This window comes from Clostridium sp. DSM 17811 (assembly GCF_018861905.1).
Lineage (GTDB): Bacteria > Bacillota > Clostridia > Clostridiales > Clostridiaceae > Clostridium_AD > Clostridium_AD frigoriphilum.
Genome location: NZ_JAHLDU010000003.1, coordinates 57,304 through 287,989, shown reverse-complemented (window position 1 = coordinate 287,989; position 230,686 = coordinate 57,304). Strand labels below are relative to the sequence as shown.

Here is a 230,686-nt window from a genome sequence, read left to right as displayed (position 1 = left end):
ACACATAATCTTCTCCTTTTGTATAATCAATATAGTGACTGGTCATCATTAATTAGTTACTTGTTGATGCCTTAAATTCTATGATTCAATTTTCGCATTTATCATTTTTATATAGTTTAATCAACTCATCTAAGGATATATATATACCAACCATCTTTAACAAATCTTTTCGCTCATTATATAGCTTTTCTAGCATTACTTCAAAACCTTGTCCTAAATGTATTTGCTTATGACAATTACCGCATAAAGAAACAATATTTTCTTCAACATCAAGAGAAACTTCAAAATTATTGTGGTAAGCAATTGGTACTAAATGATGAGGTTCAGTATAGTTTAAGCCTGAATTCCTTCTAGTAAATGTTAAATGAGTATTATCAAATTCACATTTATAATTTGCATGTCGTAAAGCATTTATTGATACCTTGTGACTTCGAGGATATAAATATTTATTTTGTACATAAATAGGTTCTTTCCTATTTTTAGATTTACCACTATATTCAAAGTGTTGGGTATCCGAAGAAATATCACTATCGCCGATATCTGAAACAAGGGCATCATCTGTATAACTATTATCTAAAAATATATTTAATTCCTCAATAGCTTTAATAAGCTCCTCTCTAATTGTCCACTCCCAAGTCTTTGGTTTTACATCTATCAGTTTGCTTTTCATCACCACAATAAATCTTGTTCCTACCGCTATACCGCCTACTCCCTTCACAACGAACCGTCCAAGCTCCTTTTGGACCCTTCCCGCTAAACCATTTATAATTCCATTAGCGCTCATACTGTGCTCATTATATTTTTTACCTATATAACCACAAGTAGCAGAATATCTAGGTTCTATATACCATTTTTTTATAGCTTCTTTGCTTTTATCATCAAAAACTGTAGGATTAGTTAATAATTGTTTCCATTCCTCAATAGTTATATCAATATCGCAACAATACTCATCATTAATAATTTCACATGTTTTTTCAATCATAATGACCCTCCCGATTTATAGATATAAAATATTATATATTAATTAAATATTTCGAATTAACAATTTTCTCATTGTATATGAGCAGAGTTTATTCTCGCCATTAAATATTCGTTTTCATATTTTCCATTTCTTATTACTGCAAGACGCTTAATCCCTTCCTTTTCAAATCCAAACTTCTCATACAAGTTTATAGCTCGCTTATTATCCTCAAAAACAGTCAATTCAATTCTAACAAGCATTAACCAGTTGTCAGCCACATCAATAAGTGCATTCATTAGGGCACTACCAACACCTTTATTTTGATAGGCTTTGTGAATCATTATGCCGATGCTACCGCTATGTCGTATGCGATGATTAGCATTTACAGTTAAGCCCGCAGTGCCTATAATCATTTCTTCACCATTTTGAAGCTTTGAAGCAGCAACAAACACATGTTGATTGACATCCATATTAACAATGAAATCTTCATTGCGTTTTATCCTCTCTGACGGAATACCTAAAATATTTTCAAATACACCCGGCATGCGTCTTAATTCATTGATACCTTTACCATCACCAACATTTATTGGTCTAATATAAAATTCCACTTTTATTCCTCCCCTCAAAATATATGAACCCATTATTTCGTCATATTATACAAGATGGACATATCCCCGTTAAACTTTCATTTTACACTTCCAATTATAGACATAACCTGTCCAGTTTATCTAATTTTTTCAGTAATTCTAACAGTTGATTGTGACCAACTTTATGAAAAGTCTTTCCTATGACCCTAACTATATTCGATTAAACTTTAATAAAGACAATAAAGCCTCAAGGGTTAGGATTCCCATCCATTCAATCTTAGCAATTTCCCATTCTTCTAAATATTTGTCCCACTGCCATGTAGGTAATATCTTACCATCTTCTTCAAGCCGATCTATTAAATAATCTAAATTTTGATCTATGAATTTACCCTCAATTCCAAAAAAGTTCTTAGAATCTAAGTTTATAAATTTTAATGGTGTCGGTACATAATTTATCCACTCAAATTGGTGTATGTTCACTAATTTAGAAACAGCTAAATTTAATGTATCTATAATTTGGCTAGAAACTTCTTCTTCTAGAGTATTATACATATGAATATAACTTATTATTTCATGTTCTGAGTTAAACTCTGTACGTTTATTTAAATTAGTTATAGCATAATTTATTAAAGAATAAATATCTAGGTTATTGAGGTATTTTTTGTACTTATAAACATACCCTATCAATTCTGCAGTAGGATTTCCCCATGAATAATCAATAACTGTCATATTTATATCATTTCTAAATTCCCACCAAGGTGCATGAGGATAGTTGTTAACAATACTTGGAACACTATACCAACCATTTCTATTACTATCAAAAGTCGTCTCAAGATATTCAACAGCCTTTGCAATCATATTTTGTGCCCTATCACTATTGTCTAACTTACTCAAATATCTTAAGCCAATCGATGTTGCCATTGGTGAGGACTTTATAAGTTTAAAATCGGGTTCTATACCCTTACCAAAACCTCCATCTGTGTTTTGAAATGCTTCTAATGAATCTAATATATCATAACCACTTGAATCATTAAAATAATAATTGAATATAGATTTTTCCAATGGTCTAGCGTCTGTATCCATATAGCTATTTAATTGTTCAAAAAGAGTTTTTGATAACTTTTTCATTTTTATTTCTCCTTTTTTGATTAGACTTATTTATCTTACATAAGTGATCTAATTATCTTCGATTTTCCCTATATTTATCAATTTAGCATTAAATTTTTTTGACTTCCCATTATAGACATTATGTAAAGTTAACAAATTACTTGTTTTATGATGCTTTCTTTACATAATTCAACAAACATTCATAATTTTCCTTTATATTTCGCAAAAAAACTAACCCTAGATTACTAAAATATTTTTTTCTAATTTACGTAGCTAATTATTGTTTTATACATAACCTTATAAGAGTAAATACTTATAATTACAAAAATATTAATAATTATCAATAAACGATAATTAACTGAGACATTGGAAAAGAGAGATAATAACTTCTATAAACCTACTTAATCTGTTGTAAAAGTGTATCATGCGGTTTTATATGTTTTATGATACACTTAGTCAAAAAAAGATGTCAATTATAACAACGGATCCTTTGATAACCCTTATAAAATAATAATTACATCATCTAATTTTATAATTACGCTATGAATGAAAAAATTTAGTAGCTTGTTTTATATATAAATCGGGATTACCTATACATAGTTCTCCGTGGTCAAGGCCTTTAAAAACCTTGATTTTAATATTCGGTACTATTGTTAAAATACATTTAGTATACTTTTTCGCAAGCAAAGCCTACTTGAAGCCATAACAATATGGTATATCTGTTTTAATATTAGCTATTGAATTTGAAAGTGAATATCTAAAAACAGCTATTTGAGGTTTCTACATTTTCCATGCTACAACATATCCATGTATAAGAATGATAGCTTTATTATTCTTATTTCCAAATTCTTTAAATACCATAATTCATCCCCCATCGTAATATGTTCATCAATTTTTTTAGTTTTAACAACAATAAACCATAAAATTTGTGACTTCGTTACTCGTTAAATGTTGAGAAATTAATAACACATAAGAACCACCCGATTATTGTAATATATAAACCATATTGGATATCGTTGTAAATTGTACTAATGTTATATATACTATTAACCATATGGAGAATTTAAAACACATCAATAAACGCGGTAAATAAAACTTAATTAAAATATAATTATAGAGTAGGTACTTTAGCAAATAAGCTATCTACTGCAAACTATGGAGGTGCAAAATTTGAACGAGAAAATACTTGTAGTAGATGATGAAAAAAGCATCTTAGATGTATTAGATTGTGCATTAAAAAGAGAGGGTTATTTAGTAGAAAAAGCTTATAATGGACAAGAAGCCCTTGATAAAGTAAAAAGCTTTAATCCACATATAATAATTCTGGATTTAATGCTACCTGTAATGAACGGATATGATGTTTGCAAAAAATTAGAAAAAGAAAATATAGGCATTATTATGCTTACAGCAAAAAATGATATTGTAGATAAATTAGTAGGCCTAGAACTAGGAGCAGATGATTATTTAACAAAACCTTTTGATCTAAGGGAAGTTATTGCAAGGGTAAAGTCTTTAGTAAGAAGGTTTAAAAAAGCAACAGATGAGAAACGTAATGATAATCTAATTAATATTAAAGATTTTAATATTAATAAAAAACAAAGAAGCGTAAGTGTAAAAAACCTAAAAATAGATTTTACACAAATGGAATTTGATTTATTATATTTGTTTCTTTTAAATCCAAATGTAGTCTATTCCAGGGATCGGCTTTTGGAGATAGTATGGGGCATGGAATATATTGGCGGTACACGAACAGTTGATACACATATTCAAAGAATAAGAAAAAAGTTGGGTTATACTTATGAAAAATTAATACAAACTGTTCATGGAGTAGGCTATAAAGGGGTTGATGAATTATTTGAAAATAGGGATTAAATTCAAACTTATAGCTTTTACAGCCTCACTCTTATTAGTTGTTATATCATTTTTGAGCATTTCTGTACTTAACGGAATAAAAAATTATCAACATAAGCAAGATCAAGCTACTCTGTTTAAGCAAAAGGATATGTTTGAGCAATATTTTAGTGAACGCTCTAACTTAGGTGAGAATGGAACTAGTAATAAGGCTCAACTTGCTAGAGGAAGCATATTTAACAAGCCTTGGCTTAGAACTATACCGGCTAGTGTATATGATACGAAAGGAGATCTGCTTTCAGGATTTAAGGTGGATGGTAAGTTAAATGAAAATAAAGATAAAAATCTTATGATTAAATATGCTATTCAAGGTAAAGTATCATTTATAAAAAATAATAATGTAATATATTTTTATTCACCAATTAAATATAAAAATGGTATAGTAGCAATTTTAGAACTTGAATATTCAGTTAAAGAGAGCAGTTTATTTTATGATAATACAAAAAAAATGTTTTATGGAACAGGTTTTCTAGCTTTGATATTTGGTGTAATTCTTGGCATTTTTTACTTTTCCAATCTCACCAGAGATATATATATAATGAAAGATTCAGTAGAAAATATTCGAAAAAGTGATTTTAATAAAATACAACTAGTCAATCGTAATGATGAATTAGGGGAGCTAAGCAGAGGTATAGTATTCATGAGTAATACTATAGAGAAAAATATTGAAGATCTTGAAGTTGAGAGAGATTCTTTGAGTCTGGCAATAGATAAATTACAAAAAATGGACAAGGAACAAAAGGAATTTATAGGCAACGTAACTCATGAGTTTAAGACTCCAATTACTATTATAAAAGCATATGCAGAATTAATTGGGATGTATGAAAATGACTTAAGTTTAATTAATGATGGAACCTTAAATATATCAAAAGAATGTGATCGTTTGGCAACTATGGTAGATAAGGTTTTAAATTTGTCTGCTTTAGAGAAATATGACTTTGAAACACAGAAAAAAGAAGTGAATTTAAAGGAAACATTTGATGAAATTTGCGCGCGAATCATGGGGAAAATAAATAAAAACAACTTAACTTTCAACTGTGATGTTGAAAATATTATTGTTACAATAGATGAAGAAAGCTTGAGAATTATTATTATTAATTTAATTGATAATGCTATAAAATATAATAGGCCTAATGGAAGTATAGATATAGAATGTCATAAAAATGGTAATAAAATAACTATAAAAGTTGCTGATACAGGGATAGGTATTTGTAAAAAAGATTTGTATAAAATTTTCGAACCATTTTATAGAGTTGAAAGTCATAGAAGTCGTGAAACAGGGGGTGCTGGGCTAGGCCTAGCTTTGGTGGAAAAGTTGGTTAAAAAGCAACAGGGCACTATAAATGTAGATTCTAAGCTAAATGAAGGCACTATTTTTTTTGTTGAATTTTCTATATAGAATTTACAAAATTGTGACATTTGTTTATAATTTTGTGAAAAGTTTTTGTTACTATAAGATTAGATAGATACAAGGAGGAAAATTCAATGGTTAGAAAAAAGATTTTATCCCTGATTTTAACGGTAGGAGTTGTAGGTGGCATGAGTGCATATGCTATAAACTATCATACTTCAGCTATACAGAACATAAAGGTAATGGCATACAAGCCGTCTGCTCAAACAAATGAAAATGGCTATCAAATCGACAAATATCAAAAAATTGAAAGTACGGCTTGGATTAATGACAATGAGGTTTTAACATTAACTAAAAAAGGAGAGTTTAAGAACCCGGATTCTACCATCCCTATAAGATACTGCAGCATCTATAATTTAAATACAAAAATTTCTAAAGACTTTAAAGATGTAAATATAGCTGAACTTATGGGTGTGTCTCCTGATAAAAAGTATGTTCTTTATTCAGAGGCAAGAACCATTCCTAAAATCGGAAGTGCTGAATGGAAAAAAACTCTCGATTCTGGGGACCTTCTTCATAAAAATGTAAAATTATTAAATTTATCTACAGGTGAGATTACAAATATAAATACAGAAAAACTTAATAGTGATGCACAATTTATATGGGTAAGCAACACTAAAATTTTAGCAAACTATTTTGACAAATGGGAAATCATTGATACAACTGGGAAAATATATGCAAATGGTAGCTATAATGCTGATAAATTCGATAGTGCCTGGATATCTGGGGTTGATGATATAAAAGATTTAGGAACTAGTGTAGAAGGTAAATTCTTTTATACTCAAGATAAGAATGGAAAAGAAGGGGTTAAATTATGCACTGTTGATGTTAGGACTAAAGACATAAAAACTATTTTTTCAAATAAGTACTCTCGAACGGCAGATAAAAAGGGTAAAACAATTATAATTGATCATTTTGATAATAACGGTGGACAATCATCTGATGGAGTATTTTTAAATAGAACTTTTGGAACAATTATTATGGATGAATCTGGCAAACAGCTACAAGACATAAAATTACCTAAAGGTAAATGTTATACTACCAGCGTATTATCACCAGATGGAAGTAAAGTTGCTTATGTAGAATTTGCTGATCAGATTGGCACTACCCAGGGCGTTACTCCTGACCCATCTATTAAAATCATAGATGTTAAGACAGGTGCTATAAAAGAAATAGTTAACTCTTCTACTTTAAAAGATAAAGGAGCAAAGATTGTTTATAATATATTTAAATCAATAGATAAGAATGGTAAGGAAGTAGAAAAGAAGGTGCCGGTAAGAGTGGACATTTCGAATATTTGTTGGGATAGTACAAGTTCCGCTTTCTCATTTACTTATGGAGATTCTCTTGCAGGTAATAGTCAAATAAATACTTATATTGTTAGTTTAGATAAATAGCTGTTTTTTTACTACTCATGAAGTGGGTGTATATTTTTATATTATACACCTTTAAGAAATTCCTTAATAAATTAATTGTAAAACACTACAAAAGTTTGGAGGCTTAAATGCTTAAAATATTGTTTTCAATGAATATTCTAATAATAACAATAGCATTATTTCTTTGGATTATCGGAATGAGGTCTTTTAAAAGGGATGGTTACAGTAAAAAAGGTATTAAATATATACTTCAAGGTACAAGTATTACAGGCATATGTCTCATTATAGGGTCCATACTTTTAGTGCCAATATTTTTTGCAGCATAAAATAATTGGTACGATCTTGACTTTCTTTAAGAAATTTTACCATGTTATTTTCTGTAGCTACATCATCATATAATTCTTATTGAAAAGACCTATAATCCTAAATATATAAAATACATTTAATTATACCATAATTATCATAGTTACTTTAATGTAAGTAATATTCCAATCATTGGCATATCTTTACGGGTTTGTGGCCGTATTATTAAATGCTTTTCCATATTAAATCATGTTCATATTGTTTATCTATTACAAGTTGGGAAATATCATTTCCCCAATTTGTAACTGTATTGAGTTGATATTTATTAAAATACTGGTTAAAATAACTTAACCCTTTTGATATCAGTATTTCAGACTGTTCTACAAATTTAATATTTTCATAATAGTGTAATGATGTTCCTTCTTCACTCAATACTTTTCTTGGTATTATTACATCTCCACCTTTAACTTTCTTAGAGAATCCACCACACATACATTTTAACTTAATAAATTTATCATTAATTAAAGTCATTTGATACTTACCTTGGTAAGAAGAATCCATAAAATATGCTTTTGGATACTCTTTTGTTATTTTAAAACCCAACATCCCTCTTACTTCAAGGTACAATACAATTTCAGCATATCTCTTATTCTTTTCCCCTACTTTGCCATATGTGCAAGCACCATCCCTTATATTATTTTATAAATTTTTATGTTGTTTCACCATAATAACAATTTGTGGTTAATAAATATAAAATCTTATCTCATTATGCAATGCATATAATTTTCATCTTCACCCCCAATACGTTTATCTATTCAGCATCAAAATCAATAAAGTACTTTCTCTCTGGTGTATTTATCGTGAGGGTTGCTAAATTAATATTATCCTCTAAAATATCCACTCTGTATTCGAACATGATATCATCATTTTGCCTCTTCATGAATAAATAACTTCCTTCTTCTTGATCCTCGGCCTCATCACTTATTTCAGCGTAGATTTCTTCTCCACTGACTTCTCCAGGATATCCCGACTTTCTTATCTTTTCATCTATTGCTTTAAAAAACTGTTCCATTTTTTCGCTCTCCTTCTTTTTTTAATACCTATTTCTCTTCAAATCAAGTATATACTATGCTTCTAAATAACAGCCTTAACTCAAAAAAATTATAACATAAACCAATGACACTTTTAATGCCATTGGCTTATTTCTTAAGAATATAAGCACGAATGGTAATAGGAGCAATCTTAGAGATATACCTTACTATCACTTATATATTAAAAAGTTTCTTTAAGTATGGTATTTCAAACCTCCCTATGCTCCAAAGTTTTGATTTTCACTCCTCTAGGTAGAGCTCTCATAACCACCTTTTCCCATGGGGTTCCTATTACTTGATCCATGACAGCTATTGCTCCACGGTCATCCTTTTTTCTAATTAATCTGCCACAACCTTGTTTTAACTTCAATCCCATCTCAGGGTAATCAACGGTTATAAGTGGATTCATCCCCTCTTCTTCTGCATCTTTGCGCCTCATTTCAATCAAAGGGTCTAGTGAAGGAAAGGGAAGCTGCCAAACTACAACGAGAGATAAAGACTCCCCGGGCACATCAATTCCCTCCCAAAATGTAGAACCTACTAATACAGATGTAACTTCCGCACGGAACTTTTGGACAAGATATCCTCGCTCACCTTTATCCTCCCATAAAACTTCAAAAGGTAGCTCATAACCACTAATTTCTTTTCTTATTTTCCTAACTTCCTTCAAAGAGTTAACAAGTATCAGCGCTCTTCCTCCATTTTCTTTCAGCAAACATAGTAATTGTTTGATTTTACGTGAAAACTTGGCACTGTCAGTATCCTCAAAGGATGGCGGCTGTAAATAAACCACCACCTGCTTTTCAATATTAAAGGGACTTCCAACCGTTGATATTGTCGGATTCTTTAAACCCAGAGTCCTCATAAGGTAACCAAAATCGCCCTCATCACTTAAAGTTCCTGAAGTAAACACCACAGGCAATTTTTTCAAAAATAAATGTTTATTTAGCATATTGCTCAAATTCCGAGGAACTACCCAAAAGCTGCCGTCTGCCCTATCTATCCAAATAATAACCTCTCTCCCTTTGTTCCTACCAAACCTGGCTAAGGCTGTAATTGATAGTTCTATTTGAATTTCAAAGGTATGTAACGTGCTTTCCGGTAGCTCGTTTATGTATAGCTCTTCCTCAATTTGTATCTCTAAGAGCAACCGATCTAGTGCCTTATGAAAAGTATCAGCTGCTTTCAGAAGTATATCATCGATACGAACCGCCAGACGCTCTGATTGCTCATCATCTATTACGTTTTGATTAAGTTTTTCAAAAAAGTTAGAAGTGGCCTGGCCCAAGGCAATTACACTTACAACCATTGAAGTTCTTGCTCCCTGGATTTCCTCTATCGAAAGGATAATATTATCAATATCCTCTTTGTGAATTTTTCTTCCAGCACCCATGGCTGCAGGCAGTATGACTTTATGGCCTTCATCAAAAATCACCAGCGAGTAATCTGGAAGGATAGGCATTTTACCGTCTGCAATTCTTTCATCCCTTGTCCACAGGTCCTGAAAAAAGATACTATGATCAGCGATAATTAAATCCTTGGAAGATCTGTAATGTTCCCTTACCTTAACAAGCTTACAAAAGCCTCTTCTGGTACAGGCATCACAGGGCATAGTCTCATCCCATCCAATCTGTCTCCATACACTATCGGATATGTGCGGCATTTCTGAGCGTTCACCTTTTGTAGTCCTGGCTAACCATTGATTAATCTCATCAGAGGCTGTTGCATCACCAAATACTCCCCCCATTCCACTAACTCTCTCATCACAAACATACTGACGAGGATCCTTTGCCATTGGCGCATCTATTTCTAATCCCAGTATTCGGGAAAGTGTTTGAATATCTCCCTTTGGCCCTGCCAGCTGTTCCTGAAGTGCTGTTGAGGCACATGCAATTACTACAGGCTTTCCACTAAAATCAGCGTAGGCAATTGCAGTGAGTAAATAGGCGAAGGTCTTTCCGGTACCTACCTCAGCCTCAGCCAGATGAACTTTTTTATTACAAACTGCATCGGCAAGCTGAAACGCAGTATATATTTGTTCATCACGTATCTCATATCCGTGTTCCGGAAGAATATCGTAAAAAACATCGCCAATCCAATCCATCAACTTACTTGGAAACTCTTTTTTTGTTTTATAATCAAAGGGGTGCCCTATTTTCTTATACAAAATTTTATCCTCCTGTTATAGCCTATGGAATACCATAGAAAATATTATGTGAAAATTTACTTTCAGTTATGTACATGCACATAGTTTTTCTTTATACACTAAACATAACCACCCTTACATTCTAAACTTTTTCAATAAGTATTATAACATTAACAATGTAAAAAAAAATTACATCTTTTAATAATTTAATTTATATTACACAAAATCCAGTCAATTTCCTAGGATTTCATAAACAAGAAGTAGAGTACTTACTACTAATACTCTGCGATAATAGAAATGCGCATTGAATACACAATCAGATAAAATCACATAAAAAATAACTTCCAGGTAGAAGTTAATCCATTGAATCTAAAGATGATGCAATTTCAGTAATAGTTTTAGTATACAATCTTTTTGCAACACCCCAGCAAATTGTAATAAGTCCTGAACAATCAACACCAACACAATATTTGCTAACACCATTATCTCTAGAATAATGCATTATTTATCTCTAGAATAATGCATTATTTATATCTAGAAATAATGACCTCATCACTACAAGCGCAGTTCAAAATATTGTAAAGAATTATGTTATCTCTTCTGGGCTTAACCCAAAATCCATATCAACCCACAAACTTCGCCACACGGCAGTTACTCTTATGTATAAATATGGTAGAGTAGATATCAGATCCCTGCAACAAATACTTGGACATGAAAGTATTCCTACAACTGAAATATATACCCATATCGATGAGCATCAATTACAATCTGCAGTAAACTCAAATCCATTAGCTATGATGTTTAATTAGCTTTATTTCCAACCACGAGATTATTCCAGTTATAAGAATAATGGGTAGTTAAGAACTACCTTTAATAGCTCAGTCTAATCCTCAACGCCTTAAACCCCAATAATTATAGATTACTATAAGGTAAATTTACTTCTTCAATCCTTTTTATAAATTCAATTCTCCATTCATTATAAACTCTTATTAACTCACTCATGTTATTCTCATTTAATTTTAATGGTTCTATATTTAAATTATATTGTCTGTTCAATTTTTCTTTGCACACATGGGATATATATCCTAAGAGTAAATATATATATTTATTCTCATAGTTACACCTAACAAAATATTTCACAATACTATTCAAATTAAAAAATGGCGCCTTTGTTATATACTCACCAAAACTAAATATAAATAGGTTCTTTCCGTAATCATCTAGCTCACTAGTGCATGTTTCAGCCTTCCAGATCATTTGAGCTAAGCTTAATAAAACTTTTGGAACACATACAGGCGGACATTCCGAAATTTTTTCATCTAAAAATTTATATTCATTTTCTTCTGGCAAAAGTTTTAAACCAGTTTCTAATATTAGCTTTCCTTCTCTTTTATGTGGATCATCTTGTTTTCTTCTTGCAAATATACTCGTATTAAAGTCCAATAATTTTATGTCATCATTATCTGTAATCATAATATTTTTTGTATGTAAATCTCCGTGATAAATTTTCTTATCATGTACTAATTCCATTTCTTCACAGATCAAACATGTTATTTTATACCTATCATCAATACCCTTACCCTCACTCAACCACTCTTTAAGTGTTTTCCCATCCACTAATTCAAATACAGCATAAAAATAGTTTTCATCAATGTAATTAGCATCATATAATTGTACTATTCTAGAACTGTTTAATTTTGATACTTTTTTTATTTCCTCCAAAAACCGTGTTTTGTCTGGATATTTACAATTTTTTCTGGGTAACCAAATTTTAATGGCAACTTCTCTATCGGTTAAGGTGTCTATTCCTTTTAATACAACTCCACTTGCTCCATTTCCGAGTATCTTGATGAATTTATACTTTAATAAATATATTTCTTTATTAGAAATATATAGTTTCCCTTCTTTGAACTCATATAGCCTATCTTCACCTAACATAATTTCTACGCCTACCTATCTTCAATCAATAAATTTTATAACGTGCCTGTTTCATATCATACATACTTGTCCAAAAATTAACATTAATATTTTTATTCCCGATATTATGTTTTGTAACAATTCAATTGTATCCCATTTATTTTCAACTCATTAGTGACCACAAATAAACCTCTTATAAATTACATATTTTTTATAAGAAATAGCTCATATAGCTGTCACACACATTTCTATTGAATACATTCCTTAAAAAAAACAATATTTAAATGTATTATGATTATTAATTTTTCTGATATGCATTAGGCCCTACACACAAACTATAAAAAATCAGTATAAGTTAGATATATGGAACTGAGGCAATCTTGAATAAGTTTGTTGCCTTTACTTTAATCATCCATTATAAATTGCAAATTCTTATTATGTCTTTTATTAAAGCCCTATCCTAATAATGAAACCATATCGTCCTCATAGTCACAATAATCATTCCAACCTATTAAATTAAAGATATCTTTAGCCATATTAATATTGGATAGTGAGGCAAATTGTAAATTATTAAAGCAACTAACCACTGCAGGGCTAAATTTTGACTCTTCATAATGGATTGATTGGTTACGAGCTTGCCAAATAATATTTTTTAGACTTTCATTCTTAATAATCCTTCCATCTGGACACCCGCTTAGGCCTCTATATACTACACTAATCCCTTGTTTAGCTATTTGTAATAGAGCCCCCGATAAAGCCCTTATTGATCCATCCTTTATATTTATTGACCTTTCTAATATCTTAATTTCTTCTATTATTGGCTGCAATATTTCCAAATAATATTTTGATTGCATATAAAATGATTGCATCATTTGACCCTCTGTAAAGTTTTCATCAGGGTCTAACTCCTTCCTAATAAAATCTCTATATAGTAAATCATGTTGTGATTTCTTTTCCTTATATTTTGATTTAAGGTTTCTCATTTCATTTTCTTCAAAAATTATAATTTTTATCAACTCACTTGTAGCGAATTGCGTATCTAATAAATATTGATTCATGTTTATCCCTCCAGATTCCGGATACACTCTTCTTGCACTAATATAATCTGTCCCATAATATTGGTATTCACTACATTAATGAATTGATTGTTCATTTCCAACCTTTTATTGTGGACATATTGTGGACATATTCTGTACAATTTGAGACTTACTTAGTTTATCAATTATAAGAATAATGGGAAGCTGGTTCTCTCTCCATTTGATGTCCACTAACCAATCATTTTAACCTAATATGGATTTCAAAAAGTAAATATTCCCTTTATTTCAGTCTCTATTTAATATTTATAAATCCATTCACTTTGTTCACTTTTGGTTGTATTCTTATTTGTCAATTAGGCTTGTCAGATTATTTAGCAATGTTTTAAAATATTTCCTTGCGTCTTTATCATCAATTATTAGTTTCCTAACTGCACTTTCGTATTTTTCACGTGTCAGACCTAAGCCTGTTGCAATACTTGCCAACACTGGCGTCTCTCTAACAGGGTAACGACTAATCAAACCATCAAGATCATTGCCAGAGACTAATTTATCGAATAAAGATTCTTCTTTTTCAATAATATCTTTCAAATCAAGTTTATATTCAAATTCACCACGTAGTGCAATGTCTTTGTGTTTGGGCAAAGCGGTCATAATATTATTCCTGACTTGCTTTTCGCATAATCTAGAACATAATCTTTCTTTATGCGGCTGTATGTTTTTTACAATTTCTGAAATTGCCTTATTATAAAGCTCTTTTTCGTCAACACCTGTTACCTCTGAACAACGCTTCGCAATTCTGCTAACAACTTTTAAGTTATAATAAAGCGACTCGACAGAGTAACATTCTAACGCAGCAATTCCTTTAGCAAATAGAGTTTGAATTTGTTCTTTTGTTCTATCATCTGCATCAATAAGTCCATATGCATTAATCCAATGTAAATTTTCTGTTCCTTTAATTCCTTCAACTGACTTTTCTACTTGAGTACAGCTACCTTGAGAAATAACAGTGATGTTTGGAAATATAAGCTGGTAAATTTGTCGATCAAGGCTTTCATTTTCACCTTCAACAAATAAAATGTTACGTTTTGCACCAAGTATTTCATGTTTAACAGAATTAGGTATTTTATCCGCTTCAAGAATTAAATCTGCATCCCAATCGTTTATACTTTTCCCATTCCATTGGCAACTTCTTAAAAGTAATACACTTGATTTTGAATGGTCAATTGGTAAAGAAACATCGTGTGTAGATATAACAAAAACGCAGTCTTTTCTTTTTTGAAATAGGGATGATAATAAAGGTGAAATTATTGAACGGTGAAGGTGTCTTTCCGGCTCATCTAGTATTATTAAATAATTTGGTTCAGTTGTTAAAACATCGGAACAAATTAATAATGCATTTCTCTCTCCATCAGAGAGTTCTGCTATGCTGTAGGGTTCACTTCCATTTTTTGATGCAAGAAGTTGTTCATCTTTTCCTAATGTTATTATGATTGGAATATTTGAAATTCCTAATATCTCATTTATTGCCTGAAGAGGCGCTTGAATAAGAGAAAGATTTTTAGCAAATTCTATACTATTAGCGTCTACAGCCCCTGCAATTTTTCTTGCTCTAATATTTTCCGAATTAATTAAGTCAAAAATTGATATACTTGATCTTGCTTGTGAATAATCATCTTTCCATCTTGAGTAGACTTGATCATCACTAATTCGCATATTTTGCTCTGTATTCTTCTTTTGCGAAGCAGTCATATCCATTGAGTTATTATTAAACCAAGTTTGTCTGTGAGCTAATATACGCTTTGTATGATTGATGTTTTGATGAAATAGATTGTGCATTAATGTAGATTTACCAACGCCATTTGCACCAAGTACAAATAAAGCATTTCCTTCTGCTAGAGGAATGTCCAGCAATCCATTGTTTGATGTTTGTATTTCAAATCTAAAGTTTGTCATTTATTATCCTCTCATTTCTTTTTTAAATTTCTCCTACATTCGGTTTTATTCTAAGTTCAGTAACTAGAATTTCTTCCTGATTAATTAACGCTTAATTTACTCTACTAACTCAAATAGCAAGTCTACTTGAATTCACTTATACAGGAGTTCTTTTTTATTGAATATTTCTATAAATATTATACCAGAACAAGGTTGATACATCACATTATTAGCCTAATAGGTATATGAATGATGTGAAGTATTTAGTTAGTTTATTTCAATTTCAATGCTTCAAGATAATAGTGGCAGCATTATTGTCTTGTTCCTGAAGCATATTCACCGAGGCAGATATCCATCACTTCTCTAACTGGTTGAATCAGCGATTCCTCATATTGGCATCTCCATCTAACTACTTTACTCATCTTTCCACCTTCAAGTCCATCTATAGTCTCACCACTCTTTACTGGTGCATTTGCAGTAAATATATATGATGCTACATTAAAAGCATGTCCCACTATATCATCTGGTTTTAAATTATGAAAATGATACTGAAGATCAGGCAATCCTATTGCATATAATCCTAGAGTATCTACCAACATATCTTCTGTATTCTGGATATTAAATAATCTCACATTTACACATAAATATATAAACTTGTCTTCATCCTTAATCTTATTATTATTTACTTGCTCTGAAGTTAGTAATTTCCCAGACGAGGGAACCCAAATTGCTGTACAATTAGGAAATAAGGTTAGCGCAACCTCTAGCCAACCAACCAACAGTTCACATCTTTCTTTATATTCCATAGTAGCTGCCATCATATCTGAAATAATTAGCCTATATTTGCAACTTCCCAGCAGTTCTTCATTATCTTTTACATCCCATAACTGAGTCCTCTCGAATTCACTAATAGTTTCTTCTTTGAATGGTTGAACTTCCATCATCAAAACCTGTGGAGGAATAGAACCCTCTTTAAACTTTGCTGTATATTTTTTCACTGCAAATGAAGTCAGACTTTTATCTCCAGATACAACATCTATATCGCCAAACTTTCTATTTAAAGCTTCCTTAATAATATTTGCCCCTAGTTTAGTTGGTTTATCACAAAATAAAAGATGAATTTGAAATAGCGATTGAAAATCCGCATTTTTATCTAACTCCTGTTTCAATACTTTATCTTTTTTAAACCTATCAAGTAATCCCATTTTGTTTCTCACCCTCCTAGCTAAGTTTATAAAATTTATTTTTTGTACTTCACATTATAGACATAACCTGTCCAATTTATCTGAGTAACTTTTACAATTGTTTATGACGGACTTTTAGAAAACCATGTAATAATTTACGAACCAATCTATCTTTCTGATAACAATTCTAACGCATCATTAGCCATTGTTAAAATATTATGCTGAATGTCATATGCGTTTTTCAAATCTTCTTTATTATACCATTTGAGAATTTTAGATTCCCCGTCTCCTGGTATTGTATCAAAAGATTTTGCAGTTGCATAATAAACAAAGTCTATATGATAATGTTCTGGATTTATTTCACCAAAAATTGTGTGCATAGGATTTATCAACAATTTTTCTCCTACTAATTCGCATGAATTCTTAAGCTGGTTATTTATTGGATTGTATAAATTTATTTTCAAACCTGATTCTTCTTGTGCTTCACGAATACATGCCTCTTCTGGCAATTCATTTAATTCGATATGCCCACCTAAAGGAAGAATTTTTTTAGCCTTCTTATGTAAATGTAATAATACTTTATCTTTATATACTATAAATACGGAAACTGTAAAATGCCTATCCATCCCATATCACCCTCCAAATTTTATACTGAGTATTTCGTCATAATCTACTAGTTCGCCATAACCAAGTTATTCATTTTCACTGTACCCATTTTTTCGACTGCCCATTATTAGCCTAATTAGAAGTTTAAATCTTTACTATAGCATCAGTATGCACATTTTGTTTATTAACACAGATTCCAATTTATAACAAACTCTCACAAGAATTTTCTATTACATTTGGTAAAAGTGTATATATATCGCAATCACACAATTTATCAAAGTACTTTTTCAACCCTAAAAATGCTTTCCATTTATCAATAGTGAAATCTGGTAACCCATGTCTTAATGCCACATCAATTAACATTTTCTCCATTATGCAATCACCATTGGGCAATGATATTGCATCACACAATTGTACTAAACGGTCATAATCATCATATACCGTATTCTTTATAAAACTTGTTAAGAAAATCTTTTGTCCTTCTGTGCAATCAAATTTCCAAAAAAAGTATTTACATCTTGTATTGGATAAGAATGCGTTAAGCATATTCTGCCAATCTCCTTTTGTTTTATACCCATCATATAATCATACCCGTCAATAGTATGCATAATTGATTTTATGCCTTCTCTGCGACCTATATCATGCAATACTCCCATAACATAAGCCTGATTGCTATCTAATATATCAATCTTATCTGCAATAAATTTAGCATTCAATCCAACAGACATGCTATGTTTTATCCAAGGCCCTGGATTTAGTTGTGCCCCTATTGACAGCTCTCTTTCTGCTTCTTTTGAACTTAACATAATATCTCCTTCCATAAACTAGATTTTTAATATTTTAATTTAGACTTTATTTTGTTTTCGATAATTTTTTTATGGGCTAATGCCTCTTTATCATTATTATCAATGTATAAGACCTTATTGAGCCAATAAAGGCATTTTTCATAATCTCTTAATTTAAAATAAACATCTTATTAAGTACATCTTATTATCTTAATTTCTTGTTATTATCCAATAAATAACTTTTTAGCATAGTTCATGTTTACGTTATTAAACTTATGTCCATAATTTTTACTGAGGTGTTAATTATGCAATCAAATAAAACTTGTCCATTAGTTGAACAATATCTAGGCTATCTTTCCATTATAAAAAATCGCTCTGAAAATACAATCTTAGAATATCGTACCGATTTACTAATGTTTTTCAGTTACACTCTAGACTCACGTAGCATCAATATTATAGATGGCAACTTTTCTCAAGTAGATTTGGGATTTATAAAATCTATTAATCTAAATGATATGTATTCTTTCATTACCTATTGCCAAAAGACTTTAAAATCTTCTGCTGGAACCCGTGCACGGAAAATAGTATCTATTCGTCAGTTTTGGAAATATCTCAAAACTAAAGCGCATCTTGTTGATAATAATATTGCAGAAGAATTAGAAACTCCAAAATTACCAAAGCGAATACCTAAATATCTTAATTTAGAAGAATCAGTACGCCTATTACTTGAATGCAAGAACTTTCCCAGGGATCACTGTATAATAACTATCTTTCTAAATTGTGCATTAAGATTATCTGAACTCGCAAATTTAAACATAGACCAAGTGAACAATGATATTTTATCAGTAGTTGGCAAAGGAAATAAAGAACGTAAAATTTTCCTGACACCTGCTGCCAAAAAATCTATCAATAATTGGTTGCATATCAGAAATTCACTTGATGTTACTTCTACTGCATTATTTATATCTAGAAACAATAACCGCATTACTACAAGGGCTATTCAAAATGTTGTAAAAAAATATGTTGTTTCTTCAGGGCTTAACCAAAAATCTATATCAACACACAAACTTCGTCATACCGCTGCTACTCTTATGTATAAATACGGCAAAGTAGATATCCGATTACTACAACAAATCCTTGGACATGAAAGTATTGCTACAACTGAAATATATACACACATTGATGAGCATCAATTATAATCTGCAGTAAACTCTAACCCATTAGCTATGATGTTTAATTAGCTTTGCTCTCCACTTTACAGCGTAATTCAAATTATATGGATAACTAGAAGCCGCCACTTATGCTTTATAGTTCTATTACCATACGCTGGAAGTGTCATAATTAAATAAGTTTCCGACAGAAGTAATGCCAAAATTATATTACCTCAGCTCTACAAATTGGAATTTTACACTTTTTTGATTAGATGCCTGATAACGGTTCATTGGTTTTATCAATCCAGCTATACTTCTCATCCTTGTACTGACCGATAAATTCATCTCTGTCATCATAATGATGCCCTATTAAATTAGGGCGAATATAATCTCTTGCGGCAAGAATTATATCCTTGGAGGCATCATTGTCTACCAGAGCCATCATCGCAAGGACATATCCTGCATATAATCCATCTAAATATCCCTCCTGCCGAAAATTTGAAATCAGAAGTTTATCCGACAAGCCATTATAACTCTTTGGCACGAGACCTTCCTCTGAGAGTTGTTCAGACCATAAAACAGCTATTTTCTGCTCTGTCTCTGGACTATTGCGTAGTTGTTCAATTATTTCTGGAAGATCTTTTACTTTACCTTCGAGATAATCAAAAACAGCATCTATAGCTATTTTTATTAATCCCTTTGCCCTGTTATTGACATTAGTTTTAGCTTCATCAAGCACTCCATCGCCAAAATTCATATTATTATCCATTGGTTGCCTCCTCAAATTACTATTTATCGCATACTCAAGGTATCTGTAAATGATACAGTTACCTATAACTTTTTCTTGTATTTATTATTAACTAGCTATCTAAACTTGGTATTATTAGCCTACCGTGCAGTTGGCTTCTTCCATTGTTCTAAACATATTGTGCAGTTCGAAAGTATACTATAACTAGATTGTATTATCTATATATAGCTTCTGATTAATTATGGTTTATATCAATATTGTTTAAAATCGCGTATGTAACTTTAGGATCTTTGATTTTATAAATGACTGCGCCACCTGCTCTCTTATTATCTGTTTTTTTTATCAATCCGATATTCATCATACCACTGATATAATTAGTGGTCGAACCACCTGTAGATGCTGCCTGGCGAAGTTCTTCATTAGTAAATTCGTCAGTATCATCTAGTTTTAATAAATGATTAATATAAGAATATACATTATTAGTATTTTTTTGTGCATCTTTTTTCTTTGGATAATATTCGTAAAATTCGAAATGTTCAACAAAGTGGTGTAGCCCATTTATCACTGCTTGTTTACATAAAGTTTTGCTATTGTTGTCAATACTGTATTGAGCTTTAAAAATTTCATTAAATATATTCCATAAATCTCGAGGATTTGAATTAGAAAGAATAAAAATATTTTTAATCTCATCGGTAGCAACATCAGGACAAAATAGATTATTATATTTACTAATTTTATTGTTGGAATATACAGAAAGCCGGCGATTTAAAACAATTTCGAGTTGTTGTTGATTCCAAACTATATCATAGACATAATGTTTTGAGCGTCTAAATAAGGCACTTAGATAGGAAAAAGGTATTTGCCAAACAGCAATAAATAGTTGAATATTGGAATTCAACAATAAGTTGTTATCGCATACCAATTCCTTGATTAAATTGGCAATTGCTTCAGCATCATTTTCAAGACGTATGTCTTCATCTAATTTGTCTATTAGAACTAAAGGAATTGAACCCATTACACTTTTAATTAATTGTAACGATCTATCAAAAAGTGAGTATGAAATTTCAACAGATTTAAATTCGTTAGCAATTGTAAAGTGAATATTAGGGAATATCTTCCTGACAGTACCTTCGCTAATAGATGGTAAATATGCGCCAAATTTCTGTGTAAGTAACTCGTTTCCAAAATTAGTCATTGCAGTTGTACCGTAATTAAGTAAAGTTGTTAAAGGAAGAGTAAATTTATTTACTAATCTTTTCAAGCAATTAAGTTGTACATTTCCAATTTTTAAATTTATCTGATCACCGGTTATACTATCACTATACTTCATTATAAGAAATGAAAGAAATATCTTATCATCTCTAGATGCTTTTTTAAGAGTCTTTTTATTAGAATCTAAATGGATTAGAAGATTTTTAGTTATACTTTGCAAAATTAATGAATAAAAATCATGTAAGTTATTATTGAGAGGAATGGCTTCATAATTATCAATAAAACAAACTAACTTATTGGAAGGAACTTTGGATTTTAAATCTGAAAGTATTATTGTTTTTCCCGAGCCGCGATTCCCACATATCACTGCAGTTTGATTAGATAATAAGATGTCTTCTAGTGATGAGTAATCAAGAGGTTTTATAAATAATTTCGTTATATCTTCTTTCTCAGCAGTGCGATCACGAAAGGGGTAACTATCAAATCCTATATTTTGATAAAATTTTGTAAATGTATTTTGCATAATTTCTCTGTCTCCTCCAAGGTTTTATTTGTGAAGTATTAATTATCAATTATTTTAATAAAATAATTGTCCTATTTTTACTCTTCCATTCATATGAACAAACTGCACATTATTGCTATAATTAAGTTTTACATCAGCAATGTAAACTGCCCATTATAGACATTATGTGAAGTTAACAGATTACCTGTTATAATACATTATCTTTACATAATTCAACAAACATTCATAATTTTCCTTTAAATTTTGCAAAAAAAAATATATTCACCCCTTAAATTGCCATAAAACTCCTCCGTTAATTTAAAAAAACCACTATTATTTTATATATGATCCGCATTAATATATATTTTATAATTTGCAAATATAGCATCAAATAAAAATAAGGCATTATCTCCAATTAATATTTCAACGGAAAAATGCCTTCACTTTTTTGATTTATTATATTTAATTATGTTAATATTTATCCTTACTGAATAATTTGACCTCAATCTAGTTGAATATAAAGCTACATTTGAAATTAAATCAAATAGTAATTACTTTCAAGGTACTACTATATATATCATATCCTACCTTTTTTATATCCCCATCAGTATTTCATTTATAGCTTTACTAACCCTTACTCTTTCCTCATAAACCCAATCTACATCAAATTCTAATTCAAATTTTTTAGAGAATGAATAATACATATTTATTTTTTGATAATATATTTCCAAATTGTCTAAATTATTTTTTAAACACTCTGGTTTGAATAAACTCTCTTGTTTATAAACAAATATCTCTTCTACATAATGTAAAAATGTATTCATTAACTCTTCTCTTGAGATATCAAATGGAACTTTTAACAAATCCCATTGAACCTCTTCTTTTAACTTGTAATTCTTTATTCTATCTAGAATTAATATATAATCACTAATATCCATTTTAGTATAATAGTCTAATTTCTCTTCCCTAGTACTCCATAAAACTAGTTTATCAATTAAAGGTAACCCTTTAATTTTCACTATAACATCTGATGGCCCAATAACTGCTTTCTTTATCTCTTCATCCTTAACCTCTAATCTAGATTTAATGAAATCTTGAGTATCTCCAGCACTGGCTACATACCCTACATCATAGATACCTCTTCGTCCTGCACGTCCACTAACCTGCTTTACCTCTTGTGATGTTAGTTGTCGTATTTCTTCACCGTCAAATTTTTTTATACTCATAAAAATAATTCTTCTAATAGGTAAATTGACCCCCATGCCGATTGCATCAGTAGTTACTAAAACTTTTGTCTCTTTACTTGTAAATTGTTTATATTGCATTTTTCTAACTTCTGGTGGTAAATCTCCATATATTATGCTAGTTTTAATACCTATCCTAGAATACCTTTCTGCTATTTCTAATACTCCCTTTTTAGAAAACACTACAATTGCATCGCCCTCTTGAGTATCATTATAATTAAAATTTATATTTTCAACTTCTAAAGGAATATCTCTTGTATATTCTTTTATAGAATACTTATCTCCACAGTCATTTATAATTGTTTCTAGTATGTTTTTCGTATTAGCGGCTCCACATATATGAATCTCTTTACATCTTAATCCTAATAAGGCCTTACTCCATGCCATTCCCCTATGTTGATCTTTAATCATTTGAATTTCATCAATAACAGCTATATCATAATGTTCCTTTAAATTAACCTTTTCTATTGTACATGAAACATGAGTTGAACCTATCTTTAATACTTCTTCCTCTCCAGTCAATAGATTGCAAATTATTCCTTCATTATTCAATTTTTCAAAATTCTCTAAAGCAAGAATTCTTAGTGGTGATAAATATATACCCTTTTGTGCGGTTTTCAGACGTTCTACAGCATTATATGTTTTACCTGTATTCGTATCACCTAAATGAATATAAATTATTCTATCCATACTTCTAGCTTCTACATACTCATCTTTAGGGTTATCCGGAAATTTTTCTTCAAATTCCTTAATAATTAATTTTGGTATATGTTGCTTCGTAAGTAATAGCATGAACCCATAATTAAAAAAAGTGTTATATTTTCCTTTTAAAACCTTATGAAACTCAAAATCAGTACCATTCCTCTTGTTATAATCCTCAAGCATTCTTTTTGATATATCTTCTAATAATTCCTCGTATTTCTCATACACCTTTTTAAAATCCTTTAAACCTTCATTTTCCAGCTCTTTAATCTTTTTTAGTTTTTTTCTTATTGCTACTTCATGTTCAATAAGAGCTACTGGCTTTGAATGATGAACTATCTCTTCAATTTGACTAATTTGACCCTTTAATTTTTTAAATTCTCTTTGAGATTCATTTTTTTCATCTCGTCCCCTCCAACTAAACATCATAATTAATCTTAACTTTAAAATATATGGTTTCCTAATGTTACAAAAACTATAACCTCTCTTTGAATTCACCATGTTTTCTTTATACACTTCCCCATTTCTATAAAATCCTCACTTTATAATCACTTCGAAAATTACATTACTAAAAACATTAGATACAGTAAATTCTACAATACTTTAAATAAAACACCCAATAAAACTTGTTTTGTGAACAAGTTTTATTGGGTGCTTTTTATCTGATATCTAACCTTTTAGGTACAAATTCCTTTTAGTGTTAGACTATACTACATTTCTTTTGACCTCTTCTTTATTTTTCATTCTTGATTTAAGTATATTATAAATCACACCAAGTATTATAAACCATACAGGTGTTACAAATAAGGCTACACGAGTTTCCTTAGTAAGTGCCAATACAACTATAATGAAAGCAATAAATGCTAGAATTATATAGTTAGAAATTGGGTAAAATGGCATTTTGAATTTGTTCTTAGCAGCAAGTTTAGGATTAGTTTTGCGATATATTAAATGGCAGACAACTATAATTGCCCAAATGAAGATAAAGCAGAATGTTGATATACTTGTAATGAGTACAAATACACCTTCTGGCATAATATAATTCAAAATAACTGAAATCAAGATAACAGTTGCAGAGAACATTAAAGCATTAGAAGGTACTTGATTAGAAGTTAATTTTTTCATTGACTCAGGTGCATTCTTTTCTTTAGCAAGAGAGTAAACCATACGGCTTGTACTGAATATACCACTGTTACAAGCAGATGCAGCTGATGTTAGTACAACAAAATTTATAATACTTGCTGCCGCTGGGATTCCCACTGCAGAAAACACCTGTACAAATGGGCTTTTATCGGGATTAATTGAATTCCATGGGTATATACTCATAATAACAATAAGTGCCCCAATATAGAAAATAATAATTCTAATTGGAATATTATTAATAGCACTTGGAATAACCTGTTCTGGGTTTTCAGTTTCACCAGCTAGTAAACCAACTAATTCTATTCCAGTAAAAGCAAATACAACCATTTGGAAGGAAAGAATAAAACCGCTTACCCCATTTGGAAACCAACCACCATGATTCCAAAGGTTTGTAAAGCTAGATACACCAACATTTGTAGAAAATCCTTTAATAATCATAAATGTACAAATTATAATTAGTGATAAAATTGCAATAATTTTAATTAAGGCAAACCAGAATTCCATTTCACCGAATAACTTTACTGTAGTAAGGTTCATAATCAGCAAAATTACAAGAGCTATAAGGCTTGGAACCCATTGAGCTACATTGGGTAACCAGTATTGTACATAAAGTCCAGTAGCTGTTAAGTCAGCCATAGCAAGTGAAATCCAACAGAACCAGTATGTCCATCCAGTAATAAATGCTGCTCCGTTACCTAGATAATCCTGTACAAAATCTACAAATGAATGATATTTTGAATTAGAAAGCAATAATTCCCCAAGTGCACGCATAATAAGAAAACAAATTGTGCCTGTTATCGCATATGCAAATAAAATAGATGGACCTGCCAAGTGAATTGACCTTCCTGCACCAAGGAATAACCCAGTGCCAATTGCACCTCCAATTGCAAGCAATTGAACATGACGATTTTTCAGACCTCTTGATAAATTTTCATTTTCTGACATATATATTCCTCCATCTCAGTCAAAAGGCATGTACTAAAAAATGCCTTTTCCTATATAAATATTTTGCGATTGGAGATATAACTGGGAATAGATAAGATCTAAATGAAGTAATTGGTAATATATTACTTTCGTAAGATATGTCACCTGTCCCCTGTCCTTTTACCTGAGAGTTTCGCCTTTACAGCTTTCTCCTTCGGTGCTCATTATGAGTCTCTCCAAGGGTTCATCCAATAGCGGTCATCTCTAATTAAATAGGTACCTGAAAGATTTACCCCTTCGGTGAATGGCATGCCATTACTCTCCCGCTATCTTCATCTGAACTATTAAATTTTATTGTTTCATAGTAATACATATTCGATAAATTTGCAATGATTTTTTCACTTCTAATGGAAATAAAAAGTTTATTTTGTCACAATTACTAGAATTATTTACACTCCACTAACAAACACCTCAATGTCCTTTTGAATAAGATTTAATGCGTTTCGCCAAAATTCTATTGAGTGAACATCTATATCAATTATCTTTGCACTATCAACAATATTATTTTTACTTGTAGCACTCAAAAAATTATTATATTGCGATACAAAAGCTTCTCCATTTTTTATATATTCAGCATAAAGACCCTTAGAAAATAAAACTCCAAATGAATATGGAAAATTCAAAAATTCATTGCCAGACAAATAATATCCAACCTTATTCATCCACATATATGGATGGATGGTCTCAGTGTCAATACTATCGCCATAGGCTTCTTCCATACAATTAAGCATTAATTCATTTAACTCTTCAACAGATAACTGACCCAATTTTCTTCTTTCAAATAATTTATTTTCAAATATATATCTAGCATAAAAATCAACGATATAATAACCCGCATCTGAAATGCTTTTTTCTAAAATTGAAAAACCTTCATTTGTTGGTAGAATATTAAGTAATGCGTTATTTACTATTGTTTCACAGAAAATCGAAGCTGTTTCTGCAATAGGTGTAGGATAGTCCGTATTTAGCATCTTTTCATTCCTAAGGCAATAGCTATGATAAGCATGTCCAATTTCATGAGCCAGTACACCAACATCACAATACTCCCCAGTAAAATTAGCTATAATTCTGCTTTCTTCTATTGGAAAAATATCAACAGTTAGTCCATAATTCCCTTTTCCAGTTCTTGGCTCAGCATCAATCCATCTACTGTCAAAGACTTTCTTTGCAAAATCAGCAAGTTCTTGACTGAATATTCTAAAACTTGATACAATTAAATCTCTGGCATCTGAATATGATATTTTTGTATTGGCATCACCCATTGGTGCAAAGATATCATAAAATGGAAGGCAAACTTTATGTCCTAGCCCTTCTGCCTTTTTATGATAATATTCATGGAATATAGGTAGACTTTCTTTTATAGCAGAAAGCATAACATTTAAAGTTTCATAATCCATTCTTGAGACCATGAGAACTTTTTCTAAAGGTGATTTATATCCTCTCATATCATAAATAGTAAGTGCTTCACCACTAATTCCATTCAAACATGCTGCGGACGCTTTCGATATTCTTTTACAAACTTCCTCTTCTGCATAATAGGCTGTTTTCCTTAAAAATTCATCTTTTTTATATGCCATGTTTCTGAGCTCTGAAAGTGCTACTTTCTTTGATTCACCTTCAATATCTATATCAACTAATATTGTAGAAGTAAGCTCCATATAGAGTCTTTGCCACGCTTTGGATCCTGTACTCTGCATTTTTGCAATTAATAATTCTTCATTTTCATTCAATAAATATTTTGACTGCAAAATAAGTTCTTTAAGATAAAACCGATATTCAATAAGTGTTGGCGAAGTATCTATTAATTCATCTATATTATTTAAAGAAATAAGCCATTTGTTAAACTTTACAAAAGAATCTATAACCAATGAATTCTTATATTCAATATCATCTAAAACATTCATTGCTTCCATATTTGAGTTATCTGAGCATGAAGTTAACTCAGCATAAGAATATAAACAGCAATATACGCTCTTATATTCATTATAAAGATTCAAAAACTCTTGAATTTTAGAAGTCGCATTATTCGTATCTTTCATATTTTTTGCAGACCAATCATTCAAATTTTCTATATGCTTGTTAAGAAGCTCCATGTCACCTTTAAACTTTTCAGAGTTAAATGAAGTGTAAAGTGCGTCTAAATTCCATGTTAAATCCATTAATAATCATCTTCCTCTCTATATTATAAATTACTATACAACACTGTTTTAAATCGCTGTCTTTACATAATTCAACAAACATTCATAATTTCCCTTGTGCTACTATATTTTATATTTTTATTGTACGTCTTTCTTAATGCTCTTTATACTTAATATTGTTCCAATGATAAATGTTGCACATAATACAATAATACCTAAAGTATAATTTGTATAAATTGTTCCATTTTGATGAGGACTTAATATAGTTGGAATACTCCAAGGAAATATTGTATTAAATCCAGTGTTCATTACTATAAGGTTAAGAGTAATAGCACTTACTCCAAGTATGATTGGTGGAACTATACTCTTATTATATATACTTAAGAATGCTACTATAGGAATTAATGCAAAGTGCATAAGAATCATAAAAACATATACTTTAGTGTAATATAGTAAAATGTTAAGAGTTAAAGGTTCATGTTTTATAGTCAATCCTAACAATACTAGCAAAATAAATGAAGAGACAATTGTAATGGAAATAAGAATTAGTATAACAATAAGTTTACCGATGAAGAATTGTATTCTACCTATTGGATAGGTAAACATACTATTTATTGTATTTTCTTGATATTCCCTTGAAAATATAAATCCCGCTAATAAAGAGAAAAGTCCAATGGCTATCAACATATTAATCATCATTTCAGCATCTGTAAAAAAGTTTTCCCAAACTACTATAGGAAATTTTTTATTTAATGCAAACACAGAAAATATTAATAGGTCAGGCAAAAATGCACATAGAGGCATACACCACAAAACTTTACATTTTCTTAGTTTAAGAAATTCAGTATGCATAACAGTTGATAAACTTGCAACATTATTCATTTATATCACTTCCTACCAACTTAATAAAATAATCTTCAAGACTGTCCCTAAGCAAAGATATTTCTTTAACCTCAACATTATTTTGTATTAGCATCCTATTAATATTAGAAGTCTCTGTTAACCTTTCATAAATTTTAATCACTCCCGGTTCTGATATTATATAATCTGAGATGTTAAATTTTTGTTCTAACATAAATACGGCGTCCCTATCATTATTAACTTTAAGCTCAATATAATGTCTATTTTTCTTTTTTAATGCTTCAGAGTCTATTTCTTCTAGTAGTTTCCCTTTATGTATGATACCCACTTTAGTAGCTAATTGCTGAATTTCACTTAAAATATGACTTGATATTAATACAGTTATATGCCTTTTTCGCGATAGATCAAGTATAAGTTGTCGTATTTCTTTTATTCCCACAGGGTCTAACCCATTTGTTGGTTCATCTAATACTAAGAACTCAGGATTATGAAGTAAAGCTCTTGCTATGCCAAGTCTCTGTTTCATACCCAACGAAAACTCTTTTGTTTTTCTATTAGCAGCGTCAAGTATTCCCGCTACCTCTAGTGATTGTTCTATACAATTTTTGTCTGGAACACCCATAAGTTTTCTGTGAATATCTAAATTTTCCACCGCGGTTAAATTTTCATAAAAACCTGGAAATTCTATAATTGACCCAACTCTTGCAAAATAATGTTTTTTGTCCTCACTCAGCTTTTCACCAAATAATTCGATATTCCCTGTGGTAGGCTTAATTAGCCCCATAATCATCCTCATAGTAGTTGTTTTACCTGCACCATTTAAGCCTAAGAATCCATAAATGTCTCCTTTTTCAATAGTTATATTTACGTCATCAACAGCTTTATGTTCTTTATACTGCTTTGTTAGATTATAAGTTTTTAATATGCACTCCATAATTTTCTTCCCCCAAACATTAATTTATTATCATGTACATAGAATACTATATTAGTTTTAAATAACTCTAACAAATACCTTACAAATACCTTAAATCATAAATATCTATTTATATAAAGGTAAAGAAAATGAAAAAGTAGTTTTCTCATTTAGAATGCTTTTAACTAAAACCTCTCCTTTTAATCTTTCTACAAGTTTTTTAACTATTGCAAGTCCCAACCCGCTTCCATGAAACTTTCCATTTCTTGAAGTTTCTCCGATATATAATCTATCAAATATATATGGAATGTCTTTCTCAGCAATACCTGCTCCTCCATTCCATATATCTACCCAAACCATAGAGTTTTCTCCTCTGATTTTTATACCAATTATTTTTTCATCTTTTCCATATCTAAGTGCATTAATTAAGAGGTTAGATAATATTCTATCAATTGCTTTACTATCTCCCCAGACAAAAAAATCTTTTTCTGCTATCTCAATGATAGGTTCAATGTTTTGATTAACAAATTCTTGATAAAATCCTACTAATACATCTTGAATCATATTGGTCAAATTGATTTTTTCTACTTTAATTAGTACATCTTCTGCTTCTATTTTAGAAAAACGAAAAAACTCTTCAAGTAATGAATATAATTTTTGAGACTTAGAATACACTATATCCAAAAAATACTTTTTTTCTTTATCGTTTAACTTTGAATCCTTCTGTAGAGCTTCTAGATATCCAAGTATAGATGTTAATGGAGTCCTTAAATCATGCGAAATATTGGCCACCATTTTTTTCCTCGATTCTTCTAGATATTGTTTTTTTTCAGCGATCCTCTGAAATTCATCTATTATATAATTTAAATTAACACCCAGGTTTTGTATACCCTTAGTTGAAGAATAAAATCGTACCCTAATATTAAAATTACCACCTTTTATTCCCTCTAATGTTCTATTAATTTCATTTATTTGCTTAGAAAAATAAATATTATTAAATATCAAAATACAACATATGCATATTAATATACAAACAATGTATATATTCATCATTACATCTCCCCCAACTTGTAACCTATTCCCCAAACTGTTTTTATATATTTAGGTTTAGAAGAATTATCCTCAATTTTATTTCTTAGACGACTTATATGTACCATTACAGTATTCTCATCAGTCATATATTCCTCTTTCCAAACAGCACTGAAAAGTTGAGACTTAGTGAAGACTTTGTTTGGATAAGTCATAAAAAGTTTTAATATCTCAAATTCCTTTGAAGTAAGTGGTATATTTTTTTTGCAAACTTTAAGTTCATAGGTATTTAAATCTAATTGAAGATTTCCGTGTTTTAATACTTCATCTTCCTCAAACTCGCTATTATTAAATTGTAAATACCTTCTTAATTGAGATTTAACTCTGGCGATAACTTCTGCTATATCAAAAGGCTTAGTAATATAGTCGTCAGCACCTAACTCAAGTCCAAATATTTTATCTGTTTGTTCATGTTTCGCCGATAAAATAATTACTGGGATCGTACCTTTTTCCCTAATTTTTAAAAGTACTTGTCCCCCATTGAGTTTTGGCAACATTAAATCTAATATAACCAATTGATAAGTCTTATTTTCAAATTTACATACAGCTTCTATACCATCAAAACAACAATCTACAATATATCCTTCCTTTCTTAGATATTTTGTAATAAGATAGTTAATTTCGTTATCATCTTCAACCACTAAAATACTTATATATTCCATATATACTCCCCATTCCCATAACTTACATTTATTTTTATCTCGCCGTTCTGAATAATAATTATAGTATACTACAAAATCTATCAATACCATATGGGTTACAGCAAGCATTCATGGTGCATCCCGTAGTTTGTAAATTTACGCTTTGCGAGCATTACCCAATTATAGTTTTATAATACTTTAAATACACTATAGTATTGACAAAAGGGGTTAAATAATGTATATATAGTATATATACATTATACTCTTTCAAATTAAACAAGAGTTTATTAAAAGAAACTGCTAGGAGATAAAATATGGACATTACTATTATAATTTCAAATTTATCAAACGATCCTATATATCTGCAAATTATTGATCAGATTAAAGGACTAATATTTTCTGGTGAAATAAAAGAAGGTGATGCACTTCCATCTATGCGAAATTTAGCAAAGGATCTTCAAGTAAGTGTAATCACCACAAAGAGAGCTTATGAAGAATTAGAGAAGGAAGGATTTATTGTTTCTCTTACAGGTAAAGGGTCATTTGTATCAGGGCAAAATAAGGATATACTTCGCACGAAAAAAATGAAGATTTTAGAAGAAAAATTAAAAGAAATTTTAAAGGAAAGTAAAATACTGAATTTATCTATGGAAGAAATAATAGATATAATGAAACTTCTTAAGGAGGACGTAAAATGAGCAGTGTATTAGACGTTAGAAATCTCAATAAGTCTTATGGTGATTTTTGTTTAAATGGATTAAACTTTAAGCTTGAAAAAGGATACGTAATGGGATTTATAGGACCAAATGGATCAGGAAAAAGTACCACAATAAAATCAATTATGAATCTAATAAAAAAAGATAGTGGAAGCATCAGTGTTTTTGGTATGGACAGCGTTAAAGACGAAAGAAAAATCAAAGAAAAAATAGGATTTGTTTATGATGAAAATATATTTTATGGCATGCTTACCATAAATGAAATGAAAAATATTATAGCAGGTTTTTATAGAAGGTGGGATGAAAACAAATTTAAGGAGTATATTAAACATTTTGAATTAAATCCAAATAAGGTGATAGATAAGCTTTCAAAGGGAATGAAAATAAAATTTGCCTTAGCATTAGCTCTCTCCCACGGAGCTGAACTTATTGTTATGGATGAGCCTACTTCAGGACTTGATCCTGCTTTTCGAAGTGAGCTTATGGATATTTTATATAATGTTATTCAGAATGAAGAGATGTCAATTTTCTTCTCCACACACATTACAACAGATCTTGAAAAAATTGCAGATTATATAACTTTTATTAACAAAGGAAGTATGGTGTTTTCTGAGTCGAAGGAAGAAGTGCTACAAAAATACGCAATAGTCAAAGGCGCTTCTAGACTTTTAGACTTAAATATACGAAAGGAATTTATAGGTATAAGAGAAACTGCTTCAGGGTTTGAGGCATTAACTGATGATAAAGAGAAAGCAAGGATTTTATTTAATGATAGTTGTAAGATAGAAAAAGCATCACTAGAAGATATTATGGTTTATACAATAAGAGGTGATATTCATGTTTAATCTTATAATGAAAGACATTAGAATTCAGAAAAAGGATAAAACCGTATTTATGTTTATTCTTTTAAACATTGTAAACGCATTTATATTTCAAACTAATTATGCAACCACTATATTGTTATGTTTTTTAAGTATATATCTACTGGCAGTGTATGCTAATGCTTATGATTTTAAATATAATAGTGAACTAATGATAAATAGTTTGCCTGTTAATAGAAAAGTTGTGGTGGCTGCAAAATATTTATCAGTATTTTTATTCCTTATCTGTGCTATATTAATAACACTTATTGTGAGCAGTTTATTACATTTTGTTGCTCCAACTTTAGTAAGTAAAACCATCGGTATAAACACCATTTTTCTTGAGTTTTTTATTGTATGTATTTATTTTTCTATTTTTTTCCCATTTTATTACAAGCTCGGATACCTCAAGTCGAGGTGGGTTAATTTCATAATTATGGCTGTACTGGGAAGTCTCATCTCTTTTGCAAATGAGATATTAAAGAATAATACAACCTTTGGGGTTGATTTTGGATTACTGCAAAGAATCGTACTGACAGCCATACCTATAATTTTTATAGTAGTTTCATTCTTCATTTCAATTAAAATATATATAAATAAGGAATTGTAATTGTGGTTTTATGAAATTAATTAAACATCCATATGCAATATGGGGAAGGCAACTGCTAATGTAAAAATACCGCAAAATTCAAATTTGAATTCTGCGGTATTTTAGAAATTATTTAGTTTTACTAAATGTATTATTTAATAAGGAAGTTATAAATTAATCGACTTTATTTTAACAGGAATCCATACTTCACATTTGTATTCACCAGGGTTTTTATCATCCCAAAAGTTTTTTTCAATGCATGGGCCTTTCACTTGTTCAAATCCAGAGGAGGGAAACCATTCAGAGTATATGCGTCTCCAAATATCATGTATAATCAAATTATTGGGCACAGCTCCATTACCTTCAAATACTGCCCATGTAAGTTTTGGCACCTCTAGTATAGTAAATTCATCTGGTATATATTTTTCGAACTGTTCAGCTCCCATTATATATTTTCTTGTTCCATCTTCTTCAAATCCATAATGAAATCCATTTAGCAAAGTGCCCTTGGGGTTCCCAAGAATTTCGTTTATCCTATCATGTGTTCCATCCTCAAAAATCTTACTAATAAACTTTGGTATCTCTCTATAGGCTGCATCGTCAACTCTAGTTGTTGCAAATTCTGCACCAAATACTTTAAAAGCCTCCTTTTCAACTATTGTATAAATAATTTCAAATTCTCCTTTTATTGATATTTGAAAAGAGAGTTTGGGAAAAGCTTTAATCTTTCCATTAAGCTTTTTTAAAGCTGACGGTGATATTCCATGCAGTCTTTTAAATGCCTTAGTAAATGCTTCTGGACTTTCATAACCATATTTTAATGCTATATCAATTACTCTTTTGTCTGTTGCAACCAACTCTTCTGCAGCAAGGGTAAGTCTTCGATTTTTTATGTACTGGGTCACCGTAAATCCTGTTAATGCATGAAAAACACGCTGGAAGTGATATCGGGATGAACATGCGACTTTTGATATGTCATCTATATTAAGTGCTGTGTCCAAATTTCTTTCAATGTATTCAAGCGTATTATTAAGTAATATTATTGTTCCCAACTTTCCCATCCTTTCAAAATCAGTTCATTCATTACAAAAATGTAAATCTCCATTATTTCATCTTATTATATATATAACTTGTTATAACTTCACAATACTTATCAGGCTCCTCAATTCTAGTATAATGACCAGAGAAATCAAATGTAACCACTTGTTTGTCTTGCACTCGCTTCATAAATTCTGCTGTTTGTACTTCACAAGTTATTGGATCATATTTACCTTTAATCAATAAAGAAGGTTTGTTTACATTTGATAATTCAGTAAACACATCATTATACACTCGCCAATCCTTCAATAATTTAATTCTTGTTTTGGTAGATTTATTCCATAAATTCTTAGCATCGTTAGTACTCATAGCTATTCGTTCAATAATTTGCTTATCACTTCCAAACCACATATAGTTACTTCCGTTAGCTCCAAGTTCATTTAACACCTTCATAAGTAGTTTATTGATATCCCTATAATCTGTAATTTCTCTTAAAGCTTTAAAATAATCTTCTGCCAATGCTGATTTTCCTAATTTAACTAATTCCTTAGCAGCTTCATTTAGCATAGAACGCTCTGAAAGTGCAAAGCTAAAAGACGGACATTCATATATCATATATTCAATAGAATTAGGGTATAAATTAGCATAAAGAACAGCAAGATACCCACCAAATGAGTGACTAAGCAGTGACCATTTATTTATATGTAATTTTTTTCTTAATTCTTCAAAATCTTCAATAATATCTTCTAGTGAAATATGTTCTTCATCTAAAATAGCCTCGGATCTCCATACTCCCCTTTGATCTGGAGCTATAACTTTAAAGTTTTTTGATAATCTGTCCCCCTGATATTGAATAAAATCTGCAACACCAATCCCACCTGGTCCACCATGAATAAATAATAATACTGGAGATGAGTCCTCTCCCAAAATTTCAGTGTAAAGATCTTTCCCTCTAATTTTATAATACTCCACCATCTAATACGTCCTCCCTATAATGACCTTAATTATTTCCTACCTTCGCTAAAGTATATCAAAAAATGAGATTTTATATCTGTCTTGTTGTGCTTTAATTTGTCTGAATTTATTCATTCTAAAAATATCAAAGAATACATTGTTTTATAATTCTTTCGTTAGTTCTATAAATAATTTCTTGTGGATATCCTATAAATTCAAGTACCTTTATTGCGTTTCTAGTTGAAGATACACCTTTTCTTATTTGATAATCAAATTCTAAACCATGTTCTCCTACATTTTCAGTGAAATAATGGCATTCATATAAATCTCCTACCATAGTAGCTATTTCAAGATCATGCGTAGCTACTGCCACCAATGAATTATGTCTAGACAAATAGGCAAGAATCTCAGCAGATGCGTTAACCCTCTCAATAGGGTTAGTTCCCCTAAAAATCTCATCAATAAGACATAAGCTTGTCACTTCCTCATTGCAACCATTAATTATCCTAAACAATGCCTCTGCCTCGCTTAAATAATAACTTTTCCCACTAGTCACATTATCAGTAACAGTCATTGACGATATTATGTTGAAATATCCACCCTCGTAACTTGTCGCAAGGCAAGTGAAAATAGTCTGTGAAAATAATGCATTTATGCCTAATGCTCTTAGAAAAGTAGACTTACCAGACATATTTGAACCAGTTATAATAACACCCTTTTCTAAAGTTAAAGAATTCCCGATAGCTGTGTCTATTAGTGGATGTTTTATATCTTTAACCATTATTTCCTTAAGCCCTTTTGTTAATTTAGGTTCAACATATTCTAGAAGTCCATCCCTATAAGAAGCTACAGATATTAATGCATCGATTTCCCCTAAAATCAAATAGATACTTCTTATATCTTCAATATGTGCCTTAACTTCATCTATTATTTTATTGAAACCTCTAGCCTCACTTAAAAAGAATATATTTATGTACTCGTATAACATATCTACACCTTCTACTCTTCCTATTTTAATAAAGGCGTCTTTCCTTGTTATTGCCTTGCATTTCTTTGATTGCTCTTTAAGCTTTAAAGTATATCTTTTTAACTCCTTATCCTCTACAGATCCAATAGCCTCTGCCAGTCTAATAATCTTACTTAAATACCCCATTGAGGCAAGATCTCCGCCAATATCCTTTTTGATTTTAGCACTAAGATAGCCATTAACCGCAAATATTATAAGTATAAAAATCCATGCCTTTCCTATACCCATAAACGTTATTGAAATTAAGGAACCATAAGCTAATATCCTTAAAAGATATAACAGTGGTTTCATGAAAGTTTTATAGGATATTTCATCCCATAAAAAACATGTTATAGTGTTAATATTCTGTCTTCCTAATTTAAAAAATTTTCTTTGTATTTTTTCTCTTATTTCCTTATTATCTTGAAAGAACGTTATAATCTTATTTCTATTGATTAGTTTTTCTTCTTTTAGGATTGGATTTCTTAAAATATAATATAAATATTGTTCTCCTGGCGAGGATAATGTTCTATCTACCTTTTCAAAAACATTATCCATATTTAAATCTAAATAAGTTTGATCATCAATATATAGTTCCTCCGGATCTTTATATTTTAGTACGTCAAATAATAATTTAATATCCTCAAATTTTCGCACGCGGTTGTTTCCATTACTGTAATTCTCTTTAATCTTTTGTAAATCTTTATAAAAAATTGCTTTATTTCTTGCTGCTAGTCCAAACATCAGCAAAACTAATGAAATAATATTTACACAAAAATATATTTTATTTACATTGTTACCTAGGACAATTGATACATAGGTTATAATTGCAGCTATAACTATACTTGCTATAAATAATTTGTTAAATTTTTTTTCCTTATCCATTTGAAACGCTCCTTACCGAACTTTATAATAACACTTGTAATTCACTTAATTTTTTCTGATTTCCATATCCAATTTTTCTTTTAATTTGATATATCTATTGTATTCTTGACCCCAAGCAATTATAGAAGATATTAAACTAAAAATAATAGTAGTAATACACAATAATAGGATGTGTTCATGTCCGTACATAATATTATTATCTTGCGTAAAAAAAACAAAACCCATTATTCCATACCAAGCAGTCAAGAAAATAAAATTTTTAAGGTTATGCAATAACATGCCTTTTTCTTTCCTTTTTTCCCAAAATTCAATAAAACTTTCATCATCAGAATAAAATAATTTTGTTAATTTATTTGGCTTTATATCATTTTCAGTAATAAGAAACCCCAAAGTTGCATTCATAATTATAATTATAGGTACAGAAATAATAAGAACCCCCATTAGCAACAATCTCATAACGACACCCCTTTCAAAATTTTTGACTAATATTCTTACCATTTCACCCTATTTATCTTTTCTTCCAATAAAATAATACCCATTTGATTTATTTTATTACATTATAATCCATCCAAGAATATAATGCTATGAGAAATTTCACACTATTTATAATACATTCATTTTGGATATGGTAAAAATATTGTTGAGTTTCATGATATAATATTTAAAACACATTTATAGAATGCTATAATATGGGCAGCTAACTACTAGTGCCGTATACACAATATATAGAAAGGAAGTGAATATTTAGTGGGTTTGAATAATTGTGTACACTGTCCCATTGAAGATAAATTATGTTAAATGAAATGGATAGACAATATCTTAAAATTATTGAGAAAATTATAAAAAAAGGATACTACGACCAAAACCGTACTGGTATTGCAACTTTAAAACTCCCTCACCAAATTATGCAATTTGATTTAGAAGAAGAATTTCCAATATTAACAACTAAATTTGTTGCTTTTAAGACAGCAGTAAAAGAATTGCTTTGGATTTTCAAAGACCAATCCAACGATGTTAAAAAACTTCAGGAACAAAATGTGCATATATGGGATGAATGGGCATACGACGATGGAACCATTGGTAAGGCATATGGTTTTCAAATAGCTAAGTATCATCAAATTGATACACTTATTGATGCCTTGAAAAATAATCCTCAAGATAGAAGAATGATGATGAATTTATGGAATATAGAGGACCTGCCCCAAATGGCACTTCAACCTTGTTGCTTCTTAACTCTTTGGGATGTAACTGATGGACGACTTAATTGTATGTTAGTACAACGAAGTGGTGATACAGCGTTAGGAATTCCTTTTAATACAAGTCAATATGCAGTATTAGTTCATTTAATTGCACAGGTAACAGGATTAAAAGTAGGATTGTTCACTCATGTTATAAATAATGCACATATATATGAAAACCATATTGAAGGTTTAAAGCTACAGCTTTCAAGAAAGTCAGAAGCTTTAGCTGCTCCGAAACTATGGATTAATCCAAATATTAAAAACTTCTATGACTTTACACCAGAAGATGTTAAACTTATAGATTATAAACACCTTGGGAAAATAAATATGGGGAGTGTGGCTGTATAATGCTTACATTTATTGTTGCAATTGGAGATAATTTCGCTATAGGTAAAAATAACGATTTACTTTGGCATTTTTCAAAAGATTTAAAAAGGTTCAAGCAAATTACAAGTGGAAACACTATTATAATGGGAAGAAAGACATTTGAGTCCCTTCCTGGTATTCTTCCTAGCAGACATCATATTGTTATTACAAAAAATAAAGATTTTGTTATAAATGATGAAAGAGTTACTATTTTTAATTCTAAGGAAGAGTTATTCGCATTTATGAAAGACAGTGAAGAATACTTTGTTATAGGCGGTGGAGCAATTTACAAGTTATTATTGCCTTATTGTAATAGGATACATTTAACAAAAGTACATAAAGAATATAATGCTGATATTTTTTTTCCTAAGCTAGACTATTCAGAGTGGAATTGTAGAGAAGAAGAAACTGGGTTCATCAATGATGATAAAACAACATCATATACTTTTTTAACTTTGGAACGTATTATTAATGTGAAACAAAAATAATCTATTTTTTATATAAATATAATGTACCATTTTTAGGTGTTCTTATATTTCGTCCAGTAACGCCCCTACTTTTAAGTTCCTTTTGTAATGTATTCATGAAGAAACCATGACAAACAATTAATATATTATTACTTGATTCATCCTTTATACTATCCAAAAACTCATTCACACGTTTTTGGGTATCTTTTTTATTCTCTATTTGAGATTTGCACTGAAAAAGCCAGGCAAATCTCCCACTTATACACCAGAATATATAAGGAATTTTTATATTAGTATTAAATATTGGTGCTATAGGAACTTCTCTTAATAATTGAGTTTTAATTATTTCACCTTTGAAAATAGATTGAGAAGTTTTAATGGCTCTTGATAAATCACTTGAAAAACATTTGTCCCATTTTATATCTCCTATTTTAAATTTATTTTCTACAACATCACTATTATCATATTGTTTTACCCATTGCTTAAAATCAGCAGATGTCATAAACATCTTTGTAGAACAATTAACTTTAAAATGCCTAACCAATCCTATATTCATTTATCCTCCAATATTACGCAATTTTATATAATTTGTACTATTTAAAATAGTTTACAATACCTAACGATTAGTTAGATATATTGTATGCCATTTTTCTTATAAGTTTTAATAAATTTTCTCTATCCTCATAAGTATCTAAAGAAATCATTATTTTTCCGTAAACTTCTTCCTCAAATTTTCTATGTTCCTCTTGGGCCATATTACCCTCCTTAGTAAGTTCTAACTTGTAGGATCTTCTATCCTTATTGCTAAGAGTTCTAATAATAAGATTGCGCTTTTCTAATCTATCAATCATACTAGTTAATGTACTTTTAGGTACATTTAATACTTCTAATATATCTTTTATAATAACATTTTCTTTTTCAGAAATAATTCTTAGTATTGTAAGTTCATTAGTTCTTAGTCCTTGTATTCTCAAAAACTTTGATTCTATATCCTTATAGTTAGATGATACTATCATAAAATGCCATAATTTATTTAATTCATCTACTTGCCTTTTATATTCTAAATCCATATAATCACTCCAAAATTTGTTTTATATTTATTACTTATTTTTTTATATTAGCATTAATAGCAAAACTTTTATTATTTATTTTTTTAAAGTTAGATGGCTTAAATCCACACTTTATTAAAAGTTCCTCAATTTCTTTCTTGCAATATATTTTATAATCGCCACTACTACTTCTTTTACAATATAAATTTAATATTTTTCTAATAACTACTGGTGAAGTTGGATCTCCAATAATTAATGTTCCATTAAATTTTAATATTCTTTTCATCTCTAATAGTGTCTTTTCTGGGTTTGGATAATGATGAAATGATGCATTACATACAATTACATCAAAAGTATTATTTCCCCAAGGCATACATTCTGAATCACCAACTCTTAATTCAGCTCTATTATCAAGATTTTTTTTGGCAACCTCAATCATTTTTTCTGAAAGATCTAATCCATATAATTTTATATTATTTTCAACTAATTTCATCAATACATTTCCGGTGCCACATCCAACATCTAATAACTTTTCAGGCTTAATAAGCATTATTCTGCTAATAATTTCATTATACATCGGAGCTACGAATTTCCCATCATGACTCTCATCGTAAGATTCAGCTTGTTTATTGAAATTTATTTTTGAATTTTCTTTAAAAATATTTTTATTATTTTTCATATAAGATCCTCCTCTAGATAATAGTAATACATCAATATAGTTCTTGTTTCGTACTATACTAACATGGTACTACTTTTTCAAAAAAAGTCAATATAAAAAAACTTGCAATTGTTCGTCTTGTTGATCATAATTAAAAGGATGATTTAGATTAATTAAATTTGGGCAAATAATATCATATCCAGCCATAGAAAACTTCTCACAGACCAACTTAATATGCTGATTAATACCATATATTTCATGTAACACTATGATTACAGAATTAGAATTACTTATAATCTTCACATGGGCCTCCCTAAAGTAATTATACTAATAACACCATAAAGGATATCATCTATAATAATCTCATAATATCTATACTTATCATAATATGTTGATTGAACAAGATTATCATAAATCTTATATTAATAAATCTATTGATGAACTTATTACTGCTATAACAAATTTTCTTGATCTATAATTTCATATCTTTCATTTGATAATGCTAATATGGTGTTATCTATATCTTTATTTTTAACAAGTATATAATCTGTATCATATGTGGAAACAGCAAAAATACTGATTCTTTTTAGCGCCAATATAGTACTAATTGATGAAATAATACCAATTAGCGAAAAATCTAATGGTCCCTCAACTTTTAAAATTCTCCAATCTTTTTCACACTTTATATTACTCGGTATACTATCTTGAGAGCATACAATTGATAATTCATCTGATGTTTTTGTTATAGAATAAAAACTGCTGTTTTTTACCCATTCAGGAATTTGCTCATTTTTATTTAATCTACAAACCGCAAATTTTTCATTTAATAATTTCATTGTTAATATTTTTTCTGACATATCTTACTTTCACCCTTCCCTTTTTATGGTTTCTACCCACTTATAAATTTATTATCTTTTAATATATCAAAAATTGTTAATGTTGTCAATATTAACTTCCATTTTATAATTATCTAACCTAGTATAAATATATTAATAATTAGTGGGTATAATCTATAAAGAGGTCATCAAGTAAATAACAAACTCTAAATAGTTTCATTTTTAGTTTTTCTATACTCTACACTGTATTTTCTCACACTCCTAGTCCGCTATATAATACAAGAAGTTGATAATCATATTGTTTATGGTATAGCCTAGTTTGTTGTCTTCTGTGCTTGCTAAATGGGTATCCCTTAAATTATCAAATTAAAACTATAGCTGCGTAAAAAGCAATACCTAACGTCATAATGGCAATAGCTATAATTTCAGCAATCTTTCTGCTTTTTTTAAGGCCTAATAACTCAACTGTCTCGGGTGTTGTATAATGATAAATAAGAATCGTTATTCCAATATATTCTGATAAATATAAAGTGCATACACTCCATTGAAGCTGTTACAGCGACCTAGGAGATGACTTAATTATGCCTCCCCATATTGCTGAGCGAAATATAAAATCCACGATTTTTCAACTTTATAATTACCTATTGGATTTCCTGTTGCTCCATCATATAAGTTGTAATCACCAGTTCTATAAATCATAGCATTTTCATTATCAAGAATTTTTTTATCCATTTCATATTGACCTTTATTAACATGTACACTTACTTTAAAGGCTCCAATTGGATGTCCAGTTACTAATAAATGTGTTCTAATAGATATTGAAGGAGTTATATGAGTTATAATAACTCCTCCAATAAATATTGTTATAGTTAATAATATTATAATAACTTTTCTTAAAAACCTCATTCTTTCCTCCTCAAATTTGTTGAATAATAATTTGCAATTACGCAACGATTTTAAATCGCTCATACCCTGCTAAACTATATGATATTTATTCATTTTATGTCTTAGCGTAGGTTTTGTCGGAATTATAGAAAACCTAGACTTACAACTTGAGTGCCACCTATTTTACATTCTCACAATAGTAAATCATTGACTCACTTAAGAACTTAGCTAAACCTTCTTTATACTTATCAATGTTAGCCGTGAAACGTTCGTCATTAACATATAAGTCAGCAAGTCCTCTAAATATTTCTATAGTACAATCATAAAAATTATCAGTAATGTGTTGTCTTAACTCAGCAACTGCCTTTTGAACTTCTGAATTGCCTATTCCTTTATCCATGTTAGCTATAATTTTCTCGTTGATTTTTCCATTAGTTGCATTAATCCTAGCCCAATCCTCTTTTGTGTATTTGGAGGTTTTTTTCAAGCTTTCCTTGTAGGCATCAGTGTCGCCATATTTTTGCTTCGTTTCCTCTGCATATCTTTCTTTATGAGCCTCTATTTCGCTTATATCAAACCCCTCAAACATTTCATTCTTATTCATATCTATTCCTCCTTCAATGTAATCTATAGTTTTATCTACAGATTTTATAATCTTATCGAGTCTCTTCTTTTTTTCTATCAATAGCTCCCTATGTGTCTTTAATGCATGTTTTCTATCGAAGTCCGGATTATCTAAAATTTCTTTTATTTCTAGAAGAGTAAAATCCAATTCTTTAAAGAACAAAACTTGTTGTAATCTTTCAAGGTCATCATCAGTGTAGAGTCTATATCCGGCAGGTGTTACAGACTTTGGCTTTAAGATGCCTATCTGATCATAATGATGAAGTGTACGCACACTTACACCAACCATATCAGCTACTTCTTTTATTTTATAAGACATAAAATTAACTCCTTTGTTCTTTATTAATCTTCCCTACAAATTTATAATAATCTATGACGTTACGTTAGAGTCAATACCCTTTTGGAAATAAATTATAGATATCTTTCGACATAAAATGAAAATGTATAGTATAATATCATTTCAATCGCAATCATTATTACTAGTAATGCTTAACGATTAAACCCCACATCTAATGATATGGGGTTACTTGAGAGGACATAAAAAACAATCCGTATCAATTAAACTAAATATGTTTTTTACTTTTATTTAACTGTTCTTTTGAAACCAATATCAAGATTGTCACACTCATTAAGAATTAATGCCTGTGCCACAATTACATCTTGCCCATTAAAAGTACATGATGGAGCTTCGTATAATTTATACCCCTCATCAAGTAATTCAGAAATTTTCTTGCAAAAATTCGCATCATCTTTTCCTGTAATTAAGCGATATTTAAGTTTGTTTTCCATAGGTTATCTTTAGCGAGAGCGTGTACTTTAAGTATACAAACCCACTAAATATCCACTTCCTTTCTTGTTTTGAATTTTATGTGTATTTCATATTAGTAACTCTGTTGATAGTTCTACATATTCTGAATGTTATGAATTAACATAAGTTATTATTTCATCTATATTCTTTCTTCTTGTAAAATCTACTGGCTTGTCATACATGGCTAACATGCCTCTTGCCTCAGGTGTTAATTCTTTTTTCATCTTAATCTTCCATTTTAGTAATGTCATAAGTGCTTTATCAAAAGGCTTTATTTTACTATAATCAAATCCACCTCTTAAATAAAAGAACTGTACAGACTTCTGTTCCTCTGGAGTAAAATTTTTATCTTTTACTTCATGTATTACCTCTTCACTCGATGGCGATGCCCCCGTTGCGAAAACAATGACTTTTTTACCTTTAAATTTGTCGAGATTTTTCGTTATATATTTTACTCCAATGATACCAACAGCATACAAACTGCCGCCATAAATCACGGTATCATAATTTGTAACTACATTTATATCAGCACTTGAAACATCAAAAATATCCGCTGATAACGCCTCAGAAATCCATTCTGCATATTTTTTTGTAAAGCCTGTTTTGGACTTGTATATTACTACAGTTTTCATTAATTTCACCTCTTATAATATATATTTTTTCGCATTATACTACATTCAGAATTTCAACATATTAAAACCCAACTGAAATTATATCACTATATATAATCATGTACTTCAGCTATACATGCTATTTTAAAATCTGCTACAATATTCTCATTTGAATTGTTATTATTAAAATTGAACCATATAGTTTTCATACCTAAATCTAATGCTGGCTTTATGTCACACTCTAAACTATCCCCTACCATTACTGCCTCTACAGGTGTAATCCTCATTAACTCAATAGCATTTATAAAAATTTTCTTATTGGGTTTACATATTTTTAATGAATAACTGAAAGTAAAACTATCAATTAGATCATAAATTTTCGCCTTTTTAAAGCACTCTTTCATAACTTCATCATAATAACAAGTATTTGATATAATCCCTATTTTATATCCCTTATCTTTTATCAGTTTTAAAGTGTTGTATAAATCGCTTTCAAAACATACCTGCTCTTTATACTCCGTATAAAATAAATTAATTGCTTCTATACATTGATTTAAATTGAACTTTAATTGATATTTTTCAAGGAAGTTATTCAGAAAATTTTCTATTGGATACTCTATAAGAGTTATTTTTCTATGATTTATTCCACGCATCCAACACTCATAAAATCCATCTTTTACATCCTCAAATAGAATTTTTTCATTGAATTTTTTTAGATATCTAGTTAGATATATTAAGCCCTGCATGTCTTTTTCATCATCTGATGCTCCATAATGAAAATGCAATAATGTGTTTCCCATATCAAAAAATATCACTTTAACTTCATTCATAATTTCACCTCAATCTGAATATAACTCAATCGTTGTCGTATTACATTAACTATATTCATACACATTTAAAACAAATTACTCCATATTCTCTGGTGTGAGATTACCTCCCACAAAATATCATTCTCAATTAAAATTCGTATTTTGATTCCCTTCTATCATTTCTTCCAAATCGCTAAACACCTGTTTTCTGCTTACTGGTTCACAATGGCCATGTAAATAGACTTCAAATGGAATTTTCATCAGAACATCCCTATATTGTTTCACTCGTTCAACTTCACGTTGTCCCTTGTTATCATAAAAATCTCCAGAATCTGCATCTCCACAAAACAATATTTTTTCTTCAGGAACATAGATAATCACACTGTCTTTTGAGTGAGGTGATGGACAATTTAATGCAATGCAGGTAATTCCCCCTAGGTCAATGGAAATACTTCTATCGAATGTCATATCAGCTGATTTAACACTAATTTCTGATAAATCCTTATATTCTTTGCGGATATTCTCATCGCAAAATTCAATTTCTTCACCACTCGCAAGACGCTCTTCCATAACTTGGTCAGTCCATTTCCATTGCATTACCTCTTTCAGTTTGTTATTGGTAAGTTGCCCTGCAATAGTCATTCCATTGAATGCTTCCATACCAAATGTATGATCCCAATGCCAGTGTGTAATGAAAGCAATTTGTGGAATGGGAAGATGTCTTTCTTCAAGTCCCGCATAAAATAAAGAAAGATGTTTAGGTGAATTACCGCAATCAATCATAATCGAATACTTATTCCCCAAAATATAACCAAGATTTGGTCTGTCTGTATTTTCATCGAAAGGCAAGTAATATATCCTCTCTGATATTTGATTTATAACCATCTATTCTCCTTCCGTTATATAAATAACCCTTTACTAATCATTATTTTATAATATCGGCGCAGTTAATTAAAATCACAGAGTATTTTATAATTTAATATTTATCCAATATCTCTGAGTTACTTCACCCTCTTCAATAACTTCATTCTCTAATACTCCACCATTATTTAATATAGTTTTTGCTGAAGCTATATTTATTTTGTCACACGTAACCAACGCCTTTTTAATACCTAACTGTTTCACTAATGATAATGATAGTGAAAGCATCTTAGTAGCATAGCCTTTCTTACGTTCAGAAGGCCTTATCCCATACCCTATATGTCCGCCATAATTTAGCAAAAAATTATTTAATTCATGTCTAATATGTAACGCACCATAAATCTTCATGTTTTCATCAATTAAAAAATATAGAGTAGATGGAACAAATCCATCTTCATATGCTTTATTGTTTTTTTGGGTCTTCCAACAATTAATTAAATCTTCATAATTGACCATACTCTTTCTAGATGCGTATGGAATTATTTCTTCTCCTGATTTTTCCCATTCAACTATATAATTGTTATATTCTTTTTCCATTTCAAGTTTTGGCTCAATCAACTTAAATATCATAAAACTCCTCATCCTTTCTGAATATTCAAACCAGACGCATGTTTTCTTTATACAATTCAACAGAGATTTATAATTTTCCTTTATATTTTGAAAAAAGAATATAAGCATCCTATTAATTAACAAAATATTCACTGATAATTTATATATGAATAATGTCTCCTGCACTTGCTTTTTCTAATCGATTGATTATAGAATTCCCTAAACCACTATTATTGGGAGCTTGTACATAAATATGACTTACATTCAATTTATCACATTCTCTAATCAAATCAAATATCTTTTGTGCAGCTATATTTAACATTTTAAAACTTCCTAAACTATATATATGTTGATAGTCCTCAAAATCATTTAAAAATTCTTGAAAACAAATTATAACATCGTTCTCATTTGCATTTTCTTTAATCCATTTAGACGTTTTTATATACTCTCCCTCAACCAATGTTAGCGGTGCATCTGGTGCATAGTGTCTATATTTCATTCCTGGAGCCTTTGGAATTTCCATTTCTTTCACGCTTAATAAATCCTTTTTGTATATAAGATTTGGAATTACCTTACATATGTCATCCAAGCTTATTGCTCCTGGTCTTAGAAGTATTGGGACTGGAGTAGACATATCTATTCAACTATGTGCTTGGGACTTTCACCCATTAGATTACGCCCATGCCGGGCACACTAATATAGTAAAGCCATATCATTAGATATGACTTTACTTGTGAAGAATGAGACACAAAATACTAACTTGTTCACTTTAACTTATCAATGTTTCCTGATTGAATATATTTAATATTTGCTTGGATTTTTTCATATGTCCAATTCCACCACTTAATTATAAGCAATTTAGAAATTGTTTCATCATCATACCTTTTCTTTATAACTTTTGCGGGTACTCCTCCAACAATAGTATATGGAGGAACATCCTTAGTAACTACCGCTCTAGTTCCAATAATTGCACCATCACCAATCTTCACCCCTGACATGATTATAGCGTCATAACCTATCCACACATCATTTCCAATTTCAATATCACCCTTATTATCCCAAGCATCGGTTATATGGCTGACGGGTAAATCCCATTCCTCATAAAATATTGGAAATGTATAATTAGATAGTGATTTCATTGTGTGATTTCCACTTGTCATAAGAAACTTCGCTTTACATGCAATTGAACAAAACTTTCCAATTATTAATTTATCATTGTTTACAATATACTGATATAATACATTATTTTCTTCGAAATCCCTTGGATCATTATTAAAATCATTATATATTGTATAATCTCCAACTTTTATATTATCTCTTGTAATTACATTTTTAAGATATATTGTTTGGTTGTCATTACTTCTTGGATATATTTTATCTGAATTTGAAATAGTCATATTTTAATCTCTCCTTTGTATTAAGATACTTTAATTCCTATTCCATTATTACAATGCATTTTTTCATACAATCACTCCTCAAACAGTAACCTTATATATCATATTATACCATATTATTCAATAATTAAAGTATTTGATATTTATATAATAAGATATCTAAAGTTTTAATAATTTTGCCATGTTATCCCCTAAAACAGCATTAATATATGATTTATTGCATAATTTTTCAATAGCTTCTTTTGATAACTGCAAATCTCCATATGGCATATCTGCACCAAATATACATTTTAATGGAATTTCATTTATGGCTATTTTCAAAACAAGTGTAGAAAAACAAGCAGATGTATCAAGATATAAATTTGGCATCTCTTTTGCAAGTTCTATTGCCGTTAGCCAGTTACTTCCTCCCATATGTCCTAATATAACAGGAATATCAGGAAATTTTTTGCTTAGTTCAGCGATTTCCTTAATATCTTGTAATACTAAAGGATTAAACGCGTGTATCCAAATTGGTAATTTTCCAAATATCATCGAAGACTTAAAAATGGTAGTTAATATTTTTATTTGACCACTTGGAAGTGTAAATTCACCAATACCAGCAAATTTGTTTTTTACTATGTTTTCTTCAATATATAAGTTAGTATCATTTTCATTCAATCCAACGGGTACAGAACCAAATCCAATATATCTCGATGGATACCTTTGAATTATTTGTTTGAGTTCATTTATAGACTTATATTTTTCATCTAATGAAGAATTTGTTTTCCCAGATACAATATCATTTAAAATTTTCATCTCTTTTTTTAAACCTTGTAAATTATCTGCTTTCTCTGGATGTATTGATGTTGAAAACAGAATTGTTTTTTCAACACCAGCCTTATCCATTATTTCGATATGTTGTTCAACTGGTAAATTAACATGTGAATGTCCATCAATAACCATATATATCATTCCTTCTTATTTCTAATTTGAGTTGCAACTCACCCTTATTATAGATTAGTTTCCAAAAAATAATAGTATGCACTTTTTTGTGATATACTTTCAAAAAGGAGAGTGAAGATATGTCAGAGAAATTATGTTATATCAGTAATAAAGAACCTTTTGAATACACTTTGTCAGTCGTAAGTGGAAAATGGAAGTTAAAAATAATTTATTTACTTGCTTGTATGGGTACTGTAAGATATGGGGTTTTAAAGAAAAATATTGAAGGTATTACTCATAAGATGTTAAGTTCACAATTAAAAGAATTAGAAAACAAAAATATTATATTAAGAAAAGAGTATCTTCAAATTCCTCCAAAAGTAGAATATTCTCTTACCGAAAAGGGGCAAAGTCTCATGCCAATTGTTAATGATATGTGTACGTGGGGCGAAAAACAAATTTAAATCGTAACCATTTAATATAATAGGTGGTGTATTTAGGAATGTATTCTTATAACAAAATAGTACATCCACTTTTGAAATTATTAATACGAAATTTAAAAGAAGGAAAAACATAGAGGTCACTATGAATTAATGACCTCTATGTTTTTCCTTCTTTTTCAACTCATGCATTGCAAATTGCCTTGCTTTCTGTTCCTTCTTCATAATTCGCATATTTATATTAATATAAGGTAACTAGTCTTAAACCTTGTTTTGTTACTTATTTAAACTATTTTAACATTTGCACTTCTTTGAGCGTTGGTAGAGATGCTATAGCACCGAGCTTTGTACATGTAATAGCGCCAACTTTATTACTAAAAATTATTATATCTTTAATAGTATCAGGATTATTCATGAATGATTTTGGATTCTTTAGCTGTGCAAGCTTATAAAGAAATGCACCTACAAATGCATCACCAGCTCCTGTTGAATCAATACATTTAATTTTTATGCTATTTATTATACTGCTTCCTTCATTGGTAGAAATTAATGTACCTGCTTCCCCAAGTGTAACAGCTACGACTTTTGCACCTAAGCTATGAAACAACTTAATACCTTCATCTATGTTTTCTTTACCTGAAATTATTTTTATTTCTTCATCACTTACTTTAACAAAATCTGAATATTTAAGACATTTTTTTGATATTTCTACAAAGTCACTCAATCTATTTTTCCACAAATCTATTCTATAATTAGGATCAAAAGAAATAAAAACTTCATTTTTAAAAGCAAGCTCCATAGCTTTTAAATAAGTTTCCTTTGAAGGCCCACCTAAAAGTGCGGTTGCAGAACCAAAATGCATTATTTTAAAAGATTTTAGCTTATCACGACCTAGCTCCTCAAAAGTTAATAATTCATCTGCACCTCTATTAAAAATAAAATCTCTTTCTCCATCTTCATTTAACGAAACAAACGCTAAAGTAGTCTTAGAATTTTTATCAAGTATAAGCATAGAAGTGTCTACTCCGGCTTCCTCTAATGTTTCCTTCAAGAACATACCAAAGTTATCATTACCAACTTTCCCTGCAAAATATGCTTGGCCTCCTAACTTTGATATAGCTGCTGATACGTTAGCTGGTGCACCTCCTGCTTTTTTTACGAAATTTTCTCCTTTAGTTAAACCACTATTAATATCTGAACAAATAAAATCAATTAATAATTCACCAATACATAGTATTTTATTCATAATACGCCTCCTAATTCCAATTATTATTCATTTACTTTAACACAGTTTAGACTAAATTGTATATATACCTTTTATTTTTGATGTTTATTACTTTTGGAATTGCTTATGCTCTTGACGCCGTTTACAAAATACAGTAAAATGAAAACAAGCGAAGCTAAACGAAATATAAATCGAACATAAACGAACACGAATAAACAGGTTGCAGCTTAAGCAACTATGAAATATAAAGAAAGGGATGGAAAATATGACTAAAAACCTAAATCTAATTAAAAGACTAACTATATTTTTTGTAGGAATGAGTATTATACAGATTGGAGTAGCATTATTTTTAAAAACTAATATTGGTTCCGATCCATTTACTTTATTCACTCAAGGATTAGCATCTTTATTAAATAAAACACCCGGAAATGCTAATATGGTTATTTTATTTGTATTGTTTTGCATAATACTTGCAGTTGAAAGACGTCGTATAAAGATAGGAACAATTATATGCGTTGTTGGAGTAGGACCTATTATTGACCTTGGAGTAAAGGCTGTTTCGTTTTTCCCAATTGCATCTTTAAATATTGGTGCAAAGATACTTTTAGTTGTATTAGGTTGTGTTTTAATTGCAATTGGATTTTCTATACTTAAAGCAAGTAATCTAGGTGTTGCACCAAATGATATCATTCCATTTATTGTAAAAGATAAAATTAATTTAGAATATCGTTGGATTCGTATGGTGTTAGATATTAGCTTTGTAATAATGGGCTTTGCACTCGGCGGAGTATTTGGAATAGGTACAATAATATCTGCATTATTAACAGGCCCATGTATACAATTTTGTCTTCCGTATGGAGAAAAGTTCGTAAATATTATTGTTAAAGATCAAGCTGAAGATGAGTCTGCATCTGAGTCTGAATCTGAAGAAAATATATCTTTAAGGGCTTAAATTTAAAAGCTAACGATATTGCAATAATTCTTTGAGAGAGACAGTCAAACTAATAGTAAATATTTGAATGTCTCTTCCTCAAGGAGTTAATTGATAATTAAACTTATATAAGTTCCAGTATTTGTTTGGGATTTTTCAAAATATAATTTGCATTAATTCCAATTGACGATTTAGCACCCCATAACGCTAATGCAAAATCTATACCAGCACTAGATGCACATTCCATATCATATTTAGTGTCCCCGATATATATAGTCTTTGATTTATCTATCCCTGACAATTCAATAAATTTTAAAATTGGATCTGCATTAGGCTTATGTCTTTCTGTATCATCTGCACAAACTACTAATTTAAAATAATCGGCCAACCCAAAAGGTATAAAATCACTTATGTACTCTGCTTTAGTCTTTGATGTAACTATACCTGCTAAAATCCCTATTTCGCTTAATTTAACTAAAGTATCCTTAATATCATCAAAGACTTTCACATGATTAAGATAGTCTTTCAAATATCTATTCCATTTCTCATTAGACTGAAACAGATTGGTTATTCCAAGTTTATTTAATGCTACTTCTCCTGGAATACCTAATGCAAATCTTAGTTCTTCAAAACTAAACTTTTTATTAAGTTCTTCAAGCACTAATTTTTGAAGTGATGAAAGAATTGCAAATTCAGTATCTAAAATTGTACCATCAATATCAAATATAATATAATTATACATTTATTACCTCCATTATTTAAATTAAGTATATTTACACTTCTTTCGAACTGCGTAATATCCCAATTTGACATTACTTTCACCTTAGTTCTTTATATAATAATCTGACTGCATCCTCATAACATTTAACTTTCTTAACCGTAAAATATTTTCTGAATTCTTTCGTCCTCATGTCCATCTCTTCTTCTATTTCATTTGCTTTATTCATAATAAACACAACATTTTTACAATCTGTATTTGACATAGCTGGAAGCAAGAAAGTAAATCCCCATTCTGTATCTCCTTTTTCATCTTCAAATCCGTTTCTTGCATCTACAATAAAATTAAGCAGCCTTAACCCTTTAGAATTTAGGGTTTTAGCCGCTTAAACAATTTTTATAATTTCCACATATACTTGAGATACTTTTATCATGAAATATTAAAAAACAGACTTTGCTGATTAAGTATTGACGTTTCTTCTGTAATTTTTTTTGTTAAAGCATCAATATCAGACTGAGTTACACCAACTTTATTATTTAATATTGTTGTAGCAAATTGCATATCTTCAACCAATTCAACATATTTTACACTTATCACTGGTTGTGCATATCCACAACCCAAATATGGAGCACAAGTAGCCATTTGCCTTGAAGCCGATACTAAGCTTTGCACCAAAGCTGCTTCATCCAAGTTTATAGATGCTATACTTGTTTCTAGTAGTTCATTAAGTATTGACGTTTCTTCTATAATTTTTTTTGTTAAAACATCAACATCAGACTGAGTTACAGCAATTTTATTATTTAATATTGTTGTAGCAAATTGGGTATCTCCAACTAAATTAATATATGCTGTGTTTATCACTGGCCGTACATATTTATTATTCAAATATGAAGTGCAAGCAGTAATTCCACTTGAAGCAGCTACTACGCTTCGCTTCAAAGCTATTTCATTCAAGGCTACAACCGTAGATGGTAGTACTTTTAATGAGCAAGTAACTTGTGGTTCAATTGTAGCTGCTTGAGCCATTACTGGTAAAATAAATTCATTTATTGCCATGCCTACTACCAATAAAGTAACTATTACTTGTTTTCTTGTTTTTTTCATTTATACCACTCCCTAATAGTTATTAAACATTATTTGAATAAAACCGATATCTCCATCAGTATCACATGCCTCTTATTTTTACGAGTATGGCACACCTTTTTACTTAATTATACTATTTTTGCCACGAACTGTATATGGGAACCATAATAAATTTTTATACTTATGAGTTGTTTTACTTATATTTTGAAATGAATATCAACTAAATTCCACCGAAGCGTCTATCTCTTTCTTGATAATCATGTATTGCCATATGTAAATGCTTAGCCTTAAAATCAGGCCAATATATATCTGAATACCAAAACTCTGAATAAGCACTTTGCCACAGCAGAAAATTACTTAGCCTCTGTTCTCCACTGGGCCTTATAATAATATCTGGATCAGGCATTCCAGCCGTATATAAATAGTTAGCAACTAATTTTTCATCTAAATCAACTTTATTTATTTTTCCATACTCAATATCTTCATTAATTTTTTTAAAGGCCATAATCAATTCAGCTCTACCACCATAATTAAAGGCTAAATTTAATACTAACCCCTTATTATTCTTTGACTTTTCAAATGCATTATTCAATGCATTTTGGCATATTAACGGAAGTTTAGTTATATAACCGATACTGTTTATTACAACATCATTTTTATATAACTCTTCAAACTCACTTTTAAGATATTCTACAAGTAACTTCATTAAAGCATTTACTTCATCAGCCGGTCTTACCCAGTTTTCCGTTGAAAACCCGTATAATGTTAAATATCTCACACCTATCTTACTACATTCTTTTACTACATCCCTTAAAGCTTCAACCCCTGCTTTATGACCTATATTTCTAGGTAATTTCCGTTTTTTTGCCCATCTTCCATTTCCGTCCATAATAATTCCGATATGTTTAGGGATATTATTCATATCTATAGAACAATCATCAGTTATTAATAGTTTCTTCTTTTTTAAAATATTCCACATTAATGTTATTCTCCCCTTCCTATATAATCATCCCCTAATAATACCATTAAATTTCCTGCTTCTTTCTTTAAACTAATATATGTGATAAAATCCATTCAACAATTATTCAATTCTTCTGTTTTTATAATAATATTCTTTATCCCGTTCATCTATATTCCTTAACACATGACATGGATTTCCTACAGCAATTACATTTTCAGGAATATCATGAGTAACAACACTTCCAGCACCTATAACTGAATTATCTCCTATAGTGATGCCTGGCAAAATAACTACATTAGAACCTATCCATACATCGTTACCAATTCTTACGGGAATTGAAAACTGAGTACCTGGCCTGCGGAGATTTGAATCAACTGGATGTCCTGTTGGGGTTATTGTCACATTAGGTGCTATCATTACATGTTCGCCTATATAAACATCAATATCATCTACAATTACAAGATTAAAATTAGCATAAAAATAGTCACCAATATGCACATTTGTACCATATGCCATATGTACTGGTGGTTCAATCCAAATATTCTCACCCATATCTCCTAATAATTTTCTGAGCAAGTCTTTCATTTTTTTTTCTTCACTTGGGTGTGTATGATTATAATCATATAATAATTCCTTACACTTTTTACGTTCCTCTTCAAGACCCTCTCCTGCATCTATATACAATAGCGATAGGTAAGACTTTGATGTAATCTTCACCTTTTCCCCCGCTCAACACCGTACGTGAGACTTTCACCTCATACGGCGCGCCCTCAATTCATATTTTCCTTTTAACTTATATACAATTCACAATTTCCAACCAATTTACGAAGTTTATTTATTTTAATCAGGCTTGATTCATTAATGAATTTCTGCATTTTATTTATATAGTTTAGTATCGTTTTCTTTGTTATTGCATGAATTAGTTTATGAATACCACAAATAACAAATGTTAAATTTGCATATTCATCTTTCCCACCTAATTCTCTTGGAATTTTATGGTGGGAATCCATGTTATTTATTAACAATGGCTCTCCTGTTACACTACATTTCCCATTTTGTCCTACATATAGCGATACTCTGTTATCGTTATATTCTGTGGTTTCACCTTGTATTGGGTTTTCCATGATGTATTTTAGTGCATTGTGATTGACCCCTTTGAGGTTATCATGGATTAATTCTCTACCTTCTTTGGTAAAGTTGCATATATTTCGGGAGAAATTCATTGCATTTTTTGTTTTAATTCCTGCTATTGGAAACAATGCTATACTAGCAATATATACTATTTTAAGATTATATTTACCATAATAGTTAATATATGCTTTACTCTTGTTACCTGTTTTACCTCGTATTCGTTTGGTACTATTATATAGGTTCTTGCTTACTAAGAAAGCTATTTTAGAAAAGTCTATGTTTGCATATGTTGCATATCTATAATAGTTGTGCAATCCTAATATAGATGCATTATATCTATTTACAGTTGCTACAGTTGGACTTTTCTTAATTTCCTTGATTCTTTCCAATATACCTTTTATAATTTTCTTTGTTGCTTTATCATTGATGTTGGATTTGATAACCTTTTTCTTTCCCTTTTTGATAATCTTCAGTTTGAACCCTAGGAAGTTTGAATAATTTTTCCTAATATTAATTACTTTTGACTTTTCTGGACTAATATCTAGGTCTAGTCTTTCCTTTAACCAGTTTTTAACTGCTATAAGCGCCTTTTGAGCTGTTTCATAATCTCTACACATTAACTTAAAATCATCTGCATATCTGACTATGAACATTTGTTTAAGTTTGGAGGACTTTAATGCACTAAATTTATTGTAACTTGTATATTTGTGCCTTGGTTCAAATGTCTCCCATTGATTGCTAATCCACCAATCTAACTCATTTAACACTATATTACTTAATAATGGCGATAAAATCCCACCCTGCGGGGTTCCTTTTTGAGGAATGCCTATTCCATCAATTTCTGCTTTTAGCATTTTTGATATTATTGTTAGTAGACTTTTATCTTGTATCCCTAAAGACCACATTTGCTTTAATAGCTTACCATGATTTACATTATCAAAAAATCCCTTTATATCTATATCAACTACATAATGTAGGTGAGCTCTATTTGCTAAGAATGTCATTCTCGATATTGCATGGTGTGTACTTCTATTAGGTCTGAATCCATAATTATGTGCATGAAACTTTGCTTCACATATAGGTTCTAATACTTGTTTGATACATTGCTGTATAAGTCTATCTTCAATGCAGGGTATTCCAAGTGGCCTTGTTGCCGTTCCACCATCTTTAGGTATTTCAATTCTTCTTACTGGTTCAGGTTTATAATCTTTTAGTCTTTCTTTCACATACTCTATGAGATATTTAGGTTCCGTATCTGCAATTTTTAATATATTATTAAAGTTAGTTCCGGGTGTTTTACTCCCTTTGTTCCTCTTTATATTGCGATATGCTAATAGTATGTTTCTATCATCAGTAATTAACTCCATAAGATTTTTAAACTTCATATTATCTTTACTTTGCTTATAAAGGTTATCTTGTATTTCTTGGAAATCATAATATTCGTTATTTCTTAGTAATTTCTTCTTAAACTTCTTCAATTTGACTGTCATTAGTCAGCTCATCCCTCATATCTGGTGAATTTCGCTTCTATTAGTCTTACAAGAACCTAATAATATTGTTTTTTGTATATTTAAGAAAATAATTATTGACTTGTGGCTATCCCTCCACTCCTTATTATCAGAGGTTCATAGGTATTGTGCCACTACTTTCACATCAATTAAGATAAGTTATAGTTTAAACCTTTCCTTATCAACATTTCATTGAAATTAAGTTTCTCCATGCCTGATGCTTACCACGTTCCGATGACTTTTATCACTACATATACTTTTAGGTAATTCCTTTGAGCCTGTTTGATTGATACTGCCTTTAACAGTATAAGGACTTTCATAACATGCAATTTTACTTATCCTCACAAACCATACAACTTAGGTATGAAAAACATTTCTGTTCTTTAAACGTATAGACCCTTACATTCGGAATTTTGTCAGTTCCTAAGGAACATTCTTACCATGAGTATTTTATGGACTCCCGACCTATCGTACACACAACCACCTCTGGTTCGCTGTTCCTTTACTCTGCATATGCACAGCATTAGGGTGTATTCTCAATCGACTTCACCGAGCTTTATATCTCTCATTTCTTAATAAATAAGACACATATCGGAGTATCAGAGAAAGCCCTTCAAGGCGTTACCCCTTCATTTGACTTTTCAATGCCATCAGTTCTTAAACTTATTCAGTTTAGGCAACTCTTTTCAAGTTGCAACGTGTCGCACACATACCATTTTTCATTTTATCTCTAATTTTCATAATAACCTCCATAATTTATAAAATTCATTTAAATTAATGTTTTATATTTAATCTTTGCTTAGATATCGATTACAATTTCGACCAATAATATACATTTATATCATACCATAATTATGTGACGAGGATATATTTTAATAGAAGATAAATCATCATTGGTAGCAATCATTCTAATCACATGTAACCACAATCCACTTTTAAAAATAAAAAAAGAGTTAAAAATCCATATCATAATTGATATGGATTTTTAAGTTTCAATATATAATACTTATTTAGTTGTTATTTTCACATATTGATTACTTACATATCCTGTTTTACCACTATAACTTATTTTATAAAAACTACCGACCTTACCCATAATTTTAACTTTAGTTTTGTTAGCTAATTTCCCTTGTATAGAAGAAGTAGTTGATGCTCCAGTTCTTATGTTTACAATAGATGTTGTTACGCCATCTTGTACTTTAGATACTGTCTGTGCCGTTACTACTGCAGCTGGTTTAGCTATTACTTTTACATATTGACTACTTACGTATCCTGTTTTACCGCTGTAGCTTACTTTATAAAAATCATCTTTTTTTTCAAGAATTTTAATTTCAGTTTTGTTAGCTAATTTTCCTTGTATAGAAGATGTAGTTGATGCCCCAGTTCTTATGTTTACAATAGATGTCGTTACACCATATTGTATTTTGCCTACTACTGGTTGTTGAACTACACTACCTAATACTTGTACATATTTATTTGCACTGCTTGTACTATTATTATAATTCACATTATTTATACCTATAGATACTAATGCGATCCCCATAATAGTAGTAACGACAACCACCTTTTTCTTTAATGAAGCTTTTTTTAATTGTGTTAAAAGTTTAATGTTTTTCAATTTAATTCCTCCTCAAAGTATATAGTTTATTTTTTATAATATACCATAATTTTACATTTGTATAAAGACTTTTATTAAAATTAATAAAATTGAAACATTTATATATATTATCAATTAATTTAAATTTAGAGCTAATTCCAAACTGTAATTATAATTATTCTTATTAATTTCAATTATAATTTGCCGTGCACCCTAAATAATTGCTATAATAAACAAATAAGATAATAACTTATTATAATAGCAAGATATGGTAAGCTATTTAAATACATATGACAAGTTCTAATAAAACAAGATGAAGGAGTATCTTAAATGCAAACAATAGTAGAATTATTTCACAAAGAATCGGTAATAAAAATATTATTAATAGCAGCTTTAGTATTATTCGCTTTCTTAATCAGATCTATTTTAAATTTGGTTTTATTAACTTTTATGATTTCTTATTTAGCAAATAGTCTACAAAGTTTATTAACTGAGCAAATCAACAAAGTTATAAAGATAAACCCAGCTATTATTACTATAATTATATATATGTTTATGACAATAACTGTAGTGCTGCTAGCAGTGAAATATATACCACTTGCTATTTCTCAAAGCTTACATATTTTACGTAGAATGGAATACACTAATTTCGTGATAGATACAAAAGGAAATATGAAGTATTTCGCACCTATCTTTCATCAAATTGACATAGCAAGTTATGCTAAAATGGGGATTCAAAATATTATGCTTTTTATAACTGATTTTGGTAAATGTGGCTTGAATTTTTTTATGGCACTTCTATTAAGTTTGGTATTTGTATTAGAAAAAACTAGTGTATTAAAGTTTCTATATAAGTTTAAACATAGTAGAGTATCTTCAGCATACAATTATTTAAGTTATTTTGGTAATAATTTTTTAAATTCTTTTGGTAAAGTAATACGAGCTCAAATAATGATAGCTATTGCAAATACAATATTATCAATCATAGGACTTACTATAATGGGCTTTCCTGCATTGTTCGCCCTTGCATTTATGATATTTATTTTAAGTCTTGTACCTGTAGTCGGAGTGTTTTTTTCTTTAATTCCCTTATGTCTAATTGCCTTTAAAATAGGAGGGTTAATTAAAGTAGTTTTTGTACTTATTATGATCTTAGTAATTCATACTATTGAAAGTTATGTTTTAAACCCAATGTTTATGTCTGATACAACCCATCTTCCAATATTTTTTACTTTTACAACATTAATAATCTCAGAACAGTTTATGGGAACTTGGGGGCTGTTACTTGGCATCCCAATTGTTATATTCGTATTAGATTTAATTGGAGTGGATTTGAATGAAAAAAACGACTCCAAGATAAAAAAAATTTAAAGAGAAATTTATATTATAATAAACGCTTACCCCACAATAGTAAATATCTAAATGAAAATATTAACACAAGTTATAATTGAACATGAAGGAGTCAGACACCTACATCATAAAAACTCCTTCAATTCCATTTTCAACATCTGGCTCAATTGATATAACCTCATTGTATATAGCAAAATAGTTAGCTCATATTATCGTATAATATAAACAATTTTCATTTCACCTTTTTATATTATTGCAACATAATTTTAAAGAATATTCTACCATTGGATACTTTCATCTTCCCAAAATAAATCATTTAAGGTTTTATTTAATATTTTGCATATGGCGATACATAATTTAATAGATGGATTATATTTTCCAGATTCAATAAGGCCAATTGTTTGCCTTGTGACACCCACATTATCTGCTAATTGTTCTTGAGATAAGTCACATTCAATTCTAGCTATTTTCATTTTTTTATTCTTCATATTTCCTCCCCAGTATTTTACATATCATTTTTATTTTCTTGTTCAATTTCCATTAACTCATTGTTTGAATGTCGCTCCGATTTATTTTTAATACTTTTCATGATGAAATAAAAGGGTATACCCCAACCAATTGCCATCATAATAACCAAAATCAACCCAATTGGATGAAAATTATTATTCTTAAATAGTACTTTCCATTCCATAACAACACCATAGAAAATGCTTCCGATTGCTACTCTCACTTTAAATGCTTTTACTCCAGCTACCTCTGCTTTTTTGCTACCCCAAACAAATAAGCCATTTTTCACTATCTTAAAAGTATATATAAACGCAGGTATAATCCAAACTAGAACATATGTAGACGATAAAATCCACTTATCAAATACGAACATCAAAATAAATTCACCAAAAACATAGGTAATAAAACAAATATAAAAACTATGCATGACATAACGATTTTGAATCTCATGTACGCACTTATCCGAATGTCTAAACAATGGTATCCCAGTAACATAGGTTCTAATAAGTAAATATCCAATAGAACCTAGTATTGCAATTATTTCCAAAATATATTCTGTAATATCTTGTGTTAATAACAAGTATTTAAAGATAGCTTGTATTATTGTTAAAATAATAATTAACGGATACAAGTGTGCACAAATTTCATTGGATTTTTTTACTATACGTTCGTCTTTTGCTTTAGATTTCATAATAAAAACCCCTCTTTTCATTTTTAAATTACTAACATTATATAATATATATTTCTATTTGTGAAGTATATATTGCATTTTAATTCATATATGTTCCATGTCTATACCCAGTGACGCAGAACTATTCAGTTTTTGAATGATTTTTTAAAGTATTCTTATTCATTAAACAATCAAACAATTAGAACCTTTATTATAGTGCGCAAGATTCTAATATTCTTTATACATGAAATTTATATCCAAATTTTTAAGTATTTATATGAAATTTACAGTATAATTAAATAAATACATTACACCATACTTGTAAAATGCTGTTTTGTATTTTTTCATATATACTAAAAATATAATTAGACCATTTCGCATTTTTAGTATGATACATATGCAAGTGGCCATTTGAATAATTTGGGAGGATATAATAATGACAAAAAAGAATATAATAAAGATAACCTCTTTATTATTTACATTCATAATAATAGCGACAGGTTGTGGTAAAAGTACAACCTCCACACTTAATATTCCAAAAACAAATAATAGTGCCAAAACAGATAATAGTACAAAAATAAATAATAAAACAAAAATAGATAGTAGCGTGAAAATAGATAGTAGCGTGAAAATAGATAATATTGAAATTCAATCTAAGATATCTAAATATATAGATTCTTATTCCCCAAATGATAAATTTAGTGGTACCATTCTCGTTGCGAAAGATGATAAGGTGCTATCAGATAAAGGATATGGTATGGCAGACTATAATAAAAAAATTGTTAATAAACCTAAAACAGCTTTCGAAATTGCATCCTTAACTAAACAATTTACTGCTACAGCAATTTTAATGTTACAAGAAAAGAAACTTTTAAATGTCCAAGACACAGTTGATAAATATATTCCAGATTATCCAAATGGAGATGAAATAAAAATTTATAATCTGCTCACCCACACCTCTGGAATTCCTGATTATAATCAATCTTCTATATCACCTGTAAACGGGAAACATACATATACTCTAAAGGAAAGTGTTAATCTATTTAAAAATAAGCCACGCCATTTTGAATCTGGAACAAAGTATGAGTACAGTAGTTCAAATTATATATTACTTGGATATATAATAGAAAAGGTGTCCGGCATTAACTACGAGGAGTATATAGACAAAAATATATTTAAACCCTTAAAATTAATTGATACCGGATTTTTAACTTATAAAGCTATAATAAAAGGCAAAGCAAATGGATATTATCGTCCTAAGAAAACGGACAAATATACATCCTCATTTGATAAAGAAGGATCAATATTACCCTCCGCTGGAGGTATTTATTCAACAGTTGATGATTTATATACATGGTATAATGCGCTACTTGATGGAAAATTAATTAATAAAGAATCATTAAATGGAATGATTACACCACACCTACATAGTTATGGATATGGATTAATTATAACCAAAAAGGCTAATGGAGATAAAATGATTTGGGATAATGGGAGTACACTAGGCTATTCATCATATCTAGGAAAAGATATTGATAAAAGGTATGTAATTATTATACTAAGCAATAAATATGCGTATAATGTTATGCCTATAGTTTCTGGATTATCCAATATATTGGAAATGAAAAAATAATTTATTTTATGCAAAGTTTTGGTGTTTAATGGCGGTAAAATTGTAGAAGAAATTAATAATGGAACAGAAAGCAGCTACTTAAGTAAAACAATCTTCATAATTTTAAACAGCAGCTCTGCTTCATTGTACTTATGTATATAAATTAAATTTCTCCTTACCATTCAATAATAATTCCACCATGAGTAAGTCCACCGCCAAATCCGTAAAGTAGTATCTTATCGCCTGTTGCTATTTTGCTTTCTTTTAATGCTAGCCAAATAGCTAGTGGAATAGACGCACTTGAAGTATTTCCGAATTCTGTTACGCTAACTAGAGTTTTCTCAATAGGATACTCAAGACGTTTGCATATACCTTCAATCAAACGCAAATTTGCACTGTGAGGTACAAACCACTTAATATCTGAAAGTGAGAGCTGAGAGGTTTCTAAAAGTGTTTTAATACCATCTACTACATTTTTCATAACATATCTATATACTTCACCACCATTTTGAACAATACGATGTTCCTTTATAACAGATGATTCACCAATATTTTTTGAATGATTGCTACAATAGATACTATCAGCCCCACTACCGTTTGTTTCGAAATTTGTAGCAATGAAGGCGCCTTTTCCATCAGTTTTTTCTAATAAAAATGCTGATGCCCCATCACCAAAAAGTATACATGTGTTTCTATCTGTATAATCAATAAGTTTAGATATTGCCTCAGTTGCTACAACTAGAATTTTTTTATTTTGACCAATTGTGATAAATGCATTTGCTACCGATAATGCGTAGACATATCCTGTGCAAGCTACATTTATATCCATAACGCCTGTTTTTCTGATGCCAAAATGACCCTGAATTAATGAGGCTACATTTGGGACAATGTGGTCGGGGCTAGTTGTCGAAACCACTATCATATCTACATCAGATATGTCAGACCCGTAAACTTCAATTAAATTTTCAACAGCCTTGATAGCTAAGTTGCTTGCATTTTCAGTTTCACTACTAATGTGTCTTTTTATTATACCTGTGCGTCTAATAATCCATTCATCGCTTGTATCTACCAACTTCTGCAAATCATAATTGGTAAGAATATCCTTTGGAACATACCCTCCGACTCCAGTTATTTTTGTTTCTGATTTAATTATCACATTGTTACCTCCTGTTAATTAAAATTCAATCTACTCTATTTGCCATTCTATGCACTATTCCCCATCACAAATATACCTATGAAGAAGCAGAAAAAAATCGAAAATTATAAATCATTCGATTTTTTTCTGCTTCCATCCATATTAAATAGTTTCATCAAATGTATTTCCTCAACAGCTAAAATAGCTACAGCACTTAATATTAGTAATAATAGTTGAATCTTTTCTTTATTAATCGTCATTGGCTGAATTATTGACCAAATTCCAAAAATACCATTAATAGCTCCAAATATCATTAAAATAAATCCACTATGTTTCTGTGCTACATTCCAGGTATCCTGATTCTTCATTGCTAAAAGTGATTTATACCCCATCACATTATTCCTACTTGGTGGATACTTCATTAATATAAAACCGAATACGATAAACAATGTTCCTATCACTAAACTCATATTTCTATCCCCCTATGCTAAAATTGTTATAGCATCTTTACATAATTCAACAAACATTCATAATTTTCCTTTATATTTCGAATAAAAAAATAGAATCTCCATGGATCATATATGAAATACTAGTTAAGTTTATAAAATTAGCATTTAATGGTATAATATTGATATTAAAAGAGGTGAATTTATGAAATTAACTATTGTATTGACTTCATGCAAAGTCATTAGAAATAGAGATTGCATGGAGTAATAATCTATTAGATATTGACTTTGCAACTTTAATTATTAATATAATTAAGGAGTGGAGTTAAAATGAAAATTTTAAAATATAATAATGAATTAAAAAATTTCTATATATTACAATTAGGGCAATTTATTTCTCAATTTGGTAGCAAAATGACTAGCTTTGGATTAATTATGTGGGCATATGAGCAAAGTAGTTCTGTATTGTATATATCGTCTTTAACTGTTTGTTCACTGCTTCCATCTATATTGTTTAGTTTCTTTGCAGGTAGTTTTATTGATGTTTGGAATAAGAAAAAAATATTATTAATAGCTAATTCTATTGCAATAATTTTTTCGTTAATTACATTAATACTGTTGTTTTTCAATCAACTAGATATCCGTTATTTATACTTAATCAATTTTACTTTAGGAGTTGTTGATGCATTTCAAGGACCTGCATCAGATGTTGTAATATCATTAATAGTTTCAAAGAAATATTATACACAAATAAGTGGTTTACGTTCTTTTGCAATTTCATTTACTACTACACTTGCACCAATTATTGCTACTTCGTTTTATGTATTGCTGGGAATGAAGGTAATTATAATTGTTGATTTAGGCACCTTCTTATTTTCATTTATATCTTTATTGTTTTTTGTGTATGTTCCAAATAACATTATAAAAAAACAAGATAAGAAAGAAAGCTTTCTTTCAAGCTGCAAACAAGGAATTACTTATATCGTAAACAGAAAAGACATTTTCCATCTCATCATTTTTATGGGATTTGTAAATTTCATTGCAGCTATATATAGTTGTAATTTTACACCTATGATTTTGCTTAGAAATGGAAATAATAAGTTTGAACTAGGTATTGTAAGTAGTACCATTGGTATTGCTGGTATTATAGGAAGTATTTTAGTAACAGTAATGAAACAACCTAAAAAAAGAATACCTATTATTATAAATACAATGACATTTTCATTCTTAGTCTGTAATAGTATGCTTGGAATTGGCCGTAACTATTATATTTGGATGATTGCAGTTTTTGCAGGTAATTGTTTAGTTCCATTCTTAACAGCTAATGTTGAGTATATAATGAGGACAAAAATTCCAATAGAAATGCAAGGAAGGGTTTTTTCTACAAGAAATACCTTACAATACTTATCTATCCCTATTGGATATATGTTAGGTGGACTTTTAACGGATAAAATATTTGAGCCATTTATGAATAATCCCTCTACTTTACAACGATTTTTTTCTTATATTGTTGGTAATGGAAGAGGGTCAGGTAATGGTTTAGTATATATATCGATAGGATTGATAGGTTTCTTAGGATGTTGTTTCTTTAAATTTGATAAACATTTAAAGAAATTAGATGACTAAACAATCCAATCTAATGGTTAGAATTAAATAGAATGGATTTATTTAAAAATAAATCCATTTTATTTTTTAGGTTATTGTTGAATCAATATTATTGTTATTGAAATAAGATAGGGCACATATTGGAATTAATTTCCATAATGTGCCCTATCTTTTCATATTTTATATCCAAACTGGTTTTAAATTCATCTACTAAATAATACAACATCTTCAATAATTGTTTAGTTATATTGTATTATTTTAAATTCAATGTAGCACTTGTTGAAGTCCCAGTAATTGAATCACTACCGGTTATTACTGCTGATTTAAGAGTACTAAAATTAGTACCTTTGTTGGCTGTCATTGTAATTATACCACCCTTGGATACAATTGTACCAGCTTCACTTTTGAAGGTTACACTATCACTAAGAGGTGAATCTGTAATGTCAAATCCATATTGATTAAATACCTTATATGTTGTATAACCAATTCCCATTGAAGGAGGAGCAATTTCCATTTTATCTGAAGTTATAGTAATCTTACTTACCTTGGGACTTTCAGCTGCAGCCTCAGATGTAAACAGCACTGAGTCTGACTTTACGCCAGTTAATTTATCTTTTAGTAAAATATCAATTGTTTTATTAACATCAGCAGCAGAATTATACGTTATTGTACCAGTTGATGTTTTTGGATCTAAGATTACTGTTGAGCTTACAGATGCAATCGCTTCTATTTGACTAGCTGGAATTTTTTTAGTAATATCATACCCGTATATATTTTTAACTTTATATTGGAATGTAGTTGTGTTTGGTCCAGTCTTTGTTAAGTTAGCATTATTTTGAATTTTATAAGGAATTGTCATTACGTCAGGTGCTACAATGCTAATATCTGATATACCTAAAACATCTTCCGCTTTACCATCACCTAAAGATAAGGTTGATTTTGCATATGCTCCATTAGATGCCAATAAGTCTATTGTAACAAATTGGTCAGTATCAGAGAAGTCATATGTTATTGTACCGGTTCCTGTTAGTGGATCTAAAATTATTGAACCACGCGTGGAATTTATATAGAAATTTTTCATCATCATCTCATAAGCTGGGACTGTCCCAGTAATATCCTTACCAGCTTTATCTAATATTTTATACTTAAATGTAGCTTTATTTGCTGCTGTCCTTGTTAATTTAGTTGAGATCAAATCAATTTTACCTACTGCTGAAGTTAATGTATCTCCAATTACTTGACCATTATTATATTTAATAGTTGAAATATCTACATACTCTTTATTCACTTGTGTCCCATCACTATTTTTTATCCAACCGCTATCGTCTGTTTTTATAAAAATATCACCTTTGTTTTTAGCTACTAAGTCACTAATTTGATTTGCATTCGTTGGATTATTTACAAAATCTAGTGTATACATACTATCTCCTATTACCACAGAAAAATCTAGAACATCGGTAAAGCTACCTACTCCCATTGCCATTACTGGTTCTGACAGCGTAACTATCAATAACACAAACCCCATTATCATAATTTTTTTAAAATTTTTCATTAATAAAATCCTCCTGTTTTATATATATCTTTATGCCTTCGAATAAAGACGCAATGAAAGCTATAAAAATATAAATTTAACAACAGCTTAGCGCCTCATTATTGTTAATAATTACATTATAACACATTTTATGTTAAAATAATTCATCTCTGAATATTTTCATTTAATACTTTTTCCAAATTCAAAAACTTCATGTAATTTCTCTGCATAATTCATAGAAACGTTTTTTTCCATTCCAGTGATATTGATAATTCTTTTATCTTCCCATTTCAAATAGCTATTTAAATTCAGTTATAATCTCTTTTACTGTGCTATTATAATCATCACTATCTACAAGATTAATGTCCCTATTTAGCTTTATATGTAGTTTTTTACCATTAGTAAAAGTAATGGTCCCTTCAGATGTACATATATCTATATTTGCAACCTGCACACCACCTTCAATTTGATAAACATTGTCTGAGATTGTATCTCTATTTTCAGTGGATACTGAAATATATCTATCTTCACCTATATTTCCTTCTACTAATAAATAAATTATTCCTAGTTCACATTTAACTGCAACATAATTTTCATTATTAACATATACTTCTAAGCAATTGCCTAACCCATCTATTTCCCATTCTTTTAGGTTATGCTTATGTATTGTAACAAGTTTGTCACTTGAATACATTTTTCTTGTTAAACTGTGATTAAATAGGTATTTAAATATAACTATTTCCTTTGAGGATAAATCCCTACTTATCATTTTTTCTATATTCTCACGTTCTTTTGTTAAGTCTTCATTTGATGAAATATCAGCTTTAAACTGTTCTTTAGTCTCTGTTGGATATTTCTCTTTGCATTCTTTAATATGATTGTCTACCATGTTTTCTAATAAAGCATTTAGAGCACCATTAAAATCATTCTTTAATAATATCATTTCCATTTTCAAAACTCCCTTTTTAATTTGATCATCATTAATTACATTGCCTGTTACAATACGCTATCTTTACATAATTCAACAAACATTCATAGTTTCCTTTATATTTTGTGAAAGAAATAAAACCTTTCCATAAATCAACATTTTATTTTTTGTTTCATAATATTTAAATCTCCATAATTGAAAAATGGACCTGTTCACGAATTTTATCCATGATCAGGCCCTAAATTTATGTTTTTCTAAAATTTCTTCATAATTTCTTTAATTTCTTTATTATCTGAAATCATAAGTTCGAAAATATCAGTGTTTCTCTTTATAATAGATGATACATTTTCATAAATCTGCTTTTCTATATATTCCTGTGCTGAATTATCTCCCTCTATAAGGCTATATATATATTCAAGCGTTTTATCTAAAAATGCGTATATGTCTTTTAGTAAATTAATGTCTTTGGTTTTATAACTTTCTAGGCAAAAGGATACCGATTCCCTTATTAGTGAAACAGTACTGCTACTTATTGTAGCTCCAGTTTCTAATATTAATAAATTCAATTCAATTTTTTTTAATTTCAACAATATATCATCACTAAAGGAAACCATTAAATTTAGCGATTCTTTATCTAGTTTCTTACTTATAGGTATAGCTTTAATCAGACTTCCAAATAAATTGTTTTTTAAATATAAGTAGGCTGACACCCCTGTTATTAAATATATTATATTGATCACTAAACTTAACAAGCCATTGCCAAATATTGAAGAAACTACCGTTATGCTGCATCCACTAATGAAAAATATTGAAAGTTTATTAAATTTATTTTTTATTTTATTGATTTCAAACATCAAAGTGTTAGTAGTATTTTCTACTTTATTTGGTCTTAAAATTTTTATAAGCTCCTTGAATTTTTCTATCTCAAGATTATTCGAATTTTTTACATTTCGTAGCCTTTCTTTTTCATCTAAAGAGTTTTGTATCTCCCTTTTTTTATTATTTTCAGCTTCTAATTGTTGATCTAATAACTTTTGGGCCTCTTTTTTTCTCCTACAATCAAATTGTAATACTTCTTCTTTTTTCACTTTTTTTAAATCAAAAAGTTCCTCTTTCGTCATTTTAAGATACTTATCTTCTGTTACAAATAGAGAAGCATAATATGTCATTAGTTTGTTTGAATCATTAAATATAGTATAAATAGGTTCTTCTTTTTCTTCGTTCATTTTAAAGACAGAATATACTTCCCCTTCTACTAAATCGTCTATATCTAAAACGCCTATATACACTACATCTTTTATAGATTGCATTAACCTATGCGTTGGATAAAAAATTTGATCAGGCACAACTATTTCAACTCCACCTTTTTCATTTATAACCCTATAGCAAGGTAATATATTAAAGTCATATTCATATGTATATTCCGTTGTTGTATCAAGTACAATATATTCCTTTTCTTTTATAAATTCAGCTTTTTCTGTACGACATGTTTTTAATTCTAAATATTCTCTTCTCATAAATAATACCTCCTTAAAAGGAAAACTGATTCATTCTATTATACTTGTTAAAATAACTATTAGTGAAACATTTTTTTATATTTACAATTGTTTTTTCTATTTATAGCATTTATTTACACAGTCCAACATACAACTATAATTACCTTTTATATTTCACGACATATTAAAAACTCCGAGCTATTAGTCTCGGAGTGTATTAATAATAAATATTTATTTTACCTGAATTGTAGATCCTATAGGTATATTATCATAAATATATTTTGCATTTTCAAGAGCGAGCCTTATGCATCCATGTGATTCAACTGCCCCTAAATTACCATCTATCACGTTTCCGCTCTTGTCATATAAAATACTATGAAATAAATAATTACCGCTAATTTGAGTAAAATACTTGCAATAAACAGGTGCAGCGTCCGTACCCGATTTGAAATTTAACCCCTTAATACCAACGCGGAAATACCCAGTTACAGTTGGAGTTTCTGCTTTACCAGAACCACAAGAAAAGGTATTAATTAATTTCCAATTATGCATTGAGCCATAAAAAACATAAACTCTTTGCTGAGATAGATCTACTAAAATATAATTATGCGTAGAACTTGTATTCTCACCACTATTTAATTTACTTTCATAAGTAGATTTTACAGCAACATCATTTGCGCTTAGTAGCGATTGAGTGGCTGGCTTGTACATGTTGTCCTTTGTAGGCGTTTTGTACATAACATCTATTGTTTCAGCTGTTACCTTACCACTAGGTATAAGATTATGTCTTTGTTGAAAATCCATAACCGCATAGATTACACCTTCACCATAATCACCATCCACAAGAACATTATAGCCGTATTTTTTTAGCCTAGTTTGTATCCTTATAACATCTTCACCCTTGTCTGATGCTTTTATTATAGATTTATCTGGTCTCTCACTGTCGAGCTCAGCTTTAGTTTTAGTTTTATGAACAGTCTTGCTCTTATTACTTGATACTATTAAAGAATTTTTTTTAATAATAGCATTGGACTTTATTTTATAACCAATGCTAGCTCCAATTACCATCATACCAACAATTCCCAAAACAACAGTTTTTTTACTTCTAATACTTCTCATATTATGCACTCCTAACAATCTAATCAGTTTTATAATATTTAATACCCTAAGAATGATTATAATTTCACATTTATACCATACTATAAACGCTACTCATAACCTTTTAGTTGCAACAAAAGTGCAATAATATAAATAATATTATTCTAAGTCTTGAATTTCTTTTATTATAGAAGGGAGTGCCTCTATAATATGATTTGCATTTACACAAAACATTTTCTTTGAAAGTTTATCCCCAGAGTATCCGTGAACATATGCACCAATACATGCTGCAGTCATCATGTCATAACCTTGAGATATAAAAGACGCTATAATACCAGTCAAACAATCCCCCATTCCACCTGATGCCATTGCGCTGCTCCCAGTAGGATTTATTTGAACTGTTTTACCATCTGTAATTATTGTATTAAATCCTTTAAGTAACAAAACGACATTGTGTTTCTTTGCAAAATCTTTTGCTATGTCTATTTTATTTTTATTTATTTCATCTATTGAAAAACCCGATATTCTTGCCATTTCCCCCATATGAGGTGTAAGAACTATCTGACATTTCTTATTTTTAAGTATTTCAAGATTCCCCTCAAGCACATTTAAACCATCCGAATCAATTACAACAGGACACTTAGAGTTCAATAAAACTTTTTTCAGTAAATTTAAAGTGCACTTATTATTCCCGAGTCCTGGACCAATTGCAATAGAATCACTTTTAGCTATTAAGGAATCTAATCCTATTTCATCATTAGTTGGGACAGTCATAGCTTCAACTAATTTTCCACTTAGTATATTTTGAATTGAGCTATCACATCCTAACGTAACAAGTCCAGCACCACTTCGAACAGCAGCCTGAGTTGAAATATACGCGGAACCTGTAAACCCTGGTGATCCGGCCAAAATAAGTGTTCTTCCATAATCACCTTTATGTGAATACTTATTTCTTTTCTTGATTAACCCTTTAATAAAGTCTATATCCATTACGTATTCATCCTCATGAAATTTGTCTACTACAGCTTTTGGTATCCCGATCTTCTCAATAACAATTTCTCCAGTAAACGCCTGCGCATCATATGAAATAAAACCCTTTTTATAAAGTTCAAATGTAACTGTTTTATTACTTCTAATACAATTCCCCATCACTTTCCCACTATTACACTCAAATCCTGATGGGACATCAATTGATAAAATATACTTACTATTCTCATTCATAATTGTAATTGCTAAAGAGTAAATACCTTTAACTTCTCTAGATAATCCAGTTCCAAAAATTGCATCAATAGTAACTTCGCATTGAATTATGCTTTCCCTTAAAATTTCAAGCTCCTCATCGTTATTTACCTCTATTATTTTCGCACCCATATTTCTTATGATATTAAGATTTACCAGTGCATCTGCGCTCATATTTTCATCTGATCCAAGAGAAAATACTTCGACATAATTGCCTCTATTTAAAAGATGCCTTGCTACAACAAAACCATCCCCACCATTATTCCCACTAGAGCAAACAATTACGAATTTTTTATTATTTTCTGGTATATTTTTCATTACCTTTAGTGCTGCATTTTCCATTAGTATAATACCTGGAATCCCTAAAATATCTATACAATAACTATCAATCTTTCTCATTATCTGTGCTGTTGCGATTTTCATTTTCATTTCCCTCCAAAACTGCAAAAATAATTGCGTTTCTCTCAATTTTAATAATATCAGTTTCACTTCCTAGTATCAATGGGTCATATCAAGAATTTAGAATTCATTTTATCATCATTATTAATCTATAGGTCTTTTCTATAAACTACATTTTGTTTCACATTGGATGCAATGTCGAAATTTGTAGAATGATTATCGCTAATCACGACATATTATTACAATACAACTCCATATTTAGATGTATAATAAAGAATTGGAGTTGACTAGTTTTAATAATATGTAGAAAAGGCAACCATGAAAGAAAATAAACTTATTGTCGCGTTAAAGAATAAAAGTGGGGTCCTTGAATTGAATTGTGTATTTGACCAAAACAAAAACGTGGACAAGCCTATTATATACGTAAGGCTAAACTGTAGTTTGCGTAAAGAAACTAAAGATATATTGGAGGTAACTTATGAAAAACAAAATAGCTTTTGTATTAACATTAATAATAATTTTAAGTTGTAAAATAGCACCTGCCAAGACACAAACTCAACAAATACCAGTGTTTATGTATCACATGTTAACAACTGACTCTCATAAAACAAATAATTTAACAGTTTTACAATCAGCATTCCGTTCACAAATGAACTATCTAAAAACAAATGGCTATACTACGATAACAATGGACCAATTTTACGCTAGCATGTCTAAAAAAATTATATTACCCGCGAAATCAGTTTTAATAACATTTGATGATGGATATATAAGTAATTATAAATTAGCATATCCTATATTAAAGGCGAATAAACAAAAGGCTACGCTATTTATGATATCTCATGAAATAGGCAGGACATCTGATTCAATGAATGCTAAACAACTACTAGAGATGGATATTAACGGATTTAGAGTAGAAAGTCATACAGATTGGCATGAAAATTTGGGCAGCTTACCCTATGCAAAACAACTAAATGCAATAAGAGCTGCAAAAACATCATTAGAAAAATTATTAGGAAGAAAAGTGATGTATTTGGCATATCCATGTGGTTCGTATAATACTAATACAATTAAAGCAGCCCATGCAGCAGGATGCAACTTAGGACTAACCACAAATGAGGGATTCACTTCAAGATTAGATAACCCATATAAAATAAATAGGATATACATGGGTCCGTCAGACAACTTAAAAACTCTAAAACACAAGCTTGAATATGGTAAACAATTAATGTGGCATATCAATACATACTTACTATAGTTATAAAAAATAAAAAAGTTTAGCGTAATCGCTAAACTTTTTTACTTGAAACTATTATACAGATAATATTTTTGGCCAATTACATGTGTTCGTTTTTTCATTTTTTATCTTTGTTCCTTCACATTCTATCTTTAGTAATGTCATTTCTTTTATAAATCCCATTATTCCCATTGCTATTAAAGCACTGCCTATAACTCCTACTATAATATCTGATCCCATATAATTCTTTCATCTCCTAAAACGTCTCATAATTTTAATTTTTAACCTAAGATAAAATTATACTATGACATATAATAGCTTAGCAAATATTCAAATTGACGATAATACGTTTACTTAGTTAAAATCATTTAAAATAATATTAATTGCTATTATATACAGTTATCGTGAATTTTTTATATTCTTACCCTTTTAGTTGCTTTAAAATAATCAATAAAAATCATAACATGTTAGGTAATAAATGGTACAACTCACTTATAATTTATCATTACTTTATCCCATTAATTTCTTTTACTTCAATACCAGCTAATCTCATTAAATATATCGCATTTCTTGTAGGTGAAATACCAATTTTTAATTTATAATCAAAGTAAATTTCATTTTTTTTATAATATTCAGAAAAATAATAGTTTTTAACTTTTGAATTTCTATGATTCTCCATTTCAGCTAACTCTAAATCATGAGTGGATACAAATCCTAAATTTCCAGTTTTACTTAATTGTTTTACCAAAATCATAGCTCCAGTGTGCCTATCCCTTGAATTGGTACCTTTAAAGATTTCATCTAATAGAAATAGCACTTGTTTTCCTTCTTTTGAAGCCTTAACGATATTTTTAATTTTTAATATTTCTGCATAAAAAGAAGATATACTTTGTCCTAGATTATCACTTACCCTCATACAGCTATAGAAATCCATAATAGTACAACAAAATTGATCTGCACATACAGGAGCTCCGGCATATGCTAATACAATATTTATTCCAACAGTTCTCATAAATGTACTCTTACCAGACATATTAGAACCTGTTATAAGCATAACTGAATATGGCGCTTCCACTTTTAAATTATTACATACCCTGTTTTCCCCTAAAAGAGGGTGGCCCATACTTTTAGCAATAATCTTTGATGGTCCAGTTACAATATTAGGCATACTCCAATAAGGATTATCGTGTTTTATAACTGCAATACTACATAAAGCTTCTAATTCCCCTATTGTATTAATCCAGCCTTCAAAATTGTTTCCATATTTTATCTTCCACTTTTCGATAGAAATAATCCAGTGATATTCTATCATGAAAATCGAATTTAAAATGGGATATATCATATTACGCCTATCGGCAATAACTTCACAGATTCCAGAAAAATCACCTATCTGTTTTGATGCACTTTTTCCATCTTTATCATAAAGAGTTTTACACAAATTCATAATATACTTTGACTTGAATTTATGTTTTTCTATATGCCTAAGCATATTTTTATATGTTTTTATGTCATCGTTATATTTTTCAGCCATATTTAAAGTTTCCATTCTATCTTCTCTCTTTATCCTTAGAATAATACATTGAATTATGATTAAAAAAACAGGAATGTAGTACGGAATCAAATAAAATATTTTTGGTGCACTTTTATTAATACCAAATAAAGCAGATATTATATAATAAATTATTCTAACTAGTACTGTTAAGGTGGTTATTGTGGTTATCATAGAAAGAGATCTTAAAAACCAAACTACTCCATTTTTTAATATATGATTACTTATTTTTTTTGACCATAAAAAAAGTTCTTTAGGATTTTGTTTGTTGTTGAGCATTATCTTTCCTTTTAACTCAAGTTTTTGTCTAAAATATACTTTCTGCTCAAGTTCTTTAACTGCTGATTGTCTATCATATATGTTTTGTTCATTTTGAGGCTTTTCCGTAAATATTTCTTTAAGCCTTTGTCTTCCAATATAAGTATAGGCTCCATTTATCCATTGAAATAAAGATCCTTTACCAAAAATATCAAGATCATATGAATAATTATGATTTTCATCTATAAAATCTTCACCGGTATCTTCAAAGTGTATCCAGTCACCCCTTAATCTCTTTATGGAAGTTTCATTTATTTCACATAATGCAGTGGTATACTTTTTCCTGTTCTCTGTGTTTTTTTGTAAATAGGCTAAGTAACAAAACAAAACAGTTGCAATTAAAATCACTATCTCAAATAAGTAAAACCTTTTCAGTCTATATGTTTCTATTAAAATTACAAGTACGAGTACAAAAATAACAAGTCGTAAGCTGCTTATATTATTTATACCTTTCTGTTGCTTCTTAAGTAGTAGGTTATATCGAGCATTTCTCCTTTTATATTTTTCTAGCGCTGTTATCAAAGCATATCCCCCCAATCAATACATAATAATGTGCAACATACACCAATTTCTCATAAATATTAAACACTCTATTTTTTGAATTGAGTAATCTTATATTTAGGTGGTGAAAATTTCATAAACCACGTACCGAAATCCATTTTTATCTCCGAGCCAGTTAGATTAGAATATTTTATTACCTTATAGCCCAAACCATAGTATTCAATGGATCCTCCATCTTTGTACATTACCATTGGAATTGCAAAAACAGGAGATTTGTTTGCTTTTTCTAAACAAAAATCGGTAATAAAAAAAGTTAACACAATAATTAACAATCCACCTATTATAATATTTCTCTTTTTCATCATATAATAACCCCCTTCTACTGTCTTTTTCTGAAATAACTTCGTATCGAACCCCTTAAGATAGTTATTACTTCATCAATACTGCTTTTATACAATCGTTAACGTAGTTGCTATCTTCAAGCTTATCCTGTACTTTACTTTTCCATTCCTCTTTTTTTAATAAACCCGTTAAGTCTCGCCCATACCACTTTTCAACATCCAAGCGCGAAACTTTACATGTTGATCCAGTAAATTTATAATTTATTACTTGAAGATTATCAATTAGAGCAAATGCAACAGTAGAATTGTATATCAAAGCTTTATTCACATTATTCTCATTAATATCTGCTATAGTATCCTTGTAATTCACTTCTGCTGTTAACTTATTTGGAAATAACTCAAAAGACATTTTAATATTACTTAATGGCAATTTGTGAAATAGATTAGTTATATTGCTCGAATTACCCATATATTTATTTCTATACTTTAGAACATTATTTATGTCGTGTGTTATAGGATTTTGCTGATTAACCATATACCGACTATTTTTTTGATTATTCTTTGGTATAACAATAAACTGAACCAGTCCAAATAAAACTATCCCCATTATTGCTAAACCAATTATTATATTATTCCTCGTTTTCATTGTCTTCACCCACCTCATATTTTAATATTAGTTTTGGAGCTAAATTAAAAATCAATGGAATTATGATTGAAATAAGCGGAATACCGTATCCTATTGCCAGTTTAGCAAATTGATATGGCCCTGTTATACTAATGGGTCTTGAGAACCAAATGTTACTTCCAAACTGAATTGCAGTGGTAAACAGAGTATAAACTACAATAAACAATAACCACATAATCCAAGCAATTTTTTTAGCTTTAAACGCCGATTGTATATTAATAAATGATTTACACTTACGATATTCAGATTCTTTTTTTGAGTTTAACAGGAAATACTTTATTCCAATTGCAATACTGCAAATAAATAGAAATATATTCAATATAAATCCTACTCTAATAATTAAACCAGGTATTGTTATTATCCATGCTATTATAGAATAAAGTAAAGCTATTTGTATATATTCAAGATTATATTCATTTATAAATACTTTTTTGTTCCCGTCAATAAGGTAATCTATGCTGTTAATGCTTCCTTTGGCTTTTTTAATAGCTTCGCTGTTATCCATACCATTTGCAGTTAAATCATCAACTTTTGCCTCAAGGTTGCTTAAAACCTCATATTTCAATTCGTTAATCTGCTTACTTGATTTATACTTGCTAAAAATACTATCAACATGATTTTTTAAACTATTCATACCCATTATCCCTCCCTTTTAATAAGTTTATCTATTAAATCTCTTGCTATCTTCCAAGCTGAAAGCGATTTTTCATAATTTTCTTTACCTAGTTCTGTAATCCTATAATACTTTCTTCTGCCACCCTGACTTTCACTTCCCCAATAAGACTCAATAAGTTTTTGTGATTCAAGCCTTTTTAAACTTGTATACAATGAAGGTTCTTTTAATTCGTATTAAACGTAGTTTCAATATCTAGTTATCACAAACCACTCCCAATTATATTACTTTCATATTGAGGCTATTGAACATTCTTTAAAAATGAAACAATACACAATTTATGGTAGTTATGGTATGATTAAATATATCTTTATTTGATTTCTGATATTGTATTTAAATATTTAAATGATGGAAAAGTAAAAGCCACTTCTGGTGGAGGGGGATCAACAGGTTCACTACTTGATAAGGAAGGTTATAAAAGTTTTGGCAACAGCGGTGGCAGTGGTTCGGTTTTAGTAAAGACGAGGATGTAACTTATACAATTAAATGGAATGGAAAGAAAGAAAACATTATATTGAAAAATTAGACATTAAGCCGCAAGCATCAATATCGAGGCTATTGCATATTAAAAAAAGTCGTAAATATACTTAATTTATGGTAATTATGATATGATTGAATATATATTGTTAGTCTAAATTGTAAAATAACCTGATTAAACTATTCAATATAGTAAGGAGGATTTATATGGAATTTAACCTTTTAACAATTATTTTTACATTTGTTAACATCGCTATATTCGTTGCCATTATAATAGCAATATATAAAGCAATACAAATTTTAAAAAATTATATTAATAGAAGTAAGAATATGGAGAAAAAGATAGATATTATTTTAGACAAATTAGAAAATAAAGATAATAATTAATATTCAAATTTGCATATAATAAGATGTTATCATGTTGATATTTTTTATCTTAGTAATTCTAATATTATAAATGAACTCCCTCTTTAATTAATGGGAGTTCATTTATATTCTCCTCTCATAATTGCAAATCTTCTTTTACTGTTAATCAGTTGAGTGCTTTAATCTATTCTAGGATTAGAAATTTTACTTTCAAATACTTTCTTACTATCTGAAGCACTTATCCATACCCTATGTAATGAAAATATACCATTTTTTTTAGAGGACCAACCCTTTTCGGTGGTGAAAGCCATTTTGTAACCAGCTTCTTTCAATGCCTCAATTGCACTTTTGTTGTACCCACCATAAGGATATGCAAAGAAGTTTATTGTTTTATTTAATGTTTTTTCAAGATACTTTTTAGATTGAATTAACGTTTTTAGTTGGTTATCCTTAGAAATCGATTTCAAATTATCATGATGTACAGTATGGCTTTCTATATCTATACCATATTTATTCATTTCTATAAGCTGTTTGGATGTTAGCATGTTGCTATGTACATCAGTAAGTGAAGTAATAACAAAAATTGTTGCTTTAAATTTATATTTTTTTAGAATAGGAAACATAACGGTATAATTATTATCATATCCATCATCAAAAGTAATGACTACCGATTTTCTAGGTATTGGAGTATTATTCATAAGGTACTCATACAAATTTGTAAGTGTTATAGTATAATAACCGTTATCCTTTAAATATTTCATTTGCTCATCAAATTTTTTAATTGGAATACAAATGGGATTACCTTTATCATAGCTAATTGAGTGGTACTCTAAAACCGGAATACTCTTACCATAAGGTTTAATATCAGTAGTATTGTCAAACCCAGGTATTGTAGAGACTTCAATTGGTTTAGCTACAATTACAGGTTTCGCTACAATTGCAGGTGTAGCTACAACACTTGGTTTAACAGGGTTTGTCTTTTTTATTGTAGTGGATGTAGCTCTTGAACACCCAACGATAGAGAGCACAAAAATAAATATAAATATTAAATATAATTTTTTTTTCATAGCATCCCGCTCCTTTTTACTATATTTTCATTAAATGACATAATTAAATACCTGTTACTTATTATATAATATTTTATAAATATATACAATTCAATATTTAAGACATGAAACGTCATTGTTTAGACATAAAAAGATATTAGAGTGGCTAAAAATTACAAAAAAATTTAAACAGCCTTAGCCCATAACTTTTATGGCTCTAGCTGTTTAAAAATATTCCTTATTAGTTCTCAATAAATTGTGTTAATTCTTTATTAAACTTGTCACGCTCTTCCCAGAACAATCCATGTCCACTATATTCAAATGGTACAAGTTTAGCATTTTTAATTCCTTGTTTCATAACTTCGGCTAACTTGAATAAGCAAACTTTATCATGTATACCATGAAGAATTAATGTTGGTACATTTATTTTCTCTAAATCACAAAATAACTCTTCATCTCTAAAAGTTGTGGCACAATCTGCTGTTGCCCATCCTGCTGCTTCAAGACCTAAATTAAAAAACCAATCCTGTAGAGGCTGAGTAGCGTACTGAAACAAAAATATATCACCAAAATCTCTTAGCATTTTAGGTCTGTCATTATATGTTTCTTGAATAAGTTTTGTTACCGTTTCCTTCGGCAACCCATATGGAAAATTGGGACGCTTAGTTAAACTAGGCGCCGCTGCCCCAAAGAGAGCAAGTTTGGATACCCCATAGCCTTTATGACGAGCCATGTATCTAATAGCAGTTGCTCCCCCCATAGAATGTCCGCCAAGAGTGAAGTTTTTTAAATTAAGAGCTTCGACTACCCCTCTTATATCATCTGATAATGTATTATAATCGTATCCACTTATAGGCTTATCCGAATTACCAAACCCCCTAGTGTCAATTCCAATACATCTATATCCCATTTTAGGAAGTACATTAAACTGATATTCATATGCTTTATGATTTAATGGCCAACCATGTATAAATAAAATTGTTTTCTTCCCTCTTGGATTTAAATCTTCAACAAAAATTTTAACATCTGGTTCTACCTGGATATAATATTCCAACGCCTAATCCCCTCCACAATAAAATTCCATTTAACAACAGCTTATGCTCTTGTTGTCATATCTGATACATTAAAATAATAATTTTACTATTTATCTGCTGTAAATCGGCTCTTAATTAGTTATTATATAAAAAACGAACCCAATAACACCTAATTGTTATTGAGTTCATTATATAAATTTTAAACTGATAATTTTGCTATTTTTAGAGCACTCGTGAGGCTTTTAGTTGATGCTATAAACCCTGCCTTATGACAAAAGATAGCATCATCTATTTTTATTATTGAATTTATCTCATCACTTGATTTTCCTCTAATTGACTCAACTAAATCTTTTCTTGCCTCAAAAGTCCCCGAGGTCTTCTTTACGGTTTGAATCTTATACTCCGCGTTATTATCACCAGGTGAAATAACAAACAATACCTCACTATTTATATCTATTTTAAGTAACTGTTGAAGCCAAGGACAACCATTTTTCAAAACCATTATTTCATTAACTTCTCTATTTTCAAATCCCTTATTTACTATATCTCTCGCTTTTATAACCGAAACCTGTCTACTTATTATCCGTTTTATAACAACAATTGCAAATCCTACTGCTTCCTCAAATGCATCATCTTTAGATGAGTCATCATCCCATGTAGGATTAAAATTTTGTATAATATCACTTATTGAAGTTACTTTAAATTCCGTTTTAGAATCTATGCCATTATCTATAGCATCAATCCCCTGCACTAAAGTTTTATCAATATAATCAAAAATTGATATTATATCGTCTTCATCAAACTCAGAATTAAACTTTTGTATTACTCTAGAACCAAACTCTCTCCAAACTAGTCCTGACGCGGCATATGGAATATTATTTTCTCTTATTTCTTTATCTAATTGATGGTGATCAAATTCTCCAAGTGATATGTCATAAACAAAATCTAGTTTTTTAAGTACCTCTTCATCCCTTGTTCTGATTACCTTTATATCTCCTAATAATAATCTAAGTATAGCTGTAGCCATAACATCATCTGCATGAAATTTACCACTATGTGTTCCTAAAGTTTTAATATTCTTTTCATTTATCATCATTTACCTCTTTCATATTTAGTATTTATAGTATGAATAATCATTTTAAAAAATAAAGCCTCAAGCTAGTTTACTCTAACCTTAGGCCTTAAATAACATACTATAACTTTAAATTTCTTCACTCCCTAGTAATATTGGATTAAGTGGAGTTATCGTAGAAATAGCATGTTTATATACCATCATTTGTTTCCCGTCGCAGTTTAATACTACAGTGAACGTATCAAAACCAGTTACATTGCCCTTTAATTGAAAACCATTTATCAGATATAAAGTAACTTGTATTTTATTCTTTCTTGCCTCATTTAAAAATATATCTTGCAAATTATCAGTAAATTTGCTCACAAATATTCCTCCACAATTGTATTTTAATTTTATAAAAACAGTTATTAAGACTAATTCAAAAGGGTTAAATTACTCTTTATGTAGTCTACAATCTCATCATCACTACTAAAATCATCTTTATTAATCCAGTTTACCCTTGGATCTTTTCTAAACCAAGTAAGTTGCCTTTTAGCATAATTTCTACTTCCTTGTTTAATCTTCTCTACAGCCTCATTTAAGGATATTTCATCATTTAAGTAATATAATATCTCTTTGTAACCTATACCCTTCATTGACTGCATATCTGCATTGTAGCCCATTTTCTTTAATTTTATAACTTCATCAACTAAATTATTTTTCATCATAATATCTACGCGTAAATTTATCCTATTATATAATTTTTGTCTATCCATATTTAATACAAAATAATGTACATTATAAGGAATATCCAAAATGTCTTGCTCCTTTGCAAACTCACTCATGGGTTTACCACTAACCTTGTATACTTCTAAAGCTCTAATAACTCTTTTCAAATCATTAGGATATAGTTTATTGTATGTCTTTTCATCAATGTCTTTAAGTAAGTTATGGACATATTCTTTCCCATTTTCTTCTGCAAGTTTTGTAAGATACTCTCTATATGATTCATCTTTATTTGTATCAGCAAAACTGAAATTATAAATTAATGAATTTATATAAAACCCAGTTCCACCAACGAGCATTGGGAGTTTATTTTTGTCAGTTATATCGCAAATGGCCTTCTCTGATCTTTCTTTAAAATCGGCTACACTAAAAGCAACACTTGGCTCTATCATATCCAATAAATGATGAGGAATTCCCCTCATCTCCTCAAATGAAATCTTAGCAGATCCAACATCCATATATTTATATATTTGCATTGAATCAGCTGATATAATCTCCCCATTTAGCTCTCGTGCAAGTTTTATAGATATTTCTGTTTTGCCAATACCTGTAGGCCCTGCTAAAATAAATAAATCTTTCATATTTTCACCTTTTCTATTGTATTCTTTTAAACTTTTTTTCTAATTCATTAAGTGTAATTTTTATTATTGTAGGTCTTCCATGTGGACAAGTAAAAGGCTCATCAATGTATCTTAGATCATTAATTAATTTATTCATTTCTAAATCTGATAACAGATTATTAGCCTTTACAGCTGCTTTACATGCAAGCGTTGCTATACGAGTATATTTAATTTGTATTGTTTCACCACTACCCATATTTTTTAAGTTATCTAATATCTCATTAAAAAGATTTTTGATATCTGGTTTTCCGAGTATTATAGGAACTTCCTTTATACTAATTGTATTTTCCCCAAATTCAATAATATTAAAACCAGTATTATTAAACACAACTACATTTTCACTATAATAAGCATAATCATCCACGCTTAGTTCTATTACAGTTGGTACTAATAAAATTTGAGACACCACCTGCGCGTTTTTAATTTCTTTTTTATATTTCTCAAATAATACCTTTTCATGAGCTGCATGTTGATCAATTAGGTAAAGTTCATTATATGCCTCACCAATTATATAAGTTTTATTAAATTGCCCTATAATTCGAAGTTCTGGAAACTTTGAAATTCTAGAAACTTCGTTTGATGTTGTTATTTCACCCGTTTCCTGATTAATATTACCACTTTCTTTGACATTTTCACTTGTGCTTTGCACTTCACTTGCAAATTCACTGCCTGAATTACTTGTAACTTTTGGCAGGCTTGAATGTGCATAAGAAGATTCCATAAAACTATCTGCTTCATTTTCATTGTTTTGCCTTTTATATTTAAAGTCTATTGGAATTTGAACACTCTTTTCCAGTTCTTCTTTGACTTTTTCATCTATAATTATTCTATTAAAATCATAAACATCTTTTTTTATGGTGTTTTTTTCAACTTCTTTTGCACTATTATTTTCATTCTCATTTCTTTTTTCATTATTATCATTATTTTTATTATCATCTTCTGTAACGTCAAAATTCCCTCTTAGGCTATCACCAATTGCTGTATGAACTGCATCAAAAACAAACTTAAATATTGCTTTATCTTCCTGAAATTTAATTTCAGTTTTTTGCGGATGAACATTTATATCTATATACTCCGGGAAAATATCTAAGAATATAACAAAGAACGGGAATTTATTAATAGTCAAAAAAGATTTAAAAGCATTTTCCACCGCAGCGGTAATTAAACCACTTTTAATATACCTTTTGTTAACAAAAATACTTTGCCTGTTACGGCTTCCACGACTTATCAAAGCATTACCAATATACCCATGTACAGACATTACGTCATTATACTTTTCAAAACTGGTAATATTATCTGCAACCTCTTTGCCATATATGTATCTAATGGTGTCACGAGGCTGTGTAGAACTAAAAGTAGAAAATACCTTTTTATCATTATTTGACAATTTAAAAGAAATTTCATTATTAGCCAGGGCTAGTCTTCCTAAAATATCCGATATTAAAGCAGATTCTCTTTGTGGTGATTTTAGAAATTTTTGTCTTGCTGGTACATTAAAAAACAAATCCTTAACTTCAATTGTTGTCCCAACATTACATCCAACTTCTTTAATGTATAGTACATCACTTGATGACTGAGATATTTCCATGCCAAATGGAGACTCTTTTGTTCTACTATTTAACAACGTCCTAGATACTGAAGCTATACTGGGTAATGCCTCTCCCCTAAACCCTAATGAATGTATTTTATATATGTCTTCAACATATTTTATTTTACTAGTAGCATGAGGTAAAAAAGCTTTTTCTATATCATCCACATGAATACCTGAGCCATCATCAATTACCTTTATATTTTTTTGACCACCTTCTAATATTTCTATGGTAATATTTTTAGCACCTGCATCTATGCTATTTTCAACTAATTCCTTTACTACAGATGATGGCCTTTCCACAACCTCACCTGCAGCAATTTTATTGGAAGTTTCAACTTCTAATATATTAATTCTCATAATAAATCACATCCTTTGCTACTCTTATAATAACTCAGACATCATGATAACAACTTTGCCCTATTAACTAATTCATATAACTTATTAAAACCATCCATAGGTGTTAGATTAAGAATATTTATATTTTTTATTTCTTTTAATATATTATCCTTTTCTATATCTGTAAAGCTTATTTGAGTGACCTCGTCTTTCACTATATCAGCTTCATAAGTTACAGCTGATTCCTTCTCCACAATGTTTTCCTCATTAACTTTGCCGCTTGACTTAATAGATTTATCCATTTTTTCAGGTTTCTTGTTAATAAAGTTAATTTCCGTGCTAGCATTGTTTTTTTCTAGTGAATTTAAGATCTCGTTCGCCCTATTTATTACATCTTCTGGTAACCCTGCAAGTTTAGCTACCTCAATACCATAGGACTCATCAGCTCCTCCAGGTACAATTTTCCTTAAAAATACAATTTCATTTTCAATTTTTTTCACGGCTACAGAATAATTTTTAACACCCTTAATTATTCCTTCTAGCTTTGTTAACTCGTGATAATGCGTTGCAAATAAAGTTTTACTCCTTAAATTAGTGTTTTTACAAATGTACTCAATTACTGACCAAGCTATACTTAGACCATCATAAGTACTTGTACCTCTGCCTACCTCATCAAGTAAAACTAAGCTTTTATTGGTTGCATTTTTTAATATATTTGATACTTCCCACATTTCTACCATAAAAGTACTTTTGCCTGCTGCAAGATCGTCAGATGCTCCTATTCTTGTAAAGATTTTATCACAGATTGATATGTCTGCTGACGCACAAGGAACAAAACTTCCCATTTGAGCCATAATAGTTATTAAGGCTACTTGACGCATATATGTGGATTTACCTGCCATATTAGGCCCCGTTATTAATAGTAATTGGTTATCCTTTTCATCCATATATGTATCATTTTCAATAAAAGTATTCGTAGGCATCATTTTCTCAACTACTGGGTGCCTTCCTCCTATTATGTTTAAAATACCCTTTTTATTTATCTTAGGCCTGGTATAATTGTTTTCTAGAGCGATTGTTGCAAGTGAACTTAGACAATCTATTTCTGATATTAGCTTCGCTGTGTTTTTCATTCTTTCTATATGTTTTTCAATTTCTTCTCGTATACCTGTAAATATCTCATATTCTATATTTACTAGCTTATCTTGTGCACCAAGAATCTTATCTTCCATTTCCTTAAGTTCAGGAGTAATATATCTTTCTGCATTAGATAAAGTTTGTTTTCTTATATATCTACCTTCTGGAATAGATGGAATATTTAATTTAGTTACTTCAATATAATAACCAAACACTCTGTTGTACCCAACTTTTAGTGATTTTATTCCAGTTATTCTTTTTTCATCGCTTTCTAAGGTAGCAATCCATTCCTTACCATGAGCCTTAGCACGCCTTAACTCATCTATTTCACTATTAAAACCTTCCTTAATAATATTTCCTTCTTTAATGGAAATAGCTGGACTATTTATAATAGACTTTTCTAATACGTTATGTATATCTTGCAAATCATCCAATTCTAAATATATCTTATTTATTAATTTACTATTTAACACTGATATAATTGATTTTACTTTTGGTATTTTTTCTATAGAGTTTTTTAGAGAAATCAGTTCTTTGGCATTGACGTTTTTCGAAGAAATTTTCCCAACTAACCTTTCTATATCATATATATCAACAAGTACATCTTTTAAATCTTCATGGGTCGTTGTATTATTTTTAATTTCTTCTACAGCCTCTAATCTTTCATCTATCATCTTTTTGTTTATTAAAGGTTGATCTAACCACTTACGTAGTCTTCTAGCTCCCATCGCAGTATTAGTTCTATCTAGCACCCATAATAAAGAACCTTTCTTAGTTTTATCTCTTAAAGTTTCTGTTAGCTCTAAGTTTCTCCTAGAGTTTGCATCTAAACTTACATAATCTAAAATATCATAGTATTCGATAGTATCTATATGAGAAAGCGATTTTTTTTGTGTATCTATAATATAACTAAGTAGCCCTGAAATGCTACTTAGTAAAGTTTGCGAGAAAGTTTTCTCACTATAATTATGAAATTGATTTTTTATTATGTTATCATTTTTAATACTGAAAAAGTCATTAGGGTATGCAGAATAAGACACGTTAAATCTTTCTTTTATAACCTTTAGTATTTCATCCTCTATATCTTCTGAGACAATAATTTCTTTTGGTGTAAACTTTGAAATTTCATCTAATATGGTGACAATGTTAAGTTTCGTCTCAGTACAAGTAAATTCACCTGTTGATACATCACAAAAACATAAACCACAAAAATTAGTCTCTTTATTAATGTATATGCTCATAATATAATTATTTTTAGCTTCTTCTAAAAACCCAGAATCAGTGTAAGTTCCTGGAGTGATTATTTTAATTACTTCTCTTTTAACGATTCCCTTAGCTAATGCAGGATCTTCTACTTGTTCACATATAGCAACCTTATATCCTTTTGCAATTAGCCTTCCTACATATATATTTGCTGCATGATGGGGTATTCCGCACATAGGTGCTCTTTTTTCAAGCCCACAATCACGCCCTGTAAGCACAAGCTCTAGTTCTTTTGCTACAAGCTGTGCATCATCAAAAAACATTTCATAAAAATCACCTAATCTAAAAAATAAAATGCAATCCTTACATGTTTCTTTTACTTCAAAATATTGTATCATCATTGGAGTTAATGCCATTGCCATTCCCCTTTGCTTTTCTCTGTAATTATATAAATTGCCTTAAACACATAAATTGAATCTTTATAAATAATCACAGATATTAAATTAGTTACTATAATTTATTTGTTAGTTTATATTTCTTCACCAAAAAGTGAAAAAGAATGTGAATCTGTTATTAACACTGATACGAGATCGCCGGCAACATTGCCATTTCCCTCGAAGTTCACTACTTTCCCGTTTCTAGTTCTACCAGTCAATTTACTTTCATCTTTTTTACTATAACCCTCGACCAGTACCTCTACAATTTTCCCTACGCATGCTTTGTTTTTTTCTGCACAATTTCTATTAACAACTTCTACTAATCTATTAAACCTCTCATGCTTAACGTCCTCTGGTACTTGATCTAGCATTTCATCTGCTGGTGTTCCCTTTCTTTTAGAGTAAAGGTAAGTAAACGCTAAATTAAATTTAACCTCTTCCATTAAACTTAGAGTCTGTGCAAAATCTTCCTCGGTTTCTCCTGGAAATCCAACTATTATATCTGTAGTTATTCCTACATTAGGGATTGTATTTCTAATGTTTTTTACTAACTCCAAATATTGCTCTCTATCATAATGTCTATTCATTTTTTTTAGAAGATTAGATGAACCTGATTGTACTGGTAAATGAACATGTTCACAAATCTTATCACTCTCGGCAATAACTTCTATTACTTCATTAGATAAATCCTTTGGGTGAGACGTCATAAATCTTAATCTCTCCAAATTTTCAATTTTGTTAATTTTACGAAGTAACTGAGCGAAATTTATTTCTGGAGTTAATCCCTTCCCATAAGAATTAACGTTTTGACCAAGTAAGGTTATTTCTTTATACCCTTGTCCAACCATAACTGTTATTTCATTAATGATATCTTCCGGATTTCGACTACGTTCGCGTCCTCTTACATAAGGTACTATGCAATAAGTACAAAAATTGTTGCAACCATACATAATTGTAACAAAACCTTTTAAAGTATTTTCCCTTTCTATTGGAATTCCTTCTATAATGCTTTCTTCCTTGTCCCAAATTTCAACAATAGATGATTCTCCGCTCTGTATTCTTTTTAAATACTCTGGAAATTTATATGCATTATGAGTCCCAATAATAATATCTACAAATGGGAATTTAGTAATTATATGTTTTGCCATACCATCTTGCTGCATCATACATCCAATAACCGCAATTACAAGCTTTGGATTCTCTTTTTTCATTGTTTTTAAAGCCCCAATATTTCCATCAACCTTTTGTTCTGCGTTCTCTCTAACACAACAAGTATTAAATATAATTATATCAGCAGATCCCTTATCCAATGTTTTTTTATACCCCACTGGTATTAGCATACCGGATAATTTTTCTGAATCTTCCTCGTTCATTTGACAGCCCCATGTTTCTATATAGTATTTAATTGTTTCATTCATTAGTTCATTCTCCTTTATAAAAAAATATCACTATCTATCATTATATATAATTTATAAACTTTTTTAAAGTCATTTTTACTAATTGGATATAATTAATCATAAATTTATTTTGGTTTAAATATATGAATAAATCAGAATAGAATATTAATTGATAATTATGTGTTATAATATATCAAATAATATACGTGTTATTGTGTTTTTTTAATTATGTAAATGTCTCTATTACTTGTTTTTTTCTTTTCTTAATAAATTTCAGCTTTTAGGATAACCTACCTAAAAGGAGTGATTTAATATGTATGATGCAAAAAAGAATGAAAACATTAAGGATAGACATATGCAGTTTAATTGTATAGGAGATAGAAGTTATTTTTGTATGTGTAATCACAACAACAATATGATAAATATAAAAGTATCCTCTTCTCCTGTCGAAATCATTGTAAAAGAGTTTAGTTAGTTTTTTAATTTGGGATGGGGGGAAATATTATGAATTTATCTAATAGACTGGAATCAATGCAATTTTCAACAATTCGTAAACTAGCACCTTTTGCGGAAGATGCAAAAAAAAGAGGAGTCAGTGTATATCATCTTAACATAGGTCAACCTGATATACACACTCCTTCTACATTTATGGAAGGAATCAATAACTTCACAGACAAAGTACTTAAGTATGAAAATTCCCAAGGAATGGATCCATTAATTGAAAGTTTTGTAAAGTATTATCTTGAGTGGAATATAAAACTCTCTAAAAGTGAAATACTAGTAACTAATGGAGGATCTGAAGCCATCCTTTTTGCTTTTATGGCTATTTGTGACCCTGGTGACGAAATTATAATTCCTGAACCATTTTATACAAATTACAATGGGCTTGCCGATTTAGCTTCAGTTAAAGTCATTCCATTTATCACCAAAGCTGAAGATGGTTTTCATTTACCTAGCAAAGAGGAGATTACAAGCAAGATTACAAAGAAAACTAGAGCAATAATGGTATCAAATCCTGGAAATCCTACAGGAGTAGTATATACTCAGGCCGAAATACGAATGCTTGCAGATATTGTTAAAGAAAATGATATATTTTTAATATCTGATGAAGTATATAGAGAATTTGTTTATGATGATTTAAAATATACTTCTGCTTTATACATGAAAGATATCGAAGATAAAGTAATATTGATTGATAGTATCTCTAAGCGTTACAGTGCCTGTGGTGCTAGAATTGGCTTAGTTGCATCAAAACACAAATATCTTATGGCTCAGATGCTTAAATTAGGTCAATCTAGATTATGCGTGCCGGTTATAGAGCAAGTAGCTGCTGCAAACCTAATTAACACTCCTAAATCATATTTTACAGAGGTAAAAAAAGAATATGAAGAAAGAAGAAATATTTTGTACAAATACTTATTAAAAATACCAGGTGTCGTTTGTGAAAAACCAACTGGAGCATTTTATATAGTGGCCAAGCTTCCTATAAAAAGTGCTGAAGATTTTGCTAAATGGTTATTAACAGATTTTAATTATAATAATAAGACTGTTATGGTTGCACCTGCGCAAGGTTTCTATGCAACGAAGGGACTTGGAGTAAACGAAATTAGATTATCATATTGTTTAAATACTACCGCATTAAAAGATGCTATGGAAATTCTGGGTATAGCAATCAAGAAATATGTTGAATTAAATAAATAATTAAGAATATAAAAGTGGATAGATGTACATCATCTATCCACTTTTATATTCTTAAGTTTTAGTTTTTGCCATGTATAAAATTCTTTTTTAACACTAAACCCTAGAGATCTATATAAGTTAAATGCAACAATATTATCTGCATCAACACGAAGTGATACTTTGGAAAAATTGTTATCCATAGCTATATTTAGCAAATACTCCAAAAGCACTTTTCCATATCCTACATTTCTATTTTTACCTATTATACCAAAATTTACTATTATTGCTGATTTCTCTTCAACTATAATCTGACCATAACCAATAGGTTCATTATTGTATTTAATGAATATTGCGCCTTTGTCAAAATAATATTCTTGTTCCTCATCATAATATATATCTTCTATGTCTATTGGAATTCTGTCATCATTTTTAAATATTTCATTTTGTAATAAGCAACGTAATTTTTCATCTTTATTTCTTTTTACTATAGAAAAAGTAATTTCACTGGTCACAAAGGTATTAAAATGTTCAGAGCACTGTTTTTCTAGTTCTCTAAATCCTTTAGTCCTTTTAAATCCTAGCTCACTTAAAATATCAATATTTACTTTGTTATCTTCGCATTCATAAGTTAGTAGACTATTGTTTATAACTGATCCAATTAAATTTTTATAAAAATAAATCAAATTACCCTTTTCTATTACATTCATTGAGTTTATGCAGCTATGATATTTATTTTGCTTCTCAAACCATATATATCCTATATAATTATTGTCTTCCATTAATAGATTTACATTCTTTCTCATAAATAATTTTTGAATAATATTACTGCTATCATACAGAGCAAAAAAATCTTTATTTGATAAACTAAAGTTAGTATTAAATTTATTGATTTCACGAAAATCATCAATGTTTTTTAAAGTTAGACCTATTGACTTATACATTTAGCTTTACTCCATTAATTTTTATTTTTTAATAAGTTTCTATTTTTGTCTCCCTACATTAGTACTATTAAATTATATTATTATTTTTAATTTAGTATTCTGTAATTTCTAAAAATAGATGCACAATTTCTAAGACCTTTATGAATAACTTATTTCGGGCTACAAATCGTAAAGAAACGTGTATACATAATTTTATGCTACACGTTTCTTCTAATTCATTTTTGAGATAGCTTCTTTAATAATCCAATCCGGTGTTGATGCCCCTGCTGTTACCCCTATTTTCTTAACATTTTCATCCTTTATAAATTCATCTGATATATCTAATATGTTTTCTACATGAATTGTATTTTCACAATTTTGTTTACATATTTCATAAAGCTTTGTAGTATTTGAACTATTAAATCCACCAATAACAACCATAGCATCAACATTCTTTGAAAGTTCTTCTGCAGATTTTTGGCGCACTTCTGTTGCACTACAAATAGTATTAAATGCAACTATTTCCTTACTAACCTTTATAATTTTAGTTAATACATGTTCCCAAGTAGCTTGCCTTTCGGTTGTTTGAGCTACCACGCATACTTTATTTGCGGTAGTCCCAATATCAATACCGCTTTTAAGTATTACTGCGCAGTCGTTACACCATCCATTAATTCCAATAACTTCGGGATGATTTTTATCTCCTACAATAATTATATGATATCCTAAATCATAATATTTTTTTACCTTTTTATGAATATTTTCTACATATGGACATGTCGCATCTACTATATTAAGATTAGTTTTCCTTAAAATATTTAATGTTTCTTCAGATACACCATGGGATCTTATAATAATTGTGTCATTATCTTCCAAACTTGTAATGTCTTCAAGTTCTATTGGATATATTAAATTTTCTTTTAAAAAGTTTACAACATCATTATTATGTATAAGTGGTCCAAGTGTATATATTTTTTTATTATATTTCCCCTTTATTTCTAAAGCCTTGTCCACTGCCCGTTTAACTCCAAAACAAAAACCAGCTGAATCTGCAAGTGTTATTTCTTTCATTTTTTCACCTCAATAGATAAAGTATTTTTTAAATATTTGAATTAATATAAGATACTATTACGTTTATTACTCCATCAATGTCTAAATCTGAAGAATCTATTTCTACAGCATCTGACGCTTTTGTAAGTGGATTAACCTCTCTATGGGTATCAATAAAATCTCTTTTAATAATATCATTTAAAATAGTATTGTAATCAACTTCTATACCTTTTGACATTAATTCCTCATATCTTCTTTTTGCTCTTTCTTCACTACTAGCAGTTAAATAAAATTTAAAAGGAGCCTCTTTTAATACAACGGTACCTATATCGCGTCCATCCATAATAACATTAAACTTTTTTGCTATGTCCTTTTGTAACTTAACAAGAATTTCTCTAATTTCAGGAACAGCTGCATACTTTGAGACATTGTTACTTATATTTGGCATATTTATCATATTTGTTAAATCTTCATTATTAACATATAAACGATCCTCTACAAAATGCATTTCCAAAGATCCCACTAATTTAACTAAATCGTGAACATTATTTTCTGATATATTTGCATCCATAGCTTTCAATGTAACAGCCCTATACATTGCACCTGTGTTAATATACATTAGATTGAATTTCTTACCTATCATTTTGGCTATTGTACTTTTCCCTGCACCTGCAGGTCCATCTATAGCAATAGAAATTTCCATTATAATTCACCCTCCATCAATCAAAACACTCTTTTAAGTATAATTAGTCTACCCCTACACTATTTCCAGCTAAAAATCCTGTAGATAATGCTATTTGAAGATTATAACCTCCTGTATATGCATCCACATCTATCATTTCGCCTGCAAAATAAAGATTATCTATTAGTTTTGATTTCATAGTAGAAGCATCTATTTGCAAAGTGTCTACCCCTCCACTAGTTATAATTGCTTCATCAATTGGGCGAAGCCTCTTAATAGTGAGCGGTAAATTTTGAAGTAAATTAACTAAAACTTTTCTTTCCTCTTTAGTAACAGAATTCACCTTTTTATCTTCATCAATATTAGACAATTGAATAATTGTATTAATAAGTTTACTAGGGAGTAAATCAGTTAATGAATTTTTAAAATCTTTATTTGCGTACTTTAAGAAATCGCTTTGAATTCGTTTATCAAGTTGAATTTCGCTCAATGCTGGTTTTAGATTAATAAAAGCTTTTAATTTTTCTCCTTCTTTTACATAACAACTTCCACTTAGGACAATGGGTCCTGAAATTCCATAATGAGTAAAAATCATTTCTCCGAACTCTTTATATATGCTCTTATTCTTACTATTTGTAATATTAAGTTCTACGTTTTTTAGAGAAAGTCCTTGTAAATCCTTAATCCAATCCTCCTCAAGCTCGATTGGTACAAGTGATGCTTTAGGTTTAATTATATTATGTCCTAAAACCTTGGCATAAGTTAATCCTTCACCTGATGAACCAGTTTGTGGGTATGATAACCCACCAGTACATAATATAATATAATCTCCATATACATTATTTCCAGAAGCAAGTTCAACACCAATAACTTTCTGATTATCTCGAACTATTCTTTTCACTTTTGAATTTAATAACACTTCAACCTTTTTATTCTTTAATTCAATATCAAAAGCTTTTATAATATCTGAAGATTTATCTGACTCAGGAAATACTCTATCCCCTCTTTCAACTTTAAGGTTAACTCCTTGCTCTTTGAAAAAGTTCATAGTATCTTCATTAGTAAAGGAATATAAAGAACTATATAAAAAGTTAGGATTACATGGTATATTTTCAAAAAAGTCACCAATATCCTTAGCATTTGTAATATTGCATCTACCCTTACCTGTTATATAAAGTTTTCTTCCTAATCTTTCATTTTTTTCAATGAGAACCACCTCATGTTTTGATGAAGCCGTAACAGCCGCCATCATGCCTGCTGGTCCTCCTCCAATAATAATTACTTTTGCCACACAATCACTCCCTTATAATATTTACATTTAAAATTTATTATAATACAATTAAACTCATTTTCTGTATATGTAAAACACAACCTCAAAAGAGAATCCCAATGAAAGGATTCTCTTCAAACCGTTTGATTAAGAATTTATCTTTCATTCCCTATCCTTATCTTTAAAGGAATAAACTTGATATTCTTCCCATATGTCCTCTAAAGTAGAAAATGTTCTTGAAATTTTTTCTTTTTCTCGTAAGCCCACAGCAATAATTAATGCATTTATTACACTAAGTGGTGCTACTAAAGAATCAACAAATGATGCCATATTACTTTGAGCTATTAATGTGTAATCTGCTCTAGTAGCTAATGGAGATAATAAACTATCTGTAATTGCTACAACATTTGCATTCTTACTTTTAGCAAAAGCTAATGCTTCAATTGTTCTTGTTGTATACCTAGGAAACCCTATTCCAATAACTATGTCTTGTTCATTAACATAAAGCATCTGCTCAAATATATCACTAACACCATAAGCAACTACTTTAACATTATCTAAAATAAGATTTAAGTGAAATGCTAAAAATTCTGCAAGTGCTGCCGAACTTCTAAGTCCAATTATGTATATTTTTCTAGCTTCAAATAGTGAATTAACTATATCCTCAAAAGTTTTATGATTAATTTTTTCAAGTGTAGCGCGAATATTTTCCATATCAGCTTTTAATACACCTTTTAATGCATTTTCCTGAGTAATAAAATCATTTGATAATTCAATTCTTTGCACAGTAGTTAATTTGTTTTTAATTAATTCTTGAAGAGCTTTCTGTAGTTTAGGATAACCACTAAACCCTAATTCATTAGCAAATCTTACAACAGTAGATTCACTTACTCCTACACTAGTTCCCAATTTAGCTGCTGTCATAAATGCTGCTTTATCATAGTGTTTTAGAATATATTCTGCTATTAATTTCTGTCCTTTACTTAAACGTGGAAATTTAATTTGAATAGTCCTCATCAAATCTTGTTTGCTATCTACCATAATCAACTCAATCCTTCCTATATTAATCCAAATAAATGAAATAAAAATTTCAAAAGATAATAAAATGAATTTTTTATTTCATTTTATCATCTTTTGAAGATATTTTCAACGAATTATTCATTTGTATAATATTTTATTATTTACATACATCATATAATAAATCCTCAAGTTATAAATTCTTCAAATAATTTATTTCATCAAAAGTTAAATTTCTCCATTCTCCCTTCTCCATATTTCCGAGCAAAATATTACCAACAGAAATTCTTTTTAATGCAACAACTGGATGACCTATAACCTCACACATTTTTCTGATTTGACGGTTCTTACCCTCATGTATTGTAATTGTAGCCCTACAATTAAATCCGATTCTTTTAGTAATTTCAAAACCGGCCTTAGCAGTAATATATCCATCAATATCCACTCCATTACAGAATGTAGCTATTTCTTCCTCATTTGGGCAGCCTTCAAGTATTGCCATATAGACTTTATTAATAGCCTGTCTTGGGTGAATCACCTTATTATAGATATCTCCATCATTAGTCAAAATAATTAATCCACATGTATCATAATCTAAACGACCTATAGGATATATTCTTTCTTTTGTCTTTACTAAATCTAAAATAGTCTCTCTGCCTTTCTCATCTTTTACAGTAGATACTATCCCTTCTGGTTTATTTAATGCAATGTAAACTTTATTTTCTTCTATATTAATAATTTTATTATCTACCTCTACACTATCTTTTTCGGGGTCAATTTTATTTCCAAGCTCTGAAACTAACAAATTATTTACTTTTACTCTACCAGCAGTAATTATTTCTTCACACTTTCTTCGTGATGCAACACCACATCTTGCCATAAATTTTTGCAAACGTTCTTCCACTATAACACATCCTAATTTTATTTTTAGTTACTATATAAATATAAATTTTCTATTATAAAATTATTTATGTACTCTTTTATTAAATAATTTTAAGCCAATTTTATAATCTGTTACTAAATAAAAAACACGATTTAAAATTTAAATTGAAATATATATAAATAAGCCTTCATAAAGGATTATATAAGTATATTAATAAAAAATCAATTGCTGATAAATCATTTTTTATTTTACTTTTGTAATGGCGATAAAAGTTGTAATATATTTCCAAGGAAATATATCTATAAAAATATAAATTATAATAAACAAAAAAATATAAAATTAAGATCATAAAATATTTTAAGGTTCCTAATGTTATAATATATACAGAATGTAATATTATAAAAGGAGGATATATAATGAATTTTATTAATTACTACATGCCAACAAAAATAATATTAGATAAAGAAGTAATATTAAAGAACAGTAATCTATTTTCTTCTTATGGAAAAAAAGCTTTGATTGTAACCGGCAAGACCTCATCAATCAAAAACGGTTCATTAAAAGATATTACTAATGCATTAGAAAAAGAAGGCATTGTCTACGAGGTTTTTAATGATGTAGAAGAAAATCCATCTTTAGAAACTGTAGAGAAGATTGTAAAACTTGGAAGAACACAAAATTCCAACTTTATTATAGGTATTGGAGGAGGTTCTCCCATTGATTCTGCAAAAGCAGCTGGAGTGTTAATAAATAACGCCGATGCTACAATTCATAATTTATTTGATAGTCCAAACCTTAAATCTATACCTTTGATTGCAGTGCCTACAACAGCTGGAACAGGAACTGAAACAACACCATATGCTATTCTTACAGATAATAAACTAAAAACAAAACATGGCATATGTCAAAGAGTATTTCCCGATTACGCCATGTTAGACGTAAAATATTTAATGTCCTTACCAGAAAAAATAACTGTTAATACTTCTATAGATGCATTATCCCACTTAATAGAAGGTTATTTATCTTCTAAATCAAATACAGTGAGTGATGCACTAGCTGAAAAAGGTTTGAAATTATTTGGTGAATGTTTAAATATGATAAAAGAAAAAGATTTTACTTATGCTGTTCGAGAAAAATTAATGTTAGCCTCTACCATAGCTGGTATGGTAATTGCACAATCAGGCACATCTCTTCCACATGGAATGGGTTATGCTCTTACATATTTTCATAATATACCGCATGGAAAAGCAAACGGAGTTCTTTTAAAAGAATATTTGGAATTTTCCGAAAACAAACACAGAGTCAGAAAAATTCTATATTTATTAACTATAGAAAATTTAGATGAACTCGGTGCTTTTTTAAATGATATGCTTGGAAGCATAGATAATGTAAGTTATAAAGACATATGTTCCTATGCGGAAGACATGGCATTAAACAAAGATAAATTAAAAAATCATCCCACCCCTGTAGGAAAAGAAGATATACTAAAAATGTACAAGGACTCTTTAAATTTATAAATAGTTTTATTTATAAATAAAATGATAAACAAAACTATTAAAAACAAGGGAGTGTAGATTTTACACAACCTTGTTTTTATATTTTTGTACTAATCGGCATTTAAATCAATATGACAATATCCTCCCGGATTTTTTTGTAGATATTTTTGGTGATAATCTTCAGCATCATAAAAACAAGAAAGAGGTTGTATCTGAGTAACTATAACCTTCTCATATTTACTTTGAACTTTATCTTTTGTGCTTAATATAATATCTAAATCACTTTTATCAGAGTAATAAATACCACTTCTGTACTGACTACCTACATCAGCTCCTTGCCTGTTAATAGCAGTAGGATCTATTATTCCCCAAAACTTATTTAATATTTTTTCGAGTGATACCAACTTTTCATCATAACTTATTAAGCAAGCTTCTGCATGGCCAGTGTTTCCCATACAAACTTGATCATATGTAGGGTCCTTCTTTGTACCATTAGCATACCCCACCTTAGTTTCAACAATACCGTCTATTTTTGACATATAAGCATCTACACCCCAAAAACATCCTCCAGCTACAACTATAGTTTTCATTAAAACACCTCACCTTTTTATTATTACTGTTTATAAATTATACCACAGTCATAATATTATGTAAGTTATACAATTTGCTGCTTATTATCTAAAAATTTAAAATCCTCAGCTACAACTTCTGTACTATATCGTTTATTTCCATCTTTATCTACATAACTACTACTTGAAAGTCTCCCTGTTATAGCAATTCGACTCCCTTTTTTTAAATATTTACATAAAGTTTCTGCCAAACCACTCCATGCCACAATATTAATAAAATCAGCTTCTGCTTTCATATCTTTATGTTGTACCCTATTAATTGCCAATGTAAATCTAGTATAAAACCCTTTTCCTTCATTAAAACTTTTAAGTTCCAAATCTCTTGTTAATCTGCCAATGATTGATACAGTATTCATTATTTATCTCCTCTTTTCTTAATAATTTGCATTAGCTAATTAATTGACACTTAATATAATTTTATTTCTACTGTGTAATTAAATAACGTTTTAAGATTATTGACAATAAAAATAGTTTCTATACAAACAAATGTTCTTTTATTTTTTTATATGTTTTGATCTTTATAGATTACTTATAAGTTATAAATTTAGTTTAATAAAACTATACCCCTTAACTAAAAAAAACATATGTAACCACATGTTTTTTTAATAATATAGAAATTTTAGTAATAAAAATAATATGAATTAAGAATATATTCAGCATTATATCTATCACATAGTTTTCTTAAATAAAGCTTCGCCTTCTCTTTATGCTGCATATCCAAAAGAAGTTTTGCAAAATGAACTTTTTCTTTGTCAGTAACATCATCTTTAACATACCCCCAAACATGCTCTGCAGTATTTATAAAGCTTCCATCTTCTACATCAATGTTTATTACTTCATCAATATACTCGTAAAATTCCTTAAGACTACATTTTTCTTTTACCATTTTGCTACATTCTTTATAATACTTATAATTTCTCTCCATCAAAACATATTTATATTTTGCCCATTGTTTTTCCATAATTGTAGAAATCAATTTCTTATTTATATTATTTATGTTATTAATTATGATATTACATTTTATAGCCGAAACATCTTTATCTTTCACCTCTAGCATAATATCAGGATTAAACTCTTTTACTTCATCATAGTATTCTAAAAATGCTTTCACCATTATAGTATTTGAATGTGCTCCTACCTGTTTTTGTGAATTTTGCTGACTATAATGAACTTTTACATTACCATCTTTCTCTTTCCATGTTTTTATTACTTTATTCATTATTTCTTTTATAGACTCATCTTTTTGATGGTTACACTCATGATGAAGGTTATCGAATATAACTGGTATACCGATTTTACTGCTCACATAAAGAACATCTTCAATATTAAATATTTTTCCATCATTTTCAATTACAAGTCTATTTTTAACAGAAGATGATAATCTTTTAAAATTCTCAATAAATCTGTTCACAGCTGCATTTTTATCGCCATACCCTCCACCTATATGAAGTATTATTTTATTACTTGAATTCAGACCTAATGAATCTAAAAATTTACTATGATATTCCAAATCTTTAATTGCATTTTCTACAATATCATCTTTCAAAGCGTTGAGCACTGTATATTGTCCTGGATGCATTGAAACTCTCATACCACAATTCTTTACAAATTCGCCTATTTCATTTAATTCATTTTTGAAATAATTGTACCATTCAATTTCATTAATACTATGACTTCCAAGTGGAACTATATCTGAGCTTATTCTAAATAGTTTTATATTAAGTTTCTCATTGTTTTCCAGAATTTTTTTTAACCCTATTATATTTTGTTTTACCACATCTAAAAAAATGTCTTTTGAAAATTTCTTTAGTGTAAGTCCTCTTGATGTTCTTTCATTTATTGTTAATGGTATACATGCATATCCTATTTTCATATTTTCTTATACTCCTATTTTCTTATACTTACAATTTTTTCAATTTATATTAAATCGCACAAAATTCCACATTTAAATGGTTTATAATTTAGTATTATAACGAAATTTAGCTTTTATATGCATGCTTAGCTCCTATTGCACATTTAAACCACATCTACGCTTTCTTTAAAGTGAAAAACTAAGCTAAAGGTGTAAACGGAAGCCTAATGTCTTTTCTGCTTGTACAAGGTTATTAGTAGATATATTTAGTTCCATTATAATAATTAAAATATATCTATTAAATCTCCAGCATTATTTTTCAATTTTTCTACTGAATGAATATACCTATTAGTAGTTGCCAAATTTTTGTGTGCCGCAAAATCTCTAACTTTTTCTACTGTAGCCCCTGCAAGTATTGCGAGTGTTATTGCTGTATGTCTAGTAGAATGAACCCGTAAATCTTTATCTATACCTGCATTTTTACACACTTTTTTTATCATATAATTTAAGGTGCTTGCATTTAACTTTTCATTATTCTTCCCATTTGTCGAATGACCAATAAATAAATATTCCTCACCACTAGTTACCTTATTTCTCTTTGTCAACTTAATATATTCATTAATCATAGTAAGAACATTTTGTTGTAGTTTCACTATATCTTCTTTACCGCCTTTTCTTCTCACCTTTACTACATTATAACCTGTGTATGTAGTAACATGTTTTATTTTAATATTTATAATTTCAGATTTTCTTAGTGCAGTAGTCAACGCAAGCACTAATATTGTTTTATTCCTATGTCCTAATATAGTGGATGTATCTATACTGCTTAATAAAATTTTGCACTCTTCTTTTGTTAAAAATTCAGTTTCTTTATTATTTATCACTGGTTTCTCTTCCTTGAGATTTCCAAATGGATTATATTCTATTATATGAATACCTGTAGAATTATCTTGGTACTTTAATAACCACTTATACAAAGCGCTTAATGATGATACTTTCCTATTTATAGTTGCAGATGACATGTTTTTATCCATCAATTCCATAATGAAATTTTGCGTATGTAATATATTTACTTTTTTAATATCATCTATGCTAATATCAGAAATAGAACTCACACAGAAAAAGTCTTTTATATCCCGTTCATAACTTTTAGATGTATAGATACTTTTTCTAGATTTAATCTCAAGAAAATATCTTATAAAATTTTTATTATCTAATATTAAATCTGAATTATAATTAAATCCAATAATTTCATTTTGCATAAATATTCTCCTTTAATGCTTTAACTTTTCTATAAATTTTAAAAAGCTGCAAACAGTACGTTAGCAGCTTTTTAAAATTTATAGGTCTTAATTATTCTTCTAAAGAGTTGATTAATTTCACTATTTCTTCTAACGCTAATTTTTCATCAACACCATTTGCAATAACGTTTACAGCCACATTGGATCCAACACCTAATGATAAAATACCTATCAAACTTTTAATATTGGCTTTTTTACCCATAAATTCTATACCTATATCTGACTTGAAAGAAGCTGCTTTTCTTACTAACAATGTAGCTGGCCTAGCATGCAATCCTTTAGGATTATTAACTATAACTTCCTTTGTTATCAATTTACTTCACCTCAATATCTTATTATTAGTATGAACTAATGTAAAACTCTTTACATTAGTTCATACCACCATACCATCATAATATCATTAATAAGTATGTAAATCAATTTTAAATATTACTAACAAAACTTTCTATCCTATTAAGTCCTTGCTTTATATTTTCCATGGAAGTTGCATATGATAGTCTAATAAAATTCTCTGCTCCGAATGCTATGCCCGGTATAACTGCAACCTTTTCCTTTTCAAGTAGAAGCTTTGAAAAAGAAATTGAATCCTTTATCATTTTTCCATCAATTAATTTATTTAATATGCTACTTATATTCACCATAACATAAAAAGCACCTTCAGGTTCTATGCAAGATAAATTGTTAATACTATTTATTCTTTCTACCATATAATTTCTTCGTAATTTAAATTGTTTTATCATACTATGTACATCATCCTGTTCCCCGCTTAAAGCTTCAACTGATGCATATTGAGCAATTGAATTTGGGTTAGAAGTGGTATGACTTTGTATGTTTGACATTAATGCTATGATTTCTTTACTACCAGCTGCATACCCTATTCTCCATCCTGTCATAGCATAAGCCTTAGAAAGACCATTAATTACTATGGTTCTTAAATAAGCATCTTCGGAAAGGCTTGCTATACTAATATGATCATTAGTTGCATATAATAGTTTCTCATAGATTTCATCTGATATTATTATTAAGTTATTTATTTTTGCAAACTCAGCAATATCTATAAGTTCTTCTCTTGAATACACTGTTCCTGTAGGATTATTCGGGCTATTTAATATTATTGCTTTAGATTTAGAAGTTATCGCTCTATTAAGATTTGTGATTGTTAACTTAAATTTATTACTTTCTTCTGTTTCGACAAAAACAGGTACACCATCCGCGAGTTTAACTAATTCTGGATAACTAACCCAATATGGAGCTCCAATTATAACTTCGTCTCCTGGGTTTAATATAGCTTGCAAAACATTAGCTAAGCATTGTTTTGCTCCAGTTGAAACTATAATTTGATCCGTTATGTAATTTAAACTGTTATCTTTCTTAAGCTTTTTAATTATTGCCTGCTTTAGTTCAATAATACCAGATGCCGCCGTATATTTTGTCATTCCTTCGTTTATTGCTTTTATAGCTGCTTCTCTAATATTCTTTGGTGTATTAAAATCAGGTTCACCGGCACCAAACCCTATTACATCAATACCATCAGCCTTCATTTTTTTTGCTTTCGCAGTTATATCTAATGTTAAAGATGTTGATATTTTACCAGCTTTTTTAGATAATACCATTTTTTTACCCCCGATATCTATATTAATTGTATGTTTTATATTAACACAATTTTGCTTCCTTAAATAGACTACATAACTCGTATTGTACTAATATATCATTATTTTTTTATGATGTAAATGGAATAAATTATTAATAATTACAAGTTTACCCATGTGATATGTAGTTAATACTTTGCGCAAAAAAATCCTCTTAAGATTTAGAAATATTCTAGATTTCAAGAGGATTTATTATTATATGTTTTTATTTAGCATAATCAATAGCTCGTGTTTCACGAATAACATTCACCTTAATCTGCCCTGGATATTCAAGTTCATTTTCAATCCTTTTAACTAGATTTCTTGCCATTTCGACAGCACCAGCATCATCAATTACATCTGGTTTAATCATAATTCTTACTTCTCTTCCAGCTTGGATAGCATATGACTTCTCCACGCCCTCATAAGAATTTGCAATTTCTTCTAGTTTCTCTAATCTTTTAATGTATGCTTCTAAAGTTTCTCTTCTTGCGCCTGGTCTTGCAGCTGATATAGCATCTGCCGCTTGAACTAGTATCGCCTCGAGAGATTGTAACTCAACATCACCATGATGCGCTGCAATAGCGTTTACTACGATAGGCGACTCATGATGTTTTTTAGCGATTTCTGAACCTATAAGTGCATGTGGTCCTTCAACTTCATGATCCACAGCCTTACCTATATCATGAAGTAACCCACATCTTTTAGCAAGTGTTGGATCAATTCCAAGTTCTGAAGCCATAAGTCCCGCTAAGTATGAAACTTCTATTGAATGCTTTAATACATTCTGACCATAACTAGTTCTGTATTTTAGTCTTCCAAGCAACCTAATAATCTCCGAATGAAGCCCATGAACTCCCGTTTCGAAAGTTGCTTGTTCTCCCTCTTCTCTTATATCGCTATCAACTTCTTTTTTTGCTTTTTCTACCATTTCTTCAATCCTTGCAGGATGAATTCTTCCATCCACTATTAGCTTCTCAAGTGCAATTCTTGCAACTTCTCGTCTAATCGGATCAAATGCGGAAAGAATTACTGCTTCAGGAGTATCATCTATTATTAAATCTACGCCAGTAAGTGTTTCTAGCGTTCGAATATTTCTACCCTCTCTGCCTATTATTCTTCCCTTCATCTCATCATTTGGAAGAGAAACCACATGAACTGTTGTTTCTGCAACATGATCAGCAGCACATCTTTGAATAGCATAAGTAATAATTTCTCTTGCCCTTTTATCTGCTTCTTCTTTAGCTTTAGTTTCAATTTCTTTTATCATAATTGCAGCATCATGTTTAATTTCTTTCTTTATTTCTTCTAACAATACTTGTTTTGCTTCATCAGATGTTAATCCTGATAGTCTTTCTAATTCTCCCCTTTGTTTTGTGTATAAATCTTGTACACTTGCTTCTACAGTCTCAATCTCTTGTTGCTTTTTATTAAGATTTTCTTCTTTTCTCTCTAGCACATCACCTTTTTTATCTAAAGATTCTTCTCTTTGGATATTTCTTCTTTCTAACCTTTGAACTTCATTACGTCTTTCTCTTGATTCTTTTTCTAAATCAGTTCTAAGTCTGTGAACTTCTTCCTTTGCCTCTAAAATAGCTTCTTTCTTTCTTGTCTCAGCTTCTTTCGAGCTATCATCAAGAATTTTTTTAGCTTCTTTTTCAGCCTCAGAAATATTTGCTTGAGATTTATTTTTTCTAGTATAAATTACAACAAAAACAACTAACGAAACAACAATCAAAATAGCACAAACTACTATGAAAATTGGTAAACCTTTAGCATTCATCGATTATCAACACCTCCCTTGCTTATTTCAAATCTATTTAAGAGTAAATATGAAAGCTAGAAAAGGTGCTATATTTATTTAGTTGGTAGCAATTAAAATATGCAAACCAGTATTTGTATTTATTTTATATTACTTTTCAATTAATGTCAAGATTATAAGAATTAAATAATCTATTTATATGAATTAAATAATCTATTTATCGTTATATATCCAGTACTATAATAATATTCTTTAGTTATATGTATTACTTATAGATTTAACTAAAATCATATAAAATTAATAAACAAATACTTAATAATTGATTAAAGAAAAAAGCAAGTATAAACTTGCTTTATGCTTCCTTCTTACTAGCTTCCTTTTTAGTTACTTCTTTTTTATTAATTTCTGGATTATTGTATAATGGCAAATTGTGTTTTGCTCTTATTTTGTTTTCTATTTCTAGCATAACAAGGGGATTCTCTGCGAAATATTGTTTTGAATTTTCTCTTCCCTGTCCAAGACGTATATCTCCATAGGAAAACCATGCCCCGCTTTTTTGTACAATTTCTTCCGTAACACCTATATCTAGGACATCACCCTCACGAGATATGCCATGACCATACATAATATCGAATTCAACTTTCTTAAATGGAGGAGCTACTTTGTTCTTAACAATTTTTATTCTTGTTCGATTCCCCATAAATTCGTCACCTTGTTTAATTGTATCTATTTTTCTAATATCTATTCTAACAGATGCATAAAACTTAAGTGCTCGACCACCAGGAGTTACTTCTGGGCTACCAAACATTACTCCAACTTTTTCTCTTAATTGATTTATAAATACAAGAACACATTGAGACTTATTTATGGAACCTGCAAGTTTTCTTAAAGCTTGAGACATAAGTCTTGCTTGAAGTCCTATATGAGAGTCTCCCATCTCGCCTTCAATTTCAGCTTTAGGTACTAATGCTGCTACTGAATCCACAACAATAACATCAATAGCTCCAGAACGTACTAGCGCCTCTGTAATCTCCAAAGCCTGTTCACCAGTATCTGGTTGTGAGACTATTAAATTTTCTATATCTATTCCTAATGCCTTAGCATATTCGGGATCTAATGCATTCTCTGCATCTATAAATGCAGCTGTTCCGCCATTTTTTTGAGCTTCTGCAACTATATGGAGTGCAACTGTAGTTTTACCTGAAGATTCCGGTCCAAAAACTTCAATCATTCTTCCTCTAGGTACTCCACCTATACCAAGTCCTATATCAAGTCCTAAACAGCCGGTAGAAATGGCCTCTATATTTAACTTACTATTTGCTCCAAGTTTCATTACAGAACCTTTTCCAAATTGTTTTTCTATTTGACCCATAGCAATTTCTAATGCTTTTAATTTTTCATTATTCATAAATTTCCCCTTTGGGTTCACCATCCTTTATTAACGAACATTTGTTCCATCGTAAGTATACACTATTTATTTTACATGGTCAACATGCATTGCGATATAATATTCCCAATTTTGTAACACTCTAGTAAGCACTTATTTTTATTATTAACAATCTTTAATAATTTAATCACTTATCAACTCTAATTGTACCCTTATTTTTTACAAAGTAATCAACACCTGATATTATTGTAATAATTACTGCCGCACCCATGAAAACATTGGTTAATACGTTCAATGTTTCTTTAACATTAACTATCATATTAATAGTTCTATTTCCATAAGATAAATTTATCAGAGCCGTAATTATAGCTACTATTTGAATAACAGTCTTTAGTTTTCCCCATTTACTAGCCGCAATCACTTTTCCATCAGCCGCCGCTATTGTTCTAAGCCCTGTAACTGCAAATTCTCTAGCAATTATAATCATAGCTACCCAACCATACACTATATGAAGTTCAACTAACGATACAAGCGCCGATGTTACTAATAACTTATCAGCAAGAGGGTCCATAAACTTTCCAAAATTAGTTATTTGATTTCTACTCCTTGCTATATACCCATCCAATTTATCAGTAAGAGAAGCTACAATAAAAATAATTGTAGCTAGTACACTTCCATAAGGTATACCTTTAGCTGCTATAAAAAGTAGAAATATAGGCACTAAAAAAATTCGTATCATTGTAAGTCTATTTGCAAGATTCATAGCACACAACTCCTATTAAATCATATTCTAAAGCTTTAGTAACTTTCACTTTAACAAATTCTCCCTTATCATAAACTTTATCAGATTCAAAGAAAATATTACCATCTACTTCTGGTGCCATTTCATAATTCCTTCCATAATAAGTTTCACCATTAAAACCTTCTACTAAAACTTTATAGATTTTTCCTATTTTTTTATTATTAATTTCTTTTGATATACTTTGTTGCAGGATCATTAATTCTTCTTCACGTTTAACTTTTATTTCCTCTGAAATTTGATTTTCCATTTCGCAGGCTTCAGTCCCCTCTTCCTTAGAATACTGAAAAACCCCTAGTTTATCAAACTTGGTTTCTTTAATAAATTGTTTTAACTCATCAAAATTTTCCTGAGTTTCTCCTGGAAATCCTACAATTAGAGTAGTTCTAAGTACTAATCCCTTAATATTCTTTCTCATCTTATTTATATTTTCTGTTATAATATTTTTTCGGCCTTTTCTTTTCATTAATTTAAGAATATCATCACTTATATGTTGGATTGGTATATCTACATATTTGCAAACTTTATCATTTAAAGCTATTTCATTAATTATTTCATCTGTGATTTCTTCTGCATAACAATAAAGTACTCTAATCCATTCAATTGTGCTTATTTCAGAAATTTTGCTAATCAGTGTGTGTAAGTTTTTTTCACCATAAAGGTCAATTCCATATCTGGTTGTATCTTGAGCCACCAATATAATTTCTTTACATCCATGTTCACTTAATTCCTTTACCTCTTGTATTATATTTTCCATCTTTCTACTTCTATATCTTCCTCTAATATTGGGTATTGCGCAATATGTACAAGCATTATCACACCCTTCTGAAATTCTAACATAAGCAGAATAGGTTTCTGTAGTTAATACTCTTTGTCCTTCATTGATGTTTTCATCACTATAACTACAATATTGTACTTTAATTTTCTTTAAAAGCACCTCTTCTATACTACTTAATAGCTTGTTATAATCGTTAACTCCGAGCATAATATCAAGTTCCGGCATAAGTTCAAGAAGTTCCGAGCCATAACGTTGAGTTAAGCACCCCGTTGCAATTAATACTGTGCACTTATACTTTTCCTTATATTCAGACATTTCTAGAATAGTGTCTATCGACTCTTGTTTTGAAGATTCTATGAATCCACATGTATTTACTAAAATTATATCTGCTAGTTTAGGATCATTTGTCATATTATATCTTTCACTTAAACTACCTATTATAATCTCACTATCAATTCTATTTTTATCACAACCTAAATTTATAACTCCAACTTTCAATTTTTCCATAAGTCAGCCTCCTTGTTTGTCTCTGCGGGTAAATTCCATTTATTAACTTTTTCTCGTTGTTTAGTTCTTAAAACAGATAATAACTATTAACCTATTATCCTTCTATATTTGTATACATAAATTATTGTAAATGTGATTTACAAATTAAACAAGAGTATTTACAATTATTCTTACAAAAATTTGTTTTATTAATTTTTAAGTTCAGCATTACTTACCAATATTTCCCTAGGTTTACTTCCATTTCTACCAGATATAATCCTACGTTCCTCCATTTGTTCTATAATTCTTGCTGCTCTATTATAACCTATTTTTAGCTTACGTTGCAATAATGAAGTAGATGCTTGACCATTTTCAACAACTATTCTAATTGCTTCATTTAATAATTCGTCAATGCCTTCATTATCATCTTTCTTTACTGAACTACTTTCTATTTCATCTATTATTTCTTTTTCATAATTCACCTGGGTCTTCTGGTCTTTTATAAAATTAACAACTCGCTCAACTTCTTCTTCTGATACAAAAGCTCCTTGTATTCTAATTGGTTTAGACTCTCCAGACGGATAAAAAAGCATATCTCCTTTACCAAGTAATTTTTCTGCACCAGCGGAATCTAAAATCGTTCTTGAATCTATTTGACTTGAAACCGCAAATGATATTCTTGAAGGTATATTAGCCTTTATCACGCCTGTAATAACATCGACCGAAGGCCTTTGTGTAGCAATTACTAAATGCATACCTGCCGCTCTCGCCATCTGTGCAAGCCTACCAATATACTCTTCTACATCATTTGCACAAACCGTCATTAAATCCGCTAACTCATCAATTATAATGACAATCCATGGTAATTTTTCTTCAAGAATGCCTTTATTAACTAATTCATTATATCCCTCAATACTTCGCACATTGTTTTCGGCAAAACTCTTATATCTTCTTGTCATTTCATTCACAGCCCAATTTAAAGCACCTGCTGATTTTTTCGGATCTGTTACAACTGGTATTAATAAATGAGGTATTCCATTGTAAATATTTAATTCAACAACCTTGGGGTCAATTAGTAATAACTTAACCTCCTCTGGGGAATATTTATAAAGTAAACTTATTATTAATGAATTTATGCAAACACTCTTTCCGGAGCCCGTAGCCCCCGCTACTAATAAATGTGGCATTTTTGTTAAGTCTGAAACAACACAATTACCACCTATGTCTTTTCCTAAACTAAAAGACAAATTTTTGTTTGTTTCTAAAAATTCATTAGACTCTATTACTTCTCTTAAGTACACTGCACTTAACTCTTTATTTGGTACTTCAATTCCTACAGCTGCCTTACCGGGTATTGGTGCTTCAATTCTTACACCCGATGAAGCTAAATTCAGTGCAATATCATCTGCTAAATTCACAATCTTGCTCACCTTAACCCCAGCATTGGGCTGAAGCTCGAACCTTGTCACTGAAGGTCCTTTGGTAACTTGAATAACCTTTGCTTCAACTCCAAAGCTACTTAATGTCTCTTGCAATTTATTCGCATTATTAAGTAATTCTTTTTTATCATTTTTATTCATTTTAGAAGTAATATTTTCATTTAACAACTCTAAAGTAGGATATTCGTATTTGTAATTTGGCTTTATTTGCACACTATTTAATTGAATTTCTTGTTCAAGCTCTTGCTTTATAGAATTATCTATGTGCTTTACTTTTGTGCCCCTTGTATTATCACTCTTATTAATATTAGAAGCTTCATCTTCATTTGGTACTTGCTCTTCAGTTTCAATATCATTTGATTTTATAAAATCAATTATTTTAATTTTATTGCTAATATCTTTAATAAATTTGTTTTTTCCTCCACTTGAAACTGCTAACTCTTCTTGACTATCATTGTTTTCTATATATAGCTCCTTACTATCATTTTTGTTAGTATCTCTTTTAGTAATGACTCTTTCCTTAAAATACATAAATACATCATTTAGCGATACGTTTAATATTATAATTAAACAAATTACATAAATCGCAATAAAAATTATATAACTTCCAGCAGCCCCAAATAGTGTGTACATTGGTACATCAATGGAATAACTAATAACACCCCCATGTAAAACACTTGATGATTTATATATTTTACTTATCCCAAGCAAAAAATCTTCTTTAATGTAGTACTCATCTAAAGTTAACATTTGTATAAATAGCAATGTGTTCATTATAGTAAGCATTATCCCGTAAAATTTTTTACTAAAATTTATCTTACCTTTCTTAACAATATCACAAAAACCTATAAATAATATCAAAAACGGAGAAAGATATGCACCTAACCCCAAAGTCGCAAAAAGTAGATGATTAATAAAATTACCAATCATACCTGATATTGAATTAGAATTTGAAAATATAGTTGAGAATATGCTTAATAACATTAATATGCCTATTGTTATTAATACAATTCCAAAAATTTCACTATCTACAATCTTAGAGCCTTTAGATTTAGTCTTTTTTCTGGCCAAAGTATCACCTCAAATTTTATTAGTTCTATCTTTATTATTTCTACAAACATTATAAATTACCTTTAACTTTAAATAGCTTTATAAATGTATTTTAAACTACTTCTATAAGAATTACCATTAGAATCTATTTGTTATAGTAAACAGTCAATAAAAACAGATATAAATAGGTCATTTAGACCTATTTATATCTGTTTTTATGCTTTATCTATCATTTCATTTAATTTTGATAAAGCTTCACTTATTCCACCAACTTCATCTATTAGTCCATTATCCACTGCTTGTTTTCCTATGAGTATAGTACCCATATCATTTAAAAGCTCATCGGTTTGAAGCATTAATCTATTTACCGTTTCCTTGTCAATCTTTGAGGTTCTAATAATAAATTCTGTGATTCTCTCTTGCATTTTATTAAAATACTCAAAAGTTTGAGGTACTCCTATGATTAAACCATTCATTCTTATAGGATGAATTATCATAGTTGCAGATGGAGAAATAAATGAATATTCAGCAGCTGTCGCTAGTGGTATGCCTATTGAATGCCCTCCACCGACTACAAGTGACACTGTTGGCTTACTTACGCTACGTATCATCTCTGCTATTGCAAGGCCTGCTTCCACATCTCCTCCTACAGTATTTAGGACTATAAGAATACCTTTTACTTTTTCATCCCTCTCCATAGCAATAAGTTCTGGAATAACATGTTCATACTTAGTAGCCTTTGTTTGAGGAGACAACATCATATGCCCTTCTATTTGTCCAATAATTGGTAAAACCTGGATTCTATCATCCTGAGTTGCAACATTAGTTGTTCCAAGTTCTTTGATACTTTCTACCTGATCATTATTCTTATCTTCATTGTTTTTTTGAGTTTTTAACATTTGCATTCCTCCTAATTCACTTTATTTTGTGCATTAAGAGAAACTATATACATTTTTTAACCTAATTTAAATTCTCTATGTAGTGCGATAATAGCTTTTTGGGCATCTCTTGTTTCTACAAGACACCATATTGTCATATGAGAATCCGCTGTTTGTAATACTTCAATTTTTTGTTTTGTTAACGCCTTAAGTATTCTCGCCATTACACCAGGTATACCTCTCATTTTTGAACCAATAATTGCAAGCTTACTACACTCCTTCACAAAAGAATAAGATACATTAAGTTCTTTTATTAAGTTGGTAAATTTAGTAAAGTCTTTTTCATCAATAGTAAATATTTTCTCTTTAGGAAAAACGTTAATAAGATCTATACTTATAAAGTTTTCAGCCAGAATATCAAAAAGATCATCATAGCTAGAACCTAAATTTTTAGTTACTTTTATTTGAACCCTATTATTCATATGTGTAATTCCTGTAATTATATTATTATCATCTTCACTTTCAAAATTTGAAATTACAGTTCCATCGCACTCGTTCATAGTATTTTTTATTACGAGTGGTATATTATATTTTTTACATATCTCCACTGCTCTTGGATGTATAACCTTTGCTCCTTGATCCGCAAATTGAAATATTTCATCATAACTTATTTTTTTTATTAAAGTTGCCTCAGAAACTATTCTTGGATCTGCTGTCATTATTCCATCTACATCAGTGTATATTCGGACCTCTACTGCTTTAAGCGCTGCGCCAAGCAGTGCAGCTGTAACATCACTTCCACCTCTACCAATGGTCGTAACATAGCCCTTGTCATCCATACCTTGAAATCCTGCAACTACAGGAACTTTTCCGCTTTTCAGAATACTTAATATTCTTTTTGTATCTACATTAAGTATCGCAGCATTTGTATAACTACTATCTGTAATTATACCTGCTTGTCCCCCAGTTAAAGGCACAGTATCAACTTTATTATTATTTAATTCATTACACATTATTACAGTGCTTATAATTTCACCACAACTCATTAGCAAATCTGTTGCTAATGGATTTGCACCTTTAAAATCATCGTCTATTTGTGATAACAGTGTATCGGTAGCATAAGGCTCACCTTTCCTTCCCATAGCAGATACCACTACCACGGGAAAATACCCCTTAGCCTTTGCATTTATCACTTTACTTGCTACAAGCTTTCTTTTTTCCTTAGTTGAAACAGATGTACCACCAAACTTTTGAACTAATATCTTCATTTCTGACCTCCTGGAATAATCATTTATCTAAACTGCAACATTAACAACTTCTGAAATATCGTTAAACATGAGATTTTTTTAATAATTCATTATCAACATCAATAATTATAGTTCTAGACCCTATTTTTTTAACATATTCCCAAGGAACTTCAATAATATCGTTATTTCGAAAAAAGCTAAACTTAGAACTGCCATCATTTATAATTAAGAATTTTAAAAAGCCATTCTCATCAACAACTACATCATTACTACCTAAATTGCTATATTTATCACCATCATTAATATTTATGATTTCATATCTTTCCATTTCACTATATAGTTTTACATTGTCTTCCATACAAACATCTCCTTAACTCTTCTCATAAAATACTATGGATTATATTAAGGAGATATGCCTTATTTTTATATTTTATCAAATGATTTACTTGTCCACTGAAATAACATTACCATCAAAAACCTTTTTAAGCATTTCATTTTCTCTTCCTACATATGACGAATTTATTATACCTATTTTAAAGGTTTTTTCCATTACAGCATTTACTCTTATCATATCTATTTCATCTATTTTTTGTAATATTTCTTCAGGCGTATTTATTTTGTCCATAAACAGAGCTGATTTTCCATTACTAAACATTCTGCTACTTGTGCTTTCAAGTCCTAAAATATAGCTACCCTTTAACTGTTCCTTAGCTTTACTTAATTTTTCATTAGTGATTCCTAGTTTCGCAAAGTTACTAACTTCTTCTTTTATAACATCAATAGCAACTTGTGCATATTTTGGGTTAAGCCCAGCATAAATGCTTACAACTCCTGTATTTTTAAATGCTGATATATAACAATAGATAGAATAACATATCCCTAAATCTTCACGAACCTTTTGGAATAATAATGAAGACGCTCCACCTCCAAGTATATTGCTTAATAATATTAACGTATAAATATCATCTTCTCCAAGACCTACACCTGGAATTCCTAAACTTATATGAAGTTGTTCAATATCTTTTTTTCTAAAATAATGGTTATTAAATATTTTTGGGCTACTATATTTAGTAATCTGTTTATTTTTATAGCGCCATTTACCAAAATATTTTTCAACAAGACTTTCTATATTTTCCATATTAAATTTACCAGAAATAGATATTACTGAATTTTCTGGTATATAATACGAATCTATATAATCTACTATCATTTTTCTATTAAAAGAATTTACAGTATCTATTGTCCCTAAAATTGGTAACGAAATAGAATCTGATTCCCAAATTGCTTTTGTATGCAGGTCAGCTAAAACATCCTCTGGTGAATCCTCACTCATATTTATTTCCTCAACAATTACACCTTTTTCCTTTTCAATATCTTCTTCACAAAAAGTACTGTTGAATAACATATCCGAAATAATATCTAATGATAAATCAAGGTGAGTGTCTAATGCTTTTATATAAAAACATGTAGCTTCCCTACTTGTAAACGCATTTATTTGACCACCGACATCTTCAATGGTTTCAGCAATTTGTTTTGCAGTTCTAACTTTAGTTCCTTTAAAAAGCATATGTTCAATGAAATGTGATATTCCACTGTTAACTGTATTTTCATTTCTAGAGCCATTTTCCACCCATAAGCCTACACTTACAGAATTCACATATTCAATATTTTCAACTGCAATCCTTAAACCATTATCTAACTTAATCAAATTATACATATGCGCCTCTCCTTAGTGAGATTTTATATTTATTATGTGCATATTAGTGTTTTTTATTTAAAAAAATAAAAAGGCACCTAAGCCCCTCTATTATTATTCATTCAATTTTTTTTCATTCTCTTTTTTTTCATTTTCGCTATCTTTCATAGCATCTCTTCTTGAAAGATTTACTCTTCCCTGATTATCTATTTCCATTACTTTGACTAATATTTCATCGCCAACTGATACAATATCTTCTACTTTATTAACTCTTTCAAAATCAAGTTTAGAAATATGAACTAATCCTTCTTTATTAGGTAGAATTTCAACAAATGCTCCAAAAGCAGCAATCTTAGTTACTTTTCCTAAATATATTTCTCCAACTTTAACAGATTTAGTTAACTGTTCAATTATTTCCACTGCTCTATTTGCGCTCACGCCATCATTAGACATAATTACAATTTTTCCATCATCACTAGTATCTATTTTAACACCAGTTTCTGCTATAATTTTCTTTATAGTTGCTCCACCTTTACCTATTACATCCCTAATCTTGTCAGGTGCAACATTTAGTACATACATTCTAGGAGCATACTTTGACATTTCACTTCTTGGAGCAGCTATACATTCATTCATTTTTCCAATTATATGAAGTCTAGCTTTTTTCGCATCTATAATTGCAGTTTTAATGCAGTAATTAGATAATCCATGAAGTTTTGTATCAACTTGTATAGCTGTAATACCATTAACAGTTCCAGCTACTTTAAAGTCCATATCACCAAAGAAATCTTCTATACCCTGAATATCAGTTATAACTTTTTCTTTAGATAAATCATCATTTGTAATTAGTCCCATTGCAATTCCAGCTGCAGGTCTCTTAATTGGAACTCCAGCATCTAATAGTGCCAAAATACTTGCACTTACGCTTGCTTGAGATGTTGAACCATTAGAACTTAATACTTCTGATACCACACGAATTGCATATGGAAATTCTTCTACAGATGGTAAAAGTGGTTCTACTGCTTTTTCGGCTAGTGCACCATGTCCGATTTCTCGTCTTCCAGGTCCACGCATTGGTTTAGTTTCTCCTACGCTATAAGCTGGAAAATTATAATGATGCATATATCTTTTAGTATCTTCATCACTTATTCCGTCTAGTATTTGTGCTTCCTTTAATGCTCCAAGTGTCGCAACTCCCATAACTTGAGTAAGTCCTCTTGTAAAAAGACCTGTTCCATGAGTTCTTGGAAGTATTCCTACCTCACAACTTATTGGTCTAACTTCATCAAAAGCTCTTCCATCAGGTCTTCTATTTTCATTTAACATCATATTTCTAACTATTTCCTTTTGAATATTATAGAAAATTTCACCTATATCTGATTTTTTATCAGCATACTTTTCATCAAATTCAGCGCTTATTTTTGCTTTAATTTGATCAACCATTACATTTCTCTCATCTTTATCCATTATGTACATTGCTGTCTTCACCATATCAAATGAGAATTTTCTAACTTCACTTTCGAGAGTTTCATCTATTTTTTTAAACTCAGGAATGTTTTTTTTCTTTCCAAATTTAGCTACAGCTTCTTCTTGGAAAGCTACTATTTTTTTACATGCTTCAAAAGCAAAGTCGATTGCAGCTATCATTACATCTTCAGCTATTTCGTCTCCACTAGCTTCTATCATTGTTACATTATCTTTTGTAGCACAAACTGTAAGCTTCATAACACTTACTTTTCTCTCGTCTGCTGTTGGGCTTAATATGAATTTACCATCTACTAAACCAACTGAAACCGTTGCGACAGCATCAGTAAAAGGTATACTTGATATACATAATGCAAGTGATGCTCCATTCATAGCAAGTATTTCAGGTGAATTATCTTGTTCAACCGATAGTACTGTACAAACAATTTGAACATCATTTTTATAACCTTTAGGAAATAATGGTCTTAGAGGCCTATCTATACCCCTTGCAGTTAAAATTGCTCTTTCTGATGGTCTTGCTTCTCTTTTTATGAAACCACCTGGAATTTTACCAACAGCATAAAGTTTTTCTTCATATTCTACACTTAATGGAAAGAAGTCGATACCGTCCCTAGGTTTTTCTGAAGCATTTGTATTAACTAAAACTACTGTCTCACCATAACTCATAAAAATTGCACAGTCTGATAACATTCCAACCTTACCATATTCAACTTTAAGCTTTCTACCTGCTACAATCGTTTCTATAGTATGAATCATATATTTGCCTCCCCTCAATTTAAATTACCAATATTTTTATAAATATTGGTAGATAATCGTATATATTTTGCCCTAACCTAAAATAATAGAGCGGCTAAGCCGCTCCGAATTATTTTCTTAGTCCGAGTTCTGCTAGAATTGCACGATATCTTTCAATATCTTTGTTCTTTAAGTAACCTAACATACCTTTTCTTTGACCAACCATCATTAATAGACCTCTTCTTGAATGGTTATCTTTTTTATGAACTTTTAAATGCTCATTTAACTCTGTAATTCTTTCAGTTAAAAGTGCAATTTGTACTTCTGGAGAACCTGTATCTCCTTCATGTCTTGCATGTTTTACCATTATTTCTTGTTTTGTAGTCTTTGTCATTTTACAACACCTCCGAATAAAATCCCCATATTCCAAGTATACCGTTGGTGATTCGGCTAACTTAGCATAAGGTTCAAATCAATTATAACAAACTAAGATTAAATTGTAAATTAATTTTTACATCTTTACGTTTATTATTCTATTTTTTGATTATAAGCATACTCCTTATCCTTTACAAGCTGCTGCTTTAGTTCCTCTACAGTATTAAATTTAACTTCATCTCTTATTCTTTTTATAAAGTTTATTTTAACTATCTCACTGTAAATTTGCTTGTTAAAATCTAGAATATGTGTTTCTACTGATAATTTACCACCTTCTACAGTAGGATTGTATCCTATATTGGTTATAGCTTTATAAAAACAATTATCATATTCAATTATAGTATAATATACCCCTCCCTTTGGAAGAATATATTCCTTATTATAATTTAAATTTACAGTTGGAAAACCAATAGTTCTACCAAGCTGTTTACCAGTAATCACTTTTCCACTAATAGTATGTGGACGCCCTAAAAGTTCATTTGCTTTAACAATATTACCCTCAGCAATTAGATGACGAATTTTTGAACTGCTTACAATTTCATCATTGACACTAATTGCCTCACAAACATATAGTTTATATCCAAGTATTGTGCTATATTCCTTAAGCATTTCTACATCGCCTAAATTTTTATAACCAAATCTATAATTAAAACCAACAATTATCCCCTTGGCATTATAGCATTTAACCATATTTCTTATAAACTCTTCAGGGGTTATCTTCATAAAATCTTTATCAAAATTAGCTAAATTAACTATATCTATACCTGTGTCTTCTAGTAATTTTATCTTAGTATCATTATCCATTATAAGCTTTGGGCAAATTTCTTTATTAATAACAGACAATGGATGATTTTTAAAAGTACAGATCATACTTTTAGCATTATTTGCTTTTGATAATTCCACTGTTTTATTTATAAGATGCATATGTCCCAAATGTAGTCCATCAAAACTTCCGAGTGCAATAAAAGTTTGATATTTAAGATTAGTTTTAAAATTATCTTCTATAATTAACATTTTAATATACTCCTATATAAATGATTTTATTAATCTAACACCATCATCACTTTTATCCGCAATTCCAATAAAATCATTATCATTATTATATATACTATACATAATGCCAGATTCAAACTTACAAATTAGTGCCTTATCTTTTACTATAACACCATTTAATAAAAACTTAACAAATCTATCATCTATGGTAATTTTAGCATTCGCACTAAAAATAGTTTCTATAGGCATTATATATTTATTTATATTTTCTTCATTTAGTTCATTAACATTTATAGCATTATCAATATGAAATTGACCTGTAGCAGTTCTTTGTAGATTCCACATCATGCCACCACATTTTAATTTTTCCCCAATATCATAACACAGACTTCTAATGTATGTACCTTTAGAACATTTTACCGTGAATTTTATATAAGGTAATTTAATGTCCGTAATATTTATATCATAAATTGTTATTGGTCTTGGCTGCCTCTCTACTTCTATTCCAGCCCTCGCTAACTCATAAAGTTTTTTTCCATTAACCTTTAGAGCTGAGTACATAGGTGGAACTTGCTTTATTTCTCCTATAAATGAATTAATAGCTAGCGTAATTTCATCTAGACTAGAATTAACTTCACTTTCCTTTAGAATTTTACCCTCTCTATCATAAGTATCTGTAATAACGCCCAATTTTAATTCAGTTTCGTAAATTTTAAAATCTCCCATTATATAGTCTATAGCCTTTGTTGCTTTTCCTATACAAACAGGTAAGACCCCGCTAGCTTCAGGGTCTAGAGTGCCAGCGTGGCCTACTTTTTTCACTTTACTGATTTTTCTTATTAAACGCACTACATCAAAAGAAGTAATTCCTGTAGGTTTAAATACATTTAATATACCATTCATTTCATCAACTCTTTTTCTAAAATTTCCATTAATTTAACTTTAGTATTATCAAAACTTACTTTAAAACCATTTTATCTTGCTAATGATATCGTTAATATCATTAGTCTTCATTGCTATCTTCACTCTTTATTTCATCCTCAATCTTTGTTTCTTCTTCAATCTTTTTTTCATGTTCATTCTTATCTTTTGCCTTTATTTGATGGAAAATGTTTTCTAAATGTATTGCACGCTCTATAGTTTCATCTAGCTCTATAATAACCTGAGGAACATGTCTTAACTTAACATGCATCCCTATTTCTTTTCTTATAAGACCAGCTGAACTTTTAAGTGCTTGAATTGTTTCTTTCTTTTCAATTTCATTTCCAAATATACTAACATAGATCTTTGTATAACTTAAGTCTTTTGTTGTGTCAACTTTTGTTACACTAACCATAGCACTTAATCTTGGATCTTTTATTTTGTTTTGAATTGTATTGCTTACATCTTTTTTAATTTCTTCATTTATTCTACCATTTCTATAACTAACCATACAACCCACTACTCCTTATCTTATACTAGTTTTGGTTTTATTTCTTCCATTATGAATGCTTCAATGATGTCTCCTTCTTTAAGGTCATTGAATTTCTCTACACTTAATCCACATTCAAATCCAGCAGCAACTTCTTTTGCATCATCTTTAAATCTCTTCAATGAAGCTAAAGTTGATTCAGTTATAACTATTCCATTTCTAAGCACTCTAACGCTACTATTTCTAGTAATTTTACCAGTCAATACATAAGAACCTGCTATTGTACCTACATTTGAAACTTTATATATTTGTCTTATTTCTACTCTTCCTAAAACAACTTCTTTATATACAGGATCGAGCATTCCAAGCATTGCTAATTTTATATCATCAAGAGCATCATAAATTATTCTATATGTTTTAATTTCTACTTTTTCTTTTTCTCCAACTATTGCAGCATTATTATCAGGTCTTACATTAAACCCTATAATTATTGCATTTGACGCAGCCGCAAGTACAACATCAGTTTCTGTTATAGCGCCAACTCCAGAATGTATAACTCTTACTTTAACATTATCAGTAGATAATTTTTCAAGTGATTGTCTTACAGCTTCTACAGATCCCTGAACGTCAGCTTTAACAATTACGCCAAGTTCTTTAACAGATCCTTCTTGTATTTGATTGTATAAGTTTTCCATAGAAACTCTATTACTAGCTTGAAAATGTTCTTCTCTTAAATTTGTTTTTCTAGCTTCAGCCATATTTCTTGCAGTTTTCTCATCTTTAATTACATTAAATCTATCTCCAGCTGATGGTACATCAGATAATCCAAGTATTTCTACTGGTATAGATGGTCCTGCTGTCTTTATTTTTTTACCCTTATCATCAAACATTGCTCTTATTCTTCCATAAGTTGATCCAACTATTATAGAATCACCAGTGTGAAGTGTACCATTTTGTACAAGTAAAGTAGCAAGTGGTCCGCGACCTTTATCAAGTTTTCCTTCTATTACAGTTCCTTTTGCGTGTCTTTTAGTATTTGCCTTAAGCTCTAACATTTCTGCAGTAATTAGTATCATTTCAAGTAAAGTATCAATACCTTCCTTAGTATGAGCTGATACTGGAACACAAATTGTGTCTCCACCCCAATCTTCTGCTACAAGTCCATGTTCTGTTAGTTCTTGTTTAACTTTATCTATATTAGCTCCTGGCCTATCTATCTTATTTATAGCTACTATCATTGGTACACTAGCAGCCTTACAGTGATTTATAGCTTCAACAGTTTGTGGCATAATACCATCATCAGCCGCAACTACTAAAATAACTATATCTGTTATTTGAGCACCACGCGCTCTCATTGCTGTAAAAGCTTCATGACCAGGTGTGTCTAAAAATGTTATTTTTTCACCATTAATATTAACAGTATATGCACCTATATGTTGTGTTATTCCGCCGGCTTCTGTTTCTGTAACCTTAGATTTTCTAATACAATCAAGTAATGATGTCTTACCGTGATCAACATGACCCATAACAGTAACAACTGCTGGTTTTTTATCTGTACCTAATTCAGCGTCATTTTCCTCAATATCTTCATCATCAGCAATTTTTCCTTCTTCAAGGTCTTTTAGTACAGCAAGTGCACCATATTTTTCTATTACTTTTTCAGCTGTTGCAAAATCTATTTCTTGATTCATTCCAGCCATAACACCTATAAAAATAAGTTGTTTTATTACTTCAACATAAGGTCTTTTTAATGTATCAGCCAAATCTTTAACTGTAATAGTACTTTCTATTACTACAACTTCGTCATCGATTGGTTCAACAGCATTGTTGCCACTTCCTAATTCATCGCGACCTTTTCTGCCTCTTTTTCTTATGACAACTTTATTAGCATCTTCGTTAGCTAAGTTTTCATAGTGTTCTACTGTTTCATTTTTATTATCCTTAAGTCCTGAATTTTCGTCACTATAAAGTTCCTTAATTAATTCAGCATCCTCTTCCTCAATCACACTCATATGATTTTTGGCCTTTATACTAAACTCTTCGAATAGTACATTAATTAATTCTTTACTTGACACTTCTAATTCTTTAGCTAATTCATATATTCTGACTTTTGCCAAATCATTCACCCCCGAAATTTAATTTATTCAATGTTTTCATTCCATAAGCTTAATAGCTTATTCGTCATTTTTTTATCATTTACGCATAAAACATTAATTTCTGGTCTACCTAAACATTTACCTAATGTTTCATTTGAAACACCTTCAATAAGTGGTATAACATTTTTAATAGATAATCTTTTAAACTTGTCTTTAGTATTTACAGCGCTTTCCTCAGATAAAATTATAAGGGTTCCTCTACCATGTGATAGTGCATCTTCACACTGATTGTAACCTTCAATAAGTTTACCTGCCTTTTTAGTTAAACCCAAAAATTGAAAAAATTTATTATTCATGATTTATCTCATCCTTTAGCTTTGCATAAATTTCTTCGCTTATTTTGCCACCTAAATTTCGCTCTAACCTTTTTGTCTTATAAGATTTTTCAAAACATTCTATGTTCATGCAAACATATGCACCTCTACCTGGTTTTTTCCCTATTAAGTCTATAGAGATTTCGCCTTCTTTACTATGGACTATGCGCAATAGTTCTTTCTTAGGTTTCATTTCCATACACCCTGTACACATGCGCTGAGGTATTTTTTTAACTTTCATAAAGCTATCACCTACTCCTGTGTAATGGTTTCAATTACTTGCTCTTGCGTTGATTGATCTTTAACTGCTTGATTATCAATTACTTCACTCTCATCTATTTCACTTTTAACTACTTCATTTACATCCATTTCATTTATATCCATGTTGTATTGAGCTTGTGTTCTACTTTTTATATCTATTTTCCACCCAGTTAATCTTGCTGCTAATCTGACATTTTGGCCTTCTTTTCCAATAGCTAAAGATAATTGATTATCTTCCACTATGACCTTTGCAGATTTAGAAGCTTCCTCAACTACTACATTTAATACCTTTGCAGGACTTAAAGCATTTGAAATATATTCTTCAGCTTTCTTGCTCCATTTAATAATGTCAATTTTCTCATTTCTTAATTCATTAACTATGCTTTGAACGCGAACACCCTTAGGTCCTACGCAAGCTCCCATAGCATCAACATTTTCATCATTTGAGTATACTGCAATTTTAGTTCTTGAGCCAGCTTCTCTCGAAATACTCTTAATCTCGACAACCCCGCCAAAAACTTCTGGTACTTCTAATTCAAATAATCTTTTTACAAGACCTGGATGAGTTCTTGACACTCCAACTTGAGCACCTTTAGTAGTGTTTTTAACTTCAACAATATACAATTTTAATTTTTCATTAAAATTATATTCTTCACCTGGCATTTGTTCATTGGCTCCAAGTACAGCCTCAATTTTACCTAAATCTATGAATACATTGCCTCTGTCTTTTCTTATAACACTTCCTGTAATAATATCAAACTCTTTGGTTATAAATTCATTGTATATTATATTTCTTTCTGCTTCTTTAATTCTTTGAATAACTACTTGCTTTGCAGCTTGTGCGGCTATTCTTCCAAATTTTCTTGGAGTAACTTCAATATCAACAATATCATCTATTTGATATTTATGGCTGTACTCTTTAGCTTCTTCTAAGGACATTTCACTAGCTTCCTCAACAACTTCTTCTACAACCGTCTTTTGACCATAGACATGTATTTCTCCTGTTTCTCTGTTCATTGTTACTTTTACATCTTGACTATTATTTGATAGCGTAGCAAAATTTTTCTTATACGCTGCAACTAACGCATCTTCTATAGTTTCAAAAAGTAAATCCTCGCTAATTCCCTTTTGGTCTACAATTTCTCTCAATGCTTCAATAAATTCTTGATTCATTTTAACAACTTCCTCCTTACAGCACTGGTTTTAAACTTACGATGGAAATATTTTCTTTTGGAATAATTATATTGTTCCCATCATATTGAATTTCTATTTGCACATCAGAAAATCCTACTAAATCGCCCTCAAGTTTTTTAGTTCCCTCATATAGGCTCTTTAAATTAACTAGTACATTCTGACCTATGTATTTTTTTAGATGATTATCATCATATAAAATCCTCTCAATTCCTGGTGAGGATACTTCTAAACAGTAACTATCTGTTATTGGATCTTCAACGTCTAGTATTTCACTTATGCCTCTGCTAGTTTTTTCGCAGTCTTCCAAAGATATTCCACTTGAACTATCTATATAAATTCTCAAATAATTTTCTCCAGCTTCTTTTACATACTCCAAATGATATAATTCACAATTGTTTTTTTCAACTATTGGCAAAGCGATTTTTCTAAGCTTTTGCAACAAGGTATCATTTCTCATTCTAACACCCTCCTTTTATTAGTATTTTATACTATTATTAACATAATTAATCATAATATTATAATTAAAACGCAACCATGAGTTGCGTTTCAATAAATAGAGAGTAGGCGGGCCTACTCTCTTGCAATAAAATAACTAGTGATAACTAATATCTATTATTCTATCATATAAAATCCGCTATTTCAAGGGTTAATTGCATTTCCCTAAAAAAACGACAGCTGATTTGTATCAGGAAGATCCTTCAAACACCCATGATTATCTAATGATTCGATAACTGTTTTAGACACTTTGCAGCGAGTTCTCAAATCTTCTTTTGATATAAACTCTCCATGCACTCTTTCTAATACTATACTTTTAGCAGCATTTTCGCCTACCCCTTCAAGTGCATTTAAAGGAGGTCTTAGTGAATCTTCTTCAATTGTAAATTTAACTGCCTCTGACTTATATAGATCAACATTTAACAATTTAATTCCTCTTTTATACATTTCAAAAGATAACTCAAGAGCAGTTAAAAGTCCTTTTTCTTTCACTCCTATATCCTTGCCTAAAGCTTCGAGTTCATCCATTTTAACTCTTATAGCACTGTCACCTTTTACTATCAAATTTGCATCAAAATCATCTGCTCTTATAGTAAAAAATGTAGCATAGTATTCTTTTGGATAATAAACCTTATAATATGCTATTCTAATGGCCATCATTACATATGCTACTGCATGACCCTTAGGGAACATATACTTTATTTTTTTACATGAGCCTATATACCAATCAGGAACGTCATGCTCTTTCATTATTTTCTCATGTTCTTCTGAAAGCCCCTTACCTTTTCGTACTTTCTCCATAATAGTAAAAGCAGTCTTAGGTTCAAGATCTTTATGCAATAAATAAACCATTATATCATCTCTTGTAGAAATACAATCTTTAAGCGTTGTAAATCCTTCTTTAATATAATATTGTGCATTATTAATCCATACGTCAGTACCATGAGATAATCCTGAAATTCTGACCAAATCTGAAAAAGATTTTGGTTGTGTATCTAAAAGCATTTGTCTAACGAATTTTGTACCAAATTCGGGAACTCCATAACTTCCCACTTCACAACCCAATTCCTTAGCTGTAAGCCCTAATGCCTTTGGTGACGTAAATAAGCTTATAACATTATCATCAGATAAGGGGATAGTTAAAGGGTCAAGACCCGTTAAATCTTGAAGCATTTTAAGCATTGTAGGATCATCATGACCAAGAATATCAAGTTTAAGTAACCTACCACTTATAGAATGGTAATCAAAATGTGTTGTAATAATATCTGATGTTGGGTCATCCGCCGGATGTTGTACAGGGCAAAAATTATATATCTCATTGTCACTTGGAACAACCATTATTCCACCTGGATGTTGTCCTGAGGTTCTCTTAACGCCAGTACATCCTTGTACAAGTCTCTCAATTTCAGCTTGAGGCACCATAACATCTTTTTCATTTAAATATTTTTTCACATAACCATAAGCAGTTTTATCAGCGATTGTTCCAATAGTTCCAGCCTTGAAAGTATGTCCTTTTCCAAACAGCACCTCTGTATATCTATGTATGTCTGCTTGATTATCCCCTGAAAAATTCAAATCTATATCCGGTTCTTTATCTCCTTCAAATCCTAAGAATGTTTCAAATGGAATATCAAAACCATCTTTTTTATATAATGTTCCACAATCTGGACATTCTTTATCAGGTAAATCAGCACCTGAACCAATAGATCCATCTAAAATAAATTCACTCTTTTTGCAATTAGGACATATATAATGTGGTGGTAACCCATTTACTTCTGTTATATTAGACATATTAGCTGCAAAAGAAGATCCAACCGAACCTCTCGAGCCTACCAAATAACCATCTGCAAGTGATTTTGCTACTAATTTTTCAGCTATTAAATAAAGCACAGCATATCCATTCCCAATAATAGAATGTAATTCTTTTTCTAATCTTTTTTCAACTATCTCAGGCAATGGATCTCCATATATTGAATGAACCTTATCTGATGTCATCTTCCTTATATCATCTTCTGCACCAGGTATTTTAGGTGTAAAAGTTCCATCTGGTATTGGTTTTACAAATTCTATCATTTCAGCAATTTTATTTGGATTATAAATTACTACTTCTTTGCATTTTTTTTCTCCTAAATATGAAAATTCACTTAGCATCTCATTTGTAGTTTTAAAATATAATGGTGGTTGATCATCCGCATCTGAAAACCCTTTACCTGCCATCAATATTTTTCTAAAAACTGCATCTGAAGGTTCTAAAAAATGTACGTCCCCTGTAGCAACTACTGGCAAATTATTTTTATCACCAATAGTACATATTCTCCTGTTAATATCCATCAATTCACTTTCGTCTTTTACTATTCCATTTTTAATCATAAATTTATTATTTAGTAAAGGTTGTATTTCTAAATAATCATAGAATTTTACTATTTTATTAATATCTTCTTCAGATTTCCCTTGAAGCACTTCTTTATATACTTGTCCAGCTTCACACGCAGATCCAACTATAAGGCCCTCTCTGTACTTTTCAATTAAAGTTTTAGGAAGCCTTGGTCTTCTATGAAAATGTTCTAAATTTGAAAATGAAATAAGCTTATAAAGGTTCTTTAGCCCTATTTGATTCTTCACCAAAATAATCACATGATAAGTGTTCGCCTTTTTCACATTAAAGTCAGCTAGAAATTCTTTATTTAAAGTATCTAAATCTAAAATGTTTTTTTCGCGAAGTAGCCCAAAACAATGTAATAGTATGTCCGCAGTAGCTTTAGCATCATCTACAGCTCTATGATGATTTTCTAGGGTTATGCCCAAGTATTTAGCTACTGTATTTAACTTAAACGTCTTAAGGTCTTTGAGTAAATATTTAGCTAAAGGAATTGTATCCATAATTGCATTCTCAAATTTCAAGCCTAACCTTTGTGAATTTTTTTTAATAAAAGATGCATCAAAATCAGAATTGTGTGCTACAAGCACACTATCTTTTGTAAACTCTAAAAACTTAGGGAGTACATCTTCTATAGATGCTGCATCAGAAACATTATCATTTGTAATTCCAGTTAGTTCTATAATCTTATACGGTATGTCTATTCCAGGATTTACAAACTCACTGAATCTATCTACTATTTTTCCATTTTCTATTTTCAATGCACCAATTTCTATAATCTTATCATTTTCACTAGATAACCCAGTTGTTTCTAGATCAAAGACTACAAAACGATCATCTAAAGTTCCGCCTTTATTATTAATAACAATTGGCACTCCATCGTCTACTAGGTAACCCTCAACACCATAGATAACCTTAATCTTATTCTTTTTAGCAGCATCCATTGCTTCTGGAAATGCTTGAACTACGCCATGATCAGTTATTGCTACTGCACTATGTCCCCACTTGGCTGCTCTTTCAACAAGTTTCGATGCAGGACTAATACCATCCATAGCACTCATTTGAGTATGAAGATGAAGTTCAACCCTTTTCTCCTGAGCAGTATCCATTCTTTCTATTTTTTTAAGTTTAATTATATCTCTAGCCATAACTACAACTTCTCTTGCATAAGTATCATAACTTGCTTCTCCACGTATCTTGCAATATAGTCCAACTTTGATTTCTTCCATCATCTTTTCTACTTCTTTAGGTTTTGGAAAACATTTCACTGTAATTGAACTGGAGTAATCTGTAATATAAAATGTTATAATTATTCTTCCCGTTTTTGTTTCAATTATATTCACCTTAAAAATATCACCACAAGCACAAATTATTCCTGAAGTCTCACTTATATCTTTTATTTCTATACTTTCATCATTAATGTTTCTTCCCATAATAGTATTTTTATCAGCAACTTCACCCTTTTTGTAACCCGGTCTACTAAATTTATTAGCTTTATAGCCATTGCTATTATCGTTACTTTGCCCACCACTACGGGGCTTGTCTGTCTTTTCTGTATTCATATTTTTAACTATTTCATTAATTATAGTTTCATTTTCTTTTTCTTTTTTCATAAAAGAATCATCTTTAGAAAGTTCACTGTTATGTTCTAGTTTAACTACTGAATTAACTCCAAACATATCATTTATAGTGTTTTTCATAAGAAGTTCTATATTTTTATCTCTTAGAATTTTGCACATAAAATCATTACCACACTGAATTTTAAGTATACCATTCTCAATTATTCTAGTTGATTTAAGTAAACTATCCTTACTTGATGGCTCTGAGATAGATATTACATTAACTACATCGAGCCAAAACTTATCTTTTACATCTTCTATAGTTGCATTTGATACATCATGGTAGCAAATCAACTGTATATCGTTAAAACTACATAATCGTTTTGATATAATCTCTTTAATTAGTAGTTTTTTATTATCATCTGTATCCTCAAAAGATTTAATAATTACCCTTAATTTATTGCTTTTCTTAAGGTACTGAACCCTTAATACCTTAATATTATCTACTAATGTTTCTTCATTTAAATCAAGATCATTTTTCAACATTTGAGCTAGACTTGCGTTCATTAACATTCCTCCTGAGAAGACATCTTATAGGTTATTTACTTCACGAATAAGTTCTTCTACTAAATCTTCTTCCTTAACAGTTCTAATTATTTCACCTTTTTTAAATATAAGACCAACTCCATCTCCGCCAGCGATGCCAATATCAGCCTCTCTTGCTTCACCCGGACCATTAACTATGCATCCCATGACTGCAATCTTTATATTTTTATTACAAAATTCTAATCTTTTTTCTACTTCATTTGCAATCTTTATAAGATTTATTTGCGTTCTACCACATGTTGGGCATGATACAAATTTAATTCCATCATCTATATAACCTAATGATTTTAAAATTTCTATTCCAACTTTAACCTCATCTACTACATCCCCTGTTAGAGATACCCTTATAGTATCACCTATACCTGAAGCTAGTAGTGCTCCAATTCCAACACTTGATTTTATTGTCCCTCTCCATGTAGTTCCAGCCTCAGTAACCCCAAGGTGAAGTGGATAATCTACCATGCCTGATAATAGTTTATAACTTTCAATCATCATTACAACATCTGATGATTTTATAGAAATAACTATATCATAAAAATTTAAACTTTCAAGTATTTTAACATGTTTTAGCGCACTTTCAACTAAAGCCTGCGCACATACATGACCATACTTTTTAAGAATATCTTTTTCTAGTGATCCTGAATTTACCCCAATTCTAATGGGAATCCCCTTCGCTTTGGCTGCATCTGCAACTAATTTTATTCTATCAATATTTCCAATATTACCAGGATTAATTCTTAGTTTAGATACTCCATTCTCAATAACTTTTAAAGCCAGCCTATAATCAAAATGGATATCTGCAACTAAAGGTATATGTATTCCTTTCATTATATCTTTTATCGCCTCAGCAGCTACCATATCTGGCACTGCGCAGCGTACAATATCGCAACCTACTTTTTCAAGCTCAAGTATTTGTTTTATCGTAGCCTCTACATCTCGTGTATCAGTATTCGTCATTGACTGCACTGCGATCTTTGAATCTCCACCTATATATAAATCGCCAATTTTAATTTTTTTTGTTTTTCTAGCTTCCATAATCTTCATCTCCTAGAATTTCATTGGACTGACTATATCCTTAATAACTATTACCACCATTAATGCCATTAAAAACATAAATCCAATATAATTTATAGTTCCTACCTTATTATCATCTAATTTCTTACCTGATATTATTTCAAATAATAACATAAATATCCATCCTCCATCTAAAGCTGGAAAAGGTATTATATTAAATATTCCTAGTTGTACACTCATTAGTGCCGTAAAGTAAAGTAGAGTTGTTAATCCAGTTTGTGCTGCCTTTGTTGAAATCCTCATTATGCTTATAGGTCCCCCTACATCAGAACCCGAGAATTGTCCCTTAAATATAGTGCCAAAAAAACCAAAAGTTTGTTTTGCAGTATCAACTGTTTGACTAAATCCGTATCCTACTGATTCACCAAAGTTTAATTTTTTTTCTACACCTGAAGCCGCAATTCCTATCATGTATCTATTTTCCTTCACATTTTTAACTGGTTTTAAAGAAATTTCTTTTACTTTTGAATTTCTAACAAGTTCAATGTTCATACTTTGACCTTTAGACGCATAAACAACATTTATAAATTCATCCCATCTCTCTATGTTAACTTTATCAATTTTAGTAATTTTATCTCCAACTTGTAATCCAGAATGCATAGCTGGACTATTAGCCACTACTTGCCCTATTATTGGTAATACATATCCCTTTGCAGCACCAACAATAGCAAATAAAACCACCGCCAAAATCAGATTCATAATCGCCCCTGCAGAAACTATGCTTAATTTTTGAACTGGTGTTTTATTAGTAAAAGATCTAGGATCATTACTGTTTTCCTCTTCCCCTTCCATTTTAACGTATCCACCAACAGGAAATGCTTTGATCAAATATTCTGTCTCTTTTCCTTTTATTCCAAAAAGTTTCGGACCCATTCCTAAGGAAAATTCACTTACCTTTACCCCATTTAACTTGCACATAATAAAATGACCTAATTCATGTATTATTACTAAAAGACTAAATGCTAAAACAGCCATAATAATATATGGTATATTCGGTAAAATACTAGCCATAACAATTTTCCTCCCTATTTTTCATCATAATTATTTTTCACATATTCCCTAACCTTTAAATCAACGTCTAAAATTTCTTCTAGATTTGGCGTAATATTATGATCAAATATATTCATGCATTTTTCTATAATATTTTCTATTTGGAGATATTTAATTTTATAATCTAAGAAGAGTTCAACAGCTACCTCATTCGCAGCGTTCATTATAGCAGGCATATTACCGCCCATTTTCCCTGCTTTTAATGCTAATTTAAGACATTTAAATGTATCACTATCAGGTTTTTCAAAAGTTAAACTGCTCATATTATAAAAATCCAATTTATCAATTACAGCTATGTTTCTCTTTGGATAGTTTATGGCATATTGAATAGGAAGCCTCATGTCAGTTGAACTCATTTGTGCTATTATGCTACCATCTATATACTCAACCATAGAATGTATAACACTTTGCGGATGGACTACCACTTGTATGTTATCGTAATCTACCCCAAATAACCAGTGCGCTTCAATAACCTCGAGTCCCTTATTCATAAGCGTTGACGAATCAACTGATATTTTTTTACCCATGTTCCATTTTGGATGTTTAATCGCATCTTCAGGCCTTATATCTATTAATTCTTGTCTACTTTTACCTCTGAATGGACCACCAGATGCAGTTATTATTATCTTATTAACATTTTCTAACTTATTACCTTGTAAACATTGGAAAATAGCACCATGTTCTGAATCAACTGGCAAAATATTTACATTGTTTTTTTTAGCAGCCTCCATAACTAGTTCTCCCGCGGCAACTAGTGTTTCCTTATTAGCTAAAGCAATATCCTTTCCTGCATCAATAGCTTTCATAGTAGGAACGAGTCCTATCATTCCTACAACTGAAGTTACTACAAGATCCACTTCAGGTAAAGTACTTATATAATTTAAACCATCTAATCCATGCAATATTTCCGTTGAATATTTATTTAAGTCACAATATTTTTTAAGTTTTAGTGAAGCTTCCTCATCCATCATAGCAACATATTTAGGTTTAAATTCCTCTATGATAGGTATAATTTTCTCATAATTAGTATTTGCAGAAATTCCTATAATAATAAAGTTTTTAATATCAGATCGAATAACATCTAAAGTTTGAGTTCCAATTGATCCCGTAACTCCTAAAATAGTAAGTTTCTTCATTTAATCTCCCCATTCCTATAATGTTACAATTTATAATTATTATGTCATCAAAATTAAAAATACTACACCTATGCCAATGTATGTAATTATGTCCCAAACAACAAATAAAATATCATGTTAATATCTTCAATTTTTTTCTATTTTTTTGCATGTTCGTAGTACTAAATATAACATAGTTAGCTACTATAATAAAGTTATCAATGCCAATTCACTCTGAATTTTTTTTTTACATCCTGCCAAATATATGATTTTCTTAAACAATAAACTATATACATTTATAATTTTATTATAAATGTAATATAATAAAATACTACCACAGACACAAATAAAATACTATCAAAACGGTCTAAAATCCCACCATGTCCCGGTATAAGATTACTGTAATCCTTAGCCCCTACATACCTCTTTATAGATGATGCAATTAAATCTCCAAACTGCCCAAAAACGCCACATAAAGCACCAATTATTGCATAATGATATAGTTCTATATGCACGCCATATTTTGAAATAGCATATCCATAAATCATACATCCTATAGTACTCCCAAGTAGTCCACCTATCGACCCCTCTATTGTTTTATTAGGACTAACTTTAGGACAAAGCTTATGTTTGCCTCCTTTTCCTAAAATCCTACCAGAATAATAAGCCAAAGTATCGCATCCCCATGAACCAATGAATATAATCCATACTAAATATTGACCATAAGTTTTATTGTCTATAAACACTATAAAACTAAAAAATACTGCTACATACAAAAATCCAAATAAGGTAAGCGCAACATCTACAAAATTGTAATTTGTATAAACCACAGGAATACATAATAGCAAGAAAATTGTTGCAATTAAAATATATATATTAAAACTTTGTGAAAAATCCTTGTTCATATTTAAGTAATATACTATGCATAACCCATATCCTATAAGTGCAATTGGCTTGTAGTGTTTTTTTCTAGAAACTTTATAGAACTCGTACATACCAAAAAGTGAAATCACCATTACAATATATTTTAAATACACCCCACCTAAAAATAAAAATATTATGAATGGAGCTAAAACAAGAGCCCCTATATACCTATTATTCATGATTTTCTCCCCTATTTAACCTTTCCAAATCTTCTATCTCTTTTTTGATAATCCATTATTGCACTTTGTAGCTGCTTCTCATGAAAATCCGGCCAATTAATATCTGAAAACCAAAGTTCTGAGTATGCACCCTGCCAAAGCAAGAAATTACTTAATCTTAACTCACCACTTGGCCTTATTATTAGATCCGGATCTGGCATTTTACTTGTATACATGTATTTTGAAAATAAATCTTCATTTATTTGATCCTTAGAGATTTTCTTATTAATTAAATCCGATGAAATCTCTTTTACAGCATCTACTATTTCACTTCTTCCTCCATAATTTAAAGCAAGATTTAAAATCAATCCCTTATTATTTTTTGTTTTTTCATATGCATTATTTAATTCTTCTCTACATATCAAAGGCAATTTCGAAATATTACCAATAGAATTAATAACAACATCATTAACATTTAATTCTTCGACTTCTTTTTTTAAATACTCCACTAACAACTTCATTAAAGAATCGATTTCTTTTACAGGTCTATTCCAATTTTCAGTTGAAAATGCATATAATGTTAAATATTTAACCCCTAACCTGTCACATTCTTTTACAATTTTCCTAATTGCTTCAACACCGGCCTTATGTCCAAGTGCTCTAGGCAAATTACGTTCTTTTGCCCATCTACCATTTCCATCCATTATAATTGCAATATGCTTAGGTATTTTAGTCATATCTAAGTTTGTTTCATTACTCATATCTTTATTCTTTTTTAAGAAAGCGAATAATTTTTTCAATAAAATTCTCTCCTTTTTACTAGTTATAGTATAATTTTAAATAGAACCTGCATAAATGCAGGTTCTATTTAAAATTAAGGACTAAACTGACATTATTTGTTTTTCTTTAGTATCAATTATTTTATCTACTTCTTTAATAAATTTATCTGTTTCCTTTTGAATGATATCTTCTGTTTTTTTAACTTCATCTTCAGAAATTTCACTATTTTTTTTCAATGCTTTAATTTTATCATTAGCATCTCGTCTTATAGACCTTATAGCTACTTTGCCTTCTTCTCCGGTTTTCTTAATATTCTTCATTAAATTTTTTCTTGTTTCTTCCGTAAGCTCTGGAATAATTAATCTCATTGATATTCCATCATTTGATGGATTTAATCCCAAATCAGATTTTAATATAGCTCTTTCTATTTCTTTCATAGAAGATTTATCCCATGGCTGAATTAATAATACTCTCGCTTCAGGTGCTGATATGTTTGCAATTTGGCTTAATGGCACGAGACTACCATAGCATTCAACATTAATTCTATCCAGCATTGCAGAATTTGCTCTTCCTGCCTTCATACTTGATAACTCATGTTTCAAAACTGCAATCGTCTTTTTCATTTTTTCATCAGCAATACTAATAATTTCTTTAATCATAGAATTCCCTCCATTTTATATTAGTTATTTAGCAATCAGATACTAAAGTCCCAATTTTTTCACCTAAGATTGCTTTTTTTATGTTTTCTGGTTTATCAAGTCCAAAAACTAATATAGGTATATTGTTGTCCATACATAATGATGTAGCCGTAGAATCCATAACTTGAAGTCCTTTTTCAAGTACATTAATATAACTAAGTTTATCGAATTTTTTTGCATCATCATATATGTGTGGATCTTTATCGTATACTCCATCAACCTTTTTAGCAAGGAGTATTACTTCAGCTTCTATTTCTGCTGCCCTAAGTGCTGCTGCTGTATCCGTTGAAAAATATGGATTACCTGTCCCAGCAGCAAATATAACAACTCTTCCTTTTTCCAAATGCCTCATAGCTTTTCTTCTTATAAATGGTTCTGCTACTGCCTTCATCTCAATGGCAGTTTGTACTCTAGTATTTACGCCTATATTTTCCAAAGAATCTTGAAGTGCTAATGCATTAATACAAGTTGCCATCATCCCCATATAATCTGCAGTAGTTCTGTCCATACCATCCCCACTTCTACCACGCCATATATTTCCAGCTCCAACAACTATCCCTATTTCAACGCCTAACTTAACTAGTTCCTTTATTTGAAGTGCTATAACATTTGTGAATTCAAAATCTATTCCAAATCCTGTATCACCAGCTAAAGCTTCTCCTGAAATTTTCAACATAATTCTTTTGTATTTAGCAACCTCCATAAACATTGTACCTCCTGATTTAAAGTATTACTTATTTTAAAAAAGAGAACACTTTGTGTTCCCTTTAATTTTTATTTACCTTGCACTTGTCTTTGTACTTCTTCAGCAAAATTTTCTTCTTTCTTTTCTATACCTTCTCCTCTTTCAAATCTTTCAAATCTTGTTACCTTTATCTCAGCACCAAGTTTTTTTGATTCTTCTTTAAGATATTTAGTAATAGTATAGTCAGCGTTCTTAACCCAAACTTGTTCAAGTAAACAAACTTCTTTAAAATATTTATTAACTCTACCCATAACCATTTTCTCTACAATTTTTTCTGGTTTTCCTTCGTTTATTGCTTGAACCCTATATATCTCTTTTTCTTTTTCTAAAGTATCTTTATCAACACATGTATTATCTAAAAATAAAGGACTAGCAGCCGCAATTTGCATTGCAACATCTTTAGCGATCTTAATTAACACATCATCTTGCTTTTCGCATGCGAGTTCCACTAAGACGCCTATTCTTCCACCACCATGAATATAGCTTTGAACAACACCATTTTCAATAGAAAATTTCTGAAATCTTCTTACAGACATATTTTCGCCTAATTTTGCTATTAAAGCTGTAACTGCATCCTTAATAGTAATTGTTTCATCAGACATACATTTTTCAGAAATGAATTCCTCAATAGTCGTTGAATTAGTTTGTGCTGCTTGTTTCGCTGTGTTATTTGCTAAATTAACAAACTCATTATTAATGGCAACAAAATCAGTTTCACAGTTAACTTCGACTACTGCTCCAACTTTCATATCTTCTGAAATATATGTACATACTAATCCTTCTGCAGCTATTCTTCCAGATTTCTTTGCAGCTGCTGCCAAACCTTTTTCTCTTAGAAGTTCAATTGCTTTTTCCACATCACCATCTGTTTCACTTAGAGCTCTTTTACAATCCATCATTCCTGCTCCAGTTTTTTCTCTTAACTCTTTAACCATGCTTGCAGTAACCATTATTAATTCCTCCTATTCCTATCTAATTTAAAAGGTAAATGAAAGAATTAACTTCCACCTACCCCTCACTGTTATACTCATAATTATTCTATTAGATAAATCTAATTACTATTCTTCAGTTAATTGTTCGCCTTGTCTTCCTTCTATAATAGCATCAGCTAATCTTTCAGTTATCAATTTAACTGCTCTTATAGCATCATCATTACCTGGAATTACATAATCAACTTCATCTGGATCACAGTTTGTATCGACTATTGCGACTACTGGAATTCCAAGAATTTTAGCTTCAGAAATAGCATTTTTTTCTTTTCTTGGGTCTACAACAAATAGAGCTCCAATTTTATTTGCATCCATGCTTCTAATTCCGCCTAGATTCTTTTCTAGTTTTTCTCTTTCATTTAGAAGATGACTAACTTCTTTTTTAGGAAGAACTTCAAATGTTCCGTCTTCTTCCATTTTATATAATGTTTCTAATCTTGCTATTCTTGTTTTGATTGTTTTAAAGTTAGTTAACATTCCACCTAACCATCTATTGTTTACAAAATGCATTCCTGCTCTTACAGATTCAAATTTAATAGCTTCTTGAGCTTGTTTTTTTGTACCTACAAATAGAACATCCTTACCTTCTTCAGATACTGATTTAATGAAATCATATGCCTCATCTATTTTTCTAACTGTTTTTTGTAAATCGATGATATATATTCCATTTCTTTCTGTAAATATGTATGGAGCCATTTTTGGATTCCATCTTCTTGTTTGATGTCCAAAATGTACACCTGCTTCTAATAATTGTTTCATTGATATAACTGCCATTAATAATAACCTCCCTGGTTTTTACCTCCATTACCATCATCTTATTAAAGACCAAATATTGGCACCCTTCAATAATTAAGCAATGTGTGTATTTTCTCACTTTTGTAGTATAACATAAGGTAATAATCTATTCAATAAAAATATTTAATATAATTAAATCTTTTATTGAATTAGATAACTACTCTACCCATTAATATTCTCATTTCATACATATTTATACTTTATTAATTTAATTTTTTTAAGGCAGAACAAAACTGTTCTGCCTTAGACTATTTTATTTTTTTTAGTTCATCCATTAATTTCTCATTTAATATTTTAATATGTGTACCTTTCATTCCAAGTGATCTTGATTCTATTACTCCTGCACTTTCAAATTTTCTTAGAGCATTAACTATAACAGATCTAGTTATTCCAACCTTATCTGCTATTCTAGACGCTACAAGTAAACCCTCACTGCCATCTAATTCATTAAATATATGTTGTACTGCTTCAAGTTCTGAATAAGATAACGTTCCAATAGCGAGTTGCACTACTGCTTTTTTTCTTGCTTCTTCTTCTATCAAATCATTTTTAGCCCTTAAAATTTCAAGACCAACTATTGTAGCGCTATATTCAACTAAAACTAGATCATCTTCTGTAAACATCTGATCAAATCTCGAAAGTAAAAGAGTACCTAATCTTTCCCTATTACCGTTTATCGGTACTATAGTAGTCATTTTGTTTTCTACTCCACATTCTTTATCATCTTGGAATACGCAAACATTTTCATTTGTGAGATTAGCTTTTGTTTCATTAATATTAAGCAAGCTGTTATTGTAATCCTCTGGAAACCTCATGTTTTTTATAATTTCATTCTTTACAACTTCACATTCAAACCCACTTGATAGATCATAACCTAATATCTTTCCTCTTCTACTAATAATATATACATTACATTGCAATACATCGCTTAATAAATTACATATATCATCAAAAACTACTGGTTCTGTTCCGGATTTTTGCAATATTTTATTCAACATTCTCGTTTTATCTAATAATGACACAATATTCCTCCTCGTTTTTGTTATAAAATACAACCTATATTATTTAAACAAATTCACAAAGTCAATTTACTTTAGAATAAGTACAATTCAAAATATTTTAAATTTTTAGAATCGTTTCGTTTATAATACTATCACAACATTCATGCTATATCAACAGTATTAATATATGTTTCGACATTTTATTTGTCAAATATTAATCTGCCTCTACCTTATTATCCTAATTTTTCTTTTCTTCGCTATTTTCCTCACTGTTTTCTTCCTCTTTATATTCCTTATGTTTACATTCTGCATTTGAACATTCCATATAATCACTTTTAGTCTTACTATATCGTTTAACCATATATGTTCCACACTCTGAACATTTTATATCAGTTGGTTCATGCCAACTTACAAAATCACACTTAGGATAATTACTACAGCCGAAAAATTTAGTTCCTTTTTTACTTCTTCTTTCTAAAATTGTTCCACCACATTTAGGACAGGAAACATCTAGTTCCTTAGTAATTGCTTTTGTATTTTTACACTCTGGATAACCAGGACATGCTAAAAAATCACCAAATCTTCCGTGTTTTATTACCATGAACTTTCCACATTTATCGCATTCTACTTCTGTAACTTCATCTTCAATTGTAATTTTTGCTATCTCTTTCTCTGCAATTTCAATATCTTCTTTAAGCGGTGTAAAAAAGTTATTAACTATGTTTTGCCATTTTTCTTTGCCTTCCTCTACATAATCTAAATTGTTTTCCATTTGTGCTGTAAATTCTATATCCACTATTTGTTTGAAGTATTCACTTAAGATATTATTTACAATATTCCCTATTTCCGTTACTTCTAACGCTTTATTATCTTTTTCCACATATTTTCTATTAAGAAGAGTAGAAATAATTGGTGCATAAGTACTAGGTCTCCCTATACCATTTTCTTCTAGTGTTTTTACAAGAGATGCTTCAGAAAATTTTGCAGGCGGCAAAGTGAAATGCTGTTTTCCCTCAGTTTTTTCACTGTGTAAAATATCTTCTTTATTAAGTTCTGGAAACTTTAGATTATTTTCTTCATCTTCTAAATCTTCACCATAAATTTTTCTAAATCCATCAAAAGCTACTTTAGACCCGGATGCTTTAAGACTATAATCTCCATTTACTATATCTATAGATACAGTATCAAGTAAACATGTTTCCATTTGACTTGCTACGAATCTATTCCAAATCAATGTATATAATTTGTATTGTGGAGCTTTAAGTGTTTTTTTCGCAACTTCTGGTGTTATTTCAATATTAGATGGTCTAATAGCTTCATGACCATCTTGTATATTTTTTTTACTTTTAAATATTCTTGGTGTGTTTGGATAGTATTTTTCACCATATTTGCTGCAAATAAAGTCTTTTGCACTTTGTTGAGCTTCCTCTGCAATTCTTGTGGAATCGGTCCTCATATATGTAATTAACCCTACTGTTCCATGTCCCTCTATTTCCATACCTTCATATAGTTGTTGAGCAATAGACATAGTTCGTTTTGTTGCAAAGTTAAGTTTCCTATAACCATCTTGCTGAAGTGTACTTGTTATGAATGGTGGTAGTGGATTCTTAATTTTAGATGATTTTTTTATCTTACTTACAACAAATTCTTTTTCACTAAGGTTATTAATAACCTTTTCACTTTCTTCCTTAGAATTTATTTCAAACTTTTCTCCACACTTTGAATTTAATTTAACACTTAATTTCTGAGGATCCCCTTCTTTATATAATTCACATTCTATAGTCCAATATTCTTTAGTTATAAATTTTTCTATTTCTTTTTGCCTATCACAAATTATTTTAAGGGTAACTGATTGAACCCTTCCTGCACTTAATCCCCATTTAACTTTTCTCCAAAGTATAGGACTAATCTCATATCCAACTAGTCTATCAAGTATACGCCTTGCTTGTTGAGCATCAACAAGTGTTGCATTTATTACTCTTGGAGATTTTATAGCGTTTTTAACAGCCGTTTTTGTTATCTCATTAAATTCTATCCTACACTTATCTTTTTCATCTATTTTTAATGCTTTTGCTAAATGCCACGCAATAGCTTCACCCTCTCTATCAGGATCTGTTGCCAAATAAATTTTATCGCTTTTTTTAGCTGCTTTTCTTAGTTTAGATAAAAGTTCCCCTTTACCACGGATAGTTATATATTTAGGTTCATAATTGTTGTCGATATCAACACCCAATTGGCTTTTAGGTAAATCTCTAACATGTCCCATGGACGCTTCTACTACATAACTACTACCTAGATATTTCTTTATGGTTTTAGCTTTTGCAGGTGACTCAACTATAACAAGTTTTTGTCCCATCTTATCCCCTCCATCAATGTATTTTAATATAATTTACTTATATTTACTTATATTTTGTCATTTACTCTTACATAATAGTTTCCTGATAGACATAATACTTCATTTTTAATCTGCATTTCAAATAATACCTCATATAATTGTTTTATGTCAATGCTAGTTATTCTAATAATGTCATTAATATGTAATGGACTATCGCTTATAATGCTATATATTTTTTCACTAAGCTTACTATTTAAAGACCTTACAGTGGTGTTTTTTTTAGTTTTAATATCTATTCCAAGTATTTCAAATATATCATCACTAGATGTAAGTGGGAATGCTCCATCTTTAATCAACTTATTTGTTCCTTTACTTTCGAATGAAAATATAGATCCCGGCACAGCCATGACATCCTTACCTTGCTCAAGTGCCAAATTTGCAGTAATTAAAGAACCACTTTTCTCTCCAGCCTCTATTACAATAATAATGTCACCAAGAGCACTTATAATTCTATTCCTTTGAGGAAAATTATAAGCATATGGTGGCGTTCCTGGTAAGAATTCCGAAATAACAGCACCCTTTTGAACTATTTCATTAAATATTTTAGAATTTTCTTTAGGATATATTACATCAAGTCCTGATCCTAAAACTGCACAAGTGTATCCCTCATTCGTAAGACAACTCTCGTGAGCAAACGTGTCAATCCCTTTCGCCATGCCACTTATAATATTAACTTTGCTTGTGCATAAATCTGAACATATAATTTTAGTAACATCCTTTCCGTAATTTGAATACTTTCTAGATCCCACTACAGAAATGTTATACCCTTCATTTAATGGCATTATGTTGCCTTTGTAAAACAATGTATATGGTGCATCATCATAATTTTTTAATTTTTGAGGATACTCATCCTCGTAATATTGTATGGATTTTATTTCATTAGTTTCTAAATTTCTTCGTACATTATCAATTTCTTTATCACTCCAAGCGCAAGTTAAAACATTAATTAAAGTATTATTAAAATATTCTGTTTTTTTATTACGTACACCATAATACCATATTTGCTGCGTATTATGGAAATCATTTATCAATTTCAGTTTTATTTTCGGGGATAATTTAACTAATGAGAACCATATATCGTAGTCATTCATCCTTTTCCTATACCTCCTGTATATATTTTTTATAACAACTTATATTAATAATCAAACTATTTGCTCATCAATAAATTTTCTATATTGCACCGCCTCAATAATATGTTTATCTAAGATATTTTCACTTCCATCTAAGTCTGCTATAGTTCTAGCTACTTTAATGATTCTTGAATAAGCCCTTGTGCTTAAAGCAAATTTATTGTACATTAATTCAAGAATTTCACTTGCTTTTTTATCTATATGGCAATATTTTTTAATTAACTTTTGGTTCATCTCTGCGTTGCAGTGAATTTCTTCCGTACTAAAACGTTTCTCTTGAATATTTCTTGCCTCGATAACTCTTTTTTTAATAATGCTAGATTTTTCACTGCTTTTTTTACTAATTATTTTATTATAAGGCAGAAAATTAACTGCCGTAAATATATCAATTCTATCTAGTAGTGGACCACTTAGCTTACTCAAATACCTTCTTCTTTCATATTCACTACAACTACATTGACGCTCATATGATCCATAGTATCCGCAAGGGCATGGATTTAATGCACTTACAAACATGAAATTGGATGGGTATTCTATAGTTCCATTAACTCTTGAAATAGTGATTTTTCTCTCTTCTAAAGGTTGCCTTAACACTTCTAAGACATTTTTTTTGAATTCTAATATTTCATCTAGAAATAATACCCCCGTGTGAGCTAAAGAAATTTCTCCAGGTATTATTTTATTTCCCCCACCAACTAAAGCAATCCGCGATATAGTATGATGAGGATTTCTAAATGGTCGTTGCAAAACAATTCCTTCATTATTGCCCAGCTTTCCGGAAACACTATAGATTTTTGTAACCTCGAGTGACTCCTCTTGACTTAAAGACGGTAGTATTGTTGGAATCCTTTTTGCCATCATTGATTTACCAGAGCCTGGTGGTCCATACATAATTAGATTATGTCCCCCAGCAGCAGCTACTTCAATAGCACGTTTTGAACTCTCTTGTCCCATAACATCTTCATAATCTAACTCTTCATTAATTAATATTTCTATATCTTTGCCTCTCTCATAAGGCATTAAATCTTTATAATTTAAAAAGTCTACTACTTGTTTTAAATCATCCAAAGGAAATATCTTTGCAGATTTAACAAGGCTACATTCTCTTGCATTGTATGTCGGAACTATAAACTTTTCAATTTTATTTTCAATTCCTTCCATAACCACAGGTAAGGCTCCACGTACTTTTTTTAGTTTACCTGATAATGATAATTCTCCAATAAAAAGATAATCATTAATATCATTAACATTTATTTGTTTAGTTGCAAGAAGAATGCCTATCGCTATTGGTAAATCAAATAATGATCCCTCCTTTTTTAAATCGGCTGGTGCTAGATTTATAGTTATTCTATTTACCGGGAAATCAAATCCTGAATTCAGTATTGCAGAACGTACTCGTTCTTTTGATTCTTTAACAGATATATCTGCAAGTCCGACGATATTTAAGGCGGGTAGTCCCCTAGTTATATCAATTTCAACGGTAACTATAACGCCTTTAATTCCTGTAAATGCTGCTGACATAATTTGTATTGCCATATTATCACCCTTACCTTTTTTATTTCCTAATTCATATTACATAATTATTGACATAATTATCAACAAAATAACCTTACATGAAATTAAAAAAAATTAAACGGCTAAAGCCCAATTAAATTCAGGGCTTTAGCCGTTTAAGTCAATTTTATTATTTTCCCTGTCTACTTGACAGGGAGCACTCCAAGTCCCCTTGGGTGCAGTATTTTTGTTTTTACCAGTTTATTTTTGTACAAAACATATGTTCCTAAAAGGCACTTAAATCATTTATAGGAATAATATTGCTATTTTGTGTTATGGTTATCTTCTCTTCCCCAGTTGGCTCCATTACTTCTTCTATTTCTACTTCATAAACTTTATCATTTAGCGTTATCATATATTTTTTCATATTATTAACACCTTCCTAGCTAAATTATACTCATCATTTTATTCTTTTGATTTTTGATATCCTAAACTCCGAATTCGGATTGTCGCGTGCTGCCATAGCAGATGCTACAAGTGCTACTACTATTCTCTCTTCTTCGTCTACTTCATTTATTTCTTGCATTTTATAATTTGTTATTATTTCCTTATAACTATCGCAAGTACCACTGTTTATATTGTCACTTAACCTGTCCTCAAAGAATTTTTTTGAACTTCGTGGAAATAAAGCATATGATAATACATCTTCATAAGTAGTGGCCAACTCCCCAATTTCATTTTTATATTTGTCCATCTCCGGCTCTAATAAGTCTGCCGGTCTTTGAGTTATAATTTTCATATCACCTATGATTTTTGTCTTTATATCATCTTTTATAGGTGTTGATGGACTTCCATAAAGTCCTTTAACATAATCTTTTAATTCTTTTGGAATTATTTTATATCGGACGCCAGATAGTATATTAAATATCGCTTGAGTTCCTACCATTTGAATAAGAGGTGTAATTAAAGGTGGAAATCCTAAATCTTTTCTCACTCTAGGTATCTCTGTAAGTACTTCTTTATATCTAGCTTCAACCCCCTGCTCCTTAAGCTCTAATAAAAGGTTCGATAACATCCCTCCAGGAACCTGATATGTAATAATTCTAGGCTCTACATTCATAACTTTTGGATTTAATATTCCATTTTCTCTGTATTTCTCTTTTATAGTTCTAAAATAATCTGCTATTTCACCTAATAAATTAATATCTAATTTAGGATCGCGTGGACTCTCTTTTAAAGTAAGGACCATCGACTCTGTAGGTGGTTGTGATGCACCCTCTGAAAAGGGAGAAATTGCAGTGTCTATAATATCTACTCCTGCTTCAACAGCCTTTAAATATGTCATAGAAGCTATTCCGCTAGTACAATGAGCATGTAAACATAATGGTATTTTTACAGCCGCTTTTAATTTCTTCACCAATTCGAAAGCCGAATATGGCGTTAATATACCAGCCATATCATTAATACAAATTGAATGTGCCCCTAATTTCTCGAGTTTTATTGATAATTCAACATAATAATCCAAAGTATGCACTGGGCTAGTTGTATAACATATAGCACATTGACAGTGTGCTCCGTTTTCTTTAATAACTCTAATTGAAGTTTCCATATTTCTTGTGTCATTTAATGCATCAAATACTCTTATTATATCTATACCATTTTCTATAGACTTCTTAATAAATGCCTCAACCACATCATCCGCATAATGCTTATATCCTAGAAGATTTTGACCTCGAAGGATCATTTGCAGCTTAGTATTTTTAACTATTTTACGGATTTCTCTTAGTCTTTCCCAAGGGTCTTCATTAAGAAAACGGAGACATGAATCGAAAGTCGCTCCTCCCCATACCTCCATTGAATAATACCCGACCTTATCCATTTTTTCTAGAATTGGCAATATCTCTTCTGTTTTTAATCTCGTCGCAATTAAGGATTGCTGGCCATCTCTAAGTACTGTCTCAGTTATTCTAATTGGATTCACTATTTTATCCCTCCTAAGAGTTCATTTTTCTTAATTACTTAATTTCCTGTACGATTACTTCATACTCCTTATTGTTTACCCTTACTTTAAACTTTTCACCAGTTATTGCGTAACATCCTACTTTTGTCATATTTTCTCTTATAGAATCAAAGTCTTTCATATATTTTCTATATATTCTATGAGCTTCCTCAATACTTATTAATTTAAACCTGATACTGTCACCAGGCTTTAATTGTCCCACTATGTTTATATCAGGCGTTATTATTGTGGCAATTTTCGTATATCCACCAGTAGTTTGCCTATCAGCCATCATAATTATTGGAGCCCCATCACCTGGAATCTGCACAGACCCCATTGTTATTCCATCAGATATAATGTCTGCAGAAGTAATATGTGAAATTTTAGGACCAGATAATCGGTATCCCATTCTATCAGCTTCACTTGTCACTTTATACTCACAATCAAAAAATGTATTTATACCATCTACCGTAAAATAATCATCCTGAGGACCCATTACCACTCTTACAATATTATTCTTGGAGTACAATGGTATTAACTCAATTGGAAGCTTTTTGATACTAGTAAACTCATTTTCTGCTGAAGATCCAATCTTAATCTCGTCGCCAGCCTTGAGCATCCTTCCTTGAAAGCCTCCTACTTTGCCTTTCACATATGTAGACTTGCTACCCATAACCTCTTGCACGTCAATGCCATGCTCTATTGCTATATAACTTCTGCAACCACTTTGAGCTGTTTCAAAGGAAAGTTCATCACCATCTAATACCTTAATTCCAGACCACATGTCTATAGCCTTATTATTTATCCTTGGCATAAGATTGGCCCCTGTAACTGCAATCAAGGCATCACCCTCAAATTTTATTTTAAGACCGAAAAGAGTAGCTTCTAAACATGCCTCGCCATCCTTATTCCCAACAAGAATATTAGCCACTCTTAGTGAGAATTGATCCATAGCACCGGAAACAGACATACCGGATTTTTGATAATTATACCTACCGATGTCCTGAATTGTAGTATACATACCCGGCTTTAATATTTTCATTATTGTCATATGCTCACCTTCTTAACTTCTCTCTTATAATCACTTTATATTTTCCTTTTTTTTCCAAGTGTTCGATATTTTTGTATTCATTTTCATCTATTGATATAAATTTTATATAATCTCCCGCGTTTAATAAAACAGGATCCTCTCTGCAAGGGTCATACAATTTAACAGGTGTCCTACCAATTAATTGCCACCCCCCAGGACTTTCTACAGGATATATACCTGTCTGTTTACCTGCAATTCCTACACTTCCAACTGGTATTTTAGTTCTTGGATTTTGAAGCCTAGGAGTCTCTATTTTATCACTCATGCCTCCAAGGTACGGAAAACCTGGTGTAAACCCAATCATATAAATTAAATATTCCCTATCTGTGTGAATTTTTATAACTTCATCTATTGATATTTTATTGTGCTTTGCCACGAATTCAATATCAGGGCCATACTCCCCACCATATAATGTTGGTATTTCTATGACTTTAGCACCTGGTAGTTCTAATTCATGCATCTTTAATATAATGGATTTTAAAACACTTATAAGTTCATCTAGTTCCATTATCATAGGGTCATAAATTACCATAAGTGACCTGTATGTTGGAATAGTCTCGTTTATTCCTATAATACCTTCCTGCTCAATTGCAACTGTAAGACTTCTAATTTTTGAGTTAACCTGCTCTTCAATTTTATCTCCAAATTCCACAACTAAAGCTCTATCTCCGGCGATTAAATACTTAACTTCTTCATACATATTGTATTGTCACCTCCTATTTAAATAATTCAGCTATTCCACCCAATGACATATACCCCGCAACAACTGCTAATATTACAACAATATAACCCAAATACATGAGCAACTTTGAATGCTTATAGTGATCTCCTACAATATTTTTTCTAGTGGATGCGATAAGTATTATTCCAAGGGAAATCGGAAGAATCAAACCATTCAATGAACCTGCTAGAACAAGTAACTTTACAGGCTTACCTATTATTAAGAACACCAATGTGCAGATAGTAATAAAGCCTATTATACATTTTGACGTATGTTTGTCAAAAACCGGTGCAAGTGTTTTTAAAAATGATAAAGTTGTATAAGATGACCCAACCATTGCAGTTAACCCAGCTGAAAAGAGTATAACTCCAAACAACTTATAACCCAGATTGCCCGCTCCAAGTCTAAATGCTTCAGCTGCTGGATTTACAGTGCCAAGTGGCTTACCAATGTTTACAACAACCCCTAGAATCGCAGCGAAAAGAAGTATCCTCATAAGTGACGCTAACGATATAGCAAGTACTGAACTTTTGGTTATTTCTTTCACATGTTCCTCCCCTGTAATACCAGCGTCTATTAGTCTGTGCCCCCCTGAAAAACATATATATCCACCTACTGTTCCACCGACAAGCGTTAACAATGGCAAGAATGTAATCTTGGTTGGTACAAATGTCCGTAGAATCATCTCCCCAACTGGCGGATGGGTTCTAAATGCCACATATGCTACAAGTAATAATGTTCCAACACCAAGTACCTTTGCAAAAATGTCCATTGCTTTTCCAGCTTCTTTAGAACTAAACAGTATAATACCTATACCACAGCTAATAATAGCACCTATTTTAGTGTTTAGCCCAAATAGTACATTAAGACCAAGGGCCGCACCTGAAATATTTCCTATACAAAATGCAAATCCCCCAATAGTTATAAGCACTGCTAGAAAAATACCAAGACCAGGTACCATCTTGTTTGCAATATCCTGAGCCCTAAGTCCTGATACACCAATAATCTGCCATATATTGAGCTGTGCTATAAGATCTATTATAATAACAAGAAGTATGACAAACCCCAGGTTAGCTTTAAGCGATTCTGTAAATACAGCAGTTTGAGTCAGAAATCCTGGTCCTATAGCAGATGTAGCCATAATGAATGCTGCCCCAATCAGTACACCAATATTACTTTTCTTTTTAGCTTTTGTGTTTAAATTGTTACTCATAAATAAATTTTCCTCCTATTTAATAAATTGACTAAGTGGTTTTATTTCAACTTTAGCTTTGAATAGTTCTTCCCTTATAAGCCTCACAAACTGTGTTGCCTCTGGATTATCTCCATGAACACATATAGAATCTGCCTTTATGTCCACATCTTCACCGCTTATTGCTGTGACTTTTCCCTCTGTTACCATTCTAATCACTCTCGAAATAGCTATATTCGTGTCTAGAATCATAGCACCAGGAAGGCTTCTTGCAACAAGAGTTCCATCAGAATTATATGCCCGGTCTGCAAAAACTTCATTTGCAGCCTTTAACCCTTTTTCATTTGCTGCCTTTATCATTTCACTTCCTGAAGATCCAAGAACTATCAAATCCCTATCCACTTCCCATATACCTTCTATAATAGCCTGGGCTAATTTACTGTCCTTAGCTGCCATGTTATACATTGCTCCATGAGGTTTTACGTGTTGCATTTTCGCTCCTGCTGATTTTACAAAACCATATAAAGCCCCAAGCTGATATATTGTGTACTGCTTTATCTCGCCCGGAGATACTGTCATATTCCTTCTCCCAAAACCCATAACATCAAAGAATCCAGGATGTGCGCCAATACCCACATTATTTTTAAAAGCTGCCTTAACAGTATCACTCATAACCATAGGGTCACCTGCATGCCATCCGCAAGCAATGTTAGCTGATGATACATATTTAAGAACCTCTTTATCAAGTCCAAGCTTGTAAACTCCAAAACTTTCTCCTACATCACTATTTAAATCAATTATTTTACTCATACTGTTTATTCTCCTTTGTGTAGTTTCTTTATAACATAGAAACTCTAAATAGCTAAATCATCTTATTTTTTAATAAGTATACCGTACATATATACATTTTAACAGTCTGATTATGATTTTTTTATTTCCTATAATTTTTCACTTTCATAATCTGGTTATGTTTGTTACAATTAATAATATGAGTCTTTATAATTAAGGTCACATACTTCTTATCCTAAAGCAACCGGAAAAGAGTTAGAAAATACATGACTGTTAACTCCACTTAACGCAGTCTTTGTAGAAAACCCTTCTCCGATTTTTTATTTGCTGAATTTAAGATAAGATTAATCCAAATTAAATTGTGAGTTTAAAACCTTAAATAAGATTTTAGTGATGACATTAGTAATTATTATGGCTTGTTTATTACCAATACTTACAAACACATTATACTAGGAGGTAATAAAATGGCTTTAAAATTAGACATGGTTCAAGCAGCGTCCCTTGCTGTTGTTGTTCTATTCATAGGACAACAGATTAAAAACAAGCTCGCTTTCTTAGATAGGTACTGTATCCCCGCACCGGTGATTGGGGGATTAATCTTTGCAATAATAACTTTAATACTAAAGATGAGTAACCTATTAATTTTTGATATGGATATAACACTTCAAAAATTATTTATGACAGTATTCTTCACAACTATCGGACTTACAGCAAGCCTTAAATTACTAAAAAAAGGTGGAAAAGGGGTTTTAATTTTTTTAGGTATATCCGTAATACTGTGTGTTCTTCAAGATATTACAGGTGTCACACTTGCTAAAATGTTTGGTTTAAATCCGCTTATCGGTCTTTCTACCGCCTCTGTTCCTATGGTAGGTGGTCATGGAACTGCAGGTGCCTTTGGTCCAATATTTGAAAAAGCGGGTGCCATAGGTGCAACCACTGTGGCACTTGCATCCGCAACATTTGGTTTAGTTATGGGAAGCATCATTGGTGGCCCAATAGGAAAAAGATTAATAGAAAAAAATAATCTTTCGTACCCTATGAAAATTAATTCAACTACACATAACCAAGTTGTAGAAACCAAAGAAAGCAATGAAAAACCACTCCGTCATGATAATTTTATGGGAGCAGCAACTCAAATTTTGTTAGCTATGGGACTAGGTACAATTATATCACTTGTTTTAGAAGAAACAGGTATGACTTTCCCATCATATATTGGAGCTATGTTTGCGGCTGCAATTCTAAGAAATATATCTGATTGTACAAATACATATAAAGTTCACTCAGAAGAAATTGATATAATAGGAGAAGTTTCATTATCCCTATTCTTAACTATGGCATTAATGGGCTTAAAGTTATGGCAATTATCAGCTTTAGCATTACCTCTAATAGTAATGTTACTAGCTCAGACAATTCTTACAGGATTGTTTTGCTATTTTGTAACCTTCAATGTTCTGGGAAGAGATTATGATGCAGCAGTAATTGTTTCTGGTAACTGTGGATTTGGTATGGGTGCGACCCCAAATGCAATGGCGAACATGGGAGCTATGACAACAAAATATGGAGCTTCTTCAAAAGCATTTTTTATTGTACCACTCGTTGGTAGTTTATTTATAGATTTTTGCAACGCGGGTGTCATTACAACGTTTATGAATCTTCTTGCAAAATAAATAACTTCTAAACACCTTTGTTCTTTGTGAAATTAATGTCCCATCAAGCTTAATTATTAGTAAACTATTGTAAATAATGATATAATCCCCCTATAAGCTATACAGAGGGGGATTATAAAATGTCATTAGATGTATCATCCTTAGTTAAAACTTTTGGTGAAAAGACTGCAGTAGACCATATTTCTTTCAAAATCCAAAATCCAGGCGTATTTGGTTTACTTGGCACAAATGGTGCAGGAAAAACCACTACCATAAGAATGATTTTAGGAATTCTTGAAAAAGATGGTGGAAGCATTCAATGGAATGGAAAACCTGTTACTAGGGAAACTGTAAAATTCGGATATCTACCGGAGGAAAGAGGATTATATCCTAAGACTAAGATAATAGATCAGCTTTCTTATTTTGGAAAACTTCGAGGAATGGATGGAAAGTCAGTTAAAAAAGCCATAAACTATTGGTTTGACAGACTTAAAGTGACTGAATATTCAAACTCTACAGCAGAACAATTATCTAAAGGTAATCAACAAAAAATTCAATTTATAACAGCACTCATACACGAACCTGAATTAATTATTTTAGATGAACCTCTAAGTGGTCTTGATCCAGTTAATGCCGATTTATTTAAAAGTGTAATTTATGAATTAGTTGAAAAGGGTAAATTTATTATAATGTCTAGTCACCAAATGGAATCCATTGAAGATTATTGTGAAGACCTTATAATACTAAAAGATGGCAAAACAGTTCTTAATGGAAATCTAAAAGAAATAAAATCTACTTATGGAAGAACAAATCTTACAATTAATTGCAAAGAGGAAATTGAAACGCTTATTAACGACCAAGGTATAAATCTTATATCAAAAAATGCTACCGGATATGAGCTAAAAATTAAATCTGATGAGCAAGCCTATAACCTTCTTGGGGAAATTATATCATCGAAAATAAGACTTGATAAATTTGAAATTCGTGAACCCTCTCTCCATGAAATATTTATTGAAAAGGTAGGTGAATAATAATGAGAGGATTTTTTACTGTTTTAAATTATACTTTTAAAGAAAATTCAAGAAAAAAGTCATTTATTATTTCAACCATAATAACACTTATATTAACCGCAGTTATTGTTAGCATGCCAGCTATAATAAAAAACTTTGATAATACTTCGAAAAACAAAACGCAGCAAGAATCATCAAACACCAAAACCAAAGGAGTTATATTTGTAGTTGATTCTAAAGGTATTTTAAAAGAAAATTTAAATAAACTTAACACCGTCTTTTCTCAGTATAAATTTAAACCTGAAACTGCTAATAACATTGATTCCCTCAAAATTAAGGTGAAAAAAGAAGAAAATAACGCTCTTCTAATTTTAGATGAGAAAAATGGTGTGCCCACTTTTAATTATATAGTTAAACAATCTGGCAATGGATTAGATCCTTCTGCGCTAAGTCAATATGTAAAAAGTAACTTTGTAACGAACTTACTAAAAGAAGCTAAAGTGCCAAATAATATAACCCAAATGTTACAAACTGATATTTCCTTTAATGTAAGTGAACTAGGAAAAGGAAAGGTTGGTAGTTCTATATCAAGTATGATTGTAAGTATATTGCTTTTCTTTTCAATTTATTATTATGGTTATGGAGTGGCTATGTCTATCGCTTCAGAGAAGACTTCAAGAGTAATGGAACTTCTTGTAACTTCAACAAAACCTTCAATAATAATTCTTGGAAAAAGTGTTGCTATGGGTCTGCTTGGTTTAGTTCAAGTATTTATGGTTGTATGTACTGGTTTACTAACCTATAAATTAACCTTCCCTGATAATTTTTCTATAGGTGGGCAAGCACTTGATTTTTCAAGTTTTACGCCCTTTAGTATTGTAATGATAATTGTGTATTTCATATTAGGTTATTTCCTATATGCTATGATGAATGCAGTTGCTGGGGCCACAGTTAGTAAGGCTGAAGATGTTAACTCAGCGCTTATGCCAATATCCTTTATATCTATCGCTGCATTCTATTTTGGAAATTTTTCACTTGCAGTCCCAAAAGGAACCGTATCGATTGTGTCATCTATCATTCCATTTTCATCTCCTTTCTCCATGCCTTCTAGAATTTTAGCTACAGAAGTTCCTATTTGGCAAATTACAGCTTCTCTCATCTCCTTAGTTATAACCATTGCTTTTATAGCTTGGATTTCTATAAAAATATATTCCGCGGCTATTCTTCACTATGGCAAACGGTTAAAACTAAAAGATTTAATGAAGATATCAAGCAGAACTAAAAACTAGATTCTTAATAATTTATAATACTATACAAAAAATATGGGCAGTTAATAATTTATAAAAATTATTAACTGTCCATATTCATTACAGATGTTTACTTCGCGCCTTTAATTTACAACATATTTACAATACTTAAATTAATTTCCTTAGATAAATCCAAATACTCAGAATCAACACATACGATTGGTTTAGTGATAACTTGTGGTGGCACATATACAATTTCACCAATTTTCCCATTATTCAATAAAACTTTCGTACCTACATAACAAGCAGCTATATTTGATAAAAAAGTATTTACTATATGTATATCAAAACTAACACTACTTTGACTTTGAAAAATCTTAAAAGCCTCAAAAGGATGTACTCTTTTTCTGTAAGTCCTTTCAGAAGTTATTGAAGCATAGAAATTCGTAATCGCTATAATTTTGGAACATATACTCATCTCAGATCCTCCTATACCTGCTGGGTAACCTGATTTGTCTTCCCTTTCATGATGTTTTAATACAGCTTCCTTGCTTTCCATGGAAAGACCATCGATGTCTTTTATAATTTCAAAACTATAAATAGGATGTTTTTTTATCTCTTCAAATTCTTCAATTTCTAATTTTCCTTTTTTATTCAAAATGGAATTAGATATTTTTGTTTTCCCAACATCATGGAGCAATGCGGCTTGTATAAGATCTTTTATTTTACTCTCTGGTAACAGCATCCATTTCCCCAATAACATAGCGTATAACGACACATTTATGCTATGAGTAAAAGTATCCTCATCAATAGATTTCAATTCATTTAGACATCTAACAACATGATATTCATTGTTTATAGGTTCATATATAGAATTAGATATTAAATCTATTTTTTCAATACTTACATTATTACCATTGGTTAAATCATTCACTATTTTTTTGATCTCTAATATATTTCTATTATAACTCTGCTTCAATTGATTTAGATCATTGTCTTTATATTTAATAGATTCACCTATACAAACTCCATAAATCCAAATATAATCTACTTCAAATGCAATTAATTTATTTTTAATATAACTATTTATTGTAGTGTTTTCAACAACAATAGTCGAACCGTACTTGCTTACAACTTTTTGCGCAATTATTTCACCAAGTTCACACTCTAGAATAGGTATACATCTTTTTTCCATTTTGCTTACACCCCGATTGTATAATATTAGTGTTGTAAAATCATATTAAGAATACTTAGATTTTTCATTTTTAAATCAAATATAATTATACTATAATCCTTATTCATCTAATTTTCTACATAAAACTATATAATTTCCAGTTTAACATAATATTACGAGGAAAAACATTGATTTTTTATCCTTTTTATCTTAATATTATCTTATATATATATATTTGTAATTTATTCATTATTAAGGAAGGATGTTTTTCATGAAAGCTTTTAATAAAGACATTGGAACATTTGGTGAAGAAATAGCGGAAACTTTTTTAAAGAAATCAGGTTACAAAGTAATAGACAAAAACTTTAGATGCAAATGTGGTGAAATAGACATAATAGCAATTCATAAAGATTATATTTGCTTTATCGAGGTAAAAACTAGATATGGAATAAACTTTGGAATACCAGCAGAGTCAGTTACTACTTATAAGCAACGTAAAATTTATAAAACAGCTCAGGTTTATATCTTAAAGAAAAATATTATAGACAGAAATTTTAGATTTGATGTTATTGAAGTATTGTTAAATAAGGATAATAATGATTTTTTAGTTAATCATATTGAAGACGCTTTCCAATTATAATTTTAAGTATTATTAAAATAAATTTTATAAATGCACCCAGTAATCTACAAAGTGCATTTGTAAATCTTTTATTTATTCTAAGATTCTTGTTAAAAAACTTTTTCTATGTATCGGAATAATCCCAAACTTTTTTATCGCAAGTACGTGTTCCTGGGTGCCATATCCAACGTTTCTATCAAATCCATAATTAGGATACTTTTCATGATATTCTGCCATTAATTCATCTCTATATACCTTTGCAATTATAGACGCACAGGCTATACTTATACTTAACGTATCCCCCTTTATTACAAATTCATTTAAATCAGGATAATTTTTTATTCTGTATCCATCAGATAAAACTAAATCCGGCTTAGTAGTTAACCCCGCACATGATTCTAAAAACACTTGATTATTGCACCAAGCAATTCCTTTTTCATCTATTTGCTTATTATCAATAGCAATAATCCTGTACGCTAATGCTCTTTCTTTAATAATAAGCGATAGTTCTTTTCTACAAGATATAGACAGTTTTTTAGAGTCATTAGCTCTTAATATTAAGTCTTTGTCTTCAACTAATTTTGAATCAAATAATACTGCTGCTGCAACTATTGGGCCCGCTAAAGGTCCACGACCAACCTCATCTACACCAGCTACATATCTAAAGTCTCCAAAACTTCGATCAAAGTCATACATTTTCCTTACCCTTTGAATTTCTTTTTCTTTTGACTCTAACATTTTAGACATTTTAATACCTAGTTTTTGAACGGTTTTTCTCTTATCTTGCAAAAGTCTGTTTATTACATTTTCTTTTTCGGCCTTATTGGAAACGTTTTCAGTATCTCCTATACTCAAGATATATTCTTTTACTTCTTTATATTTCATGCTTGAAAAATCCACACTAAAATTCATAATATTTCTCCTTTATAATCGACAGATATCTTGAATTTGGCATCTTAAAAATATTAGAACAATTGGCTAATTTTTTAAGATGCCTTTATACTTTAATCAATATTTGCATGTTATATCTTATATGTATAAACCTAATCTTCCTTTACTCTCTCTAAAGATATAGGTCCTAATTTACCACCTCTAAATTCATCCAAAAGCATAACTGCTACTCTGTTATAGTCAATATTACCCCCTGAAATCACAGCTCCCCTTTTTTTAGCTATATTATCTAAGTTATCTAAAGGATTTTCCATAATTTCTGTAAGTTTATATCTTTCCATTAATCGCTGTGCATTATTAATTTGAAGTCTTTCTACTAATCTAAGTGCTAATTCCTCTATATCTATGACCTCATCTTTTACAGCACCTGTAAATGCCAAATTAAGCCCAACTGTCTCGTCTTCAAATCTAGGCCATAATACACCTGGAGTATCCATTAACTCTATCCCTAAGGTAGTTCTTACCCATTGCTTGCTTTTAGTAACTCCAGGTCTATCCCCAGTTTTAGTAATGTTGTTTTTCCCTAGTTTGTTTATAAACGAAGATTTACCAACATTAGGTATACCCACTACCATAACTCTCGTAACTATATTAACTAAGCCTTTTTTTCTTTGCCTATCATGTTTCTGTTTCAATAACTCATCAAGTGTGATTTTTATACTTTTTAACCCTTGACCTGTAATACAATTTACAGCAAGTGGCCTTACAGTATCAGTTGTAAGTTTTTCTATCCATTGTTTAGTAACTTTATCTTCAGCTAAATCACTCTTATTTAGCAAAATAACTCTAGGCTTATCTTTACATATCTCATCGATTTGTGGATTTGCACTTGATTTAACTATCCTTGCATCTCTAATTTCTATTACAGCATCAACAAGTTTTAAACTCTCTCCAATTTGTCTTCTAGTTTTCGCCATATGTCCCGGAAACCAATTTATGGTCATTGCCATATTTATTCAATCCTCCCTATCTTATAAATTTTTTATTTTTGTAATATACATTAATAACTTTCCCATTTATGTATGTTATATTATAGCTAAATGTAAAAAGGGACTTTTCAGCCCCCCCATTTTATCTCATTCTTTCTTTAACCTTAGCAGATTTACCAACTCTATCTCTTAAGTAGAATAGTTTAGCTCTTCTAACTTTACCTAATCTTACAATTTCAATTTTTTCAATTACTGGAGAATTAACTGGGAATGTTTTTTCAACACCAACACCAGATGCTACTCTTCTTACTGTGAAAGTTTCTCTGATACCGCCATTTTGTCTTTTAAGAACGGTTCCTTCGAAAACTTGGACTCTCTCCTTGTTACCTTCACTAATTTTAATGTGAACCTTAATTGTATCACCTACATTAAATACTGGTAAGTCAGTTCTGATTTGTTCTGCTTCTATTGATCTTATAATTTCTAACATGTGCATTCCCTCCTAAAGTTTTATTGTGACGTTCGTACTCATTAAATTATGGCAGAGGAGCGCCCGTACTAGCACAAACTATATTTTATCATAAATATATATATATATCAACATAAAATTGTCTTTTATTCTTACATGAAAGATATTTAAACTGCAAATAACTATTCATTATTCTATTTTATGTTTATCACTTAATAATTTTTTATCTTCTTTCGAAAGCTTAAGCTTTTGAAATAAGTCCATTCTTTTTTCCCTAGTGATTAAGAGTGATTGCAGTCTTCTCCACTTTCGTATGTTTTCATGATGTCCAGATATTAAAACCTCTGGGACTTTTTTCTCTTCAAAACATTCTGGTCTTGTGTAATGTGGGTACTCAAGTACCCCATCATAAAAAGATTCCTCTGTATAACTCTCCGTGCAAGATAATACTCCTGGAATTAACCTACAAATGCTGTCCACAATAGGAATACATGCCATTTCTCCACCAGTCAAAACAAAGTCTCCCAGAGACATTTCCATATCTATATAGTCATAGGTTCGCTCATCAATGCCCTCGTAGTGACCACATACAAATATTAATTCTTTTTCCTTACATAACTCTTTTGCAACATTTTGGGTAAATGTAATTCCTCTTGGTCCTAAAAATATTACTTTTCCACCATTTCTTAATTTAACATCACGAATTGAGTCAACTAATGGTTGAACTTGCATTACCATACCAGCTCCACCACCATATGGAGAATCATCTACTTTTTTATGTTTGTCAATCGTGTAATCACGAATATTATGAGATGTTATATTAACTATGTTTTTTTCTATTGCTTTTCCAATCATACTATAATTAAAAATTTCAAACATTTCAGGGAATAGAGTTAATATATCTATTTTCATTCTTGCCATTCTTTTACTGGTTTAATTATTATTATATGTTTATTAATATCTACACTAACTACAATATTCTTAAGTACTGGAATAAGTAATTCCTCTTTTCCTTTAACCCAGTATACATCATTTCCGGGTGTATTAAGGACATCAAATACCTTACCTAGTTCTTCATCTGAACCTTCTTCGAAAACAGCACAGTCAAGCAAGTCAGCAACGTAGTAGCTTCCTTTCGTTAACTTAACTGCATCTTCTCTTTTAACCATCAGATACTTGTTTCTATATGTCTCTGCTTGTTCTATGGTATCTATGCCTTCAATCTTAAGTATTGCTTTATCTGCTTGAAGTTTGCAGCCCTCAACTTTTCTAATCTCACCATCAATATACACATTTTTCAATTTTTTAAATCTTTCGAGACTATCAGTTAACGAAAAAACTTTAACTTCACCTTTTAAGCCATGTGTCTTACCTATCGTACCTACGCTCATAAACTCTTTCATTTAAAATCCTCCTTTCAATATTATTATTTTGTTTATGTTATAAATAAAACCCGATATTTAAATAAAATAAGAGTTAGGTTGAACCTAACTCTTACTTTATTTCAACAACTACTTTTTTATTTTCTTTAACAGCAGCTGCTTTTACCACAGTACGAATAGCTTTCGCTATTCTACCCTGTTTTCCTATAACTTTCCCCATATCTTCATGTGCTACAGATAATTCTAAAAGTACTGTATGCTCATGTGCTACTTCGTTTACTACTACCATTTCTGGTTTATCAACTAAATACTTTGCCAATACTTCAAGTAACTGCTTCATGGAAAACTCCTCCATTCATTACTTACAAACTTTTCTAGTTGACTGCTATTTTGCTAAGTAACCTTTTAACTGTATCAGATGGTTGTGCACCATTCTTCATCCATTTAGTTGCTTTTTCAACATCAATTTTAATAGTTGTTGGTTCTGTTGTTGGATTGTAGTATCCTATTTCTTCAATAAATCTACCATCTCTAGGAGATCTTGAATCTGCAACTACAACTCTGTAAAATGGAGCATGTTTAGCGCCCATTCTTTTTAATCTTATTTTAACTGCCATGTATATCACCTCCTTAAATCTATATCTAGTAATCTATCAAGTGTTTTATTAAAAAGGCATTTTACCAAACATTCCTTTTTTGCCGGATTTTTGGAATCCTTTTGCTTGTTTCATAAGTTTTTTCATCATTTCAAAATCTTTTATAACTTTATTTACCTGTTGAACTAAAGTACCTGATCCATTAGCAATTCTCTTTTTTCTAGATGAAGAACCACTAACCAAATTAGGATGTTTTCTTTCTGATGCAGTCATTGATCTTATAATAGCTTCACTTTTCCCCATTTGTTTTTCACCTTGAGATAAGTCTACACCCTGCAATTCTTTTTTATTGAAACCTGGAATCATTTCAACTATTTTATTAATTGGTCCAAGTTTTTTCATTTGCTGCATTGATGCCAAATAATCATCAAAGTTAAATTCTTGAGACAACATTCTATTACCAAGTTCTTTTGCCTCATTTTCATCAAACGAATCCTGAGCTTTTTCTATTAATGATAGCACATCTCCCATACCAAGTATTCTCGATGCCATCCTGTCCGGATAAAACACTTCCAGATCATTCATTTTTTCACCAGAACCAACAAACTTTATAGGTTTTCCTGTTATTGCTTTAATTGATAGTGCTGCGCCACCTCTTGTATCTCCATCTAATTTAGTCAAAATTACTCCAGTTATATCTAGCTGTGAATTAAAACTATCTGCTACATTAACTGCATCCTGACCAGTCATTGAATCTACTACTAACATTATTTCATTTGGCTTTACACTTAATTTCATATTTTGTAGTTCTTCCATTAAGTTTTCATCTATATGAAGTCTTCCTGCTGTATCTAATATAACTACATTATTACCATTTTCACGAGCAAAGTCTATTGATGCTTTTGCTATATCAACAGGACTCACTTTGTCTCCCATAGTAAATACCGGAACTTCAATTTGTTTTCCTACTACTTGCAATTGTTTAATTGCAGCCGGTCTATATACATCACAAGCTACTAATAGCGGTTTTTTATTTTTTCTTTTAAGCGAAAGAGCAAGTTTACCACCCATTGTAGTTTTACCTGCACCTTGAAGCCCTACAAGCATTATAACGGTTAACCCACTAGTCGAAAACTCTAACTTGCTTTCTGAATTACCCATTAAACTAGTTAACTCATCATTAACAATTTTGATAACTTGTTGCCCAGGTGTCAAACTTTGTAATACGCCATTACCTAAACATTTTTCACTTACATTTTTCACAAAATCTTTAACTACTTTATAATTAACATCAGCTTCTAATAATGCTAATTTTACTTCTCTCATAGCATCTTTAATATCTTTTTCGGAAAGCTTACCCTTACCTTTTAATTTTCTTATGGTATCCTGTAACTTAGAAGATAACCCTTCAAAAGCCATAATAAACCCCCTAAACATTCTCGATAATCTGTGTTTTTATGTCACATATAAGCTGATTCATTTTTTCATCTTTTATATTATTTTGCAATTCATCTAATTCTAATATTATATTGTCAAAGGTTTTTTTTAATTCATGGTCTTTATTTAATAATTTCAATTTTTCTTCATATACTAAAAGCGCGTTATCAGATCTTTTTATAGTATCATGAATGGCTTGCCTACTAGTATTATTTATTTCTGCTATTTCAGATAAAGACAAATCATTATTAAAATATAAATCCATTATGGTTCTTTGCTTTTGCGTAAGTAATTCTCCATAAAAATCTAATAATAGTGAAATTTCAAATCTTTTTTCCATTTCATCACCGACTCACAAATAATATAATATCAGAGTTTAAATGTGGTGTCAAGTAGTTTTACTTAACAGGCACATATTTTTATATTTTTTATATGTTTTTTAAAACAAAGCCTCTACGAAATCTTTAGAATTAAACTCTTGTAAATCATCAATCCCCTCACCAACGCCTATATATTTAACAGGTATATTAAGTTGATTTTTAATTGATATTACAACGCCACCTTTGGCCGTGCCATCTAATTTAGTTAGTATTATACCATCAATGGGACATATCTCCATGAACTGTTTAGCTTGTTGAATTCCATTTTGACCAGTAGTTGCATCAATAACTAGTAGTGTTTCCATATGGGCCTCACTGTACTCCCTTATAATAACTCTATTTATTTTTGCTAATTCATCCATAAGATTTTTTTTGTTATGAAGTCTTCCTGCTGTATCACAAATTAGCACATCAATTTTTCTAGCTTTAGCTGCTTGAACAGCATCAAAAACTACAGCCGCAGGATCAGAACCTTCTTGGTGTTTTATTAATGGAACCTCTGCTCTACTACTCCAAATTTCTAACTGATCAATTGCCGCTGCTCTAAATGTATCTGCTGCAGCAATAAGAACTTTATACTTTTTAGACTTTAATGATGATGCCATTTTACCAATGGAAGTAGTTTTCCCTACTCCATTAACTCCTATTACTAAAATTACCTTTGGTAGCTCTACATCCTTTATTTGCTCTTCACCTAATATATCCATTAAAACTTCTTTTAAACATGGTATAATCTCTGATGGGTCTTTTATTTTTAATTCCCTTACTCTTTTTCTAAGTTTTTCAATTACATAAACAGAAGTATCTACACCTATATCTGATGTAATTAATATTTCCTCTAGTTCCTCATACAATTCATCATCAATTGTAATTGCCAACTTTAATACTTCACTAACTTTTTCTGTAATGCTATTTCTAGTCTTTGCTAATCCATCTTTTAATTTATCAAAAAATCCTCCAAACATTTCAAGTCCTCCTTGTTTATACTTTAAAACGCAAAATGATTATTATAAGCCCTTACTTTTTTAAATCAATGGATACTATTTTTGACACACCCTTCTCTTCCATGGTAACACCATATAATACATCTCCAGCCTCCATAGTTCCTTTCCTGTGAGTTATTATAATGAACTGAACATTGTCCGCAAACCTCTTTAAAAACTCTGCGTATCTAACAACGTTTGCATCATCGAGTGCTGCCTCTATTTCATCCAAAATACAAAATGGTGTTGGCTTCATCTTAAGTATTGCAAATAATAATGCAATCGCTGATAAAACTTTTTCCCCACCAGACATCAAACTTATATTTTGAAGTTTTTTCCCTGGTGGCTGAACGTTTATGTCGATTTTTGCTGTAAGTTCATCGCCCTCTGTAAGTATTAAATCTGCGCTACCACCTTTAAATAACTCCATGAATGTCTCATTAAAATTTTTTCTTAATATAATAAAATTTTCCGCAAATATTTTTTTCATTTTTTGTGTCATTCCACTTATTACAGTCAATAATTCATTTTTAGCTGATACTAAGTCTTCCTTTTGACCATTCATAAATGTATATTTGTCTTTGACCTCTTTATACTCTTCAATAGCGCTTACATTTATTTTACCGAGAAGTGTTATATCCTCTTTTAATTTTGCTATTTCATTTTTAAGCTTATAAATATCATCAATTTCTTTTTTAAATATTAGAGCCTCCGCATATGTTAGTTCAAAGTCTTCATTTAATTTTTTATAGTAATTATCCTTTTCCATACTTACTTTTGCTAGAGCTAATTGACACTTATATAAACTTTTTTCCGTTTTTTCAAGTATCGACGTAACATTATCAAACTGATCCACATTTGTTTTTATATTATCTTTAATCTTAATCCTTTGAATTTCATAATCATCAAAGTTTTTTTTCATTTCTTCTATGTTAATCAATATTTCATTTGCCTTTTTTTCTACACTTTGAATTGAACATACACTTGTTTCTTTATTTTTTATAGCTTCTTCTATTTCTCTAGAATATATAATTATCTTTTCACTTCGAGATACTATGTCTAAATTCAATCTTTTAATTTCAGACTCCTTATTACGTAACGTCTCATAGACTTGCGCTTTTTTTATCTTAGACTCTGTAATTACTTCTTTTATATTGTCAATTTCTTGCAATTTATCTTTTAATTTAAATTCAATTCTATTTAAATTTTCATCTATTTCGTCTTTTAAATGCGTGAACTTAGTAACTAGCATATTCTTTTCTTCAATTTCTATATATCCTTTTTTAAGTTTATTATCTTCTAAAGATTTTTCAATCTTTGAATTTTTACTATTGCTTTGCAATCTATTTGTATCATCCACTATTGAGTTTATTTTAGCCTCTTTTTTTGCTACCTCGATGTTTTCAAAGTGAATTTTTTCTCTAATTTTTAAATTTTCATCATCATATCTTAAAATTTCAGTTTTACCTTTTTTTATTTTTTCTAGATAAATAATATTTTCTTTTTTTAGAGTTGATAAATCCTTATCTAATTCTTTAAGTTCTCTTTTTCTTCCAATTATACTTGAAGTTTTTGTATATATACTTCCACCAGTTAGTGACCCGCCAACATTTATAATCTCACCCGATAGCGTAACAATTTTAATCCTATGATTATTACATTTTGATATCTGTAAAGCTGAATCCATATCTTTACAAATAATTGTTCTACCTAAAATAAATGCCATAACCTCACTAAATTTTTTATCATACTCTATAAGTTCGCTTGCTATTCCTACAAAACCTGAATTACTTTTAGTTTCATTATCAATGATAATCTTTCTGCCTTTAATAATGTTTAAGGGTAAAAATGTCGCACGTCCAAGTTTATTTGCTTTTAAATAATTTATTAATAATCTTGCCACATTTTCATCTTTAGTTATTATGTGTGATATAGTACCACCCAAAGCAATTTCTAAAGCCACTTCCAAATACTTTTCGACCCTTATAATTTCACCAAGTACAAAACATTCATGAACATTACCTATCTTACCTTCATTAACGTTTTGCATTAAGTTCTTTACCGATTTATTATAACCTTCATGTTTTTTCTCGAGCATTGTAAGTACATTAAAATTAGCTTCCGCTTTGTTAATTTTAAAACTACAATTCTTCATATCTTTTTCATCTATAGCTAAAATATTTTGAAGTTTAATAATTTCGATTTTATTTTCATCAAGTTTACTTTGACATTGTATTATTTTGTGCCTTACTTCTTTCATTTCATTTTCAAACGTTATTTTTGTAGTAAGGTTCACTTTTATTGAATTTTCAAGGTCTTCAATAGTATTTGTAAGCATAATCAGTCTATTTTTAGATATATCTATATTATTATTTAATAATAACAAACTATTGCTAGACACCATATTTCCGTTAATATTATTTTGCTTTTCTTCCTTAAGCGATTTAATTTCATTGCTTTCAATTTCTATGTTTTCCTGAATCGTTTTTATTTTTATTTCTTCTGATTTGATTCCTTCATCTATTTCTATTTGAATATTTTTTATATTATTTAATGAGTCCTCGGCTTTTGTGTTATTATTTTTAAGTTCTAACAAACTTTTATGAGTTATACAACTTTCATTAGTTGTTTTATCAATGACTTTTTCCAAATTTTCTATTCTCTCATGAAGAATATTTATTTGTGAAATATTATTTTGATATATTATCTTATTATCATAAAATAATTGTTTTTCTTCCTGGCTTTTATTTTCAAATTTTTCAAACTTATCATTTAATAATTCAACATCTTTCTTAAAAGATATTTTTTCTTCCGTAGTTTTTACAACTTGTACCTGCAAATTATCTAATTCATCATGTAATCCTTTGATTCTTTCTTCTACTTTAGTAATAGAATCAATAATTATGCTAACCTCTTTGCTTTTCAATTCTTCGAAAAGCTTTAGAAATCTTTTTGCCTTATCACTTTCATTCATTAATGGTTCTAATCGTTCCTCATAAGTACTTAAGATATCACTTATTCTAATTAAATTTTGATCTGTGTTATCTAGTCTTTTTTCTGCTTCTTCTTTCCTTGTTTTATACTTAACAATTCCTGCTGCTTCTTCAAATAATTTTCTTCTTTCTTCAGCTTTACCACTTAAAATAGCATCTATTTTACCTTGGCCAATAATTGAATATCCTTCTTTTCCTATTCCTGTATCCATAAAAAGCTGTTGAACATCTTTTAACCTACAAGATGTATTATTTATTAAATATTCACTTTCTCCTGAACGATATAATCTTCTCGATATAGTTACATTAGCATAATCAATATCCAATTCTGACTCGCTATTATCAAGCGTTAACGACACCTGAGCTAGCCCCACCGGTTTTCTAAACTGTGTACCCGCAAATATAACATCTTCCATTTTATCGCCTCTTAGGCTTCGTACACTTTGTTCTCCAAGGACCCATCTTACGGCATCCGAGATATTACTTTTTCCACTTCCATTAGGCCCAACTACTGCTGTAATACCTTTCTCAAATGTTAACTCCGTCTTATCTGCAAAGGATTTAAATCCTCTTATTTCAATTGATTTTAAGAACATGAAACACTCTCCTATTTTACCTGAATAACATTGGCAATACAAAACCTATAGTGAAAATAAAAACAATGCCATAAATTATTACCTTTGTATATTTATCTCTTTTTGCCTTTTTCATACGTCACCTCATATTTTAATTTTTCAATTTTTTTTAAAATAAAAAAAGAATATATTACTGTAAATTTATTGAATGCAATATATATTTTATTAACCTTTTAAAAATTGAAATTATATTTTATACACTAAATCAGAATTTTTTTTATACTTTATAGACACATACTCATATATAGTCATAATAATACACTGTTCTTTTATTTTTATGTTAAGACTTCCACGTTTAACTGTAATATCTTGAGATACATCTATAGAAATTGTTTTCAATCTATTTTTTAGTTCATTAAAATAAATTTTTCCATTAGCATAAAGCTTTGAAATATCTTTTGGATTAATTTTTACTAAAGCCCTATCATAAATAATTTCTTTATTAAAACTATTCATAATAACATCATATATTAAATCACTATATATACTACCCTCAACTAGCTCTCTAAATGCAGGGTGAAATGGACCCGCAACAAGATCATGTCCCTCTGATATCTCGCTTGTAGGTTGTAATCCTATTCTAATAACATTTATTTGGTTTTGGGTCAACATAATATAAATAACCTTACTTATATTTACCGCCTCACTTAGTGAATAAGGGTTAAACTTATGCTCTATGTACATTCTTTCCATTTGAGTGTTTTTAATCACAAGAGCAGGATATATACGGCAAATATCTGGTTTAAGAGCAATAACTCTTTTAGTTGTCTCAATATCTTTAGTTATATTATCTCCTGGAAGGCCTATCATTATTTGATGTCCTAAAGTGAAACCATATTGCCTTATAAGCTTAGATGCATATTCTACATCTGACGCAGTATGACCCCGTCCAGATTTTAACAGCACCTCTTCATCCATAGATTGGACTCCAAGTTCTATAATATCTACAGAGTACTTTTTTAAATTTTTTAATATATTATCATCAATGTAATCCGGTCTTGTAGATAACCTAATGTATTTTATTTTATTATTATCTTTAAACTTTTTAGCAACAGTTAATAATTCTATTTGTTTTTCTATTTTTATAGCTGTAAATGTCCCTCCAAAAAAGGACACTTCAATGATAGCATCATCATTCTTTATTGTTTCAAGGTATTCATTTATTGTTTTTTCCACATACATTGCATCGACTTTCGATTTTGTTCCTGTTATACTATCTTGATTACAAAACACACACTCATGGGGGCAGCCTTCATGCGGTACAAATATAGGAATAATATAATGCAAATTACTCATGTACATCATCCGTGCTTTCCATAACCTCTTTAGCTGCATTTTGTTCTGCTTCTTTTTTGCTAAACCCTTGCCCTGAACCTTTCAAACAATCATTTATCAAAATATTAACAAAAAACTTTCGTCTATGAGGTGGTCCTTCAAATTTTACAAGCTCATAACGGATATTAACTTCTCCATTTTGCTGAAATATCTCTTGAAGTTTTGTCTTATAATCTAAAATTATCTCATTATTAATTGCTTTCTCAATAGTTGTTTTAAAGTTATTAAGTATAAACTCCTTAGAATATTCTATTCCTTTATCTAGATATATAGCAGCAAGCACTGCTTCAACACAATCGGCGAGTATAGACACTCTATTTCTACCGCCAGTAATTTCTTCCCCCTTACTCATGTTCATATATAAACCAAGTTCCCAACTATTGGCTATATCACAAAGCGAATTTTCGCACACTATCAGTGACCTAATTTTAGTTAAATAACCTTCAGGTTTCTGCGTAAAACGACTATATAAGTGTTCAGATATTATAAGCTGCAATACTGAATCCCCTAAGAACTCGAGTCTTTCATTAAACTCAACTTTCTTTTTTTGATTTGCATAAGAACTATGGGTAATTGCAGTTTTTAATAAATCCTTATCACTAAAATTTAATTTCAGTTTATTTTCAAGGTCCTGTAATTGTATATCATTTTTCATAATCATTACTCCTTCTCGGAAGTTTATTTTATCCGCAGTTATATCACTTATTCCTCAGAATGAGCTTTAATATATTCTACTATATCACCAACAGTGACAATTTTTTCAACATCTTCATCAGGAATTTCTATATCATATTTTTCCTCAAGTTCCATAATCAATTCTACAATATCAAGTGAATCTGCACCTAAATCATTCATAAAAGATGATTCTATTTTTATTTCTTCCTCGTCTATATTTAATTGTGATGATATGCACACTCTAATTTCCTCAAACATAATTTTTCACCTCCTTGTATTTTATGTTACATAATAATCATCAGTATCCAGATTATACTTTTCCCTTATCTGATAGCTTTTCAATTTCTAGTTTTAATTTGTCAACAACATTATTTTCATAAAATATTGTTGCCTGTTTAATTGCATTTTTAAAAGCTTTGGCATCTGAACTTCCATGAGCTTTTATGCAAATACCATTTACTCCAAGAAATGCAGCTCCACCATATTCTTTATAATCGAAATCTTTTTTAAACTTTTTAAAGACTGGCTTTAACAACATGCCGCCAATCTTACTTCTAAATGATGCCATTATACTTGTTTTCAATAAATCAAATATAGTAGCAACAGTACCTTCATATAATTTTAAAATTACATTTCCAGTGAACCCATCACATACTAAAACATTAACATCTCCAGTTGGAATTTCTCTAGCTTCCACATTGCCTACAAAATTTAAATTTGCTTCCTTCAATAACTTAAATGTTGCTTTAGAAAGTTCATTACCCTTTTCTTCTTCCGTCCCTATATTTACAAGCCCTACAGATGGATTAACTACATTTAAAATATTTTCAAAATATATTTTCCCCATAATTCCAAATTGCAATAAATAATTGGGTTTGCACTCTGCATTTGCTCCACAATCAATAATCATAAAAGGCATTTTTTTACCTGGCATTACCGGTGCGAGTGCTGGTCTATCTATCCCCTTTATTCTTCCCACTATAAGCGTACATCCAGCCAAAAACGCGCCCGTACTTCCCGCTGAAATAACGGCATCTGCCTCTCCACTTTTCACAAGATTTAATGCCCTCACTAAACTAGAATCCTTTTTACGCTTAAGAGCCATTACCGGATGCTCACTTACATGAATAACTTCTGTGGCATTAATAATTTTTATTTTATTAGTATCATAGGTATGCTTTTTTAACTCTTCTCTTATTAAATCTTCACTGCCAGTTATTAATATATTTATATCGTATTCTTTTATAGCTGCAATACAACCTTCAACCACAGCATTTGGAGAGAAATCTCCACCCATTCCATCTACAACAACTACCATTTTAAGACCTCACTTTGAATCTTCCAAATAAACGAATAAATATCTATTTATTTACTTGGTTATTTATTTGTTTACTTATATTATATACCATATTATTTAAATATCTATAGTCTTAACAATGCTAAAATGCAAATATAATTATATTTGTATTTAAAAACAAAAAAGAAAGTCTTTCGACTTTCCTTTTTATTTTTGTTCCATTGAAACAACTTCTCTATTTTTGTAATATCCACAGTTTTTACATACTCTGTGAGCAAGCTTCATATCGTGGCATTGAGGACATTCAACTATTCCTGGTAAACCAAGTTTAAATGTTTGCGCTCTTCGAGAATCTCTTCTACCTTTAGAAAATTTTCTAGCAGGATTTCCCATTGTAACACCTCCTTAATCAGTTGAAAACAAATTTTTTAATTTTGCCAACCTTGGATCAATATCATCAATAACACAATTACATGTATTATGATTTAAATTAATTCCACACTGATGGCATAAGCCTTTACAATCTTTATTACAAAGTCTTTTTATAGGCAGAATAGAAATGATATTATTTTCCACAATCTCATTTAAATCTAATCTATCATCTTCAATAAAAATAATATCCTCATCTTCACTCTTTAGAGTTTTCGACAATCTTTCATTTAATTCAATATGTATTAAATAAGAAAAGGTCTCAAGACACCTAGAACAAGCAAGTAATAGTTCTGTATCAATACTTCCAGTTAAATCTATATCATCATCATTAGATTTTAAAGTCAAATGCATTTTAACTGGTTTAGAAAATTGTATAAATTCATTATCATAGCAAAACTTAGCTTTTTCTAAATCTAAATCAATTTCTTTTCTTGCTTTTTTATTACTAAATAATTCTGAAACGTCTATTACCATACTATCCACTCTGAAAAACCAAATATTAATTGATTTTTCTCATATAAAGAAAATCTCTATATCTTGTATAAAAAAATTATACAGCTCGAGCAAAGCTTCTGCGTCCCTCCTAACTAAATTGTTTTTTACTTACTTCAAACACAGTCTATTATATAAACAATACAATAAAAAGTCAAGAATTATTTATCATAGAATTTAGTAATTTTATTTTATAAGAGCCATAGTGTCTCTTGCAATTACTAGTTCTTCATTCGTTGGTATAACTAATATTTTAGTTTTCGAATCATCGGTGTTTACTTCGGCTTCAATTCCTGAAACATTATTTTTTGACTTATCTAAAACTGCTCCCAAAAATTCTAGGCCCTTACATACTCCCTCTCTTATTCTAGAAGAATTTTCACCAAGTCCGGCTGTAAATATAATTGCATCTACTCCGCCCATTACTGCTGCATAAGCACCTATAAATTTCTTAGCTTTATAACAAAATATATCAATTGCGAGTTGGGCTCTTTGATTTCCATCATTTGTTGCAGCTGAATTTACATCTCTAAAGTCACTACTTACTCCTGATACACCTAAAAGACCTGACTCTTTGTTCATTAAGTTATCTACTTCATCAACTGTTAATTTCAATTCTTTCATCATATATATTAATATAGCTGGGTCTATACTTCCACATCTAGTGCCCATAGCCATTCCTTCAAGTGGAGTGAATCCCATACTTGTCTCTACTGACTTACCATTTTGAATCGCAGAAATACTTGCTCCATTTCCTAAATGACAAGTTATTAATTTTAATTTTTTTATATCCTTACCCATCATTTCTGCAGCTTTATCTGAAACATATTTGTGAGACGTTCCATGGAATCCATATTTTCTAACACTATGGTCAGTATAAAGCCAATATGGAAGTGGGTATATATATGCGACCTCTGGAATAGTTTGATGGAATGCAGTATCAAATACCGCCACCATTTTCGTATTTGGCATCAATGCTTTGCAAGCATTAATTCCAATTATATTAGCTGGATTGTGAAGAGGTGCAAGTTTTGTACACTCTTCTAAACCTTTCATTACTTCATCATTAAGTATAACTGAATTTGCATACTTTTCTCCACCATGAACTACTCTATGTCCGACTGCACCTATTTCAGATAAGTCTTTAATAACTCCATGTTCGTGATCTACAAGTGCTCCAAGTACCACTCTAATAGCATCTGTATGGTTTTCCATAGGCTCTTCAATAATGTATTTCTTTCCATCAACCTTTTGAGTTAATATTGATTTCTTTGTTGCTATTCTCTCAACTAATCCCAGGGCTACGCATTGTTCATTTTCCATATCTATTAATTGGTACTTAAGCGATGAACTTCCACAGTTTATAACTAATATTTTCATTAACATCTTCTCCCCTCATTATCTCATAACTATTTTTGAATTTGAGCTTGAACTGCTGTTACTGCAACAACATTAACTATATCATCCACACTGCATCCTCTTGATAAATCATTTATAGGCTTCGCAAATCCTTGACAAACTGGTCCAATAGCTTTTGCCCTCGCAAATCTTTGCACTAATTTATATCCAATATTTCCAGATTGTATATCTGGAAATATTAAAACATTTGCCTTTCCAGCCACAGTACTATTTGGTGCCTTTTGTTTTGCTACGCTAGCAACAATAGCTGCATCTAACTGAAGTTCTCCATCAATTTGTAAATCGGGTCTAGCATTCTTTGCTATTTCAGTAGCCTTCACTACTTTATCAACTTTTTCATGCTTTGCACTGCCCATAGTTGAAAAAGAAAGCATCGCAACTTTAGGTTCAAACCCACATAATAATTTTGCATTATCTGCAGTACTAATAGCGATAGCTGCTAATTCTTCTGCCGTAGGGTTTATATTAACAGCAGAATCTGCAAATAAAAGCAGTCCGTCTTCTCCATATTCATCATGAGGCAATTCCATTATAAAAAAGCTTGAAATAACCTTAATTCCTGGTGCAGTTTTTACGATTTGCATTCCAGGTCTAAGTAAATCACCTGTATAATGCACTGCTCCTGAAACCATTCCATCAGCTTCTCCCATCTTAAGCATCATAGTTCCAAAATACACGCAATCCTTCATAGTCTCAGCCGCTTTTTCTATAGTCATTCCTTTATTTTTTCTTAACTCATAAAATTCCTTTGCATAAACCTCAGTTTTTTCAGAATTTTTTGGATCTACAATTTCTATACCGCAAATATTTACTGAAAGTTCAGCGGCTTTATTATGTATTATACTTGCATCACCTATTAATATTACTTCAGCTAATGAATTATTTTTAATAATTTCACTAGCTTTTATAGTTCTTTCTTCCTCGCCTTCTGGAAGTACTATTCTTTTTTTGTCTGCTTGTGCCATTTTGTGCATTTTTTCTATAAATGTCATTATTTTCTCCTCTCAATTACTATCGACTTGTATCCATTTATAATATACACTATTTAATCTGTACATTTCAATATAGATAAATTATTAACATAATTTATCTATATTTCATAATCATTCAGCAAAATAGCCTTTGCCCTAATCCAAAATTATACTAATGATTTTATAAAATATTTGCTGTCTTAATTCTCATATTTTTCTGTAAATCATCCAATATTAACTTGTATAAAACTGAAAATCAACGTAATTTATTTTTAAATCATGTGTATAATAATTTATTTTTATTATGTAACTTTCGTCTCTTTTTATACCAAAATATATCTACTTTTAATAATTCATTATATATTATATAATATATAAGACATGTTAAGAATTCTTCAATTTTAGATTAATATATATTTCAAAGAGATATTAGATTCTTACACTTTTATTATACTTAAATTATTAGCTTATAATTTATATGAGCTTCCAAGAGGTGACTTAATGAATGTTTCAGGTATAATCGTTGAATATAATCCACTGCATAATGGCCATGTATATCATATTAATAAAACCAAGGAACTTACAAATTGCGATGTTTTAATTGGTGTTATGAGTGGTAATTTTACTCAACGTGGAATTCCATCGAGTATTGACAAATGGACAAAAACTAGAATGGCTTTAAACAACGGAATAGATTTAGTAATAGAATTACCAACTATCTACAGTGTGTCTTCAGCAGAATTTTTTGCAGAGGGAGCTGTCAGTCTTTTAAACAGCTTAGGAATAGTAAATAACATTTGTTTTGGTAGTGAACATGGTGATATTAATGATATATATAATATTTCAAATATACTACTTAAAGAACCTATTGAATTCAAATTAATGTTAAAAATATATCTATCCAAAGGTATTACATACCCTTTAGCAAGAGCTAAGGCACTTTATGAGTATTTAAAAAATTCAAACATGATTATATCGAACTTATTATTAGGTAATTTCTTAAATTCTTCTAATAATATACTAGGTATCGAGTATTGTAAAAGCTTAATAAAACTCAATAGTTCAATCACACCTTATACCTTAAAAAGAAAAGGTGCATCTTACAACAGTAATTCTATAAATAGTGAGTTTTCAAGTGCCACTGCTATAAGAAAATTTGTAAAAGAAAATGGCATTTTAACAAATTTAAAAGATTATGTACCACCATCGGTATTAACTGAAATTAAAGATCTATATTCAAAAAATAACAAGTTTGTATTTGAAGATTCTATGTTCCCGTACATTAAATATAAATCGACTACATCAAAAAATTCCTTAGTAAATTTGCCAGATGTGTCAGAGGGACTTGATAATAAAATTGTTAAATCATTACAAAATAATTCGACCTACGCAAGTGCACTTGAAGATATAAAAAGCAAACGTTACACCTATAGCCGAATCAGCAGAATATTATGCCAATACTTTATAGGCTTTGATGATTTTGATACTACGAGATTAAGATCAGAGCCTTGCCCCTATGCTCGAGTTTTAGGCTTTAATTCAAAAGGAAAGTCAATTCTAAGCTCTATAAAATCAAACAGTAGCATTCCACTTTATACCAAGATTTCTAAAAAATCAAATGAAACATTAAGGCTTGACATTCAATCTACAAGAGCTTATAGCATATTAAATAAAAGTATAGATCCCAGTAGCGACTATTTAATATCCCCCATTATAATAAAATAATAAAACAAATATAATAAATGCGACTATCGTAATTCGATAGTCGCATTTATTATATTTAAAATTAGTATTTCTAATACATAAGTTTATTAAATTCAAATATATTTAGTATAGTAGTACTTTAAGGAGGGGCTTAAAATTGAAATTATTATTAGTTATATTATTATTCTCTATATTGTTTTTGCTATTTAAGTTATTTAAAACTTTTAAAACAAATTTATCTGTGACATTGATTTGTTCCCTTATTATTTTTCAAATAATATTAGCTCCGAATATTTGTATTAAGTACACTATTTCTGGCGCAAAATTATTTTTCAATGCAATTTTTCCATCTCTTTTCCCATTTTTAGTTGTAATAAATATCATAATAGGTTACGACGGTATTCACATTTATTCTAAATTACTAGGGAATTTAATATGTAGACCATTAAAATTGCCAAAAGAATGTAACTTTGCACTTTTAGTTAGTGTACTATGTGGATATCCACTAGGTGCACGGTATACTTGTAATTTATATGAAAAAAACATAATTGATTTAAATTCCTGTGAAAGATTGTTAAATATTGCTTCTAATGCAAGCCCACTTTTCATTTTAGGATCAGTAGGCACATCTATGATGTCTAGTCCTAAAATTGGTTATATACTATTGTCATCTAATATTCTGTCATGTATTTTTATGGGATTAATTATTCCCTCTAAAAATTATGCTTTTAGAGTTAAGTATAGAAGTAGTAATTTTTCTAAAGCTGAGTCAAGCAGCCTAAATATTGGTATCATATTTAAAAACAGTATTGAAGATGCCATTAAAAACACGCTAAGTATAGGTGGTTTTATTGTGATATTCTCAGTAATAACAGGCATAATTAAAGACAATGTCATATTTAACATTGTCATAAGTAAGTTGTCTTTAATTATTGGCGCTTCAAGTAATTTTATAGAAGGTATCTTACTCGGAATGCTTGAGATGACCAATGGCTGTTATTTAATATCCTCTAGCCATTCAAATCTTTATGTAAAACTTCCAGTTTTGAGTTTTTTAATTGCTTTTAGTGGTCTATCTATTATTTCTCAAGTGTATAGCTATACATATAAATATACTGTATCAATAAAAAAATATATTATAAGAAAATTTTTCCAAGGTATAATCTCTGCGATTTTAACAATAATATTATATTATATTTTTTTAAATGTTTCATCTATTCTTACTTTTAATAATATGAGTCTATATAAAAATTATAATTTATACTTGTTAATATTAATAATTTTAATTATACCATCATTACTTATAGCTATAATTAAATTATTTCATACCTCTTAATTCTTTTACATTTTCCCTTATTGATGTTGTAGTATTTGTAACTTCTCCCTGCATAAGTATTAAAAAGTCTTGAACATCACCTTTAATTTCATGAAGCATTTTCTGTCCTTTTAATTCAATTTCTTTATCCAATTGGGATAATATTTCATCCGCATAATCCTTAGCTCCGAGTCTCATAATTTTAGCATCTCTCTGGGCTGAGGCTATAATTTCCTCAGATCTATTTAATGCCTCTTTAACTAGGTCTTGTTTTTCAACTCTTCTTCTTATTTTGTCAACTGTCTCTTCCTCAAAAATCTTAGCTTGTTTTCTTGCATCAACTAAGATTCGTTCTTTTTCATCACAAACCCACTGTGCCTTCTTAAATTCATCTGGCAAATGATTTATAATTTGATCAACTATATCTAATATTTCTCTCTTATTTATAACTGCCTTACCTGTAACAGGTATTTTAGACGAACTCTCAATAATTCCTTGAAGATATTCTAAAAGCTTTATAACATCCATATTTCCCCCCCTATTTAGAATTGATTTTTCTAATGATCTCTGGAATGATTTCCTCAGGTACTAACCCTTTAATAGATCCTCCAAGCATTACAACCTGTTTAACTGACGTAGAACTTATATAACAGTACTCCGTTTTTGTCATCATAAACACCGTCTCCTTACTTGGATCAAGCTTGTTATTCATTGCTGCCATCTGAAACTCATATTCGAAATCAGCAACACTTCTAAGACCTTTAACAATAACCCTAGCGTCCTCTTTATTCATAAGGTTAACAAGTAAACCACTAAACTTCTCCACACGTACATTGGGCAAATTTTTCACTACGTCTTTTATTTGTGCTACTCTCTCATCTACTGAAAATAGACATTTTTTTGCAGGATTAACTACTACTCCTACAATCAATTCATTAAATACTTTTGACGCCCTCTCAATAATGTCTAAATGTCCATTTGTTATTGGGTCAAAACTTCCAGGGCAAATTGCTTTTTTCATGTTATGCCTCCATGTTTTCCTCTAGGTTAGATAACAATTATTAATTATCCCCCCTGTATTTTCTAAAAGAAACTAATAATTTTAATTATTAGTTTCCTTATATTTATAAAACAATACAGTAGTGTTTCCATATTTTCTTGAATCAGACAAATGAATAATACCATTGCCTTCATATATCTCTTCAGATGAATCTATTTTACAGACTATAATCCCCTCTTTACTTAAAAGACTATTGCTAGAAATTATTTCAATAGCAGGTGGGATCATATCTTTTGCATATGGTGGATCTATAAAAATTAAATCAAACACAATCCCTTCATTTGCAAACTGCTCCATGTATTTATACGTATCACCTTTTAAGCATTTACATATATCATTAAACTTTAAATTATCTACATTACTTTGTAACATTTCAAAGGTAGTATCACCCATATCAATAAGGTAGCATTTAGCTGCTCCCCTACTTGCTGCCTCGAGTCCTAAGCTACCTGTACCTGAGAACATATCCACAACTACAGCATCACGTACTCTATTTTGAATTATATTAAATATAGCTTCTTTTATTCTATCTAACGTTGGCCTCGTTCCCATCCCAACAGGTGACAATAACTTTCTTCCTCTTGCACTTCCCGATATAATTCTCATATGTTTATTCCTCCATCTAAGCAAGTTTCGATAATATTTTAACATAAATATGTATTTTATACAAAGATATTTTTACCTAATTAAAGCAAATATAGCTAGAAGTCAACTCGATTTTTTGTAATATCTCATTTTTTATCTTAGTATCGTATGCATTATCACTTTGTATCAACCTCTTTGCTTCACTATTTGCGAGTTTTAAAATACTGATATCTTCAATTACGTCCGATAAAATTAAACCCGATTCTCCATGCTGTCTTATACCAAATAATTCTCCTGCACCCCTAATTTTCAAATCTTCTTCTGCAATAAAAAAGCCATCATTACTTTTTATAAGTATTCCTAGTCTTCTTCTTACTATATTGTTTTTGATATTTGCAAGTAGTATGCAATAGGATTTATATTCACCTCTCCCTACTCTTCCTCTAAGTTGATGAAGCTGTGCAAGTCCAAATCTTTCTGCATTTTCAATTATCATAACTGTAGCGTTTGGTACATTTACACCAACTTCAATTACTGTAGTTGAAACCAAAGCCTTAATTTCCCCTGCTTTAAATTTATCCATAATTTCATTTTTAAGTTTGCTAGGCATTTTTCCATATACCATTCCTACTTCTATATATTTAAATTGTTCTCTTTTTAATTTTTCATAAAGCATCTCAACAGAGCTTAATTTCATTTCTTCATTTTCCTCAACAAGTGGACAAACTATATAGACTTGCCTTCCCTCATTAATCTGTTCTAAAGCAAATTCATACACTTTGGAACTATTCTCAATACTCTCATAAGATGTATCAATTTTCTGCCTACCTGGTGGTAATTCATCGATAATAGATACATCTAAATCACCATATAAATATAAAGATAGCGTTCTTGGAATAGGAGTAGCTGTCATTACAAGAATGTCTATGTTTTTTTCCTTATTAGAAAATCTATTTCTTTGCGAAACTCCAAAACGATGTTGCTCATCAGTAACAATCATACCTAAATTTTCAAATTCCACATTATCCTCAATAAGTGCATGAGTCCCAACTATAATATCAATAGTTCCATCCTTTAAATCTTGTTTAATTAATTGTTTGTTTTTAGCAGTTGTACTTCCACTTAATATTTGTATATTTAATGAAAAATGCTTTAGTATATTTTTAATTTCTTCATAATGTTGCTTTGCTAAAATCTCAGTTGGTGCCATCATGGCTGTTTGATAACCATTTTTTACAACATTAAACATAGTAATAATAGCAACTATAGTTTTGCCACTTCCAACATCCCCCTGTAACAAGCGATTCATAGCAATATCCTTCTTTTGATCTATTAGAATTTCTCTTACAACTTTGCTTTGTGCCTTTGTAAGATTATAAGGAAGCATCGCCTTTAAAGTTGTAAGTTCCTTTGCCATTTTAAATTGAATACCATTATTATGAGATTTTATAAACTCTTTTAACATTAATATTTTTAACGAATATGTAAAAAGCTCCTGAAATTTAAGTCTTCTTTTGGCTTCATTAAGGAATTCTAAGCTTTTAGGACTATGAATACTCCGAATTGCATCATTTAAAGAGCAAAAAGAATATTTTTCTATTATACCTTTCGGCAAATTCTCTGTTATTATAATATTACAGAGTACATCAGAAATAATCTTATTAAAAAAATTATTTGTAATATTATTTTTAAGAGGATACGTAGCAATAATTTCATTTTCATCCATTGATGTATTTTTTACTATTTTAGGATTCATAATTGTGATTTCTTCCTTAAATTTATCCACTTTACCTGTGATAAGATACTTGCTAGAGATTTTAAAACTATTTTTTGCATAAGTTTGATTAAACCACTTACCTTTAAATTCATTATCTCCTTGACAGAAAATTATGGTAGAAAGAGTTTTGTTATTTTTCAACCTAATGTCTTTTAATATACTTAAAACGGTGCACTCAATAATTACTTTCTCAGTTTTTTCACATTCTAAGATGCTTTTATGTACTGATACATTCTCATAATCTCGCGGAAAATATAATAGCAAATCTAACACATTAAAAATCCCGCATTTATTCAAACTCTCTGCCATTTTAGGGCCAACACCTTTTATATATTTTATATCGCTATAAGTATCCATAAATACCACCCCAAAAATAATATTTTATTAATAATTCTGTTCCTTCCATTTCTTGCTGTTTAAGACACATGAAAAAAAGCCCGAGGGCTTTTATTCAACTGAAGCAATAAAATAATACAATGGTTGTTTTCCATTATATTGTTGAATGTCTAAATTTGGGTATTTATGTTCTAAGTTAGAAATAAGCTTTTCTACTTCGGTTAAAACACAATCTTCTCCATAAAAAATTGTAATAAGTTCGCTATTATCATTTACCATGCTTCCAATAATATTAGCGCAAACTTTATACATATCGGTTCCAACCTCACAAATTTTTTGTTCAACTAAGCCTAAAATATTTCCTTGTTTTATTATTTTTCCATCAGATTCAGTATCTTTAACTGCATATGTTACAGAAGCAGTCGCAACATTTCTTATTGCTTCTTTCAACTTTTCCTCATTTTCCTCTACACTAACATCTGGATTAAACATTGTTACAGCAGTTATTCCCTGTGGGATAGTTTTAGATGGAATGACCACTATATTTTTATCTGACAGCTCAGCCGCTTGAAGCGCTGCCATAAGTATATTCTTATTGTTAGGTAGTACAAATATATTTTCAGCATTAATTTTATTTATGCTATCTATTATATCCTGTATACTTGGATTCATAGTTTGTCCGCCTTCTATTACAACATCCACACCTAAATCCTCAAAAATATTTTTTATTCCTTCTCCAAGCGCAACAGATATAAATCCATATTTTTTATTTTCTATTACATTTGCTTTTGTTATATCTTTCTCTAATGATTTTTCTGCTTTCTCATCAGTTATGCCTAATAAGTTTCTATGTTGCTCTCTCATATTTTCAATTTTAACCTTAGACAGTTCCCCTAGCGTTACTGCTTTTGAAAGCACAAGCCCTGGATCATTTGTATGTATGTGAATTTTAAGAAACTCATCTTGTGAAACTACGACCATTGAGTCTCCAATTTTTTCTAAATACTCTTTTAATTTATTTGTATCAACATCTTTCGCTATAATTAATAATTCAGTACAATATCCAAACTTTATTTCTATAGGAACCTCTACATGCGAAGATACAATAGTTTCTTTTTTAGTACTTTGTTTGTTTGTATTATAAATTACAGCCTCAATGTTATTGCTTATAGCTTCCCTCATCCCTTTAAACAATATAAGAAGCCCCATACCACCTGCATCTACTACTTTTGCTTCTTTTAATGCTGAAAGCATATCCGGAGTTTTGTTTAGCATTATTTCACTATGCTTGCAAACCTCATTCATAAGTTCTACAATATCTGAAGTCTCACTATTAACCGCACTTTCACCCGCAGTTTTAATAATAGTTAAGATAGTTCCTTCAGTAGGCCTCATAACAGCTTTATATGCAAACTTTGATCCTTCCAAAATGCTTTTAGCAAATTCTTCAGATGTAGCTTCAGTTATGCCTTCTAGGCCCTTTGCAATGCCTCTAAATATTTGCGATAATATTACTCCCGAATTGCCTCTTGCGCCCATAAGCGCACCTCTAGCTAGTATTTTAGCTATCTCAGCAATAGATTCGGTTTGTATGCTTTCAATTTCTTGCACTGCTGCTTTAAATGTCATTGACATATTAGTACCCGTATCTCCATCTGGAACTGGAAATACATTTAACGAATTCACATATTCTTTCTCATCTTCTAACCTATTTGATGCGTTAATTACCATATTTCGGAAATGCCGTCCATTAATCTTTAAGTATTCCACTTTCTTTGCCCCCTTAAACCCTTACACCTTGTACGTTTACAGTTATTTCTGCAACTTTTAGTCCTGTATAATTTTCAACGTTATATCTTATTTTTTGAATTATATTATTTGCTATTATTGAAATTTTTGTTCCATATTCAACAATTATATATAATTCGATAAATAGTTTATTTTCTTTAGAATTAATTTTAACTCCTTTATTTAAACCATCACTTTTAATTAATTGCCAAAATCCATCCTTGGCATTTTTAAGAGCCATGCCCACAACTCCATAACACTCCGTTGTAGAAATGCCAACTATGTTAGCTAACGCTTCCTCTGAATAATATATAATACCATTCTCGTTTGTAATGTTACCTATCATTGTAATTCCTCCTTATAAAGCTATATAGATTATATTATATTATATCACTAATTTATTCAACAAAATAATTCTATAATTATTATCATTAGTAATTATAGAATTTTTAACTTGCAAGAGTAGTAGTATCTATGTTACAATAATGCGTGTTTCAATTGAGAAGAATTTTTTCTTCATAGTCTTAAGGAGGTGTTTTCATTGTCAAGAAAATGCGAAATATGCGATAAAGGTGTTGTTTCAGGTAGCCAATATAGTCACTCACACCGTGAATCAAAAAGAAAATGGGCTCCAAATATTCAAAAAGTTAAAGCTATAGTTAGCGGAACGCCTAAGTCTATACATGTATGTACTAGATGTCTTCGTTCAGGTAAAGTACAACGTGCTATATAATTTAAAAATGAAAATGCAGCTTTTTAGCTGCATTTTTTATTTCAATGCAACTTTAAAGTTGCATTTTTTTATTTAAATACAACTATAACCTTGCATTTTTACTCTTCTATGTTATTTTTTTAAAAAAAATCTGATTATTCGGGACATAAATTTCGGTAATTTAATAGCCACAATTCTCATTTCCTTACCTCCCAAACATAATATATATAAATATTTAATTATAATCTTTTAAAAACTAAAAATCACTAAACTTTATTAATTTATTGAAATACTTCCCATATATTCTACATATCCTAACAATGATCGTTATGATTCATTATACTAAAACCAAAATAAACAATTCCTCCTCCCACAACGATTATCCACCACCAAAATGGAACTATTACTACTGTTATGATTCCTATTCCTAAACATGTTATGATTACTCCAAGTTGTCTTTGTAAACACCTAAACCACCTTTTCATAAGTTATTCCCCTCTCAAAGTATTCCAATAGTATTATATGATTTACTTTTAATAATGTTTACAAAATAAAAAACTATTTTTTTATTGAAGTAATCAATAAAAAAATAGTTTTTTATATAAATATTAATCTTTTGATAATATTATCATCAGTGTTCCAGCTTTAAATTTTAGTTTAACTTGAGGACATGCAAACTCATTTGAAATACTTATACTTTCCCCAATTTTTAAATTGTAATTATATAAAGGATACTTCGCTCCTTCAATCGTTAATCCGATTATTTCATCACCATAAGATTGTACTGAAAATATCTTACCTACGATGCCATTTAATAGTGTTGAATCATTAACTAACGTAATAATATTATTATCATCCTTAATGCTTGCTTTAACATTGTTTTCTAAGCAAATCTTAATCATCCCAATATTACCAAGCAGGTGATCAATTCTACTGCCTGTGCATCCTAAAAGCACTATTTCACTTGCCTTCATATCTATAGCCTTCCTAACTGCAATTTCAGTATCAGTAAAATCTTTTTCTGTCGGATAAATATCTATGGTACATTTGTTTTTTTTATAATAATCCAATATTTCTTTATCTATGCTATCAAAATCTCCTACAAGTAAATCAGGCTTAATATTATAGTGATATAAACAATTAGCACCACTGTCAGCTGCAATTAAAAATATGTCCTTTGTCATTTCATTTGTGAGTAATTTCTTTGAGGGAGGCGCCCCTCCAGATATTATTATAACTTTCATGTCAATCATCACCTTCGAAGCTGTTAATCATATAAAAATCATTAAATTCCAGCTCTTAATTTTTTTATATTTTTTTCAATATCATCATTTTTAAATACAGCCGACCCAGCTACAATTACATTAGCACCACTACTCACAACACCATGAATATTAGATTCGTCAATTCCACCATCCACTTGAATCATAATATCCTTATTATAAATATTTGAAAGTTCTCTAACTTCTTTAACTTTATCCGAGCAGTATTCAATAAATTTCTGTCCTCCGAATCCCGGGTTTACTGTCATAATAAGCACCATATCAATATTACTTATTAAATGCTTTATTAAAGCTACAGGAGTGGCAGGGTTTAATGCAACTCCTACTTTAACCCCAAAACTTTTTATATAGTTAATAGTTCTATCAATATGCCTATCGGTTTCATAATGAACAGTTATGATATCAGCACCCGCATGTACAAATTCTTCTACATATCTAGATGGTTCTTCTATCATAAGATGTACATCAAATGGTAGCCTTGTTAGTTTTCTAATACTCTTAATAATTGGAGTACCAAAAGAAATGTTAGGTACAAACATACCATCCATTACATCAATATGAATCATATCAGCACCATATGCATCTAATTGCTTAATATGTTCCCCTAGCCTTGAAAAATCTGCTGACAGTATTGATGGTGCTATTTTTATCATTTTCTATTCCCCCTAGCAATAATTTCCTCTAAAGTTTTTATATAAAATTTATATCTATCTCTGTAAACTTCATTAGCCTCTACAGCTTCCTTAACTCCACAATTAGGTTCCTTGTAATGCATGCAATTAGAAAACCTACATTCATATCTATATTTTTCAAATTCAGGAAAACAATGCTGTAATTGTTCTTTCTCTATAAAATCTAAACTTAATGATGAAAACCCTGGAGTATCTAATAAGAATCCTTCCTCATACTCAATAAGCTCACTATGACGTGTGGTGTGCTTACCTTTTTGTGATTTTTTACTTATGTCTCCAGTTTTCATGGCTTCTCTTCCAAGTATACTGTTAAGTATAGTTGACTTTCCGACTCCAGACGGTCCACAAAAAACAGATATATTATTTTTTATCTTCGCCCTTAGCTCGCCAAGGCCCTCTCCCTCTTTTGCTTTTAAAAATACTATATCACATCCAACACTTTCTAATTCTTTTATAAGGTCCTCATCAACTTTTTCAATTAAATCCAACTTATTTAAGCAAAGAACTATTTTTAGTCTATAATGCTCGCAAAGCACTAAAAATTTATTTAGAAGTTCCATATTTAAATCAGGTTTCTTAAATGCAAAAACTACAAATGCTTGAGTAACATTAGCAACTACTGGGCGTATCATCTCTGTTTCTCTTGTAAAAATCTTTTCAATTACACCCTTTGTATCGTCTGTCTCTAGCATTATTTCTACTTTATCACCAATAACAGGAGAAAGTCCAGTGTACCTGAACTTTCCTCTTGCCTTACATTCTATTACCCTATCTTTAACTTTTACAAAATATAAACCACCTATACCTTTTGTGATTACTCCCTGCATATATCCTCCACCATTTACCTTTAATTTAATATTTATTTTTACTGACCATTTTTGGGATTTTTATTTGTTGTTGGATCAGTTTTAGTTGGGTCCTGAGTCGTTGCCTTAGATGTTAAAGTTATAGTATCTCCAGCACTTACCTTAGTTCCTGCATCCTTATCTTGCGTTTGAATTATATCTTCATCATTACCCGATACCGATATGTTTACATTGTTTTGAGAAGCTAAATCCCTTGCATCTTTAACAGTTTTTCCCTTAAATTCCGGAACATCAACTTGCTGTTTTTCAGGTGCTTTATAAGTATAAATACCAACCCATACAGAACTCCCCTGCGTAACACTCGTATTCGGATCAATACTTTGACTAGAAATTTTGCCATCCAAAGATTTATCAGTAGTTGGTATTTGTTTTTTATCGCCTAATGTCAAATTACTATTTTGCAATAATGTCGATGCTTGATCTAGCGTTTTTCCAAGTAAACTTGGAACCTGTGTAACCTTAACTTTTGGTCCCGTGCTTATTACTAAATCTACTTTATCAGCCTTTTGAACTAAGCTACCTTCAGTAGGATCTTGCCTTATTACAATACCACTAGCAACGGTATCACTGGACTCCTCTATAACATTACTAAGTACCAATCCGTTATTTTCTATACTAACTTTTGCAGAAGGTCTATCCATTCCTATAACCGAAATCATCTTGAACCCATCTGGACCTTTGCTCACGTAAACTCTTACTTCTGAATTTTCTTTTACGTCTGTTCCCTCATCAGGAAAACATTCTGTAACAACACCTTTTGGTTCATCACTAGTTACCTCTTTAGAAACTGCAAAAGTTAACTTTTTTGCTATTACTAATTTTTCTGCAGCCGCCTTATCAAGTCCTATTATTTTAGGGACTAATATCTTAGCTTCAACTGTTGCATTATTGTTAGCAATTGATTTTATATATACGAACCCTACAGCACTACATATAACAATCAATAAAATTATTAAAGCAGCAACTATTGTCTTTTTTTTATTTTTATTTTTATTTTTGCTTTCATTTTTATTCTCGGCCATTGGCTCTGGACTTTCAACCACATCCTCTTCTTTTTCATAGTCAGCCATATTTACAGGCGCCATAACTCTTGTGTACTCATTATCCATACTATTACTAGCAATAGTATACTCACTATTATTTTGTATTCTCTGAAGATCCAAATACATTTCTTTAGCAGTTTGATACCTCTTTATAGGTTCCTTTTCTATAGCTTTTAATATTAATTTATTCAAATTTTCTGGAACCTTGTTATTTATTTCCTTAGGCGGAACAACTTTTTCTCGTATATGTTTTAAGGCTACCGATACTGGACTTTCCGCATCATAAGGCACTCTACCTGTAACCATCTCATAAAGCACTATTCCAAAGGAATAAATGTCTGTTCTACAGTCTACAAAGCTTGCTTTAGCTTGTTCTGGCGAAAAATAATGTGCTGATCCCATTACAGTGCTAGTATTAGTTATAGTAACGGAACTAGCCGCTTTTGCTATACCGAAATCTGTAACCTTAACTGTTCCATCTTCAGTTACCAGAATATTATGAGGTTTTATATCCCTATGTATAATGTTGTTCTTATGAGCGCACTCAAGTGCTTTTGCTATTTGCATACCATAGTCTAATACTAACTCAGTATTCATGCTACCATTTTCAACTATAATTTCTTTCAGAGTTTTTCCTTTTATATATTCCATTACTATATAGTTAATATCCCTTTCACTTCCAACATCGTAAATATTAACTATATTATTTGATGAAAGGCTAGCTACAGACAACGCCTCTTTTTTAAATTTTTCCATGAAGTCTATATTATTTGAGAACTCTTCTTTTAGTATTTTTACAGCAACAAAACGATTGAGTAAGTGGCACTTAGCTTTATAAACTATTGCCATTCCACCCTCTCCAATTTTTTCAAGGAGTTCATATCTACTCCCTAATATGGTTCCTATCATCTCTGCACTCTCCTTCAAATACGATAACAGATATGTTATCGCGTCCACCATTAAATTTGCTTAGGTCAACTAACATTTTGCAACTTGTATCATTATCATTTTCAACAATAATATCATACATTTCAGAATAAGTCACATCATTAGTAAGACCATCAGTACATAAAATACATTTGATTACATTAGTCAAATCAAGGTCAAACAAATCAACTTCTACTAACTCATTTGTTCCAAGTGCCCTTGTAATAATATTTTTATTTGGATGATTTCTTGCCTTTTCTTCAGTTATAGTTCCATTATCTAACAGCTGTTGTACTAGAGAATGGTCTCTTGTAACTTTTACTAATTTTCTTTTACTATCTATAATATAACAACTACTGTCCCCTACATTTGCAACAACCATTTCATTCTGTTTTCTAATACAAATTGTTATAGTTGTCCCCATCCCTTTAAGAGAATCGTTTTGACTAGCCATATCATAAATTTCCTTATTTGCACTTTTTATGCCTTCTGAAAGAACTTTTTTAAGTTCTTTCCCTTTGTGATTATTCTTTATATATTCCATTATAACCTTAATAGCTATATCACTTGCTACTTCTCCAGCATTGTGTCCTCCCATGCCATCCGCAACAATATAAATATCGTAATCACTACTTTCTAAATAACCTACAGAGTCTTCATTTATTTTTCTAACATTCCCAACATCTGATAAAACCCCAAGCATTGTTAAACCCCCTCATTTAAGTTCTTCACCTTTAATATGGCTTCTTCTAAGCTGTCCACATGCAGCATTAATATCTAGCCCCATTTCTCGTCTTATCGTTGTCTGAATATTATTAGCCTCAAGCACCCTCTTAAATTCAGCCACATCATCATTTGAAGATCTCTTTAGTTCATTTTCTTTAATCTCATTAACCGGGATTAAATTAACATGGCATAACATATCTTTTAACAAAGCGCTTAGTTTCTCTGCATCTTGCTTACTATCATTAAGACCCTTAACAAGAGCATATTCGAATGTTATTCGCCTATTAGTTTTATCTATATAATACTTAGAAACATCAATAATTTCTGCAATAGAATACTTATTTGCAATTGGCATACTCTTCACTCTGATTTCATCACTAGGCGCATGAAGCGAAATAGCAAGTGTAGTTTGCATATTAAAATCCGCAAACTCTTTGATTCTTGGAACTATACCACATGTAGATATAGTTATATGCCTTTGTCCAATATTTAGTCCATTCTCAGAATTCACTATTTCAAGAAATTTCATTACATTGTCAAAATTATCAAATGGTTCCCCACTTCCCATTAGTACAACATTAGAAATTCGTTCACTAATAAGCTGCTGTGCTTTTAATATTTGAGCAAGCATTTCTCCCGGCGATATATTCCTAATCATTCCACCTATAGTAGATGCGCAAAATTTACAACCCATTCTGCATCCTACTTGAGTAGATATACATATAGAATTTCCATGTTTATATTTCATAACAACACATTCAATTAAATTACCATCACCCAGTTCAAAAAGGTATTTTCTTGTATCATTATGTTTTGATGTATATTCTTCTATAAGCCTAGGTATTCCTATATAAAAATTAGTTTGCAACTTCTCTCTTACACTCTGTGGTATATTATTCATATTTTCAAATTCACAAATATCCTTATAAATCCAGTCAAATACTTGCTTAGCCCTAAATTTACTTTCCCCATTGCTTTTCATCCACTGTTTTAGTTCCTCTAAATCCATATCTAATATATTTATCATTTTACACACCCAATCATTTTATACACTCACGAGTTTTACAAGGCCACTATGACTTTATAAGTTTGGTTATAAAAAAGCCATCCATGTATTCATTTGGAAATATAGTAGCATAACCTTTGTCACTATATTTTATATTATCAAATTCACCAAAAAATACAGGTTCTATCTTAAATTCTGAGTGTGACTCTATAAACCAATCAATATTACCTTCATTTTCATCTTTGTTTAGGGTACATGTTGAATATACAAGTACTCCTCCTTTTTTTACGTATTTTGAAGCATTATCCATTATACGTCTTTGTATTTCTATTATATTATTTATATCTTTTATATTTTTGCTCCACTTTATTTCAGGTTTTTTTCTAATGATTCCTAGCCCTGAACATGGCACATCTATAAGTACTCTATCCGCATATTCAAATAAATCCTTGTCAAAGACAGTAGCATCTTGAACTTCACAAGTTGTATTGGTAATTCCTATTCGCTTTATGTTTTCTTCGATTAAAGATAATTTGTTTTTATGCACATCAAACGCCAGAACCTTACCTGTATTTTTCATAAGCTCTGCTATATGTGTTGTTTTTCCACCTGGTGCACTACAAAGGTCTAAAACTTTCATATTTAGTTTTAAATCCATAGAAGGTGCTGTAAGCATTGCACTCTCATCTTGAACCGTTATATTACCTTCGTTAAATAAAACGTTATTCTCTATATTTTTTCCTTTAATAATTCGGATTGCTTCAGATGATGCATAACCTTCTTCTATATTATAGCCATTTTCTATAAGTTTTTCCCATATTTCTTTATAAGTTAATTTTAAAGTGTTAACTCTAACTGTAACATCAGGCTTATAATTTAAACCTTTAAGAATTTCTTCAGCCTTTTGAGGTCCATATTGCTTTATAAAGAGTTTAACAAGCGCCCTCGTAAATGAATACTCAAAACATAATCTTTCAATATCATTTTCTCCATTGTAATACTTTGCATCTGTTTCCCTAAGGTAACTTCTAAGTACACCATTAACAAGCTTTGATGCTCCTATATTACTCTTTTTCTTAGTTAAATTTACAGCCTCATTTACAGTTGCAAAACTCGGAACTTTATCTAAATACCTAATTTGATAAACTGATATTCTTAATATATTTAAAACAAAACTTTCTAACTTATCAAAACCATTTTTAACGAAGTGTTGCAATATTTTATCTATAGTATACTTATATTTTAACGTTCCATAAACTATTTCTGTAACTAGAGCTTTATCTTTATCGCTTAGCTCTGATTTATTAAGTTCTAATCCTAAAACAATATTCGAATAAGCATTGTCATTTAATACTTTTTCTATAACTGTAACTGCTACCAGTCTACTATTACTCATACCCTTACCTCAATTTCACTTTTATTTAAGTATCATACCTACATCTATTTTATTACCTATTATATAATCCTTTACCTTTAAAGGCTTTTTACCTGGAAATTGAATCTCCTCAATAAGTAAAACCCCACTTCCAGTTGATACCTTTAACCCCTCTTTTGAAACATCTATAATACATCCAGCTTGCTTACTTGATAACTCATTTAATATTTTCGACTTATATATTTTCATTACAATATTGTCATAATGAGTATATGCAGTTGGTGTTGGATTTAAACCTCTTATAAAATTATGAATATCAGTATTACTACATGCCCAGTCAATACTTGCCATTTTCTTACCTAGCTTAGACGCATATGAGCTAATACTATCCCCTTGTTTAATAGGTTTAATTTTATTATTTATTACTGCATTTATTGTTTCAACTAATAACTGTGCACCGCTACTACTAAGAATGTCTGTAAGTTCCCCTGCTGTAATATCAGTAGTAATTTCAACTTCATTTGTTAAGAGAATATCACCGGTATCAAGGCCAACATCCATAAGCATTGTTGTGTTACCAGAAGTACTCTCACCATTAATTATACACCAATTTATAGGTGCCGCCCCCCTGTATTTTGGCAATAAAGATGCATGCAAATTTATACATCCATATTTAGGGATATCTAATACTTCCTTTGGAAGTAATTGTCCAAATGCTACTACTACAATAAAATCTGGTTCTAAATTCTTAATTATATCTATCATTTCATCATTATTTTTAAGTTTTAGAGGTTGATATACCGGTATGTTACATGAACTTGCCAACTGCTTAACCGGTGACATAGCTAATTTTTTTCCTCTTCCTTTTGGTCTATCAGGCTGAGTAAAAACAGCAGAAACTTCGAATTCATTTATAAGTGATTGCAGAGATGGCACTGAGAATTCCGGTGTACCCATAAAAATTATCTTCATATTATTCCTCACCCTCTATTGCTTTGTCTATAAACAATATACCATCCAAATGATCAATTTCATGGCAAAGCGCCCTTGCAAGAAGACCTTCTCCCTCAATTACTATCTTCTCTCCCAAATCATTTAATGCGGATACTTTTACTTTTTGGGGCCTATCAACATTCTCTTGTGTTCCTGGTATGCTTAAACAACCCTCACTTGCGATTTGTGAACCCTCCATCTCAATGATCTCTGGATTTATTAATGCTATAGGACCATCTCCAATATCAATAACAACTATTCTTTTTAAAATGCCAACCTGAGGCGCCGCAAGTCCTATCCCATTAGAAATATACATAGTCTCTTTCATATCTTTGATTAACAATAAAATTCTTTGATTAATTTCACCTACTACTCTGCTTTTTTTCCTTAATAGCTCATCACCATATATTCTAATTGTTCTTGTTGCCATGTGTTACCCTCCTTATAAATAAATTATAATTTTTGTGCTGCTAGATCATATTACTTGGATTAATATCTATACTAACTCTTATACTGCTATAAACATTTTTTACTAATTCATAAACTGAATTCTTTATTTCTAGAGCAATTGTTTCGTTAATATCACCTTTAATAATAATTTGCCATCTGTAGAAATTCTTAATTTTAGAAACCCCACAAGTACATGGTCCCAGCAGTGTAATTTTATTGTTATCTTTGATCTTATATTTTAAATTTTCGCCAACATTTTGTATATTTTTTATTAACATATTTTCATCCTCAGAACTCATAGTTATAACTAAAATACTTGCAAAAGGCGGATAATCCATAGCCTCTCTCATCATAATTTCATTTCTATAAAAACTATCATAATCATTGCTTGCTGCATACTTAATTGTTAACTCATCTGCACTATACGTTTGAATAACAACCTTACCTTCCTTACTACCCCTACCCGATCTTCCTGAAACTTGAGTAAGTAGTTGAAATGTCCGTTCAAACGCCCTATAATCTGGTAAGTTAAGTGATAAATCAGCAGCTATTACTCCCACTAATGTAACATCTTTAAAATCTAAGCCTTTAGCAACCATTTGAGTTCCAATTAGAATATCTGCTCCTTTATTTTTGAAGGTATTATATATATATTCATAAGAATTTTTTTTCCGTGTTGTATCAAAGTCCATTCTTAATGTTCTTGCACTTGGAAAAATTCTATTAATTTCTTGTTCAATTTTTTCTGTTCCAACACCAAAATATTTCACATAACTACTGCCACAACTAGGACAAACTTTACTAATCTTTTCCTTCTCACCACAGTAGTGACATGTTAAGTATTCACCTGCGCTATGATATGTTAATGAAATATCACATTTTTTACATTTAAAAACATAACCACATTTTCTGCAGGATACAAATGTCGAAAATCCTCTTCTATTTAGAAACAAAATTACCTGTTCATTTTTACTTAAACACTGCGTAATGCCATCATGTAGCGACTTGCTAAATATTGAGCGATTGTTGTTCATAAGCTCTTCCCGCATGTCTACAATTTCTACTTTTGGCATTGCTGCACCATCTGCTCTCTCATTAATAGTAATTAATGAAAGCTCATTTATGGTAGACTTATAATAACTTTCGACTGATGGTGTAGCTGATCCTAGTATTAGTTTACAATCTTCAAGTTCACATTTCATATATGCTATTTCACGAGCATCAAATTTCGGATCACTATCTGATTTATAACTAGCCTCGTGCTCCTCATCTATAACAATTAATCCTAAATTTTCAAAAGGTAAAAATATAGCTGACCTTGCTCCAATGGCAATTTGGGTATTTCCAAGCTTTACTCTCATCCATTCGTCAAAACGCTCGCCATCTGACAATCTACTATGAAAGACCGCGATTTCAGGACCAAACCGCCCTTTAAATCTTTCAACCATTTGAGGTGTTAACGATATTTCTGGTATAAGTATTATAGATTGCTTATTTTCCTTTAACATATAACTAACCAATTTCATATATATTTCAGTTTTTCCACTACCGGTAACTCCATGAATTAAGAATTTATTTTTCTTAGAATTCATTATAAAATCCACTGATTGGCGTTGCCTTTCATTCAGTATTTTTTCTTCGTACTTAGCATAATGTTTTTGATTATACCTATTAATTGTAACCTCTTGCACAATTAAGAACCCATGTTTAATCATTGTATTGATTGACGATAATGATAATTTAAAATTTTTACTAAATTCATTTTTATTATATTTCATTTTATTTAATTCTATTAAGTCATAAATATTCTTATAAGGTTCATTTAAAAATTTGCCCTCTATTGGCTTACCTACAGTTAATAATAGTGAGGTCTTCTTTTTTATTCCCTTTGTTATTCCCCTGGGAATAATAACTTTTATACACTCTAGATAAGTGCAAAGATACTTTTTTTTCATGATTTTTACAAGTTCAATATCGGTTATTTTAAGAAGAGGCATTTCATCACATATGTTAGTTATTTCCTTAATGTAACTCACATTCTCACATTGCTGATAAAGTTCTAGTACAAAAGCATCTAATGTTCTGTTTCCTCTACCAAATGGCACTTTAACTCTAAATCCTAACTGTAAAACACCTAATAAACTAGTAGGTATTTTATATGTAAAAATTTTATCCACTTGAACTGAATCGTTATTCACTACAACTCCAGCATACTGATACACTTAATCACCCTTTTAATTTTATAATTTTCTATAATATAAAAAAGCGCATTAGCGCTTTTTATTTATTAAATTAAACAATTCCCTAGCAACTTGTTTCTTAGACATTATGTCTAATGCTATTGGATCATTATCTTTGCTTAAAATAATCACTTTATTCTCTTCAGTTCCAAACCCACTGTCTGTTTTTGTTATATCATTAGCAATTATATAATCCAAATTTTTCTTAAGTAGTTTTTCTTTCGCATTTTCAAGTAAATCATTACTTTCTGCTGCAAAACCTACTAAAATTTGCTTCTTTTTATGTAATCCAAGCTCTTTTAAAATGTCGTTATCTCGTACAAACTCTAAGTCTAAAGTATCTTCACTTTTCTTGATTTTAAAGTTAGAGTATACCTTAGGTTTATAATCAGATACAGCTGCCGCTTTTATAACTATATCACTATCTTCATAATTGCTTATTACAGCGGTCCTCATCTCATCATTAGTATTTATCTTAATTATACTTACACCAAAAGGTGCTTTTTCATTACATGGTCCAGATATTAAAGTTACATCTGCCCCTCTGTCTCTTGCTTCTCTAGCAATTGAATAACCCATTTTCCCTGTTGACCTATTAGTTATAAATCTTACAGGATCAATAGGTGCAATTGTAGGTCCAGCTGTAACTAAAACCTTAGTCCCTATCATATCCTTTATAGGATATAATTTACTCATAATTACTTCAAAAATATCTTCAGTTTGTGCAAGTTTTCCTTCTCCTATGTCTCCACAAGCAAGCCTTCCTGATACCGGGGCAATAAACTCATAACCAAAACCCTTCAGTTTTTGAATATTACTTTGTAGAATTGGGTTATTATACATATTAACATTCATTGCCGGAGCAAAAATCACTGGTGCCTTAGTTGCCATAATAGTAGTAGTAATCATATTATCTGCAATTCCATTTGCAATTTTACCAATTATATTAGCAGTTGCTGGAACTACAACAAATAAATCCGCTTTTTTAGCAAGAGATATATGTTGTATCTCCCACGCTTTAGGTTCATCAAACATATCATGTATAACCATATTCTGACTAAGTGATTGAAAGCTTATTGGATTTACAAACTCCAACGCCGCTTTTGTCATTATAACATGCACATCAACATTTTCTTTTTTTAATCTACTAATAACGTCTAGAGCCTTATATACAGCTATTCCACCTGTAACACCAACAACTACCGTCCTTGTATTTTCCATACTATTTTATTCCTTCTTTTGTTGTGATGGCAACAATAGCTCCCTCATAAATCTCCTCTATAGCAATAGTAACAGGTTTTGTTGAATCCACCTGTACAAGTGGGCTTTGACCTTCTATTATTTGTCTTGCTCTTTTTGATGTTGCTACAACTAAAGAATACCTGTTGTCAACCTTTTCTAACAAATCTACTATTGATGGACTAATCATTGAATTATTCATTTATAATTTCCTCCTTTAAAAAATCTCCATTCATTCTATCGACTCTGCATCTTTCCGCAATGACAATGCTCTGAATTTTCTCACATGCGCTATCCACAGTATCATTCACAACTGCGTAATCGTATTTTGATACAAAACTTATTTCTTCATGAGCAGATGCAAATCTAGTCATTAATGACTCTGGTGTTTCACTGCCCCTATTTGTAATTCTGTTTCTTAATTCTTCCATAGATGGTGGAAGAATAAAAATAAATAAACCATTTGGATAAGCCATTTTCACCTTAAGAGCGCCTTGAATATCTATTTCAAGTATTACATCACGGCCGCTCTCGAGCACTTTTAGAACCTCAGATTTAGGTGTACCATAACAATTTCCGTAAACCTGCGCATACTCAAGAAAGTCTTTTGATGCTATCCTTTCTAGAAATTCTTCTCTAGATATAAAATAGTAATTTATACCTTCTATTTCAGCATTTCTTGGGCTTCTCGTAGTTGCTGAAACTGAAATCCAGAAATCATTTTTTTTAAGAAGCGCCTCGCATACAGTCCCTTTACCAGCACCGGAAGGTCCCGAAATTACAATCAGCTGTCCTTTGCTCCTCATTATTCCTCAACCTCGTCTAAATGTTCATCATCTTTAACAGATAATCTATGTGCAACAGTTTCAGGCTGAACAGCCGATAAGATAACATGATCACTATCAGTGATAATAACTGCTCTGGTTCTTCTTCCATATGTAGCATCAATTAGCATTCCTCTATCTCTTGCTTCTTGAATTATTCTTTTTATAGGCGCTGATTCAGGGCTGACTATAGCTACCAATCTATTTGCTGAAACAATGTTTCCAAACCCTATGTTTATCAACTTTATACTCATCGTTTGCCTCCAGTTTATTCTATGTTTTGTATTTGTTCTCTAATTTTCTCTATTTCACTTTTCATACTAATTACTGTGTTTAAAATTTCTAAATCATTTGCTTTTGATGCTATAGTGTTAGTTTCTCTATTCATTTCTTGAATAATAAAATCAAGCTTCCTACCAATGGGTTCGTCTAAAATTAGAGTCTCTCTCATTTGGTTTATATGACTATTTAATCTTACAATTTCTTCATCAATTCCTGCTTTATCAGCAAAAATTGCAATTTCCATAGCAACTCTATTTTCATCAAAATCAATTTCCTTATGCAAAACATCTAGCCTTTGAGTTAGCTTAGCTTTATACTCACAAACAACAAGAGGTGCCCGCAGTTTAACCTTATCAACTAATCCATTAATTAAATCGCACTTAATTATAACATCTTCAAGTAGCTTTCTGCCTTCTCTTTCTCTCATAAAAAGAAGGGCCCTAAGCGCCTTTGTTAATGCTAAATCAATCTGCTCAAATGTTTCTGAAACATCTTCTTCCTTTTGCTTAAGTGTTATTACTTCTGGTAATTTAGCTACTGCTGCAACAGATATATCATCACTTAGACCATACTTATCTTTTAAGATTCCAAGGCAATTTATATAACTTACTGCTAAATTTTCATTCAAATATGCTTCGACATCTTCCTTATCATAATTTCCTTGAGTTACAAAAACATCAAGCTTTCCCCTTTTTACTTTTTCACCAATTATTTTACGAATTTTATCCTCAAAAGATATTAATACTCTAGGCATTCTTATATTAGTTTCAAAATATCTATGATTAACACTTTTAATCTCAATTGTAAAACTTTTACCATCTTTTTCAGAGTTTCCTCTCCCAAACCCGGTCATACTCCTAATCATAACAAGACATCCTTCCATTGTTCATTGTGACCTCGTAATAAGTATACATAAAGTATTACCTTAATTTCAAGCTAAAATTATAAGTTTTTACTTTTATTACGATTTTCATAAAAAAAATATCATCAAGCTGTAATTTTATAGCTTTTAAAAACAGCTCATACTATTAATAAAATATTTCCTATATAACTTATATTATACCAATAATAATATTAATCACCACATTTTTTTAAAGATTTTAAAGCTTCTTCAATAATAAGCTTATCTTTTGTAAGCGCTATACGGAAGTAATCGTACCCAATTTTCCCAAAAACATTACCTGGTGTAATCACAATTCCATGATTAATCAGCAATTCTTCACAAAATTCATTTGTAGTATAGTTTTTAGGTGTTCTACACCATAAATAAAAAGTAGCCTCAGCATCAAAAAATTCTATGTTTTTTTCTAGTAAAACACTTTTAGCAACTTCACGTCTTTCGTCATATATTTTTCTTATATTATGAACATAATCACGTTCTAAATTAAGAGCAGCAACTGCAGCCTTTTGAATTGGTATGAATTGACCAGAGTCACAATTACTTTTTATTTTTAAAAGAGCATTTATTACTTTAGCATTACCTACAGCATACCCTATTCTATATCCTGTCATATTATAAGTTTTAGATAAAGTTCCAAATTCCACATTTTGCCTTAATACATCATATTGCATAAGGCTAATTGGTTCTTTATCTTCCTTAATTATCTCATTATATGCCGAATCATTGCATAAAACAATATTATTATCATAAGAAAAATTTATAATATTCTTATAGAAGTCTTTGCTTGCTACTGCTCCTGTCGGGTTATTAGGATAATTTATAAACATTAATTTGCATTTATTAACAATGGTTTCAGGAATAGTATCAAGCCTTGGCATATATCCATTGCTTTGTGTTAATGGTACAGCATATGGAACACAACCCCATAGCTTTGAACAAATACTATAAACTGGATATGCAGGTTCAGGCACTATTACACAATCTCCTATATCACATACAGCCGGAATTATATTGTTTATACCTTCCTTTGATCCTATAAGAATTATTACTTCATCTAAATTTAAACATACATCGTAAACGTCATTATAATATTTTATAACTGCTTTTTTGAGTTCATTTATTCCATCATAAGGCGGATAGTTATTATATTTCTCACATTTTAGGCCCTCTATTAGGGCATCTGTTATTTTTGAATTGACTGATAAATCCGGATCTCCTACACTAAGGTCAACAATCTTTTTCCCACAAGTTATAGCTTTATTTTTAATATCATCAATCTTTTTGAAATGATATTCAGATACATTAGACAGTCTATTATTTATTTTCATGGTATCATCCTTTATATAGTTTTTATTATACTATTCAGATAATACTAACTTTGTTACATTAACCTAATTTACAGTAAAAAAGAAGCTTAAATTTAAAATTGGTACTTATAAAATAGATATCTTAAAATATCTATTCTATAAATACCAATTTAATGACATTTCAGCCTTAAGGTAATATAATAAATCTAATTATAAATAAACCTGCTAAAACATAAACTATAGGACTTACTTCTTTATACCTGCCTGTTGCTACTTTTACTATTGGGTAGAAAATAATTCCTGCAGCTATTCCATTTGCTATACTATAGCTAAAAGGCATTATTGCTATTGTTAAGAATGCTGGGAGTGCTTCTGTAAAATCTTCAAAATCAATCTTTGTAATTGAACTCATCATAAGTACTCCAACTATTACAAGTGCTGGAGCAGTTGCCTCCGTTGGTACTATTCCTACAAGTCCACTAAAAAATAATGAAGCTAAAAATAAGACTCCCACTGTAGCTGATGTAAGACCTGTTCTTCCACCTTCTGCAACTCCTGCTGTGGATTCAACATAAGTTACTACTGTACTTGTTCCCATAATTGCTCCTGCAGTAGTTGCTAATGCATCTGACATTAATGCCTTATTCATATTTTTTACTCGTCCATTCTCATCGAGCATCTTAGCTTTTGTTGCTGTTCCTACGAGTGTTCCTATTGTGTCAAATAAATCCACTAAACTAAAGGTTATTACAACCATTACTACACTCATTATTGCTGAAAATACTCCCTTACCAGCACCTGATCCTAAAAGACCTGCAAAATCAAACTGCATGAATGTTGGTGCAAGAGATGGTGGTGCACTAAATATCTTAACACCTGCTAGTTTTGTAATTCCAAACGGAATCCCCACTATAGCAGTTATAACAATTCCAATTAGTATAGATCCTTTTATTTTTCTAGCCATGAATATTGCCGTAATAGCTATGCCTATTAAAGTCACTAATGCACTTGGAGATGTAAGCCTACCAAAGGCTACTAAAGTATCTTTATTACTTACAATTATTCCGCCACCTTTAAAACCTATAAGGGCTATAAATAATCCGATACCACCTGAAATAGCAAGTTTTAAATTTTGTGGCAAAGCATCTACTATTTTTTCTCGTATTGATGTAAGTGTTATTATTATAAATAAAATTCCTGATATAAAAACCGCAGCTAGAGCTTGTTGCCATGTGTATCCTAGGCCTAAACATACGCTATAAGTAAAGAATGCATTTAATCCCATTCCTGGTGCCTGTGCAAAAGGCAGGTTAGCATAAAAAGCCATTACGAAAGTACCTATTGCAGCTGTAAGACATGTAGCTGCAAAAACTGATGCTACAACTGGATCATTTAACGCAGTAAAAGCTCCTGCCCCTTCTCCCTTTATCCCTGGCAGATTCATTCCAGCAAATCTAAGAATATTAGGATTTACAATTATAATATATGCCATAGTTATAAATGTAGTTATACCCGCAAGTATTTCTGTTTTAACTGTTGTTTTGTTTTCTCTTAATTTAAAAAGCTTCTCAAATATAGAACTTTTTTCAATGTTTTCTGTTGATTTCATGTTTCTCCCCTATCCTGTATTTTATTTTTTATACAAACATAATATCAAAAATGGAAGTTTCCGTCAATACCATGGCGAATATTAAATTATATTTTCCTCATTAAATTCGGCTTTTATACCTTCCATTTTCGAACATGTGTTTTATTTCTTTTAAATCTGTTGTACTCGCAAGTGCTAGCATAAGTTTAATTCTAGCCTTTTGACCCGGAAGACTATCCCCAAAAATAACGCCTGCATTCCTGAGTTCTTTTCCACCACCTGGATATCCATAGGAATCTAATACTCTTCCTTTAAAACATCTAGACACCATAACAACCGCTACGCCCTTTTCAATAGCAGTTTTTACACCCTCTGCCATTTCCGGCGGAATATTCCCTCTTCCCATAGCTTCAATAACAATTCCTCTTGCGCCTTCCTTCACACAAAAATCAATTAGTTTTGAATTCATACCAGCACAAGCTTTTATTAAATCCACTCTAGTTTCTACCTTATCTGTTGTTATATGTTCTTTTTTCAAACTATCTCTATAGAATATGGCTTCATTGTTATCTATAATTCCTATGGGCCCAAACTCGGGACTCTGGAAAGTGTTTAGATGCATTGAATGTGCTTTAGTAACTTCACTAGCACAATTAAGTTCATCATTTAAGCACACTAATACTCCCCTATTACGCGCCTCCTGCGAAATAGCAGTACAAATAGCAGCAGATAAATTCGCAGGACCATCATACCCAAGTTCCGAACCATTTCTCATTGAACCTGTAACAATTACAGGCTTTGGATTATTGATAGTTAGATGTAACAAATATGCTGTTTCCTCAAGTGAATCTGTACCATGAGTCACCACAACCCCACATATATCCTCTCGAGTTAAGAATTTTTGTATGTATTTAGACAAATCCATCATTAGTTCTGGCGTCATGTGAGGGCCAGGCAGATTTGAAAAAGTATATGATTCTATTTCCGCATATTTTTCAATTCCTGTAACCATAGACATTATTTCTTCTCCACTTAGAGTTGGGACTGCCGCTTTTATTCTTGGATCCAGGGTCATAGAAATTGTGCCACCATTAAAAATAACCACAACTTTTTTCATTTAAATTACCTCCTAATCTTAATTTTAAAATAAAATAATCTGTTTTCACTCTCGTGTATTATGGAAACTCAAACATAAATTTACTTTCGATAATTTATGTTTTAATTTTAAGAAACAAATTCTATTCTACAATATACCTGCAAAAATTACATCTTTTATTTATAAAATTTCATAAATGACAATAAATGAAAATAAGGCATACAAATTATGAGCATGCCTTATTTTCATGATTCTATTTGTTTTTTAGATATTCGAATAAACTTTTCTCTATTTCATCCGCACCATTATCATCAAATGTTATATACTGCCTATGACCATCCAATGCCTTTACCTCAATTGTACCTATTTCTTGCCCAGTAATTTTATCAATATCTCTCTCAAATTTCATTATTTTATAACCTTCATTTATAAAATGCTCACCTTCGTTAACCATTAAATCACTCTCCTTTTACATCCACAGATATATACCTTAGATTTAAATTTAATTTTTTTTACTTTATTATTTTCTCTCTAGATTTATATATTATACGTAGTAATCTTAGCTAAAATTTATTTTTATATATCTACATGAAAACATTTTACTAAATTGTTTATTTCAGTTCATTAATTATCAACTTTTAAATATAAAGTATATTAAATTACTTTTAGATAAAATATATATAAGTGAGTAATTTATATTTTAATATTTTCCAATCTTGTTATATAATAAGGCAAATTGTGTTAAAATACAAAAGAATATAAAAGAAAGTTTAAACAGGGGGATTACAAGAAATGAAAAAACTATTAACAACTACCTTTATTCTATTGTTTTGTTTTTTATTAATATCTACTCATAATTCATATGCGTTTGAACCAACTAATAATCAAGTAGTTAGCGCAAATAAAGTCTGGAATATCCAGTTTAATAAAGAGCTTAAATTTGATGATACCTTAAAAAAATCTATAACTATAGTAGATAGTACAGGGAAATCATCGGATATATCAACGCAGCTTGGACTAGATAAGAAATCCATTTTAATTAATCCACCAGTAAAAGGATATACTCTTGGTGAATCGTATACTTTGAAAATGGATAAGGAGATTTATTCAACAGACAATACACAATTGCAAAATATTTTACAGATGACTTTTAAAATCAATAATAATATACTTGTAGAAAATAATGAAAATATTAAGTCAATCTTTAATGATAACTGCAATAATCTTAATACTAGTGGTTGGAGCAAAAGTGACGAAACTAACGACTCATTTATTGCAGATACTAGTTCAAGTGAAAAGTATAAAACACATATTCCATATGGCCAATATTTGTTTTATAATACCACTCAAAATTCAATATCCAAAATAAGTAAAGATGTAAAAATAGGCGCTGGTCCTTTCAATGTAGAATTTGATGCTAAAATAACAGATTTACAAACTCCAGCTACAAATGGAGGTTGGAGAGGTTTTGCGCTAGATATAATTGCTAACAATAAAAGATACCGTCTTAGTATTAATAACAAAGACTCCGACAACAAAGTAAATGTAAACTTATTAAATAAAAATTCAGGAACAAATCTTTTTCAAACATTTACTACATATTTACCTAAAGATGATGATATTCATAGATGGTCAATCAAAAATGATGGAAATAAAACTATATCAGTATTAATAGATGGAAAAACTATTGGTACCTTCTCTAATCCCGAACTAGATGCTGCTGGGCTTGCTGATAAGGTTATCCTCTATAGTGATATGACTGATGTACTTACTGGCACCAATAAAGTATATATTGATAATTTTGCAATAGTAAAATCGTTAGCACTAAGAAATTCTACTGTAATACCTGATGAAAAGAATCAAACTATAAATATTTCAACAGCTATGACTATTGCAGATGAAAATCTTATAAGCATTAAGCAATATAATATTAAATCTTACTTATACAAAGACGATAAGATAATAGCAGAATCTACAACTGTGCTGGATAAGAAAACAATTTTGTCGACTCTTAATAACATAACCCAATCGGGAGAAATGAAGCTTGTACAGCAACTTGTTACAGGTAGTCAGGTAATTGATGAAACAACAAGGACTATCAGTATGAATATTTCAACAGTTAATTTAGTTCCGGGTCAAACTATAACTTCCACCCCCGGGAGCATATATTTATATACTCAAATGGATAAGATGGCAGCAGCAGGCAAAAGTGATGCAGTGAGTTCCGGTTGGAAATTAGGATCCTACGTGGATTCTGAAACCACTAAGAGTGGTTCAATAATTGAAAATGGGAATAATGCCTTAACATTAAAAATGCCAGTAACACTAAATGGTTGGTTTAGAGTTTATGTAGGTTATGTTACTGGTACAGATAGTTTTAGGATAGGATCAACTGGAAGTACATCAATGACTCAGGTAAATGGTGAGGTTTCTCTTAAATCTGACAATTTATATGGAGATCAATGGATTAATGGAAAATCTACAATAATATCAAATTTTAATAATAACTCAATTGAAATCAATGCAGTTCCTTATAAAAACGCAAGGATTGCATATGTTAAACTAATAGGATTAACCGCTGATCAAGTTACTTTATATCAAAAGGAAAATATGAATAAGCAAACAGTTATGTATGATTTTGATGGATATTCTGATTTCTTTTCAGGAAAATACCCCACTGTTGAAACACTTAAGAATAAAACCATAGATAGACTTAATGAAAAAAATGTCGGGATAGTAAATTGGTGTTTAGGAACTACAGGTGCTTTAAGTTATAATAGTAAATATGCCGGAAATGCGTTTGAGGGAACTGAAGAATTCGATTCTGAGCTTAGAGATGGAGACCGTTTAGCAAAATCTCAAATATTAAATATATTAGCCTCCGGAAAGTCACCACTCGAAATTGTAGCTGATAGAGGCGCTGATAAGAAAATAAAAGTTAATGCTTCCCTTAGAATGGATGTATTCTATAATCCAACTATTTATGGTTTTTTAAATGGAAATATGTATAATGAATACAAAAAATTCGCTCAACCTGGGAATTTCCCTCTAAGTTATTACTACCCAGAAGTTAGAAATTATATAAAAAACATACTCATAGAAGCAGGTTCTTTTAATAATGTAAATGGTGTGACACTAGATTTTTGTAGGTATCCAACAGTTTTTGGAAGTGAAACTCCAAATGATCAAAAAGTACTAATTATGAATGAATTTTTACGAACCTTGCGAAAAGAACTGCCAAAAAATAAAACAATTACTATAAGAGTTCCCTGGAAAGATCCCATTCAGTATGGCTTTGATGTTAATACTTGGGTTAAGGAAGGTTTACTTGATACGTTAATACCTTCAAGCATTGGTAATGAAGATAAATCATTTGAAATTTCATCTTATGTAAACATTGTTAAAAATACAAATGTAAAATTATACATAGGTATTTCAGCAGATGTTAGTGGACATGATATAACAAAAGAAGAAGAACAATTAGTAAAGCAAGGATTATATATAAACAACAAGGAGTATTTAGATATTGAGCAATATTTATTACGGGCCTATGATGTATATGAAGCTGGTGCTGATGGAGTATTCTTATTCAACTCCACCTCTAACCTTTATCTTAATGGTAGTTCACCAGTTGAATCAACTTACTTAGGTGATAAAGTTCAAATTGAAAAATGGCATCAATTTGATTATGTATCAGGCTTCATGGTAAATAAAATTAATGTTTCAAAACCCTCTAATTAAAAATTAAGTGCATAACCAACTAAAACTAATACTTGACATTGTATAACTAAAATGATATGTTTAAGTTGTTGATAGATTTTATTCAATTTAATTTTATGTGATTGAATAAAATCAAATTCAAAATTTACTTTAAATGAAAAGGAATGATTATGAGTGACAGATGAATCCCTTAAATTAGATAATCAATTATGTTTTGCTCTATATGCTTGTTCCCGTGAAATAACAAAACTTTACAAGCCAGAATTGGATAAATTAGGTATAACCTACACCCAATATATTGCTCTACTAGTATTATGGGAAAAAGATAATATAACCGTAAAAGAAATTGGAATAAAACTGCATCTTGACTCTGGCACTTTAACACCTCTATTTAAAAAATTAGAGTGTATGAACTTAGTAAAAAGAACTAGAGATACTATAGATGAGCGAAATGTATATATTACCTTGACTCCCGCTGGTGATGAATTAAAAAAAATGGCTATTGGTATACCAAAAGAAATCTTTTGCTCTACAGGCCTTTCACTTGAGGGTGCAATTACTCTTAAAGAAAATGTTAATTCATTATTATCAAATTTAACCTCTAACAATAAATAAATGTAAAATTTAATGTAGTAAGTTTAATGTGTTTTTAAAATTAAACTTACTACATTATTTTTTTGTAATTATCAATATCTAATATAGCCCTAATTATCATTACGATTAATTCTTTTCTCAATACATGTTATAGCATCATGTATTTTTTCGAACACAATTCCATAAATGATCCATACCGGTGCATAATCTAATGTGATTATTCCGCATATTGATAATGTTTTATTTACATATTTCCATGGGCACTCCCCTAAAACTAACCTAAGCAATAGTCCGCTAACTAATTCTATTGCAAATATAAGGACCATATATATGCCTCCCCTAACTATAAGCGGAAGATGCCTGATCCTATTATGGACTGGTTCAAGAAACACAGCAAGACCATATATAGGAAACATCCAAATGCAAGTTGTGCCCCTAAGTAATATATCTCCATTAAGCATTGCGCCAAAAGCATTCCAAAAAACCTCTCCTAAAAGACCTAAAAATCCATATATAATAAATTTCTTCCACATAATGATATTGTGTGTGTTCCATTGTAAAATATACTAATAATTCTATATAAGTTTTTCTTTAAATATATTAGTCAAATTTAATTTCGCAACTTTCTTCTTAATCTCATCAATGTCTAAAATATAAAGTCCTCGTTCCTGCATTCTATTAAAATACTCAGCTCCCGCAAATGTATATCTGTTTCTTCTTCCTTCTTTGGATTTCATTTTTTCATTTGCATATGATATTAAGTCACCAATAGCAAGAGCATTTGGTAATATTAAAAGTGGCATTCCTAGATAATTTCGAACGGCATTATGTCCTGCCAAAGCACCTGTACACATGGCTTCTGTGTGACCTACAAATAGACCTGCCTTTTCTCCTGCGCAAAACAAATTATCGAGACCTACAACCCTCATGTTATTAGTTCTTGGAGCTACAGACAGATATCTTATGGAGTTCCCCTTCCCACCTGCAATTGGATCTATATATTTTGCTTTTTCAAGACCTTTGATTTTTCTAAGCTTATCCAGTGGGTAATATGACGTCATAAGCTTTGCATCACCTGTATCTAAGAGAATCATATTTTCTGCAAACTCTTTAAGTGCATATTGCTGACATACTTTCACTTTAAGTTTATCTAAATTCACATCTTCCTCTGGTACTTTTAAAACAACTACTCCTCTCTCATTAAGCTCCTTCATAACCTCATCACCTAAAGAAGACTTAGCTAGTTTACATGAACCACTGAATGCTCCATATACATCCTCTTCCCTTTCCCCTTTTAAATCTTCAATGCCTGCTCTATAACTTATGCTTACTCTAGGTCCAAATGCTGGACACCTTAACACACACATCGAACATCCATTTCCATACTTTAAGCAGTTCCCCATTGGGCCTGTTGAACCTGTAGTTTCTATAAATACATCTGCCACTACATAATTGCCGTTTGATAAATATATTCCTTTTATTTTATTTTCTTCTTTTTCAACATCTACTACCCTTGTTATCATGTTTAATTCTATATCCATATCTTTTAAACACTTAACCACGGCTGGTTCAATTTTATTTACATCATAAAACCAAGCATTTTTATGTGCAGGAAATTCAACATTTTTATGTCTACTATTCTCATCAGTTACATGTATCAAATCACCTGCCCCAAGCGCTATTAATTCTTCCGCCGCAGTATATCTCCCATTATTCCTCATTATACCACCTGCATTTCCAAGTCCTAAAAGCATATCAGTTTTCTCATATAATGTGACATCAGCTCCTGCTCTTTTTGCCGTGATTGCTGCCATGCAACCAGACCATCCACCGCCAATTACGATAACCTTCAAAATGTTCTCCTCCCTTCCAATACATATTTAGGTTCTGTCTGCATTTTGCAGAGTCTTCTTAATTTAAGATCGTTATTAGTTCTTGTACAACAACCGCACACTCCTTCTCCACAACACATCTTTGCATTATTACAGCAAGAATATTTAATGTTTTTATCTATATATTCAATACTCTTCATCAGTTCATAATTTAGGATATCTACGGCGTCACAATGAACTAAGCTAATATCATTATTAATAGTTAGTTCTTTTAATAAATCATTAAATTTCTCTGTCATAAGGCCATTTGCGGCTATTGTATTACATTCTATAACCTTTGATGCATATTTCTTTATATACTCACATGCAAAACTATTCTTATATGGCGAATTATCAATCACAACTATAATTTCATTGTTATTTGCATATAAATGTTTAAGTACCGGTATCATAGGTGCCTGACCTATACCTCTTGCTACAATTAAGCACTTACTGTTTTTAATTTCATTTATGTTTTTTAATCCTAAAGTACCATTCCAAAACGGTCCTTTTATGAGTAGTTCATCTCCTACCTTTAACGTGTCTAATGCTTTAGTTTTAGCTCCCTTTAATTCTATCGCAATACTGATTGTATTATTTGTCGTGTCAGTATCCATTATCGATATTGGTGTATCAAATCTAGCCTCTGCACTTGGTCTTCGAGCGAAAATATAACTTCCAACACGTACCAATTCACTTACCAATTTATCACTTGCACAAACAGTAAGTACAATAACATTGTCTTCAAATATATTTTTCTCTAATATTTTGCAATTATAATTTTTTCTGCTTTCTTTGGCTTTATAACCATTCGTTGCATACTCTTGATAAATACATACCCCATTAAAGTTGCAGCAGTCACAAAAATCCTTCCCTGCTAGCTGTGAACATAATATACAATCTCCTGTTTCAGCAAGATGACACGGACAAAATTCACTTCCTACATCAATACAGTCGTAGGGCTCATAACTCATAATATTACCTCCTTAAGCACTATTATATTAAACTATGTAAAATTGTGAATAAATGTGCATATTAAATATATCTAACTATTTACATTTTTGTAACACTGATCTTAAAAATACATACTATAATATATTAAGATCAAAAAAGCTAATAATTTACTATTTTTAAAGAGGAATATATATATGAGAATAGAATAAAGTATGGAGTGCTATTTTAAGGTAATAAAGAATAATATTTGATAATGAAAAGTAAACAATCCGAATATATTGAACAAATTCTGTTAATAAATGATATACTATAATAATAATATTCAATACATCATAAAATATGGAGATGATTTAAATGAAGTTATGTGAAATATGCAAAAAAAATATAGCAATGATATTAACCTCAAAAATTGAAAACGGCAAAACTGAAACTATAGGATTATGTATAGAATGTGCTAAAAAGAAGGGCATTCCGGTAATGGATCAATTAATGGAGCAAGCTGGATTATCCTCAGAGGATATTGAAAGCTTAAATGAACAAATGGGTACCATGTTTAACGATATGAATTTAGAAGATGTAAATAGTGATGATTTAAATACATCAGATAAGAATATTAAAAATGGCGAAGAAAAAAATATTATTAGCAACATTTTCAATGGATTATTCTCATCTGTAGATAAAGGTAATGATTTTATAGACGGTGATGTTGAACCTTCTCCAAAAATCAAAAGTGCATCAGATGATAAATCAAAAAAGAACTGGTTTAAGAAGAAACGAAAACATTTAGATACATATGGGATAAACTTAACAGACAAAGCAAAACAAAATGGTGTAGACAAAGTAATTGGAAGATATAAAGAAATTGATCGTGTAGTTCAAATATTAAATAGACGAGGTAAAAATAATCCTATCTTAATCGGCGAAGCCGGTGTAGGTAAAACAGCAATTGCTGAGGGTCTTGCCGTAAGAATCATAGAAAAACAAGTTCCAGAAAAATTATTTAATGCTGAAGTTTATTTACTTGACCTAACAGCTGTAGTTGCAGGAACACAATTTAGAGGACAATTTGAAAGTCGTATGAAATCAATTATTGAAGAGGCTAAGGAAAATGGAAATATAATATTAGTTATTGACGAAGTACACAATATTATGGGTGCAGGTGAAGTTCAGGGTGGAGCAATGAATGCAGCTAATATTTTAAAACCTGCTTTAGCAAAAGGTGAAATACAAGTTATTGGTGTAACAACTCTTGAAGAATATAGAAAGTATATAGAAAAAGATGCAGCACTAGAGCGTAGATTTCAGCCAGTTCTAGTTGAAGAACCTAGTGTGACTGAAACAATAGAGATTTTAAAAGGCATACGAGGCTACTATGAAGATTATCATAAAGTCAAAATATCAGATGAAGTAATTGAAGAAGTTGTAACTTTATCTGAGAGATATATAACAGATAGATTTTTGCCAGACAAAGCAATTGATGTAATTGATGAGGCTGGTTCTAGAGCAAATCTAAAAAACAAAGGACTCATTGAGCTCTTAGGACTTAAAGAGGAGTCAATCAGGATTCAAACAGAGAAAGATGAAGCAGAGGCTAATGGAAATTTTGAAAAAGCTGCTGAATATAGGACAAAGTTATGCAAAGTAAAAGAAGATATTAGTGAAACTCAAAAAACATGTGGTGAGGTTCAAATTACTATAGAGGATATTGCTTTCGTTATTGAATCATGGACTAAAATTCCGATTCAAAAAATTACAGAAAAAGAAGCGAAAAAACTATTAAATCTAGAAAGCAGACTTCACAAAAGGGTTATAGGTCAAAATGAAGCTATTAAGAGTTTGTCTAGAGCAATAAGACGAAATCGTTCAGGATTTAGAAAAAAGAAAAAGCCATCCTCTTTTATTTTCGTTGGACCAACTGGTGTTGGAAAAACAGAGCTTGTTAAAACACTTTCCTGTGAGCTTTTTGGAAGTGAGGACGCACTAATAAGAATTGATATGTCTGAATATATGGAAAAACATACAGTGTCAAAACTAATTGGTGCCCCACCAGGTTATGTAGGATATGATCAAGGTGGACAATTAACTGAAAAAGTAAGAAGAAAACCATATTCAGTAATTCTACTAGATGAAATAGAGAAAGCTCATCCAGATGTATTTAATATGTTACTTCAAATTCTTGATGATGGAATACTAACAGATAGTCAAGGCAGAACTGTTTTCTTTGAAAACACCGTAATAATAATGACATCAAACGCAGGAACTGAGTTTAAATCAAGCAACATTGGCTTTGTTAACGGTGATTACGGTATATTAGAGGCACGTGTAAAGGATGCATTAAAACAAACATTTAAACCTGAATTTTTAAATAGAGTAGATGAAATCATTGTATTTACACCTCTTGAAAAGAAAGAGCTTAGAGAAATAGTAGATTTAATGATTACGGAGGTAATTGAAGAGGTAGGCGAAAAGAATATTACAATGAATGTTTCAAAATCAGTAGCTGACTTTATATTAGAAAAAGGGTACGATGATAAATATGGAGCAAGACCACTAAGACGAACTATTCAAAAATATATTGAAGATGAGATTGCAGAGCATTATCTCCAAAATGAATTTAGTGAAGGATCAAATATATCTGTAGAATTACAAGATGATAAAATAGTTATAGTATAAAAGTCAAAAGCTACTGAATAATTTTCAGTAGCTTTTAACTTTATTATTGTTCTATCTCTTGTTTATCCAAATCATATATTTTTGACAGATTATAAAGCTTATACTGTTGTTCTAGATAAATAACCAATTTATAAATTCCACTGCATAAGAACATTGCGAAAAATATATCCATTATCACGTGTTGTTTTACGAATTCAGTAGATATAATAATAAGAAATCCAATTATGTTAACTGGTATTTTAATTGACTTTCTAGCATTAGTAGCATTAATCCCTTTAACAGCTAGATATGCTGTAATGACATGAATGCTTGGGAAACAATTATATGGCTCATCCGAATTATAGGTAAATAAAATCATCTTTGACAATATATCATTACCGGTAACTATAGGCCTTATAACCGTAGTTTGAAAAAAGTAGTATGTAATAAATGCAACAACATAACATAAAAATAAAGTAATCATAATTTTATAATAAACCTTTCTGTTTTTAAAACACAAATAAACAAAACAAAAGGCTAAAAAAAACCATAAAGTCATGTAAGGTATTATAAAAATTTTTATAAGTGGCAGAGATCTATCCAAATCTGTAGTAAGATCATAAACGCCTCTATGAGTACTATTTAATGTCCAATAAAACAAATTAGAAAAAGGAACAGAACCTATAAGCACTAATGGTAATAATTTTTTTAAAAGATTTTTCAAACAATCAGTCCTTTCTTCAAAGACTATTTTAACGGAAAATTACAATTCTTTCAATGATTTTTTTGAAATAAAATTATAAACATTATGTAATCACTATAAAAACTAACCAACTTCAAATTTGTTGCAACTTTTAGTTAAAAAGTGTAATTTGTAAATGTCACTAAAAAGGCATATAAGCCCTTTAAGAAGGTGCAATTATTTGTTCTACAAGATATACTTATCGAGGTTTATTCTCTCTTATACTGGCTCTAAGAGTTGTAGATAATCTATGTTAAATACATATACATGCGTATTTAAAAAACAAAACAAAAAAAAGAGTCGATTGTGGCTCTTTTTTATTGTAAAATAAAATTTTTAATTTTATTGAATCTAAATCTAAAACTAGTTTTATTGTAAGCATTGCTCTTAGACACTAAACTTTCCGTTAATAGAAGTTTATTGTTTGCATATACATCTACCCTTCCAATTTTTTCACCTTGATGTATAGGTGCGTAAATCTCATATAATGGTTTTTTGACTTTAATTTCAATCTTTTGATCATTTTTAACTGGAATTACAATATCTCTTTTACTTACTATTTCTACATTATTTTTTCCATTCTTCAAAATAATTTTTCCTAGAATATCACCCTTGCTTACAACCTTTTTATATTTATAATTTTTTTCAATATAGTTATTTATTTTTTCAGTTTCTTTCCACCTCGGGGTACAATTCAATGTGATTATAATAATATCTCTATTTTCAATTTTGACAGAAGTCACTAGACATTTACCTGCTTTACCTGTGAATCCTGTTTTTACACCTGTTGAATTTGGTAAAATAGACAAAATTTTATTGATATTATGATAACTTCTAGTAAAATTATAGTCCTTTGCAATAATATCTTTTGAGCCTACTATATCATTAAAAGTTTTAACCTCTTTTGCCTTGGCAGTTATTAAAGCTAAATCATATGCAGTTGAATAATGATTACTACTATCTAACCCATGAGGAGATTCAAAATTACTATTTAATAATCCAATTTCTAAGGCATACTCATTCATAAGTTTTAAAAACTCATCAACGCTCCCACTTACCCCTTCAGCAATTGCAATTGCTGCATCATTTCCAGATCTCATTAAAAGACCATATAATAATTCTTTTAAAGTTATCTCCTCTCCTTCTTTTAACCCTATTTCGGAACCGCGTATAGTTGCTGCCTTTTTTGATATAATTATTTTCTTGTTTAAATCTCCACATTTAATTGCAACAAGTGCAGTTATTATCTTTGTAGTGCTTGCAATTTCAATTGGAGTATATGCATTTTTTTCATATAAAACAACTTTTGAATCGCAATCTAACGCTATAGCACTAATTGCATTAACATATAAATCCTCAGCATGGACTGTTTGAACTAATGTAGAAAATAATAAAACTAAGCTTAAAGATAATGATAAATACATTTTAGATTTTTTTGTCATGATTTCACCTCTTTTAATTTTCATAACTTTTAAAGTATCTCTTTCTCTTAAAAAATATTATGTCCTTTATTGATTTTTTTATTGATTTCTGAGCATAATACCAATTATTAGATATATTGGAGGTTGTGATGTTTAAATTTATATTAGTGTTTCTTTTTGTGTTAACAATTATATTATTTCCAATCCATTTAAAAATAACTCTTAAATACACAAACAAAGTCTTGGAAATTTATATATATAAAAAGAAACTAGAGGTAAATAAGCCTTTAAAAAACAATTCAAAAGATCAATTAAAGTCTAAACCTACAAAAATGTTTTTTAAATCATTAAATTTGAGAGATATAAATTTAAGCGATATAAATTTAATTAGTCATAAATTTAAGAATTTAAAATTTAAGCCAACATTAGTTTTAAATACTAAACTAGAATATGGATTCGACGATGCTGCCTTGGTAGCTATCGTATTTGGTTTAATTCATTCAACCTACAGTCTTTTGTATTTAATATTAATAAATTTTGTTAAAGTTAAAAACATAGATCTTAAAGTTACGCCTCAATTTAAAGAAAATAATCTAAATATGGAAATTTCGAGTATAATATACATCAATTTTGTAAAAATTATTTATATGGCATTTATAATATTACCTTGCCTTATAAATATAAAACATAACAAAACAAATTTTAAAAAATATAGAGGAGGAAATGTACATGGATAATCATCCAATTGAAAATTTAATGAGGAGCACCATGGAGAGTATAAAAGATATGATAGATGTTAACACCATTGTAGGCGACCCTGTAAAATCCTTAGATGGAACTACAATTATTCCTATATCAAGAGTATGTTTTGGTTTTGCATCTGGAGGTAGTGAGTTTAATAATATTAATACTACTGACTCAACTAATAAATATCCTTTCGGAGGTGGTTCTGGCGCTGGAGTCACTGTTAAACCAGTCGCATTTTTAGTTGTTAAGAATGATTCAATTAGGCTATTATCTGTAGATCAGCAAAATACATATGATAAAATTGTTGATACCGTACCACAAGTTATCGATATTATTAAAGGTATGTTTAAAGATAAATGCGCTAATGATACAGAACCTGAAAATAAAGAATCCAACAATAAACAAAAGTGCGATGAATAATTTTTATTGAATTTCTATAACAACTTATAAAGTTAAATTATTAACCCCAGCCTAATAAGGTTTTTTAATTTAAAAACTTTATTAGGCTGGGGTTACAACTATATGTATAATTAATATTTTAAATATTTACTTTACCTGATTAATATCAATATCTGGTTGCAAATTTTCTTTGTTAAACTCTTCTAAAGAAGGCATTTCATTTAGGTTAAGAAAATTAAAATGTTTAAGAAATTCATCTGTGGTTACATATATGATTGGTCTTCCCGGAACATTTTTTCGTCCACTTTCTTTAATTAATTTTTTTTCTGATAAGGTGTAAATTGCTCTATCACTCTTAACTCCTCTTATATCCTCAACCTCCACTCTCGTCATTGGCTGCTTATAAGCAATTATGGCTAACGTTTCAAGTGAAGCTTGAGATAAAGATTGCCTGACATTTATCTTTAATAACTTTTGGACATATTCACTATTACATGGTTTTGTAACAAGTTGATATTCATCATTAGTTTCTATAATTCTAATGCCTCTCTGCTCATGCTGATATTTTACTTTTAATTCATTTATTAACTTCATTGTAAATTCAATACTACACTCTAAAATATTTGCAATTTCTGTTAGTTTTAATGATTCTCCCGCAACAAATAGCAACGATTCAATAATAGAATAATATATGTTATTAGTAGAAATATTCTTACTTGCTAATTGTTTAATACTAAATTCATTCATATTAATTTACCCTTTCTAAATATATAGCTTTAAAATTGCTTTCTTGAAATACTCGTACACTCCTAATCTTAATTAACTCAAGTAATGCTAAGAACATAACAATAACTTCTATTTTAGATGAATAACCATAGATTAAGTTTGTAAAGTGGATTTTTCCAAACTGATTTAGTTTTTGTTTCAATTCCTCCATTTTATCTTCTATTTTATATTCATCTATCAATATTTCTTTATTTACAATAATATCTGTATTCATCTTATTTTTATATTTTTCCATTAGACTATTATATAAATTATGCAAATCAAAAATTGTAATATTCTTTAGAAAATCTACTTCTTTAGCATTCTGATTATCTTCCTCAATTATTTCAGGTTTTTTACTAATCATTATACCTGTCTCTTGCTCCATAACCTTCAAGTTTTCAGCTATAACTTTATATTTTCTATACTCCACCAGTTTGTCCATTAATTCCTTTTCCACATCATATTCATCCTCAGTACTAACGTCTTCTTTATTTTTTGGCAACAAATATTTTGATTTAATTTCAATTAAAGTTGCAGCTATAACAATAAATTCTGATGTCATTTCTAAATCCATTTCTCTCATACTCCTAAGATACTCCAAATATTGATTCGTAATTTCAACAATGTTAATATCATAAATATTCATCTTATTTTTCTTTATAAGATGCAACAATAAGTCAAACGGGCCTTCAAAATTAGTTACTTTTATACTTACTGGCATGTACACTCTCTCCTATATAAACAAATAATTATAAAGAAATATTTATTTTACTTTAATTTCTTTATATCAAGTTTAATTTAAGTATAATATTAAAACATATAAAATGATACATTTTATAAAAAATAACCCCTAAGCAAGTATTTGTTTGCTCAGAAGTTATTTTACTTATCTTTAAAATATATGGTAATTAAATTGCTTTATCAAATAATTCTGTAAAATTATTTATAATGTTATCCCATACCCTAGATTTTTTAATATCTCTATCACTATAGATATTAATTTTGCCACATAGTTTGTTATCAACATATATTTCACAAGATCCAATAGCTACATTCTTTTTATAATCTTTTACCCCTTGTTTTAGAACAAATTTTTTAGTTATTATATTCTTATTACCTCTCTCAAGCGTTACAAGAAAATCTTCTTGTGCTTTAGCGATTAGAAACTTGTCACCCTTTTTATTTAAAATTATTTTTTCTAAATTTTGATCCTTCACTATTACCTTTTTAGTCTCAAATTTAGAGAAACCATAATTCATTAACATACTTGCATCGCTATTTCTTATCTTAAAAGTTGGTGCACCCATAATTATTGCAAGCATTCTAACATTACTTTGTTTTGCAGTAGCTGATATACAATATTTCGCTTCATTTGTAAATCCAGTCTTAAGTCCATCACATCCATTAAAAAATCTAACAAGCTTATTATGGTTTACAAGACCTATAGGTGCTTTCCTCCCCTCAGAAATAGTTTCCATGTATGTTGATGAATATTTTAATATTTTAGGATGTTTTAATAATTCTCTAGACATAATTGAAATATCATATGCCGTTGTAATATGTCCATCTGCACTTAAACCAGTGCAGTTTTTAAAACTAGTATCTTTCATGTCCAAACTTTTAGCTTTTGCATTCATCATATTAACAAAAGCCCCTTCACTACCTGCTAAGTACTCTGCCATTGCAACTGCTGCATCATTCCCTGATGCAATAGCAATTCCTTTTAAAATTTCTTCTACTGTTCTAACTTCACCAGTATCAAGTATCATACTACTTCCACCCATTTTTTTTGAGTTTTCACTTACAGTTATCTTATCGGTTAATTTGATTTTACCAGAGTCTACTGCCTCCATAGCAAGTAACATAGTCATTATTTTAGTTACCGAAGCTGGAGCAAATTCTTCATGAGAATTTTTTTCATATATTATTTTACCACTAGTTGGTTCCATTAATAATGCTGACTTTGCCTGAACGACAATCCCTTTGTCATCTTTATTTTCTGCTTTAGCAGGCATGTTACAAAACTGCGTGGTAAAAATTAATGATAAAATTAAACATAATACATTTCTAAATCTTCTTTTCATATTTATCCTCCTCATAATCCTTTATGCTAAATGACAATTCTTAAAAGCCATCTGCACTACTTAAAATTCATAACATTATTTTTACCAAAACATATTGATATTATCACTATTTATCTATAATAATTAAAAAATTTATTTTATCCATAGAACAAAAATAAGAATTCGTCTTTGTTTATAAAGACGAATTCTTATTTTTCTCTGTTCACTTTATTATATGAAAACTAATTAATTTATTGAAGTTATTTTCTGAATCAATATCTATGCTCTAGGAAAAGTGTTCTTGTAGATCTCTGATATTTTATTTTTCTTAACTACTGTTGAATAAATTTGAGTTGTGGACATACTATTATGTCCAAGCAGCTCCTGAACTGCACTTATACCTGCACCATTTTGTAATAAGTGTACAGCAAATGAATTTCTTATTGTATAAGAATTTATTGTCTTTTTTATACCAGTGGTCTTAGCATATTCTTTAATAATTTTCCAAAAACCTTGCCTTGTCATTTTCTCACTTTTTGTATTTAAAAAAAGTAAATTTAAGTTATTTAAGTTTATTTTATATCTAATCTTTAAATATTCTGACATACAGCTAATCGCATGTCTACCTATTGGAATTATTCTTTCATTTTTTCTGCCATTATTACATGTTATGTATAACGAATCTAAATTAATATCATATACAGTTAAACTTAAAAGTTCTGAGACCTTCATGCCTGTTGCATACATTAATTCTAACATTGCTTTATCTCTACATCCTTTAATTGTTAATTGCTCTGGTTGATTTAATAATTCATCTATCTCCTCAATTGATAAAATCTGAGGTATATTCCGTTTGATTTTTGGGAGAGAAAAATAAGCTGTTGGATCATTTTGGGCAAGATTGCTTTTAATAAGATATTTATAGTAATTTCTAATAGAAACAATACTTCTTGCTATTGAACTATTCGCTTTGCCTTCTTTTTTTAGATACTCAGAATAAGCCATTATTGTTATGTTATCAACCGTTTCCTGGGTTTCATTTTTATTCTCTGTAAATTCAATGAATCGTTTTACATCTCTCGTGTAGGCGTCAATAGTATTTCTCGTCAACTTATTATTTTGTAATTTTTTTATATAAATTGTCAATAAATCATTCATAATTTCTCTCCTATATTATAGGGAATGTTAATATTTTACATGCATTAGACTCTAAAAAACAAATAAAATGTAAGAACATAATTATAAACTAATTTATAATTATTATCAACTAATTTGTAAACCATAACACTGTTTATATATCTATTTGGGTTATTAATTAATCTTGAAAGTGAATAATCTACAAACTGGGGGAGAAAAATACCCATTACTATTAAAATAATAAAACATTTAATTGATAACGTAACAAAATGGAATAAATACCTATCCTTCATTTGCTTAGACTTCCCAAATTATTAATAAGATTTTTAACAAAATAAGGTGCAATATATGATTCTATAATTATCCCTATAAACAAGAAACCCATTATTACAATAAATATTACGCTATAATATATTATTCTACTAGATATACTACTTGTCCATTGTTTATTGAACTTGTTTCTTAATAACATTATAGAAAATTCCATTGATATCACCGATGCAAAAATAATGCATGGAATATAAATTAAATTTTGAGGTAATACCCCTAGTATTGCAATACCAATACCACTCTTTCCTAGCCCACTAATCATAAAACTAAAAGTGAAACCAACTGTAAATCCTTTTAACAAATCAATAATCACAATAATTGGTAAACCCACAATAGTTAACCCTAAAAACCATAGAAAAATAATTACTGGTAAATTGTTTTTTATTGATTGAAAAAATATTAATTTATAACTAATCCCACTTGTGTTTGAAGGATCAATAAAATTAATTAAATAATTCACTAAATCCTTGTGTTCAAATTCACCCATATATTTCACACTATAAATCCCTAAAATTATACCTGTGAATACACACAAGATACTTATAATATATAACCAATAATTTTCTTGTATATGTTTATTTACATTGCTTATTAATGCGTTAGATGACATAATTTTTCCCCCTTTGTTAATCATTATATTTTTTATAGCTACTCATAATATGTTATTAAAATCCACTCACGTTATATTCATGCTAGGTTTCACCTTATTTAAGATAAAATTGAACATAAATAATTACAATATCTTAATTAATATTTATGATAACAAAGGAGTTTATATGCATATTTAGTTTAACATTACTAACCACATTACAATTTTATTTAATTCACCTCTTCTCTATAAATTTCACTATAAAAAAGAAAGTGCCTTTACAAATTACATATTTTGTGTTACAATATTTGTATAGAGGTGATTCAATATCAATATCAATACTAAAAAAATAGAAAAACTACCAAATAAAAAATTAACTACTAAACTTAATTCTAAGGAAGATTCAATTTCTAATGATAATTTAATTTACGACTCTTTTGAAGAATATCTTAATAACTATAATTCTAATTAACATTAAGGATGTAAGCTTTTGCTTACATCCTATTATTTTTCTTAATCTTCTCTTTTACATAAAATAAAAGAGCATCCATTAAAGACACTCTTAATCTATCAATTTAGCTAACTCTATTTTGTAATCTTAGCTTATCAGCAACCATCGCTATAAATTCGCTATTAGTTGGTTTACCTTTAGCATTATGAACGGTATAACCAAATATTTTGTTTATGGTTTCAACTTGTGATACCAACGGTTTCAAGGTTTTTTAAAATTATTTTTACATATAAAATATCATTTTAGAATGATAAGCTTTTTTTATTTATAGGTGCAACATCCAAGTATTTATAGGTCTATTATAAGTGAAATTCAAATTTATTACAAGTGATAAATATACACTTAAATTATCTAATATGTTAATTTTACATTCTATAAATTTGAATTAATATAATTGTATGATCTTACCTCTATCATTTAACATAGATAAATCTGTAGCTATGAATTCGATTGTGTGCTTTACAAAAAAAAGAAAAAAAGGATATACAGAATTTAATCACTCAGTTCTTAAAAAAAATTTCCATCAATGAATAATTATTTAAAATTTATTTTAGGCATAATAAAAACTCCTAAATAACTTAATATTTAAGAGCATCTATTAACTTCTTGAAAATTGATTTGTATATATAGTTTTATATTGGGATAAAAGTACTGCAACTTCATCCATCATTGACTCGTATAAATCAAAGTTGTATAGTATTGCACTATCTAAAGGTTTAAAATCACATATAGTTCCCATGTAACATTCTTCAAATAATTCTTCCTTAGCAATAGTATATACTTGATCTAATAATATAACTGAATCTTTTTCTAAAAAATCATACTTTGACATTAATAATGGAACATGATAAGGATATTTAACTTTTCCATTTTCCATATAATTTGCTAAATCTTGAACTGGTGATAATAACACTCTTTTAGAATTATAGTTTGTCCTCCCTATAATAATAAAAGGTCTGACTTTTAATGATGTTATATCAGCATTAGGTTTGCTTAAAGAAAACCAATGAATTGCCCCTTTTACTGAATGAGTACTTGGTGAAAATGATTCTGAATTAACGTGCTTTTCCATATTAATCTTCCTCTCTGTAGTTTCCTCTCATATCGTTATATATGTCATCTTCCTCTTTAGTAGACTGATAATTTTTATCATATTTTGCATACATAACTTTACGGTTTTCTTTATTAAAAATCATATCAATTAGAGATATATTAATGGTTGGATCTTGTCTATTATAATTTGCCAATTGAACTACCATATCAATCGCCCCTTTATCTTTTAGTTTAGATTTCTGTGTATTTAAGTTTATTCTTCCTTTCCACTTCTTTATCATCATATTTTACCACCTTTTGCCTTAATATTCAATATTTATTAAAAATATTTATTAAAATATAGGTATACTTTCTTTACTATATGCATATAATATTAATTAGCCTATTTATATTTTACCATATATTGTAAGAATATATTTATATTTTAATAACAAAATATATGACACTAAAAGTCATAAGTTTTCTTTATTTTCACTCTCATGTATTTATAAAAAGAAAAAAAGGACATCTAAGCAATTAAGCCTAAATGTCCTTTAATTTTATACTACTGTTACTGGAACTACTTTTTTAACATATTCTGTTCCTTCAGCATCAACATATTTAATTTGTGCCACTGTAGGAACTATTTCAACTGGATTTAATTCTTGAATAGCTATTGGTTTGTCTTTATTAAACTCTCCTGCTAAGGCTTTATTTAATTGTTCAATTCTTTCATCCGTTATTAATGGATATTTTGCTTTAAGCATATTAGAAAATAAAACTATTTTTGAATCAGCAAGTTCATTAAGCCTATGATTTTCCTCAAGAATATTCCAAATATCTATTGCATCCTTTTTAAGTAGATCATATTTTGCAATTCCTGTTTTTGATACAACTAGTGAAACTACTTTTGGCAATAAATCTAAAAGAAATTTCCCAACTACACCTAAAAAACTTATTCCTACGACTGGATATAAATAACTTAATACTGTTACTAACATATATACATCTCCTAATTTTTATTATTTTTTAATATAAGTACCCATTGCATCATATTTTGCTTGTGTTTTAATACCATAAAATCCATCCTCTATTAATTTATCACTGGTTTGCGTGATTAAATTAAACCACTTTTGAAATTGCAAACAGTAATTAACAGTTGAAAATGCTACTGGTTTAACTACTGGACTTACCGTAATAGTTCCACCAATAATATTTATAATTCCCTTTGCAATTGCGAGTCCTAAAGTTGTTTTATTATAAAGATTACAATCATTAGAGTTTGTACAAAAGAATGGCTCAACTAAAATACTGACTGCATTAGGTTGATATGTCATCCACAATCTTGGATTCTTAATACCTCTATCTGCAAACCCTAGCTTACATATTTCTTTTAATACTGAAGTAGCATATTTTGCTCCTGAAGTTGATGCATACTCAATTTCACAACCATGTGCTGAAGAGTCATCATAAGCATTTACATGAAAACATAAGTGTAGTTGACTTCCTGAATTATTACTATGTAGTGTTCTATATGCTAAACTTTCATTGACTGTCATGGGAGTATTTAGTGGAGTACAATTAATAAGAGTATGTCCATGACGTTGCAATTCAGCAATACACACTAGTGCATATTCTCTTATAATCTTTTCTTCATTCAAAAACCCTTCTGCTCCACGATCTTTTCCCGCAAAATGCCCTAAATCATATGAAATTATTGCCATTAATAATTACCTCTCTTTCCTATTATTTTTATACTAACCCAACTATAAGCAATGTAAAAACTGCTGTTCCTATAACTGTAATTCCTATCTTAACTACTTGCTCCCAATGTTTAGCAGGTTTATCTTCAATCACATCAAGTCTATTAGCTATTTTTTCTATAGATGCCTCTATTTTTGTAAGTAGTGAAAACAATTGCCCCATCTTTTCTTCGGCTTTAGCGTTATTGATTTTTACGTCTGTCATTTGCGATTCTAGTAAAGTAGTTCTCTGTTTTAATTCACTTATTTCTCTTTCCATAACTGTTTCACCATCCTTATTTTCCATATCGTCACTTCCCTTCTACTTTATTTTTTTGCATTAAAAAAGACACTATTTCTAGTGTCTATATTTATATATTACGTTATAGTGCTAACCAACCCTTATATTCCTAAGACGTAGGAACTTCTGTTGTTAAAAATTCTATCGGAGGTTGATTCTGTGGGTCTTCTGGTGTTTTTAATGCCATTGTGTCTGCATGTTCTACTGGTGTAATCCATGCTTTTGTTAGTGCCGCATCTATTAAATCAATATAAAACGTTTTTGCTGCATATAGCATAACTGGTGCTACATATTGTGGTCGTACCACTTCTATGTTATTTAAAGAATTCATACCTGTTGTATATACATTTTGCGAATAAGATTTTACCAAAAGTGTATTAACTGTGCCTGTTGCCATTTATATTACCTCGCTTTCAATTAGCGTTTCTAGTAATTTTTGATAATCAAGACTGTTATTATTTGCTACTTGTTCAGCATCATATATCTTCTGTTTAAGAATAATATTGTCTGCCTTTAATGTCTCAAATTCCTCTACGGGTGCAGTTGATATAGGTTCAAAAGTCCCTACACTCCATTTTCCATTCTCATATTTTTTCCACATATAACTAGCATCAGCACTAGTTATTTCAATCATATCATCTTGAATAACCTCACCACTTAACTGACTAATTCCTGTGCATATTTTATTTTCATTTAAAGTCGCGTAAAATTTCATATATTTCCCTCCTAATTAAATTCTATTGCATACCATTGTATAGAATAATTCATTGAACCATAACCAGTAAATTTTAAATTTGTTGTTGACGTAAGTTGCATAGCTATTTGCATAATTTCAGATAAACCATATGTGGATGTAATGGTAAAACTAAGAAACAAATCCGTTTTTAACATGTTAACAGATGAAATAGCTATATTTGTTGAAGCAGTATTTAGCGTTAATAGCCCAGTTTGTAAGCTCTTAACATTATTATATTCAATAACTTCCCAGTCAATAGTAGCTGTAAAAGTAGCACCATTAGAATAACGGGTTATTTGTAAATTCGTGCTAGAAGTTAAAACACATTTAAACAATGTTACATTAGCTCTGGTGCTCGCTCCTGTAGCACAAACAAAAATTTTCGGTATCGACTTAGTTATATCTACTGGAGATATTGTAATATTAATTGTTAAATCAGTGCTTAGAACGGAGTATTCACCTCTTTGGATACCTTTTGTATTACTTTCTCCACCTCCACCTATACCATGTTGTAACAACCTATCAATCATTATTGCAACACCTCACTAGTAACCTTATCTAGTGTGTAAGTAATACTGTAAACCCTAGTAACACTCACCGTAGTTCCGTCAGTTAAATATTCTGTTTCGGTTCTAGTTGTGTATTTTGGAGTTGTACCACCACTTAAAATAGATTTTAATATTAACGTTCCATTTTTTCTTTTGTATTGTATCGTTGTAAATATTCCATTTGCATCAACATTTGTTTTATAGGTTGAATACGTCGAATTATCAGCCATAGCATTGTTAATCGTATTTATTGAATGTACATTATCAGCCTCAAATTGTTCTATTTTTGTATCTAAAATTGTAATGTCTTTTTTGGTTGCAAGTATTACTGTAGGATCAATTTTCAATTCAACACTAGTTGCATTTGTTACTTCTAATGTCATTTTTATGTATAACTCTTTAGTTGAGCCGTCACTTGCAACAGGCTTATATGTCTCAGGATATTTTCCAATTGCAATTAAGTTATTTGCATCATCATATATTCCTGCTTCTCGAATCATAAATCCACCTACTGAACTTGGAATTGCAGAAGATATTACTATCCAATTAGGATTAGTTGGATCTGTTTCAATACTTGTTATGCTACATTCGTATACCTTATGTATAATATCTGTTTGAGTTTCCACTGGATTATAATAAGTTCCATTACTATCTCCCACCTTTAAAGTAGTAAGATTAATTTTTGTTCCTGTTGGTAGACTATTAGCTATTTTAGCCTTACCTACATTTGTTAATATAGTATAAAATTGTTCTGCCATTATTATATTGCCCCCTTCGGACTTATTGTTATTATTTCAGCACCTTGACTTTGACCTAATGCTATATTAATTTTTCCATTTGTTTCTATCTCTCTAGTTTGATAAGGATATACCATTATTTCTTCACCACATAATAAAAACGTCCTAATAGTCAAACTATCGCACGTTTTTGATGTCATTTTATAATTAGCTTTTAAATGAGCAGGTTTCATTTCTTCAACACTCGAATACAAATCTGATAATATGTATGGAAATCCACTGCTACTTACTAAATCTAATAAGAATGAATAATCAGGATTATTTTCTATTACATTAACTGTATCCACATAACTTTGTGCAATACTTTTAATTGCACTTATTGTACTTACACCTCTACCTCTTATTTTTGCTAATACTTTATTTCTTCTTTGAGTTAAAGTTAAATTTGTGTTTGATAGTATCCCAAATTCTGCTTCCCATCTTTCAATCATTGTATCTGTGGTATCAGTAAAAAACTGATTTAATGTACTTTCAATTTTTGCTTTAAATATAGTTAGTTCTTTTGCATTAGTAGTATTTAAATTACTAATAACCTTTGAGTTCACATAATATTTAGGCATATAACCTAGTAGAGTTTTACTATCCATTTGTAAGCACTCCTAAGACTGCTATTTCTTCATCAGCAATTTCAACGTTTATTACTCCATTATTTATTAATAAATTGTTATAATCTAGGACACCATTTACATTAAAGAGAAGATTTCCTATTTTTGCATAGCTAACATATGTTGTTAAGAAAGCTATGTTTTTAAAATATTGAGTTAAGCTATCTTTAATAGCCATTGTTACTGTTTCTATTGTGTATTTATTTGTGTCTATAGATAATTTTACAGATATATTTATATCTTTTTCTATACCCGATAGTACAGTTATCGTTGCTCCAATAGGTCTCACATCTTCTATGTATTTAGAAACTAAAGTAATTAATTCTGTATCTGCCTCTCTCTTATTGCTATCTATTATTGCAACCTTTACTGTTCCATTTCCATTCCAAAGAGGAGTGACCTTTGCATCACCTACACCAACTACAGACATTGCCCATAGTTTATATTGGGCTGAATTGCCACTAGTTGATGGACTTCTAACCTTTTCCCAATATCTTTCTCTTAATTGTTCATCTGTTTCTTCTTCATATCCACTCGTTAAGGCTTCTGTATTAGTTACACTTATTAACCCTGCTAATGTTACTGGAAAATATTTAATTGCTCCTATGGCTACATTCCCAACTGTTCCCACCATTTCGCATTTAACATTAACATTTGCAATTCCAGTTGCACCTATTGTTTTACTTTCTATAAATGTGAAGTTAACTGTGTCACTTGCAACTTTATCACCTATATTAATTACTGTTCCTACTGCCCCGACAACTGTAACTGGATTACCTGAATAAGTTGCTAATTTTCTAGTAATTCCATATGCTCCTACTATTTTGTTTAAATATATTCCAGTGCTTGTATCTGCAAATCCTAAATCTAATATTGAATTTTGGTCTGCATAAGCTGTTTCTAACTCAATACTTAATGGTTTTTCAACATCATATACAAAACTACCTTCAGTTTTATCATAAGTATCATCAATATTAGATAATAACCTTGCTTGTATTACTTTACTTGTATCGTTCATTTATAACCTCACCTCACTTTCCAATACTCCATAAACACTATTTACAGTAAAATTTACTACTAAAACATTTGTTTCCCTAGTTAATACAAAATTACTAACAGTTAATATTTCTGCATTTTTCAATAAGTTTTCTGTTAATTCTCTTTGTACTTCTGCTTGAATAAAAAAATATGGATTATTACTATTTATTAAATCTAATAGTGATATTCCATATTCATCTGCTACACCTGTTTCATATATTTTGAATTTATTTTTTTCTGTTCTTACTAATTTCTCAATCCACATTTTTAATGCTTTAATACCAGTTAATAACTCAATGTTACCATCTTTAATTACAAATTCACCTACATCAAAGTCAAAGTTAAATACAGCACCATTTGAAACTATGGTAGTTGTATCTATTGCTGCAGTACCGTAACTAGTTAATGTTACTTCTTCCTCTATATTTAGTTCAGGTATTATGCTATCAGCCATTAAATCACCACCTTATCTGTTATAAAAAACTTTTGACCTCTAATATCTGATATTGCTAATACTGTATCATTTATTTTTAAACTATTATTAAAGGTTACTGTTGTATCTACCCCATTAATTACTACTGTACCGGTGAGATTTTCTACTAAATTACTACACAGGTAGCAATTAGAATCATCGAGTATCACCGAGCCCCCACTTATACTGATTTTAAGAGGTCTAATAGACAATACGGTTCCTTTACTATTGCCAATTCTCGATATATTTGTTTTACTATTAATTTTCTTTGCAAATTCTGTTGTATAATCCATTTAACCCCCCTACCACTCTAGTACAATGCTTGCTCTATATTGTCCGTTAGACAATGTATTAGTGCATGATTTTATGTTATACCACCCATTCAAACCCATAGATTTGATGCTCAAACCTATACTTCTATTTGCTCTTATTTCTTCGCCACCACTAATAACCACAATATTTAATGTGGTATCATAGAATATTTTATTATTTAATTTTAAGTAGTTAGTAGCTATAGTTTTAGCATGTGCTACATCACTAGCAATATCTAATGTTAATACTTCTTGTAATCCACCATAGATTTTAACATTTATTGGATCAATTACGGTAGCTAGTATTTTAGTATTTGTATCATCATTTCCAGTAGCTACCACTTTGTCTTTCATGTTTTCTATGCTACTATTAACAATTAAATCCTTTGATAATATAAACTTTGGAAATATTTGATATTGCTTTTGAACTCTAATATAAAGAATATCCGAAATCATTTCCTTGATATATTTTGTACCTTTTTCTAATGTTACATTTTCTAAAATATCATCAATTATCGCAGAAAGTGTCATATCTTTATAAATCTTACTTACTACTGTATTAATAGTTGCACAATTACACCTTACACCAAACTTTGCACATAATTGTTCGATAGCTACGCTTGCAGTTACTTTATTAAATTGAATTATAGTTTCACTTTTATTTAAATAAAACGCATAATCATAACAAATATATTTATATGTAAGTTTATCTTTAGCCTTTTTTACTATGACACCAGTAAATGCTATTTTATTATCTATTTTAAGTATTATGTGAGTACCCTCAACTAAGTCAAACAATGAATCAAAATTTAATTCTATGCTTAATGTATCACTGTTGCTCGACCAACTTACATTATTGCTTTTTAGCAATACATCTGTCCATCCACCATTTTCGTCTAAAGCCATTAAAGTATAAATCATTTTAAAGCCCTATATTCTTTAAAACTTGCGTTAAAATCAACGTCCATTTCATGATTAAACCCCCAAGTAAGCTTTTCTACAGATACTAATATATTTATATAATCTGCATTGTCATTACCTTTAAAAATTAATCTTATAGGAAATTTATCAGTCTTTGCACTATCCATAAGATTAATTATATTAGGAGTATTCATATAATCACATTTACAAAATACATATTGTTGCATTGCCAACATAAATCCCATGTCAAAACTAATTAATCCTGTTCCATTTAGTAGATTAAAAACTCCATTATTGAAAGTTTGAAATTCTTCATTCAATGAATTTGATTCTAAATCGGGAAACTTATCAGGTAAAGTTGGAAACTGATATACTTGATCCCTATTTTCTGTACATACATAAATATCTGCCATATAGCCACATCCTTTCAATTAAAATAAGAGTGACTATAATAGCCACTCTACATGTTTTCTAACTGTGTTAAAATTTTTTGACTTACTTTTTCACTACATAACTGGAAGAAGCTTTCTTCACCAACTACATTACTAAAGTAATTGTTGATTATAAAAGGTTGACCACTGTTTGCACCTAGTATTTTTTTAGTATTACTTGCTGTATCAACCGTTTCTCCACCTTTAAAATTAACAATTTCGGCTCCCTTTTCTCCAACTAGATGAGCACCTTTTGTTGCATATATTGTTCCCCCTGCATACGGTCTCCCTGTTAAGGGATTTATGCCTAATGTATTGCCAGTATAAGCATTAAGATTACCAGTAGCTTTTACCGACGCATTTTTCTCTTCCGTGCTTACATATTTAGTTGTTACCGTAGAAGTTTTGTCTTTTACATCTGTACCATTCCACTTAGTTAGCCAATTCCATGCTTTACTTATAGCACTCGTTATCTTATCAAAATTATCATAAATAACTACGAGAATCGCTGTGAATGGATTCATCATTAATATAAATTTTGCTACTGGATTATCCATTAACTTTTTCCAAGTTGTCGAGATCCAAGTAGAAATTGATTTCCAATGCGTAATGATTCCATATATTGCGAGACCTAGCAAAACTACTAAACCAATTACTTTAACTATAGGATTTAACCCCATTACTGTATTAAATATTCCCATTGCTACGCTTCCTGCACCAGTTGCCAGCGTTTGTATTCCTTGTGCTACATAAAGTGCTATTATGGCTACAGTTAATGCTCCATCTTTTACAATAGCTATTGCTGATAATGCATTATTTACAGCTAATCTACCATTAAGTATCAAAGCTATTCCACTCTGTATTACCCATACTGTAGTAACCCCTGCTATTGCAAGTTTAACTGCTCCCATATTATCTCTTATCCACGTTAATGCTGTTATTATAAAATTTATTCCACCTTTAGCTAAATCACTAGCTTTAGTCTTTGCATCCCCTGCACTCTTACCGAAATCAGGTAATAATTCTTGTGCGATTTGTCCAACTAATGTAGTAAATGTTTTAAACTTAGGCACAACAAAATCAATCATTCCTACTAAAACTTCTTTAATTTTGGGAACATATTTATTTACGGTTGTTGCAAATTTAGTTAAGTATGGAATCAATATCATTCCGAGTGAACTTTCAACACCACTCATACTATTTTTGAGTATTGTCATTTGTCCTGCGAAAGTCTTTGCTTTTGCGGTTGCACTTCCACCAAACTCTTTAGACAATTCAGCCAAAATTATCTTTTGTGCTTCCATTGTTTTACCACTTTTTTGTAGAGTTGTAATTTGTTCCTTTTGTTGCTTAGTAAAAGTAACTCCACTTTTTGCAAGTCTCCCCATACCTTCTGCTGGATTATTCAAAGATTTTCCTAGTAACATAACGCTACTATTTAAATCCGTTCCCATTGCTGTAGACATATCTTGAGCTGCTTTTATTGTGCTAGGAAATGTTTTACTACTTATTCCTGTAAATGTTAATAATAAACTTTCAGCTGCCATTGTTGTACCTTTACTAAATGTTGTTACTTTTGACTGTGCATCTGCTAACTTTAATAATGCACTCTGAGTCATTCCTGCTGAACCACCGGTTGACTTTAAAACTGCATCTAGTTGTGCAAGTTTTTGTTGTCCAGCTGAAGCCTTAGTTACCATATCTTTT

The 230,686-nt window shown here is 30.1% G+C and carries 226 protein-coding genes, 5 pseudogenes and 1 riboswitch (1 of these 232 cut by a window edge); of the genes and pseudogenes, 34 read left to right on the top strand and 197 right to left on the bottom strand.

Annotation, left to right across the window (positions count from 1 at the left end; all coding sequences use genetic code 11):
- Positions 1-85: 85 nt before the first annotated feature.
- From KPL44_RS06755 to KPL44_RS06745, 3 genes are all read right to left on the bottom strand, one after another.
- Complete coding sequence (locus KPL44_RS06755; protein ID WP_216248118.1) at positions 86-982, bottom strand: HNH endonuclease; 897 nt, start codon at positions 980-982, stop codon at positions 86-88.
- 68 nt (positions 983-1,050) lie between these two features.
- Entirely contained in the window at positions 1,051-1,569 is a 519-nt protein-coding gene (locus tag KPL44_RS06750) for a GNAT family N-acetyltransferase (protein WP_216248151.1), read from the bottom strand.
- A 189-nt stretch (positions 1,570-1,758) separates the two neighbouring features.
- Positions 1,759-2,676 carry a hypothetical protein gene (locus tag KPL44_RS06745; protein WP_216248117.1) on the bottom strand — a complete coding sequence of 306 codons (918 nt, stop codon included), beginning with the start codon at positions 2,674-2,676 and terminating at the stop codon, positions 1,759-1,761.
- 1,149 nt (positions 2,677-3,825) lie between these two features.
- On the opposite strand from KPL44_RS06745, the gene KPL44_RS06740 reads away from it, so the two are divergent.
- From KPL44_RS06740 to KPL44_RS06725, 4 genes are all read left to right on the top strand, one after another.
- Positions 3,826-4,527 carry a response regulator transcription factor gene (locus KPL44_RS06740; protein WP_216248116.1) on the top strand — a complete coding sequence of 234 codons (702 nt, stop codon included), beginning with the start codon at positions 3,826-3,828 and terminating at the stop codon, positions 4,525-4,527.
- Positions 4,502-5,965 (top strand): sensor histidine kinase, encoded by a 1,464-nt coding sequence (locus KPL44_RS06735; RefSeq protein ID WP_407935008.1) that lies wholly within the window; start codon positions 4,502-4,504, stop codon positions 5,963-5,965. Before KPL44_RS06740 ends, KPL44_RS06735 begins: the two co-directional genes overlap by 26 nt.
- An 86-nt stretch (positions 5,966-6,051) precedes the next feature.
- Positions 6,052-7,374 carry a hypothetical protein gene (locus tag KPL44_RS06730; protein ID WP_216248114.1) on the top strand — a complete coding sequence of 441 codons (1,323 nt, stop codon included), beginning with the start codon at positions 6,052-6,054 and terminating at the stop codon, positions 7,372-7,374.
- Between the two features lie 107 nt (positions 7,375-7,481).
- Complete coding sequence (locus KPL44_RS06725; protein ID WP_216103549.1) at positions 7,482-7,679, top strand: hypothetical protein; 198 nt, start codon at positions 7,482-7,484, stop codon at positions 7,677-7,679.
- A gap of 202 nt (positions 7,680-7,881) precedes the next feature.
- On the opposite strand, the gene KPL44_RS06720 is transcribed toward KPL44_RS06725, so the two are convergent.
- From KPL44_RS06720 to KPL44_RS06705, 4 genes are all read right to left on the bottom strand, one after another.
- Entirely contained in the window at positions 7,882-8,262 is a 381-nt protein-coding gene (locus KPL44_RS06720; protein ID WP_216248113.1) for a hypothetical protein, read from the bottom strand.
- 205 nt (positions 8,263-8,467) lie between these two features.
- Positions 8,468-8,728 (bottom strand): hypothetical protein, encoded by a 261-nt coding sequence (locus KPL44_RS06715; protein WP_216248112.1) that lies wholly within the window; start codon positions 8,726-8,728, stop codon positions 8,468-8,470.
- 227 nt (positions 8,729-8,955) lie between these two features.
- Positions 8,956-10,914, bottom strand: coding sequence for an ATP-dependent DNA helicase (locus tag KPL44_RS06710; protein WP_253201643.1), 1,959 nt, complete (start codon positions 10,912-10,914; stop codon positions 8,956-8,958).
- A gap of 334 nt (positions 10,915-11,248) precedes the next feature.
- Positions 11,249-11,395 (bottom strand): hypothetical protein, encoded by a 147-nt coding sequence (locus KPL44_RS06705; protein ID WP_216248111.1) that lies wholly within the window; start codon positions 11,393-11,395, stop codon positions 11,249-11,251.
- Between the two features lie 16 nt (positions 11,396-11,411).
- Here KPL44_RS06705 and KPL44_RS06700 point away from each other — a divergent pair.
- A pseudogene (locus KPL44_RS06700) lies at positions 11,412-11,702 on the top strand (tyrosine-type recombinase/integrase); the annotation flags it as partial.
- 103 nt (positions 11,703-11,805) lie between these two features.
- Here KPL44_RS06700 and KPL44_RS06695 read toward each other — a convergent pair.
- The 7 genes from KPL44_RS06695 to KPL44_RS06665 form a co-directional block, all read right to left on the bottom strand.
- On the bottom strand, positions 11,806-12,831 hold the full coding sequence (locus KPL44_RS06695; protein ID WP_216248110.1) for a protein kinase domain-containing protein: 1,026 nt from the start codon (positions 12,829-12,831) through the stop codon (positions 11,806-11,808).
- Between the two features lie 434 nt (positions 12,832-13,265).
- A complete protein-coding gene (locus KPL44_RS06690) occupies positions 13,266-13,868 on the bottom strand; it encodes a hypothetical protein (protein WP_216248109.1) in 603 nt (200 codons plus the stop codon).
- Between the two features lie 321 nt (positions 13,869-14,189).
- The gene (locus tag KPL44_RS06685; RefSeq protein ID WP_216248108.1) at positions 14,190-15,800 is read right to left on the bottom strand and encodes an AAA family ATPase; all 1,611 of its coding nucleotides are present in this window, start codon (positions 15,798-15,800) and stop codon (positions 14,190-14,192) included.
- 290 nt (positions 15,801-16,090) lie between these two features.
- The gene (locus tag KPL44_RS06680; RefSeq protein WP_367302937.1) at positions 16,091-16,996 is read right to left on the bottom strand and encodes a DUF4261 domain-containing protein; all 906 of its coding nucleotides are present in this window, start codon (positions 16,994-16,996) and stop codon (positions 16,091-16,093) included.
- Between the two features lie 134 nt (positions 16,997-17,130).
- The gene (locus KPL44_RS06675; RefSeq protein ID WP_216248107.1) at positions 17,131-17,589 is read right to left on the bottom strand and encodes an NUDIX hydrolase; all 459 of its coding nucleotides are present in this window, start codon (positions 17,587-17,589) and stop codon (positions 17,131-17,133) included.
- A gap of 181 nt (positions 17,590-17,770) precedes the next feature.
- Positions 17,771-17,941, bottom strand: a complete 171-nt coding sequence (locus KPL44_RS06670; RefSeq protein WP_216248106.1) for a hypothetical protein — start codon at positions 17,939-17,941, stop codon at positions 17,771-17,773.
- An 89-nt stretch (positions 17,942-18,030) separates the two neighbouring features.
- On the bottom strand, positions 18,031-18,375 hold the full coding sequence (locus tag KPL44_RS06665; protein ID WP_216248105.1) for an HD domain-containing protein: 345 nt from the start codon (positions 18,373-18,375) through the stop codon (positions 18,031-18,033).
- Positions 18,376-18,659: 284 nt separating this feature from the next.
- Here KPL44_RS06665 and KPL44_RS06660 point away from each other — a divergent pair, with 284 nt between their 5' ends.
- Positions 18,660-19,553: a tyrosine recombinase XerC gene (locus KPL44_RS06660; RefSeq protein ID WP_216248104.1), complete on the top strand. Its 894-nt coding sequence runs from the start codon at positions 18,660-18,662 to the stop codon at positions 19,551-19,553.
- Between the two features lie 220 nt (positions 19,554-19,773).
- Here the strand turns inward: KPL44_RS06660 and KPL44_RS06655 are convergent, their stop codons facing one another.
- From KPL44_RS06655 to KPL44_RS06615, 9 genes are all read right to left on the bottom strand, one after another.
- Positions 19,774-20,289 carry a hypothetical protein gene (locus KPL44_RS06655; protein ID WP_216248103.1) on the bottom strand — a complete coding sequence of 172 codons (516 nt, stop codon included), beginning with the start codon at positions 20,287-20,289 and terminating at the stop codon, positions 19,774-19,776.
- A 199-nt stretch (positions 20,290-20,488) separates the two neighbouring features.
- The gene (locus KPL44_RS06650) at positions 20,489-21,988 is read right to left on the bottom strand and encodes a P-loop ATPase, Sll1717 family (protein ID WP_216248102.1); all 1,500 of its coding nucleotides are present in this window, start codon (positions 21,986-21,988) and stop codon (positions 20,489-20,491) included.
- Positions 21,989-22,560: 572 nt separating this feature from the next.
- A complete protein-coding gene (locus KPL44_RS06645) occupies positions 22,561-24,339 on the bottom strand; it encodes a helicase-related protein (RefSeq protein WP_216248147.1) in 1,779 nt (592 codons plus the stop codon).
- Positions 24,340-24,618: 279 nt separating this feature from the next.
- Positions 24,619-26,001: an amino acid permease gene (locus KPL44_RS06640; protein ID WP_216248101.1), complete on the bottom strand. Its 1,383-nt coding sequence runs from the start codon at positions 25,999-26,001 to the stop codon at positions 24,619-24,621.
- 141 nt (positions 26,002-26,142) lie between these two features.
- A riboswitch (glycine riboswitch) is annotated at positions 26,143-26,230 on the bottom strand.
- Positions 26,231-26,429: 199 nt separating this feature from the next.
- On the bottom strand, positions 26,430-28,199 hold the full coding sequence (locus tag KPL44_RS06635) for a M3 family oligoendopeptidase (protein ID WP_216248100.1): 1,770 nt from the start codon (positions 28,197-28,199) through the stop codon (positions 26,430-26,432).
- Positions 28,200-28,316: 117 nt separating this feature from the next.
- Positions 28,317-29,060, bottom strand: a complete 744-nt coding sequence (locus KPL44_RS06630; RefSeq protein WP_216248099.1) for an ABC transporter permease — start codon at positions 29,058-29,060, stop codon at positions 28,317-28,319.
- Entirely contained in the window at positions 29,053-29,973 is a 921-nt protein-coding gene (locus KPL44_RS06625) for an ABC transporter ATP-binding protein (protein ID WP_071613127.1), read from the bottom strand. Before KPL44_RS06625 ends, KPL44_RS06630 begins: the two co-directional genes overlap by 8 nt.
- Before the next feature lie 105 nt (positions 29,974-30,078).
- Positions 30,079-31,005, bottom strand: coding sequence for a sensor histidine kinase (locus KPL44_RS06620; RefSeq protein ID WP_216248098.1), 927 nt, complete (start codon positions 31,003-31,005; stop codon positions 30,079-30,081).
- Positions 31,005-31,703, bottom strand: a complete 699-nt coding sequence (locus tag KPL44_RS06615) for a response regulator transcription factor (RefSeq protein ID WP_216120060.1) — start codon at positions 31,701-31,703, stop codon at positions 31,005-31,007. Before KPL44_RS06615 ends, KPL44_RS06620 begins: the two co-directional genes overlap by 1 nt.
- A gap of 299 nt (positions 31,704-32,002) precedes the next feature.
- Between KPL44_RS06615 and KPL44_RS06610 the strand changes: the two genes are divergently transcribed.
- The 3 genes from KPL44_RS06610 to KPL44_RS06600 are packed head-to-tail and all read left to right on the top strand — an operon-like array spanning position 32,003 to position 33,868.
- Positions 32,003-32,380 (top strand): GntR family transcriptional regulator, encoded by a 378-nt coding sequence (locus KPL44_RS06610; protein ID WP_216248146.1) that lies wholly within the window; start codon positions 32,003-32,005, stop codon positions 32,378-32,380.
- Complete coding sequence (locus tag KPL44_RS06605; protein ID WP_216248097.1) at positions 32,377-33,243, top strand: ABC transporter ATP-binding protein; 867 nt, start codon at positions 32,377-32,379, stop codon at positions 33,241-33,243. Before KPL44_RS06610 ends, KPL44_RS06605 begins: the two co-directional genes overlap by 4 nt.
- A complete protein-coding gene (locus KPL44_RS06600; protein WP_216248096.1) occupies positions 33,236-33,868 on the top strand; it encodes an ABC-2 transporter permease in 633 nt (210 codons plus the stop codon). Before KPL44_RS06605 ends, KPL44_RS06600 begins: the two co-directional genes overlap by 8 nt.
- 146 nt (positions 33,869-34,014) lie before the next feature.
- Here the strand turns inward: KPL44_RS06600 and KPL44_RS06595 are convergent, their stop codons facing one another.
- From KPL44_RS06595 to KPL44_RS06580, 4 genes are all read right to left on the bottom strand, one after another.
- Positions 34,015-34,908 carry an AraC family transcriptional regulator gene (locus KPL44_RS06595; RefSeq protein ID WP_331702289.1) on the bottom strand — a complete coding sequence of 298 codons (894 nt, stop codon included), beginning with the start codon at positions 34,906-34,908 and terminating at the stop codon, positions 34,015-34,017.
- A gap of 43 nt (positions 34,909-34,951) precedes the next feature.
- Positions 34,952-35,860, bottom strand: coding sequence for an alpha/beta fold hydrolase (locus KPL44_RS06590; protein ID WP_216248094.1), 909 nt, complete (start codon positions 35,858-35,860; stop codon positions 34,952-34,954).
- Between the two features lie 124 nt (positions 35,861-35,984).
- Positions 35,985-37,730, bottom strand: coding sequence for a MutS-related protein (locus tag KPL44_RS06585; protein WP_216248093.1), 1,746 nt, complete (start codon positions 37,728-37,730; stop codon positions 35,985-35,987).
- Between the two features lie 45 nt (positions 37,731-37,775).
- Positions 37,776-38,186 (bottom strand): hypothetical protein, encoded by a 411-nt coding sequence (locus KPL44_RS06580; RefSeq protein WP_216248092.1) that lies wholly within the window; start codon positions 38,184-38,186, stop codon positions 37,776-37,778.
- Between the two features lie 335 nt (positions 38,187-38,521).
- Between KPL44_RS06580 and KPL44_RS06575 the strand changes: the two genes are divergently transcribed.
- Together KPL44_RS06575 and KPL44_RS06570 are read left to right on the top strand one after the other, a co-directional pair.
- Entirely contained in the window at positions 38,522-39,319 is a 798-nt protein-coding gene (locus tag KPL44_RS06575; RefSeq protein WP_216248091.1) for a thymidylate synthase, read from the top strand.
- On the top strand, positions 39,319-39,825 hold the full coding sequence (locus KPL44_RS06570; protein ID WP_216248090.1) for a dihydrofolate reductase: 507 nt from the start codon (positions 39,319-39,321) through the stop codon (positions 39,823-39,825). Before KPL44_RS06575 ends, KPL44_RS06570 begins: the two co-directional genes overlap by 1 nt.
- A gap of 1 nt (position 39,826) precedes the next feature.
- On the opposite strand, the gene KPL44_RS06565 is transcribed toward KPL44_RS06570, so the two are convergent.
- From KPL44_RS06565 to KPL44_RS06495, 15 genes are all read right to left on the bottom strand, one after another.
- Positions 39,827-40,360 (bottom strand): phosphoglycerate mutase family protein, encoded by a 534-nt coding sequence (locus KPL44_RS06565; RefSeq protein WP_216248089.1) that lies wholly within the window; start codon positions 40,358-40,360, stop codon positions 39,827-39,829.
- 67 nt (positions 40,361-40,427) lie between these two features.
- On the bottom strand, positions 40,428-40,874 hold the full coding sequence (locus tag KPL44_RS06560) for a MarR family winged helix-turn-helix transcriptional regulator (RefSeq protein ID WP_216248088.1): 447 nt from the start codon (positions 40,872-40,874) through the stop codon (positions 40,428-40,430).
- A gap of 34 nt (positions 40,875-40,908) precedes the next feature.
- On the bottom strand, positions 40,909-41,532 hold the full coding sequence (locus KPL44_RS06555; RefSeq protein WP_216248087.1) for a class I SAM-dependent methyltransferase: 624 nt from the start codon (positions 41,530-41,532) through the stop codon (positions 40,909-40,911).
- Positions 41,533-41,619: 87 nt separating this feature from the next.
- The gene (locus KPL44_RS25205; RefSeq protein ID WP_407935011.1) at positions 41,620-41,778 is read right to left on the bottom strand and encodes a dienelactone hydrolase family protein; all 159 of its coding nucleotides are present in this window, start codon (positions 41,776-41,778) and stop codon (positions 41,620-41,622) included.
- 185 nt (positions 41,779-41,963) lie between these two features.
- On the bottom strand, positions 41,964-42,368 hold the full coding sequence (locus tag KPL44_RS06545) for an ACT domain-containing protein (protein WP_216248085.1): 405 nt from the start codon (positions 42,366-42,368) through the stop codon (positions 41,964-41,966).
- A 558-nt stretch (positions 42,369-42,926) separates the two neighbouring features.
- Positions 42,927-43,253: a hypothetical protein gene (locus KPL44_RS06540; protein WP_216248084.1), complete on the bottom strand. Its 327-nt coding sequence runs from the start codon at positions 43,251-43,253 to the stop codon at positions 42,927-42,929.
- A 157-nt stretch (positions 43,254-43,410) separates the two neighbouring features.
- On the bottom strand, positions 43,411-44,175 hold the full coding sequence (locus tag KPL44_RS06535; RefSeq protein WP_216248083.1) for a MerR family transcriptional regulator: 765 nt from the start codon (positions 44,173-44,175) through the stop codon (positions 43,411-43,413).
- Positions 44,176-44,438: 263 nt separating this feature from the next.
- The gene (locus KPL44_RS06530) at positions 44,439-44,645 is read right to left on the bottom strand and encodes a DUF1737 domain-containing protein (protein WP_216104428.1); all 207 of its coding nucleotides are present in this window, start codon (positions 44,643-44,645) and stop codon (positions 44,439-44,441) included.
- A gap of 129 nt (positions 44,646-44,774) precedes the next feature.
- Positions 44,775-45,296 (bottom strand): flavodoxin domain-containing protein, encoded by a 522-nt coding sequence (locus KPL44_RS06525; protein WP_216248082.1) that lies wholly within the window; start codon positions 45,294-45,296, stop codon positions 44,775-44,777.
- 86 nt (positions 45,297-45,382) lie between these two features.
- Positions 45,383-46,105 (bottom strand): HAD family hydrolase, encoded by a 723-nt coding sequence (locus KPL44_RS06520; RefSeq protein WP_216248081.1) that lies wholly within the window; start codon positions 46,103-46,105, stop codon positions 45,383-45,385.
- A gap of 123 nt (positions 46,106-46,228) precedes the next feature.
- Positions 46,229-46,969 (bottom strand): MBL fold metallo-hydrolase, encoded by a 741-nt coding sequence (locus tag KPL44_RS06515; RefSeq protein ID WP_216248080.1) that lies wholly within the window; start codon positions 46,967-46,969, stop codon positions 46,229-46,231.
- An 84-nt stretch (positions 46,970-47,053) separates the two neighbouring features.
- Positions 47,054-47,575 carry a GNAT family N-acetyltransferase gene (locus KPL44_RS06510; protein ID WP_216248079.1) on the bottom strand — a complete coding sequence of 174 codons (522 nt, stop codon included), beginning with the start codon at positions 47,573-47,575 and terminating at the stop codon, positions 47,054-47,056.
- A 139-nt stretch (positions 47,576-47,714) separates the two neighbouring features.
- Positions 47,715-48,188 (bottom strand): Sua5 family C-terminal domain-containing protein, encoded by a 474-nt coding sequence (locus KPL44_RS06505; RefSeq protein ID WP_216248078.1) that lies wholly within the window; start codon positions 48,186-48,188, stop codon positions 47,715-47,717.
- Positions 48,189-48,318: 130 nt separating this feature from the next.
- Positions 48,319-48,951, bottom strand: a complete 633-nt coding sequence (locus tag KPL44_RS06500) for a CatB-related O-acetyltransferase (protein WP_216248077.1) — start codon at positions 48,949-48,951, stop codon at positions 48,319-48,321.
- Between the two features lie 156 nt (positions 48,952-49,107).
- Positions 49,108-49,893, bottom strand: a complete 786-nt coding sequence (locus KPL44_RS06495) for an amidohydrolase family protein (RefSeq protein WP_216248076.1) — start codon at positions 49,891-49,893, stop codon at positions 49,108-49,110.
- 119 nt (positions 49,894-50,012) lie between these two features.
- Between KPL44_RS06495 and KPL44_RS06490 the strand changes: the two genes are divergently transcribed.
- Positions 50,013-50,336: a winged helix-turn-helix transcriptional regulator gene (locus tag KPL44_RS06490; RefSeq protein WP_216248075.1), complete on the top strand. Its 324-nt coding sequence runs from the start codon at positions 50,013-50,015 to the stop codon at positions 50,334-50,336.
- A gap of 265 nt (positions 50,337-50,601) precedes the next feature.
- Here the strand turns inward: KPL44_RS06490 and KPL44_RS06485 are convergent, their stop codons facing one another.
- Entirely contained in the window at positions 50,602-51,558 is a 957-nt protein-coding gene (locus tag KPL44_RS06485; RefSeq protein ID WP_216248074.1) for a carbohydrate kinase family protein, read from the bottom strand.
- A 244-nt stretch (positions 51,559-51,802) separates the two neighbouring features.
- Between KPL44_RS06485 and KPL44_RS06480 the strand changes: the two genes are divergently transcribed.
- Positions 51,803-52,489 (top strand): YczE/YyaS/YitT family protein, encoded by a 687-nt coding sequence (locus KPL44_RS06480; RefSeq protein WP_216248145.1) that lies wholly within the window; start codon positions 51,803-51,805, stop codon positions 52,487-52,489.
- Between the two features lie 103 nt (positions 52,490-52,592).
- On the opposite strand, the gene KPL44_RS06475 is transcribed toward KPL44_RS06480, so the two are convergent.
- The 7 genes and pseudogenes from KPL44_RS06475 to KPL44_RS06445 all read right to left on the bottom strand — a co-directional run bounded on the left by KPL44_RS06475 (position 52,593) and on the right by KPL44_RS06445 (position 59,487).
- Positions 52,593-53,210: an HAD family hydrolase gene (locus KPL44_RS06475; RefSeq protein ID WP_216248073.1), complete on the bottom strand. Its 618-nt coding sequence runs from the start codon at positions 53,208-53,210 to the stop codon at positions 52,593-52,595.
- A 76-nt stretch (positions 53,211-53,286) separates the two neighbouring features.
- Positions 53,287-53,532 (bottom strand): annotated as a pseudogene (locus tag KPL44_RS06470) (hypothetical protein); the annotation flags it as partial.
- Positions 53,533-53,615: 83 nt separating this feature from the next.
- Positions 53,616-54,290 (bottom strand): hypothetical protein, encoded by a 675-nt coding sequence (locus KPL44_RS06465; RefSeq protein ID WP_216248072.1) that lies wholly within the window; start codon positions 54,288-54,290, stop codon positions 53,616-53,618.
- A 199-nt stretch (positions 54,291-54,489) separates the two neighbouring features.
- A complete protein-coding gene (locus KPL44_RS06460; RefSeq protein ID WP_216248071.1) occupies positions 54,490-55,248 on the bottom strand; it encodes an isoprenyl transferase in 759 nt (252 codons plus the stop codon).
- Positions 55,249-55,350: 102 nt separating this feature from the next.
- Complete coding sequence (locus KPL44_RS06455) at positions 55,351-55,947, bottom strand: maltose acetyltransferase domain-containing protein (protein ID WP_216248070.1); 597 nt, start codon at positions 55,945-55,947, stop codon at positions 55,351-55,353.
- 71 nt (positions 55,948-56,018) lie between these two features.
- Positions 56,019-57,851 (bottom strand): group II intron reverse transcriptase/maturase, encoded by a 1,833-nt coding sequence (gene ltrA / locus KPL44_RS06450; RefSeq protein WP_216248069.1) that lies wholly within the window; start codon positions 57,849-57,851, stop codon positions 56,019-56,021.
- A 1,024-nt stretch (positions 57,852-58,875) separates the two neighbouring features.
- Positions 58,876-59,487 (bottom strand): SH3 domain-containing protein, encoded by a 612-nt coding sequence (locus KPL44_RS06445; protein WP_216248068.1) that lies wholly within the window; start codon positions 59,485-59,487, stop codon positions 58,876-58,878.
- Between the two features lie 309 nt (positions 59,488-59,796).
- On the opposite strand from KPL44_RS06445, the gene KPL44_RS06440 reads away from it, so the two are divergent.
- Positions 59,797-60,837, top strand: coding sequence for an AI-2E family transporter (locus KPL44_RS06440; RefSeq protein WP_216248067.1), 1,041 nt, complete (start codon positions 59,797-59,799; stop codon positions 60,835-60,837).
- Positions 60,838-61,094: 257 nt separating this feature from the next.
- Here KPL44_RS06440 and KPL44_RS06435 read toward each other — a convergent pair whose 3' ends face one another.
- Together KPL44_RS06435 and KPL44_RS06430 are read right to left on the bottom strand one after the other, a co-directional pair.
- Positions 61,095-61,304 carry a helix-turn-helix transcriptional regulator gene (locus KPL44_RS06435; protein ID WP_216248066.1) on the bottom strand — a complete coding sequence of 70 codons (210 nt, stop codon included), beginning with the start codon at positions 61,302-61,304 and terminating at the stop codon, positions 61,095-61,097.
- A 17-nt stretch (positions 61,305-61,321) separates the two neighbouring features.
- Positions 61,322-62,014 (bottom strand): DUF6773 family protein, encoded by a 693-nt coding sequence (locus tag KPL44_RS06430; protein ID WP_216248065.1) that lies wholly within the window; start codon positions 62,012-62,014, stop codon positions 61,322-61,324.
- A 415-nt stretch (positions 62,015-62,429) separates the two neighbouring features.
- Here KPL44_RS06430 and KPL44_RS06425 point away from each other — a divergent pair, with 415 nt between their 5' ends.
- Positions 62,430-63,626: a serine hydrolase domain-containing protein gene (locus KPL44_RS06425; RefSeq protein WP_216248064.1), complete on the top strand. Its 1,197-nt coding sequence runs from the start codon at positions 62,430-62,432 to the stop codon at positions 63,624-63,626.
- 154 nt (positions 63,627-63,780) lie between these two features.
- Here KPL44_RS06425 and KPL44_RS06420 read toward each other — a convergent pair whose 3' ends face one another.
- Both KPL44_RS06420 and KPL44_RS06415 read right to left on the bottom strand, forming a co-directional pair.
- Complete coding sequence (locus tag KPL44_RS06420; RefSeq protein WP_216248063.1) at positions 63,781-64,761, bottom strand: ketoacyl-ACP synthase III; 981 nt, start codon at positions 64,759-64,761, stop codon at positions 63,781-63,783.
- 104 nt (positions 64,762-64,865) lie between these two features.
- Positions 64,866-65,210, bottom strand: a complete 345-nt coding sequence (locus tag KPL44_RS06415; RefSeq protein ID WP_216248062.1) for an SdpI family protein — start codon at positions 65,208-65,210, stop codon at positions 64,866-64,868.
- A gap of 306 nt (positions 65,211-65,516) precedes the next feature.
- Here KPL44_RS06415 and KPL44_RS06410 point away from each other — a divergent pair, with 306 nt between their 5' ends.
- Entirely contained in the window at positions 65,517-66,812 is a 1,296-nt protein-coding gene (locus tag KPL44_RS06410) for an MFS transporter (RefSeq protein ID WP_216248061.1), read from the top strand.
- Between the two features lie 232 nt (positions 66,813-67,044).
- Here KPL44_RS06410 and KPL44_RS06405 read toward each other — a convergent pair whose 3' ends face one another.
- The 5 genes from KPL44_RS06405 to KPL44_RS06385 all read right to left on the bottom strand — a co-directional run bounded on the left by KPL44_RS06405 (position 67,045) and on the right by KPL44_RS06385 (position 73,506).
- On the bottom strand, positions 67,045-68,343 hold the full coding sequence (locus tag KPL44_RS06405; protein WP_216248060.1) for a hypothetical protein: 1,299 nt from the start codon (positions 68,341-68,343) through the stop codon (positions 67,045-67,047).
- Positions 68,344-68,620: 277 nt separating this feature from the next.
- On the bottom strand, positions 68,621-69,271 hold the full coding sequence (locus KPL44_RS06400; protein ID WP_216248059.1) for a hypothetical protein: 651 nt from the start codon (positions 69,269-69,271) through the stop codon (positions 68,621-68,623).
- Positions 69,272-69,504: 233 nt separating this feature from the next.
- Entirely contained in the window at positions 69,505-70,767 is a 1,263-nt protein-coding gene (locus KPL44_RS06395) for a hypothetical protein (protein ID WP_216248058.1), read from the bottom strand.
- A gap of 210 nt (positions 70,768-70,977) precedes the next feature.
- Positions 70,978-71,865, bottom strand: coding sequence for a L,D-transpeptidase family protein (locus KPL44_RS06390; RefSeq protein WP_216248057.1), 888 nt, complete (start codon positions 71,863-71,865; stop codon positions 70,978-70,980).
- A 138-nt stretch (positions 71,866-72,003) separates the two neighbouring features.
- Positions 72,004-73,506 (bottom strand): NAD(P)H-hydrate dehydratase, encoded by a 1,503-nt coding sequence (locus tag KPL44_RS06385; RefSeq protein WP_216248056.1) that lies wholly within the window; start codon positions 73,504-73,506, stop codon positions 72,004-72,006.
- Between the two features lie 454 nt (positions 73,507-73,960).
- Here KPL44_RS06385 and KPL44_RS06380 point away from each other — a divergent pair, with 454 nt between their 5' ends.
- Complete coding sequence (locus KPL44_RS06380; protein WP_216248055.1) at positions 73,961-74,740, top strand: polysaccharide deacetylase family protein; 780 nt, start codon at positions 73,961-73,963, stop codon at positions 74,738-74,740.
- 54 nt (positions 74,741-74,794) lie between these two features.
- On the opposite strand, the gene KPL44_RS06375 is transcribed toward KPL44_RS06380, so the two are convergent.
- The 6 genes from KPL44_RS06375 to KPL44_RS06350 all read right to left on the bottom strand — a co-directional run bounded on the left by KPL44_RS06375 (position 74,795) and on the right by KPL44_RS06350 (position 78,941).
- Complete coding sequence (locus KPL44_RS06375) at positions 74,795-74,959, bottom strand: hypothetical protein (RefSeq protein ID WP_216248054.1); 165 nt, start codon at positions 74,957-74,959, stop codon at positions 74,795-74,797.
- A 265-nt stretch (positions 74,960-75,224) separates the two neighbouring features.
- Complete coding sequence (locus KPL44_RS06370; RefSeq protein ID WP_216248053.1) at positions 75,225-77,108, bottom strand: MutS-related protein; 1,884 nt, start codon at positions 77,106-77,108, stop codon at positions 75,225-75,227.
- A 68-nt stretch (positions 77,109-77,176) separates the two neighbouring features.
- Positions 77,177-77,452, bottom strand: a complete 276-nt coding sequence (locus KPL44_RS06365) for a hypothetical protein (RefSeq protein WP_216248052.1) — start codon at positions 77,450-77,452, stop codon at positions 77,177-77,179.
- Positions 77,453-77,516: 64 nt separating this feature from the next.
- Positions 77,517-78,074: a DUF4825 domain-containing protein gene (locus KPL44_RS06360; RefSeq protein ID WP_216248051.1), complete on the bottom strand. Its 558-nt coding sequence runs from the start codon at positions 78,072-78,074 to the stop codon at positions 77,517-77,519.
- Entirely contained in the window at positions 78,058-78,747 is a 690-nt protein-coding gene (locus tag KPL44_RS06355; RefSeq protein ID WP_216248050.1) for a permease prefix domain 1-containing protein, read from the bottom strand. Before KPL44_RS06355 ends, KPL44_RS06360 begins: the two co-directional genes overlap by 17 nt.
- Positions 78,748-78,752: 5 nt before the next feature.
- Positions 78,753-78,941: a PadR family transcriptional regulator gene (locus KPL44_RS06350; protein WP_216248049.1), complete on the bottom strand. Its 189-nt coding sequence runs from the start codon at positions 78,939-78,941 to the stop codon at positions 78,753-78,755.
- Between the two features lie 159 nt (positions 78,942-79,100).
- Here KPL44_RS06350 and KPL44_RS06345 point away from each other — a divergent pair, with 159 nt between their 5' ends.
- Together KPL44_RS06345 and KPL44_RS06340 are read left to right on the top strand one after the other, a co-directional pair.
- Entirely contained in the window at positions 79,101-79,259 is a 159-nt protein-coding gene (locus KPL44_RS06345; RefSeq protein WP_216248048.1) for a hypothetical protein, read from the top strand.
- 211 nt (positions 79,260-79,470) lie between these two features.
- Positions 79,471-79,650, top strand: coding sequence for a hypothetical protein (locus tag KPL44_RS06340; RefSeq protein ID WP_216248047.1), 180 nt, complete (start codon positions 79,471-79,473; stop codon positions 79,648-79,650).
- A 158-nt stretch (positions 79,651-79,808) separates the two neighbouring features.
- On the opposite strand, the gene KPL44_RS06335 is transcribed toward KPL44_RS06340, so the two are convergent.
- The 8 genes from KPL44_RS06335 to miaB form a co-directional block, all read right to left on the bottom strand.
- The gene (locus KPL44_RS06335) at positions 79,809-80,696 is read right to left on the bottom strand and encodes a polysaccharide deacetylase family protein (protein ID WP_216248046.1); all 888 of its coding nucleotides are present in this window, start codon (positions 80,694-80,696) and stop codon (positions 79,809-79,811) included.
- Positions 80,697-80,916: 220 nt separating this feature from the next.
- Complete coding sequence (locus KPL44_RS06330; RefSeq protein WP_216248045.1) at positions 80,917-81,729, bottom strand: alpha/beta fold hydrolase; 813 nt, start codon at positions 81,727-81,729, stop codon at positions 80,917-80,919.
- Positions 81,730-81,908: 179 nt separating this feature from the next.
- Entirely contained in the window at positions 81,909-82,802 is an 894-nt protein-coding gene (locus KPL44_RS06325; protein WP_216248044.1) for an MYG1 family protein, read from the bottom strand.
- A gap of 108 nt (positions 82,803-82,910) precedes the next feature.
- Positions 82,911-83,144: an RNA chaperone Hfq gene (hfq, locus tag KPL44_RS06320; protein WP_216248043.1), complete on the bottom strand. Its 234-nt coding sequence runs from the start codon at positions 83,142-83,144 to the stop codon at positions 82,911-82,913.
- Between the two features lie 50 nt (positions 83,145-83,194).
- The gene (gene miaA / locus KPL44_RS06315; RefSeq protein WP_216248042.1) at positions 83,195-84,127 is read right to left on the bottom strand and encodes a tRNA (adenosine(37)-N6)-dimethylallyltransferase MiaA; all 933 of its coding nucleotides are present in this window, start codon (positions 84,125-84,127) and stop codon (positions 83,195-83,197) included.
- 13 nt (positions 84,128-84,140) lie between these two features.
- Positions 84,141-86,114: a DNA mismatch repair endonuclease MutL gene (mutL, locus tag KPL44_RS06310; RefSeq protein WP_216248041.1), complete on the bottom strand. Its 1,974-nt coding sequence runs from the start codon at positions 86,112-86,114 to the stop codon at positions 84,141-84,143.
- A gap of 41 nt (positions 86,115-86,155) precedes the next feature.
- On the bottom strand, positions 86,156-88,849 hold the full coding sequence (mutS, locus tag KPL44_RS06305) for a DNA mismatch repair protein MutS (RefSeq protein WP_216248040.1): 2,694 nt from the start codon (positions 88,847-88,849) through the stop codon (positions 86,156-86,158).
- A 113-nt stretch (positions 88,850-88,962) separates the two neighbouring features.
- Positions 88,963-90,288 carry a tRNA (N6-isopentenyl adenosine(37)-C2)-methylthiotransferase MiaB gene (gene miaB / locus KPL44_RS06300; protein WP_216248039.1) on the bottom strand — a complete coding sequence of 442 codons (1,326 nt, stop codon included), beginning with the start codon at positions 90,286-90,288 and terminating at the stop codon, positions 88,963-88,965.
- Between the two features lie 292 nt (positions 90,289-90,580).
- Between miaB and KPL44_RS06295 the strand changes: the two genes are divergently transcribed.
- Together KPL44_RS06295 and KPL44_RS06290 are read left to right on the top strand one after the other, a co-directional pair.
- On the top strand, positions 90,581-90,742 hold the full coding sequence (locus KPL44_RS06295) for a hypothetical protein (RefSeq protein ID WP_216248038.1): 162 nt from the start codon (positions 90,581-90,583) through the stop codon (positions 90,740-90,742).
- A 29-nt stretch (positions 90,743-90,771) separates the two neighbouring features.
- The gene (locus KPL44_RS06290) at positions 90,772-91,968 is read left to right on the top strand and encodes a pyridoxal phosphate-dependent aminotransferase (RefSeq protein WP_216248037.1); all 1,197 of its coding nucleotides are present in this window, start codon (positions 90,772-90,774) and stop codon (positions 91,966-91,968) included.
- A 29-nt stretch (positions 91,969-91,997) separates the two neighbouring features.
- On the opposite strand, the gene KPL44_RS06285 is transcribed toward KPL44_RS06290, so the two are convergent.
- The 6 genes and pseudogenes from KPL44_RS06285 to KPL44_RS06260 form a co-directional block, all read right to left on the bottom strand.
- Positions 91,998-92,888, bottom strand: a complete 891-nt coding sequence (locus tag KPL44_RS06285; RefSeq protein ID WP_216248036.1) for a GNAT family N-acetyltransferase — start codon at positions 92,886-92,888, stop codon at positions 91,998-92,000.
- Between the two features lie 213 nt (positions 92,889-93,101).
- Positions 93,102-93,938 (bottom strand): annotated as a pseudogene (locus tag KPL44_RS06280) (4-hydroxy-3-methylbut-2-enyl diphosphate reductase); the annotation flags it as partial.
- Positions 93,939-93,966: 28 nt separating this feature from the next.
- Positions 93,967-94,620: a (d)CMP kinase gene (cmk, locus tag KPL44_RS06275; protein WP_216248034.1), complete on the bottom strand. Its 654-nt coding sequence runs from the start codon at positions 94,618-94,620 to the stop codon at positions 93,967-93,969.
- Positions 94,621-94,663: 43 nt separating this feature from the next.
- A complete protein-coding gene (locus KPL44_RS06270) occupies positions 94,664-95,890 on the bottom strand; it encodes an NAD(P)/FAD-dependent oxidoreductase (RefSeq protein WP_216248033.1) in 1,227 nt (408 codons plus the stop codon).
- 141 nt (positions 95,891-96,031) lie between these two features.
- On the bottom strand, positions 96,032-96,910 hold the full coding sequence (locus tag KPL44_RS06265; protein ID WP_216120064.1) for a MurR/RpiR family transcriptional regulator: 879 nt from the start codon (positions 96,908-96,910) through the stop codon (positions 96,032-96,034).
- Positions 96,911-97,079: 169 nt separating this feature from the next.
- A complete protein-coding gene (locus tag KPL44_RS06260) occupies positions 97,080-97,790 on the bottom strand; it encodes a pseudouridine synthase (RefSeq protein WP_216248032.1) in 711 nt (236 codons plus the stop codon).
- Between the two features lie 395 nt (positions 97,791-98,185).
- Between KPL44_RS06260 and KPL44_RS06255 the strand changes: the two genes are divergently transcribed.
- The gene (locus KPL44_RS06255) at positions 98,186-99,286 is read left to right on the top strand and encodes an iron-containing alcohol dehydrogenase family protein (protein WP_216248031.1); all 1,101 of its coding nucleotides are present in this window, start codon (positions 98,186-98,188) and stop codon (positions 99,284-99,286) included.
- Between the two features lie 89 nt (positions 99,287-99,375).
- Here the strand turns inward: KPL44_RS06255 and msrA are convergent, their stop codons facing one another.
- The 45 genes and pseudogenes from msrA to KPL44_RS06030 form a co-directional block, all read right to left on the bottom strand.
- Positions 99,376-99,855 (bottom strand): peptide-methionine (S)-S-oxide reductase MsrA, encoded by a 480-nt coding sequence (msrA, locus tag KPL44_RS06250; RefSeq protein ID WP_216248030.1) that lies wholly within the window; start codon positions 99,853-99,855, stop codon positions 99,376-99,378.
- A 65-nt stretch (positions 99,856-99,920) separates the two neighbouring features.
- Positions 99,921-100,250, bottom strand: coding sequence for a single-stranded DNA-binding protein (locus KPL44_RS06245; RefSeq protein ID WP_071613189.1), 330 nt, complete (start codon positions 100,248-100,250; stop codon positions 99,921-99,923).
- A gap of 263 nt (positions 100,251-100,513) precedes the next feature.
- Positions 100,514-101,767 carry a UV DNA damage repair endonuclease UvsE gene (gene uvsE, locus KPL44_RS06240; protein ID WP_216248029.1) on the bottom strand — a complete coding sequence of 418 codons (1,254 nt, stop codon included), beginning with the start codon at positions 101,765-101,767 and terminating at the stop codon, positions 100,514-100,516.
- Positions 101,768-102,030: 263 nt separating this feature from the next.
- Positions 102,031-103,008, bottom strand: a complete 978-nt coding sequence (locus tag KPL44_RS06235; protein ID WP_216248028.1) for a tyrosine-type recombinase/integrase — start codon at positions 103,006-103,008, stop codon at positions 102,031-102,033.
- Positions 103,009-103,099: 91 nt separating this feature from the next.
- Entirely contained in the window at positions 103,100-103,360 is a 261-nt protein-coding gene (locus KPL44_RS06230; protein ID WP_071613191.1) for an HPr family phosphocarrier protein, read from the bottom strand.
- Positions 103,361-103,469: 109 nt separating this feature from the next.
- Positions 103,470-104,660, bottom strand: a complete 1,191-nt coding sequence (locus KPL44_RS06225) for a pyridoxal phosphate-dependent aminotransferase (RefSeq protein ID WP_216248027.1) — start codon at positions 104,658-104,660, stop codon at positions 103,470-103,472.
- 241 nt (positions 104,661-104,901) lie between these two features.
- A complete protein-coding gene (gene rny / locus KPL44_RS06220) occupies positions 104,902-106,458 on the bottom strand; it encodes a ribonuclease Y (RefSeq protein WP_216248026.1) in 1,557 nt (518 codons plus the stop codon).
- 331 nt (positions 106,459-106,789) lie between these two features.
- A complete protein-coding gene (gene recA / locus KPL44_RS06215; RefSeq protein WP_216248025.1) occupies positions 106,790-107,845 on the bottom strand; it encodes a recombinase RecA in 1,056 nt (351 codons plus the stop codon).
- 166 nt (positions 107,846-108,011) lie between these two features.
- Positions 108,012-108,587 carry a CDP-diacylglycerol--glycerol-3-phosphate 3-phosphatidyltransferase gene (gene pgsA, locus KPL44_RS06210; RefSeq protein ID WP_216248024.1) on the bottom strand — a complete coding sequence of 192 codons (576 nt, stop codon included), beginning with the start codon at positions 108,585-108,587 and terminating at the stop codon, positions 108,012-108,014.
- On the bottom strand, positions 108,571-109,908 hold the full coding sequence (rimO, locus tag KPL44_RS06205) for a 30S ribosomal protein S12 methylthiotransferase RimO (RefSeq protein ID WP_216248023.1): 1,338 nt from the start codon (positions 109,906-109,908) through the stop codon (positions 108,571-108,573). Before rimO ends, pgsA begins: the two co-directional genes overlap by 17 nt.
- A gap of 188 nt (positions 109,909-110,096) precedes the next feature.
- On the bottom strand, positions 110,097-112,397 hold the full coding sequence (locus KPL44_RS06200) for an FtsK/SpoIIIE family DNA translocase (protein ID WP_216248022.1): 2,301 nt from the start codon (positions 112,395-112,397) through the stop codon (positions 110,097-110,099).
- Positions 112,398-112,591: 194 nt separating this feature from the next.
- Entirely contained in the window at positions 112,592-113,275 is a 684-nt protein-coding gene (locus tag KPL44_RS06195) for a ClpP family protease (RefSeq protein ID WP_375539383.1), read from the bottom strand.
- Positions 113,276-113,331: 56 nt separating this feature from the next.
- Entirely contained in the window at positions 113,332-114,522 is a 1,191-nt protein-coding gene (gene dapG, locus KPL44_RS06190) for an aspartate kinase (protein ID WP_216248021.1), read from the bottom strand.
- Between the two features lie 61 nt (positions 114,523-114,583).
- Complete coding sequence (locus KPL44_RS06185) at positions 114,584-114,859, bottom strand: YlmC/YmxH family sporulation protein (RefSeq protein ID WP_216248020.1); 276 nt, start codon at positions 114,857-114,859, stop codon at positions 114,584-114,586.
- An 84-nt stretch (positions 114,860-114,943) separates the two neighbouring features.
- On the bottom strand, positions 114,944-116,218 hold the full coding sequence (locus tag KPL44_RS06180) for a M16 family metallopeptidase (RefSeq protein ID WP_216248019.1): 1,275 nt from the start codon (positions 116,216-116,218) through the stop codon (positions 114,944-114,946).
- Positions 116,219-116,311: 93 nt separating this feature from the next.
- Positions 116,312-118,438, bottom strand: a complete 2,127-nt coding sequence (locus tag KPL44_RS06175) for a polyribonucleotide nucleotidyltransferase (RefSeq protein ID WP_171296935.1) — start codon at positions 118,436-118,438, stop codon at positions 116,312-116,314.
- 109 nt (positions 118,439-118,547) lie between these two features.
- Complete coding sequence (rpsO, locus tag KPL44_RS06170) at positions 118,548-118,811, bottom strand: 30S ribosomal protein S15 (protein WP_071613203.1); 264 nt, start codon at positions 118,809-118,811, stop codon at positions 118,548-118,550.
- Positions 118,812-118,945: 134 nt separating this feature from the next.
- A complete protein-coding gene (locus KPL44_RS06165; protein WP_216248018.1) occupies positions 118,946-119,866 on the bottom strand; it encodes a bifunctional riboflavin kinase/FAD synthetase in 921 nt (306 codons plus the stop codon).
- Positions 119,867-119,878: 12 nt separating this feature from the next.
- Positions 119,879-120,748 (bottom strand): tRNA pseudouridine(55) synthase TruB, encoded by an 870-nt coding sequence (gene truB, locus KPL44_RS06160; protein WP_216248017.1) that lies wholly within the window; start codon positions 120,746-120,748, stop codon positions 119,879-119,881.
- A gap of 169 nt (positions 120,749-120,917) precedes the next feature.
- A pseudogene (rbfA, locus tag KPL44_RS06155) lies at positions 120,918-121,277 on the bottom strand (30S ribosome-binding factor RbfA); the annotation flags it as partial.
- 20 nt (positions 121,278-121,297) lie between these two features.
- Positions 121,298-123,373, bottom strand: coding sequence for a translation initiation factor IF-2 (gene infB / locus KPL44_RS06150; RefSeq protein ID WP_216248015.1), 2,076 nt, complete (start codon positions 123,371-123,373; stop codon positions 121,298-121,300).
- 23 nt (positions 123,374-123,396) lie between these two features.
- Positions 123,397-123,711 carry a ribosomal L7Ae/L30e/S12e/Gadd45 family protein gene (locus tag KPL44_RS06145; RefSeq protein WP_187350212.1) on the bottom strand — a complete coding sequence of 105 codons (315 nt, stop codon included), beginning with the start codon at positions 123,709-123,711 and terminating at the stop codon, positions 123,397-123,399.
- Positions 123,701-123,967: an RNase P modulator RnpM gene (gene rnpM / locus KPL44_RS06140; RefSeq protein ID WP_071613209.1), complete on the bottom strand. Its 267-nt coding sequence runs from the start codon at positions 123,965-123,967 to the stop codon at positions 123,701-123,703. Before rnpM ends, KPL44_RS06145 begins: the two co-directional genes overlap by 11 nt.
- Before the next feature lie 11 nt (positions 123,968-123,978).
- The gene (gene nusA, locus KPL44_RS06135) at positions 123,979-125,160 is read right to left on the bottom strand and encodes a transcription termination factor NusA (protein ID WP_216248014.1); all 1,182 of its coding nucleotides are present in this window, start codon (positions 125,158-125,160) and stop codon (positions 123,979-123,981) included.
- 16 nt (positions 125,161-125,176) lie between these two features.
- A complete protein-coding gene (gene rimP, locus KPL44_RS06130; RefSeq protein ID WP_216119937.1) occupies positions 125,177-125,638 on the bottom strand; it encodes a ribosome maturation factor RimP in 462 nt (153 codons plus the stop codon).
- Positions 125,639-125,841: 203 nt separating this feature from the next.
- Positions 125,842-130,179: a PolC-type DNA polymerase III gene (locus tag KPL44_RS06125; protein ID WP_216248013.1), complete on the bottom strand. Its 4,338-nt coding sequence runs from the start codon at positions 130,177-130,179 to the stop codon at positions 125,842-125,844.
- Positions 130,180-130,203: 24 nt separating this feature from the next.
- Positions 130,204-131,253, bottom strand: a complete 1,050-nt coding sequence (gene ispG / locus KPL44_RS06120) for a flavodoxin-dependent (E)-4-hydroxy-3-methylbut-2-enyl-diphosphate synthase (protein ID WP_216248012.1) — start codon at positions 131,251-131,253, stop codon at positions 130,204-130,206.
- A 12-nt stretch (positions 131,254-131,265) separates the two neighbouring features.
- The gene (rseP, locus tag KPL44_RS06115; RefSeq protein ID WP_216248011.1) at positions 131,266-132,303 is read right to left on the bottom strand and encodes an RIP metalloprotease RseP; all 1,038 of its coding nucleotides are present in this window, start codon (positions 132,301-132,303) and stop codon (positions 131,266-131,268) included.
- Between the two features lie 14 nt (positions 132,304-132,317).
- Positions 132,318-133,478, bottom strand: coding sequence for a 1-deoxy-D-xylulose-5-phosphate reductoisomerase (gene dxr, locus KPL44_RS06110; protein WP_216248010.1), 1,161 nt, complete (start codon positions 133,476-133,478; stop codon positions 132,318-132,320).
- 275 nt (positions 133,479-133,753) lie between these two features.
- The gene (locus tag KPL44_RS06105) at positions 133,754-134,560 is read right to left on the bottom strand and encodes a phosphatidate cytidylyltransferase (RefSeq protein WP_216248009.1); all 807 of its coding nucleotides are present in this window, start codon (positions 134,558-134,560) and stop codon (positions 133,754-133,756) included.
- A gap of 11 nt (positions 134,561-134,571) precedes the next feature.
- On the bottom strand, positions 134,572-135,300 hold the full coding sequence (locus KPL44_RS06100; protein WP_216248144.1) for an isoprenyl transferase: 729 nt from the start codon (positions 135,298-135,300) through the stop codon (positions 134,572-134,574).
- A gap of 120 nt (positions 135,301-135,420) precedes the next feature.
- A complete protein-coding gene (gene frr, locus KPL44_RS06095; RefSeq protein ID WP_216119943.1) occupies positions 135,421-135,978 on the bottom strand; it encodes a ribosome recycling factor in 558 nt (185 codons plus the stop codon).
- 28 nt (positions 135,979-136,006) lie between these two features.
- On the bottom strand, positions 136,007-136,720 hold the full coding sequence (gene pyrH / locus KPL44_RS06090) for a UMP kinase (protein WP_216248008.1): 714 nt from the start codon (positions 136,718-136,720) through the stop codon (positions 136,007-136,009).
- A 71-nt stretch (positions 136,721-136,791) separates the two neighbouring features.
- Entirely contained in the window at positions 136,792-137,712 is a 921-nt protein-coding gene (gene tsf / locus KPL44_RS06085; protein ID WP_216248007.1) for a translation elongation factor Ts, read from the bottom strand.
- A gap of 108 nt (positions 137,713-137,820) precedes the next feature.
- Positions 137,821-138,525, bottom strand: a complete 705-nt coding sequence (rpsB, locus tag KPL44_RS06080) for a 30S ribosomal protein S2 (RefSeq protein ID WP_171296921.1) — start codon at positions 138,523-138,525, stop codon at positions 137,821-137,823.
- Between the two features lie 269 nt (positions 138,526-138,794).
- Complete coding sequence (gene codY, locus KPL44_RS06075) at positions 138,795-139,571, bottom strand: GTP-sensing pleiotropic transcriptional regulator CodY (RefSeq protein ID WP_216248143.1); 777 nt, start codon at positions 139,569-139,571, stop codon at positions 138,795-138,797.
- Between the two features lie 214 nt (positions 139,572-139,785).
- Positions 139,786-141,903 carry a type I DNA topoisomerase gene (topA, locus tag KPL44_RS06070; protein ID WP_216248006.1) on the bottom strand — a complete coding sequence of 706 codons (2,118 nt, stop codon included), beginning with the start codon at positions 141,901-141,903 and terminating at the stop codon, positions 139,786-139,788.
- 47 nt (positions 141,904-141,950) lie between these two features.
- The gene (gene dprA, locus KPL44_RS06065) at positions 141,951-143,033 is read right to left on the bottom strand and encodes a DNA-processing protein DprA (RefSeq protein WP_216248005.1); all 1,083 of its coding nucleotides are present in this window, start codon (positions 143,031-143,033) and stop codon (positions 141,951-141,953) included.
- 51 nt (positions 143,034-143,084) lie between these two features.
- A complete protein-coding gene (locus KPL44_RS06060; protein ID WP_216248004.1) occupies positions 143,085-144,608 on the bottom strand; it encodes a YifB family Mg chelatase-like AAA ATPase in 1,524 nt (507 codons plus the stop codon).
- A gap of 244 nt (positions 144,609-144,852) precedes the next feature.
- On the bottom strand, positions 144,853-144,993 hold the full coding sequence (locus tag KPL44_RS06055; RefSeq protein ID WP_216248003.1) for a hypothetical protein: 141 nt from the start codon (positions 144,991-144,993) through the stop codon (positions 144,853-144,855).
- Between the two features lie 33 nt (positions 144,994-145,026).
- Positions 145,027-146,547, bottom strand: a complete 1,521-nt coding sequence (locus tag KPL44_RS06050; protein WP_216248002.1) for an oxaloacetate decarboxylase subunit alpha — start codon at positions 146,545-146,547, stop codon at positions 145,027-145,029.
- Positions 146,548-146,581: 34 nt separating this feature from the next.
- A complete protein-coding gene (locus tag KPL44_RS06045) occupies positions 146,582-147,616 on the bottom strand; it encodes a biotin-dependent carboxyltransferase family protein (protein WP_216248001.1) in 1,035 nt (344 codons plus the stop codon).
- A gap of 4 nt (positions 147,617-147,620) precedes the next feature.
- Complete coding sequence (gene pxpB / locus KPL44_RS06040) at positions 147,621-148,355, bottom strand: 5-oxoprolinase subunit PxpB (RefSeq protein WP_216248000.1); 735 nt, start codon at positions 148,353-148,355, stop codon at positions 147,621-147,623.
- Between the two features lie 16 nt (positions 148,356-148,371).
- Complete coding sequence (locus KPL44_RS06035) at positions 148,372-149,589, bottom strand: NRAMP family divalent metal transporter (RefSeq protein ID WP_216247999.1); 1,218 nt, start codon at positions 149,587-149,589, stop codon at positions 148,372-148,374.
- 15 nt (positions 149,590-149,604) lie between these two features.
- Positions 149,605-150,378 carry a LamB/YcsF family protein gene (locus KPL44_RS06030; protein WP_216247998.1) on the bottom strand — a complete coding sequence of 258 codons (774 nt, stop codon included), beginning with the start codon at positions 150,376-150,378 and terminating at the stop codon, positions 149,605-149,607.
- Between the two features lie 443 nt (positions 150,379-150,821).
- Between KPL44_RS06030 and gltS the strand changes: the two genes are divergently transcribed.
- The 3 genes from gltS (at position 150,822) to KPL44_RS06015 (ending at position 154,305) form a co-directional block, all read left to right on the top strand.
- On the top strand, positions 150,822-152,027 hold the full coding sequence (gltS, locus tag KPL44_RS06025) for a sodium/glutamate symporter (RefSeq protein WP_216247997.1): 1,206 nt from the start codon (positions 150,822-150,824) through the stop codon (positions 152,025-152,027).
- A 119-nt stretch (positions 152,028-152,146) separates the two neighbouring features.
- Positions 152,147-153,037 carry an ABC transporter ATP-binding protein gene (locus tag KPL44_RS06020; RefSeq protein WP_216247996.1) on the top strand — a complete coding sequence of 297 codons (891 nt, stop codon included), beginning with the start codon at positions 152,147-152,149 and terminating at the stop codon, positions 153,035-153,037.
- A 2-nt stretch (positions 153,038-153,039) separates the two neighbouring features.
- Entirely contained in the window at positions 153,040-154,305 is a 1,266-nt protein-coding gene (locus KPL44_RS06015) for an ABC transporter permease (RefSeq protein WP_216247995.1), read from the top strand.
- Between the two features lie 106 nt (positions 154,306-154,411).
- Here the strand turns inward: KPL44_RS06015 and KPL44_RS06010 are convergent, their stop codons facing one another.
- Positions 154,412-155,458: an HD-GYP domain-containing protein gene (locus tag KPL44_RS06010; RefSeq protein WP_216247994.1), complete on the bottom strand. Its 1,047-nt coding sequence runs from the start codon at positions 155,456-155,458 to the stop codon at positions 154,412-154,414.
- A gap of 250 nt (positions 155,459-155,708) precedes the next feature.
- Between KPL44_RS06010 and KPL44_RS06005 the strand changes: the two genes are divergently transcribed.
- Positions 155,709-156,077, top strand: a complete 369-nt coding sequence (locus KPL44_RS06005; RefSeq protein WP_216247993.1) for a YraN family protein — start codon at positions 155,709-155,711, stop codon at positions 156,075-156,077.
- 72 nt (positions 156,078-156,149) lie between these two features.
- Here KPL44_RS06005 and KPL44_RS06000 read toward each other — a convergent pair whose 3' ends face one another.
- From KPL44_RS06000 to pta, 19 genes are all read right to left on the bottom strand, one after another.
- Complete coding sequence (locus KPL44_RS06000) at positions 156,150-156,968, bottom strand: ribonuclease HII (RefSeq protein WP_216247992.1); 819 nt, start codon at positions 156,966-156,968, stop codon at positions 156,150-156,152.
- A 131-nt stretch (positions 156,969-157,099) separates the two neighbouring features.
- Positions 157,100-157,951 (bottom strand): ribosome biogenesis GTPase YlqF, encoded by an 852-nt coding sequence (gene ylqF, locus KPL44_RS05995; RefSeq protein ID WP_071614976.1) that lies wholly within the window; start codon positions 157,949-157,951, stop codon positions 157,100-157,102.
- Positions 157,952-158,078: 127 nt separating this feature from the next.
- Positions 158,079-158,426, bottom strand: a complete 348-nt coding sequence (gene rplS / locus KPL44_RS05990) for a 50S ribosomal protein L19 (RefSeq protein WP_171296911.1) — start codon at positions 158,424-158,426, stop codon at positions 158,079-158,081.
- Between the two features lie 168 nt (positions 158,427-158,594).
- Positions 158,595-159,317 (bottom strand): tRNA (guanosine(37)-N1)-methyltransferase TrmD, encoded by a 723-nt coding sequence (gene trmD, locus KPL44_RS05985; protein ID WP_216247991.1) that lies wholly within the window; start codon positions 159,315-159,317, stop codon positions 158,595-158,597.
- Positions 159,314-159,808: a ribosome maturation factor RimM gene (rimM, locus tag KPL44_RS05980; RefSeq protein ID WP_216247990.1), complete on the bottom strand. Its 495-nt coding sequence runs from the start codon at positions 159,806-159,808 to the stop codon at positions 159,314-159,316. The genes trmD and rimM overlap by 4 nt, the downstream gene beginning before the upstream one ends.
- Positions 159,809-159,899: 91 nt before the next feature.
- Entirely contained in the window at positions 159,900-160,127 is a 228-nt protein-coding gene (locus tag KPL44_RS05975) for a KH domain-containing protein (RefSeq protein ID WP_071613236.1), read from the bottom strand.
- Between the two features lie 34 nt (positions 160,128-160,161).
- Positions 160,162-160,404 carry a 30S ribosomal protein S16 gene (rpsP, locus tag KPL44_RS05970; protein WP_071613237.1) on the bottom strand — a complete coding sequence of 81 codons (243 nt, stop codon included), beginning with the start codon at positions 160,402-160,404 and terminating at the stop codon, positions 160,162-160,164.
- 48 nt (positions 160,405-160,452) lie between these two features.
- Positions 160,453-161,802 carry a signal recognition particle protein gene (ffh, locus tag KPL44_RS05965; RefSeq protein ID WP_216247989.1) on the bottom strand — a complete coding sequence of 450 codons (1,350 nt, stop codon included), beginning with the start codon at positions 161,800-161,802 and terminating at the stop codon, positions 160,453-160,455.
- A gap of 10 nt (positions 161,803-161,812) precedes the next feature.
- Entirely contained in the window at positions 161,813-162,160 is a 348-nt protein-coding gene (locus KPL44_RS05960) for a putative DNA-binding protein (protein WP_171296907.1), read from the bottom strand.
- A 99-nt stretch (positions 162,161-162,259) separates the two neighbouring features.
- The gene (gene ftsY / locus KPL44_RS05955; RefSeq protein WP_216247988.1) at positions 162,260-163,165 is read right to left on the bottom strand and encodes a signal recognition particle-docking protein FtsY; all 906 of its coding nucleotides are present in this window, start codon (positions 163,163-163,165) and stop codon (positions 162,260-162,262) included.
- A 52-nt stretch (positions 163,166-163,217) separates the two neighbouring features.
- Complete coding sequence (gene smc, locus KPL44_RS05950; RefSeq protein WP_216247987.1) at positions 163,218-166,772, bottom strand: chromosome segregation protein SMC; 3,555 nt, start codon at positions 166,770-166,772, stop codon at positions 163,218-163,220.
- A 225-nt stretch (positions 166,773-166,997) separates the two neighbouring features.
- A complete protein-coding gene (locus KPL44_RS05945) occupies positions 166,998-168,107 on the bottom strand; it encodes an elongator complex protein 3 (RefSeq protein ID WP_216247986.1) in 1,110 nt (369 codons plus the stop codon).
- Positions 168,100-168,801 (bottom strand): ribonuclease III, encoded by a 702-nt coding sequence (gene rnc / locus KPL44_RS05940; protein WP_216247985.1) that lies wholly within the window; start codon positions 168,799-168,801, stop codon positions 168,100-168,102. Before rnc ends, KPL44_RS05945 begins: the two co-directional genes overlap by 8 nt.
- 47 nt (positions 168,802-168,848) lie before the next feature.
- On the bottom strand, positions 168,849-169,079 hold the full coding sequence (acpP, locus tag KPL44_RS05935) for an acyl carrier protein (RefSeq protein ID WP_216247984.1): 231 nt from the start codon (positions 169,077-169,079) through the stop codon (positions 168,849-168,851).
- A 52-nt stretch (positions 169,080-169,131) separates the two neighbouring features.
- Positions 169,132-170,139, bottom strand: coding sequence for a phosphate acyltransferase PlsX (gene plsX, locus KPL44_RS05930; protein WP_216247983.1), 1,008 nt, complete (start codon positions 170,137-170,139; stop codon positions 169,132-169,134).
- A gap of 186 nt (positions 170,140-170,325) precedes the next feature.
- Complete coding sequence (gene rpmF, locus KPL44_RS05925) at positions 170,326-170,511, bottom strand: 50S ribosomal protein L32 (RefSeq protein ID WP_071613246.1); 186 nt, start codon at positions 170,509-170,511, stop codon at positions 170,326-170,328.
- A 12-nt stretch (positions 170,512-170,523) separates the two neighbouring features.
- Positions 170,524-171,024: a YceD family protein gene (locus KPL44_RS05920; RefSeq protein WP_071613247.1), complete on the bottom strand. Its 501-nt coding sequence runs from the start codon at positions 171,022-171,024 to the stop codon at positions 170,524-170,526.
- Positions 171,025-171,228: 204 nt separating this feature from the next.
- Positions 171,229-172,422 carry an acetate/propionate family kinase gene (locus KPL44_RS05915; RefSeq protein WP_216247982.1) on the bottom strand — a complete coding sequence of 398 codons (1,194 nt, stop codon included), beginning with the start codon at positions 172,420-172,422 and terminating at the stop codon, positions 171,229-171,231.
- Between the two features lie 29 nt (positions 172,423-172,451).
- The gene (pta, locus tag KPL44_RS05910) at positions 172,452-173,453 is read right to left on the bottom strand and encodes a phosphate acetyltransferase (RefSeq protein ID WP_216247981.1); all 1,002 of its coding nucleotides are present in this window, start codon (positions 173,451-173,453) and stop codon (positions 172,452-172,454) included.
- 480 nt (positions 173,454-173,933) lie between these two features.
- Here pta and KPL44_RS05905 point away from each other — a divergent pair, with 480 nt between their 5' ends.
- Positions 173,934-175,157, top strand: a complete 1,224-nt coding sequence (locus tag KPL44_RS05905; protein ID WP_216247980.1) for a nucleotidyltransferase — start codon at positions 173,934-173,936, stop codon at positions 175,155-175,157.
- Between the two features lie 136 nt (positions 175,158-175,293).
- The gene (ylbJ, locus tag KPL44_RS05900) at positions 175,294-176,472 is read left to right on the top strand and encodes a sporulation integral membrane protein YlbJ (protein WP_216247979.1); all 1,179 of its coding nucleotides are present in this window, start codon (positions 175,294-175,296) and stop codon (positions 176,470-176,472) included.
- Here the strand turns inward: ylbJ and KPL44_RS05895 are convergent.
- The 6 genes from KPL44_RS05895 to KPL44_RS05870 all read right to left on the bottom strand — a co-directional run bounded on the left by KPL44_RS05895 (position 176,455) and on the right by KPL44_RS05870 (position 182,343).
- Entirely contained in the window at positions 176,455-176,979 is a 525-nt protein-coding gene (locus tag KPL44_RS05895) for an ATPase (protein ID WP_216247978.1), read from the bottom strand. The two genes, ylbJ and KPL44_RS05895, sit on opposite strands and share 18 nt — an antisense overlap.
- A gap of 10 nt (positions 176,980-176,989) precedes the next feature.
- Positions 176,990-177,472, bottom strand: coding sequence for a pantetheine-phosphate adenylyltransferase (coaD, locus tag KPL44_RS05890; RefSeq protein WP_216247977.1), 483 nt, complete (start codon positions 177,470-177,472; stop codon positions 176,990-176,992).
- Between the two features lie 81 nt (positions 177,473-177,553).
- Positions 177,554-178,117, bottom strand: coding sequence for a 16S rRNA (guanine(966)-N(2))-methyltransferase RsmD (gene rsmD / locus KPL44_RS05885; protein WP_216247976.1), 564 nt, complete (start codon positions 178,115-178,117; stop codon positions 177,554-177,556).
- Between the two features lie 76 nt (positions 178,118-178,193).
- The gene (recG, locus tag KPL44_RS05880) at positions 178,194-180,230 is read right to left on the bottom strand and encodes an ATP-dependent DNA helicase RecG (protein WP_216247975.1); all 2,037 of its coding nucleotides are present in this window, start codon (positions 180,228-180,230) and stop codon (positions 178,194-178,196) included.
- 90 nt (positions 180,231-180,320) lie between these two features.
- Positions 180,321-181,979: a DAK2 domain-containing protein gene (locus KPL44_RS05875; RefSeq protein WP_216247974.1), complete on the bottom strand. Its 1,659-nt coding sequence runs from the start codon at positions 181,977-181,979 to the stop codon at positions 180,321-180,323.
- A 13-nt stretch (positions 181,980-181,992) separates the two neighbouring features.
- Positions 181,993-182,343, bottom strand: a complete 351-nt coding sequence (locus KPL44_RS05870; protein ID WP_216104670.1) for an Asp23/Gls24 family envelope stress response protein — start codon at positions 182,341-182,343, stop codon at positions 181,993-181,995.
- 195 nt (positions 182,344-182,538) lie between these two features.
- Between KPL44_RS05870 and rpmB the strand changes: the two genes are divergently transcribed.
- Positions 182,539-182,730: a 50S ribosomal protein L28 gene (rpmB, locus tag KPL44_RS05865; RefSeq protein ID WP_071613258.1), complete on the top strand. Its 192-nt coding sequence runs from the start codon at positions 182,539-182,541 to the stop codon at positions 182,728-182,730.
- Positions 182,731-183,023: 293 nt separating this feature from the next.
- On the opposite strand, the gene KPL44_RS05860 is transcribed toward rpmB, so the two are convergent.
- From KPL44_RS05860 to KPL44_RS05765, 20 genes are all read right to left on the bottom strand, one after another.
- The gene (locus tag KPL44_RS05860) at positions 183,024-183,194 is read right to left on the bottom strand and encodes a hypothetical protein (protein WP_216104672.1); all 171 of its coding nucleotides are present in this window, start codon (positions 183,192-183,194) and stop codon (positions 183,024-183,026) included.
- 123 nt (positions 183,195-183,317) lie between these two features.
- Positions 183,318-183,953 carry a thiamine diphosphokinase gene (locus KPL44_RS05855; protein ID WP_216247973.1) on the bottom strand — a complete coding sequence of 212 codons (636 nt, stop codon included), beginning with the start codon at positions 183,951-183,953 and terminating at the stop codon, positions 183,318-183,320.
- Between the two features lie 41 nt (positions 183,954-183,994).
- Entirely contained in the window at positions 183,995-184,645 is a 651-nt protein-coding gene (gene rpe, locus KPL44_RS05850; protein WP_216247972.1) for a ribulose-phosphate 3-epimerase, read from the bottom strand.
- Entirely contained in the window at positions 184,642-185,511 is an 870-nt protein-coding gene (gene rsgA / locus KPL44_RS05845; RefSeq protein ID WP_216247971.1) for a ribosome small subunit-dependent GTPase A, read from the bottom strand. Before rsgA ends, rpe begins: the two co-directional genes overlap by 4 nt.
- A 38-nt stretch (positions 185,512-185,549) precedes the next feature.
- Entirely contained in the window at positions 185,550-187,502 is a 1,953-nt protein-coding gene (gene pknB / locus KPL44_RS05840) for a Stk1 family PASTA domain-containing Ser/Thr kinase (RefSeq protein ID WP_216247970.1), read from the bottom strand.
- Complete coding sequence (locus KPL44_RS05835) at positions 187,477-188,223, bottom strand: Stp1/IreP family PP2C-type Ser/Thr phosphatase (protein ID WP_216247969.1); 747 nt, start codon at positions 188,221-188,223, stop codon at positions 187,477-187,479. Before KPL44_RS05835 ends, pknB begins: the two co-directional genes overlap by 26 nt.
- Before the next feature lie 12 nt (positions 188,224-188,235).
- Entirely contained in the window at positions 188,236-189,273 is a 1,038-nt protein-coding gene (rlmN, locus tag KPL44_RS05830) for a 23S rRNA (adenine(2503)-C(2))-methyltransferase RlmN (RefSeq protein WP_216247968.1), read from the bottom strand.
- A gap of 46 nt (positions 189,274-189,319) precedes the next feature.
- Positions 189,320-190,648: a 16S rRNA (cytosine(967)-C(5))-methyltransferase RsmB gene (rsmB, locus tag KPL44_RS05825; protein WP_216247967.1), complete on the bottom strand. Its 1,329-nt coding sequence runs from the start codon at positions 190,646-190,648 to the stop codon at positions 189,320-189,322.
- 21 nt (positions 190,649-190,669) lie between these two features.
- A complete protein-coding gene (fmt, locus tag KPL44_RS05820; protein WP_216247966.1) occupies positions 190,670-191,599 on the bottom strand; it encodes a methionyl-tRNA formyltransferase in 930 nt (309 codons plus the stop codon).
- Between the two features lies 1 nt (position 191,600).
- Positions 191,601-192,050 (bottom strand): peptide deformylase, encoded by a 450-nt coding sequence (gene def / locus KPL44_RS05815; protein WP_216247965.1) that lies wholly within the window; start codon positions 192,048-192,050, stop codon positions 191,601-191,603.
- Between the two features lie 40 nt (positions 192,051-192,090).
- Complete coding sequence (gene priA / locus KPL44_RS05810) at positions 192,091-194,292, bottom strand: primosomal protein N' (protein WP_216247964.1); 2,202 nt, start codon at positions 194,290-194,292, stop codon at positions 192,091-192,093.
- A gap of 48 nt (positions 194,293-194,340) precedes the next feature.
- On the bottom strand, positions 194,341-195,531 hold the full coding sequence (gene coaBC, locus KPL44_RS05805; protein WP_216247963.1) for a bifunctional phosphopantothenoylcysteine decarboxylase/phosphopantothenate--cysteine ligase CoaBC: 1,191 nt from the start codon (positions 195,529-195,531) through the stop codon (positions 194,341-194,343).
- A gap of 1 nt (position 195,532) precedes the next feature.
- Positions 195,533-195,751 (bottom strand): DNA-directed RNA polymerase subunit omega, encoded by a 219-nt coding sequence (rpoZ, locus tag KPL44_RS05800; RefSeq protein WP_216247962.1) that lies wholly within the window; start codon positions 195,749-195,751, stop codon positions 195,533-195,535.
- Positions 195,744-196,355, bottom strand: a complete 612-nt coding sequence (gmk, locus tag KPL44_RS05795) for a guanylate kinase (protein ID WP_216247961.1) — start codon at positions 196,353-196,355, stop codon at positions 195,744-195,746. Before gmk ends, rpoZ begins: the two co-directional genes overlap by 8 nt.
- Positions 196,355-196,627, bottom strand: a complete 273-nt coding sequence (gene remA, locus KPL44_RS05790; RefSeq protein ID WP_216104699.1) for an extracellular matrix/biofilm regulator RemA — start codon at positions 196,625-196,627, stop codon at positions 196,355-196,357. Before remA ends, gmk begins: the two co-directional genes overlap by 1 nt.
- A 14-nt stretch (positions 196,628-196,641) precedes the next feature.
- Positions 196,642-197,520 carry a YicC/YloC family endoribonuclease gene (locus KPL44_RS05785; protein ID WP_216247960.1) on the bottom strand — a complete coding sequence of 293 codons (879 nt, stop codon included), beginning with the start codon at positions 197,518-197,520 and terminating at the stop codon, positions 196,642-196,644.
- 209 nt (positions 197,521-197,729) lie between these two features.
- Positions 197,730-198,884 (bottom strand): aminotransferase class I/II-fold pyridoxal phosphate-dependent enzyme, encoded by a 1,155-nt coding sequence (locus KPL44_RS05780; protein WP_216247959.1) that lies wholly within the window; start codon positions 198,882-198,884, stop codon positions 197,730-197,732.
- A gap of 166 nt (positions 198,885-199,050) precedes the next feature.
- A complete protein-coding gene (locus KPL44_RS05775; protein ID WP_216247958.1) occupies positions 199,051-200,472 on the bottom strand; it encodes an NCS2 family permease in 1,422 nt (473 codons plus the stop codon).
- Between the two features lie 100 nt (positions 200,473-200,572).
- Complete coding sequence (locus KPL44_RS05770; RefSeq protein ID WP_216247957.1) at positions 200,573-201,568, bottom strand: asparaginase; 996 nt, start codon at positions 201,566-201,568, stop codon at positions 200,573-200,575.
- 232 nt (positions 201,569-201,800) lie between these two features.
- Entirely contained in the window at positions 201,801-202,001 is a 201-nt protein-coding gene (locus KPL44_RS05765) for a hypothetical protein (RefSeq protein WP_216247956.1), read from the bottom strand.
- A 338-nt stretch (positions 202,002-202,339) separates the two neighbouring features.
- Between KPL44_RS05765 and KPL44_RS05760 the strand changes: the two genes are divergently transcribed.
- Both KPL44_RS05760 and KPL44_RS05755 read left to right on the top strand, forming a co-directional pair.
- Positions 202,340-205,288: a hypothetical protein gene (locus tag KPL44_RS05760; protein ID WP_216247955.1), complete on the top strand. Its 2,949-nt coding sequence runs from the start codon at positions 202,340-202,342 to the stop codon at positions 205,286-205,288.
- 153 nt (positions 205,289-205,441) lie between these two features.
- Entirely contained in the window at positions 205,442-205,882 is a 441-nt protein-coding gene (locus tag KPL44_RS05755; RefSeq protein ID WP_216247954.1) for a MarR family winged helix-turn-helix transcriptional regulator, read from the top strand.
- Positions 205,883-205,971: 89 nt separating this feature from the next.
- Here KPL44_RS05755 and KPL44_RS05750 read toward each other — a convergent pair whose 3' ends face one another.
- From KPL44_RS05750 to KPL44_RS05740, 3 genes are read right to left on the bottom strand one after another with little or no spacing between them, the layout of a single operon-like run.
- Positions 205,972-206,394: a putative ABC transporter permease gene (locus KPL44_RS05750; RefSeq protein ID WP_216247953.1), complete on the bottom strand. Its 423-nt coding sequence runs from the start codon at positions 206,392-206,394 to the stop codon at positions 205,972-205,974.
- A 42-nt stretch (positions 206,395-206,436) separates the two neighbouring features.
- Entirely contained in the window at positions 206,437-207,714 is a 1,278-nt protein-coding gene (locus KPL44_RS05745) for an FAD-dependent oxidoreductase (protein WP_216247952.1), read from the bottom strand.
- Positions 207,711-208,706: a sulfide/dihydroorotate dehydrogenase-like FAD/NAD-binding protein gene (locus KPL44_RS05740; protein ID WP_216247951.1), complete on the bottom strand. Its 996-nt coding sequence runs from the start codon at positions 208,704-208,706 to the stop codon at positions 207,711-207,713. The genes KPL44_RS05745 and KPL44_RS05740 overlap by 4 nt, the downstream gene beginning before the upstream one ends.
- A 334-nt stretch (positions 208,707-209,040) precedes the next feature.
- Here KPL44_RS05740 and KPL44_RS05735 point away from each other — a divergent pair, with 334 nt between their 5' ends.
- Positions 209,041-211,359: an ATP-dependent Clp protease ATP-binding subunit gene (locus tag KPL44_RS05735; protein ID WP_216247950.1), complete on the top strand. Its 2,319-nt coding sequence runs from the start codon at positions 209,041-209,043 to the stop codon at positions 211,357-211,359.
- A gap of 43 nt (positions 211,360-211,402) precedes the next feature.
- Here the strand turns inward: KPL44_RS05735 and KPL44_RS05730 are convergent, their stop codons facing one another.
- Together KPL44_RS05730 and KPL44_RS05725 are read right to left on the bottom strand one after the other, a co-directional pair.
- Positions 211,403-212,062, bottom strand: a complete 660-nt coding sequence (locus KPL44_RS05730) for a phosphatase PAP2 family protein (RefSeq protein ID WP_216247949.1) — start codon at positions 212,060-212,062, stop codon at positions 211,403-211,405.
- A gap of 335 nt (positions 212,063-212,397) precedes the next feature.
- The gene (locus KPL44_RS05725; protein WP_253201641.1) at positions 212,398-213,546 is read right to left on the bottom strand and encodes a D-alanyl-D-alanine carboxypeptidase family protein; all 1,149 of its coding nucleotides are present in this window, start codon (positions 213,544-213,546) and stop codon (positions 212,398-212,400) included.
- A 104-nt stretch (positions 213,547-213,650) separates the two neighbouring features.
- Between KPL44_RS05725 and KPL44_RS05720 the strand changes: the two genes are divergently transcribed.
- On the top strand, positions 213,651-214,238 hold the full coding sequence (locus tag KPL44_RS05720; RefSeq protein ID WP_216247948.1) for a DUF2953 domain-containing protein: 588 nt from the start codon (positions 213,651-213,653) through the stop codon (positions 214,236-214,238).
- Positions 214,231-214,668, top strand: a complete 438-nt coding sequence (gene ytfJ, locus KPL44_RS05715) for a GerW family sporulation protein (RefSeq protein WP_216247947.1) — start codon at positions 214,231-214,233, stop codon at positions 214,666-214,668. The genes KPL44_RS05720 and ytfJ overlap by 8 nt, the downstream gene beginning before the upstream one ends.
- A 126-nt stretch (positions 214,669-214,794) precedes the next feature.
- Here ytfJ and scpB read toward each other — a convergent pair whose 3' ends face one another.
- From scpB to KPL44_RS05605, 22 genes and pseudogenes are all read right to left on the bottom strand, one after another.
- Positions 214,795-215,394: an SMC-Scp complex subunit ScpB gene (gene scpB / locus KPL44_RS05710; RefSeq protein WP_216247946.1), complete on the bottom strand. Its 600-nt coding sequence runs from the start codon at positions 215,392-215,394 to the stop codon at positions 214,795-214,797.
- A gap of 1 nt (position 215,395) precedes the next feature.
- Entirely contained in the window at positions 215,396-216,136 is a 741-nt protein-coding gene (locus tag KPL44_RS05705) for a segregation/condensation protein A (protein WP_216247945.1), read from the bottom strand.
- 187 nt (positions 216,137-216,323) lie between these two features.
- Positions 216,324-217,430: a D-alanyl-D-alanine carboxypeptidase family protein gene (locus KPL44_RS05700; RefSeq protein ID WP_253201646.1), complete on the bottom strand. Its 1,107-nt coding sequence runs from the start codon at positions 217,428-217,430 to the stop codon at positions 216,324-216,326.
- Positions 217,431-217,757: 327 nt separating this feature from the next.
- Positions 217,758-218,636, bottom strand: a complete 879-nt coding sequence (locus tag KPL44_RS05695; protein WP_216247943.1) for a tyrosine recombinase — start codon at positions 218,634-218,636, stop codon at positions 217,758-217,760.
- A gap of 268 nt (positions 218,637-218,904) precedes the next feature.
- Positions 218,905-219,555, bottom strand: coding sequence for a stage II sporulation protein M (spoIIM, locus tag KPL44_RS05690; RefSeq protein WP_216170586.1), 651 nt, complete (start codon positions 219,553-219,555; stop codon positions 218,905-218,907).
- 554 nt (positions 219,556-220,109) lie between these two features.
- Positions 220,110-220,232, bottom strand: a pseudogene (locus KPL44_RS05685) (sporulation initiation factor Spo0A C-terminal domain-containing protein); the annotation flags it as partial.
- Positions 220,233-220,643: 411 nt separating this feature from the next.
- The gene (locus tag KPL44_RS05680; RefSeq protein ID WP_216247942.1) at positions 220,644-221,117 is read right to left on the bottom strand and encodes a type II toxin-antitoxin system PemK/MazF family toxin; all 474 of its coding nucleotides are present in this window, start codon (positions 221,115-221,117) and stop codon (positions 220,644-220,646) included.
- A 1-nt stretch (position 221,118) separates the two neighbouring features.
- Entirely contained in the window at positions 221,119-221,382 is a 264-nt protein-coding gene (locus KPL44_RS05675; RefSeq protein WP_216247941.1) for a hypothetical protein, read from the bottom strand.
- A 255-nt stretch (positions 221,383-221,637) separates the two neighbouring features.
- Positions 221,638-222,078: a hypothetical protein gene (locus tag KPL44_RS05670; RefSeq protein WP_216247940.1), complete on the bottom strand. Its 441-nt coding sequence runs from the start codon at positions 222,076-222,078 to the stop codon at positions 221,638-221,640.
- A 21-nt stretch (positions 222,079-222,099) separates the two neighbouring features.
- Positions 222,100-222,801, bottom strand: coding sequence for an N-acetylmuramoyl-L-alanine amidase (locus KPL44_RS05665; protein ID WP_216247939.1), 702 nt, complete (start codon positions 222,799-222,801; stop codon positions 222,100-222,102).
- Positions 222,802-222,829: 28 nt separating this feature from the next.
- Positions 222,830-223,126: a hypothetical protein gene (locus tag KPL44_RS05660; RefSeq protein WP_216247938.1), complete on the bottom strand. Its 297-nt coding sequence runs from the start codon at positions 223,124-223,126 to the stop codon at positions 222,830-222,832.
- 103 nt (positions 223,127-223,229) lie between these two features.
- Positions 223,230-223,517: a hypothetical protein gene (locus KPL44_RS05655; protein ID WP_216247937.1), complete on the bottom strand. Its 288-nt coding sequence runs from the start codon at positions 223,515-223,517 to the stop codon at positions 223,230-223,232.
- The gene (locus KPL44_RS05650; protein ID WP_216247936.1) at positions 223,518-223,835 is read right to left on the bottom strand and encodes a hypothetical protein; all 318 of its coding nucleotides are present in this window, start codon (positions 223,833-223,835) and stop codon (positions 223,518-223,520) included. It abuts the gene before it with no gap.
- An 11-nt stretch (positions 223,836-223,846) separates the two neighbouring features.
- Complete coding sequence (locus tag KPL44_RS05645) at positions 223,847-224,386, bottom strand: hypothetical protein (protein WP_216247935.1); 540 nt, start codon at positions 224,384-224,386, stop codon at positions 223,847-223,849.
- Complete coding sequence (locus KPL44_RS05640; RefSeq protein ID WP_216247934.1) at positions 224,386-225,162, bottom strand: phage tail protein; 777 nt, start codon at positions 225,160-225,162, stop codon at positions 224,386-224,388. The genes KPL44_RS05645 and KPL44_RS05640 overlap by 1 nt, the downstream gene beginning before the upstream one ends.
- A 2-nt stretch (positions 225,163-225,164) precedes the next feature.
- Positions 225,165-225,788, bottom strand: a complete 624-nt coding sequence (locus tag KPL44_RS05635) for a putative phage tail protein (protein WP_216247933.1) — start codon at positions 225,786-225,788, stop codon at positions 225,165-225,167.
- Positions 225,781-226,824, bottom strand: coding sequence for a baseplate J/gp47 family protein (locus KPL44_RS05630; protein WP_216247932.1), 1,044 nt, complete (start codon positions 226,822-226,824; stop codon positions 225,781-225,783). Before KPL44_RS05630 ends, KPL44_RS05635 begins: the two co-directional genes overlap by 8 nt.
- On the bottom strand, positions 226,825-227,298 hold the full coding sequence (locus KPL44_RS05625) for a DUF2634 domain-containing protein (RefSeq protein ID WP_216247931.1): 474 nt from the start codon (positions 227,296-227,298) through the stop codon (positions 226,825-226,827).
- Entirely contained in the window at positions 227,298-227,609 is a 312-nt protein-coding gene (locus tag KPL44_RS05620) for a DUF2577 family protein (RefSeq protein ID WP_216247930.1), read from the bottom strand. The genes KPL44_RS05625 and KPL44_RS05620 overlap by 1 nt, the downstream gene beginning before the upstream one ends.
- A gap of 9 nt (positions 227,610-227,618) precedes the next feature.
- A complete protein-coding gene (locus tag KPL44_RS05615) occupies positions 227,619-228,548 on the bottom strand; it encodes an XkdQ/YqbQ family protein (RefSeq protein ID WP_216247929.1) in 930 nt (309 codons plus the stop codon).
- Entirely contained in the window at positions 228,545-228,961 is a 417-nt protein-coding gene (locus KPL44_RS05610; RefSeq protein ID WP_216247928.1) for a hypothetical protein, read from the bottom strand. The genes KPL44_RS05615 and KPL44_RS05610 overlap by 4 nt, the downstream gene beginning before the upstream one ends.
- A 47-nt stretch (positions 228,962-229,008) precedes the next feature.
- Positions 229,009-230,686, bottom strand: the 3' portion of a protein-coding gene (locus KPL44_RS05605) for a phage tail length tape measure family protein (protein WP_216247927.1). It continues 179 nt past the right edge of the window; only the last 1,678 of its 1,857 coding nucleotides appear in the window; its start codon lies off the right edge, out of view; it ends in the stop codon at positions 229,009-229,011.

Bases quoted from the DNA above. Each gene is read 5' to 3' on its own strand.
- KPL44_RS05670 (WP_216247940.1), bottom strand. From the start codon at position 222,078: ATGTTAGTAACAGTATTAAGTTATTTATATCCAGTCGTAGGAATAAGT.
- KPL44_RS05630 (WP_216247932.1), bottom strand. From the start codon at position 226,824: ATGAACGATACAAGTAAAGTAATACAAGCAAGGTTATTATCTAATATT.
- KPL44_RS05905 (WP_216247980.1), top strand. From the start codon at position 173,934: ATGAATGTTTCAGGTATAATCGTTGAATATAATCCACTGCATAATGGC.
- KPL44_RS06515 (WP_216248080.1), bottom strand. From the start codon at position 46,969: ATGGTTATAAATCAAATATCAGAGAGGATATATTACTTGCCTTTCGAT.
- KPL44_RS06465 (WP_216248072.1), bottom strand. From the start codon at position 54,290: ATGAAAAAAACAAGAAAACAAGTAATAGTTACTTTATTGGTAGTAGGC.
- pxpB (WP_216248000.1), bottom strand. From the start codon at position 148,355: ATGTATGAAGAAGTTAAGTATTTAATCGCCGGAGATAGAGCTTTAGTT.
- KPL44_RS06620 (WP_216248098.1), bottom strand. From the start codon at position 31,005: ATGATGAATATATACATTGTTTGTATATTAATATGCATATGTTGTATT.
- KPL44_RS06335 (WP_216248046.1), bottom strand. From the start codon at position 80,696: ATGAAAAAAAAATTATATTTAATATTTATATTTATTTTTGTGCTCTCT.
- ltrA (WP_216248069.1), bottom strand. From the start codon at position 57,851: ATGACAGTCAAATTGAAGAAGTTTAAGAAGAAATTACTAAGAAATAAC.
- ffh (WP_216247989.1), bottom strand. From the start codon at position 161,802: ATGGCTTTTGAAGGGTTATCTTCTAAGTTACAGGATACCATAAGAAAA.
- KPL44_RS05760 (WP_216247955.1), top strand. From the start codon at position 202,340: ATGAAAAAACTATTAACAACTACCTTTATTCTATTGTTTTGTTTTTTA.
- KPL44_RS06520 (WP_216248081.1), bottom strand. From the start codon at position 46,105: ATGAATGAAGTTAAAGTGATATTTTTTGATATGGGAAACACATTATTG.
- KPL44_RS06665 (WP_216248105.1), bottom strand. From the start codon at position 18,375: ATGTTAAGTTCAAAAGAAGCAGAAAGAGAGCTGTCAATAGGGGCACAA.
- rpsO (WP_071613203.1), bottom strand. From the start codon at position 118,811: ATGACAAAGACTACAAAACAAGAAATAATGGTAAAACATGCAAGACAT.
- KPL44_RS06255 (WP_216248031.1), top strand. From the start codon at position 98,186: ATGAATTTTATTAATTACTACATGCCAACAAAAATAATATTAGATAAA.
- KPL44_RS06530 (WP_216104428.1), bottom strand. From the start codon at position 44,645: ATGGAAAACAAACTTAAATATCGCTTAATTACAGGAAAAGATGATGCG.
- gltS (WP_216247997.1), top strand. From the start codon at position 150,822: ATGGCTTTAAAATTAGACATGGTTCAAGCAGCGTCCCTTGCTGTTGTT.
- KPL44_RS06290 (WP_216248037.1), top strand. From the start codon at position 90,772: ATGAATTTATCTAATAGACTGGAATCAATGCAATTTTCAACAATTCGT.
- KPL44_RS06595 (WP_331702289.1), bottom strand. From the start codon at position 34,908: ATGGGAAAGTTGGGAACAATAATATTACTTAATAATACGCTTGAATAC.
- def (WP_216247965.1), bottom strand. From the start codon at position 192,050: ATGGCAACAAGAACAATTAGAATATATGGTGATGAGCTATTAAGGAAA.
- KPL44_RS06265 (WP_216120064.1), bottom strand. From the start codon at position 96,910: ATGGTAGATAGCAAACAAGATTTGATGAGGACTATTCAAATTAAATTT.
- KPL44_RS05655 (WP_216247937.1), bottom strand. From the start codon at position 223,517: ATGGCAACAGGCACAGTTAATACACTTTTGGTAAAATCTTATTCGCAA.
- dapG (WP_216248021.1), bottom strand. From the start codon at position 114,522: ATGAAGATATTAGTTCAAAAGTTTGGTGGTACATCTGTTTCAACTAAG.
- plsX (WP_216247983.1), bottom strand. From the start codon at position 170,139: ATGGTAGTTGTTGTAGATGGAATGGGTGGAGATTTCTCTCCAAATGCT.
- KPL44_RS06395 (WP_216248058.1), bottom strand. From the start codon at position 70,767: ATGAGAAGAGAATATTTAGAATTAAAAACATGTCGTACAGAAAAAGCT.
- KPL44_RS05625 (WP_216247931.1), bottom strand. From the start codon at position 227,298: ATGGCTGATAGCATAATACCTGAACTAAATATAGAGGAAGAAGTAACA.
- KPL44_RS06745 (WP_216248117.1), bottom strand. From the start codon at position 2,676: ATGAAAAAGTTATCAAAAACTCTTTTTGAACAATTAAATAGCTATATG.
- KPL44_RS06010 (WP_216247994.1), bottom strand. From the start codon at position 155,458: ATGGAAAAAAGATGTATACCTATTCTAGAGTGTGAACTTGGTGAAATA.
- KPL44_RS06030 (WP_216247998.1), bottom strand. From the start codon at position 150,378: ATGAGTAAAATAATTGATTTAAATAGTGATGTAGGAGAAAGTTTTGGA.
- fmt (WP_216247966.1), bottom strand. From the start codon at position 191,599: ATGAAGATAATTTTTATGGGTACACCGGAATTCTCAGTGCCATCTCTG.
- KPL44_RS05775 (WP_216247958.1), bottom strand. From the start codon at position 200,472: ATGAAATCAACAGAAAACATTGAAAAAAGTTCTATATTTGAGAAGCTT.
- rnpM (WP_071613209.1), bottom strand. From the start codon at position 123,967: ATGAAAGTTAAAAAAATACCTCAGCGCATGTGTACAGGGTGTATGGAA.
- rsmD (WP_216247976.1), bottom strand. From the start codon at position 178,117: ATGAGAATTATATCGGGAAGTGCAAGAGGAAGAAAGTTATTGTCACCT.
- KPL44_RS06695 (WP_216248110.1), bottom strand. From the start codon at position 12,831: ATGTTAGGTGAAGATAGGCTATATGAGTTCAAAGAAGGGAAACTATAT.
- KPL44_RS06355 (WP_216248050.1), bottom strand. From the start codon at position 78,747: ATGAATAGTTTAAAAAATCATGTTGATAGTATTTTTAGCAAGTATAAA.
- KPL44_RS06505 (WP_216248078.1), bottom strand. From the start codon at position 48,188: ATGTCTACTCCAGTCCCAATACTTCTAAGACCAGGAGCAATAAGCTTG.
- KPL44_RS06690 (WP_216248109.1), bottom strand. From the start codon at position 13,868: ATGAATCAATATTTATTAGATACGCAATTCGCTACAAGTGAGTTGATA.
- KPL44_RS06125 (WP_216248013.1), bottom strand. From the start codon at position 130,179: ATGAACGCAAGTCTAGCTCAAATGTTGAAAAATGATCTTGATTTAAAT.
- KPL44_RS06460 (WP_216248071.1), bottom strand. From the start codon at position 55,248: ATGTGGAATATTTTAAAAAAGAAGAAACTATTAATAACTGATGATTGT.
- KPL44_RS06660 (WP_216248104.1), top strand. From the start codon at position 18,660: ATGCAATCAAATAAAACTTGTCCATTAGTTGAACAATATCTAGGCTAT.
- KPL44_RS06480 (WP_216248145.1), top strand. From the start codon at position 51,803: ATGACTAAAAACCTAAATCTAATTAAAAGACTAACTATATTTTTTGTA.
- KPL44_RS06400 (WP_216248059.1), bottom strand. From the start codon at position 69,271: ATGGAAATGATATTATTAAAGAATGATTTTAATGGTGCTCTAAATGCT.
- KPL44_RS06405 (WP_216248060.1), bottom strand. From the start codon at position 68,343: ATGAAAAATTTTAAAAAAATTATGATAATGGGGTTTGTGTTATTGATA.
- rpoZ (WP_216247962.1), bottom strand. From the start codon at position 195,751: ATGAATAATTCAATGATTAGTCCATCAATAGTAGATTTGTTAGAAAAG.
- pknB (WP_216247970.1), bottom strand. From the start codon at position 187,502: ATGATAGGAACCATATTAGGGAGTAGATATGAACTCCTTGAAAAAATT.
- KPL44_RS05620 (WP_216247930.1), bottom strand. From the start codon at position 227,609: ATGGATTATACAACAGAATTTGCAAAGAAAATTAATAGTAAAACAAAT.
- KPL44_RS06590 (WP_216248094.1), bottom strand. From the start codon at position 35,860: ATGGTGGAGTATTATAAAATTAGAGGGAAAGATCTTTACACTGAAATT.
- KPL44_RS05915 (WP_216247982.1), bottom strand. From the start codon at position 172,422: ATGAAAATATTAGTTATAAACTGTGGAAGTTCATCGCTTAAGTACCAA.
- rpe (WP_216247972.1), bottom strand. From the start codon at position 184,645: ATGATAAAAATAGCACCATCAATACTGTCAGCAGATTTTTCAAGGCTA.
- rpsB (WP_171296921.1), bottom strand. From the start codon at position 138,525: ATGGCAGTTATATCAATGAAACAATTATTAGAAGCAGGTGTACATTTT.
- KPL44_RS06225 (WP_216248027.1), bottom strand. From the start codon at position 104,660: ATGGTATTATCTAAAAAAGCTGGTAAAATATCAACATCTTTAACATTA.
- rlmN (WP_216247968.1), bottom strand. From the start codon at position 189,273: ATGATAAATATATTAGATATGGATTTAGAGGAACTAAAACAGTGGATG.
- KPL44_RS06500 (WP_216248077.1), bottom strand. From the start codon at position 48,951: ATGACTATTTCAAATTCAGATAAAATATATCCAAGAAGTAATGACAAC.
- KPL44_RS05705 (WP_216247945.1), bottom strand. From the start codon at position 216,136: ATGCCAGTAAGTATAAAAGTAACTAATTTTGAAGGCCCGTTTGACTTA.
- rsgA (WP_216247971.1), bottom strand. From the start codon at position 185,511: ATGCAGGGAGTAATCACAAAAGGTATAGGTGGTTTATATTTTGTAAAA.
- KPL44_RS06675 (WP_216248107.1), bottom strand. From the start codon at position 17,589: ATGGATAGGCATTTTACAGTTTCCGTATTTATAGTATATAAAGATAAA.
- KPL44_RS06100 (WP_216248144.1), bottom strand. From the start codon at position 135,300: ATGAGTAATGAAACAAACTTAGATATGACTAAAATACCTAAGCATATT.
- KPL44_RS05855 (WP_216247973.1), bottom strand. From the start codon at position 183,953: ATGAAAGTTATAATAATATCTGGAGGGGCGCCTCCCTCAAAGAAATTA.
- rplS (WP_171296911.1), bottom strand. From the start codon at position 158,426: ATGTTAGAAATTATAAGATCAATAGAAGCAGAACAAATCAGAACTGAC.
- KPL44_RS06105 (WP_216248009.1), bottom strand. From the start codon at position 134,560: ATGAATAATAGGTATATAGGGGCTCTTGTTTTAGCTCCATTCATAATA.
- cmk (WP_216248034.1), bottom strand. From the start codon at position 94,620: ATGGAAATTTCTATTGCTATAGATGGACCTGCAGGTGCAGGGAAAAGT.
- KPL44_RS06635 (WP_216248100.1), bottom strand. From the start codon at position 28,199: ATGGATTTAACATGGAATTTAGACGCACTTTACACTTCATTTAACTCT.
- KPL44_RS05860 (WP_216104672.1), bottom strand. From the start codon at position 183,194: ATGAAAAGGTGGTTTAGGTGTTTACAAAGACAACTTGGAGTAATCATA.
- scpB (WP_216247946.1), bottom strand. From the start codon at position 215,394: ATGAATGAATTTAGTATTAAACAATTAGCAAGTAAGAATATTTCTACT.
- trmD (WP_216247991.1), bottom strand. From the start codon at position 159,317: ATGAAAATAGATATATTAACTCTATTCCCTGAAATGTTTGAAATTTTT.
- KPL44_RS05750 (WP_216247953.1), bottom strand. From the start codon at position 206,394: ATGTGGAAGAAATTTATTATATATGGATTTTTAGGTCTTTTAGGAGAG.
- rimP (WP_216119937.1), bottom strand. From the start codon at position 125,638: ATGAGAAATGATACCTTGTTGCAAAAGCTTAGAAAAATCGCTTTGCCA.
- KPL44_RS06715 (WP_216248112.1), bottom strand. From the start codon at position 8,728: ATGGAACAGTTTTTTAAAGCAATAGATGAAAAGATAAGAAAGTCGGGA.
- KPL44_RS06165 (WP_216248018.1), bottom strand. From the start codon at position 119,866: ATGTTAATTATAGAAGATAATTTTAAAACTAATCTTAAATATCAAACT.
- KPL44_RS06555 (WP_216248087.1), bottom strand. From the start codon at position 41,532: ATGAAAAATAATAAAAATATTTTTAAAGAAAATTCAAAAATAAATTTC.
- KPL44_RS06525 (WP_216248082.1), bottom strand. From the start codon at position 45,296: ATGAAAACTGTAGTAATATACAAGTCCAAAACAGGCTTTACAAAAAAA.
- KPL44_RS05895 (WP_216247978.1), bottom strand. From the start codon at position 176,979: ATGGATGTTATAAAGCTTTTAGAATATCTTCAAGGAATTATTGAGAGT.
- KPL44_RS06430 (WP_216248065.1), bottom strand. From the start codon at position 62,014: ATGAAATCTAAAGCAAAAGACGAACGTATAGTAAAAAAATCCAATGAA.
- KPL44_RS06440 (WP_216248067.1), top strand. From the start codon at position 59,797: ATGCAAACAATAGTAGAATTATTTCACAAAGAATCGGTAATAAAAATA.
- acpP (WP_216247984.1), bottom strand. From the start codon at position 169,079: ATGTTTGAGGAAATTAGAGTGTGCATATCATCACAATTAAATATAGAC.
- KPL44_RS06755 (WP_216248118.1), bottom strand. From the start codon at position 982: ATGATTGAAAAAACATGTGAAATTATTAATGATGAGTATTGTTGCGAT.
- KPL44_RS06000 (WP_216247992.1), bottom strand. From the start codon at position 156,968: ATGAATTTTAGTGTGGATTTTTCAAGCATGAAATATAAAGAAGTAAAA.
- rpmF (WP_071613246.1), bottom strand. From the start codon at position 170,511: ATGGGAAATCCTGCTAGAAAATTTTCTAAAGGTAGAAGAGATTCTCGA.
- KPL44_RS05665 (WP_216247939.1), bottom strand. From the start codon at position 222,801: ATGGCAATAATTTCATATGATTTAGGGCATTTTGCGGGAAAAGATCGT.
- KPL44_RS06640 (WP_216248101.1), bottom strand. From the start codon at position 26,001: ATGTCAGAAAATGAAAATTTATCAAGAGGTCTGAAAAATCGTCATGTT.
- rpsP (WP_071613237.1), bottom strand. From the start codon at position 160,404: ATGGCAGTTAAAATAAGATTAAAAAGAATGGGCGCTAAACATGCTCCA.
- miaB (WP_216248039.1), bottom strand. From the start codon at position 90,288: ATGAATGAAACAATTAAATACTATATAGAAACATGGGGCTGTCAAATG.
- KPL44_RS05615 (WP_216247929.1), bottom strand. From the start codon at position 228,548: ATGATTTATACTTTAATGGCTTTAGACGAAAATGGTGGATGGACAGAT.
- rseP (WP_216248011.1), bottom strand. From the start codon at position 132,303: ATGGCTAGTATTTTACCGAATATACCATATATTATTATGGCTGTTTTA.
- KPL44_RS06375 (WP_216248054.1), bottom strand. From the start codon at position 74,959: ATGGGATCAGATATTATAGTAGGAGTTATAGGCAGTGCTTTAATAGCA.
- KPL44_RS06645 (WP_216248147.1), bottom strand. From the start codon at position 24,339: ATGTTTAGTTGGAGGGGACGAGATGAAAAAAATGAATCTCAAAGAGAA.
- KPL44_RS06235 (WP_216248028.1), bottom strand. From the start codon at position 103,008: ATGCAAAATGAAATTATTGGATTTAATTATAATTCAGATTTAATATTA.
- dxr (WP_216248010.1), bottom strand. From the start codon at position 133,478: ATGAAGAAACTTACTATTTTAGGAGTTACGGGATCAATTGGAACTCAA.
- KPL44_RS06435 (WP_216248066.1), bottom strand. From the start codon at position 61,304: ATGAAGAATAAAAAAATGAAAATAGCTAGAATTGAATGTGACTTATCT.
- KPL44_RS06625 (WP_071613127.1), bottom strand. From the start codon at position 29,973: ATGGAGTGCATATTAAAAACTTATAATCTAACAAAGCAGTATAAAGAA.
- KPL44_RS06295 (WP_216248038.1), top strand. From the start codon at position 90,581: ATGTATGATGCAAAAAAGAATGAAAACATTAAGGATAGACATATGCAG.
- topA (WP_216248006.1), bottom strand. From the start codon at position 141,903: ATGGGACAAAAACTTGTTATAGTTGAGTCACCTGCAAAAGCTAAAACC.
- pta (WP_216247981.1), bottom strand. From the start codon at position 173,453: ATGACATTTATAGAAAAAATGCACAAAATGGCACAAGCAGACAAAAAA.
- KPL44_RS05870 (WP_216104670.1), bottom strand. From the start codon at position 182,343: ATGATAGGTAACATTACAAACGAGAATGGTATTATATATTATTCAGAG.
- KPL44_RS06650 (WP_216248102.1), bottom strand. From the start codon at position 21,988: ATGCAAAATACATTTACAAAATTTTATCAAAATATAGGATTTGATAGT.
- KPL44_RS05780 (WP_216247959.1), bottom strand. From the start codon at position 198,884: ATGAAAATAAATAATAGACTGTCTAATGTATCTGAATATCATTTCAAA.
- KPL44_RS05635 (WP_216247933.1), bottom strand. From the start codon at position 225,788: ATGGATAGTAAAACTCTACTAGGTTATATGCCTAAATATTATGTGAAC.
- KPL44_RS06020 (WP_216247996.1), top strand. From the start codon at position 152,147: ATGTCATTAGATGTATCATCCTTAGTTAAAACTTTTGGTGAAAAGACT.
- recG (WP_216247975.1), bottom strand. From the start codon at position 180,230: ATGGATACTTATAGCGATATAAAATATATAAAAGGTGTTGGCCCTAAA.
- KPL44_RS06005 (WP_216247993.1), top strand. From the start codon at position 155,709: ATGAAAGCTTTTAATAAAGACATTGGAACATTTGGTGAAGAAATAGCG.
- KPL44_RS06175 (WP_171296935.1), bottom strand. From the start codon at position 118,438: ATGATTCATACTATAGAAACGATTGTAGCAGGTAGAAAGCTTAAAGTT.
- KPL44_RS05645 (WP_216247935.1), bottom strand. From the start codon at position 224,386: ATGATTGATAGGTTGTTACAACATGGTATAGGTGGAGGTGGAGAAAGT.
- KPL44_RS06415 (WP_216248062.1), bottom strand. From the start codon at position 65,210: ATGAGTTTAGTGATAGGAACATTGTTTATCGTATTCGGTTTTATATTA.
- KPL44_RS05975 (WP_071613236.1), bottom strand. From the start codon at position 160,127: ATGAAGCAGTTACTTGAAGTATTGGCAAAGTATTTAGTTGATAAACCA.
- KPL44_RS06560 (WP_216248088.1), bottom strand. From the start codon at position 40,874: ATGGATTTAGAATATAAAAGGCAAGTAGATGAATTAAATAAATTATGG.
- KPL44_RS05640 (WP_216247934.1), bottom strand. From the start codon at position 225,162: ATGGCAGAACAATTTTATACTATATTAACAAATGTAGGTAAGGCTAAA.
- rny (WP_216248026.1), bottom strand. From the start codon at position 106,458: ATGAATGCTAAAGGTTTACCAATTTTCATAGTAGTTTGTGCTATTTTG.
- KPL44_RS06035 (WP_216247999.1), bottom strand. From the start codon at position 149,589: ATGAGTAACAATTTAAACACAAAAGCTAAAAAGAAAAGTAATATTGGT.
- KPL44_RS05770 (WP_216247957.1), bottom strand. From the start codon at position 201,568: ATGAAAAAAGTTGTGGTTATTTTTAATGGTGGCACAATTTCTATGACC.
- KPL44_RS05650 (WP_216247936.1), bottom strand. From the start codon at position 223,835: ATGAAATTTTACGCGACTTTAAATGAAAATAAAATATGCACAGGAATT.
- KPL44_RS06580 (WP_216248092.1), bottom strand. From the start codon at position 38,186: ATGAGATTGTTGCTAATGGGGGTTCTTATTATTTCTGTACCTATAATT.
- KPL44_RS06485 (WP_216248074.1), bottom strand. From the start codon at position 51,558: ATGAATAAAATACTATGTATTGGTGAATTATTAATTGATTTTATTTGT.
- KPL44_RS05610 (WP_216247928.1), bottom strand. From the start codon at position 228,961: ATGGCAGATATTTATGTATGTACAGAAAATAGGGATCAAGTATATCAG.
- KPL44_RS06045 (WP_216248001.1), bottom strand. From the start codon at position 147,616: ATGACAATAATGAAAATATTAAAGCCGGGTATGTATACTACAATTCAG.
- KPL44_RS05835 (WP_216247969.1), bottom strand. From the start codon at position 188,223: ATGCTTGGGGTTTTATCAGATGTTGGGAATGTTAGAAAAATAAATGAA.
- KPL44_RS06615 (WP_216120060.1), bottom strand. From the start codon at position 31,703: ATGGAATATATAAGTATTTTAGTGGTTGAAGATGATAACGAAATTAAC.
- pyrH (WP_216248008.1), bottom strand. From the start codon at position 136,720: ATGGAGGTTGCTAAATACAAAAGAATTATGTTGAAAATTTCAGGAGAA.
- mutS (WP_216248040.1), bottom strand. From the start codon at position 88,849: ATGGCATTAACTCCAATGATGATACAATATTTTGAAGTAAAAGAAACA.
- rimM (WP_216247990.1), bottom strand. From the start codon at position 159,808: ATGAAAGAGTTTATGAGCGTAGGTACGATAGGTAAGACACATGGCTTA.
- KPL44_RS05700 (WP_253201646.1), bottom strand. From the start codon at position 217,430: ATGCCTGCTAAAGCAGAAAATAAAGATGACAAAGGGATTGTCGTTCAG.
- KPL44_RS06685 (WP_216248108.1), bottom strand. From the start codon at position 15,800: ATGACAAACTTTAGATTTGAAATACAAACATCAAACAATGGATTGCTG.
- KPL44_RS06535 (WP_216248083.1), bottom strand. From the start codon at position 44,175: ATGTCTTATAAAATAAAAGAAGTAGCTGATATGGTTGGTGTAAGTGTG.
- KPL44_RS06730 (WP_216248114.1), top strand. From the start codon at position 6,052: ATGGTTAGAAAAAAGATTTTATCCCTGATTTTAACGGTAGGAGTTGTA.
- KPL44_RS06060 (WP_216248004.1), bottom strand. From the start codon at position 144,608: ATGGCAATACAAATTATGTCAGCAGCATTTACAGGAATTAAAGGCGTT.
- KPL44_RS05660 (WP_216247938.1), bottom strand. From the start codon at position 223,126: ATGGAAAATAAGGATGGTGAAACAGTTATGGAAAGAGAAATAAGTGAA.
- KPL44_RS06410 (WP_216248061.1), top strand. From the start codon at position 65,517: ATGAAAATTTTAAAATATAATAATGAATTAAAAAATTTCTATATATTA.
- rsmB (WP_216247967.1), bottom strand. From the start codon at position 190,648: ATGAGTAATAGTAGACTGGTAGCAGTTACAGTTATAGAAAAAGTATTA.
- KPL44_RS06670 (WP_216248106.1), bottom strand. From the start codon at position 17,941: ATGGAGAAAATGTTAATTGATGTGGCATTAAGACATGGGTTACCAGAT.
- KPL44_RS06565 (WP_216248089.1), bottom strand. From the start codon at position 40,360: ATGAATATAGGATTGGTTAGGCATTTTAAAGTTAATTGTTCTACAAAG.
- KPL44_RS06720 (WP_216248113.1), bottom strand. From the start codon at position 8,262: ATGTTGGGTTTTAAAATAACAAAAGAGTATCCAAAAGCATATTTTATG.
- rnc (WP_216247985.1), bottom strand. From the start codon at position 168,801: ATGAAAAATGATATACAATTACAGGACCTTGAAAATAAACTGAAATTA.
- KPL44_RS06180 (WP_216248019.1), bottom strand. From the start codon at position 116,218: ATGTATAATTTGATTAAGTTAGATAATGGTTTAAGGATTGCAGTTGAA.
- KPL44_RS05785 (WP_216247960.1), bottom strand. From the start codon at position 197,520: ATGATTAGGAGTATGACCGGGTTTGGGAGAGGAAACTCTGAAAAAGAT.
- remA (WP_216104699.1), bottom strand. From the start codon at position 196,627: ATGAGTATAAAGTTGATAAACATAGGGTTTGGAAACATTGTTTCAGCA.
- truB (WP_216248017.1), bottom strand. From the start codon at position 120,748: ATGAATGGTATATTAAATGTATTTAAACCTACAGGAATTACTTCTTTT.
- KPL44_RS06575 (WP_216248091.1), top strand. From the start codon at position 38,522: ATGTTAAATGAAATGGATAGACAATATCTTAAAATTATTGAGAAAATT.
- KPL44_RS06495 (WP_216248076.1), bottom strand. From the start codon at position 49,893: ATGGTTATTGATGGACATTCACATGTTAATTTACCAGTTGAACAACAT.
- KPL44_RS06195 (WP_375539383.1), bottom strand. From the start codon at position 113,275: ATGTTAAAAACTCAAAAAAACAATGAAGATAAGAATAATGATCAGGTA.
- KPL44_RS05740 (WP_216247951.1), bottom strand. From the start codon at position 208,706: ATGAGTTATGAGCCCTACGACTGTATTGATGTAGGAAGTGAATTTTGT.
- KPL44_RS06365 (WP_216248052.1), bottom strand. From the start codon at position 77,452: ATGATGAAAAAGAGAAATATTATAATAGGTGGATTGTTAATTATTGTG.
- ylqF (WP_071614976.1), bottom strand. From the start codon at position 157,951: ATGACCATAAATTGGTTTCCGGGACATATGGCGAAAACTAGAAGACAA.
- KPL44_RS06475 (WP_216248073.1), bottom strand. From the start codon at position 53,210: ATGTATAATTATATTATATTTGATATTGATGGTACAATTTTAGATACT.
- KPL44_RS05920 (WP_071613247.1), bottom strand. From the start codon at position 171,024: ATGGTAATAGACGTTTCAGAATTATTTAGTAATAAAAAAGCAAGAAAA.
- KPL44_RS06605 (WP_216248097.1), top strand. From the start codon at position 32,377: ATGAGCAGTGTATTAGACGTTAGAAATCTCAATAAGTCTTATGGTGAT.
- KPL44_RS06360 (WP_216248051.1), bottom strand. From the start codon at position 78,074: ATGAAAACGAGGAATAATATAATAATTGGTTTAGCAATAATGGGGATA.
- nusA (WP_216248014.1), bottom strand. From the start codon at position 125,160: ATGAATCAAGAATTTATTGAAGCATTGAGAGAAATTGTAGACCAAAAG.
- dprA (WP_216248005.1), bottom strand. From the start codon at position 143,033: ATGAATGACTACGATATATGGTTCTCATTAGTTAAATTATCCCCGAAA.
- pgsA (WP_216248024.1), bottom strand. From the start codon at position 108,587: ATGAATCTTGCAAATAGACTTACAATGATACGAATTTTTTTAGTGCCT.
- KPL44_RS06545 (WP_216248085.1), bottom strand. From the start codon at position 42,368: ATGTCAGAAAAAATATTAACAATGAAATTATTAAATGAAAAATTTGCG.
- gmk (WP_216247961.1), bottom strand. From the start codon at position 196,355: ATGAGGAGCAAAGGACAGCTGATTGTAATTTCGGGACCTTCCGGTGCT.
- KPL44_RS05960 (WP_171296907.1), bottom strand. From the start codon at position 162,160: ATGGAAAAAAGATTTGAAATTTCACTATTATTAGATTTTTATGGAGAA.
- coaD (WP_216247977.1), bottom strand. From the start codon at position 177,472: ATGAAAAAAGCAATTTGCCCTGGAAGTTTTGACCCAATAACAAATGGA.
- KPL44_RS06510 (WP_216248079.1), bottom strand. From the start codon at position 47,575: ATGATATTTAAGTTGATTGAGCCAAAACTTGAAATGGAAAAAGAATAT.
- KPL44_RS06325 (WP_216248044.1), bottom strand. From the start codon at position 82,802: ATGATAAATGAAAAGAATATTAAAACTTTAGGAACACATAGTGGTAAA.
- KPL44_RS06385 (WP_216248056.1), bottom strand. From the start codon at position 73,506: ATGAAAATCGCAACAGCACAGATAATGAGAAAGATTGATAGTTATTGT.
- smc (WP_216247987.1), bottom strand. From the start codon at position 166,772: ATGTTCTTAAAATCAATTGAAATAAGAGGATTTAAATCCTTTGCAGAT.
- ytfJ (WP_216247947.1), top strand. From the start codon at position 214,231: ATGGATAATCATCCAATTGAAAATTTAATGAGGAGCACCATGGAGAGT.
- KPL44_RS05675 (WP_216247941.1), bottom strand. From the start codon at position 221,382: ATGATGATAAAGAAGTGGAAAGGAAGAATAAACTTAAATACACAGAAA.
- mutL (WP_216248041.1), bottom strand. From the start codon at position 86,114: ATGAGAATTAATATATTAGAAGTTGAAACTTCCAATAAAATTGCTGCA.
- KPL44_RS06600 (WP_216248096.1), top strand. From the start codon at position 33,236: ATGTTTAATCTTATAATGAAAGACATTAGAATTCAGAAAAAGGATAAA.
- KPL44_RS06570 (WP_216248090.1), top strand. From the start codon at position 39,319: ATGCTTACATTTATTGTTGCAATTGGAGATAATTTCGCTATAGGTAAA.
- spoIIM (WP_216170586.1), bottom strand. From the start codon at position 219,555: ATGTCATCTAACGCATTAATAAGCAATGTAAATAAACATATACAAGAA.
- KPL44_RS05725 (WP_253201641.1), bottom strand. From the start codon at position 213,546: ATGAAAATTAAAAGAGGTGAAATCATGACAAAAAAATCTAAAATGTAT.
- KPL44_RS06245 (WP_071613189.1), bottom strand. From the start codon at position 100,250: ATGAATACTGTATCAATCATTGGCAGATTAACAAGAGATTTGGAACTT.
- miaA (WP_216248042.1), bottom strand. From the start codon at position 84,127: ATGAAAGATTTATTTATTTTAGCAGGGCCTACAGGTATTGGCAAAACA.
- KPL44_RS06540 (WP_216248084.1), bottom strand. From the start codon at position 43,253: ATGAGGTTTTTAAGAAAAGTTATTATAATATTATTAACTATAACAATA.
- msrA (WP_216248030.1), bottom strand. From the start codon at position 99,855: ATGAAAACTATAGTTGTAGCTGGAGGATGTTTTTGGGGTGTAGATGCT.
- KPL44_RS06725 (WP_216103549.1), top strand. From the start codon at position 7,482: ATGCTTAAAATATTGTTTTCAATGAATATTCTAATAATAACAATAGCA.
- KPL44_RS06585 (WP_216248093.1), bottom strand. From the start codon at position 37,730: ATGGATAAGGAAAAAAAATTTAACAAATTATTTATAGCAAGTATAGTT.
- KPL44_RS05945 (WP_216247986.1), bottom strand. From the start codon at position 168,107: ATGAGTAATTTGCATTATATTATTCCTATATTTGTACCGCATGAAGGC.
- tsf (WP_216248007.1), bottom strand. From the start codon at position 137,712: ATGGTTACTGCAAGCATGGTTAAAGAGTTAAGAGAAAAAACTGGAGCA.
- KPL44_RS06185 (WP_216248020.1), bottom strand. From the start codon at position 114,859: ATGGAAGACAATGTAAAACTATATAGTGAAATGGAAAGATATGAAATC.
- KPL44_RS06735 (WP_407935008.1), top strand. From the start codon at position 4,502: ATGAATTATTTGAAAATAGGGATTAAATTCAAACTTATAGCTTTTACA.
- recA (WP_216248025.1), bottom strand. From the start codon at position 107,845: ATGAATAATGAAAAATTAAAAGCATTAGAAATTGCTATGGGTCAAATA.
- ispG (WP_216248012.1), bottom strand. From the start codon at position 131,253: ATGGAAGCTAGAAAAACAAAAAAAATTAAAATTGGCGATTTATATATA.
- KPL44_RS05735 (WP_216247950.1), top strand. From the start codon at position 209,041: ATGAAGTTATGTGAAATATGCAAAAAAAATATAGCAATGATATTAACC.
- KPL44_RS05680 (WP_216247942.1), bottom strand. From the start codon at position 221,117: ATGGAAAAGCACGTTAATTCAGAATCATTTTCACCAAGTACTCATTCA.
- KPL44_RS06055 (WP_216248003.1), bottom strand. From the start codon at position 144,993: ATGAAAAAATATATGATAACGCTAAATGATAAAGTTTATGAAGTAGAA.
- KPL44_RS06425 (WP_216248064.1), top strand. From the start codon at position 62,430: ATGACAAAAAAGAATATAATAAAGATAACCTCTTTATTATTTACATTC.
- KPL44_RS06390 (WP_216248057.1), bottom strand. From the start codon at position 71,865: ATGAGAAGTATTAGAAGTAAAAAAACTGTTGTTTTGGGAATTGTTGGT.
- KPL44_RS06015 (WP_216247995.1), top strand. From the start codon at position 153,040: ATGAGAGGATTTTTTACTGTTTTAAATTATACTTTTAAAGAAAATTCA.
- KPL44_RS06285 (WP_216248036.1), bottom strand. From the start codon at position 92,888: ATGTATAAGTCAATAGGTCTAACTTTAAAAAACATTGATGATTTTCGT.
- ftsY (WP_216247988.1), bottom strand. From the start codon at position 163,165: ATGTTTGGAGGATTTTTTGATAAATTAAAAGATGGATTAGCAAAGACT.
- KPL44_RS06340 (WP_216248047.1), top strand. From the start codon at position 79,471: ATGGAATTTAACCTTTTAACAATTATTTTTACATTTGTTAACATCGCT.
- coaBC (WP_216247963.1), bottom strand. From the start codon at position 195,531: ATGGAAAATACAAGGACGGTAGTTGTTGGTGTTACAGGTGGAATAGCT.
- KPL44_RS06630 (WP_216248099.1), bottom strand. From the start codon at position 29,060: ATGAATAATGTTGCAAGTTTATCAACTGTTATGCATACTGAATTTCTT.
- KPL44_RS06705 (WP_216248111.1), bottom strand. From the start codon at position 11,395: ATGCATTATTCTAGAGATAATGGTGTTAGCAAATATTGTGTTGGTGTT.
- KPL44_RS05765 (WP_216247956.1), bottom strand. From the start codon at position 202,001: ATGGTTAACGAAGGTGAGCATTTTATAAATGAAGGTTATAAAATAATG.
- KPL44_RS06380 (WP_216248055.1), top strand. From the start codon at position 73,961: ATGAAAAACAAAATAGCTTTTGTATTAACATTAATAATAATTTTAAGT.
- KPL44_RS05695 (WP_216247943.1), bottom strand. From the start codon at position 218,636: ATGAATGATTTATTGACAATTTATATAAAAAAATTACAAAATAATAAG.
- frr (WP_216119943.1), bottom strand. From the start codon at position 135,978: ATGATTAAAGAAATTATTAGTATTGCTGATGAAAAAATGAAAAAGACG.
- KPL44_RS05720 (WP_216247948.1), top strand. From the start codon at position 213,651: ATGTTTAAATTTATATTAGTGTTTCTTTTTGTGTTAACAATTATATTA.
- KPL44_RS06490 (WP_216248075.1), top strand. From the start codon at position 50,013: ATGTCAGAGAAATTATGTTATATCAGTAATAAAGAACCTTTTGAATAC.
- uvsE (WP_216248029.1), bottom strand. From the start codon at position 101,767: ATGAAAATAGGATATGCATGTATACCATTAACAATAAATGAAAGAACA.
- rimO (WP_216248023.1), bottom strand. From the start codon at position 109,908: ATGGAAAAATTGAAAGTTGGAGTTATAAATTTAGGTTGTGATAAAAAT.